Origin of the sequence: Algoriphagus limi (assembly GCF_024919275.1) — a bacterium.
Lineage (GTDB): Bacteria > Bacteroidota > Bacteroidia > Cytophagales > Cyclobacteriaceae > Algoriphagus > Algoriphagus limi.
Window position 1 is genome coordinate 230,687 of record NZ_JANWGH010000002.1, and the last position, 230,686, is coordinate 461,372.

The 230,686-nt window shown below is 41.4% G+C and carries 206 protein-coding genes (2 of these 206 cut by a window edge); 101 read left to right on the forward strand and 105 right to left on the reverse strand.

Going from position 1 to position 230,686, the window contains the following annotated elements; all coding sequences use genetic code 11:
• The 4 genes from NY014_RS09335 to NY014_RS09350 form a co-directional block, all read left to right on the forward strand.
• Positions 1-1,185, forward strand: partial view of an aldehyde dehydrogenase (NADP(+)) gene (locus tag NY014_RS09335; protein ID WP_259414332.1) — the 3' portion only. 261 nt of this gene lie to the left of the window's left edge; only the last 1,185 of its 1,446 coding nucleotides appear in the window; the start codon falls outside the window, past its left edge; its stop codon occupies positions 1,183-1,185.
• A gap of 184 nt (positions 1,186-1,369) precedes the next feature.
• Positions 1,370-2,374, forward strand: coding sequence for a 4-hydroxyproline epimerase (locus NY014_RS09340; RefSeq protein WP_259414333.1), 1,005 nt, complete (start codon positions 1,370-1,372; stop codon positions 2,372-2,374).
• Between the two features lie 85 nt (positions 2,375-2,459).
• The gene (locus NY014_RS09345) at positions 2,460-3,707 is read left to right on the forward strand and encodes an NAD(P)/FAD-dependent oxidoreductase (protein WP_259414334.1); all 1,248 of its coding nucleotides are present in this window, start codon (positions 2,460-2,462) and stop codon (positions 3,705-3,707) included.
• A gap of 201 nt (positions 3,708-3,908) precedes the next feature.
• Complete coding sequence (locus NY014_RS09350; protein WP_259414335.1) at positions 3,909-4,307, forward strand: DoxX family protein; 399 nt, start codon at positions 3,909-3,911, stop codon at positions 4,305-4,307.
• Here the strand turns inward: NY014_RS09350 and NY014_RS09355 are convergent.
• The 9 genes from NY014_RS09355 to NY014_RS09395 form a co-directional block, all read right to left on the reverse strand.
• Positions 4,304-5,161, reverse strand: coding sequence for an HIT family protein (locus NY014_RS09355; RefSeq protein WP_259414336.1), 858 nt, complete (start codon positions 5,159-5,161; stop codon positions 4,304-4,306). The genes NY014_RS09350 and NY014_RS09355 overlap by 4 nt on opposite strands.
• Entirely contained in the window at positions 5,149-6,261 is a 1,113-nt protein-coding gene (locus tag NY014_RS09360) for a DUF8808 domain-containing protein (protein ID WP_259414337.1), read from the reverse strand. The genes NY014_RS09355 and NY014_RS09360 overlap by 13 nt, the downstream gene beginning before the upstream one ends.
• Before the next feature lie 102 nt (positions 6,262-6,363).
• The gene (gene atpG / locus NY014_RS09365; protein WP_259414338.1) at positions 6,364-7,239 is read right to left on the reverse strand and encodes an ATP synthase F1 subunit gamma; all 876 of its coding nucleotides are present in this window, start codon (positions 7,237-7,239) and stop codon (positions 6,364-6,366) included.
• Between the two features lie 65 nt (positions 7,240-7,304).
• Positions 7,305-8,882: a F0F1 ATP synthase subunit alpha gene (gene atpA / locus NY014_RS09370; protein WP_259414339.1), complete on the reverse strand. Its 1,578-nt coding sequence runs from the start codon at positions 8,880-8,882 to the stop codon at positions 7,305-7,307.
• Positions 8,883-8,908: 26 nt separating this feature from the next.
• A complete protein-coding gene (atpH, locus tag NY014_RS09375) occupies positions 8,909-9,469 on the reverse strand; it encodes an ATP synthase F1 subunit delta (RefSeq protein WP_259414340.1) in 561 nt (186 codons plus the stop codon).
• A gap of 10 nt (positions 9,470-9,479) precedes the next feature.
• Positions 9,480-9,974, reverse strand: coding sequence for a F0F1 ATP synthase subunit B (locus tag NY014_RS09380; protein ID WP_259414341.1), 495 nt, complete (start codon positions 9,972-9,974; stop codon positions 9,480-9,482).
• A 78-nt stretch (positions 9,975-10,052) separates the two neighbouring features.
• Entirely contained in the window at positions 10,053-10,310 is a 258-nt protein-coding gene (atpE, locus tag NY014_RS09385) for an ATP synthase F0 subunit C (RefSeq protein ID WP_026947636.1), read from the reverse strand.
• Between the two features lie 38 nt (positions 10,311-10,348).
• Complete coding sequence (gene atpB, locus NY014_RS09390; protein WP_259414342.1) at positions 10,349-11,377, reverse strand: F0F1 ATP synthase subunit A; 1,029 nt, start codon at positions 11,375-11,377, stop codon at positions 10,349-10,351.
• A gap of 443 nt (positions 11,378-11,820) precedes the next feature.
• Positions 11,821-12,066, reverse strand: a complete 246-nt coding sequence (locus NY014_RS09395; protein ID WP_259414343.1) for an AtpZ/AtpI family protein — start codon at positions 12,064-12,066, stop codon at positions 11,821-11,823.
• Between the two features lie 128 nt (positions 12,067-12,194).
• Between NY014_RS09395 and porW the strand changes: the two genes are divergently transcribed.
• From porW to uvrC, 3 genes are all read left to right on the forward strand, one after another.
• Complete coding sequence (porW, locus tag NY014_RS09400) at positions 12,195-14,810, forward strand: type IX secretion system periplasmic lipoprotein PorW/SprE (RefSeq protein ID WP_259414344.1); 2,616 nt, start codon at positions 12,195-12,197, stop codon at positions 14,808-14,810.
• A 4-nt stretch (positions 14,811-14,814) separates the two neighbouring features.
• Positions 14,815-17,118 (forward strand): penicillin-binding protein 1A, encoded by a 2,304-nt coding sequence (locus NY014_RS09405; protein WP_259414345.1) that lies wholly within the window; start codon positions 14,815-14,817, stop codon positions 17,116-17,118.
• A gap of 64 nt (positions 17,119-17,182) precedes the next feature.
• On the forward strand, positions 17,183-18,991 hold the full coding sequence (gene uvrC / locus NY014_RS09410) for an excinuclease ABC subunit UvrC (protein WP_259414346.1): 1,809 nt from the start codon (positions 17,183-17,185) through the stop codon (positions 18,989-18,991).
• Positions 18,992-19,004: 13 nt separating this feature from the next.
• Here the strand turns inward: uvrC and porN are convergent, their stop codons facing one another.
• The 8 genes from porN to NY014_RS09450 form a co-directional block, all read right to left on the reverse strand.
• A complete protein-coding gene (porN, locus tag NY014_RS09415) occupies positions 19,005-19,781 on the reverse strand; it encodes a type IX secretion system ring subunit PorN/GldN (RefSeq protein WP_259414872.1) in 777 nt (258 codons plus the stop codon).
• Between the two features lie 63 nt (positions 19,782-19,844).
• Positions 19,845-21,458 carry a type IX secretion system motor protein PorM/GldM gene (porM, locus tag NY014_RS09420; RefSeq protein ID WP_259414347.1) on the reverse strand — a complete coding sequence of 538 codons (1,614 nt, stop codon included), beginning with the start codon at positions 21,456-21,458 and terminating at the stop codon, positions 19,845-19,847.
• 35 nt (positions 21,459-21,493) lie between these two features.
• On the reverse strand, positions 21,494-22,285 hold the full coding sequence (gene porL / locus NY014_RS09425; RefSeq protein ID WP_259414348.1) for a type IX secretion system motor protein PorL/GldL: 792 nt from the start codon (positions 22,283-22,285) through the stop codon (positions 21,494-21,496).
• Positions 22,286-22,340: 55 nt separating this feature from the next.
• On the reverse strand, positions 22,341-23,435 hold the full coding sequence (gene porK / locus NY014_RS09430; protein ID WP_259414349.1) for a T9SS ring complex lipoprotein PorK/GldK: 1,095 nt from the start codon (positions 23,433-23,435) through the stop codon (positions 22,341-22,343).
• A gap of 154 nt (positions 23,436-23,589) precedes the next feature.
• Complete coding sequence (locus NY014_RS09435; RefSeq protein ID WP_259414350.1) at positions 23,590-24,567, reverse strand: PorP/SprF family type IX secretion system membrane protein; 978 nt, start codon at positions 24,565-24,567, stop codon at positions 23,590-23,592.
• Between the two features lie 77 nt (positions 24,568-24,644).
• Positions 24,645-25,418, reverse strand: a complete 774-nt coding sequence (locus tag NY014_RS09440; RefSeq protein WP_135072726.1) for a uroporphyrinogen-III synthase — start codon at positions 25,416-25,418, stop codon at positions 24,645-24,647.
• 22 nt (positions 25,419-25,440) lie between these two features.
• Positions 25,441-26,514: a DUF4271 domain-containing protein gene (locus NY014_RS09445; RefSeq protein ID WP_259414351.1), complete on the reverse strand. Its 1,074-nt coding sequence runs from the start codon at positions 26,512-26,514 to the stop codon at positions 25,441-25,443.
• A gap of 57 nt (positions 26,515-26,571) precedes the next feature.
• A complete protein-coding gene (locus tag NY014_RS09450; protein ID WP_259414352.1) occupies positions 26,572-28,233 on the reverse strand; it encodes a BamA/TamA family outer membrane protein in 1,662 nt (553 codons plus the stop codon).
• A gap of 86 nt (positions 28,234-28,319) precedes the next feature.
• On the opposite strand from NY014_RS09450, the gene hemW reads away from it, so the two are divergent.
• The 7 genes from hemW (at position 28,320) to NY014_RS09485 (ending at position 36,163) form a co-directional block, all read left to right on the forward strand.
• The gene (hemW, locus tag NY014_RS09455; protein ID WP_259414353.1) at positions 28,320-29,441 is read left to right on the forward strand and encodes a radical SAM family heme chaperone HemW; all 1,122 of its coding nucleotides are present in this window, start codon (positions 28,320-28,322) and stop codon (positions 29,439-29,441) included.
• 3 nt (positions 29,442-29,444) lie between these two features.
• Complete coding sequence (locus NY014_RS09460; RefSeq protein WP_259414354.1) at positions 29,445-29,750, forward strand: DciA family protein; 306 nt, start codon at positions 29,445-29,447, stop codon at positions 29,748-29,750.
• A gap of 105 nt (positions 29,751-29,855) precedes the next feature.
• The gene (locus NY014_RS09465) at positions 29,856-31,919 is read left to right on the forward strand and encodes a SpoIIE family protein phosphatase (protein ID WP_259414355.1); all 2,064 of its coding nucleotides are present in this window, start codon (positions 29,856-29,858) and stop codon (positions 31,917-31,919) included.
• A gap of 9 nt (positions 31,920-31,928) precedes the next feature.
• On the forward strand, positions 31,929-32,261 hold the full coding sequence (locus NY014_RS09470) for an STAS domain-containing protein (RefSeq protein ID WP_259414356.1): 333 nt from the start codon (positions 31,929-31,931) through the stop codon (positions 32,259-32,261).
• A gap of 6 nt (positions 32,262-32,267) precedes the next feature.
• On the forward strand, positions 32,268-32,681 hold the full coding sequence (locus NY014_RS09475) for an ATP-binding protein (protein ID WP_259414357.1): 414 nt from the start codon (positions 32,268-32,270) through the stop codon (positions 32,679-32,681).
• Positions 32,682-32,770: 89 nt separating this feature from the next.
• Entirely contained in the window at positions 32,771-34,765 is a 1,995-nt protein-coding gene (locus NY014_RS09480; RefSeq protein WP_259414358.1) for a peptidylprolyl isomerase, read from the forward strand.
• Positions 34,766-34,795: 30 nt separating this feature from the next.
• Positions 34,796-36,163 (forward strand): peptidylprolyl isomerase, encoded by a 1,368-nt coding sequence (locus NY014_RS09485; RefSeq protein WP_435520618.1) that lies wholly within the window; start codon positions 34,796-34,798, stop codon positions 36,161-36,163.
• A gap of 46 nt (positions 36,164-36,209) precedes the next feature.
• On the opposite strand, the gene NY014_RS09490 is transcribed toward NY014_RS09485, so the two are convergent.
• Together NY014_RS09490 and NY014_RS09495 are read right to left on the reverse strand one after the other, a co-directional pair.
• On the reverse strand, positions 36,210-36,527 hold the full coding sequence (locus NY014_RS09490) for a hypothetical protein (protein WP_259414359.1): 318 nt from the start codon (positions 36,525-36,527) through the stop codon (positions 36,210-36,212).
• A 71-nt stretch (positions 36,528-36,598) separates the two neighbouring features.
• Positions 36,599-38,398, reverse strand: coding sequence for an ABC transporter ATP-binding protein (locus tag NY014_RS09495; protein ID WP_259414874.1), 1,800 nt, complete (start codon positions 38,396-38,398; stop codon positions 36,599-36,601).
• A 152-nt stretch (positions 38,399-38,550) separates the two neighbouring features.
• Between NY014_RS09495 and NY014_RS09500 the strand changes: the two genes are divergently transcribed.
• The 7 genes from NY014_RS09500 to coaE all read left to right on the forward strand — a co-directional run bounded on the left by NY014_RS09500 (position 38,551) and on the right by coaE (position 43,685).
• On the forward strand, positions 38,551-39,651 hold the full coding sequence (locus NY014_RS09500; RefSeq protein WP_290427035.1) for a Glu/Leu/Phe/Val dehydrogenase dimerization domain-containing protein: 1,101 nt from the start codon (positions 38,551-38,553) through the stop codon (positions 39,649-39,651).
• Between the two features lie 117 nt (positions 39,652-39,768).
• Positions 39,769-40,953, forward strand: a complete 1,185-nt coding sequence (nusB, locus tag NY014_RS09505; protein ID WP_259414360.1) for a transcription antitermination factor NusB — start codon at positions 39,769-39,771, stop codon at positions 40,951-40,953.
• Between the two features lie 7 nt (positions 40,954-40,960).
• A complete protein-coding gene (locus NY014_RS09510; RefSeq protein ID WP_135072712.1) occupies positions 40,961-41,260 on the forward strand; it encodes a YtxH domain-containing protein in 300 nt (99 codons plus the stop codon).
• 1 nt (position 41,261) lies between these two features.
• On the forward strand, positions 41,262-41,801 hold the full coding sequence (locus tag NY014_RS09515; protein WP_259414361.1) for a DUF1573 domain-containing protein: 540 nt from the start codon (positions 41,262-41,264) through the stop codon (positions 41,799-41,801).
• Positions 41,802-41,807: 6 nt separating this feature from the next.
• On the forward strand, positions 41,808-42,119 hold the full coding sequence (gene yajC / locus NY014_RS09520) for a preprotein translocase subunit YajC (RefSeq protein ID WP_259414362.1): 312 nt from the start codon (positions 41,808-41,810) through the stop codon (positions 42,117-42,119).
• Positions 42,120-42,187: 68 nt separating this feature from the next.
• Positions 42,188-43,096 (forward strand): YbbR-like domain-containing protein, encoded by a 909-nt coding sequence (locus NY014_RS09525; RefSeq protein ID WP_259414363.1) that lies wholly within the window; start codon positions 42,188-42,190, stop codon positions 43,094-43,096.
• Positions 43,086-43,685 carry a dephospho-CoA kinase gene (gene coaE / locus NY014_RS09530; RefSeq protein ID WP_259414364.1) on the forward strand — a complete coding sequence of 200 codons (600 nt, stop codon included), beginning with the start codon at positions 43,086-43,088 and terminating at the stop codon, positions 43,683-43,685. Before NY014_RS09525 ends, coaE begins: the two co-directional genes overlap by 11 nt.
• Positions 43,686-43,853: 168 nt before the next feature.
• Here coaE and NY014_RS09535 read toward each other — a convergent pair whose 3' ends face one another.
• The 4 genes from NY014_RS09535 to NY014_RS09550 form a co-directional block, all read right to left on the reverse strand.
• Entirely contained in the window at positions 43,854-44,414 is a 561-nt protein-coding gene (locus NY014_RS09535; RefSeq protein ID WP_259414365.1) for a LutC/YkgG family protein, read from the reverse strand.
• The gene (locus NY014_RS09540) at positions 44,411-45,769 is read right to left on the reverse strand and encodes a lactate utilization protein B (RefSeq protein WP_259414366.1); all 1,359 of its coding nucleotides are present in this window, start codon (positions 45,767-45,769) and stop codon (positions 44,411-44,413) included. Before NY014_RS09540 ends, NY014_RS09535 begins: the two co-directional genes overlap by 4 nt.
• A complete protein-coding gene (locus NY014_RS09545) occupies positions 45,766-46,524 on the reverse strand; it encodes a (Fe-S)-binding protein (RefSeq protein ID WP_259414367.1) in 759 nt (252 codons plus the stop codon). Before NY014_RS09545 ends, NY014_RS09540 begins: the two co-directional genes overlap by 4 nt.
• 190 nt (positions 46,525-46,714) lie before the next feature.
• Positions 46,715-47,857 (reverse strand): ATP-binding protein, encoded by a 1,143-nt coding sequence (locus tag NY014_RS09550; protein ID WP_259414368.1) that lies wholly within the window; start codon positions 47,855-47,857, stop codon positions 46,715-46,717.
• A 221-nt stretch (positions 47,858-48,078) separates the two neighbouring features.
• On the opposite strand from NY014_RS09550, the gene NY014_RS09555 reads away from it, so the two are divergent.
• The 5 genes from NY014_RS09555 to NY014_RS09575 all read left to right on the forward strand — a co-directional run bounded on the left by NY014_RS09555 (position 48,079) and on the right by NY014_RS09575 (position 56,521).
• Positions 48,079-50,610: a M14 family metallopeptidase gene (locus NY014_RS09555; protein WP_259414369.1), complete on the forward strand. Its 2,532-nt coding sequence runs from the start codon at positions 48,079-48,081 to the stop codon at positions 50,608-50,610.
• A 176-nt stretch (positions 50,611-50,786) separates the two neighbouring features.
• Positions 50,787-52,442: a carboxylesterase/lipase family protein gene (locus NY014_RS09560; RefSeq protein ID WP_259414370.1), complete on the forward strand. Its 1,656-nt coding sequence runs from the start codon at positions 50,787-50,789 to the stop codon at positions 52,440-52,442.
• A gap of 143 nt (positions 52,443-52,585) precedes the next feature.
• On the forward strand, positions 52,586-54,244 hold the full coding sequence (gene glgP, locus NY014_RS09565) for an alpha-glucan family phosphorylase (RefSeq protein WP_259414371.1): 1,659 nt from the start codon (positions 52,586-52,588) through the stop codon (positions 54,242-54,244).
• Between the two features lie 87 nt (positions 54,245-54,331).
• A complete protein-coding gene (locus tag NY014_RS09570) occupies positions 54,332-56,119 on the forward strand; it encodes a M14 family metallopeptidase (RefSeq protein ID WP_259414372.1) in 1,788 nt (595 codons plus the stop codon).
• A 15-nt stretch (positions 56,120-56,134) separates the two neighbouring features.
• The gene (locus NY014_RS09575) at positions 56,135-56,521 is read left to right on the forward strand and encodes a VOC family protein (protein ID WP_259414373.1); all 387 of its coding nucleotides are present in this window, start codon (positions 56,135-56,137) and stop codon (positions 56,519-56,521) included.
• Here NY014_RS09575 and NY014_RS09580 read toward each other — a convergent pair whose 3' ends face one another.
• From NY014_RS09580 to NY014_RS09605, 6 genes are all read right to left on the reverse strand, one after another.
• Positions 56,522-57,925, reverse strand: a complete 1,404-nt coding sequence (locus NY014_RS09580) for an efflux transporter outer membrane subunit (RefSeq protein ID WP_259414374.1) — start codon at positions 57,923-57,925, stop codon at positions 56,522-56,524.
• Positions 57,922-61,092 carry an efflux RND transporter permease subunit gene (locus NY014_RS09585; protein WP_259414375.1) on the reverse strand — a complete coding sequence of 1,057 codons (3,171 nt, stop codon included), beginning with the start codon at positions 61,090-61,092 and terminating at the stop codon, positions 57,922-57,924. Before NY014_RS09585 ends, NY014_RS09580 begins: the two co-directional genes overlap by 4 nt.
• Positions 61,093-61,096: 4 nt before the next feature.
• Complete coding sequence (locus NY014_RS09590; protein ID WP_259414376.1) at positions 61,097-62,230, reverse strand: efflux RND transporter periplasmic adaptor subunit; 1,134 nt, start codon at positions 62,228-62,230, stop codon at positions 61,097-61,099.
• A 129-nt stretch (positions 62,231-62,359) separates the two neighbouring features.
• Positions 62,360-62,953 (reverse strand): hypothetical protein, encoded by a 594-nt coding sequence (locus NY014_RS09595; RefSeq protein ID WP_259414377.1) that lies wholly within the window; start codon positions 62,951-62,953, stop codon positions 62,360-62,362.
• A 76-nt stretch (positions 62,954-63,029) separates the two neighbouring features.
• Entirely contained in the window at positions 63,030-64,304 is a 1,275-nt protein-coding gene (locus NY014_RS09600; RefSeq protein WP_259414378.1) for a hypothetical protein, read from the reverse strand.
• A 20-nt stretch (positions 64,305-64,324) separates the two neighbouring features.
• Complete coding sequence (locus NY014_RS09605) at positions 64,325-64,903, reverse strand: YceI family protein (RefSeq protein ID WP_259414379.1); 579 nt, start codon at positions 64,901-64,903, stop codon at positions 64,325-64,327.
• Positions 64,904-65,320: 417 nt separating this feature from the next.
• Here NY014_RS09605 and uvrA point away from each other — a divergent pair, with 417 nt between their 5' ends.
• The 5 genes from uvrA to NY014_RS09630 all read left to right on the forward strand — a co-directional run bounded on the left by uvrA (position 65,321) and on the right by NY014_RS09630 (position 71,938).
• On the forward strand, positions 65,321-68,161 hold the full coding sequence (gene uvrA, locus NY014_RS09610; RefSeq protein WP_259414380.1) for an excinuclease ABC subunit UvrA: 2,841 nt from the start codon (positions 65,321-65,323) through the stop codon (positions 68,159-68,161).
• Positions 68,162-68,233: 72 nt separating this feature from the next.
• Positions 68,234-69,292 (forward strand): sensor histidine kinase, encoded by a 1,059-nt coding sequence (locus NY014_RS09615; protein WP_135072692.1) that lies wholly within the window; start codon positions 68,234-68,236, stop codon positions 69,290-69,292.
• Positions 69,293-69,303: 11 nt separating this feature from the next.
• Complete coding sequence (locus tag NY014_RS09620) at positions 69,304-70,038, forward strand: LytR/AlgR family response regulator transcription factor (protein WP_259414381.1); 735 nt, start codon at positions 69,304-69,306, stop codon at positions 70,036-70,038.
• A gap of 122 nt (positions 70,039-70,160) precedes the next feature.
• Complete coding sequence (locus NY014_RS09625) at positions 70,161-70,916, forward strand: LytR/AlgR family response regulator transcription factor (RefSeq protein ID WP_135072690.1); 756 nt, start codon at positions 70,161-70,163, stop codon at positions 70,914-70,916.
• 611 nt (positions 70,917-71,527) lie between these two features.
• Positions 71,528-71,938 carry a hypothetical protein gene (locus NY014_RS09630; RefSeq protein WP_259414382.1) on the forward strand — a complete coding sequence of 137 codons (411 nt, stop codon included), beginning with the start codon at positions 71,528-71,530 and terminating at the stop codon, positions 71,936-71,938.
• Positions 71,939-72,296: 358 nt separating this feature from the next.
• Here the strand turns inward: NY014_RS09630 and NY014_RS09635 are convergent, their stop codons facing one another.
• The 8 genes from NY014_RS09635 to NY014_RS09670 form a co-directional block, all read right to left on the reverse strand.
• A complete protein-coding gene (locus NY014_RS09635; RefSeq protein WP_135072678.1) occupies positions 72,297-72,527 on the reverse strand; it encodes a hypothetical protein in 231 nt (76 codons plus the stop codon).
• A gap of 241 nt (positions 72,528-72,768) precedes the next feature.
• Positions 72,769-74,115, reverse strand: a complete 1,347-nt coding sequence (locus NY014_RS09640) for a PhoH family protein (protein ID WP_135072674.1) — start codon at positions 74,113-74,115, stop codon at positions 72,769-72,771.
• Between the two features lie 215 nt (positions 74,116-74,330).
• The gene (locus NY014_RS09645) at positions 74,331-77,270 is read right to left on the reverse strand and encodes a DEAD/DEAH box helicase (protein WP_259414383.1); all 2,940 of its coding nucleotides are present in this window, start codon (positions 77,268-77,270) and stop codon (positions 74,331-74,333) included.
• Between the two features lie 149 nt (positions 77,271-77,419).
• A complete protein-coding gene (locus NY014_RS09650) occupies positions 77,420-78,043 on the reverse strand; it encodes a lipoprotein signal peptidase (RefSeq protein WP_259414384.1) in 624 nt (207 codons plus the stop codon).
• 4 nt (positions 78,044-78,047) lie between these two features.
• On the reverse strand, positions 78,048-81,431 hold the full coding sequence (gene ileS, locus NY014_RS09655; protein ID WP_259414385.1) for an isoleucine--tRNA ligase: 3,384 nt from the start codon (positions 81,429-81,431) through the stop codon (positions 78,048-78,050).
• 402 nt (positions 81,432-81,833) lie between these two features.
• Positions 81,834-82,874, reverse strand: a complete 1,041-nt coding sequence (locus NY014_RS09660) for a serine hydrolase domain-containing protein (protein WP_259414386.1) — start codon at positions 82,872-82,874, stop codon at positions 81,834-81,836.
• A gap of 62 nt (positions 82,875-82,936) precedes the next feature.
• Positions 82,937-84,040 (reverse strand): acyltransferase family protein, encoded by a 1,104-nt coding sequence (locus tag NY014_RS09665; RefSeq protein WP_259414387.1) that lies wholly within the window; start codon positions 84,038-84,040, stop codon positions 82,937-82,939.
• A 24-nt stretch (positions 84,041-84,064) separates the two neighbouring features.
• A complete protein-coding gene (locus NY014_RS09670; protein WP_259414388.1) occupies positions 84,065-84,637 on the reverse strand; it encodes an ankyrin repeat domain-containing protein in 573 nt (190 codons plus the stop codon).
• A 256-nt stretch (positions 84,638-84,893) separates the two neighbouring features.
• Between NY014_RS09670 and NY014_RS09675 the strand changes: the two genes are divergently transcribed.
• From NY014_RS09675 to NY014_RS09685, 3 genes are all read left to right on the forward strand, one after another.
• On the forward strand, positions 84,894-86,939 hold the full coding sequence (locus NY014_RS09675) for a helix-turn-helix domain-containing protein (protein ID WP_259414389.1): 2,046 nt from the start codon (positions 84,894-84,896) through the stop codon (positions 86,937-86,939).
• Between the two features lie 327 nt (positions 86,940-87,266).
• Positions 87,267-89,111 (forward strand): tetratricopeptide repeat-containing sensor histidine kinase, encoded by a 1,845-nt coding sequence (locus tag NY014_RS09680; RefSeq protein WP_259414390.1) that lies wholly within the window; start codon positions 87,267-87,269, stop codon positions 89,109-89,111.
• A 14-nt stretch (positions 89,112-89,125) separates the two neighbouring features.
• Positions 89,126-89,743, forward strand: a complete 618-nt coding sequence (locus NY014_RS09685) for a response regulator (RefSeq protein WP_259414391.1) — start codon at positions 89,126-89,128, stop codon at positions 89,741-89,743.
• A gap of 15 nt (positions 89,744-89,758) precedes the next feature.
• On the opposite strand, the gene NY014_RS09690 is transcribed toward NY014_RS09685, so the two are convergent.
• Positions 89,759-90,814, reverse strand: coding sequence for a hypothetical protein (locus NY014_RS09690; protein ID WP_259414392.1), 1,056 nt, complete (start codon positions 90,812-90,814; stop codon positions 89,759-89,761).
• Positions 90,815-91,083: 269 nt separating this feature from the next.
• On the opposite strand from NY014_RS09690, the gene NY014_RS09695 reads away from it, so the two are divergent.
• Positions 91,084-91,917 carry a universal stress protein gene (locus tag NY014_RS09695; RefSeq protein WP_259414393.1) on the forward strand — a complete coding sequence of 278 codons (834 nt, stop codon included), beginning with the start codon at positions 91,084-91,086 and terminating at the stop codon, positions 91,915-91,917.
• 4 nt (positions 91,918-91,921) lie between these two features.
• On the opposite strand, the gene NY014_RS09700 is transcribed toward NY014_RS09695, so the two are convergent.
• Positions 91,922-93,109 carry an RsmB/NOP family class I SAM-dependent RNA methyltransferase gene (locus NY014_RS09700; protein WP_259414394.1) on the reverse strand — a complete coding sequence of 396 codons (1,188 nt, stop codon included), beginning with the start codon at positions 93,107-93,109 and terminating at the stop codon, positions 91,922-91,924.
• A 58-nt stretch (positions 93,110-93,167) separates the two neighbouring features.
• Entirely contained in the window at positions 93,168-93,974 is an 807-nt protein-coding gene (locus NY014_RS09705) for a hypothetical protein (protein ID WP_259414395.1), read from the reverse strand.
• A gap of 85 nt (positions 93,975-94,059) precedes the next feature.
• Between NY014_RS09705 and prmC the strand changes: the two genes are divergently transcribed.
• The gene (gene prmC, locus NY014_RS09710) at positions 94,060-94,896 is read left to right on the forward strand and encodes a peptide chain release factor N(5)-glutamine methyltransferase (RefSeq protein ID WP_259414396.1); all 837 of its coding nucleotides are present in this window, start codon (positions 94,060-94,062) and stop codon (positions 94,894-94,896) included.
• A 1-nt stretch (position 94,897) separates the two neighbouring features.
• Here prmC and NY014_RS09715 read toward each other — a convergent pair whose 3' ends face one another.
• The 4 genes from NY014_RS09715 to dxs all read right to left on the reverse strand — a co-directional run bounded on the left by NY014_RS09715 (position 94,898) and on the right by dxs (position 99,120).
• Positions 94,898-96,031: a hypothetical protein gene (locus NY014_RS09715; RefSeq protein WP_259414397.1), complete on the reverse strand. Its 1,134-nt coding sequence runs from the start codon at positions 96,029-96,031 to the stop codon at positions 94,898-94,900.
• A 1-nt stretch (position 96,032) separates the two neighbouring features.
• The gene (locus tag NY014_RS09720) at positions 96,033-96,287 is read right to left on the reverse strand and encodes a hypothetical protein (RefSeq protein ID WP_259414398.1); all 255 of its coding nucleotides are present in this window, start codon (positions 96,285-96,287) and stop codon (positions 96,033-96,035) included.
• A gap of 148 nt (positions 96,288-96,435) precedes the next feature.
• Entirely contained in the window at positions 96,436-97,200 is a 765-nt protein-coding gene (locus tag NY014_RS09725) for an alpha/beta fold hydrolase (RefSeq protein ID WP_259414399.1), read from the reverse strand.
• Between the two features lie 6 nt (positions 97,201-97,206).
• Complete coding sequence (dxs, locus tag NY014_RS09730; protein ID WP_259414400.1) at positions 97,207-99,120, reverse strand: 1-deoxy-D-xylulose-5-phosphate synthase; 1,914 nt, start codon at positions 99,118-99,120, stop codon at positions 97,207-97,209.
• Between the two features lie 174 nt (positions 99,121-99,294).
• Between dxs and NY014_RS09735 the strand changes: the two genes are divergently transcribed.
• The 4 genes from NY014_RS09735 to NY014_RS09750 are packed head-to-tail and all read left to right on the forward strand — an operon-like array spanning position 99,295 to position 104,416.
• Positions 99,295-100,044: a segregation and condensation protein A gene (locus NY014_RS09735; protein WP_259414401.1), complete on the forward strand. Its 750-nt coding sequence runs from the start codon at positions 99,295-99,297 to the stop codon at positions 100,042-100,044.
• 1 nt (position 100,045) lies between these two features.
• Complete coding sequence (locus tag NY014_RS09740) at positions 100,046-101,119, forward strand: lysylphosphatidylglycerol synthase transmembrane domain-containing protein (protein WP_259414402.1); 1,074 nt, start codon at positions 100,046-100,048, stop codon at positions 101,117-101,119.
• Entirely contained in the window at positions 101,112-103,571 is a 2,460-nt protein-coding gene (locus NY014_RS09745) for a bifunctional UDP-N-acetylmuramoyl-tripeptide:D-alanyl-D-alanine ligase/alanine racemase (RefSeq protein ID WP_259414403.1), read from the forward strand. Before NY014_RS09740 ends, NY014_RS09745 begins: the two co-directional genes overlap by 8 nt.
• Before the next feature lie 38 nt (positions 103,572-103,609).
• Positions 103,610-104,416, forward strand: coding sequence for an ion transporter (locus tag NY014_RS09750; protein WP_259414404.1), 807 nt, complete (start codon positions 103,610-103,612; stop codon positions 104,414-104,416).
• A 126-nt stretch (positions 104,417-104,542) separates the two neighbouring features.
• On the opposite strand, the gene NY014_RS09755 is transcribed toward NY014_RS09750, so the two are convergent.
• Positions 104,543-104,965, reverse strand: coding sequence for a nucleoside-diphosphate kinase (locus NY014_RS09755; RefSeq protein ID WP_259414405.1), 423 nt, complete (start codon positions 104,963-104,965; stop codon positions 104,543-104,545).
• Positions 104,966-105,152: 187 nt separating this feature from the next.
• Between NY014_RS09755 and NY014_RS09760 the strand changes: the two genes are divergently transcribed.
• Genes NY014_RS09760 through NY014_RS09775 form a run of 4 tightly spaced genes read left to right on the forward strand, consistent with a single transcriptional unit; the run spans position 105,153 to position 108,268 of the window.
• The gene (locus NY014_RS09760) at positions 105,153-106,187 is read left to right on the forward strand and encodes a DHH family phosphoesterase (protein ID WP_259414406.1); all 1,035 of its coding nucleotides are present in this window, start codon (positions 105,153-105,155) and stop codon (positions 106,185-106,187) included.
• 30 nt (positions 106,188-106,217) lie between these two features.
• A complete protein-coding gene (locus NY014_RS09765; RefSeq protein WP_259414407.1) occupies positions 106,218-107,144 on the forward strand; it encodes an FKBP-type peptidyl-prolyl cis-trans isomerase in 927 nt (308 codons plus the stop codon).
• A gap of 15 nt (positions 107,145-107,159) precedes the next feature.
• Entirely contained in the window at positions 107,160-107,714 is a 555-nt protein-coding gene (locus NY014_RS09770; protein ID WP_259414408.1) for an FKBP-type peptidyl-prolyl cis-trans isomerase, read from the forward strand.
• Positions 107,711-108,268 carry an FKBP-type peptidyl-prolyl cis-trans isomerase gene (locus tag NY014_RS09775; RefSeq protein WP_259414409.1) on the forward strand — a complete coding sequence of 186 codons (558 nt, stop codon included), beginning with the start codon at positions 107,711-107,713 and terminating at the stop codon, positions 108,266-108,268. The genes NY014_RS09770 and NY014_RS09775 overlap by 4 nt, the downstream gene beginning before the upstream one ends.
• A 61-nt stretch (positions 108,269-108,329) precedes the next feature.
• Here NY014_RS09775 and NY014_RS09780 read toward each other — a convergent pair whose 3' ends face one another.
• Entirely contained in the window at positions 108,330-108,914 is a 585-nt protein-coding gene (locus tag NY014_RS09780; protein WP_259414410.1) for a methyltransferase family protein, read from the reverse strand.
• Between the two features lie 33 nt (positions 108,915-108,947).
• Here NY014_RS09780 and NY014_RS09785 point away from each other — a divergent pair, with 33 nt between their 5' ends.
• On the forward strand, positions 108,948-110,156 hold the full coding sequence (locus NY014_RS09785; protein ID WP_259414411.1) for an NAD(P)-dependent oxidoreductase: 1,209 nt from the start codon (positions 108,948-108,950) through the stop codon (positions 110,154-110,156).
• Entirely contained in the window at positions 110,149-110,814 is a 666-nt protein-coding gene (gene deoC, locus NY014_RS09790; RefSeq protein WP_259414412.1) for a deoxyribose-phosphate aldolase, read from the forward strand. The genes NY014_RS09785 and deoC overlap by 8 nt, the downstream gene beginning before the upstream one ends.
• Here deoC and NY014_RS09795 read toward each other — a convergent pair.
• A complete protein-coding gene (locus tag NY014_RS09795) occupies positions 110,811-111,920 on the reverse strand; it encodes a Na/Pi symporter (RefSeq protein WP_259414413.1) in 1,110 nt (369 codons plus the stop codon). The genes deoC and NY014_RS09795 overlap by 4 nt on opposite strands.
• A 240-nt stretch (positions 111,921-112,160) precedes the next feature.
• On the opposite strand from NY014_RS09795, the gene NY014_RS09800 reads away from it, so the two are divergent.
• From NY014_RS09800 to NY014_RS09825, 6 genes are all read left to right on the forward strand, one after another.
• The gene (locus NY014_RS09800; RefSeq protein ID WP_259414414.1) at positions 112,161-113,297 is read left to right on the forward strand and encodes a hypothetical protein; all 1,137 of its coding nucleotides are present in this window, start codon (positions 112,161-112,163) and stop codon (positions 113,295-113,297) included.
• Positions 113,297-113,740, forward strand: a complete 444-nt coding sequence (locus tag NY014_RS09805) for a nucleoside deaminase (protein WP_259414415.1) — start codon at positions 113,297-113,299, stop codon at positions 113,738-113,740. Before NY014_RS09800 ends, NY014_RS09805 begins: the two co-directional genes overlap by 1 nt.
• A gap of 104 nt (positions 113,741-113,844) precedes the next feature.
• Positions 113,845-114,447 (forward strand): superoxide dismutase, encoded by a 603-nt coding sequence (locus NY014_RS09810; protein ID WP_259414416.1) that lies wholly within the window; start codon positions 113,845-113,847, stop codon positions 114,445-114,447.
• Between the two features lie 209 nt (positions 114,448-114,656).
• Positions 114,657-117,089: an outer membrane beta-barrel protein gene (locus NY014_RS09815; RefSeq protein WP_259414417.1), complete on the forward strand. Its 2,433-nt coding sequence runs from the start codon at positions 114,657-114,659 to the stop codon at positions 117,087-117,089.
• Between the two features lie 105 nt (positions 117,090-117,194).
• Positions 117,195-117,911 (forward strand): TatD family hydrolase, encoded by a 717-nt coding sequence (locus NY014_RS09820; protein WP_259414418.1) that lies wholly within the window; start codon positions 117,195-117,197, stop codon positions 117,909-117,911.
• Positions 117,908-118,633 carry a tRNA threonylcarbamoyladenosine dehydratase gene (locus NY014_RS09825; RefSeq protein WP_259414419.1) on the forward strand — a complete coding sequence of 242 codons (726 nt, stop codon included), beginning with the start codon at positions 117,908-117,910 and terminating at the stop codon, positions 118,631-118,633. Before NY014_RS09820 ends, NY014_RS09825 begins: the two co-directional genes overlap by 4 nt.
• Here NY014_RS09825 and NY014_RS09830 read toward each other — a convergent pair.
• A complete protein-coding gene (locus NY014_RS09830) occupies positions 118,630-119,100 on the reverse strand; it encodes a MaoC family dehydratase (protein WP_259414420.1) in 471 nt (156 codons plus the stop codon). The genes NY014_RS09825 and NY014_RS09830 overlap by 4 nt on opposite strands.
• 152 nt (positions 119,101-119,252) lie before the next feature.
• Between NY014_RS09830 and NY014_RS09835 the strand changes: the two genes are divergently transcribed.
• On the forward strand, positions 119,253-120,089 hold the full coding sequence (locus NY014_RS09835; RefSeq protein WP_259414876.1) for a class I SAM-dependent methyltransferase: 837 nt from the start codon (positions 119,253-119,255) through the stop codon (positions 120,087-120,089).
• Positions 120,086-120,784, forward strand: a complete 699-nt coding sequence (mtgA, locus tag NY014_RS09840; RefSeq protein ID WP_259414421.1) for a monofunctional biosynthetic peptidoglycan transglycosylase — start codon at positions 120,086-120,088, stop codon at positions 120,782-120,784. The genes NY014_RS09835 and mtgA overlap by 4 nt, the downstream gene beginning before the upstream one ends.
• Positions 120,785-121,191: 407 nt before the next feature.
• On the opposite strand, the gene NY014_RS09845 is transcribed toward mtgA, so the two are convergent.
• Both NY014_RS09845 and NY014_RS09850 read right to left on the reverse strand, forming a co-directional pair.
• Complete coding sequence (locus NY014_RS09845) at positions 121,192-122,919, reverse strand: chloride channel protein (RefSeq protein ID WP_435520638.1); 1,728 nt, start codon at positions 122,917-122,919, stop codon at positions 121,192-121,194.
• A gap of 114 nt (positions 122,920-123,033) precedes the next feature.
• On the reverse strand, positions 123,034-123,960 hold the full coding sequence (locus NY014_RS09850; RefSeq protein ID WP_259414423.1) for a M28 family peptidase: 927 nt from the start codon (positions 123,958-123,960) through the stop codon (positions 123,034-123,036).
• A 65-nt stretch (positions 123,961-124,025) separates the two neighbouring features.
• On the opposite strand from NY014_RS09850, the gene NY014_RS09855 reads away from it, so the two are divergent.
• A complete protein-coding gene (locus NY014_RS09855; RefSeq protein WP_259414424.1) occupies positions 124,026-125,015 on the forward strand; it encodes an NTPase in 990 nt (329 codons plus the stop codon).
• Between the two features lie 204 nt (positions 125,016-125,219).
• On the opposite strand, the gene yjjX is transcribed toward NY014_RS09855, so the two are convergent.
• Positions 125,220-125,789: an inosine/xanthosine triphosphatase gene (gene yjjX / locus NY014_RS09860; protein ID WP_259414425.1), complete on the reverse strand. Its 570-nt coding sequence runs from the start codon at positions 125,787-125,789 to the stop codon at positions 125,220-125,222.
• A gap of 23 nt (positions 125,790-125,812) precedes the next feature.
• Positions 125,813-126,520 carry a YebC/PmpR family DNA-binding transcriptional regulator gene (locus NY014_RS09865; protein WP_259414426.1) on the reverse strand — a complete coding sequence of 236 codons (708 nt, stop codon included), beginning with the start codon at positions 126,518-126,520 and terminating at the stop codon, positions 125,813-125,815.
• A gap of 196 nt (positions 126,521-126,716) precedes the next feature.
• Here NY014_RS09865 and NY014_RS09870 point away from each other — a divergent pair, with 196 nt between their 5' ends.
• Entirely contained in the window at positions 126,717-127,133 is a 417-nt protein-coding gene (locus NY014_RS09870; protein ID WP_259414427.1) for a DUF4890 domain-containing protein, read from the forward strand.
• A 62-nt stretch (positions 127,134-127,195) separates the two neighbouring features.
• Here NY014_RS09870 and NY014_RS09875 read toward each other — a convergent pair whose 3' ends face one another.
• From NY014_RS09875 to mutY, 5 genes are all read right to left on the reverse strand, one after another.
• On the reverse strand, positions 127,196-128,674 hold the full coding sequence (locus tag NY014_RS09875; protein ID WP_259414428.1) for a glutamate synthase subunit beta: 1,479 nt from the start codon (positions 128,672-128,674) through the stop codon (positions 127,196-127,198).
• A 1-nt stretch (position 128,675) separates the two neighbouring features.
• Positions 128,676-133,166 carry a glutamate synthase large subunit gene (gene gltB, locus NY014_RS09880; protein WP_259414429.1) on the reverse strand — a complete coding sequence of 1,497 codons (4,491 nt, stop codon included), beginning with the start codon at positions 133,164-133,166 and terminating at the stop codon, positions 128,676-128,678.
• A gap of 379 nt (positions 133,167-133,545) precedes the next feature.
• Positions 133,546-134,895, reverse strand: coding sequence for a gliding motility-associated protein GldE (gene gldE, locus NY014_RS09885; RefSeq protein ID WP_259414430.1), 1,350 nt, complete (start codon positions 134,893-134,895; stop codon positions 133,546-133,548).
• Between the two features lie 62 nt (positions 134,896-134,957).
• On the reverse strand, positions 134,958-135,428 hold the full coding sequence (locus NY014_RS09890; RefSeq protein ID WP_259414431.1) for a single-stranded DNA-binding protein: 471 nt from the start codon (positions 135,426-135,428) through the stop codon (positions 134,958-134,960).
• Positions 135,429-135,469: 41 nt separating this feature from the next.
• Positions 135,470-136,540 carry an A/G-specific adenine glycosylase gene (gene mutY, locus NY014_RS09895; RefSeq protein WP_259414432.1) on the reverse strand — a complete coding sequence of 357 codons (1,071 nt, stop codon included), beginning with the start codon at positions 136,538-136,540 and terminating at the stop codon, positions 135,470-135,472.
• 145 nt (positions 136,541-136,685) lie between these two features.
• Between mutY and NY014_RS09900 the strand changes: the two genes are divergently transcribed.
• The 3 genes from NY014_RS09900 (at position 136,686) to NY014_RS09910 (ending at position 139,586) form a co-directional block, all read left to right on the forward strand.
• Positions 136,686-136,994 carry an HU family DNA-binding protein gene (locus NY014_RS09900; protein WP_135072571.1) on the forward strand — a complete coding sequence of 103 codons (309 nt, stop codon included), beginning with the start codon at positions 136,686-136,688 and terminating at the stop codon, positions 136,992-136,994.
• 18 nt (positions 136,995-137,012) lie between these two features.
• On the forward strand, positions 137,013-137,825 hold the full coding sequence (locus NY014_RS09905) for a tetratricopeptide repeat protein (RefSeq protein WP_259414433.1): 813 nt from the start codon (positions 137,013-137,015) through the stop codon (positions 137,823-137,825).
• Between the two features lie 189 nt (positions 137,826-138,014).
• Complete coding sequence (locus tag NY014_RS09910; protein WP_259414434.1) at positions 138,015-139,586, forward strand: Rne/Rng family ribonuclease; 1,572 nt, start codon at positions 138,015-138,017, stop codon at positions 139,584-139,586.
• A 54-nt stretch (positions 139,587-139,640) separates the two neighbouring features.
• Here the strand turns inward: NY014_RS09910 and NY014_RS09915 are convergent, their stop codons facing one another.
• From NY014_RS09915 to NY014_RS09945, 7 genes are all read right to left on the reverse strand, one after another.
• Positions 139,641-140,861: a hypothetical protein gene (locus NY014_RS09915; protein ID WP_259414435.1), complete on the reverse strand. Its 1,221-nt coding sequence runs from the start codon at positions 140,859-140,861 to the stop codon at positions 139,641-139,643.
• Positions 140,862-140,897: 36 nt separating this feature from the next.
• Complete coding sequence (locus NY014_RS09920) at positions 140,898-141,650, reverse strand: LytR/AlgR family response regulator transcription factor (RefSeq protein WP_259414436.1); 753 nt, start codon at positions 141,648-141,650, stop codon at positions 140,898-140,900.
• Positions 141,647-142,717 (reverse strand): sensor histidine kinase, encoded by a 1,071-nt coding sequence (locus NY014_RS09925; protein WP_259414437.1) that lies wholly within the window; start codon positions 142,715-142,717, stop codon positions 141,647-141,649. Before NY014_RS09925 ends, NY014_RS09920 begins: the two co-directional genes overlap by 4 nt.
• Positions 142,718-142,795: 78 nt before the next feature.
• On the reverse strand, positions 142,796-143,440 hold the full coding sequence (locus NY014_RS09930; RefSeq protein WP_259414438.1) for a hypothetical protein: 645 nt from the start codon (positions 143,438-143,440) through the stop codon (positions 142,796-142,798).
• 12 nt (positions 143,441-143,452) lie between these two features.
• Positions 143,453-145,612 (reverse strand): TonB-dependent receptor, encoded by a 2,160-nt coding sequence (locus NY014_RS09935; RefSeq protein WP_259414439.1) that lies wholly within the window; start codon positions 145,610-145,612, stop codon positions 143,453-143,455.
• A 127-nt stretch (positions 145,613-145,739) separates the two neighbouring features.
• A complete protein-coding gene (locus tag NY014_RS09940; RefSeq protein ID WP_435520619.1) occupies positions 145,740-146,861 on the reverse strand; it encodes an amidohydrolase family protein in 1,122 nt (373 codons plus the stop codon).
• Between the two features lie 154 nt (positions 146,862-147,015).
• On the reverse strand, positions 147,016-149,571 hold the full coding sequence (locus tag NY014_RS09945; protein WP_259414440.1) for a M14 family metallopeptidase: 2,556 nt from the start codon (positions 149,569-149,571) through the stop codon (positions 147,016-147,018).
• Between the two features lie 92 nt (positions 149,572-149,663).
• Between NY014_RS09945 and NY014_RS09950 the strand changes: the two genes are divergently transcribed.
• The 3 genes from NY014_RS09950 to NY014_RS09960 are packed head-to-tail and all read left to right on the forward strand — an operon-like array spanning position 149,664 to position 150,331.
• Entirely contained in the window at positions 149,664-149,927 is a 264-nt protein-coding gene (locus NY014_RS09950; protein WP_259414441.1) for a PLD nuclease N-terminal domain-containing protein, read from the forward strand.
• Positions 149,928-149,936: 9 nt separating this feature from the next.
• Positions 149,937-150,158: a PLD nuclease N-terminal domain-containing protein gene (locus NY014_RS09955; protein ID WP_259414442.1), complete on the forward strand. Its 222-nt coding sequence runs from the start codon at positions 149,937-149,939 to the stop codon at positions 150,156-150,158.
• Positions 150,158-150,331: a PLDc N-terminal domain-containing protein gene (locus NY014_RS09960; protein ID WP_259414443.1), complete on the forward strand. Its 174-nt coding sequence runs from the start codon at positions 150,158-150,160 to the stop codon at positions 150,329-150,331. The genes NY014_RS09955 and NY014_RS09960 overlap by 1 nt, the downstream gene beginning before the upstream one ends.
• A 17-nt stretch (positions 150,332-150,348) precedes the next feature.
• On the opposite strand, the gene NY014_RS09965 is transcribed toward NY014_RS09960, so the two are convergent.
• Entirely contained in the window at positions 150,349-151,239 is an 891-nt protein-coding gene (locus NY014_RS09965) for a TIGR01777 family oxidoreductase (RefSeq protein ID WP_259414444.1), read from the reverse strand.
• 116 nt (positions 151,240-151,355) lie between these two features.
• On the opposite strand from NY014_RS09965, the gene NY014_RS09970 reads away from it, so the two are divergent.
• Positions 151,356-152,573, forward strand: a complete 1,218-nt coding sequence (locus tag NY014_RS09970; RefSeq protein ID WP_259414445.1) for a voltage-gated chloride channel family protein — start codon at positions 151,356-151,358, stop codon at positions 152,571-152,573.
• Positions 152,574-152,589: 16 nt separating this feature from the next.
• Here NY014_RS09970 and mazG read toward each other — a convergent pair whose 3' ends face one another.
• Positions 152,590-153,390, reverse strand: a complete 801-nt coding sequence (gene mazG / locus NY014_RS09975; RefSeq protein WP_135072537.1) for a nucleoside triphosphate pyrophosphohydrolase — start codon at positions 153,388-153,390, stop codon at positions 152,590-152,592.
• Positions 153,391-153,462: 72 nt separating this feature from the next.
• On the opposite strand from mazG, the gene NY014_RS09980 reads away from it, so the two are divergent.
• The 3 genes from NY014_RS09980 (at position 153,463) to NY014_RS09990 (ending at position 156,316) form a co-directional block, all read left to right on the forward strand.
• Positions 153,463-153,693: a hypothetical protein gene (locus tag NY014_RS09980; RefSeq protein WP_026956058.1), complete on the forward strand. Its 231-nt coding sequence runs from the start codon at positions 153,463-153,465 to the stop codon at positions 153,691-153,693.
• A gap of 61 nt (positions 153,694-153,754) precedes the next feature.
• Positions 153,755-155,149: a phosphoglucosamine mutase gene (glmM, locus tag NY014_RS09985; RefSeq protein ID WP_259414446.1), complete on the forward strand. Its 1,395-nt coding sequence runs from the start codon at positions 153,755-153,757 to the stop codon at positions 155,147-155,149.
• A gap of 24 nt (positions 155,150-155,173) precedes the next feature.
• On the forward strand, positions 155,174-156,316 hold the full coding sequence (locus NY014_RS09990; RefSeq protein WP_259414447.1) for a cysteine desulfurase family protein: 1,143 nt from the start codon (positions 155,174-155,176) through the stop codon (positions 156,314-156,316).
• 162 nt (positions 156,317-156,478) lie between these two features.
• Here NY014_RS09990 and NY014_RS09995 read toward each other — a convergent pair whose 3' ends face one another.
• Together NY014_RS09995 and NY014_RS10000 are read right to left on the reverse strand one after the other, a co-directional pair.
• Positions 156,479-156,859 carry a GxxExxY protein gene (locus tag NY014_RS09995; RefSeq protein ID WP_259414448.1) on the reverse strand — a complete coding sequence of 127 codons (381 nt, stop codon included), beginning with the start codon at positions 156,857-156,859 and terminating at the stop codon, positions 156,479-156,481.
• Between the two features lie 202 nt (positions 156,860-157,061).
• On the reverse strand, positions 157,062-157,808 hold the full coding sequence (locus tag NY014_RS10000; protein WP_259414449.1) for a hypothetical protein: 747 nt from the start codon (positions 157,806-157,808) through the stop codon (positions 157,062-157,064).
• Between the two features lie 102 nt (positions 157,809-157,910).
• On the opposite strand from NY014_RS10000, the gene NY014_RS10005 reads away from it, so the two are divergent.
• The gene (locus NY014_RS10005) at positions 157,911-158,231 is read left to right on the forward strand and encodes a Rieske (2Fe-2S) protein (protein WP_259414450.1); all 321 of its coding nucleotides are present in this window, start codon (positions 157,911-157,913) and stop codon (positions 158,229-158,231) included.
• Here the strand turns inward: NY014_RS10005 and NY014_RS10010 are convergent.
• Entirely contained in the window at positions 158,228-160,471 is a 2,244-nt protein-coding gene (locus NY014_RS10010) for a TonB-dependent receptor family protein (RefSeq protein WP_259414451.1), read from the reverse strand. The genes NY014_RS10005 and NY014_RS10010 overlap by 4 nt on opposite strands.
• Positions 160,472-160,604: 133 nt before the next feature.
• Here NY014_RS10010 and NY014_RS10015 point away from each other — a divergent pair, with 133 nt between their 5' ends.
• The 4 genes from NY014_RS10015 to NY014_RS10030 all read left to right on the forward strand — a co-directional run bounded on the left by NY014_RS10015 (position 160,605) and on the right by NY014_RS10030 (position 166,604).
• On the forward strand, positions 160,605-162,635 hold the full coding sequence (locus tag NY014_RS10015) for an alpha-L-fucosidase (RefSeq protein ID WP_259414452.1): 2,031 nt from the start codon (positions 160,605-160,607) through the stop codon (positions 162,633-162,635).
• A 90-nt stretch (positions 162,636-162,725) separates the two neighbouring features.
• Entirely contained in the window at positions 162,726-163,298 is a 573-nt protein-coding gene (locus NY014_RS10020; protein ID WP_259414453.1) for a gluconate 2-dehydrogenase subunit 3 family protein, read from the forward strand.
• Entirely contained in the window at positions 163,291-165,000 is a 1,710-nt protein-coding gene (locus tag NY014_RS10025; protein ID WP_259414454.1) for a GMC oxidoreductase, read from the forward strand. Before NY014_RS10020 ends, NY014_RS10025 begins: the two co-directional genes overlap by 8 nt.
• 137 nt (positions 165,001-165,137) lie before the next feature.
• Positions 165,138-166,604 carry a glycine--tRNA ligase gene (locus NY014_RS10030; protein WP_259414878.1) on the forward strand — a complete coding sequence of 489 codons (1,467 nt, stop codon included), beginning with the start codon at positions 165,138-165,140 and terminating at the stop codon, positions 166,602-166,604.
• 82 nt (positions 166,605-166,686) lie between these two features.
• On the opposite strand, the gene NY014_RS10035 is transcribed toward NY014_RS10030, so the two are convergent.
• Entirely contained in the window at positions 166,687-167,664 is a 978-nt protein-coding gene (locus tag NY014_RS10035) for a hypothetical protein (RefSeq protein ID WP_259414455.1), read from the reverse strand.
• Positions 167,665-167,858: 194 nt separating this feature from the next.
• Between NY014_RS10035 and crtD the strand changes: the two genes are divergently transcribed.
• Positions 167,859-169,334 carry a 1-hydroxycarotenoid 3,4-desaturase CrtD gene (gene crtD / locus NY014_RS10040; protein WP_259414456.1) on the forward strand — a complete coding sequence of 492 codons (1,476 nt, stop codon included), beginning with the start codon at positions 167,859-167,861 and terminating at the stop codon, positions 169,332-169,334.
• A gap of 146 nt (positions 169,335-169,480) precedes the next feature.
• On the opposite strand, the gene NY014_RS10045 is transcribed toward crtD, so the two are convergent.
• Positions 169,481-169,981, reverse strand: coding sequence for a regulatory protein RecX (locus NY014_RS10045; RefSeq protein ID WP_259414457.1), 501 nt, complete (start codon positions 169,979-169,981; stop codon positions 169,481-169,483).
• A gap of 66 nt (positions 169,982-170,047) precedes the next feature.
• Between NY014_RS10045 and tpiA the strand changes: the two genes are divergently transcribed.
• The 6 genes from tpiA (at position 170,048) to NY014_RS10075 (ending at position 175,900) form a co-directional block, all read left to right on the forward strand.
• The gene (gene tpiA, locus NY014_RS10050) at positions 170,048-170,809 is read left to right on the forward strand and encodes a triose-phosphate isomerase (protein ID WP_259414458.1); all 762 of its coding nucleotides are present in this window, start codon (positions 170,048-170,050) and stop codon (positions 170,807-170,809) included.
• 5 nt (positions 170,810-170,814) lie between these two features.
• Positions 170,815-171,642 carry a 50S ribosomal protein L11 methyltransferase gene (gene prmA / locus NY014_RS10055; RefSeq protein ID WP_259414459.1) on the forward strand — a complete coding sequence of 276 codons (828 nt, stop codon included), beginning with the start codon at positions 170,815-170,817 and terminating at the stop codon, positions 171,640-171,642.
• Position 171,643: 1 nt separating this feature from the next.
• Positions 171,644-171,841 carry a hypothetical protein gene (locus tag NY014_RS10060; RefSeq protein WP_259414460.1) on the forward strand — a complete coding sequence of 66 codons (198 nt, stop codon included), beginning with the start codon at positions 171,644-171,646 and terminating at the stop codon, positions 171,839-171,841.
• Positions 171,842-171,913: 72 nt separating this feature from the next.
• Entirely contained in the window at positions 171,914-173,638 is a 1,725-nt protein-coding gene (recJ, locus tag NY014_RS10065) for a single-stranded-DNA-specific exonuclease RecJ (RefSeq protein ID WP_259414461.1), read from the forward strand.
• Position 173,639: 1 nt separating this feature from the next.
• Positions 173,640-174,380 carry an LPS export ABC transporter ATP-binding protein gene (gene lptB, locus NY014_RS10070; RefSeq protein WP_259414462.1) on the forward strand — a complete coding sequence of 247 codons (741 nt, stop codon included), beginning with the start codon at positions 173,640-173,642 and terminating at the stop codon, positions 174,378-174,380.
• Positions 174,380-175,900 (forward strand): GH3 auxin-responsive promoter family protein, encoded by a 1,521-nt coding sequence (locus NY014_RS10075; protein WP_259414463.1) that lies wholly within the window; start codon positions 174,380-174,382, stop codon positions 175,898-175,900. Before lptB ends, NY014_RS10075 begins: the two co-directional genes overlap by 1 nt.
• A gap of 1 nt (position 175,901) precedes the next feature.
• On the opposite strand, the gene NY014_RS10080 is transcribed toward NY014_RS10075, so the two are convergent.
• Together NY014_RS10080 and NY014_RS10085 are read right to left on the reverse strand one after the other, a co-directional pair.
• Positions 175,902-177,410 (reverse strand): S10 family peptidase, encoded by a 1,509-nt coding sequence (locus NY014_RS10080; RefSeq protein ID WP_259414464.1) that lies wholly within the window; start codon positions 177,408-177,410, stop codon positions 175,902-175,904.
• A 3-nt stretch (positions 177,411-177,413) separates the two neighbouring features.
• Complete coding sequence (locus tag NY014_RS10085) at positions 177,414-177,752, reverse strand: tRNA-binding protein (RefSeq protein WP_259414465.1); 339 nt, start codon at positions 177,750-177,752, stop codon at positions 177,414-177,416.
• A 160-nt stretch (positions 177,753-177,912) separates the two neighbouring features.
• Between NY014_RS10085 and NY014_RS10090 the strand changes: the two genes are divergently transcribed.
• The gene (locus tag NY014_RS10090) at positions 177,913-178,188 is read left to right on the forward strand and encodes a hypothetical protein (protein ID WP_259414466.1); all 276 of its coding nucleotides are present in this window, start codon (positions 177,913-177,915) and stop codon (positions 178,186-178,188) included.
• Positions 178,189-178,294: 106 nt separating this feature from the next.
• On the opposite strand, the gene NY014_RS10095 is transcribed toward NY014_RS10090, so the two are convergent.
• The 6 genes from NY014_RS10095 to NY014_RS10120 form a co-directional block, all read right to left on the reverse strand.
• Positions 178,295-179,029, reverse strand: coding sequence for a 1-(5-phosphoribosyl)-5-[(5-phosphoribosylamino)methylideneamino]imidazole-4-carboxamide isomerase (locus NY014_RS10095; RefSeq protein WP_259414467.1), 735 nt, complete (start codon positions 179,027-179,029; stop codon positions 178,295-178,297).
• 165 nt (positions 179,030-179,194) lie between these two features.
• The gene (locus NY014_RS10100) at positions 179,195-180,250 is read right to left on the reverse strand and encodes a WD40/YVTN/BNR-like repeat-containing protein (RefSeq protein ID WP_259414468.1); all 1,056 of its coding nucleotides are present in this window, start codon (positions 180,248-180,250) and stop codon (positions 179,195-179,197) included.
• Entirely contained in the window at positions 180,237-181,151 is a 915-nt protein-coding gene (locus NY014_RS10105; RefSeq protein ID WP_259414469.1) for a hydroxypyruvate isomerase family protein, read from the reverse strand. Before NY014_RS10105 ends, NY014_RS10100 begins: the two co-directional genes overlap by 14 nt.
• A 3-nt stretch (positions 181,152-181,154) precedes the next feature.
• Positions 181,155-182,471 carry a Gfo/Idh/MocA family protein gene (locus NY014_RS10110; RefSeq protein WP_435520620.1) on the reverse strand — a complete coding sequence of 439 codons (1,317 nt, stop codon included), beginning with the start codon at positions 182,469-182,471 and terminating at the stop codon, positions 181,155-181,157.
• Positions 182,472-182,483: 12 nt separating this feature from the next.
• Positions 182,484-183,449 carry a formylglycine-generating enzyme family protein gene (locus NY014_RS10115; protein ID WP_259414470.1) on the reverse strand — a complete coding sequence of 322 codons (966 nt, stop codon included), beginning with the start codon at positions 183,447-183,449 and terminating at the stop codon, positions 182,484-182,486.
• Between the two features lie 18 nt (positions 183,450-183,467).
• Positions 183,468-184,121, reverse strand: a complete 654-nt coding sequence (locus tag NY014_RS10120) for a Tll0287-like domain-containing protein (RefSeq protein WP_259414471.1) — start codon at positions 184,119-184,121, stop codon at positions 183,468-183,470.
• A 142-nt stretch (positions 184,122-184,263) separates the two neighbouring features.
• Between NY014_RS10120 and NY014_RS10125 the strand changes: the two genes are divergently transcribed.
• Together NY014_RS10125 and NY014_RS10130 are read left to right on the forward strand one after the other, a co-directional pair.
• Complete coding sequence (locus NY014_RS10125; protein ID WP_259414472.1) at positions 184,264-187,074, forward strand: YCF48-related protein; 2,811 nt, start codon at positions 184,264-184,266, stop codon at positions 187,072-187,074.
• Positions 187,075-187,290: 216 nt separating this feature from the next.
• Positions 187,291-188,523 (forward strand): cystathionine gamma-synthase family protein, encoded by a 1,233-nt coding sequence (locus tag NY014_RS10130; protein ID WP_259414473.1) that lies wholly within the window; start codon positions 187,291-187,293, stop codon positions 188,521-188,523.
• Positions 188,524-188,542: 19 nt separating this feature from the next.
• Here the strand turns inward: NY014_RS10130 and NY014_RS10135 are convergent, their stop codons facing one another.
• Positions 188,543-189,067 carry a GNAT family N-acetyltransferase gene (locus NY014_RS10135; protein ID WP_259414474.1) on the reverse strand — a complete coding sequence of 175 codons (525 nt, stop codon included), beginning with the start codon at positions 189,065-189,067 and terminating at the stop codon, positions 188,543-188,545.
• A gap of 84 nt (positions 189,068-189,151) precedes the next feature.
• Positions 189,152-190,228, reverse strand: a complete 1,077-nt coding sequence (gene prfA, locus NY014_RS10140; protein WP_259414475.1) for a peptide chain release factor 1 — start codon at positions 190,226-190,228, stop codon at positions 189,152-189,154.
• 116 nt (positions 190,229-190,344) lie between these two features.
• Between prfA and NY014_RS10145 the strand changes: the two genes are divergently transcribed.
• On the forward strand, positions 190,345-190,581 hold the full coding sequence (locus tag NY014_RS10145; RefSeq protein ID WP_259414476.1) for a Kazal-type serine protease inhibitor family protein: 237 nt from the start codon (positions 190,345-190,347) through the stop codon (positions 190,579-190,581).
• 24 nt (positions 190,582-190,605) lie between these two features.
• Here NY014_RS10145 and glmS read toward each other — a convergent pair whose 3' ends face one another.
• The 3 genes from glmS to NY014_RS10160 all read right to left on the reverse strand — a co-directional run bounded on the left by glmS (position 190,606) and on the right by NY014_RS10160 (position 194,699).
• Positions 190,606-192,447 carry a glutamine--fructose-6-phosphate transaminase (isomerizing) gene (gene glmS, locus NY014_RS10150; protein WP_259414477.1) on the reverse strand — a complete coding sequence of 614 codons (1,842 nt, stop codon included), beginning with the start codon at positions 192,445-192,447 and terminating at the stop codon, positions 190,606-190,608.
• Positions 192,448-192,568: 121 nt separating this feature from the next.
• The gene (locus NY014_RS10155) at positions 192,569-193,960 is read right to left on the reverse strand and encodes a DUF4270 family protein (RefSeq protein WP_259414478.1); all 1,392 of its coding nucleotides are present in this window, start codon (positions 193,958-193,960) and stop codon (positions 192,569-192,571) included.
• The gene (locus tag NY014_RS10160) at positions 193,887-194,699 is read right to left on the reverse strand and encodes a glycogen/starch synthase (protein WP_259414479.1); all 813 of its coding nucleotides are present in this window, start codon (positions 194,697-194,699) and stop codon (positions 193,887-193,889) included. The genes NY014_RS10155 and NY014_RS10160 overlap by 74 nt, the downstream gene beginning before the upstream one ends.
• Before the next feature lie 125 nt (positions 194,700-194,824).
• On the opposite strand from NY014_RS10160, the gene panC reads away from it, so the two are divergent.
• The 6 genes from panC (at position 194,825) to NY014_RS10190 (ending at position 200,072) form a co-directional block, all read left to right on the forward strand.
• Positions 194,825-195,673: a pantoate--beta-alanine ligase gene (gene panC, locus NY014_RS10165; RefSeq protein ID WP_259414480.1), complete on the forward strand. Its 849-nt coding sequence runs from the start codon at positions 194,825-194,827 to the stop codon at positions 195,671-195,673.
• Positions 195,674-195,698: 25 nt separating this feature from the next.
• The gene (gene panD, locus NY014_RS10170; protein WP_259414481.1) at positions 195,699-196,046 is read left to right on the forward strand and encodes an aspartate 1-decarboxylase; all 348 of its coding nucleotides are present in this window, start codon (positions 195,699-195,701) and stop codon (positions 196,044-196,046) included.
• Positions 196,046-197,050: a lysylphosphatidylglycerol synthase transmembrane domain-containing protein gene (locus NY014_RS10175; protein ID WP_259414482.1), complete on the forward strand. Its 1,005-nt coding sequence runs from the start codon at positions 196,046-196,048 to the stop codon at positions 197,048-197,050. Before panD ends, NY014_RS10175 begins: the two co-directional genes overlap by 1 nt.
• 32 nt (positions 197,051-197,082) lie before the next feature.
• Positions 197,083-197,769, forward strand: a complete 687-nt coding sequence (locus NY014_RS10180) for a zinc metallopeptidase (protein ID WP_259414483.1) — start codon at positions 197,083-197,085, stop codon at positions 197,767-197,769.
• 96 nt (positions 197,770-197,865) lie between these two features.
• Positions 197,866-199,005: an acyl-CoA dehydrogenase gene (locus NY014_RS10185; protein ID WP_259414484.1), complete on the forward strand. Its 1,140-nt coding sequence runs from the start codon at positions 197,866-197,868 to the stop codon at positions 199,003-199,005.
• 140 nt (positions 199,006-199,145) lie between these two features.
• Positions 199,146-200,072, forward strand: coding sequence for an AraC family transcriptional regulator (locus NY014_RS10190; RefSeq protein WP_259414485.1), 927 nt, complete (start codon positions 199,146-199,148; stop codon positions 200,070-200,072).
• On the opposite strand, the gene NY014_RS10195 is transcribed toward NY014_RS10190, so the two are convergent.
• From NY014_RS10195 to NY014_RS10210, 4 genes are all read right to left on the reverse strand, one after another.
• Complete coding sequence (locus NY014_RS10195; protein WP_259414486.1) at positions 200,058-200,837, reverse strand: geranylgeranylglyceryl/heptaprenylglyceryl phosphate synthase; 780 nt, start codon at positions 200,835-200,837, stop codon at positions 200,058-200,060. The genes NY014_RS10190 and NY014_RS10195 overlap by 15 nt on opposite strands.
• Entirely contained in the window at positions 200,809-201,189 is a 381-nt protein-coding gene (locus NY014_RS10200) for a hypothetical protein (protein WP_135072436.1), read from the reverse strand. The genes NY014_RS10195 and NY014_RS10200 overlap by 29 nt, the downstream gene beginning before the upstream one ends.
• Positions 201,170-201,538 carry a phage holin family protein gene (locus NY014_RS10205; RefSeq protein ID WP_135072434.1) on the reverse strand — a complete coding sequence of 123 codons (369 nt, stop codon included), beginning with the start codon at positions 201,536-201,538 and terminating at the stop codon, positions 201,170-201,172. Before NY014_RS10205 ends, NY014_RS10200 begins: the two co-directional genes overlap by 20 nt.
• A 62-nt stretch (positions 201,539-201,600) precedes the next feature.
• On the reverse strand, positions 201,601-202,200 hold the full coding sequence (locus NY014_RS10210; RefSeq protein WP_259414487.1) for a YkgJ family cysteine cluster protein: 600 nt from the start codon (positions 202,198-202,200) through the stop codon (positions 201,601-201,603).
• 173 nt (positions 202,201-202,373) lie between these two features.
• On the opposite strand from NY014_RS10210, the gene NY014_RS10215 reads away from it, so the two are divergent.
• From NY014_RS10215 to guaB, 3 genes are all read left to right on the forward strand, one after another.
• On the forward strand, positions 202,374-203,096 hold the full coding sequence (locus NY014_RS10215) for an LOG family protein (RefSeq protein ID WP_135072430.1): 723 nt from the start codon (positions 202,374-202,376) through the stop codon (positions 203,094-203,096).
• Positions 203,096-204,034, forward strand: coding sequence for a lytic transglycosylase domain-containing protein (locus tag NY014_RS10220; RefSeq protein WP_259414488.1), 939 nt, complete (start codon positions 203,096-203,098; stop codon positions 204,032-204,034). The genes NY014_RS10215 and NY014_RS10220 overlap by 1 nt, the downstream gene beginning before the upstream one ends.
• 170 nt (positions 204,035-204,204) lie before the next feature.
• Positions 204,205-205,683, forward strand: coding sequence for an IMP dehydrogenase (gene guaB / locus NY014_RS10225; protein ID WP_259414489.1), 1,479 nt, complete (start codon positions 204,205-204,207; stop codon positions 205,681-205,683).
• Positions 205,684-205,726: 43 nt separating this feature from the next.
• Here guaB and NY014_RS10230 read toward each other — a convergent pair whose 3' ends face one another.
• On the reverse strand, positions 205,727-206,203 hold the full coding sequence (locus NY014_RS10230) for a GNAT family N-acetyltransferase (RefSeq protein WP_259414490.1): 477 nt from the start codon (positions 206,201-206,203) through the stop codon (positions 205,727-205,729).
• A gap of 62 nt (positions 206,204-206,265) precedes the next feature.
• On the opposite strand from NY014_RS10230, the gene NY014_RS10235 reads away from it, so the two are divergent.
• Complete coding sequence (locus tag NY014_RS10235) at positions 206,266-207,039, forward strand: type III pantothenate kinase (RefSeq protein WP_259414491.1); 774 nt, start codon at positions 206,266-206,268, stop codon at positions 207,037-207,039.
• A gap of 2 nt (positions 207,040-207,041) precedes the next feature.
• Here the strand turns inward: NY014_RS10235 and NY014_RS10240 are convergent, their stop codons facing one another.
• Positions 207,042-207,707, reverse strand: coding sequence for a peptidoglycan DD-metalloendopeptidase family protein (locus NY014_RS10240; RefSeq protein WP_259414492.1), 666 nt, complete (start codon positions 207,705-207,707; stop codon positions 207,042-207,044).
• Between the two features lie 97 nt (positions 207,708-207,804).
• Here NY014_RS10240 and NY014_RS10245 point away from each other — a divergent pair, with 97 nt between their 5' ends.
• The gene (locus NY014_RS10245; RefSeq protein ID WP_259414493.1) at positions 207,805-208,758 is read left to right on the forward strand and encodes a pyridoxal-phosphate dependent enzyme; all 954 of its coding nucleotides are present in this window, start codon (positions 207,805-207,807) and stop codon (positions 208,756-208,758) included.
• A gap of 5 nt (positions 208,759-208,763) precedes the next feature.
• Here NY014_RS10245 and NY014_RS10250 read toward each other — a convergent pair whose 3' ends face one another.
• The 14 genes from NY014_RS10250 to NY014_RS10320 form a co-directional block, all read right to left on the reverse strand.
• Positions 208,764-209,819, reverse strand: coding sequence for an oxidoreductase (locus NY014_RS10250; RefSeq protein WP_259414494.1), 1,056 nt, complete (start codon positions 209,817-209,819; stop codon positions 208,764-208,766).
• Positions 209,816-210,442 (reverse strand): response regulator, encoded by a 627-nt coding sequence (locus NY014_RS10255; protein ID WP_259414495.1) that lies wholly within the window; start codon positions 210,440-210,442, stop codon positions 209,816-209,818. Before NY014_RS10255 ends, NY014_RS10250 begins: the two co-directional genes overlap by 4 nt.
• A 36-nt stretch (positions 210,443-210,478) precedes the next feature.
• A complete protein-coding gene (locus NY014_RS10260; RefSeq protein ID WP_354003174.1) occupies positions 210,479-211,237 on the reverse strand; it encodes a sensor histidine kinase in 759 nt (252 codons plus the stop codon).
• Positions 211,234-211,986 carry a hypothetical protein gene (locus tag NY014_RS10265; protein WP_259414496.1) on the reverse strand — a complete coding sequence of 251 codons (753 nt, stop codon included), beginning with the start codon at positions 211,984-211,986 and terminating at the stop codon, positions 211,234-211,236. The genes NY014_RS10260 and NY014_RS10265 overlap by 4 nt, the downstream gene beginning before the upstream one ends.
• A 12-nt stretch (positions 211,987-211,998) precedes the next feature.
• A complete protein-coding gene (locus tag NY014_RS10270; RefSeq protein ID WP_259414497.1) occupies positions 211,999-212,367 on the reverse strand; it encodes a molecular chaperone DnaK in 369 nt (122 codons plus the stop codon).
• A 120-nt stretch (positions 212,368-212,487) separates the two neighbouring features.
• Positions 212,488-215,007, reverse strand: a complete 2,520-nt coding sequence (gene ccsA / locus NY014_RS10275; RefSeq protein ID WP_259414498.1) for a cytochrome c biogenesis protein CcsA — start codon at positions 215,005-215,007, stop codon at positions 212,488-212,490.
• 24 nt (positions 215,008-215,031) lie between these two features.
• Positions 215,032-215,448 (reverse strand): cytochrome c maturation protein CcmE domain-containing protein, encoded by a 417-nt coding sequence (locus NY014_RS10280; RefSeq protein ID WP_259414499.1) that lies wholly within the window; start codon positions 215,446-215,448, stop codon positions 215,032-215,034.
• Position 215,449: 1 nt separating this feature from the next.
• The gene (locus NY014_RS10285; protein ID WP_259414500.1) at positions 215,450-215,698 is read right to left on the reverse strand and encodes a CcmD family protein; all 249 of its coding nucleotides are present in this window, start codon (positions 215,696-215,698) and stop codon (positions 215,450-215,452) included.
• A 2-nt stretch (positions 215,699-215,700) separates the two neighbouring features.
• A complete protein-coding gene (gene ccsA / locus NY014_RS10290) occupies positions 215,701-216,402 on the reverse strand; it encodes a cytochrome c biogenesis protein CcsA (protein WP_494337113.1) in 702 nt (233 codons plus the stop codon).
• Positions 216,403-216,498: 96 nt separating this feature from the next.
• Complete coding sequence (locus NY014_RS10295) at positions 216,499-217,827, reverse strand: dicarboxylate/amino acid:cation symporter (RefSeq protein WP_259414502.1); 1,329 nt, start codon at positions 217,825-217,827, stop codon at positions 216,499-216,501.
• A gap of 9 nt (positions 217,828-217,836) precedes the next feature.
• On the reverse strand, positions 217,837-218,922 hold the full coding sequence (gene aroC, locus NY014_RS10300) for a chorismate synthase (RefSeq protein ID WP_259414503.1): 1,086 nt from the start codon (positions 218,920-218,922) through the stop codon (positions 217,837-217,839).
• Positions 218,922-220,370 carry a BatD family protein gene (locus tag NY014_RS10305; protein ID WP_259414504.1) on the reverse strand — a complete coding sequence of 483 codons (1,449 nt, stop codon included), beginning with the start codon at positions 220,368-220,370 and terminating at the stop codon, positions 218,922-218,924. The genes aroC and NY014_RS10305 overlap by 1 nt, the downstream gene beginning before the upstream one ends.
• Positions 220,371-220,775: 405 nt before the next feature.
• Positions 220,776-222,005, reverse strand: coding sequence for an ammonium transporter (locus tag NY014_RS10315; protein WP_259414506.1), 1,230 nt, complete (start codon positions 222,003-222,005; stop codon positions 220,776-220,778).
• A 31-nt stretch (positions 222,006-222,036) separates the two neighbouring features.
• Positions 222,037-222,375, reverse strand: coding sequence for a P-II family nitrogen regulator (locus NY014_RS10320; protein ID WP_259414507.1), 339 nt, complete (start codon positions 222,373-222,375; stop codon positions 222,037-222,039).
• A 283-nt stretch (positions 222,376-222,658) separates the two neighbouring features.
• On the opposite strand from NY014_RS10320, the gene NY014_RS10325 reads away from it, so the two are divergent.
• Both NY014_RS10325 and NY014_RS10330 read left to right on the forward strand, forming a co-directional pair.
• Positions 222,659-223,561 (forward strand): nucleotidyltransferase family protein, encoded by a 903-nt coding sequence (locus tag NY014_RS10325; RefSeq protein WP_259414508.1) that lies wholly within the window; start codon positions 222,659-222,661, stop codon positions 223,559-223,561.
• A 365-nt stretch (positions 223,562-223,926) separates the two neighbouring features.
• The gene (locus tag NY014_RS10330; protein ID WP_259414509.1) at positions 223,927-224,637 is read left to right on the forward strand and encodes a hypothetical protein; all 711 of its coding nucleotides are present in this window, start codon (positions 223,927-223,929) and stop codon (positions 224,635-224,637) included.
• Between the two features lie 250 nt (positions 224,638-224,887).
• Here the strand turns inward: NY014_RS10330 and recF are convergent, their stop codons facing one another.
• Positions 224,888-225,994, reverse strand: a complete 1,107-nt coding sequence (gene recF / locus NY014_RS10335; RefSeq protein ID WP_259414510.1) for a DNA replication/repair protein RecF — start codon at positions 225,992-225,994, stop codon at positions 224,888-224,890.
• A 90-nt stretch (positions 225,995-226,084) separates the two neighbouring features.
• Here recF and pdhA point away from each other — a divergent pair, with 90 nt between their 5' ends.
• From pdhA to NY014_RS10365, 6 genes are all read left to right on the forward strand, one after another.
• Positions 226,085-227,104 (forward strand): pyruvate dehydrogenase (acetyl-transferring) E1 component subunit alpha, encoded by a 1,020-nt coding sequence (pdhA, locus tag NY014_RS10340; RefSeq protein WP_135072382.1) that lies wholly within the window; start codon positions 226,085-226,087, stop codon positions 227,102-227,104.
• 112 nt (positions 227,105-227,216) lie between these two features.
• Entirely contained in the window at positions 227,217-227,930 is a 714-nt protein-coding gene (locus NY014_RS10345; RefSeq protein ID WP_259414511.1) for a tetratricopeptide repeat protein, read from the forward strand.
• Between the two features lie 83 nt (positions 227,931-228,013).
• Positions 228,014-228,490: a 6,7-dimethyl-8-ribityllumazine synthase gene (gene ribH / locus NY014_RS10350; protein ID WP_259414512.1), complete on the forward strand. Its 477-nt coding sequence runs from the start codon at positions 228,014-228,016 to the stop codon at positions 228,488-228,490.
• Positions 228,491-228,519: 29 nt separating this feature from the next.
• Positions 228,520-229,842 (forward strand): aspartate kinase, encoded by a 1,323-nt coding sequence (locus tag NY014_RS10355; protein ID WP_259414513.1) that lies wholly within the window; start codon positions 228,520-228,522, stop codon positions 229,840-229,842.
• 69 nt (positions 229,843-229,911) lie between these two features.
• Complete coding sequence (locus tag NY014_RS10360; RefSeq protein ID WP_259414514.1) at positions 229,912-230,247, forward strand: DUF6787 family protein; 336 nt, start codon at positions 229,912-229,914, stop codon at positions 230,245-230,247.
• A gap of 64 nt (positions 230,248-230,311) precedes the next feature.
• Positions 230,312-230,686, forward strand: partial view of an OsmC family protein gene (locus tag NY014_RS10365; RefSeq protein WP_259414515.1) — the 5' portion only. Its footprint extends 36 nt past the window's final position; the window shows 375 of its 411 coding nt (coding positions 1-375); its start codon is at positions 230,312-230,314; the stop codon falls past the right edge of the window.

Consider the following 230,686-nt stretch of genomic DNA (forward strand, 5'->3'; position numbering starts at 1 on the left):
CCTGCTATTCCGGATAGAACTCCTCTGCCGCGGGCCGATATCCGACGAATGCTTACTCCGCTTGGGCCCGTAGTTGTTTTTGGTGCGAGTAATTTCCCTTTGGCATTTTCCACTGCTGGCGGGGATACCATTTCGGCTTTAGCCGCAGGTTGTCCGGTCATTTACAAGGCTCACCCTGCTCACCCCAAGACCTCTCAAAAAGTTGCCGAGTGCATCCATGAAGCGATTTTGAAAACCAATATGCCTTCAGCCCTTTTCACCCATGTGGAAGGAGGAATACCCGAAGGTCAAGCCTTGGTGAAGCATCCTTTGGCAAAAGCAGTAGCCTTCACCGGTTCCCATGCAGGCGGAAAGGCATTGTTTGACCTAGCCAATCAGCGGGAAGAGCCTATTCCAGTCTATGCAGAGATGGGTTCTGTTAATCCGATATTCTGCTTTTCTAAAAAGCTTCAAAAAGAAAACGATGCTCTTGCAAAAGCTTTCGTGGCTTCCCTGACTTTAGGAGTGGGACAGTTTTGTACCAATCCGGGATTAATCTTTGTGCCCAAATCTCAGGCTAAGGACTTTGAAAAAGCAATTTCCGACGAATTGAATGATATTGCTTCGGCTCCCATGCTGCATCCTGGAATCGCAGAAGCCTATTACAATTCCATTCAATATCTCCAATCTCGCGAGGAATTACGATGGTTAAAAGTTGCGGATGCCCAGCATCTCATCAACGGAAGTACCGCTTTGGCGGAGATTAAAGCAAGCGATTGGTTGCAGGATACGGTGTTCCAAAAAGAAGTTTTCGGAGCCTTTGCTATGATGGTCGTGTATGAAAATGGGGATGAATTGATCGAAATTGCCAAGCATCTTCATGGACAGCTGACAGTGACGATTTGGGCTGAACAGGAGGAACTTCAAGATCAATTATTCCTTTTGAATCTCCTCGAAGAGAAATGCGGGAGACTTCTATTCAAGGGAGTTCCTACCGGAGTGGAAGTGGGTTATGCCATGCAGCACGGAGGTCCTTATCCATCTACCACTAACGCTAGAAGTACTTCTGTGGGAGTATATGCCATCAAGCGCTTTGCCCGCCCGATCGCTTTCCAAGACATGCCACAAGAATTACTTCCTGATGCCTTGAAAGACGGAAATCCTTTGGGGATTTGGAGAATGGTGGATGGGGAATTTAAAAAGTAAGATATTCATAAAGATATGCTTCGCAAGATATGGCTGAAAAACTCGGCCTAGATAGCATCCAATCTCAATGCTATCTTGTCTGCTTCAGCAGACATATCTTACATATCTGCGTAGCTATCTTCTTGATTAAAAAACTTGATCTCAACTTTATTTTATCAAACATAAAATCCCCAAACCTTCCATAATGCCATCACGTCACACCTTCTCTTGCATCGATGCACATACCTGTGGTAATCCTGTCCGGGTGGTTTCCGGAGGAGTCCCCTTTCTGAAGGGGAAAAATATGCTCGAAAAACGACAGTATTTTCTGGAGCATTATGACTGGATTCGTACCGGGCTGATGTTCGAACCTCGAGGTCATGATATGATGTCGGGTTCCATGCTTTTCCCTCCACACGATCCGGAAAATGATTTCGCCATTCTATTTATTGAGACTTCAGGCTGCCTTCCAATGTGTGGACATGGCACGATCGGTACAATCACGATTGCCATTGAGGAAGGTTTGATCTACGCAAAAACACCGGGATTCCTGCGAATGGAAGCTCCTGCAGGATTGGTATTGGTGGAATATAAACAGGAAGGAAAAAAGGTCAAATCTGTCAAACTGACCAATGTCAAAAGTTATTTGGCAGCTGAAAATCTGGAAATCGAGATCGAGGAACTTGGAAAACTCACCGTAGATGTCGCTTATGGCGGTAACTTCTATTGCATAGTGGATCCACAGGAAAACTTCCCGGGATTAGAGCATTTTAAAGCTGAGCAATTGATCAGCATGGCTAGAAACCTTCGGAGCAAAATGAATGAAATCTACGATTTTGTTCATCCAGAATATGAAAAAATCCGAGGTCTCTCCCATGTGATGTGGACTGGAAAACCCTTGGATGAAAACAGCACAGCCAGGAATGCAGTATTCTACGGAGACAAGGCTATTGATAGATCACCCTGTGGCACCGGAACATCGGCCCGCATGGCGCAGTGGTATGCCAAAGGCTGGCTGAAGCCCGGAGATGAATTTATCCATGAAAGCTTTATAGGTTCAAAATTTATCGGAAGAATTGAAGAAGTCACGGAAATTGCAGGAAAGCCAGCTATCATTCCAAGTATTGAAGGCTGGGCAAAAATCTATGGCTACAACACCATCATCTTGGACGATGATGACCCATATGTACACGGATTTCAAGTTATTTAATTGTACAAAGTAAAAAGTACCAAGTACAAAGACCTTTAAGGTTTAGCTTCTTGGTACTTTGTACCTAGTACTTAGTACAAATTATATGAAACCAACCATCATCATCGGCGGAGGCATCGTCGGATTGTTTTCTGCCTATTTCCTTCTAAAAGAAGGAATCGAAGTTGTTGTTGTAGATCGGACAGATTTAAAAGACAATTGCTCCACAGGCAATGCGGGTATGATTGTCCCATCACATATCATTCCACTTGCCGCTCCGGGAATGGTTGCCAAAGGGATTTCTTGGATGTTTTCTTCTAAAAGCCCCTTTTACATTCATCCTCGATTTGACTATAAATTATTGCAATGGAGTCTGCTTTTTTTCAAATCTGCCAATCAGAAGCAGGTAGAAAAAGCCATCCCTTATCTCAAAACCATCAGTCTGCTTTCCAAATCCCTTTACCTACAATTTCGCGATGAACATACAGAAGCAAGGCTAGCCTTTCAGGAAAAAGGGCTCATGATGCTGTATCAAACGGAAGCGGTGGAAAAGGAGGAAGTGGAATTTGCGCATTTGGCGAGAAAGTATGGTTTGGAGGCAGAAATCCTAAGCCCTACCGATATCCAAAAAGTGGAACCCAACTTAGAGGTTAAGGCAAGAGGAGCAGTACTTTTTCCGGGTGATGCCCATTTGGATCCAGGTGCGCTTTATAGCTTTTTGAAAAGTTATTTGGAAGAAAAAGGCGTTCAATTCCTTACTGAAACACAGGTTTTGGGTTTTGAGAAAAAGAACGAGAAAATAGAGGTCGTACTGACTGACAAAGGAAAGTTGGAGGCAGAAAAGGTCCTACTATGCGGAGGTTCTTGGTCGGGAGAATTGGCAAAAATGCTCGGATTCTCTCTACCCATGATGGGTGGAAAAGGCTACTCTTTTTTACAGGAAAATAGGCCCGAAATCAAACAAGCTACCATTTTGACGGAGCGAAAAGTCGCCGTCAGTCCCTATGGAAATCAGATTCGATTTGGAGGTACCCTGGAAATTGCAGGCACCAACCAAAAAATCGATATGAAGCGTGTGCAGGGGATTTTTGAATCCATCAATCGCTACTACCCTACTTTCCAAGCCAAATTCCCCAAGCAGGAAGACATTTGGAAAGGATTGCGTCCCTGCTCGCCTGATGGACTTCCCTACATCGGCTACGCTCCCGGCTATTCCAATGTCTTAGTGGGAAGCGGCCATTCCATGATGGGAATTTCAATGGCCCCTGCCACAGGTAAACTTTTATCAGAACTTCATCAGCAAAAAGAAACAGCGATGGAATTGGCTGGATTTGAAGTAGGAAGGTTTAATTGATAAAGTCCTTATTTTTCATGAACAGAAACAGATATGAGTTTATTTGTGACTTTTTATGAGTATATCTGTGTGAAAACAAGTCAAAACAAAAAAGGCTTAAACCAATCATCCTAAGTAATTTCAAGCCAATAAAATTTAACTTCTGTCTTTGGACACTCGTTCTATTTTTGAATTACTCAACCAACTAACCCTTTTAATCTTATGCGTGAAACCATTGAAAAAAGCCTCGTCTTATTAATTATTCGCCTAGGTGCAGGAGCTATGATAATGACTCACGGCATCCCAAAAATTGGTCGCCTAATGGCGGATGAAGTGAAATTTGCTGATCCCTTTGGTCTAGGCCCTACCGTTTCCTTGGCTTTAGCCACCTTTGCCGAAGTAGTTTGTGCGGTGTTGGTCATCATTGGATTTAAGGTGCGCTTAGCTACTATCCCCTTGATGATTACCATGCTGACTGCTGCTTTCTATGCGCATTGGGATGACCCTTTTTCAAGAAAAGAACTTCCCCTCATGTTTTTCCTCACCTTCTTAGGCTTGGCAGTATTTGGAGGCGGAAAGTTTTCGATTGATGGGGCGATTTCCTCAAGAAGAACGATTTAATAATCCTTTTTATCTGGGATTACGCCTCTAATCCCACCTCTAGGATTTTCTACATCTCCAGAATATCGGGGAATTAGATGGATATGCACGTGAGGAACTGTTTGTCCAGCTTTTTCCCCAATATTGATCCCTACATTATATCCATCAGGTTTAAAGCGTTTTTGAAGGTTCTTTTTCACCTCATTGAGCATAAAGATGCAAGAAGATTGCTCTTTAAAACTCAAGTCAAAATAATTGGAAACGTGTCTTTTGGGAATAATCAAAACATGCCCTGGGCTGACTGGGTACTTATCAAAAATTGAAAAGGCTTGTGCAGATTCAAGGATTAATTCCAACTCTGAACTTGGATTACAAAAAGGACAATCGGAATCTTTGTTTTTTACTTGATTGAAATGCTGGTATTCGTAAATCTCACAATTATCATTTTTGAAGATTGATTTGAAAGGAAGAATAACCTTTGTTTGGTAAGTAGGCTTTTGGTGGATTTTGTGGGTTCGAAATCCCTCATAAACCAAATCTCGACGAACTGCAAAGTATGCTTTTCCAGAAGGCTTAAGTAATGCCGAAATCTCCATTAAAACCAAGGATTGTTCTTCAGGCATCAAGACATTCAACACATAAAAGCAGATAATTGTATCAAATCGCTTTTCAGGATAGTTAGGTTGATAATGTTTATCATATCCTTCAATTAAATAGCCTTGGTTTGAAAGAATTTCAACGTCTTTCCCAAAACCGCATCCAAAATCCAAAATTTCACCCTTTAGTAAACCTCTTTCCTTTACTATTCTGGCTGGAAATGACAGCGATGTCCGTTCTTTCGCTGTGAGGTGAGAAAAACTATTTAAGGCTCCCATGGATCAAACCCTCTTTGTTCAATTAAAAATCGGCAAGACTCCTTCATTTGATTGATTGCCAATTTTCTCCACATGGTACTTTGTTCATTTCCAAGGAGACTTATTTTCAATTCCTTTTGAAACCTCAAATGATGTTTTTCATCCAAAATATCCCAATAATGAAGAATTAAATCTTTTTGATTTTCAATTAATCTAGGAGTTGGAATTTTATCTCTCTTAGAATTATTAACACTTGGAACTGCAGGAAGTAAATTCCAAAGATCATTATTCTTCCAAATAGCAAAGGGAATTATGTGGTCAACTTCAATTCTATTTGTCATCCTTCCAGTCCAAACACAAGCTGTTTCCCCATGCTCTTTTAATAAAGTTTGAAAAAGAGTCTTTGAATTATTCACGTCTCTTTCAGATACAGGTGACTCCATCAGATTCCCAAGAACTCTTTCAATCGGCAGTTCATTTCCAGATGCACTGACAGAAAATTCAGCCCATTTTATCAAAATTGAATCTTGCCCCCCAATAAAACTTCCCAAGATTTGAAAAGCATCATAATATTCCTTAGGAATGGAAAATGTACCATAATTAGACACCAAAAATTCACTGTCTATTCTTTCTCCTCTAGATACATTTTTAGGTTTTTCTGGCCTGTAAATAGAATGATAATCGGAAGAAATAGATCTACCGATATAGTGCATAGGCATTCTAATCAAAGTAGAGTGCAGTTTATTTGCAAGACTTTTTATCGTTGGAGCCAACTCCTGAGGGATCCCATTTCTTTTCAAGTCATTGTAAAACCCAGATAACCTATTTTTCTTTTTATAGTAGTTGACTACTTTGATTAGTAAAGTTTCAAAAGCAAGGTTAGCGACTCCGTTTATTTGGGGAATTCGGTGAAGGGAATCAAAAATAGGAAAATAATAAACCATCCATTTCTCGATCAATAGTCCAGTTGGAAAGTGTACTCGACCATCCTTAAATTCTAAAAAAGGGCTATTCTCCTGAATCAAGTCTATTGTACCTCTCAAGAGCGCGAACTTATAGGTAGTACTTTTACTATCCCGTTCAATGATCTTACTGATATTTGAAAAAATCTCTTTATTCATAAAAAGAATATAATTGAACTAAAATAACTCAAGATTTCAAAAAGGCAAAACAAAAAACCACAGCCTTTAGAGCTGTGGTTTTGAATATGGGTTGATTGATAATTAACTTCCTTCGAGAGCGTTTGCACCAGCAACAATCTCCAAGATTTCGTTGGTGATCGCCGCCTGACGTGTACGGTTGTACATCAAACGCAATTCTTTCAACAATTCTCCCGCGTTTTCAGTCGCCTTATCCATCGCTGTCATACGAGCACCATGCTCAGAAGCATTGCTTTCCAAGACTGCCTTGTAGAACTGAATCTTCAAGGAAGTAGGCACCAATTCTTCGATGATGTAGCTACGGGATGGTTCTAGGATATAATCAGTTTCAGTAGCTTTTTCCTCCTGCGCATTTTCCTCTTTTGCCATCGGCAAAAACTGCTCAGTTCGGATAATTTGGGTAGCTACGTTTTTGAATTCGTTGTACACCAACACTACCTGATCATACTCTCCTGCAGCAAATCCATTCATGGCAAATTCAGCAGCTTCTCGAACGGTATCAAAAGAAAGATCAGAGAATACTCCGAAAAACTGATCTATAATTGGGAATTCCCGCTTTTTGAAGGTTTCAAAAGCTTTCTTTCCCAATGGAAGAATGGTGATTTCTTTCCCGGCAAATTGCTCACGGATGGCCGCATTCGTAGCCTTTACAATGTTGGAGTTGAATGCGCCACAAAGCCCCTTATCAGAAGTCACAGGTACAATCAAGACCTTGTTTACTTCTCGCTTTTGGGCATAAATGATATCCGCAGCTCCGTCAGAAGCGGCAGATACATTGGTTAGGATATTGGTCAGCTTTTGGGAATATGGACGCATTTGCACAATGCGGTCCTGTGCTCTACGCAGTTTCGCAGCGGACACCATTTTCATCGCTTTGGTGATCTGCTGGGTAGAAACTACCGAGTTGATTCGCTGCTTTACTTCCTTCAGGTTAGCCATCCTTGCGTTTTTCTACTACGTGGTATAATCTCCGGAGGCTTTCACCTCCGGAATAGATTCAAATATTACTTTGCAAATTTAGGAGCCAATTCAGCGGCTGCTTTTTTCAACACTTCACCTGCACCGTCGATGTCTCCTTTCAAGATGAATTCCAAAGCCTCAGGATAAGAAGTATCCAACAAGGTGTAGAATTCCTTCTCGAATGCACGAGCTTTCTCTACAGGAACAGAATCCATCAAACCTCTAGTAGAAGCGTAGATGATGGCAACCTGATGCGCCACAGAAACAGGAGCGTATTGAGGCTGCTTAAGGATTTCCTGGTTACGACGACCTCTTTCGATAGTACGCTTGGTAGTAGCATCCAAGTCAGATCCGAATTTTGCGAAAGCTTCCAATTCGCGGAACTGCGCTTGATCCAATTTCAAAGTACCAGCTACTTTCTTCATGGATTTGATCTGTGCGTTACCACCTACTCGGGATACGGAGATACCTACGTTGATCGCAGGACGGATACCGGAGTTGAATAGGTTGGTCTCCAAGAAGATCTGACCATCAGTAATGGAAATTACGTTAGTCGGGATATAGGCAGAAACGTCACCTGCCTGAGTTTCGATGATTGGAAGAGCGGTCAAAGATCCTCCACCTTTCACCAAAGGCTTGATAGACTCAGGAAGATCGTTCATTTGCTGTGCGATCTCATCAGACTTGTTGATTTTTGCAGCTCTTTCCAGCAATCTTGAGTGTAGGTAGAATACGTCACCAGGATATGCTTCACGTCCCGGAGGTCTTCTCAACAATAGAGAAACTTCACGGTAAGCGACGGCTTGCTTAGACAAGTCATCATAAACCACCAAAGCAGGACGTCCTGTGTCACGGAAGAATTCTCCGATCGCCGCACCGGTAAACGGAGCAAAGAACTGCATTGGAGCAGGGTCAGAAGCAGCTGCAGAAACAACTACTGTATATGGAAGAGCGCCACCTTTTTCCAAAGCTGCTACCACACCGGCAACAGTGGATGCTTTCTGACCTACTGCCACGTAGATACAGAATACAGGCTCGCCTCTGTCATAAAATTCTTTTTGATTTAGGATGGTATCGATTACTACCGCAGTCTTACCAGTCTGACGGTCACCGATTACCAATTCCCGCTGTCCTCTACCGATTGGAATCATGGCATCGATAGACTTGATACCAGTTTGAAGAGGCTCAGTTACAGGCTGACGATAGATTACCCCAGGTGCTTTACGCTCCAAAGGCATTTCGTACAAATCACCTGTGATAGGACCTTTACCGTCGATAGGGTTACCCAAAGTATCTACTACACGTCCCAACATACCTTCACCTACTTGGATGGAGGCAATCTTCTTGGTACGCTTTACAGTATCACCTTCTTTGATTGCTTTGGAGTCACCAAACAATACCGCACCGACATTGTCCTCTTCAAGGTTCAGCACCATTGCTTTCAGACCATTGTCGAATTCCAGCAATTCACCGGCCTGAGCCTTAGAAAGTCCATAGATACGGGCTACACCGTCCCCTACTTGAAGGACTGTACCCACTTCTTCGAGTTCGGCCTCTGTTCTGGCACCTGCGAGTTGCTCTCTTAGGATTGCCGAAACTTCATCTGGTCTTACTTCTGCCATGATATCGATTGATTAATGCTTTTTGATTAGATTTTACTTTCGTAATGGTTTTGCAAGAATTCTGACTTTAGAATTCTCAATTTGCTGCTCAATGATTCATCAAGCTGCCGGTCATTGACCTTCAATATAAATCCGCCGATAAGGTTCGGATTAACTTTCTCTTCAAGAATTACAGTCTTCAAACCGGAAATCTCCTTGACGATTTTCACAAATTCCTCACGAAGTTTTGCATCGATCGGGAAAGTGGTCGTCAACTGAGCGACTTGAATAGACTTATGCTTGTTGTACTGATTTTCAAACTCCCGGGCTACATCAAGCAAAATTTCCTCCCTATTTTTTCGGGAAATAATCTCAAAAAAGCTCATCGTCATTTTTTGAGCACTATCAGCAAACAAAGCCTTCAAGACTTTCAACTTTTTGTCAGAAGTCACCACAGGATTCTTCAACAAAAAGCCCAATTCTTTATTAGCCTTCTCGATAGCTGAAAGCTTCTGAAAATCTGCATGTACTTCCTCCAGATTACCCTTTTCAAGGGCCAGTTCCAAAATGGACTTGGCATAGCGGGAGGCTACTCGATGGTTTGACATGGAGGTCGGGTTAGTTAAGCTTCAAATCTTTTACAAACTCATCCACCAATGCTTTCTGAGAAGCATCATCAGACAAGTTTTTCTTCAATAATTTCTCTGTTACTTCAAGGGTCAAAGCAGCCACTTGGTTCTTGACATCAGCAAGAGCAGCTTTTTTCTCAGTTTCAATTACCGCTTTCGCATTTTCGATCAACTGAGCTCCTTGTTTCTGAGCTTCGGTTTTAGCTTCTTCAATCATCTTGTTAGAAGCTTCCTGAGCTTTCTTCAGGATGGTATCTCTTTCCAAACGAGCTTCAGCTAAAAGCTTTTCGTTCTCAGCCTTTAGGTTAGCCATTTCGTTTCGAGCGATTTCAGCTGACTTCAATGCATTTTCAATGCTGCTTTCACGCTCTTCCAAGGCTGCCAACATAGGCTTCCAAGCAAATTTGATCAGAATGAAAAGCAATCCCAGGAAGCCAAAAAGCTGCCAGAAAATAAGACCGGAACCAGGGGTTATCAAATCCATGATGTATGATTTAATTCAGTTTGTTCAATAGAGAGAAAGAAAGGGGAAAGGCCTAACGCCATTCCCCAATCAGATTTTTTAGCTGATGCCTGCGATATTCAAAGCAATCAACAAACAGATTACCGCTGCGAACAGGGAAACCACCTCGATCAAGGCTGCGATGATCAACATAGCACCTTGGATCTTACCAGCAGCTTCAGGCTGACGAGCAATAGATTCCATTGCCTGACCACCGATACGACCGATACCAAGTCCTGCGCCAATCGCAACAATACCCGCACCGATACCAGCTCCCATAAGAGCGTAACCAGCAGTCAACAAGATAGACATTAACATAGTAGTTGTATTTATAAATTGAACAAAGAAATTCCTAATTAATGATGATCATCATGTGCATGTTCAGCAACTGCACTTCCGATGTACATCGCTGTAAACAGCGTAAATACATAGGCTTGAATAGTCGCAACAAGCAATTCGATGATATTGATAAAGGTCACCATCAAGGTACTTACTACCCCGATCGTGTATGATTCAAAGATGAATGCCAAGGCAATGAAACCAAGGATTACAATGTGACCTGCCGTGATCGCCACAAACAATCGGACCATCAAGGCAAAAGGCTTCGTAAACAAACCAATGATTTCAACCGGAACGATGATCAGCAACATTGGAATCGGAACTCCAGGCGTTGCAAACACGTGCTTCCAGTAATCCTTATTTCCATTTACATTGGTAATGATGAATGTCAACACCGCCAACGTCATGGTAACAGCTATGTTACCAGTCATGTTAGCTGCACCTGGAAGTAGACCTAGCAGGTTACCAAACCAGATGAACAAGAATAAAGTCAGGAGATAAGGAACGAATTTTTTGTATTTCGGACCGATGGATTTTTGAGCGATCTCGTCGCGAACGAAAATCACAATTGGCTCGATGATCGCCGCGGCACCCTTTGGAGCAACAGCACCGTTCTTTTTGTAATGATTAGCAGCAGACAAAGCCACCCAAGCCAAAAGAATCATCACGATAAACATCATGACCACGTTTTTGGTGATGGAAAGCTCGATAAAGCTTGCACCATCCACTCTTCCCAAATGATCATGCTCATCAATGTAATAGCCTTCGTGCGCATACTCTTTTCCAAAAGCATGAGTCTCGTGATTTTGGAAATCAGTTGAACTGAAAAATTCCAATCCACGGTCTGAAGAATAGACAATTACAGGAAGTGGAAGGGTTACGTGAGTATGTCCAAAAGTCGCAATATGCCACTCATGCGAATCCTTCACGTGATGCATGATGAAGCTTGTTTTATCTTCCTCAGAACCTGCTGCGAAGGACTGAGGGGCATTGAACAGCAAAAAAGCTGAAAATAAAAGACTTAGGACCAGAAATTTGCGCGTCATCAACTCTTCTTTTTGAGGGCTACTTCGAAATCGGGCGCAAGTTAGATAGAAAGGCGTATATATCAAATATTAAGTAGAACAAAAAAATCACAAAGAAATCCGCGATAAACAAAATAATATTTTCCATTCCGGGCCAAACTTCCACTCCAATGAAAACCAAAGAGGCAATCAACCTTAGTATCATAGCCAAAACTGAAATTTGAAAGAAATTTTCAGAAAGTGCTTTAAGTAGTGCTCCATGGAGTAATCCTATTAAAAATGAGAGAATTAAGAGGAAAAAATAGATATCCCAGATGCGTTCATGAATGATTGCGGGGAAGATTACTTGGAGCCCCAAAATCAAAAGTGCAAGAACTGCTGATAACAAAAAGAATTTGAACTGTAAATTGTTGAGAATCTTCATGAAGGTGAATTTTGGGCAAAGGTAGCCCATTTCTCTCAAACTATCGGTCCTGCTTCATAGATAGCCAAAGTTGATAAAAGGCTACAAAAACCGATAAAAAGCTAAACAGAAGCAGCCAAACAGGGAACTTCATGTCTGATTTCTGCTGAACCCACCAACCAAACCAAGTGCCTGCCCCGATGATGGCAAAAAGTTGAAAAGAGAGTCCGATGTACTTCACGAAAGTCGGAGGATTTGGAACAGGCTTCTTTTCTTTTGTATCCGAAGACTTTTGGGAGGGATTCATTCTCTTAAATTAGGTAAAAAATTTTCCCATCAGAAAGGTGTGGCCTTTGTTTTGAAATAAATAGAAATCCCGAATCGTTCCTCTTTTGTCCAAAAAGACTATTTTGCTAATCAATTCTGAAAGTCTGCATGCGTTTTTTAAATAGAGTTCTTTTCCTTTTCCTCCTACTCTTGGCGGCTTGCTCATCCGAGCGGGACACCTTCACCAATCGGGCTTTCCACAATCTCACTTCTCACTATAATGCTTATTACTTGGCAGATGTGAAAATTGAGGAGGTTTTGGACGAAAACAGGTCAGATTACAAAGAAGACTACACGCAGATACTACCGGTTTTTATTCCAATTGATTCCGGCGTCATTCAGGCAAATCAGGAGAAGTTGGAATCAGCCCGTGAACTAGCATCCAAAGCCATCGAATGGCATCGCATCTCCAAATGGGTAGACGACAGCTATTTTCTTTTGGGAAAAATAGATTATCTGCAAGCTGACTTTGATGACGCTAAAAACACGCTGAAGTATGTCAATGTAGAAAGTAAGGATCGGGACCTTCGCCATCAGGCTCTCATTGGGCTGCTTCGCATTTATGTGGATTTGGGAGAAATCGAAAACGCCAATTTCACCATTGACTACCTTTCCAAGGAGCAAAAGATCTCGGAAGACAATCGCTTCGAGCTATACAAAACCTTAGCCTATTATTACGAAAAGCGAAATGATCAAAATGGGGTCATCGGTGCTTTGGACCGGGCTGTAGAATATTCCAAAAACAAAAAAGAAGCGTCCCGCATTTACTTCATCTTAGCACAACGCTATCAGCGTGAAGGCTTGGATAATTTGGCTTATGATTTTTACAAAAAGACATTGGAAGGGAATCCACCTTACGAGCGGGCATTTTTCGCACAGCTTTTTGCGCAGCAAGTAGCTGAACTCAATGCCACGAAGGACTTGCGAAAAGTTCGCAACTATTATGAAGCTCTCTACAAAGACCCTAAAAACAAGGATCTAAAGGATGTGGTGGTATATGAAAGAGCACTGTTCGAAGAGAAGCAAGGAGACCTTCCTTTAACAGTGGACTTACTGCATCAGGCGGCGAAAGAGCCGGGAAGCAATCCCAGATTGAAAGGCTACATCTATCAAAAGTTGGCTGATATTTATCTTGAAGAATACAGCGACTACCGAGCAACCAAATACTATTTGGACTCAGCGCTCACATTTATTAGAGAAACAGACCCCGTAGCTGCTCAGATTGCTGACCAAAAGGAAGTTTTGGATCAATATGTATTTCATGTAGAGCGAATTCAAAGCAATGACAGCTTGGTACGATTGAGCGGACTCAGTGAAGAAGAGCAGCGGTTAATTGCAGAACAATTCATCAAAAAGGAAGAAGAGCGGCTATTGGCAGAGGCAAGGGAGAAAGAGCAACCTAAGAATACCAGCATTTTTGATAACCTACTTGCCTTTTCAGATCGCGGTACCGGCTCAACTTTCTACTTCGACAATGCTGTAGCTATGCAGCAGGGAGCGATTGATTTCCGACGAGTTTGGGGAAATCGTCCACTTCAAGACAATTGGCGGAGAAGCGCAGCAATCTTTCAAAGCAATACAACTACCGCTCCAGAATCCGAGCAAGATTCCTTGAGTAACAGTGAAGAGAACCCACTCAGCCAATTACCCGATATCGAAAGCCTTTTGGCTCAAATCCCACAAAGCGAAGAAGAGATCGCAACCTTGAATGATGAATTAGAGGAATCTTATTTTGAATTGGGTAAACTCCTCTATTTTGATTTGGAAGAGGATGAGGCAAGTATCGACAATTTGGAGATTTTGGTTCGAGAATATCCAAGTAGCAGCCGAAAACCCGAAGCTTATTACTTGCTTTACCTAGCACAAAAAGATCGAGGGGGGAATTTTCAACAATATGTCAGTCGCCTTAATCGGGAATTCCCGGAATCTCAATACACTTTCTCAGTAAATAATCCGGATGCTGCTTCGGGCAATCTTGCCTACATGGCTTCCTCCAAAAATTACGAGCAAGCTTATGATATGTATTACGCTGGACAATACAGACAGGCTAGACAATTGATTCAGCGGACATTAGAAGAATATCCACTTACCCGAAATACCGAACGCCTTTTGTTACTTGACATTATGGTGACGGGAAAAATTGAGAGTAAGGCAAGGTTTAGGGAACGATTGGAAGCCTACATCGAAAATTCCCAAGATGAACAATTGGTGGAATTGGCAAGGAATATGCTAAAACCCTTGCTGTCGGCAGAAGAATTGGCTGCATTGAATCCAGTTGATTCCACAGCCTTGGATTCAACCAATCAAGTGCTTGCAGAAGCAGATTCTACAACCACGAAACCAAATCTGATTGATTCGCCTTTTAAACTCAATGAAAGTCAGACTCATATCATGGTTTTGGTGATGAATCCGGAAGAAGCTGAGCAATTCCAGGGAGTCATCGGAGACTTGGAAAATTTCCATGCTAAAAACTTCTCCAATGCGAGACTACGGACTGGAAACATGAACATGAATAGGGAAAATGCCATTTTCATCATTAGCCCATTCAACAATGCAGAAAAAGCAAAAGAGTATTACCAGAAATTCATGGAAGATTTCGAGTCGCCAAATATTACTGACAAGATCAAGGAAAATGCCTTCTTCATTTCTATTGAAAACTTCCAGACATTAAACCGAACAAAAAATATCGAAGAGTATCGAACCTTCTTTAAGGTCGCCTATTAATCATATGAGTAAGTCTAAAAAACCAACTACCCCAACTTGGGTCAATAAAACCATCAAATTTCTATGGATTGCCTTCGCCGCCGGCGTTTTGGGATTCATCGTTTTTGTGTGGATGGTCAGTGTGAATTTCTTGGGGCTGTTTGGTCCCCTACCCGATTTCAAAGCCCTCGAAAATCCTGATACTGAAGTAGCTTCTGAGCTGTACTCAGCTGATGGGGTATTGCTAGGGACCTACTATCGGGAAAACCGAAGTCCGGTTACCTTTAATGAACTCTCTCCCAATCTAGTGAATGCCTTGATTGCTACAGAGGACGTTCGATTTGAAGACCATTCCGGGATAGACCTGAAAGCAATGATTCGTGTATTTGTCAAATCCATCTTATTGGGACAAGATGCTGGTGGTGGTTCTACCTTGAGTCAGCAGACAGCTAAAAACCTATTTAAAACTCGAACGGATGCCAATCAGGGACTTTTGAGTTCGGTGCCTGGGCTGAGAATGCTCATCATCAAAACCAAAGAATGGATTGTAGCCACTCAACTGGAAAAGGCATATACCAAAAAGGAAATCCTAACATTATACTTAAACACTTCCGAATTCGGATCAAATGCCTATGGTATTAAAACTGCGGCTGAGACTTTTTTCAACAAAGAACCTTCCGAGCTAAATGTTCAGGAAGCTGCAGTTTTGGTGGGCTTGTTCAAAGCGCCAACTTATTACTCCCCGGTTTATAATCCGGATAATTCTTTGCGCAGAAGGAATACCGTTTTGAGCCAAATGGTGAAAAATGACGTATTGACTGAGGCTGAATATGATTCTCTAGCGCAATTACCCATTGATTTGGATTACAATGTCGCCAACCATAACAAAGGTTTAGCTACCTATTTCCGGGAAATCCTAAAAGCTGATTTATTGAAATGGAGTAAAGAAAACCTGAAGCCTGACGGAAGCTCTTATGACTTGTTTGGAGATGGGTTAAAGATCTATACCACTATTGATAGTCGCATGCAACGCTACGCAGAGGAAGCGGTAGCTGAGCATATGAAGGAACTTCAAAAAGCATTTTATAAGGAAATGAACGGGAGAGATCCTTGGGTGGATAGTGAAAACCGGGTGATCCCAAATTTCATAGAAAATGCCGTCAAGCGGACGGAAGCTTATCGATTGCTAAAGCTTCGCTACAAAAGCGATGAGGACTCCATCAATATTAAGCTCAATGAGAAAAAGCCGATGAAGGTCTTTTCTTGGGAAGGAGAAATCGACACGCTGATGAGCACGATGGATTCTCTGCGCTATTACAAGAAGTTTCTTCAAGCAGGCTTTATGAGTATGGATCCACACACCGGCCATATCAAAGCTTGGGTTGGTGGAATCGATCATAAGTACTTCAAATTTGATCATGTGAAGCAGGGTAAACGTCAGCCGGGTTCTACCTTCAAGCCTTTTGTTTATGCTGCAGCTATCGAGAATGGATACAGCCCATGCTATTCTGTGATCGATCAGCCTGTAGAAGTTTTCATTCCTGGCCAACCTGCATGGAGTCCTTCCAATGCGAATGGGGAGTTTACCTACGAAAAAATGACCATCCGAAAGGCTATGGCTCAATCAGTCAATTCGGTAACTGCTTATATGATGAAAAAGCTTAGCCCAAAAGTGGTGGTGGAAACTGCCAGGAGAATTGGGGTTACCAGTGATTTGGAAGAAGTTCCTGCCTTGGCTTTGGGTGTGAATGATGTTTCCATTTTCGAAATGGTAGGAGCTTTTGGCACCTTTGTGAACAAAGGAGAATACACTACACCATTTTATATTGATCGGATCGAGGACAAAAACGGAAATGTAATTCAGCAGTTCACACCCAAGAAACGACCTGCCATGAGTGAAGAGCATGCCTATCTCATGACTTACATGCTTCGAGGAGGATTTGAAGAGGAATCGGGAACTAGTCAAGGTGTACCATGGAGTCTTCGCGAAGGCAATGAGCTTGGTGGAAAAACCGGTACTACTCAAAATGCATCCGATGGATGGTATATGGGAATCAGCAAGGATTTGGTTTCTGGGGTTTGGGTAGGAGGAGATGACCGAGCTATTCACTTCAGAAGTTGGATAGCAGGTCAAGGTAGCAGAACAGCGAGACCTGTTTGGGTAAAATACATGGAGAAAGTTTATGCAGATAAAGACCTTGGCTACACCAAAGGACCTTTCCCTAGACCTGAACGGCCATTGAGTATTGAAATTGACTGTGACGTTTATGAGCAAGAAAGTCAGCGATTCGTAGATTTTGATTACGATGCCAAAAAGAATGACTTTTAAATCAATATAACCACTCACTCCTAAAAACAGCTTTCCATCAAAGCTGTTTTTTTAATTTAGCCCTATGGAATCCTCTTCATATAGCCCCAACGAGTACAACTTACTACCAGACCATCCTGGCGTGTATAAGTATTTCAATGCTACTGGGGAATTAATTTATGTAGGAAAAGCCAAAAGCCTGAAAAAGCGTGTCAGTAGTTATTTCAACAAAAACACAGGGGTAAATCTCAAAACCCGACGCATGGTTCGGGAAATTGAACGGATTGAAATCACCCTAGTCAATTCGGAGTTTGACGCTCTGCTCCTCGAAAACAACCTGATCAAAAAATCTCAACCGAAGTACAATATTCTTCTTCGGGATGATAAGACCTATCCTTATTTATTGGTAACTCAGGAACCCTTTCCCCGCATTTTTCAAACACGAAAAATGATCCCGGGAAGAGGCACCTATTATGGTCCTTTTGCAAGTGTGAAGGCCATGAATAACGTATTGGATTTGATTCGTTCGCTATTTACCATCCGAACCTGTAAGCTGGATCTTTCACCCTATAAAATCCAAGAAGGAAAATATAAGGTTTGTCTTGAATACCATATTGGCAATTGTCAAGGGCCTTGCGTCGGTCTGCAAAAAGAATCCGACTATCTCAAAGACTTGGATCAGGCGAAGCATATTCTAAAAGGAAATCTGGGTTTACCCAAATCCTATTTCAAGCAGGAGATGCAGAAATTTGCAGAAAACCTGGAATTTGAAAAAGCCCAGCGAGCAAAGGAAAAACTTGACTTACTAGAGAAATATCAAGCCAAATCCTTGGTCGCAAACCCTACTATTCACAATCATGACATCTGTACTTTGGTTGCTGATGAAAAGTATGCTTATGTCAATTACATGCGAGTTAAAAATGGAGCTCTGATTGTCTCGAAAAACGTAGAACTGAAAAAGAAACTCGACGAAACGGATGAAGAGCTTCTTTTGACGGCTTTAATTCGCCTACAGGACCAATTCCAAAGTGATGCTGAAGAAGTATTGGTTCCCTTTGAAATCGAAAATCCAATCGAAGGTTTGAATCTTGTAAATCCAAAAATCGGGGATAAAAAGAAACTGATTGAGCTATCCTTGAAAAATGCACGATTCTACAAACAAGAGAAAGCATTGCTTCAGGGATTAAATAAGGATAAAAAAGATCGGGTTATCCGACAATTACAGGAGGACTTGAGTTTGCCCGAAATTCCAGACCATATCGAATGCTTTGATAACTCAAATATTCAAGGCACAAGTCCAGTAGCCAGTATGGTTTGCTTTCTGAATGGGAAGCCGGCCGTAAAGGAATATCGACACTTTCATATCAAAACCGTCAAAGGGGCTAACGATTTCGCAAGTATGAAGGAGATCGTAGGAAGGCGCTACAAGCGCTTATTGGAAGAAGGAAAAAGCCTGCCAAAACTCATTGTGATCGATGGAGGAAAAGGTCAGCTTTCGGCTGCTGTAGAAGCTTTACAAGAATTAGGTATCTATGGCAAAATGCCCATTATAGGTATTGCGAAACGTCTAGAGGAAATTTATTTCCCCGGTGACATGTACCCTATTCATATCGATAAAAAATCGGAAAGTCTCAGACTTTTACAAAGGATTCGGGATGAAGCTCACCGCTTTGCCATTACTTTTCACCGAAAAGTTAGAAGTAAAAATGCTTTCGGAACCCAGCTGACAGCTATTCCCGGAATTGGAGAATCCACGGCTAATAAGTTATTAAAGCATTTCAAATCTGTGAAAAAAATCAAAGAAGCTTCAGAACAGGAGATTGAGGAAGTAATTGGAAAAAGCCGAGCGAAGGATTTATTAGAATGGATGGAAAAAAATAAAGGGAGCAATTAAGCTCCCTTTTTTATTACCATTCCCAGAGGGAATTTTCAAATTCTAGTAGTTTGTACTCAAAGGCCAAAGCATCTAAGTATGCCTGCATTTCTGGATTCGGATGTTCTGGATTGACCATATCAGCAATCAAAGCTTCATCAGGGTTGGTAAATTCACGAACCACAGATCTAAATAGACGGGTATCGAAAGCCTGATCATAAGTTAAGCTTTTAGATAGATTTTGGAAGTTAATCCAACGTGCTTCAGGATGGTCCTTGAAGTAATTGTAGAAATCCTTGTATCGGATGTAACCAATGGTCTTTTCACCCGCATTGGAATTCGTTTGAGAAGGCATTACCAAGTGCAAGAACTTCACGTCGAAGACCATATCAGAGTGATGTTTGTCAAACACAAAATCCTCTTTGAAATCCAAGTAATACAATTGCTTCACGAAAATGCTATCTCCCAAGGCATTCAACCAGAAATTTTCCTGGAATTCAGCTATTGAAAGTGGCTGCGTGAAATCTTCATCACCAAAAACCTCCAAAGCATTTTCTTCAACTACGGCCTTGTAAATCTGATTGATGATTCCATTTGATTTGGTATCACCAGAACCATAGAGTGAAAGATTATACTTCTCACGAAGATCAATTCTCCTCCAAACACCGATTTGATACATTTTATCGTCTTCGCGGATTCGCTTGGACGAAAAAATAGTGTCCATCTTGAATTGACGGTCTCCAAATCCAGAAGGATTGACACTCGTAGCTACCTGTGCTTGGGCTTCAAATGTCCAAGACACTGCTGCCATCAAGATGATAACGAAGGAATATTGAAGGATCTTTTTCATAATCTTTAAACTTTTCGACGCTAATTATTTGATCGCGATACGAATAATCTGTCTCAACTCAGACGGGATTTTATTCCCTCTAAAGTTGGTCCGTGTTACTTGGTTTACTTCGATCACGATATCGTCCCCAGGTCGGGCACTTTCAAGCAATTGACGCATAGCAAGGTTGTTTCCAGAAGTAATTCGTACAGTCTGTCTAGGAACCTCATTTCGAAGCAATCGAAGTTCACCTCCAGTTACTTCAAAGTTTGCGTCTTTAGCCATTGTTCTACCGAATGTTGGTTCTGGAACTGCTTGCAATTGCAAACCAGTCAATGAACCGATAGCCTGAGCTTGTGCGATATCAACTGGAGTTCCATTAGACATGGTAGGAACAAGTGATGGAGCTGGAACAGGCTTAATATCAAACGTTACGTCATCAATTTTATTTCCACCTGAACTTACACCGATTGTAACTTTACCGGTTGCGCCTGGAATAATAGTCACTTGACCAGGAGAGTTTCCTTTGATAGCCTGACCATTACTTACATTGAATTCAGGAGCATAGGTATTACCAAGTGCTGGAACTTCAATTAGGAGTTCGTTGGCACAATCTGCATACAACTGCTGAACCACTTCTGAAGAAACCTTCACAACTGGCTGGGCAACAAAATATTCGTATTCAACTGGTAGAACTTGATCTTCACCACCAATATTGGTAATGATTTCACCTTGAAGTACTCTTCTTGCCAATCCTCTATCATCATATTCAGAAGCAGGAGTAGCGGTAAATTCAATTCTACCGAATCCTTTTTCGTCAACTTCGATTTGGCGACCGTCTAAAGACATAGAAGGACGAGAAGAGGAAGAAGAAGAAGCAATAAACATGGTTGCTTCAAACTTAGTACCTGCCGCTACGATATTGGAAACAGCAGAAATCTGAGCTTCAGTAATATCAGCTTTGAAATAGAAAGAACCGATAGTATTTGCAATGTTTGTAAGAGCTTCACTTTCAATATTTAACACTTCATTTTGATACTGAGACAGCAAAGCTATTACAGCACCAACTGGAGACTTTACAAAATTCAGAGCAACAAAGCTTTTTCCATTTACCTCATTGTTATTTGCAAAAAGTGGAATTTCAGAAGCATCTAAGGCAATTCGCTCAAATTTCAAATCTGTAATTCCTACACTTGAAAGAATCTCTTCAACTTTTGTTGGATAAGCATTCAAAGTTTCTTTCAATTCTTCGCCTTTACCGGAGTTTACAAACATGTTACCGGCAACTTCTGTATTTTTCAATGCGGCATTGACGAAGTTTCCTTCTTCATTTTTCGCATTGGATTGCTCTATCAAGTCTCTTTTAAGAACTTCCAAATAATCATAAATCTCTTTGGAAGCTGCACGAATTTGCTGAGCCGCAGCAACTTTAGGAACGTCTCGTTCATTATTCCCCTGCTGCTCTACAGTATATTCGATCGAACTAACCGCATTTTGATTGTCTAAAATGTAATTGCGGGAGGTTCGCTCCATCCCATCATTGATGAGGATAAATTTCTGGAGGATCTGATTACTTACCTGGAGGGCCAACAAGGCCGTCAATACCAGGTACATCATCCCGATCATCCGCTGTCTAGGTGTCTCTTTTACTCCTGCCATTGGTTTGGTTTGTCAGTTTGGATGAATGGAATTGATTACCCTTTCATAGCTGAAAGCATACCACCATAGATTTTATTTAGGGAGCTTACGTTAGCATTCAATTTCGCTAGTTCATTTTTGAATGCTTCGGTTTCCTTACCTGCTGCAGTAATGCCCTCCATAGCAGTAGTCATATTGGAGTAGAACTTGTTCAAAGCCTTCACATGACTATTAGCATCTTGCAATTCCAATTCATAGACTGCATTAAGAGCAGAAAGATTTTGAGTTACCGCCTTTACTTGGTTGTGATATTCTTTAGCATCTTGAGAAGCTGCGGACATTTCAGTAAGAGCTGCTGCAGTCTTTCCATAGGAAGCATTCATATCAACCAATGTCTTGGCTGCGGATTTTACGTTTGTAGCATATTCATTAGTAGCAACAGCAGCATCTGCTAGGTTGCCCATTTTTTCAGCAGAGGAAGCTAGGTTTTGCATTCCCTTGCCCAAACTTTCAATTAGTTCTGGACCAACTTTCGCTTTAGAAAGCATATCGTCCAATTTTTGAGTTACACCATCAGAAGCAGCTGCTTTGGTTCTTGCTGCTCTACCTGCTCCCTCACCTCCGGCTAGCTCAGGATATACTTTCGTCCAATCTACTTCTTGAGGTCTAGGCTCAAAAGCTGATAGGAAGAAGATTACGGCCTCAGTACTCAAACCGATACCGATCATCCAGTTAGCACCTTGCCAGTCCAAAATTTTGAACATCGCACCGAGAATTACGACAGCCGCGCCGATACCATAGATCTTCGGCATGACGTTGGAATAAAAGAAGTTGCTGTTGCTAGCCATTTTTGTTGTTAGAATTAAGGTGTTTGGTTTTTTATTAAAAAGGATTGAGTTTTTCTTATCGTCTTCTACGCTTATTTGATTTTACGTCCATGGAACCAGATCTTCCGATAAAGGTCATCACGGTACGGAATCCAATGTGCGCTTGAGCTACATCTTGGTATTCATAAGTTCTAGTAGAAGTTTCTAGATAGTGTGCAATATCTTTCCAGCTACCTCCACGGATTACTTTGCGTGGCTCAGTTTCCACATCATATACTGGATCCAAGTCCCAAGTTAGAGTTCTTGAAGTAGGAGAATAAGCATCCATTACCCACTCAGCGACATTTCCAGACATATTATGCAGACCAAAGCCATTTGGAGCGAATACGTCTACAGGAGCTGTATAGGCAAATCCATCATCAATGTAATTACCTCTACCAGGTTTAAAATTTGCCATCAAGCAACCTCTCTTGTTCTTCAAATAAGGACCACCCCAAGGATATTTAGCGACATCTTTTCCTCCTTTTGCTGCGTATTCCCATTCTGCTTCAGTTGGTAGTCGGAAACTTGGAAGGTCAAATTCGAATTCATCGTTGGCATTCATATAATATGTTCTCCATTCGCAGTACTGCTTGGCTTGATCCCAAGTAATACCCACAACCGGATAATCATCAAATGCCGGATGATCAAAATAGAATTCCATTAATGGATCACCATAATGGAAAGTAAAGCTCGTTGACCACACTGTGGTATCCGGCTTCAACTCTTCTAAATTAAATTGAGGTTCTTCTTTTAAGGTGGTTGGAGTACCATAAGTGAGTTCTCCATTTTTTACCGACTCCAAAAACTGTCGATACTTATTATTAGAGACCTCATATTTATCCATAAAAAATTCAGATACAGTAATCTGTTTGTTCATGGATGATTGAGAAAAAGCGATGTCCTCATCAGACTGTCCCATCCAAAAAGTACCGGCCTTCACAGGCACCATATCGTAAGGGAGATTTTGCTGCCACTGAGCCCGCTTAGGAACACCAGTCACTTCGCCTCTTCTGTTCAACTTTTCACTGGCTGAACCTTTCTTACTAAAAAGTCCACAACCCGGAAGAATTGTAGCGATCGCAAGACCTAAAGTTATGCTCGCTAAGCGTAGGTTAATTTTATTATACATAAATGACATTTTTTATATCATCAAATGATTTTCCAGTTTAAAATCTTCTCATTCAGCGAAATTTAGCGGAATTTTTGACATTTATGCAAATAACCTGCCAACTTTAAAATCAATAAATTATTATTCTTTTGCGCTGAAATTTTAAAACTAAAGTCTAAAACCTAAACCTCGGGGTCCGCTGAATCACCCGCTGTACCTCCCGAGTTACTCCTGATAGATTATATCGTAAGAGGAGCTCATGACTGGTCGGAGACTTTGCTTCAAGACCGCTGATGACCAAGTCAAATGCATAACCTAAGGTCAAGGAATTGTCTGGCAAAAGCGAATATCCGAAAATGACTGAAAGAGATTCCTCTCCCCGAAAAGCCAATCCACCAGTAATCCGGTTTTGGTAGGTACCAATAACGCTGAGATCAAAGGAAAAATTATTAAAGGAGACAGATTTTAAGAGAAAACTTGGCTCCACTCGAAATTGCCCCACTGGTCTGAACCTATATCCAAACAAAAGATAGGAATGATTTTCTAAAGGATTCGAGATTCCTCCATCTCCAAAATCAAAACTTGGTCTATTAATATGTCTGCTACTTAAGCCTACATAATAATTACCCCTATCAACCAAAAGACCTGCCCCAAAGTTGATATTCATAGAATTCTCCTTCCCTGAGGTCGGCAGATTGGGTTCGGGGTTGACCACAATTAATTCGCCGTAATCTAAAGAACTGGAAAACATCCCCACATAAGCCCCAAAGCTAAGTGTGGTTCGGTTAATTTGCTTATGATAGGCACCCTGAAGATTAATCTCCAAATTGCCTGTTGCACCAATCTGATCATTGACTAGGGTAAGTCCATAGCCAATATTTTTACCTTCTAATCTGCCTTGTGCAGTCAATAGCTGCGTTACTGGTGCTCCACCTCCACCTGTAGAGGTCGCATAATTAAACCACTGGGAACGATGCAAAGCAGAAAAGCGATATCCACCTTCTTTTCCAGCAAACGCAGGATTATAATACATGCCATTAAACATGTATTGAGTAAACTGCGCATCCTGCTGGGAAAAGACCTCGCCGATAAACAGCAAATTGATCGAAATCGCAAAAGCAAAAATATATTTCCAGCGTAAGCTCAAAATCATAACCAAAGTGGCTTTTACAGATTAAAGGACTATTGTAAGGATTTTAACTGAAAAACCACTGATTTTGATTTCTATTCTTACAAATTATTGGCCTTTTTTATATAAAGCTCCAAAGCACCCGTCATACTTGGGGCGTTTGGCAGAGGTGCTTCGATATCCAAAATCAAGCCTTGTTCACGTACAGCCTCTGCTGTTGTAGGACCAAAAGCAGCGATTCTTGTGGGCCCCTGCACAAAATCCGGGAAATTAACTTTCAAGGATTTGATACCTGAAGGACTGAAAAAAGCCAAAATATCATATTTAACGTCTGCCAAATCAGAGAGATCAGCAGCAACAGTATGATAAATAATTGCTTCAGTAAAATCTATATTGTTCTTTTCTAAATATTCTGGAATATCATCCTTTCGAATATCAGAGCATGGGAACAAATACTTTTCATTCTTATGCTTTTTGAAATAGTCAAAAAGATCCTGAGCAGTCTTTGTACCCACAAAAAGCTTTCTTTTTCGGATTACAATGTACTTCTGAAGATAATGAGCAGTCTGATCAGAAATACAGAAGTATTTCATGTCAGGAGGCATCTCGATCTTGAACTCCTTGCAAATATTAAAAAAGTGATCGATCGCATTTCTACTGGTGAAAATCACAGCAGTATGCTTTAGGATATCGATCTTTTGCTTTCGAAAATCCTTGGGAGAAACTGGCTGAACTTCGATAAACTGTCTGAAGTCCACTTTCAGGTTATATTTCTCCGCTAATTGAAAGTAAGGGGAATTTTCGTTAGCTGGTTTTGGCTGGGAGACAAGAATACTTTTAACGGGTCTGAGCCTGTCCTTTGTCGATGCAGTCATGCTTGAATAATGCGTTTTACTTTTAGTATTGTCCGAAAACCATGATACCCTTAACCAAGATGAGAAAAGGCACCAATTCTGCGATGCAAAGGTAAGTAAATAAATGATATTTCTTAAAAGACAGGCGATTCATCATTGTCAAGAACAAAAATCCTATCCCTAGCAAATACATCCAAAAAAACACCTCATAGGATAGTGAAAGGAATATTTCAAGCTCGTAATAAGCATTCATCAAATAGACGAATCCGACCAGTATGAATAATAAATTAGACCAGACAATTAACCTTAAGAGATAGAAAAAATGAGGGAACTCTAATCTCGTCAAATCAAACAGGGTGGCAGTAATTCGAATCCCTATAAATTTTAGAATGGTAAGCAGCAATAAAGCAACGGCGCCAACGATCCAAAATCCCAATAGGCGATCTGAAGAATTTATCCCCCATTCCAAAAGAAAGTCCTGTTGGAAGAAAATCAGGCCCATAACTGCACCTAGAGAAGTTAAAATATTCACCAAAAAGACGAAGAGTAAAATATCCAGAGAGAAAAACTTTTGAAGGCTTCCGCTTTCTGAGAAATCCTCATCCGTGACCAATCCTCTAGGACTCAAAATCGAAAAGAAAATATAAGGATAGACTTGCCTATACCCAGCCATTAGAAATAAGGCAATCAAAAAAGCGATCAAGAAGAAATCTCGAACCTCTTGTCGGGAAAAAACCTGACTTGAACTCGACTCATTTTGTGCTTCTCCCTCGCTAGATAATTCTAGATTTTGAGCTTTCACGGTCTTTTGAAGCATAGGACGGACACTTCCCAATCGCTTCTTGAAATAAGTCAACTGAATGGAATCCTTTCCAAATTCCTGCCTTAAATCCTTGACTTGACGAACCAAAAAAGTGTCGCTTTTTGAAAAAAACCAAAGTCTTTCCCCTTCAAAAACCAAGGTTTGTTGAGGCACTTCCATCACCAAATAAGCCTCGGGAAACTGCTCCAAATCCACCCATTGATCGAGACGATTGGATGAAGAAAACCAGTTTTTGACCTCCTCTCGCTTCCATGCATCGGTCATATCCTCTAGGACTTGGGCTCGAAGAAGCATCAATCCCGAACTGAAAAAAAGAAGAAGAAGTAAAACTGAAAACCTAAACTTCATAAATCAAAACCGAACTAAATATCCAAAATGGATTTTCGAAAATTGTAGTGAAAGTGGCTGTTCCTTGGTTTTTCCAACAGCATACACAAATCGAAAAACACCAGAATCCGTCTCAAAACTAATCCCGGAACCAAAAGAGAAAGCCTGCTCAATCGAGTCCGCAAAATACGGGTTTTCCAATAAGCCTAGGTCAGAAAAAAGAAAGAGAAAGGAATTTTCTCCAAAAAATAGCCTTGGTTCCAAGTTCATGTAAAAATAGTCCCTTGCAAAGAAGAAATTTTCATTAAACCCACGGATGCTCTGTAAGCCTCCGAGCCGGTACAAATCATTTTGAAGCAAATTTTCATTTCGAATCAGCCCTGCAGCTGCACCCCAATAGATTCCCCAATTCCTTTTGAGATAGAAATGCTTTTCAACCTTGCCGGCAATGGAATATTGAGGTGTTCGAAGATCCAAACCTTGATAAGCCTCTTCGGGAATTCCTGTGTTTTGTAAAATTTCCTTATTCCCTGCTGATAGACCCAATTCTATTTTTGCTCCTTTCCTTGGCGCAATCACATCATCCAAAAGATCTAAAGTTACATGTAACCCATATTCAGACCATCGAAAATCTGCTGTTTCCGGAAGTTCTGTTACCTCAGAGTATGCTGTAGTTGAAATTAAGTCACCTGCCTGCCTTCTCAGGAAAAAATCAAAATAAAGGGGACCTTTCGATTGATAGCCAAAATGGACTCCTATCCTTCGATTGATAAAACTCGTATCCTGCTTAAGCAAGCTGAATTCACCAGACACATCCAATCCCGAACCGAAAACAAACGACTCTTTTACTTCCAATTCCAACCGCTGTGTCAATTCATTAAATCGCTGCCAATGAACAGACACATCCCTACCCTTGCCGCCTAAGTGATATAATTCCAAATCCAATTGACCAGTAATCAGGACTTTACCGGGCTGATTTTCATTGGGCAAAACCCCTAAAATCCCATCCAGCACATTCGAGTTTCGGTCGCTTAATTGAAAAACCGGACTTGCTTTTTGTAAGCGAAAATTAATTTGAGGAGGACTCGCTAATCGGAAATAAGGACTTCTTCCTATTCGTTTTGTGGCTTGCTCGAGCTCCTTTTGAGAAAAAGGAGTCCCAATTTCCAATCTTGATAATCGTTGAAGATAATTTCCCTTGGTCACTGAGTTGCCTTCAATTTGAAGCGTATCCCAGCTAATTTGTGGGCCTAGATTGAGCTTTAAATTTGCTCTTAATCCTTCTTCTACTCGTTCTAAACTATCCAAACGGACATAAGCAAAAGGAAAACCTGTATTCTCAGCTTTTTCCAGGACATCGATAAAGATTTGGTTAACTTCCGTGAAACTCAGGGGATCAGAAGGAATCATTACCAAATCTTCCGACAGATTCCCCTGTTTTAGGTGGATTTGTTCAATCTTCGGGCCTTGATAGAATTTTACCAAGAGGGAATCTCCTTGCTCTTCCAAACGGTCAACTGCGGCGCCTAAATATCCTTCCTCCCAAGCTTTTTGCACCAAAGAATCGAGATAGAAATTCCGCTGTAACGAATCTTCAAAAACCTTCCATTTACCTGAAGTATCCCGATCTATGCTGTCTCTCCAACCTAGCCAATAGCTATGCTGTGAGAAGGCAGAATTGCTCAAAATAAAAAACAGAAAAAAGACCGAAAGGAACTTTTGGAACACGGACGAAAGGCTAATACTTATATTTGCAAATTAAAGAATTCAAATTGGCTGGAATTTATATTCATATCCCTTTTTGCAAGCAGGCTTGTCATTATTGCGATTTTCATTTCAGCACGAATACCAGCCAATTTCAAAACATGACTTCCCTAATCGCTCGGGAAGCAGTCTTGCGCAAGGACTTTTTGAGGGGAGAAACTATATCTACCATATATTTTGGGGGAGGGACTCCATCTCTTGCAAATCCTGAATGGTTAGAAGAAATTTTATCGGTCATACACGCGAACTACAAATTGGACCTTCAGGAAGTCACCCTAGAAGCAAACCCTGATGACCTCAGTCCAAAAAAATTAGCTGAATGGAAAAAACTAGGGATTGACCGGCTCAGTTTGGGAATTCAAAGTTTCCAAGATGAAATTCTTCAATTCTACAATCGGGCCCATAATTCAAATGAATCTCTAAAAGCCATTGAAATAGCCAGGGCTGAAGGCTTCAAAAAATTCTCCATGGATTTAATTTACGGGTTTCCTCATCAAGACCATTCGCTTTGGATTCAAGACTTGAAAACCGCCCTATCACAAAATCCAGGACACCTTTCCTGCTATGCTTTGACCGTTGAAGAAGGGACTGCATTAGGCAATTGGACCCAAAAAGGGAAATTCAATCCTGCAGATGAAGATTTTGTTGCAGAACAATTTGAAATCCTTCAGGAGCTTTCAGAGAAAGCCGGATATATTCAATATGAAATTTCCAATTTTGCTCAGCCCGGACAGGAATCTCTACACAATTCATTATACTGGAAAGGGCATTCGTATTTGGGCTTGGGGCCAGGAGCACACTCTTTTGATGGGGAGCAACGCTATCTAAATCCTAGCCATAACCCCAAGTATATCAAAGCCTTATTACAGGATTCCCTTCCCTTGATATCTGACCCCTTGGAGGAAGTTGATCGCTTAAATGAGTATTTGCTTACAGCTCTTCGAACCAAATGGGGAATAGACTTGGAGCTCCTTCAGAAAAATTTCGAAAAGAATCTTTTGGAAGAAAAATCCTCCAAGATCCAGGAATTTGAACAAGCAGGATGGATACAAAGGGAAAAGAAAAACCTATCTTTGACTAAATCAGGAATGCTACTAGCGGATAGCATTGCCCAAGCTTTATTTTACTAACCTATGGCCTCATTTTCTGAACGTAAAAAAGAAGCAGCTCCATTAGAGGAAGCTTTTCAGGAATTACTGAAGGCTTATCGCCTGGAAGGAAAGTTCCGTGAAAAATCGCTCATCCATGAATGGGGAGATTTGGTTGGAAAAACCATTGCAGATCGGACGCAATCGGTGTTTATTAAGGACAAAAAACTATTTGTCAAGCTTACCTCGGGCCCTATCAAACGGGAAATTCAGATGAACAAAAGCAAAATCCTCCAACTTATCGAAGATCGGTTTGGTAAGGATGTGGTGACAGATTTGGTTTGCCTGTAAATAAAATCCTTTCGGATTAAAATTTTTTAACATTCAAAAAGTTAGCAAAATGGGTCAGCTCCCGATTTTTCCAATCCCTTTGAGTAATATTGGGATATATAATCCATGATCAAACTTCCCACCATACATATCGGAAGACTGAGTCTATTGCTGTCCATTTTGGTATGGCTGGCCCTACTATTTGTGGATTTGGTCCGACTTTTTGGGGTGATCAACAACCTGAATTCTGGAATCGTACCTGAATTCACTTGGGTTTTAGAGATTCTATTCTTCTTAACTGTCTACTCCTTTTATAATTACAATCTTCAAAAAAATGCCCAAAACGAATTTCTCAACCTTTTATGGAGAGCCGCATCTACAGGTATTTTTGCATCGGCGGCATTCTTGGTTATTCAGATTTTCTATGAATTTCTTGGAGACAGCAAACTGGGACAGGAACCGTTTCTTCGAAACTTTTTCTACCATGTGCATTTTGCTTTGATTTCGATTTTCTTGGTGTCTACCACCTTACTTTGGAAAAAACTTATCCTCTATCAAAAAACCAAGCAAGTTGTACAGCAATGGAAAACCTACGAAATCGGGCTGCTGATTGCGATGTTTTTTGTCTTTTTCAGCCAAGACACCTTCGGCTATAGCTTCATTTTTGGTTTTGTTATTTTGACCGTATTGGGAGGTTTTCTTTCAGTAAATCTGAAATGGATTCCTTACCTGACATTCAAAGAAAAGTGGAAATCTCTTCTCTTTTTGGCCATCATCATTGTTTGTTCGGTATACCTATTCCTTCAGACAAATGCCTATTCCAGTGCACAACAGACCTATCCTATCAACTTACTGGATAATCTGTTTCTGATTTCCTTATATGTCTTCATCTTGATCTATGCGCTGTTTAGTTTTTTGGTGACCCTTTTCAATTTGCCAACATCTTCAGTTTTTGAGCAAAAACTTACCGAAGCCATCAACTTTCAGCGTCTGAGTCAATCCATTCAGCCGGATGAGGATGAAGAAAAAGTTCTGGACATCCTGATGGACTCTTGTATGAGCGCCTCCTTTGCGGACGGGGCATGGCTGGAAATGTACCAAACCGACCGAAATCAAACCATTATTCAGACCAGATGGATTGAAGAAAAAGAGAAAGAGGAACTTTCGCAATTGATCGAATCCAATTCGGTAGCACAAAATTGGGCTAAGGAATCCAAAGCGGATTTATTGAATCCACTTGCTTTAAAAATTTCCCATCCCAAATTCGGCTCCCTACTTCTAGTACCATTGGTTATCAATAAATCTGTCATCGGACGAATGGTACTTTGCAAGGAACTCAAAGATGGCTTTAATAAAGAAATGGTTTCCATCATTGAGACATTTGCCCGGCAAGCAAGCATTTCTGTTGAAAATCATCGACTCTTGAATCAAGCCATTCAAAACGAGCGCTATCAAGAGGAATTGAAAATTGCACAACGGGTTCAAAAAGCCCTATTACCTAATAATCTGGAGCACAATCAGAGCTTTGAAATTTGCGCTTACTCCAATGCAGCCGATGAGGTAGGAGGTGATTATTATGATACATTTCAATTGGATCAGCATCGCTATGCATTAATTATCGGAGATGTATCTGGAAAAGGAACCTCTGCTGCTTTTCACATGGCTCAAATGAAAGGAGTCTTCCAGAGTTTGATTCAACTTAACCTTAGTCCCAAAGAATTTTTGATTCGCTCAAATGCAGCTCTAAGTCGCTGTCTTGAACGAAATCACTTTATAACTGCATCTATTTTTATCATTGACACGCTCAACCATCAGGTGTGTCATGCCCGGGCGGGGCATGTTCCTACGCTTTTTTACCGATCCGGAAACCAAAATGCCGAATACCTCGGAATCGGTGGTTTGGGATTGGGAATTTTAAGAAACATGCAGTACGAAAAACACGTTGAGGAAAAAGAGTTTACATACCATTCAGGGGATATTCTGGTTCTTTTCACTGATGGAATTGTTGAGGCTAAAAATCAAAAATCCCAACAATTTGGATTTGAAAGAATCCGAGCCCTAGTAGAAATCAATCATCATCTTTCACCCAAAGAGATTCAAACCAAACTGATCGACACACTCCATGATTTCGTGGGGGGAGACGGATTGATCGATGATGATTATTCACTTTTGGTAGTCAAATTCAATTAATTAAAAATTATGCTTTCCATAGAAACCCAACAGGAAAACCAACATTACATTTTACAGCCGAAAGGTGAAATAGACGCTAGTAACTCGGTGCAATTGGATGAATCGATTCGAAGCTTAGCAGAAAAAGGAGCAAAATCCATACTCGTGGACGGTTCTGCAATTGATTACATTTCCTCTGCCGGATTGGGTGTATTTATGTCCTATTTGGAGGATTTTCAGGAGCAAGGAATCACCCTGAAAATCTTTTCTCTGAGTCCCCGCGTTTTGGAAGTATTTCAAATTCTAGGACTGGATCAATTGATTCCTATTTTCCCTGAAAAAGAAGCTGCCTTGAACGCCTAATAAATCATGGAGCATACAATACAGCTAATCTGCCAAACTACTGCCCTGTCGGAGCTGAGGAAGTTTCTAGACAAGAATCTTTCTCAGATTATGCTTTCTGAAAAAGATAAGCATCAGGTCACCTTGGCTGTTGAGGAAGTATGTGCCAATCTGATTATCCATTCTCATCACTGTAATGGAAGCGATCATATTTTGTTGAACCTGAGACAGGAAGATGGCCGTCTGATTTTTGAAATAAAGGATAAAGGAAAGGCGTTTAATCTGTTGGACTATAAAGCTCCGGACCTCAAAACAGTGATTTCAGAAAAGAGAAAGGGTGGTTTAGGGCTGATTTTGGTGAAAAAAATTATGGATGAAATTGAATTTGAATCTCAAGGTGGGACCAATACCTGCCGGCTGATTAAATTTTTTGGCTCCTAATTCTTGTTAAATACCTGGAAGCTCGGGCATTTCACCCAAAATCCTCATATTTTTGTAACATTGCAGTGAAATAGAAAGCACAACAATTCATGATCTACCGATCTTTTTCGGCCCTTACCTTTAACCTATTGGTTGCTTTTACTCTGATCGGGGCTGCTATTCAGCCCGTTATGGGTCAGAAAAAGCCTTTATTGACGGTAGGAAACCAGGAAGTTACACTAAACGAATTCATCTATTTAGTTGGAAAAGGTATGAATTCGGAAGGTACTTCAGCTGCACTTTCCAGAGAGGAATTCGAAGACAATTTGGAGCTTTTCATCAATTACAAATTGAAAGTAGCGGAAGCTGAAGCTCAAGGACTTCATCAAACCACTGAATTCCAGCGAGAATTTGATTCATTCAAGGATCAACTAAAGGCTCCCTATTTGATTAAAAATTCTCTGGAAGAAGGAGAATTGCGAAAAGCCTACTCCAGAATGCAAGAAATCATTCGAGCCAGTCATATTTTGCTTCGGTTTCCACCCAATGCAAGTTCAGATGATTCCATCGCCGTTTTGAAAATGGCGCTGAAGCTTAAAGAGGATATACAAAATGGAGCTTCGATCAATGATTTGGCAGTGGAATACTCCGAAGATCCCTCAGCACAAACCAACCGTGGTGATTTAGGATATTTTTCTGCACTTCAGATGGTTCAGCCTTTTGAGGATGCCGCTTACATGTTGCAAACAGGTCAAGTATCAGATCCGGTGTTAACAAGCTTTGGCTACCATATTATTCAGGTACAGGATCGTCGACCTAATCCCGGCCAAGTACAGGTTTCTCACATTTTGGTAAGAGTAGATGAGTCCGACACCTTATCCGAGGACCGTGCAAGAAGAAAAATCTCGGATATCTACACTGAAATTCAAAAACCCACAACCTTGTGGGAAGATATCGTAAAGAACTATTCTGAGGATCCTGGCACCAGTCAAAAAGGCGGTCTACTACCTTGGTTTTCTGTGGGTAATATGATTCCGGAATTTGAAATGGCGGCTTTTTCTCTTTCTGAGGAAGGTGAGGTTTCTCCTCCGGTCAAAACCCGCTATGGTTATCATATCCTTCGATTGGAAGGCAAAAAGCCTTTGGATTCCTTTGAGGAACTTGAGCCTATGATTCGCTCCAGAATTCTTCGAGACTCTCGCTCTTCTATGATTCATTCTCAGGAATTGGCCATCCAAAAATCCCGCTATGGATTTAAGGAAAATGAAGAGTTGGTGGGAAGATTAGAACAAGCGCTCAATCCAATTTCCGCCCCCAATTTCAAAGGTGTAATCGAGACTAATGATTGGGGATCAGAATTTCTATTTGAAGCAGGATCAAACAGCTATCAAGTAGATGATTTCTTGAAATTTATCGAGGATCAAGAACAGAGATTGAGCTCAAATGGGCAAAATTTTGACCTTTGGTATGACCGCTTCGCTTCTTTCGTCCTAGCAGATCTGGAAGAGAAAGATTTGGCATCCAATAACCTCGAGTATCAAATGCTCCTCAAAGAATATCGTGACGGAATCTTATTATTTTCTTTGATGAACCAAGAGGTTTGGCAAAAAGGTATTCAGGATTCATTGGGTCAAATTGAATATTTTAAAAATAACTTGAATCAATATCAATGGAAAAATCGAACTGAGGCACTTATCGTCAAGGTATTGGATATGAACCAACTTAACGAAGCACGCAATCTCCTCAGAGATCAAAGCTATTCCAATGAATTGGCCAATGAATTCAAGAGTAAGTTTGAGGAAAATGCTCCACTTGCCTTTCAAGTCCAATCAGGAACATTGGAGATTCCTAGTAATCCTGTTCTTTCCCAAGTGGATATGAATCAGAAATATCAGGAAGTGGAAATTGATGGACATCTGCATTTAGTTCTCTTAGGCGATTCCTATCCAGCAGGTCCTAAAAAGTTTGAAGAAACTCGAGGCCTCGTTATTCGAGACTATCAGGAATATTTGGACGAAAAATTAATCCAAACACTACGGGAAAAATATCCTGTAGAAATCAACGAAGAAGTCAAAGAAGAAGCATTTATCGCTTTGAATCAATAATCACCCTGGCTTAGCCTTTTCATACCTACAATGAGTAAACTAAACCAAATTCTAGTAGCAATCAGTTTTGTCTTTATTTTCCAATCAGCCATGGCCCAAGAAGAGACCGTGACTACCGGCCAGGTATTGGACAAAATTGTAGCAAAAGTCGACAACAACATCATTTTGGAATCTGATGTTCAGCGCACCTTTATTGAAGCCATTGCCCAATCCCAACAGGGGATAACTCCACCAACACGATGCGAGGTGTTTGAGTCTTTGGTAATCAATAAGCTAATGCTTGCAAAAGCAGAAATCGACTCCGTGGTAGTAACCGATGCGGAAGTGGAATTGCAAACAGAAAACCGCTTCCAAATGGTACTCCAACAAATCGGTGGCGACGAAAACCTGATTTTGCAGATGTACGGTAAGACGGCGGATCAGTTGAAATCCGAAATGTACGACGCTATACAGGAGCAATTGATCGTTCAGCGAATGCGGGATAAAATCACCGAGGGAGTAACCGTTTCTCCGGCTGAGGTAAAAGCCTTTTTCGAGAGTATTCCTACCGATTCCTTACCCTTCTTTTCGGCAGAAGTGACAGTAGGTCAAATTGTAAGAAAGCCAGAAGTCAACGAAAGGACTAAACAGGAAATCTACGATCAGCTATTAAAGTTTAAAGAGGATATTTTGGCTGGAAAAGCTGATTTTGCCTCTCTCGCAAGACAATATTCTGAGGACCCTGGCTCTGCTGCTCAAGGCGGTGATTTAGGCTTTTTTGGTAGAGGGCAATTAGCACCAGAATACGAGGCTACGGCCTTGGGGCTTCGTCAAGGTGAAATCAGTGACCCGGTAGAAACTCAATTTGGGTTCCACATGATTCAGCTTCTCGAAATTCGTGGAAACACTTACAATACCCGTCACATTCTTCGCATCCCTCAAGCAAGCGAGGAAGATATCCAACGAACAGAACGATATTTGGACAGCTTGCGAACAGAAATCTTGGAGGGGAACATTGAATTTGCCAAAGCAGCAAAAGATTATTCAGAAGATCGAGCCACTTCCGATAATGGCGGTTTCTTTACTGACCCAGGAACTAGCTCCAATCGCTTAACCCTGCGGACTTTAGAAGACCCGGTACTTTATTTTACCATTGATAGTATGGAAGTCGGGTCTATCACCAAACCTATCCGATTTGAAGATCCACGTGAAGGAACCAAGCTGCGAATATTATACTATCAGGCAAGGTATCCTGCTCACCGGGCAAATCTGAACGATGACTATGAGAAAATGAAGGCTGCAGCCTTACGAAAGAAAGAAGATGAGCTGCTTGGCGTGTGGTTTGTCACAGCCAAAGAAGATGTGTTTATAGACATCGATCCATCCTATGATCGATGTAATGCACTCAGCGAACGATAAAAAAATGGCCGGTCTTTCAACCGGCCATTTTCATTTGAAAAAGAACTCATTTTCCAGAGAAGAGCGTTTTAAATGCCATTCCAAATTGCTTCAAGCCTTCTTTGAGAAATCCCTTAGACTCTTGAATTCGGGGCTCATATTCCTCCCTTTTTTCTTTGAATTCCTTCTCCAGTAAGGCTTTTCCCTTTCGCAGCTCTTCTTCCAAGGTGGTTTTATTTTCCTTTAAAGCTGCGATCTTCTTTTCGATTTCCTCTTTCACATCGGCGCTGGCATCGGCACCTTTTTGAATCAGTTCTTCGATTTTATGACCGATTTCCTGAAGGGTTTTCTCGATTTCCTGTATACCTTTTTTTTCCTTTTCCATAGCTAAAAATATTCGTTGGTTGAGAACAATAAGTTAGAAAAAATTATCCTTAAATACAGGAAATCAATCGCTTATTCCAGTTCTGTCTCTACAGATTCTCCTGCCTGAGTTTGTTTTTCATACAGCTCTGCATAGGTTCCTTTTTGGTCCATCAGGGTTTGATGGTTTCCATGCTCGATCACCTTTCCATCATCCAATACAATGATATGATCGGCTAGCTTGGCTGAAGAGACCCGGTGGGAAATAATTACTGAAGTCCGATCTTTCATGATCTTTTTAAGCGCATTGAGAATGGAATTTTCGGTCTTGGTATCTACTGCTGAAAGACAGTCATCCAAAATCAGGATTTGCGGTTCTTTGGCTATGGCTCTTGCAATAGAAACACGCTGTTTTTGACCTCCGGAAAGTGTAATGCCGCGTTCTCCCAACATGGTGTCAAAGCCTTTCGGAAAGTCCACAATATTCTGGTAAACATCCGCATCCCGAGCCGCTTGCTGAATCAGCTCATCATTAGGCTGATCCACTCCAAAGGAGATATTATTCGCAATGGTGTCCGAAAATAGGAAGACATCCTGAGGAACATATCCTATGTTTTTTCGGAGGAATGAAATATTAAAATCCTGAATCGGTTTATCGTCTATCAAAATTTCTCCTGAAGTCGGGTCATACATACGCATAAGAAGATTGGCAATAGTGGATTTTCCGGAGCCAGTTGTTCCGATAATACCAAGCGTCTGCCCTGCTTGAATTTCAAAGCTTACATGATCCAAGGCTTTTACTCCGGAATCAGGATAAATAAAGGTAACCTCGCGGACAGTGATTTTTCCATGAATAGGCACCTCTAAATCCTTGGCACTTTGGATATCATTTTTCTCATCCAAAAACTCATTGATTCGAGTCTGAGAAGCCGCAGCGCGCTGTACAATACTAGTAACCCAACCTAAAGAAGTAACCGGCCAGGTAAGCATGTTGACATAGAGAATAAATTCTGCAATGACTCCATAGCCAATTTCACCATTGATCACCTGAAGACCACCAATATAAACCGTCAGAATGGTAGAAATCCCGACTAATGCCATGATCAATGGAAAAAATAAGGCATTGACCTTGGTCAGCCGAATGGATTTATCCTTGTAATCCTCACTCGCTGTGGCAAAGTCCCGGACACTATCCTTTTCTCTCACAAAAGCCTTCAACACCCGGATTCCAGAGAAAGCTTCTTGAACAAAGGTGCTCAAGCCTGAGAGGCTTCGCTGAATTTTTTCGGAGCGTTCATTGATAAGGTTATTGACGAAATAAATACTGATCGAAAGTACCGGCAGCGGAAGTAGGGAATAGAGCGTCAATTGAGGATTCACCATGACCATATAGCTGATCACCAAGGGGAACAAAATCAACAAATTAAGCCCATACATGATAGCCGGTCCCAAATACATTCGCACCCGACTGACATCCTCTGTAATCCGAGCCATCAAATCACCGGTACTATTTTTCCGATAGAAACTCAGCGGTAAATTCTGATACTTTTCGAAAATCTCATTTTTCAAATCATATTCAACCCGACGGGACATGATGATGATAGTCTGCCGGATTAGGAAGAGAAAAAAGCCACGTAAAAGGGCCATTATCAGGATTAAAACACCGAAGACTAAGACGAATTTTAAAAAAACTTCTTGGGCCAAATCCCCCATTCCACCTACCTGAATTGGCTTAAAAATGGAAAAACTTTCAACCACATAATCTATGGCTAATCGCACCAATTGGGCAGGAATAATTACGAATATGTTCGAAATGACGGTAAAAAAGATACCCAAAAGCAATAAGCCCTTGTATTTGTATAAATATTTATTGAGTCTCCAGAGCGGCTTCACCAAATAAAAACTTTTGAAATTAGAAATTGATTAAGGAAACTTGGGTAAATTATTCCTTTGCTGGCCGATAAAAGTATTTAATTTTGTATCGGCCTATCTCTCGTGGGAAAGGAACAACCCAAATATAACACAATCTAAACTGCGAAGTTCACATGTTAGAAACGAAAGCTTCCGAAACCTTGCAAGAAGGGTCCATCTTTGGACAAATTACCACCATGGATCACGAGCAGCTCGTGATTTGCCATGACCAAGCTACCGGTCTAAAAGCCTTGATCGGAATTCACAACACTACCCTTGGTCCTGCCTTGGGAGGTACCCGCATGTGGCCTTACGCCACGGAAGCCGAAGCAATTACGGATGTGCTTAGACTTTCGAGAGGTATGACTTTCAAAAACGCCCTTGCCGGATTGAATCTAGGAGGGGGAAAGGCGGTCATTATTGGAGATCCAAAATTGAAAAGTGAAGCCTTCCTAAGAAGATTTGGTCGCTTTGTAGAAAGCCTTGGCGGTCGCTATGTCACTGCTGAAGATGTCAACATGAGTACGGCCGATATGGAGTACATCGCCATGGAGACCACACATGTGACCGGACTCCCTCAGATCAAAGGGGGAGCAGGTGACCCATCTCCTGTTACTGCCTATGGTGTGTATGTAGGGATGAAAGCCGCTGCGCAAAAAGCTTTTGGTTCGGATGATCTTTCTGGAAAAAGAATCGTCGTTCAGGGCGTTGGTCAGGTCGGAAAATATCTCATCCAGCACTTGGTAAAAGAAAATGCTGAAGTATTGATCACAGATATTTTCGAGGATAAGCTGAAGAAAGTAGCCTTAGAAACCGGTGCAGTAGCCGTTGACCCAAATAGCATTTACGATTTGGATATGGATATTTATGCCCCTTGTGCTTTGGGCGCAACTATCAATGATGATACCATTGATCGATTAAAGTGTGCTGTAATCGCAGGAGGAGCCAACAACCAGTTGAAAGACGAAGCTAAGCATGGTAAAATCTTGTTGGAAAAAGGAATTATCTATGCTCCTGACTTCCTAATCAATGCTGGTGGTGTTATTAATGTAGGCGCTGAATATTATGGTGACTACCAAGAAGAGACTGTTTATAAGCAAACAGAAAAGATTTACGATACCTGTCTTCATATCTTGGAAAAATCCGAAAAAGAAGAGATTCCAGCACAAGAAGCAGCAATCAGAGCTGCCAAAGAGCGGATTGAAGCAATCGGAAGAGTTAAACTTCCTTTTTAAGGAATCACATCCATAAATTTGGAACCACCGGAACAGGCATCCGGTGGTTTTTTTATGAAAAATCTGCTGGGGGAAGCCCGCCTAAAATCCCTATATTTACGGCTTGTTTGAACAATTATGTTAAATCGAAGAATCCTCAGGGTCAAAGCTTTTCAAAACCTTTACGCCTTTGAGCAGTGTAAAGCTTCCAACTATAATCTTTCCCGAGATTTTATCAAAGAATCCTTTCAACCGGACCTCAATAGTATGGAGGTTCAGGATAAGGCCGCTCTGAATAGGGAAGCCGAATTGGCGCTGTCGATTTTTGAAAAAAATCTGGACAATACGAAAGCAATCGATGCTGCGGATGCAAGTCCAAAAGTCAAGCAGGTAGTAAAGGAAGCGATCGTTCAATACCGAAACGCCAATAAAAAAGATCAGGAGTTTCTTTTGAAAAATATGGTCACTTCTGCGGAACGTATTCCGCAACTTTATTTATTGGCTATCGAGCTGCTTCAGGCTTTTGCGGCCCATGTGGGTCGAGAGCATGAGAAAAAGCGGAAATTAGCAGGTGAAAGCTCCGTAGAATTCGCAGGTGAACTGAATTTATATAACAACCAAGTTCTCAAAAAGCTTCGGAATTCACCTTCCTATCAAGCAGCCTTGGCAAAGAATAATGTCAATTTGGATGATGTAGAACTTGAAATCAAGGAATGGTTCCGAGATTATATCAAACCTTCCGAAGAATATCAGGCATATTTGAAGATCTCGAATCCAAGTTTGGAGCAAGACTTGGAAGCTGCGGAAGACCTTCTGAAAAAGATTTTGTTCAAAAACGAGGTGATTTTGAACTACTTCTCTGAAAAAGACCTTAATTGGACAGAGAACAAGTCCGTCGTGAGAAGTCTGGCTGCCAAGGTTTTGAAAAATGCCGTACAGGCAGAAGAATCTGGAGAAGGAGGGCTTCCGGAAATTGCCATGAACTGGGAAGAGGATAAGGAGTTTTTTCAAAATATCTTTAACTTCACCATTGAAAAAGATCAGGAAAACCGGGAATTAATCGCCCAAAAAACGAAAAATTGGGATATTGATAGATTGGCATTTACGGATAAGGTAATCATCTCCATGGCGATTACCGAGATGCAGCTTTTCCCAAGTATTCCTGTGAAGGTAAGTATCAACGAGTACATTGATATTTCGAAGACCTACAGCACGCCAAAGAGCAAGCAGTTTGTAAATGGTCTTTTGGATGTGATGTCTCGTGAATTAACGGAACAGGGAAAAATCCGTAAGAGTGGTAGAGGGCTTTTAGACAATAAATAAAAACAGTATGAGCAAGAACAGTAATTCACTTTTAGCATTCATTGTAGGCGCAGGCATTGGTACCGCATTGGGGGTTCTTTTTGCCCCGGACAGCGGCAGCAATACAAGAGACAAGCTTTCTTACAGACTTTCCAAATACAAAAAGGAATTGGAAGACCTTATTGAAGAATTGGTAGAAGGAAAAGAACTTCACCTGAATGAGGCCAAGAGCGAAGGAAAGCGAGTAATCAACGAAGCAAAAAGCAAGGCTGAAAACCTTCTTCAAGACGTAAATAAACTAATCGATCAAATAAATAAAGACAACTAATATGAAAGCAAGAACCCTAGGTTTAGTGGGAGTGTTTGCAGCGCTCTCATTTACTACAGCTTGTAATCAAAGCTCTGAGCAAGAGCAAAAAATCCAAGCATTGGAGGAAAAAATCGCACAGTTGGAGGCAAAAGGTTCTTCCATCACTCCAGTTAATGCACAAACTACTCAAGCAGCAGATCCTTCTACTTTGGGTGCCTTCCAATTTGAAGAAATGGAATACAACTTCGGCACCATCAATGAAGGTGAGGTAGTGGAAAGAGTATTCAACTTCACCAATAATGGCGAAGCTCCTTTGGTAATCTCTAACATTACTGCTTCTTGTGGATGTACTAGCCCTGACTGGACCAAAACTCCTGTTAATCCAGGTGAGACTGGTTTTGTGAAGGTAGTATTCAACTCAACTGCTAAGTCTGGAGCGCAGGCACCTACTGTTACTATTCAGGCTAACACCAATCCTACTGTGACCAGATTAAGATTGCGTGGAAATGTAACTCCTAAAACAGGAGGACCAGCACCTGTAGGACCTGTTAAGCGATAATTTCGAATGATAACAAGCATTTTGGCACAAGCTCCAGCAGGTGGAGCGGGTATCATGGGTCAGGTTTTTCTGTTTGGATCCATCATTTTGATCATGTATTTCTTCATGATCAGGCCCCAGCAGAAAAAGCAAAAAGAAACCAAGAAATTTATCGAAGAAATTAAAAAAGGAGATCCCGTAGTCACCATAGGTGGCCTCCATGGAAAAGTATTCTCTGTAGAAGGAGATACGGTTGTTTTGGAGCTTGACCGAGGCTTTAAAGTCACGGTCGAAAAGTCGGCCATCTCTTTAGATTTCTCCAAAAAGACTTCTAAATAAGTTGAATTTTGCCGGACACTAAAAAGTCCCCTAGGGGGATTTCTCCAAAAAAACTCTCTAACCTAAAAGTGGTAGTCCTCTGCGTAGCAGCGGCTACCACTTTTTGGATTTTAAACGCCCTGAACAAGGACGACTATACGACTATTGTCGATTATCCAATTGAATTTCAATTTGACCAGGAGCGGTATATCCCTGTCGAACCGCTACCTCCTACCCTTGAGATCGAAATTAATGGGAATGGATGGGATCTTTTGAGAAAGTATTTCAACTTCAATACCCAACCATTTATTGTAAATCTAGATCAACCTTCTTCCAGAGATTATTTGATTCCTTCAGAATTGAGAAGGGAGCTTTCAGAATTTCTCAGCCCAACGCAAATCCTCTCGCTCTCCAATGATACCTTGAAAATCGAAATTGATAGAATTCGATCTGTAAAAATGAGACCTGTCTTGGACTCAATGAGCTATAGTTTGGGAAAAAACATCCGAATGTTGACAGAACCAGAATTTGACCCAAAGGAAATAACAGTGACGGGTGCTGAATCGATTTTGGAAATTTATGATGGGAAATTTCCTGTGAATCTGGATGAAAGGCGCCTAGACCGAGATCTGACCAAAAATGTGAAAATTGAAATTTCGAAAGAACTTTCAGAATTCATTTCCATCGAAGAAAGTAGCATTTCTGTCCATATCGATGTAGTTGCTTTCTTGGAAGGGAACAAGCGCATGAAGCTTAAGAAAGTCAATTTTCCAAGAACCGTCCATCTAGTCGAGGAAGACCCTTCTATCATGATGTATTATTTGGTGGATGAGCGCTATACAGATGAATTGAAAGATCTGGAATTTGAAGCGGTATTGAACTACTCGCAGCGAAACAGGCAAGACTCAACCATTGCTGTTCAGGTTAATCCTATGCCTCCATTTTTAGATCAAGTTCGCGTAGAACCCGCTACTCTTAAGTTGAGCTATGGCAACTAATCCCAAACTGATTGGTCTTACAGGAGGCATAGGTTCTGGCAAATCCACTGTAGCCCAGCTTTTCGAAATTTTAGGCATCCCAGTTTACTATGCGGATGACCGAGCCAAAAGCCTCATGCTTCAAAATCCATTAAAGCAGGAAATAATCAATGCATTTGGAGAAAGCAGTTATCTGGAAGATGGATCACTCAATCGGGAATTTTTGGCCAAAACCGTCTTTGCTGACCCGGAAAAGGTTAAAAAAATCAATAGTTTGGTTCATCCGGCAGTAGCCGAGGATTTCAAAAATTGGGCTGCTAAACAAAAAAGCCCTTATGTATTGAAGGAGGCAGCCTTGATTTTTGAGACAGAGGGGGAGAAAAAACTGGATGCTGTAATTAATGTCAGTTCTCCACTACGTGTTCGAATGGCCCGGGTTTTAATGCGTGATCCTCACCGAACGGAAGATCAAGTAAACCACATCATCAATCAGCAGTTACCAGACGAAATTAAAAATGAGAAAGCCGATTTCGTCATCAAAAACAAGGACAATATGCTCTTGATCCCTCAGGTTTTGGCTATTCACAAGAAATTGCTGGAAGGAGAATAAAACCATCAAAAATCAGAGCCTCTAAAAAGTATTGAAATCTTAGCTCAACTGGTTTTGAGCGCCCTCTTGACAGGGCGGAGTTCTTGCCTGACCGCCGTTACACAGGGGCTTGAATCACATAGATTTCACAATAACTAGCCTATTGGGCAGGTTTTTTGATTTCAAAAATCACATAAGTACAACTCTCAAACTTTTCGCACCATGTGCACCTACCACCAGGGATTGCTCTATATCTGCGGTTTTGGAAGGTCCGGCTACAAATAATCCAAAGCCCGAGTGTTCTTCCCCAATTCGTTCATAGGCTTGATGTAAGGTATCCACCAAGTTTTCTTTTGACAGCACAATCACCAAATGCTCGGTGATAAACGGAAGTACCCGATGCGGCAGCTGGGAATCATCCAACCAAATAGCGCCATTTTCTGCAACTCCAAATTGCCCTTGAATGATAGCCAGTTGCAAATGATTCAGGTTATGCGGGTCTTCGGAAAGTTCGAAGGTTGACAAAGATTGGAAGGGCTCAGACAAAGAAATAATCGAATGAAAGTCGCATGAGGAAACCCAATTATTGAATTCTTCCTCGCCCATCACCTCTCCTTTATTGGCTTGGATGGCTCGGATAAATAAATCCACCAAATCACCTTCCAATTTGAAATCAGGAAGAGTTGGTAATTCTTTCCTTTCCCGTTGAATACCACGGATTGCTTTCAATATATTTTCCCTACTGCTCATCCTCTATTTTTCTTATACCATTCCTGAAAAGATTCCTTTGGAGCTTCGGGTAGATCCCTGTTTTTACCCCATACATTCAGAGGATTATAAATCAATCCTTTCGGAAGAAGCTTGATCGCTTTTCTCATAGTAGACCCTGAAATCTTATAAGCCAAAGGGCTTTTGAAAATTCCACTGGCCAATTTCATTGAAAGTCCCTTGCCAAATTCCCCGTGATGCTTGGTGATTTCCTGTCTCCACTCATAGAGCTGTTCGTGGATATTGATCTTGACAGGACAGACATCCGAACAACTTCCGCAAAGAGTAGAAGCAAATGGAAGCGTACTGTATTTTTTCATATCCAAGCCAGGAGAAAGGATGGATCCAATCGGCCCCGGAACAGTGCTTCCATAGCTGTAGCCTCCACTTCTTCGATAGATAGGGCAGGTATTCATACAGGCTCCGCAGCGTATACACTTCAGCGAATTCCTGAATTTCTCACGGGCTAATTGAAGACTTCTTCCATTATCGACAAGCACCAAATGGATTTCTTTTCCTTTGGCAGGGCTTCTAAAATGCGAATTGTAGTTGGTAATGGGTTGTCCAGTTGCTGACCGAGCTAATAAGCGTAGGAAAACTCCCAAATCCTTTCTTCTCGGAATGATCTTCTCGATTCCCATACAAGCGATGTGTACATCTGCCAGATGCACTCCCATATCAGCATTCCCCTCGTTGGTGCATACTACAAATTCACCCGTCTCTGCAACGCCGAAATTCACCCCAGTAATGGCGACTTTGGAACCCAAAAACTTTTCTCTCAAATGAAGCCTAGCAGCATTGGTTAGGTAAGAAGGATCTTCATTTCCTTTTTCGGTTTGCAATTTCTCATGAAAAAGTGCTGAAATATCCCGCTTTTTCAAGTGAATTGCCGGCATGACGATATGACTCGGGGGTTGCTGAAGAAATTGGACTATTCGCTCTCCCAAATCCGTATCTACTACCTCCACCCCATTCTTTTCCAAATAAGGATTCAAGTGACATTCCTCGGTAAGAATGGATTTACTCTTGACGATAGCCTGGCAATTCTTTTCCTGAAGAATTCCTAAGACAATTTGATTATGTTCCTCAGCGTCCTTGGCCCAATGGACCTTAATACCATTTTTTTGAGCATTTGCCTCAAAATTCTCTAAATAGACATCGAGATTGGAAAGGACCTTATCCTTGATTTGGGAGGCAAGGTTTCGTAATTCTTCCCATTCTGGGATAGTCTTACTGATGGCATCCCGCTTTTCACGAACCATCCAAAGCGTCTCATCATGCCAAAGGGAATTAGCTTGATCCTTCAGAAACTGGCTTGCGGCTTTAGGATGACTCATGAGATGGCTTGGTTTAGAATTTCTGCCACATGCATAAATTTCAGGCTGCTCCCTTCTCTATCTGCAATTCCTTGGAGATGCATCAGACAGGACATATCCCCTCCAGTCACTATTTCCACTTGATGAGATTGATGATCTTGTAAGCGATCCCTTCCCATTTGCACGGAAAGTGCTTCCTCTGTCACGGAAAAAGTACCTCCGAAACCGCAGCACTCATCAACTCGGCTTAGTTCAACCCACTCCAGTCCTTCTAGGTTTTGTAGAAGTTGTTTGGCCTTATTGAAAGGAGTAACGTTCATCTCAGAACTGGAAGCCAAGCGAAGTCCCCGCAATCCATGGCAAGAAGAATGAAATCCAACTTTCTTTGGAAAAGATCCTTTCAAGGAATCTACTTTTAGAACATCCGTCAAGAATTCTGTCAATTCATAGATTCGATCATTTACTCGACTTTGCTCGTGCTCCATGTCGGAAAGCTTTGGGAAATGCTCTTTTACATGCAAAACGCAACTTCCGGAAGGAGCGACGATGTAGTCAAACTGTTTGAATAATTCCAAGAAATGACGGCTAGATCCTTCTGTATCCCGCTCATATCCAGAGTTGGCCAATGGCTGCCCACAGCAGGTTTGACCCAAGGGATAGCTCACCTTGCAGCCCAATTTTTCCAATAATTCCAAGGTAGCGATCGCCACTTGGGGAAAAAATTGATCCACATAGCAGGGGATAAAAAGGCCGATTTCGGGTTGACTTTTTTTCATTTTATTTTTTAAGACTCAATCCCTATCGCTATATGGTGGGGGCTCAAGTCAAGAAAAACTAAGAAAGCGAATTTTAATTAAAAACCCAGATAAATTAACCTCCTTCCCTAACCTGCTTGGATGAATAAATGGGATATTGGTGGATATCAGTTTTTCAAAAGGAGATTAGGGGTTAACCTAATATTTTAAATTACTCTGAAAGAAACTCCTTCAGTCCAATTGCCAAAACATTCTCAGAAATCGGAAATTCTCCTTCAATTCGACAAATAACAAAGCCTTCCCGAGCCCCAGTATCCTCCATAGATATTCTTAAGCCTTTGGTCAATTTCGGAGAAAGTGTGTTTTTGATTTCAATTGCGCGTTGTACTTCCCCATTTTTAACAAGTAAGAGATCACATTCTGCACCTTGATGAGTACGATAAAAAAAATACTCGTACTCCTCTCCTTTTGATGCAATAATTTGCTCAATTACAAATCCTTCCCAAGAAGATCCAATTTCAATTCGATTTTGCAATTGAACCATGGAATCAATACCGATTAGGGAATGAAGTAGCCCGGTATCTCGAATATAAACCTTGGGTGATTTAACTAACCTTTTTTTAATATTTTGGTGAAATGGGCGAAGAACTCGAATCATAAACGAACCCTCCAAATATTCTAAATAACGATTGACAGTTGGACGAGTAACTCCTAAAGCCCTTGCAAAACTTTCCCCATTCCAAATTCCTCCTTGTGCATGAGCCAACATTCTCCAAAAACGCTCTACCAGTCTCGGATCAGTACTCAATCCAATCTGAGCCAAGTCTCGCTCCAGATAAGTCTTGATGTAATTTTGCCTCCAGAGCTGAGACTCCCTTTCGCTCTTTGCTAAAAATGAAAGCGGAAAGCCACCCCGTATCCAGAGCTTCTCATCCTCATCTTGTTCTACTTCATCAAGAAAAAAGGGCGTTAGTTCCAAATAACCAATTCTCCCTGCTAAAGAATCAGCACTCTTTCGAATTAAATCAGGAGATGCCGAACCCAGGATAATAAATCGACCCGGAACACGTCGCTCATCAATTAAGCTTCGCAACTCTGAAAAAAGCTCAGGCATAAGTTGGATCTCATCCAAAATGACTGTTTTTTCTGCATGTGTTTTTAAAAATAGTTCAGGGTCCATCAATTTAGCACGATCAGAAGCTTTTTCAAGATCGAGATATAGGCTTTCCTTTTCAAAATCCAGGGGTTTGACTAAGGTAGTCTTCCCCACCTGCCGAGGCCCCAAAAGCCCTACAGCGGGGAAAATCGAAAGATACTCCTGTAAAAGCGAAACAATTTTTCGGTTCTTCACCATGAAAATCGAATACTTGACTTACATTTTTCATGGTAAAAGTAAATATATAAATCTAGAATTCAAATATTTTTACCATGAAATTCGAAAGTATAATTTACGTTTTTCATGGTAAATTGAATTGAGACGGTGGATTTTTATTGGTGCACCAGAGCCTTTTACACAGTTGATTTCCACAGCTAGGGTTTTAACACTAAATTCGGCATTCAATGAAATAAATTCTTATGCAAAAAAGATTACTCTTCACGCTACTCAGCTTGGTAAGCTGGACTTTTGTCCAAGCCCAAATCCAGACTCCCGAGCAGTTTCTTGGCTACAAACCCGGCGATCGCTTCACCCCTCATCACCGCATGGTGGATTATTTCGAGCATATCGCAGCCAATAATCCTAATGTAAAATTGGTGCAGTACGGCGAAACCAATGAAAAAAGACCGCTTTTCGTGGCAATTCTTTCCAGCCCTGAAAACATGGCAAAGTTGGAAGAAATCCGCGAGGACAATCTGAAAAGAGCCGGAATCATGGATGGCACCCCAAGCACTTCAATACCTATCAATTGGATGTCCTTCAACGTGCACGGAAATGAATCCGTGGGAATGGAAGCTGCCATTTCAACCATCTATACCCTAGCTAATCCAACTAATAGTAAGTCACAAGAATGGTTGAAAAACCAAGTGGTGATCATTGATCCTTGTATCAATCCAGATGGTCGGGATCGCTACGCCATGTGGTACAATCAAAAAATGAACACTATTCTTCAGCCTGATCTTCAGTCAGTGGAGCACAACGAGCCTTGGCCAGGTGGTCGTGCAAACCACTACCTTTTCGATCTAAACCGTGACTGGGCCTGGCAGGTACAAGTGGAATCTCAGCAACGCTTAAAAATCTATCAGCAATGGATGCCTCAGTTGCATTTGGATTTCCATGAGCAGGGAATCAATAATCCTTTCTATATGGCTCCAGCTGCCGAACCTTTGCATGAGCAATTGACGGAATGGCAGCATGAGTTTCAGGATATTTTCGGAAAGAATACCGCGAAATATTTTGATGAAATGGGGCGATTCTATTTCACGAAGGAGCGTTTTGACTTGCTCTATCCATCTTATGGCGACACTTATCCTATGTATAACGGCGCCATCGGTATGACCATCGAGCAGGGAGGCGGTGGCCGAGCAGGACGCGGAGGCTTCAATGCGATTGGAGATACGGTTACCCTCAGCTATCGAATCGAAGGTCACTACACCGCAGCCATGTCTGCAGTGGAAGTTACCAGCTCGCATGCAGATCGGCTTTTGGAGGAGTATAGTCAGTATTTTCAGGAAAATTCAAGCAATCCAAAAGGCAAATACAAAAGCTTTGTGATTAAGGGTGACAGCAACCCAGCGCAAGTTTCTAAGTTGCTCGAATTACTGGATAAAAATGGAATCCACTATGGACAAGCAGGAAGCAGATCAGGTCTTCGTGGCTATGAATACCAAAGCGGAAAAAACACCACTTTCTCCACCAGCGAGGAAGATATTGTCGTGTCTGCTTATCAGCCAAAAGCCGTTTTGACGCAGGTGTTCTTCGAGCCTAACCCTCAGTTGAATGACAGTATTACCTACGATATCACCAGTTGGGCGCTGCCTTATGCCTACAATGTAAAAGCCTATGCTTTGGAAACTCGCTTGGATCCGTCGAAGGAATTTGAAGCAGCAGCATTTTCACCAAATACCGCTGGAAAAACTCCGGTAGCCTACATTGCATCATGGGAAGGAACACGAGATGCGGCATTTTTGGCGGCCTTGTTGAAGGAAGGAATCCGAGTAAAATACCCTGAATTTCCATTTAAAACCGAAGGAAAAAGCTTTCCAGCTGGAACCCTTTTAATTACCAAAGGTGGAAATGAATATATCGCTGATTTTGATAAAAAAGTGACCGAAACAGCCAACAAATTTGGTATCAAGCTGGGAACTACTATGACCGGCTATATGGAAGAAGGAAAAGATTTCGGTTCTCCAAATATCCGAGTAATCCAAGCACCGAAAGTGGCTTTGGCTGGAGGTGAAGGAACTTCTTCCTTGAACTACGGGGAAATCTGGCACTTTTTCGAAAAGGAGTTGGATTATCCTTTGGTCAATTTGGAAATGCAAAATCTGGGTCGTTATGATCTCAGCAAGTATGATGTGTTGATTCTACCTTCTACTTGGGGTGGCGGTCTCAGCAAAGCTGCAGAAGAAAGAGTCCTTGATTGGGTACGTGCCGGAGGAAAGCTAATCGCTATCGATGGAGCCTTGAATCTTTTCGCGAACAAAGAAGGATTTGATCTGAAAACCTTCGATTCTGAAGAGGAAGAAAAAGAAGCCAAAAAAGCGGCTGAAAACCTCGCCAAAGAAGAACGACTTGCTCCTTACTTACAGGAAGAACGCTTGGCAATTGCAGGAGGAACAGCTGGAGCCATTTATCAAGTAGATATGGATGAAACCCATCCATTAGGATATGGCACGCTTGGGAAATACTATACCCTGAAAAACAATTCCAATAAATATGCATACCTGACAGATGGGGTTAATGCCGGTAAAATCAGCTCTAACGATTCCTATCGAACAGGTTATATAGGCTACAAAATCAAATCTCAAATGGGTGAATCCATGGCTATTGGTGTGGAACCCAAAGGAAGAGGAGAGCTCATTTACTTTGTAGATAATCCGATTTTCCGAGGATTCTGGGAATCAGGAAAATTAGTCCTTAGCAATGCCATCTTTATGGTAGGACAATAGGTTTTAGTAGCAAGTATCTGGTATCTAGTATCAAGAAGCCGGCTCCGATTTATCAGGGTCGGCTTTTTTATTTTTTGTTAGAAAAGGATTTCGGCCAAATTTCACTCCTACCTATTGATTTTCAAGATTTTTCCCTATTTTTTCAAAATGATACAATAAACCTAACCCTTGACCATATGAATACCAATCGTAGAGAATTTTTCAAAAAAGTAGGCGTAGGCACTTTAGCTGCTTCGGTGCCTTTTGTCCATTCCGCTCAGGCTCGTTCCGCACAGTCCCAATCATCTGATGATCAGTTTCTTCAAATAGGAGACAATATTGCCATCACGGACACCGACTTTGGAAAAGTTAGAGGCTTTATTCTTAATGGGGTTTATACCTTTTTGGGTATCCCCTATGGAGCAGATACCTCTGGCGCAAACCGATTCATGGCCCCTAAAAAGCCAGAGCCTTGGACAGAAATAAGACCCACTCTATGGTGGGGAAATACAGCTCCTCAGATCATGGATAACCGCTATGCCAATGTCCACTATTCATTTGCCGACCATTGGAATTATGATGATGTAAGCGAGGATTGTCTTCGATTAAATGTTTGGACCAATGGCTTGGCAGGAGGCAAAAAGCGCCCGGTTATGGTTTGGCTTCATGGAGGAGGATTCACTAACGGAAACGGAATTGAGCAAGATGGCTACCATGGAGAAAACATTGCTAAAAACGGAGATATCGTATTCGTTTCTATCAATCACCGATTAGGACCAATTGGGTTTACGGACCTTTCTGGTGTAGGAGGTGATAAGTATAAAGACTCCGGAAATGTAGGGATGCTCGACATCATTTTTGCCTTGGAATGGGTTCGGGACAATATTGCAAACTTTGGCGGTGATCCTGAGAATGTAACTATCATGGGACAATCAGGTGGAGGTGCTAAAGTAACCTGTATCATGGCCATGCCTGCTTCCCAAGGAATCGTTCACAAGGGAGTAGCGCTAAGTGGAAGTATGCTTTCTGCAAATGATAAAGAATACGCACAAACACTTGGAAAATATGTGATGGAAGCGGCAGGCTTAACACCTGCAACACTCGACAAACTTCATGATTTAAGCTGGAGGGAATATCTAGATGTGGCCTACGTTGCATTGGAGCGGATGCGGAAAGAATTCCCTCAACCGGGATTCCGGGGAGGATTTGGCCCAGTGGCTGATGGGCTGCACATTCCAAAGGGTGAGTTTTTCAGTGAAACTTCCGCTCATGCATCCAATATGCCTTTGATGATTTGTACGACTTTCCATGAGTGGAATCCAACCCGAACCAATGCAGAACTTGAAAAAATCGATTGGGCTGGGGTAGTTGAACAACTAAAAGGCAGATTTGGGGATAAATCCGAAGAAATCCTAACAGCCTATAGGAAAGATTTCCCAGAAGCTTCACCTGCTGATCTTTGGGCGATGATTTTATCGAATCGCCAAGGAGCCATCAATACTGCCAATGCCAAGTCCAAACAAAACGCTCCGGTTTACCTGGCTTGGTTTGGATGGGAACCTAATTTGTACGATGGTAGAATGAAGGCATTCCACTGTATTGATATTTGTTTCTGGTACCAAAACACAGACCGCATGTACACGCATACAGGTGGTGGAGCAAGACCGCGAAATCTATCTGATAAGATGTCTGCTTCACTCCTAGCCTTTATGCGAACAGGCAATCCGAATGCAGGAGCTCTTCCGGAATGGCCAAGCTATTCAGCATCAAATGGGGAGACTATGATCCTGAATGATACCTGTCAGGTCAAAAACAAACCTGACGGAAATGGGCTTGCCGCTTTGAACGCTTAAAATATTAAAAAGCTGTTCCTGAGAGGGAGCAGCTTTTTTCTTTATTTCAAACGGTTTCCAAGATTTTTCCTTGATTTTTTATCCAAGAGGGCACCATTTCCCATTCCTTTTCCCATAAATTAGGCGCTCTCAAATCAAAGACTATGACCGACTTTAAAAATTTCAGCGTTCCTTATGAGATCGCTCCTGAATATTCTAAAAAAGTGGCTTACTTCTCAATGGAGTTTGCTATTCACCAACCCCTAAAAATCTATTCAGGAGGCTTGGGATTCCTTTCCGGTTCCCACCTTCGAAGTGCTTATGAATTAGGACAAAATCTGATCGGAATAGGGATTTTATGGAAATATGGTTACTACGATCAGTCCCGAAATCAGGATCAAACTTTGAAGCCTGAGTGGTACGAAAAGACCTATAGTTTCTTAGTAGACACGGGAATCAAATTTCGGGTAACTGTCCATGATGTGCCCGTTTGGGTAAAGGCTTGGTATCTGCCACCTGACACCTTCAAATCCGCTCCTCTTTTTTTGTTGAGTACCGATTTGCCTGAAAATGACTACCTCAGTCAAACTATCACTCACAAACTATATGACTCCGACACCGCAGCCAAAGTTGCTCAATGTCTACTTTTGGGAATCGGTGGAGCAAAATTACTGGATGAGTTGAACTTCAACCCGGATGTATATCATTTGAATGAGGCTCATGGAGTTAGCGCGGTTTTCCACCTGATGCGAAAATTTAGCAAAAAGGAAGAGGTCAAAAAGCGTTTGGTATTCACTACCCACACTCCGGAAGAAGCTGGAAATGAAAAACATGATATCCATTTGCTAAACAAAATGAGCTTCTTCAATGGCTATTCCATTGATGAAGTAAAGGAAATGGTTGGCTTTACTGGGGATATTTTCAATCATAGCTTGGCAGCACTTCGATTTGCCAGAAAAGCAAATGGAGTCTCCAAACTGCATGGAGAAGTCAGCCGTGAGATGTGGAAATTCTATCCAAATATTCCCGAAATCACTCACATCACCAATTCCCAAAACTTCAAATACTGGTCTGACAAGCAGTTGTACAGATTTATGGATGAAGAAGATGAGGCAGGCTTTGATGACCGCAAATGGTATTTGAAAAAACGGGCCTTTGAAATCGTAGCCGATCAGACCGGAAAATTATTCAACCCAAATGTATTGACCATCGTGTGGGCTCGTCGATTTGCAAGCTATAAGCGAGCGGAATTAATCACTAGAGATGTCCGCCGATTCGATGCTTTGATGCGAAACACCAAATTCCCTGTTCAGATCATTTGGGCTGGTAAGCCTTACCCATTGGATTACAATGCCATTTCAGTTTTCAATCAGCTAGTCCATTTAAGCAAAAACTATCCAAATATGGCTGTTTGCACAGGATACGAACTTACCCTGAGCAAGCGCTTGAAGCAGGCTTCCGACATTTGGTTGAATAATCCACGTGTACCGAGAGAGGCTTCAGGTACTTCCGGTATGACGGCTTCCATGAATGGAGGAGTGAATTTCTCTACCTATGATGGCTGGATCTGCGAATTTGCCGAGCATGGAAAGAATAGCTTCATCGTTCCTCCTGCTGATTATTCCAATATGCATGTGGAAGATCAGGATGATTACGATTTGGAGAAGTTGTATGAGGTGTTGGAAAATGAAATCCTTCCACTCTACTACGATGACCGGGAAGCTTGGAGAAAGCTAGTTCAAAGAGGAATGAAAGACGTGATAGACTTCTTCGAAAGCAACCGAATGGCCAAGGAATACTACGAAATCATGTATAATGCATAATTCCTGAATTTAAATTTGACCATACACAAAGCTCAGCGAGGATTTTCCAAGCTGAGCTTTTATTTTTCTGATCTAATCCCAATCAAAATGAAACGACTCCTAAGCTTAATCCTCCTATTTTCTTCCTTTCCTCTTCTAGCACAAGAACTTATGCCGCCTCTTTTACCTTGGTCAGGAAAGTCTGAATCATTGATCGTTGAAGATTCAAATCCATGGGTCACTCCAGGGGAATTGACGGATTTAACCGAGTCTCCTACCTATACGGAAACTATGGATTGGCTACGAAAACTTGCCAACTCATCGCCTTATTTAGAGATGAAATCCTTGGGGAAAAGTGAACAGGGACGCGATATCTATCTTTTAGTTGCCTCTAAGAGCCAAAAATTTTCGCCCGAAGATCTAGCGCAGGAAAATAAGGCCACTCTCTTTTTCCATGGAGGAATTCATGCAGGGGAAATCGATGGGAAAGATGTAGGCATGATGCTTCTCAGAGATATTCTGCATGGAGAAAAAATGCAGCTTTTGGATGAGGCTAATATTCTATTTATCCCCATTCTCAATGTAGATGGGCACGAAAGAAGGAGTGAATTTGGTCGGGTGAATCAACGAGGGCCCAAAGAAATGGGTTGGCGAACTAATGCTAGAAATCTGAATCTAAACCGTGATTTTACCAAGATCGAAACTGCGGGAGTAAAAGCTGTTATCGATGTGTTGAACTCGTATCAGCCGGATCTGTATGTAGATGTCCATGTGACTGATGGAGCCGATTATCAATATGATGTCACTTATGGCTATGTAAAAACAGGTGGCTACTCTCCGGCTATCAGCCAATTTCTTTCTGAAACTTTCCAACCTGAAGTTGATCAAGCGCTGAAAGATTGGGGACATATTCCGGGACCTTTGCTTTTTGCTGCCAATGGGGATGATTTTTCTGAAGGGAATATCGCTTTTTCATTCAGTCCGAGATTTTCCCATACCTATGGAGATGCCAGGCATATCCCATCCATTTTGATAGAAAATCACTCACTCAAGCCATTTCGGCAGCGGGTTCTAGGCACTTATGCGTTTTTGGAGCAAGCTATTCGGACAATAGCAAAGCATTATCCGGCTGTCCAGAACGCGATCATTTCTGATCAAAACCAAGAAAAAGAGTCCATTGCAGTGAAGTTCAAATTCCGGGAAGCTCCTGCAGATACCATGGATTTTCTTGGAATAGCTTCCAAAAAAGTGAGGTCTGAAATTACCGGGGCTGAGTATGTGGTCTGGGAAGGAAAAGCAATTAATCAGCAGGTACCTTCGCTTCTCATGGATGTACCTGTTCAGACGGTACCCATTCCAAAAGCCTATTGGATATCTTCTGAATGGGGAGAAGTAATTGAAAAACTGCAAAACCATGGGGTTGAAATGGAAATCTTAGATCAGCCCCGGGAGGTCAAATTAGAGTATTCAAAGGTGACGGATTTCAAAATGGGCAGTCAACCCTATGAAGGATTGATGCGTGTCCAGGAGTTTGCCTCAGAAAAAATATATCGGTCGCAGACCTTTCTTCCCGGTTCTGTTCGAATCAAAACGGATCAAGATTTGGGTGAATTGATAGTAATCCTTTTAGAGCCCGAATCGGTTGATAGCTTTTTCCAGTGGGGCTTTTTCAACACTATTTTTGCTCAGACAGAGTATATGGAAACCTATATCATGGAGCCCATGATTGCACAAATGCTGGAAAAGGATGCCAATTTAAAAGCAGCCTTTGAGGAGAAAATGAGCTCAGACCCTGAGTTTGCCAAAAACCCAAGGCGAATCTATCGCTGGTTTTATGAAAAGACTCCCTATTTCGACCAAAACTGGAAAGTGATTCCAGTCGGCCGAGAATGGTGATAAATACAAGGAAATATGAAAATTGAACACTTGGCTATTTGGGCATCAGATCTGGAAACCATGAGGGAGTTTTATTGTAATCAGCTGGGATTCCAGTCAAATGAGCTTTATCATAACCCTAAGCGGGGGTTTTATTCATATTTCTTATCAGGATCGGAGGGAGCAAGGCTAGAACTCATGAGTCAAGCTGATATTATGGATCATGGCACGATCCGGGGAAAGCGAATCGGCTTGGCTCATTTCGCAATATCACTTGGCTCAGAAGAAAGAGTTGATCAGCTCACAGAGGTGCTCCGATCTGCAGGGACTCCAATCATCGGTGAGCCTCGGAGGACTGGAGATGGATACTATGAAAGTATTATAGCAGATCCTGAAGGAAACTGGATTGAACTAACTGTCTGACTACCAGCCTCCACCCAAAGCAGCATAAAGATTGGAATAAGCACTCAACAATTCTTGCTTGGTTCCAGCCAAATTAAGCTGTGCATCAAAGGCTTGTCTCTGTGATTCCAAATATTCCAAATAAGAAGTAACCCCTTGGTTGTATCGCTCTTGAGAAAGGAATTGTGCTTTTACCGCCGCCTCCACATGGGCTTTTCTGGCGATAAGTTCTTTTTTCAGAGACTCGATGGAATACAAGAGGTTTTCAACTTCCTCATAGGCACTCAACACGGTCCGTTCATAGTTCAAAACCGCTTGTCTTGTTCGGCTTTCTTCGATGTCTACTTGCCTTTGGAGTGCGCCCCAATTGAACAAAGGCCCTAAAATACTCGCCCCTATATTCCAAGAAGCCCCATCACTTCCCAAAGAAGAAAATTGGCTTCCTGTTACTCCCAACAAACCTGAAAGCGAAATATTGGGCAAACGACTGGCTTTTGCTGAGCCAAGAAGTGCATTGGCAGCAATTAAATCCTGCTCAGCAATCAAAATATCCGGACGGCGTACCAGTAATTCACCCGGTAAAATTTCTGGAAATACAATATCCTCAGGTTGCTCAAGAAGAGAAATTCCAGTTTCCTTTTGATCAGGCAATTGACCAATCAAGCGACTGAGAAGATTCTCGGAGGAGACAATCAATCGCTCCCAAATCGGAATGCTTCCAGCAGCAATGGCCGCTTGGATTTGGGCTTGATTTAGATCGATCTCTGCAATAATCCCCTTATCAAATCGCTGCTCGATGATGGAGAGCATACTATCTCGAAGCGATAGCGTTTGTTCGGAAATCTCAAGTCGCATTTTATATTCCAAGAGTCGGAAATAGGTCGTAGCGACAGTATTGACAAGACTTAATTTGACTGCCCGATGACCTTCCTCTGAGGCAAGAATTGCCGCTTGAGCGGCTTCATTTAAGCGACGGTATTTTCCCCAGAAATCAATTTCCCAGCTAACAGAGCCAAAACCCGTGAAAATATTCTGGGTTGAACCAAGATTTAACCCTGCAAAATTCCCCCTTTGAGCCCCGGCAGAATAACCAATGCTAGGCAGCATTTGGGAGCGTTGAATAACCAAGGCCGCTTGAGCTTGCTGAATGGATTCTGCAGCGATTTGAAGATCCTGATTATTCTCTAAGGCCTCCTGAATCAAGTCTTGTAAAACCTCATCGGGGAAAAGAGAATACCAATTGATATTAACCGCTGAATCAATAAAAAGCGTGTCCACATTTACCGGAAAAGAATCCAAAGTTCTAGTCAAATCATCAGTTCGATAGGTCTCATAAGTCAAGACTTCTGCCCCTTGGTAATTTTGCCCCGATTTACAGGACCAAAGCCCAAAAACAATAAGTGCTATTCCCAGTAATCTTCTCATTTCGTATCTGATTTTAGGGTCAATTCACGTTTTTGCTCATAGCGAGCAAGTTTTCCTACCAACACAAACAGCATGGGATATAAAAACAAACCAAGGAGCGTAGCTATGCCAATTCCTCCCAAGAGGGCCATTCCCATGACTTTACGAGCAATAGCTCCTGAACCACTTGCCAAAATCAAAGGCAAAACCCCTAGAATAAATGAAAATACCGTCATCAAAATCGGTCGGAACCGAAGCTTTGCCGATTCTACAGCAGCATCAAACAAACTCAATCCTTCATCGAATTTGATTTTGGCAAACTCCACAATCAAAATGGCATTTTTGGCAGCCATAGCAATGAGCATCACCAAGGAAATCTGAGCGAAAATATTATTCAGGTAAAGCTCATCGAATAGTCTGGCGACATAGAGAAACAAGAAGGCTCCAAAAAGTGCAAATGGTGTTCCCAGCAAAATCGCAAAAGGCATGGACCAGGATTCATATTGTGCCGCCAAAATCAAGAAAACAAAGAAGAGTGAGAAGGCAAAAACAACTCCAGCCTGCCCGGAAGCGGCCCGCTCTTGATAGCTCATTGCATTCCAGCTAAAAGTCATATCATCCGGTAAGACTTCAGAAGCTACCTCTTCCAAAGCATCCAACGCTTGTGTGGAAGAATAGCCCGGAGCTGGAGCCCCTGTAACTTCAGCAGAACGGAACAGGTTAAATCTATTGGTGTAATCAGGTCCGACAATGGGTTTAACCGTGACAAAACTCGAAATAGGAACAGATTTCCCTTCTCTGTTTTTAATGTAAAAGAGCTCCAATCCTTCTTCTCCTTGCCGATATTCAGGTTCAGCTTGAATATAGGCTTTGTACAGCCTGCCAAAACGATTGAAGTCATTGACATAAGCACCTCCTAAATAGGCTGCGAAGGTGTTATACACATCCGAGAGTTGCAGTCCTGCTTTCAGCACTTTTTCCTCATCAATTTCGATAAAACGCTGGGGTACAGTCGCCTGATATGTCGTAAAAGCTGAAGCAATTTCGGGACGGCTTTTTGCTGCTTCAATAAACGCGTATGTGTGTTGAGCTAAATAAGCTGGATCCTTGCCTTCCTTATCCTGAATCATGATGCTGAATCCTGACCCATTTCCTAGTCCAGGAATTGCCGGTGGACCAAAGGACACGACTTGACCTCCCTTTATTTGAGTAGCAAAAATCCTGTTCAGACGACTCATCATTTCAGCTGCGGTAGCTTCCCGGTCATCCCAGTCTTTCAAGGTGACAAACATAAATCCAGTATTGGGAATAAAAGACCCTGCCAGCAAACTGAATCCAGAGATAGCAGTAGCAAATTCGGTTTCTTCCTGGGCCATCACGATCTCTTCTACTTGGCGCATGACCTCGTCTGTACGCTGCATGGAGGCGGCATTTGGGAGTTGAATATTGACATATAAGTATCCCTGATCTTCTTCTGGAAGGAATCCGCCTGGAACCATCCTGCCAAAAATACCTGCTGCTACCAAAGTGATTATCACATACACGGCCCCACGCTTTAATTTTCCTGCAAAAAGCTTTGCTACTCCTGTATATCGATCCGTATTGGTATCAAACCAACGATTGAAGCCTCCAAAAAACTTCCCCAAAGGACCTTTTTGCGGACCGGTGGAATCTTTGAGCAATAGAGAACAAAGTGCCGGGCTGAGACTCAAGGCGTTGATGGATGAAAAAATCACAGAAATCGCAATAGTAATCGCAAATTGCTGGTAGAGCTTGCCCGTAATCCCTACCATCGCAGCAACCGGAACAAAAACCGCAACCATTACCAATGTAGTCGCAATTACTGGTGCACTAACCTCCTTCATTGCAGCTGTAGTAGCATCCTTGGGACTCATCCCTTTTTGCATATTCACCTGAACTGCCTCTACCACCACAATAGCATCATCCACCACAATACCAATTGCCAAAACGAGGCCCAAAAGAGAAAGTGTGTTAATTGAAAAACCCAAGAGCGGGAAAACCATAAAGGCAGCAACCAGAGAGACCGGGATGGCAAGAGTAGGAATAAGGGTTGCTCGCCAGTCTTGGATAAAGAGAAAAACCACCAAAATAACCAAGACAAGCGCTATGACTAGTGTTTCGATAATTTCAGCTATACCAGCAGTGATTGGTTTGGTAGAATCTAAAGAAACTTCATAATCTATCCCATCTGGAAAGTTTTGCTTCAACTCATCCATCGTTGAGATAATTTGTTGGGAAAGTTCTACCGCATTAGATCCGGGAGATTGATAGATAGCAATGATGGCACTCTCACTTCCATTTAATCTGGAAAAGGAATTATAGGATTCAACGCCCAATTCCACCCGGGCAATATCTTTGATTTTTACTTGGCTTCCATCAGCCTCTGATCGGATGACCACGTTACCAAACTGCTCTTCCGTAACAAGACGATCGGGGAGCCTTACAGTGTAGGTGAATTCTGTGCCTGGAGGAGCTGGCTCGGCTCCAAATTTTCCACCTGGAGCGACGACGCTTTGCTGCCGAATCGCGTTCATGATCTCCGGTACAGTAATTCCCAATCGAGCTAAGCGGTCAGGTTTCACCCAAATCCGCATGGAATAATCACTGGAGCCCATTACCTGCACACGACCCACTCCACGAATTCGAGCCAATTTGTCCTGTACATTGATTAATCCATAATTTCCCAAAAATGACTGATCATAGGTACCATCCGGAGAAGTCAATGCGATAAGCATCAAAATATTCGGCATGGATTTTTGTGTCTTGACACCAAGCCTTTTTACTTCTTCTGGCAGTTTTGGAGTGGCAGCAGCAGCCCTAGTTTGGGTAAATACCGTATTCATATCCGGATCCGTCCCCAAATCAAAAGTGATATCCAGTGCCAAGGTTCCATCATTGGCATTGGTGGATTTCATGTAAAGCATGTTTTCTACTCCATTGATCTCCTGCTCGAGCGGAGAAGCTACGGATTGCTCTACACTGATTGCGTTAGCCCCTGTAAAAGCGGTACTAACTCGAACCACTGGAGGAGTAATTGCTGGATATTGCTCAATGGCCAATCCTAGAATAGAAACCCCACCAATAATGACCATGAATAGAGCAATTACTATTGCCACAATGGGTCTTCTGACGAAAAAGATATGCTTTTGGTCTTCGATCTGACTCATGGAATTACTGGTTGAATTGAGATTGGAACTCCACTTCCTCAGGTTCTATAGTCATTCCATTTCGGACCATTTGTAAACCTTCTAAGACTACACGATCTCCATCTGAAACCCCTGATTTTATCAAAAAATAGTCTTTGTATTTCCCTAAAATCTCAACCTCATAACGGGATATCACATTATTGGAATCTACCTTGAACACAAAAAATCGACCTTGAAATTCACTAACTGTTCGCTGAGGCACAATCAATCCATTTTCAACTTCCTGTATGATAGCTCTGACTCGGGCAAACTGTCCTGGTCGGATTAGGCGATCAGGATTGGGAAAAGTAGCCTGAATCAAAATGGTACCCGTTGATGCATCAATCTGCCGATCGATAAAATCCACATAGCCAACCTGGTCAAAAATACTTCCATCGGATAGCACCAACTGCAAGGGTAATTGAGCTTTTGCTTGCTCTGGATGTTCTTGGTATTCTCTGAAAAGACTGAGATAATCATTCTCCGATAAGAAAAATTCTACTCTCACTGAATCAATCAAAGAAACCGTATTCAAAATGACCGGATTTGGATTCCTTCCCACAAATTCACCCACTTTAGCATTGGTCTTGCCTATCAGTCCATCTATTGGAGATTTGATTTGGGTATAACCCAATTGGATTTGCTGAAAATTCAAGCTAGCCTGTGCTGCATTTACTGCGGCCTCTGCAGCATCTTTTTTTGCAATTGCTGCATCCAGATCTTTCTGGGAAACCGCATTGATTTCTGCAAGCGGTTGATATCGAGCGAGGTCATTTTCCGCTTGAGTAAGCGCAACTTTTGCCTCTGCCAACTGACTTGTTGCAGCGTTGACAGCTTCTCTAAAAGGATCCTGATCTACTGTGTAAAGTAATTCGCCTTTTTTAACCAATTTCCCCTCTTGGAAATGAACTCCCTCCAAATACCCCTCTGTCCTAGCACGAATAGGAATATCCACTTTCCCGTAAACCTGAGCTACAAAGTCTTTTTCAAGTTGGACATTTTGGGCTTTAACCTTTACAACCTTGATTTTTGGAGCTGGTAATGCTGTCTGTGACTCGGATTTTTCACCACATGAAAAAATCAGAAAAACTCCGACGAAAAGCCATAAAACTCTTTTCATACATCAAATATTTATTAAACAATCAAATTAAAATTTTTTGATTGTACTCGCTAAAAAATTGAAATTTTTGATGCCTTTTTTGACTTTTTCCGAAAGTTCCCTCCATAAAGGAAAATAACTCTAAAAAAATTAGATCTTTTCTAATACTAACCCAAAATTGACGCTGATCGAGTTTTGTACCTTCACAGCTCCCAAAAATTTAACAGGAGGATCGATTTGAAAATCTTTAAACGTAACCTCTTGGGATCCCTTTAGTAGCGTTTTGCCGTCTTCTTCTTTGAATAATTTGCAGGAAATAGGGAATCTTCTGCACACTCCGGCAAGGGTGATTTCCACATTACCAGTTAAGCTTTCCTGTGGAGTTCCGAGATTCTTTCGGACTAAATCTAAAAATCGAACGCGGATTTCCGGATGCTCTTCGGCTCGAACAGTCTCGTGAAAATCCTTGGTCATGATGCGGTTGAAACAATCGAAGCTATCAGAGGATAACACAACCTCCCCGGACCATACCGCATATTTCTGTTCAGGGAAGAGAATCTCAGTCAACACATCTTTTCCTGAATATTTAAATGACTGACATTCGAAGGTATTAATATTGGTTTTCCCAACTATGACAACTTCACTTTCTGACGCAACCTTCCACTGATTTTCTTCCATAGTTTCCTTGGGCATACTTCCCAAGTAAACTACCAATCCGAGAAAAATATATAGTAAGGTTTTCATATCAAAAGCAAGTTGAAAAGCTGGCACCTTTCATCAGTGCCAGCCTTAAATATACCTAATTTTGACTTTCTATCAATTAGAAGCTAATAGCCGCTTCAAGGTTAACTCCCTTAAACTGACCACCATTGTACTTGTCATCAGTTGCAAATCCAGACTTATATTGCTGATTCACATATTCCAATTTGATAAGGACATTGTTGGTCATAAACCAGCCTCCACCGATATTAGTACGGGTAATTTTCAAGTCGGCAGCATCCTCTGTTGCATTTCCTGTTACAGAATTGTATCGAGCACCTAGGTAGAACTGTTCCATAGCTCCGAATCGATACAAGGCTTCCCCTGCTACTTGGGTAAATTGACCATTTCCTTGGTCTTCAGAGTTATTAGCGATTTCATAGATACCAAAGAACTCAAACCCGGAAACTTTCAAGAATGGGTTGAACTGAATCGCAGACACTTGCTTGAATCGTGGGTTGAACCGACCTTCGAAGTCACTTACTCTACTTGCATCCACTTCTTCCATGATTTTGTAGTAGCGAGATCCAGCCCGGTCACCACCGAAGAGATAAGTACCGGTAGTTGTACCATTATTTATATACCAAGAACCTGTCAAACGGAAGCGTACATCATCATTAAACTGCTTGTCGAAACCTAACTTTCCGTAGAATGATGCCTTATTGTCAGAATTGTTGTTAACGACTACACTTTGATTCAATTTACCGTTAGTAAGACCGATCACACCAATGAACCCGTTTTTTTGGATAGTCAATTCTCCAAAGGCTTCAGTTGAAAACGCATCCATGATATAGTTACCAATGAAAGGGTTGAAAATCACGCGTGCGTTATCGGATCTCCGGAAGTGTGCGTCACCATAGTTGAACTCATCCAAACCTACCGTAATTGTGGCTACGCTCATGAATCCTTCCAAGAATCCAGGGCTGATGAAGTCCAATTTGTCAATCTGCATGTGACCACCTTTTACCCAAGCTTCATTGTGGTGCTTGGAGGAAAGGTATGTTCTCAAGTGCAAGCGAAGACCATCCGCCAATTGAGTGTTGATGTTCAAGTTGGCAGTAGGTAAGTTGACATTAGATCCAAGATCAACCAAATTATTCAAGGAATTAGACTGATTCAATGACTGGAATTGAAGAGCGAAGTCTCCACCAACAAACACCTTCACTTTTTCGAATGTGCTAGTAGTTTCCTTTGGCGTTTCAAAGACATTCAGTCCTCTCTTGTCATTTGCTCTGAAATACTGAAGCTTATCAGATTCACTTTCTTGAGCAAGAGTTGTTGATACGGCTGCGAGAGCAAAGATGCCCACATGCAACCAAGTAAGTAGCTTTTTCATAGTAAAAAGGATTAAAAGGGTTAATTTTTCAATGAGTAAGTGGTATTAAAGCTCAAGGTGAGCTCGTTACCAGTTTTGATGGTTCCAAACACTGCTGTGGGTGGTTCCAAGGAAAATTGTTCAAATGTGATATCTTGTTTTCCTAGGAAAATGACATTATCTCCTTTAACTGTATAGGACACATCAAGAGTGATTTCCCGAACATTTCCAGCAAGATTTAATTTACCTCTCGCCTTGATTCCTGTAGGAGTCAATTGCTCTACTTTTGTGAGTTGGAAAGTGATTTTTGGAAAATCATCTGCCTTGATCGCTTCATAGGCATTCTTGTCCATGGAAGACTTGCCACTTTTAAGGGCTTTTGTTTCCAGAATTAAATTAAGTGACTGGATTTCTGCGATTTTTCCATTTTCCACTTTCAAGATTGCCTGTCCTGCAACTCCATTTTCCGCAACCATATCCCAGTCATGTAAGGTGGATGTCCCTGAAACTTTCAATTCGGCTACATCACTAACTTTGAAAGTTTGCTGAGCCATCGATTGGCTCAAATTAAATCCTAGTAGGAAGGCTAGAATTACTGATAATGTGCTTAGTTTTTTCATAAGATTAAAAGGTTTTATCCGCTTTGGATGATTCAAAAGTAGAGGACAAAAGCTTAGCGAGTCGTGACAAGAGTTAACCCAAAAAGTGACTTTTATCACATATGAAACTGGTGTTCTGTCATTTTGCGATTCGTAATTATATTTTGAACAAAAACTAATTCAGAATCCTTTTCAGAATATTATTAATATTTTTTAAAGAATTTCAATCTTATATTTTTTTAATTTGATAGTTTATAAAAATTACTATTGAATTTTCCGGCAATTCCTCCTCCCGGTTTTGATTCGCTAGGAACTGATCAACATCATCAAAAAATTCTGAACCAATCCTTCCTTGGCTTGTTGTTCCTATTGGCACTTCAATCCCTTTTGGTTGAATAATTTCTTACCTTCGCCATTTAAAATTGCCAAGTCTAGTTTATGAGCCAAGTCACTGCCTCGCAGGAAGAATTCATTGAAATTTTTGGAGCACGGGAGCACAACCTAAAGAATTTGGATGTGAGGATCCCACGCAATCAATTGGTGGTTGTCACAGGATTAAGTGGAAGCGGAAAAAGCTCCTTGGCTTTTGACACCATCTATGCAGAAGGTCAGCGACGCTACCTGGAGAGCTTCTCTGCTTACGCCCGGTCATTTTTGGGCGGAATGGAGCGTCCTGATGTAGATAAAATCAATGGACTTTCTCCTGTTATTGCCATTGAGCAAAAGACTACCTCTAAAAACCCGCGGTCTACCGTGGGTACGGTTACGGAGATTTATGACTTTATGCGCTTGCTCTATGCTCGAGCAGGGGAAGCTTTTTCCTATCTGACAGGGAATAAAATGATCCGTCAGACGGAAGATCAGATTATCGAGCAGCTTTTTTCAAAATTCTCCGGTAAGAAACTTTACCTTCTCGCTCCAGTCGTAAAAGGTAGAAAAGGGCATTATCGTGAACTTTTTGAGCAAATCCGAAAGATGGGATTTTCGAAAGTTCGGATAGATGGTGTGGTAATGGAGATGGTCCCCAAAATGCAAGTGGACCGATATAAAATCCACGACATTGAAATCGTCATTGACCGAATTGTGGCTGATGAAGCAGACCGTTATAGGATTACCCAATCCATCAAATCTGCTTTGCAGCACGGAAAAGGCGTTATGATGGTCCGCGATGAGGAAGGCCAGATTCATCATTTTTCCAAATACCTGATGGATCCGGAGACAGGGCTTTCCTATGATGAGCCAGCTCCCAATCTTTTTTCTTTCAATAGTCCCTATGGAGCCTGCCCAACTTGTAATGGCTTAGGTATCACCGAGGAGATCACCAAAGAAAGCATCATTCCTGATCCTAGTTTAAGCATTACCCGTGGGGGGATCGCTCCACTTGGGGAGTACCGTGATATTTGGATCTTCAAAAAAATCGATGCGATTCTCAAGCACTATAAGTGCAGCATGAGTACCCCTATCGGAAAACTTCCCGAAAAGGTTGTCGATGTGCTTCTGTACGGTTCGCAGGTGGAAGTGGCAGTAGATTCTGTCAAATATCCGGGAACTAAGTGGCATACTACTTTTGAAGGAATCATCAATTTCCTGCAAAAACATCAAGAAGGAAGCTCTGAAAAAGTTCAGGAATGGGTTTCTGAATTTACTGTTACCAAAACCTGTCCAGATTGTGAAGGATATCGCCTAAAAAAGGAGGCTCTGCACTTCAAGATTGACGATACTCACATCGGGGAATTGGCCATGACGAATATCCGGGACTTGGGTAGATGGTTTGAAGGACTCGAGGAAAGGCTAAATGAAAAACAGCAGGTTATCGCTGCCGAGGTTTTGAAGGAAATCCGTAAGCGAATCGGTTTCTTGCTCGATATAGGGTTGGATTATTTGACACTAAATCGTCCTTTGAGGACTCTTTCCGGAGGAGAAGCACAACGAATTCGTTTGGCTACGCAGATCGGAACGCAACTAGTCGGAGTTCTTTACATATTGGATGAGCCTAGCATCGGGTTACATCAGCGAGATAATGTCAAATTGATCAAGGCCCTCCAAAGCTTGCGTGACTTGGGAAATTCTGTCCTCGTAGTGGAGCATGACAAGGACATGATGCTGGAATCAGATTTCGTCTTGGATATGGGGCCAGGCGCTGGCCGACACGGCGGACATGTAGTGGCTCAAGGCCATCCAAAAGATATCTTGAAACAGGGTGGCGTCACAGCCGATTACCTCAAAGGTAAACTAGGCTTACCTATTCCGGAGGAACGAAGAAAAGGAAAGGGTCTTTCCTTAGAATTGGAAGGGGCAACTGGAAACAATCTTAAAAATGTCAATTTAAGCATCCCGCTTGGGACCTTGACCTTGATTACAGGTGTTTCTGGAAGTGGAAAAAGTACCCTGATCCATGAAACCTTATATCCGATCCTAAGGCAACATTTTTACAGTTCCAAAAAAGAACCTATGCCATACTCCAAGATTTCTGGCTTGGAACATTTGGATAAAGTGATCGAAGTAGATCAATCTCCGATTGGACGAACTCCACGATCCAATCCAGCTACCTATACAGGCGTTTTCTCAGATATTCGGGCACTCTTTACAGAATTGCCGGAAGCAAAAATTAGGGGATACAAACCGGGTCGCTTTTCCTTCAATGTGAAAGGAGGACGCTGTGAGGACTGTGAAGGAGCCGGCATGAAACTCATCGAAATGGATTTCCTTCCGGATGTGCATATTCCCTGCGAAACCTGTAAGGGCAAACGCTACAATCGGGAAACCTTGGAAGTTCGATTTAAAGGAAAGTCTATTTCTGATGTCTTGGAAATGACCGTGGAACAGGCAGTGGAATTCTTCGAAAACCAACCTAAAATCCTTCGGAAAATCAAAACCCTGAACGATGTGGGCCTGGGGTACATCACCTTAGGTCAGCATGCGACCACCCTTTCCGGAGGAGAGGCTCAGCGGGTGAAATTAGCTACCGAATTGTCCAAAAAGGATACCGGGAAAACCTTCTATATTTTGGATGAGCCGACCACTGGACTTCACTTCCAAGATATCGAGCTCCTGATGAATGTCTTGCAAAAGCTAGTGGACAAGGGAAATACTGTCCTAATTATCGAGCACAATCTAGACGTGATCAAAGTGGCTGACTATATCGTGGATTTGGGGCCGGAAGGCGGAGATCAAGGCGGACAAATTATAATAGAAGGAACTCCAGAAAAAGTCGCCGCTAATTCCAAAAGTCACACTGGAAAATTCCTGAAGATGGAATTAAATCCGCGAAAGGGGTGACAATCAGTAGAAATGTCCTTTTATCAAAATCTAAAAAGTAGCTTCAGCCTCTTCCTTTATATTTAAGGTTCGATGAACCGCAATCAATTATACTGGCTCTTACAAATTCTCGGATGGGGAAGTATTGCTTTGGTGCAGATCGCACTGGCTTCGCTTTCTCCTACGGGCATTGCCCCTGTCCAAATTTGGGCCCTGATTGTTTTGGCCCAGTTCAATTTAGGGGCCACTCATTTCCTTCGCTTTATCGTCAAGCGCTACAATTGGTTTAAGCTGAAGATTCCCCAGTTACTATTCCAATCCATTTTGGCCATGTTGGCTCTGAGCTTTGTGAATATCGGCGCTCAGATTCTAATCAACTTGGCTTTTGGCACCCTAAACCCTGAAGAGGACTTTCAAATACTTGTAATTCTGGCAAACCTATTCATCGCATTCCTTTTCTATGTGATGTGGTTTTTGCTCTATTTCCTTTTCCACTTTTTGGACAATTACAACACCTCTTTAAAGTATGAGGCCAAAATCAACCAAATCCGACTCAATCATTTAAAAAGTCAACTGAATCCCCACTTTATCTTTAATGCCCTTAACTCCGTAAGAGCATTGGTAGATGAGGATCCAACTAAGGCAAAAAACGCCATCACCCGTATATCCAACATTCTCCGCTTTTCCTTGATGATGGATAAAAAACAAACCATTGATTTTGAGGACGAGCTTAATACGGTAAAGGATTACCTCATGCTGGAATCCATCCGCTTTGAGGAGCGCCTAAAAGTCATTTATAGGATAGAGGATGAGGCTTTTTCCTATAAAATCCCTCCCATGATGCTTCAAACTATTGTGGAAAATGCGATCAAGCACGGCATCTCCAATCTGGTTAAAGGCGGCATCATTGAAATCAAATGCCGGGAAGGACTGGAAGATGATTTGTATATTCAGGTGAAAAACAGCGGACACTTGGCTGTACCACCTAGCTTGAAGCCTACTGCCGATGGAGGCCACGGACTGAGCAATACAGTACAACGCCTCAAGCTGATCTATGGAGATCGGGCCAGTTTTCGGATATTTAACTCCGAAAACGAATTTGTAATCACAGAAATCAAAATACCCAAACAAAGGGTTACCTTAGAACAATAAAAAAACAAACTATGCGAGCCATTGTAATCGATGATGAAAGATTGGCGAGAAAAGAGCTGATCAACCTTCTCAACCAACTGGAAACAGTGGAAGTAGTAGGGGAAGCAGTAAACGTAGAGGATGCCAAAGAAAAGATTGAACAACTCCAGCCGGATGTGATTTTCCTGGACATCCAAATGCCGGAAAAAACAGGTTTTGATCTCTTAGAAGAATTGGATGCTGTTCCTTACGTGATTTTCACGACGGCCTATGATGAATATGCCCTGAAGGCTTTTCAAGTCAATGCCCTGGATTACCTTTTGAAACCGATCGAGCCGAAGCGCTTGGAAGAAGCGATCGCCAAGCTTACCGGGAAAATCGAAAAACAGCAAAAAGCTGAAGCAGAGGCTCAAAGCACCAACTCCAAGAAACTAACTTTGGACGATCAGGTATTTGTGAAGGATGGTGACCGATGCTGGTTTGTTCGCCTTGCTAATGTCAGACTCTTTGAATCTGACGGAAACTACATCAAGGTTTATTTCGACAATTTCAAACCGATGATTCACAAATCCCTGAATGCTTTGGATGAGCGCTTGGATGAAAAGTCATTTTTTAGAGCGAGCCGAAAGCATATCATCAATTTAGGTTGGGTCGAAGGAATCGAACCTTGGTTTAACGGAGGATTGGTCGTAACTCTCAGAGGAGGAGACAGAATCGAAGTCAGCCGACGCCAAGCAGCCCGATTTAAGGAAATGATGAGCCTCTAAAAATATTTCATAGACAAAAAAAAGCATTTGATTTCCGAATTTTATTACTGAACTTAGGAACATCAAGGTTTTGATGTGATAGAAACCTTCTATTTTGTTCACTAAAGTTTGCTAATCAAGCTATGAAAGAAGAGCGGATTCTCATCGTCGAAGACGATCCCAGTATCGCAGAGAATATCCAGGAAATACTTGAGCTCCTTGGATATGTCAACATAGATATCGCCAACTCGGCCAATCAGTGTATCAAGGTCATCAAGAAATACCGCCCCGACCTGATATTCATGGATATCAAGTTAAAGGGCGACAAAGATGGTATTGAATTGGGCGAAATCGTCAAACAAATGGTAGATGCACCATTGGTTTTTGTGACCTCCTACAGTGACCCCACTATCATCGAGCGAGCCAAGCGAATCGCCCCTGCCGGCTTTATCGTAAAGCCTTTCAATACGAATGATATTCATGCCATTGTAGAAATCGTCCTCTACAATAAGCGGACGAAACCTGCTGTGGAGGCGGCAGTGGTCAAAAACGGAAATGAAAGTCCATTCTTGGTAACTGATGCAGTCTTTATCAAAGCCGATAATGCTTTCGAGCGGGTGCCTTATGATGAAATTTATTATGTAGAGGCTAATGGAAATATGGTCACTATTTATACCAAAAATCGGGATTACAGTATCCGGAAATCCATGAAAGAAATCGAGGAGATCTTACCTTCCCATTTGTTTTTGCGAGTTCAAAAATCCTTTATCGTTCACTTAGGACAGATCGAAAGCTTCAATACCAAAGACATCAATCTCAAGTCAGGAGCCGTGGTTCAGGTCGGAAGACAATACTACAACAGTTTCTTGGCGAAATTGAATACCATTACGGAAAGTTAATTAATCACCCAATTAACGAATAAAGAATCCTGCCTCGAGAGAAGCAGGATTTTTTTGCAGTATTATGGTTTAACTCACGCTATAGGAGGGTTAAATCAACAAAAGGAAATCACCGTCCAAGACTTTTTAAAAAGAAGAACAAAACCGAACCCGCTCTGGATTAAACTCCCTTTACTCGGAAAATAGATCAATTTTAATGAAAATACCCTAAGCAAGGCATTTGACATCTCCCAAGAATATCTTTTATTGTAAAAATAAAATTTAGTGGGACTTTTGGGTAAAAAGCGTATCAATTGGTTATACAAATTTAAAGTAGGGAAGGCTATTTAGGTGAATTGCAACTGTAATACAAACCATGATCTTATTGGATCAAGATTAGCCTAGAAGTAAAACCACCGCAAGCAGCCTGTCGAAAACTAATTGATCCCTAAGGGCGTACACCTTTCCCGTAGGTCAAATCTTCATTTGACAAATTATGGAAAAATAAACGCCACAATTCTTAGGGCTTTATGGCGCTTAGCCACCCAAAACAGAACGCTATCCGCCATTTTATGGCGTAAATAAATAAGTTATGTGCAATAAAGCAAAGAACCAATAAATAGAAAATAGAGATGTTCGAAAACTTTTACAATCATGATATTGCCATTCTATTCATAGGAGGAGTATGCGCTTGGTTTCTAGCTGCAACTATTGATACTATAAAGAATGTTCAAGGACGTAATGAAGATGGACGAAATCCTGGTGATAAAAAAACGGACAGAATTTCTGTCGTGCTTCCGAACATTAGAAAGGCGCTGGTAGATTCGGGGATACAACCCCTATTGATTGTAACTTTTGTCAATTTGTTGGATGACCCAAATGAATTAAACGTTATTGGAGTTTTTAGCTTAGTGATCTTTATCATGTTTCATGCATTTTACCTGTCTGACAAGTATTCAGGAAAGCTGTTTTATCAACTTATCATCTTATCTACTTGGGGGATCTATTTTTTCTTCATTAGTTATTCGGCTAACCTATTATAAAATAACCCACACATAACAGCACCTATACTCCACCGCGTTAACTATTTCCAGAATTCGTTTACCTTTAAGGATGCGGCGTTAGTATAGCTGCAAACCGTTATGTGGTAACATTCGCATTTGTTACTTTCCGAATATTAAGTGACTCCCCTATAATTGAATCTTTTTGTGTTAGCATATCGGGAGCTTCTTACTTATGGATTTCATGGTCCATACCCTTATTGATTTCCGAGATATTTATTAATTGAAATAAAAAGTAAATAGCTAAATAAAGTCGGTTTTAAACAAAAAAAAGGTGAGCAAAGCTCACCTCTTTCTAGTAACCAAACAATCAACCAAATTAACCCTTACGAGTTTGTCTTTAAGAAGCCTCAGTTAACTGGGGCTTTTCTGTTTTGTAAATAGTTACCTGAAGGACTTCAGGACCTTTGGCACTTTCAATTCCGACTTGTGGTGTTGGTTTAGTAGTTTCAAATCGGGCAGTATGTTGCAGCTGATCGGCTTCCACTTTTGCTTTGATAACAATCGTCAAAGCCATGGCAAATCCCAGTGCAGCACAGATATTTTTTTGGGTAAAGAATGTAGTATTCATGGCTTTTAATAATTGGTTTGTTTTCGTGACTACCCTATATGCCAAAAGACTACCAAAGTCAAAAAAGGCTTAAAATGAGCTAAAATCAAGGTTTTAAAGGAAAAGCTTGTACGATTTCGGACAGTGTTCTACCACGGACGGACAGAAACTGTACAAATTTCAGCTTTCACTTTTTAGGAGATTTAAGGAAATAAAAAAGCCCATCGACTTCTCGATGGGCTTTATCTTTTTTCCGGTTTTTCTACAATAACTCATTCGCTAGGTTGGCCAACTCGGATCTCTCACCTTTTTCCAGCTTGATATGGGCATAGAGTGGATGATCTTTCACCCGATCAATCAAGTAAGAAAGGCCATTGGATTGAGAATCCAAATAAGGCGTATCAATTTGATGTACATCACCGGTAAAGACAATCTTGGTGTTTTCACCTGCTCGGGAAATGATTGTCTTAATCTCATGTGGAGTTAAGTTTTGAGCTTCATCTACGATAAAGAAAATATTGGAAAGCGATCGACCTCGAATATAAGCCAAAGGCTGAATCACCAATTTTTCCTGATTGACGAGTTCGGTAATTTTCTGGTATTCCTTATCAGTCTCCTTGTATTGATTTTGGATAAACTTTAAGTTATCCCAAAGTGGCTCCATATAAGGGTTCAACTTAGACTTAATGTCTCCAGGTAGATATCCGATGTCTTTGTTGGATAACGGAACAATAGGTCTTGCCAGAAATATCTGCTTATAAAAGCGTCTTTGCTCGAGAGCACCTGCCAAAGCCAATAAGGTTTTACCTGTACCAGCCACTCCTTGAATGGAAACCAACTTGATATTGGGGTTCATGATGGCATGCAGGGCAAAGGTCTGCTCAGCATTTTTTGGCTTGATATTATAGGCCAACTTCTTATCTACCCTCTCTAGAATATTTTCTTCTGGATTGTAATAGGTAAGGACGGAATTCTTATTGTTTCGAAGAATGTAATAGGCATTGGCCTTTCGCTTTCTGGTACCCAAAACTGATTTTGCCTCCACAAAACCTACCTCATAAAGGGTATTGATCGCGTCAACATTTACATCTTCGAGAATGTACTTTCCGGTATTTTCCAGTTCATCAATATTCTTGATTTTACCGGTTTCGTAGTCTTCCGCATGGATTTCCAGGGATTTCGCCTTAAGTCGAAGGTTAATATCCTTGGAAACAAGAATCACCCGTCGATTTTTCTCATGCTCCTTGAGGTATAAAGCTGCGTTGAGAATTTTGTGATCATTCTTTTCTTCCCCGAAAATCACATTGGCATTCAACTTATTGTCGGGATTCATCAGAACCTTGAAGTTCCCCTTGGTCTTTCCATTAAGCGGAGTCCATTCGTGGATCATGTGATCCTGTGAAAGCTTATCCAGCAATCGAATAAATTCCCGGGCTTCAAAGTTTTTGGTGTCATTGCCTTTTTTGAACTGATCAAGTTCCTCCAGCACCGTGATTGGAATCACCACGTCGTGCTCGGCAAAATTCATGATGGAGTTGTGTGCGTAAAGAATCACAGAAGTGTCTAGCACAAAGATTTTCCGATCTTTATCGGATTTGGCTCTAGGCATGTGCAGGAAAATGTTAGTGGTAATCGTTGTAATAATTTAGAAAAATATCAGAACCCTTGTACATGATTTAACAATAAATTATGGTTAAACCTTGAACTTAAAAGTCATCTTACTGAGAATCAAAATGATAAAAATGAGTTCCAAGCTTGTAAAGTTGCAAAGTGAAAAGGCTGAGCACTCACTTAGCAACATTATCACTTTACAACATTTCAACTTTAATCCAATAAAGCCCTAATATCCTCATTGTCGAGGCTTTTCATAAAGCTTTCTTCGCTTCCAATCAATTCACCCGCCAAGGCCAATTTTCTATCCTGGAGAGCCATGATTTTTTCTTCGACAGATCCTCTACTGATGAATTTGTAAATAATGACCTTGTTTTCCTGACCAATCCGATGTGCCCGGTCGATCGCCTGTGACTCTACGGCTGGATTCCACCAAGGATCCAAAAGGAACACATATTCCGCTTTGGTCAAGTTCAAACCAACCCCACCCGCCTTCAGGGAAATTAAAAATACTTTCACTTTGTCATCTTGCTGGAACCGTTCCACCTGCGCTTGTCTGTCTTTAGTCGAACCATCCAAATAGCAGTAATCGATGTTTTCTGAATCTAAATATTCCCGAACAATGGACAAATGCCTTACAAATTGGCTAAACACCAAGACCTTGTGATCTTCCGAAATGGTCGATTGCAGCATGTAGGTCACATCCTCCAATTTCCCTGAATTCCCCTCATAGTCATCTCGAACTAACTTGGGGTGATTGGCAATTTGGCGGAGTTGAGTTAGACCTCGAAGTAAGGTGAATTGCTGTCTTCCCAAGTTGGCAATTGGATTTTCGCCGATGATTTTCTCTCGATAATAGGTCTTTACCTCCTCGTAGACTTTCTCCTGCTCAGCAGTCATCGCAGAGAACTTCACATTGGTAATCTTCTCTGGCAGGTCAGTCGCAACTTGGGATTTCAGTCTTCGAAGAATAAAAGGCTTAATCAGCGCATGAAGCTTAGCTGATTTGTCCTTGTCATTTTGCTTTTCAATGGGCTGCAAAAACTGTTTCTTGAAACTATTCTGAGAGCCCAAAAGTCCTGGGTTCACAAAATTCATCTGAGACCACAAATCCATGGTTCCATTTTCTACCGGAGTACCCGTCAAGATAAGCTTCTGCTTACTTTTCAGCTTATTGACCGCATTGGCGATGTTACTGCTTGGATTTTTGATTGCTTGGGACTCATCCAAAATCACATAATTGAAATAAAAATCCTTCAATATATGAATGTCCAAACGGGTAATCCCATAGGACGTCAACACCAAATCATACTCACGGAATTTCCAGGGGTCTTTGATACGTTGAGTTCCGGAGTAAACCAAAATCTTCAGATCCGGACAAAACTTTCTAGCTTCTAATTCCCAGTTGTATATCAGGGAAGTAGGCATCACCAACAAAGAACAGAACCCTGGATTTTCTTCCTTTTCATAAGCCAAAAGAGCCAGGGTTTGAACGGTTTTTCCCAAACCCATATCATCGGCTAAGCAGCCTCCGAATCGAAACTCATTTAAAAAACGCAACCAATTATATCCTGCTTTTTGATAAGGACGCAGCGTGCCTTCAAAGCCTCTCGGCATCTCATAATCATCGATACTATCAAAATCCCGAAGTTTTTCAAGTTTTCGACTCAAGCTTAGCTGCACCAAATTCCCTTCCTCCAACTGCTTCGCCAAGGCTAGGTGATGCTTTCGCATGATGACTTGGCCATCGACGGTACCTTCTTCCATGAAGGAGAAAAGCTCGGAATAATTCACAAACCAAGAAGCTGGGATTACAGCCATTTCACCATTTGGCAACTCAAATTCGGTCTGCCCTTTCATCACCATCTTTCGGATTTTAGCAAAAGGAACCAAGTATACACCGAATTTGATCATGGCTTTCACGTCAAACCAATCAATGCCCTCATTGACCTCAATGCTGATCTGAGCTTTTCCGATGTGGTAGATTTTTCCATCGGGATTGGATCGCTGTTGGATTTTAATATTCTTCTCAGACAACAATTCCTCATTTTCCCCTATCCATTCAAAAGCCTGTGTTTTCGGAAGCTCAACCTTTCCATGGCTCAAATTCAGACCTAATTTCTTGATATAGGAGACGATGGATTTTTCCTTTTGAACAGCCCGAATGGTCTGCTTAAACATGAATTCTCCATCCTTTTCAATCAGAGTAACCGGCTGACTGGAAGCGGCATCATCCGCCTTCCCCAAAGGATAGTTTTCGTCTCCGTATTGGAAACGCATCTCAAAGACGATTTTAGCCTCTTCTCCGTTTTCTGCAGCACCTTCAAAAAGACCCTGATCTGTTCCGGCTAAAGTATGAATTCGGATAATCGGTTCGGGTTTTCCATGCTCCCTTGAAACTTCAAAACCCCTGGCATCGACCTCATATTGAGTCATCATAGGGGCCATGAATTTCCGGAAATACACAGGCTCCATTTTCTTCTCAATCAGAATAAATTTCTTCTTCAAAAAAGGAAGAAGCTTCATTCCATCCACATGCTTGTGAAAATGATATAGCTTTTGTTCCACCGTAAACCAAGCGGGATCTTTCGCCAATAAATAACCTCCTCTGCCATGAATCAGGACCGACTCGCCCTTGTATTTGATTGTGGGATAGTAGTGAGTATTATCCGGGTTTTTATGAAAATGAAAAATGATGGAAGCAGGCTCTGGCATGACCTCAATTTCCTTCCAAGTAGGGCTTCCATCCGAACCCATTTCAAACAATCTTCTTCCGATTAATTTGGGCAGAATGGCAGAACGTTGACGTTCTAAGCGAATTTCTACAAGTTCTTGAACCTGTTTGTTTTCTGTTTTTGGGTCATAAATCTGCTGCAGGTAATCCTTGGGCCGGACTTTTTTCTTCTGCGGCAAATAAACTTTGATTACCTCCTCAGGTTGCATGGCATCCATGAGTTTAATCAACTCATAGTCGCGCTCATCTAGTCCTGCATCAAATTCCTGAGCATTAGCCGAACTGATATTTTGATATGCCAGCGAAAGCCTGCCTTGCTCATCCAACTGGACTACAAAAGATTCAAACAATAATCCTAAATACTCATGACTGAAAATAGAATATACTATTTGAAATGGCTTGCTGGGATCTACAATCATCTAAATATTATTTTATCAAAAGAACCAAGGCTTTAAAGAGTGCAAGCTTCGGCTAATTTAGAAAGGGTAATAGCTCGAAAAATAATAAAAAAACCCTTTTGCATCGCTGTCAAAAGGGTTTTTATTGATCATTTCTTGTAGAAATAGTTCTATTGTTCTAAAGGAGCGCTTTCCTGATGGTGATTTTCCTTCGGTTTCTCCGGGAAAAATTTTCCCTGAAAAATCAAAATAATAGCCACTCCAATAAATATGGCCGCATCGGCAACATTAAAAATTGGCCAAAGGGCAGTATAGGAACCACCCCAAATAGGCACCCATTCAGGTATATATCCTTCCCAAATATCAAAATAAAACATATCCACTACTTGCCCATGTAGCCAAGGTGTCGGTGCATCATATGGAGCATTTCTTAACCAAACTCCATAAAATATAGAGTCTACCAAATTGCCTATAGCACCTCCCAATATCATAGCAATACATATGATATATACCGGATGTTGTTTCTTTTTTATGATATAGTATAGATAATATCCTATACCAAACATGGCGAATAATCGGAAAGAAGTAAGGATCAATTTCCCGTATTCTGTCCCAAGCTCCATCCCAAAAGCCATTCCTGGATTCGTGGTGTAATGCAGCTTAAACCAGTCTCCGAAAATTATGATCTGACCTGGGGTACCAAAATCCATTTGGAAGTGAACCAGCATTTTGACCGCCTGATCAATGGCGATTACCAAAAGCGTGATTCCAAAATATTTAAGGTATTTATTCATCTTATTAGTTGCCTTCCGCCTTTTGGACTATAACAGCGATTTCGAAATCATCCATGTCCAAAAGAGTTCCTCCTTTAGCTTCTTCTGTCACACGCAAACTCAGCGCTTGGGTTTCAGATTGAATGTAAGAACCGAAATTTTCTACGGAAGCATCCACCAATGTATTACCATCAGCGATTTGAATGTGAATTTTATCCTGTACTTCCAGCCCCATCTCCTTTCGAAGATTTTGGATTCGATTGACTAGATCACGGGCGACTCCCTCCTGCTTCAATTCCTCAGTCACTGTCACATCTAGAGCTACCGTTACGCCTCCATCAGAAGCTACCGACCAGCCAGGAATGTCTTGTGAAGAAATCAAGACTTCTTCCAAAAGTAAATCCACTGCTTCCCCATCTACATCGATGGATAATTTACCTTCTCGTTCTATCTGATTGATCTCATCCTGACCCCAAGATTTGATAGCAGCAACCACAAAGCGCATCTTTGGACCATACTTTTTACCCAAAACAGGCAAGTTCGGCTTCACTTCTTTCACCAAAATACCGGAAGCATCATCCAAGAATTCAATTTGCTTGATGTTTACTTCTGTTTTGATCAATTCGGCTACGTGTTCGATTTGCTCCTGCGTCTTTTTGCTGAGCACAGGAATCAAAATACGCTGCAAAGGCTGTCTCACTTTTAGCTTTTCCTTCTTTCGAAGTGAATGCACCAAGGAAGAAATAGTTTGAGCCAATTCCATGCTTCTCTCCAAGTCTTCATCGATCAAGGATTGATTTGCCGAAACCCAATCGGTCAAATGCACGGATTCTTTACCACCTTCTCCTGCTTCAGTCAAGTTTTTGTATAACCAATCTGAATAAAAAGGCGCAAAAGAAGACATCAACTGAGTCAAGGAAAGCAAGCACTCGTATAAGGTTTCGTAAGCTGCCTGCTTATCCGCATTCATCTCTCCTCTCCAGAATCGCTTTCGAGCCAGACGAACGTACCAGTTGGACAGTTGGTCCACAGTAAAATTCATGATCGCTCGGGTAGCTCGGGTAGCATCGTATTGATCCATTGCTTCCTCCACTTCCGCGATCAAAGACTGCAATTTGGAGATAATCCACTGATCGAGTTCAGCACGATCTTTCACTGCAATAGCCTTGGATGGATCATAGATAAATGCATCCAAATTGGCATAAAGCGCGAAGAAATTATAGGTATTTTGAAGGGTTCCAAAGAAGCGACGCTGCACTTCAGTCACACCATCCAAATTGAATTTCAAATTGTCCCAAGGATTAGCATTGCTAAGCATGTACCAGCGAAGTGCATCTGGACCGTATTCTTTTAGGGTCTTGAATGGGTCAACGGCATTGCCTAATCGCTTGGACATTTTGTTTCCGTTTTTATCCAAAACCAGACCATTAGCGATTACATTTTTGAATGCTACGGAATCAAACAGCATCACCGCGATTGCATGCAAGGTGAAGAACCAACCTCGCGTTTGATCCACCCCTTCAGCGATGTAATCGGCAGGAAAATTATGCTTGAAAATGGATTGATTTTCAAAAGGAAAATGCCATTGCGCATACGGCATGGCTCCGGAATCAAACCAAACGTCAATCAAATCAGGCTCACGGAACATCTTTTCTCCCTTGGAAGAAACCAAGATCACATCGTCCACATAAGGTCGGTGTAAGTCGAGTTCTTTTCCTTCATAAGGAGATTTTTCCATGAAACCGGCCGCGATGGATTTTTCGATTTCAGTGTTGAGTTCAGAGATCGAACCGATGCATTTTTCTTCCGAACCGTCACTTGTTCTCCAGATCGGAAGTGGAGTCCCCCAGAAACGGGAGCGGCTCAGGTTCCAATCCACCAGATTTTCCAACCAGTTACCAAAACGACCAGTTCCAGTCGCCTCAGGCTTCCAGTTGATAGTTTTATTAAGTGCTACCAGTTGATCTTTGTAAGCGGTTGTTTTGATAAACCAGCTTTCTAATGGATAGTAAAGCACCGGTTTATCTGTACGCCAGCAGTGTGGATAGCTGTGTTCGTATTTCTCAACCTTAAAGGCTTTATTTTCATTTTTCAGAATGATGGAGATAATAATATCGGTGTTTTTATAATCCGAAGCACCTTCATCATCTTCCGTGTAATTCTTCACAAAGAAATCATCTGGGCCAAATTCTTTATGAGCCGTGATTCCATGTTCCTTCATTTTAGCAGCCAGATATTCACCTACTACAGGAAGGAATTTCCCTTGCTTATCCACCACCGGGATGTCATTGCCCAATTCGTCCTTTACAAATACTCCGGGAACATTATTCTGAACCAAAGTTCGGAAGTCATCCGCACCAAAGGCTTTAGCCAAGTGCACGATACCAGTACCATCTTCAGTAGTGACATAATCTCCAGCAACAACGGTAAAGGCAGGATACGGTAGCGCCAACCCTTCGATCGGGAAAAGTTGCTCATATTCCCAGCCGAGCATATCTTTCCCTTTGAACTCTTCTATGATTTCAAAAGGGATCAACTTGTCGCCCGGCTTATAATCCTCCAATTTCAGATCAGCAGCCTTTGGGTTGAGATATGCTCCCATTCGAGCCTTCGCCAAAATCACGTTGACAGGCTCAAAAGTGTAAGGATTAAAAGTCTTAACCTTTACATAATCAAGCTTTTCCCCAATCGCCAAAGCCGAGTTGGATGGCAAAGTCCAAGGCGTAGTAGTCCAAGCCAGGATGTAAGTATTATCCTGATTTTTGAGCTTAAACTGAGCCGTAATGGAAGTATCCTTAACGTCTTTGTAAGTTCCCGGCTGATTCAGTTCGTGAGAAGAAAGACCCGTTCCCGCTGCCGGAGAATACGGCTGAATCGTGTAGCCTTTGTATAAAAGGCCTTTTTCATAAAGCCGCTTCAAGAGATACCAAAGGGTCTCGATGTACTTGCTGTCAAAAGTAATGTAAGGATCATCCAGGTCTACCCAATAGCCGATTTTCTCGGTCAGGTCATCCCATTCATTTTTATAGCGCATGACCGTTTCCCGACATCGCTTATTGTATTCCTCCACGGAGATTTTCTTACCGATATCTTCCTTGGTGATACCAAGCTCCTTTTCAACTTGCAATTCTACAGGAAGGCCATGCGTATCCCATCCGCCTTTACGCTTCACTTGAAAGCCGCGAAGGGTTTTGTATCGACAAAAAATATCCTTGAGCGTCCGGGCCATGACATGGTGAATTCCGGGAGTTCCATTAGCCGAAGGCGGTCCCTCATAAAAGGTAAAGGTCTGAGCCCCTTCCCGGTTGGCGATGGACTTTTCGAAGATCTGATTCTCTTTCCAATAGGCCAGTACAGACTCTCCGATATGCGGATAATCTACCTGCTTAAATTCCTGATACGTTTTCACTGCTTCCTGCTTATCGAATTCCTTTTTGAATGGATTTTTGGCGTGACCCCAGCTTGCTGGGGTCGGGCTATCCGCTCTTATCCACCTGCTATGCAGGATGGATACCGCTTCTATCCCTCACGCGGGCCTATGCCGCTCAAAACAAGGCACAAAGATAGCAGAATTGGGCTTTTTGGGGAAAGAAAATGCGAATACCTTTTGGAATTCGCTGGAAGTCAAATGGATGATGCCGAATTAAGAAAAATCAGGATCTAAGAAGACAATAACCTATTGAGCCTTCTTTTCCCCTCTTCTCTGAAAATCAATCGCCTTAATACGTGAGGTAATAAACGGAAAGTGCCTATTTAATATCCGGTCAGTGAAGACACTCACTGGGGCAGAAGAAAAGTAAACCTCCCTTTTTTACTCTGATTGTTCCTTCAAAATCTTAACTACCCGATTGTAAACAATCTCGTGAATGTTCCAAGCATATCCCCCATTGGTATTGACAAACTGCACCACAACTGCATCGATATCCGGATGGTATTTCGCAATGCTTTGGTAGCCGGGCACCAGGCCTGTATGTTCATACACATAAATGGAGGAATAAATCTCCTGCTCTTCTTCGGTCAACAAACTCCCATCATTTAAGGCTCGGAGGAAAATTCCGACTTCCTCTGCAGTTGAAATCATCGATCCTCCGGGATGGATAAAATCATTTCCTTTGATGTCCAAAGGATATCCGATAAAGTACCCACTCATCAGTTCCTCGGGATTAATTTCCGATAGGAGACTATAGGTTCGCTTTAGACCCAATGGCTCCAAAATCTCTGTTCGGATAAAGTCATGATGGGAATAACCCAAAGTCTTGTCCAAAATCTCCCCAATCAGGACATAATTGGTATTACAATAGGCATAGTCAGCTCCCGGCTCGAAATCAGCAGGCAAACCATAAATCAGCTCTAAAGCCTGACTGTTTTCGGTAAAAGGATCGCCCCAGGGATAGTCAGGTTGATCAGAAAAATTTGGAATCCCAGAGCGATGCTGAACGAGCATGCGAAGCGTGATTCGATCTGAATTCTTAATATGTTTAGATATTTCAGGAAGCAAATCAGCCAAGGTATCATCCAAAGAAAGCTTTCCACTAGCAACCATTTTGCTTACTGCTGCGGCGATATAGAGCTTACTGATACTGGCAATCTTGAAGAGCGAATTTGGGTCAGCTGGGATTTTCTGATCCCGATCTTTCCAGCCTGCGGAATAGAATTGAGGCTCTTTTCCCCCTTGGTCTACATAAACAATGATTCCATCCAATTTATAATCTATCGCCTTATCCACCTGCTCTTGTACCGTATCGGGAAGTGGAGCCAACCAGGCCCGAAGAATAAGCCAAGGCGTAAAGTAAATAGTACTAGCAATAGCAATCAGAGGCATGAGTATTCGGAAAATCGTTTTGGTTTTCATTTGCGTTTTGGATTCATTTGAAAGCCTTGACAAATCTTTAGCAAGAATGAGTTTAGCCTCTTTTAAATCTTTTGAGTTGAAGCACTAACAGAAATACTTTTTGTTGCTGCTTTTTTAAAATCCCAAGAAAGCCCAAATAAAGGCCTGAGGAAAGGAATTCTTCTGATTAAGAATTCAAAAACGACAAAACAGAATCCTGCGGTAAATCCGACGATGCCAATGAATTTAAGCAAAACTGGTAAGTTAAATGGCAAAATCACCCAGGCTGCTGCATGAAGGGCCACCATATGGATGATATAAACTGGATAAGCTGCCTGACTCAAATAGCTAAGCAAAGCGCTGGGCTTATTCAAATATTTATATCCAAATCCGAAAATTGCAAATATCCAAGTATTGGACTCGATGGCCAGCAGATAGCCCGGAGCAGCTAAATCAAATACCAGCAAACGAGTTAGATAAAACCCTAATGCCAAAGCTAGATAAGCCCAGCGCCATTTTAGGATTGTTTCCCAAAAGGCCTTTCCACTGTAGACGAGTAGAAACCCACAAAAGAAGGCCAATAGACCAAGAAAAAAGCCGTGCCATGTCAAGGCATACATTTCAAAGACTTGAGGCTTGACCAACAACACTTCCAGTACAAACAACAAAGAAAGCGAAAGCGGACCAAAGGGATTCCCCATAAAGGCTTCCAATTTGCGCTTAAACCGTCCACTTTCGTTTTTTTTAAGGAAAAAGAAAAGAGGTGTCAATAGCAGAACATAAGCGAAAATATTTCCTAAAAACCATAAATGTGCTGGATGCGGCACATATCCTAAGGGCAAATGGTAGTAGGCCTGGAAAATCAGGAAATGCAGGGGTACAATCGCAACCATCCCAAAAAGGAAAGGAAGCAGGATTCGTTTGCTGCGCTCCATTAGTAGTTGCTTCCAATTTCTCTTTCGGATAGCAAAGTAAACGCCCATTCCAGAAACATAAAATAGAAATGGAATTCGCCAAACATTGAGCAAGGACATAGGTTTCCAAAGTCCTTCCATGAGCTCATTGCTTTTTATAAAGCCCAAAAACATGGCCCATGGCTGAAACACAATCGCAATGTGGTAGATCAGCAGCAGGGCGATTGCAATCACCCGCAGCCAATCAATATCGTATCTTCTTTGAGTAGTCATGATCGTAAATCAAGAAATGATAAACTATTGAAGCATCATCGCGATGACTGGACGGGTCTTTTCCAGTTGTTCCATATCCAATTCCAATCCCAATGGACCTAATTGCTGCTTCATCATCTCATAGATTGGCTTGACTTCTTCAAAGGAACCCATCACTGTTTCCCGAGGAGTAAATCCGAAATTATTCTTTAGGGTCTTATCCGCATCGGCATCGAGAAGCATTTGGACGATTTCTACTCTGCCGAAGAATGCAGCGACGTGAAGTGGCGTAGCTCCATCATTATTGACGAGCGAAAGGTCTGCTCCTGCTTCGATGAGGGATTTAGCGATTTCAGTTTTTCCAAACGTTATGGCAGAAACCAAAGGAGTGGATCCACTAAATGGCTCCTTTTCATTGATATCCGAGCCTGCGGCAATATGCTGCTTGACTACCTCTAAATTATTGGTCATGACGGCAGTATGAATATCAAGTTGTGGCTTCTCGACTTGTTGGCTTTGCACGGTTTTTTCTTGGGCTTTGGTACAGGCGGGGAATAAGGCTGCCACCAATAAAAGGCCAAGGATGACTTTGAGCGAGTTGAATTTTAACGTTTTCATGATCTTGTTTTTTGTGTGAGAACTTTTTGATTTTTGTTTGAGACAAAGTTCGCACAGACCTAAGGGGCGGATGTAATAGGCAGGATGCCAAAAGCATAAAGTATTGAGCAGCCATAAAAATTATGACGCATCCTTATAAACTATGGCGCATCCTTGATAGGAAAGCAGGAGAATCTTCGGAAAAACAGGCTTTGGCTTTCAGTAAATTTCCCTACCTTGAATTCTTATTTTTAGCATGGCGGAGCCCCAAAAACATATGGAAGACTTTCTCACGCAGGCCACTGCGATCGTGGTTGAGCGAGCTTCAGACGAGCAATTTGGAGTGTCCGAGCTGGCCGAAGCGATGAATATGAGTCGCTCCAACCTGCTTCGAAAAGTGAAATCGGCAACCAATCTCTCTGCCAGCCTATTTATCCGTCAGGTACGATTGGAAATTGCCATGGAATTGTTGAAGGAAGGAAATCTGAGCGTTTCTGAAGTTTCCTACCGAGTCGGTTTTGGAAGCCCTTCTTATTTCATCAAATGCTTTCGGGAGCACTATGGATTTTCCCCCGGTGAAGTAGGAAATAAAAAGGTGGAAGAACTCCAAAAAGCTGAAAATCCAATTTCAAAATATACAGCAAGAAATCGACATCAATATTGGGTTTTCACAGGTTTAGCAGTGATCCTGTTAATAGCTTTGGCCTACTTCTTTTGGCCCAAAAACAACGAAGAACCATCTCAGGAAGAAAAATCCATAGCAGTCCTCCCCTTCAAAAATGAAAGTGCTGATTCGACCAATCTGTACTTCGTGAACGGACTGATGGAGTCCACCCTCAATAATCTTCAGAAAATCAAAAATCTCAGGGTTATCAGCCGCTCATCGGTAGAGAAATACCGAAATACCAACAAAAGCATCCCTGAAATGGCTGAGGAACTGGGCGTGAGCTACTTTGTCACGGGCAGTGGGCAGAAAGTCGGTGAGCAGGTTTTGCTAAGTATTCAGCTCATCGATGCCACAAATGAGCGCCAAATCTGGGCTGAACAATACAACCGTAGGCTGGCTGATATCTTTTCTCTTCAAAATGAAATCGCCACCCAAATCACCGATGCGATCAAGGTAATCGTGACGCCGACCGAACTCCAACAAATTGAAAAGCGGCCAACGGAAAATCTTCTAGCCTATGACTATTACTTGCAGGCATTAGAGCCCTATCACTCTAGGACCGATGAGGGGCTTCAAAGAGGAATCGAACTCTTCGAAAAGGCGATTGAGCAAGACCCTGAATTTTCCCTGGCTTATGCCCACGTGGCTATTAGTTACTATTTACTGGAGATGTTTCGGTCGGAAAAGCTTTACACCGAAAAAATCAATTTCAATGCCGACAAAGCTTTGCTTTACGACTCAAAATCTGCTGAAAGCCTGACTGCAAAGGCTTTTTATTATATCCAAAGTGAGGATTTTTCTTTAGCTCTTCCTTATCTACAGAAGGCCCTGGAGTACAATCCTAATTCTTCCTTGGCAATTCAAATGCTAGCAGATTTCTATTTTCGCTTGGCCCCCGATACGGAAAAGTACTTGGAATATGCCCTGAAAGCAGTCCAGCTCCAAGTCGCAAGCGGTGACTCCACTACCCAAAGCTACAGCTTTCTACAGCTCGCCAATGCCCTGATGACAGCTGGATTTGTGGAGCAGGCTAGGGAGTTTATCGATCGTTCACTCGTTTATGATTCCACTAATTACTATGCCCCGCACCTGAGAGCTTACATCCTTTTTGCCGAAGAGAAGGACAACTCCAAAATGCGTCGGCGCCTGATTCAGGCATGGGAAAATGATAAAAGTCGATTGGATATTTTACAGGACATTGGCAAATTCTACTATTTGGATGAGATGTATGACAGTGCTTTTTTCTATTATCTACAATTTGTAGAAGCACGAAAAGCCAATGGGTTGCGGATTTACGAGTTGGAAAATGCCAAAATCTCCTTGGTTTATGAGAAAATGGGAAGAGATGAAGAGGCAAAAAGTCTATTCCAAGAATTTTCTGACTTTGCTGAGTCTGATGAATCCATCTATCGAAATATTGCCTTAGCAAACAAATATGCGATCCTAAAAGACTGGGAAAAGGTCATGAATCATCTAAAAGCCTTTGCAGACGAAGAAAATAATCAATTTTGGTTTTTATACCTGAAGGATGAACCGGTTTTTGCACCTTTAAAATCCCGCTCCGATTTCCAATCAACCATGCAGAAAATTGAGGACAAATTCTGGGAGCAACATGATCGAATTAAAAAGATTTTGGAGAAAAAAAAGTTGATTTAGAAATACAGAATATAAAAATCGGAGACAGATTCCTTTTTTCTTTGCTTAAAAATCCCCTTTCGAAACTCTACTTAGAATGCATAAATATTAGTTGCGAGCACCCAATTAAACAGAAATAACCAACGAAAAAATTGTGATTAAAAAAGTAGAATGAATTTACCTTGAATAGCTAACCACTTAACTTTGAGACGATCTTACTTCCTCCTTTTTTTCCTCCTTTTTTCTTTTTTAGAGGCAAAAACATTCGCTTTTGATGATTCGAAAACAGACAGTTTAGAGCTAATCTTTCAAAACAAAAACTTATCTGATTCAATCCGCTACCGTGCGATGCAACAGCTTACCTTTTCGATGATTTTCAGGGAAGGTGAACTAGCTAAAATAAAAATTAAAGAAGTCCTCAAAACTGCCGAAAAGGAAGTCGGCAAAACCAAGATTTACTTTAACATGTTGCAAAACCTCGGAATCTATTATGATGTGAATCAACAAACCGACAGTTCCTTACTTATTTTTTCGGAGATATTGGAAGAGAGCCAAAAACAAGGATGGAAAGCTTTGGAACAGCGGTCATTCAATAATTTAGGGATGAATCGGCTCAACTCTTCGGACTACAAATCAGCCATTGATTATTTCTCCAAGTCTCTGGAGATCAGCCGAAATGATCCCAATGCCCTCGAAGCTAATTTTGTGAGCAGTATTTCGAATCTTGGGCTTGCCAATCAGGAACTCGAACTTTACGACCAAGCTATCAAGTATCATCTGGAAGCTTTGGAAATCCGGGAGCGATTAAAGGATCCAAACGGAATTGCAATTTCATCTGCAAATCTGGGTATTTGCTACAGGCTTATGGGAGAAGAGGAGCGGGCTGAAAAATACTATCGACAAGCCATTGAAAATGCCAAAACTGCTGAAAATAAGGTCCTTTTTCACCGAGTGCATGACAACCTCGGAGCTCTTTATATAGGACAAAAAAACTATGAAAAGGGACTACTGATGCTAACTATCGCCTTGGATGACTCGGACGGCTTTACTCCTGACCCCAAAATGGAACTCAGCATCGTAAGTAATGCGGCCTCAGGGCACATTGATTTGGGGCAAACAGATAAGGCACTGGAATTTGCCAACCGAGGGCTTCAGGTATTGGATGAAAACCCGGAGCTAGTTAATTACTCCTTAACCCTGAAAAATGCCTTAGCAAAAATCTATTTCAGAAAAGGAGACTTTGAGAAAGGAAATGCCTACTTGGAGGAATATGTAGAATTGAACAAGAAAGTTTTCAATGAGGAAAACGCCAAACTTCTGACAGATTTGCAAGTACGATATGATCTAGAAAAAAAGGAAAATCAAATTGCTTTGCAACAATCTGAAATCTTAGAGCAAAGTGCTATCCTTCAAAGAAATTATTTTGGCTTTGCCGCCTTGGGCTTACTCTTGCTTATGTTGGGTGGTACTTTTGTTTTCTATCAAAAACAAAACAAACGAAAGCAAGATCTCCTTTTAAAAGACCGGAAGCTGAAAGTCAAGGAAGCCTATATCCAAGCCTCAATCGAATCTCAGGAACAGGAACGCCGGCGAATGGCTCAAGACCTTCATGATGGATTTGGACAATATATTTCAGCCCTTCGGATGTATGTCTCCCAACTCAAAAGCAATCAGGCTCAGGAAGAATTAAAAACTGAACTCGTCAGCCGAACGGATTTAGTTTTGGATGAAATGTCCAAGGAAATCAGCAATGTGGTCTATGACCTCATGCCGGCTACATTAATCCGCTTTGGGTTGATCCCGGCTTTGGAGGATTTAGCTCATCGCATCAATGCAGGTCAAAAAGTCCACCTCGATATTTTGACAGAAAACCTTCCCAATCGAATGGATGAATTGGTCGAAATCAATCTTTTCAGAATTTGTCAAGAATGGATCAATAATGTGCTCAAGTACGCCCAAGCCCATCAAATCTCTCTCAGAATCTCTCAAAATCATGGAACTGCCCAACTTCAAATCTTGGATGATGGGAATGGTTTTGATGCAGGTATTTTCAAACAAAGCAAGCGAAACGGCTGGAGAAATATCACCACGCGCACAGAGCTGCTTAATGGAAAACTGGAACTATTTACCCAGCCGGGACAGCAGGGGACAGAACTTTTAGTTACTTTTCCGTATGTTCAACACCCAAATTAATTTGATTTTTTTCTATGAAAATTCTACTTGTTGACGACCATCAAATTCTATTGGACGGCCTGAAGTTCTTGCTTCAAAACCAATCCTTCGTTAAGCAGGTACATGTCGCTTCCACCGTGGAGCATGCGCTAATTCAGATCCAATCAGAGGTACCGGACTTGATCGTCTCGGATATTTCTATTCCAGAAATTGGGGGGATTGTTTTTGCGCAAAAAGTCAAGGCTCTCTTTCCTCAAACTAAATTGATTTTTCTGAGCATGCACGAAGAACCTTATCGGGTAAAAGAAGCCCTTTCCACAAATGCAGAAGGGTATGTTTTGAAAAAAGCTGCTCACGAGGAATTGCTTAAAGCCGTGAGGGAAGTAGCAGAGGGAGGTTTGTATTTCAGTACAGAAATCCAGAAAATCCTGATTCAGCGAATGCGCTTTCCAGAAGATGAGCGAATCTTGACTGATCGCGAAAAAGAAGTACTCAGATTGATTTTTGAGGAGTATTCGAATAAAGAAATCGGTGAAAAACTCCATATCTCTGAGCGTACAGTAGAGACCCACAGAAAAAACATCTACCAAAAAACAAAGACCAACACCTTGGTTGGTCTTTTGAAATTTGCCCTGGAAAATAACCTCGTGTGAGGCATGGTCTAGTGCCTATTCCTGAGTCAACTCGAAGAAATTAGCAATACCTGTATCAATCATGTCCTTCATAGCTCCCGAGGCAAACTGAACATAAGCATCTCGGTCACAATCGGCAAAATGGGAAGCAACAGTAGCCTGATCTCCGGAAGTCATAACGAGTTGCGTATAGCTTGTTTTGGAAAACATATCTGTTTGTGCTTGGGTGACTTCCTTTATTTTTTTGTCTTTAAATACCCCTTCTGCAAACACTGCTTTTTTAGGTTCGACTTTAGCGTTGAACAGTGGATTACTTCCTATATCCAAGCCGGAAACGAATCGAACTTGAGTAGGAATCACAGAGGATCCAAAGTTGGAGATCGACCTGTTATTTTCACTTGGGTCTAGAAATGGATCTATTCGATACCCGATTGTTGCTTTTACTGATGAAGAATTGGTCCATACAGAAGCATCTGCATCAAGATTTACAAAAGGAAAGGCAAAAGTGACATCTGCGATAAAAGCATTTTCCAATTCCTTGGAAATTTTTGGAGTAGGATCCACAAGCCCTCCACCTTTTTTCTCTTTTCCTCCTTTGGTTACTGATTTCACCAAATATTCATATCCAGTCGGAGTCACCATGATATAACCTTCAACTTGGGAATCTGAAGAAGCGCCACCTTTCACCTTAGTCCATCCTTGATAGTATTCAAATTGGCTTACTTCATCTGCTGTCATAATCTCAAAACCCTCACTTTTCAATTGACTGACAAAAGATTCATAGGCTTCATCAATCATTTGTTGAAAATCTGGCACATCAACTCCCTGTATCTGAACTCCCATTCTGGTAGAAGTTCCAGAGGTGAATGTGGTACGATTTGCTCGCTCTTTCTTAGATCCGGAGGTTTTGGCTGAAGCCTCTTCAAATACTTCAAAATATGCGTTAAAGGATCGGATAAAAACTTTTTTAGGAGCTTTGCTCCCTTGTTTTTTCTTATTGTAACTGGTGATTTTAAGGTCCTTGTCACTAAAAACAGACCCAGGCATAAATTCTACAAATAGAAGCAGGAAAATTAGTAATAGACTTTTCATAAGATTATAAAGAAATACAGCTTGCAAGTTGACCTACTTTTTATTCGAAGGAAATACCAAAAAATGCGGGTTTTTTATCCGTACCAGCACGGATACTTAGGAACAATTCAAGGAATGAAATCGGCTATACTTTTTGGATTTAGCTCAAGAATGAAATCTCTTGATAAACGGGGTTTTAGCTGATAAAAATCAACTTTTCAACTCACTTTCCTCACGCCCAAACCTGATGTAGTTTTGTAATTTAGGGCATTACCAAACATCCCTATGAGATGAAGACTGGAGCCAAAATTCTTCTAATGACCGATTTTTCGGAGGTAGCTGGTTATGCCACTTTCTTCGCAAAAGAAATCGCCAAAAAAGTCCAAGGAACAGTAGAAGTAATGCATATCCTGACCACTCCGGTGGACTGGGTTAATTTAGAAAAGGAAAAGGAACAGTTTTACCCTGAAACTTTACAGGAAATTGCTACTGCTAATGCCAAATTATTTGCCTTGGTAGGTGAGTTCGAGCATTTGGGAATTTTGGCTACTTCATCTCTGGTTTACAGTTACGGCTCCGAAACTGTATTTGAACATGTGATTAACTCCAAGCCTGACATGGTTATAATGGGTTCTGAAGGTCGGGGATCAAGGAAACCTTTCTACATGGGGTCCTATGCTCAAAAAATGCTCCGGAATATCAAAATCCCATTGCTTATCGTAAAGGATGCCCCTATAAGACCGGAGATCAAAAAGATTGCTTTTCTGACTACCCTAGAGGAAAATCAAAAACCAGTTCTCAAAAAATTACAGATCCTTTCGAGCTTACTTGGAGCTCAGATCGATCTGATTTTTGTCAATACACCTTATAATTTTTATGAGGATCAAGAATCTGACGAACGATTTGAGGATATGAAAGACGGGGATTCCTCCATTCAGCAATTCCTAACCAATGCTGAAAATCCGGAGAACGGAGTAATGTATTACGCGGAGCGAAATCATCCGGATATATTGGTATTAGCAAAATCCGAGAAGTCAGGAATCACCAAATTCTTCACGCCAAGCTTGACAGAAAACTTGGTTCGAGCTCACAACTTCCCGATTTTATCAATCTGCTTGGAATAGAGAATTATTTCTTTTGTAATCGGGCTATATAAAATCCATCAAAGCCACTTTGATGTGCAAATACTTTTTTCTCTTCTATCAATTCAAAATCTTTCCCAGCTTCAGAGGCCAAAAACTTCTGAACCTGCTTTTCATTTTCTGAAGGAAGAATACTACAAGTTGCATAAACCATTTGCCCTCCCTTTTTTACCATGGAAGGGTATGTTTGGAGAATTTCTGCTTGGGTTTCCTCCACTTTCTGGATGGACCCGGGGCTCAGTTTCCATTTGGTATCTGGATTTCTTCGCAAAACACCCAAACCGGAACAAGGCACATCAAGCAATAATCGATCTGCAGATTCTTTTAATCGCTTGATAGTTTTGGAACCTTCAATCACCTTTCTTTCGATGATGTCAATCCCATTTCTTCGAGCCCTCAATTTGGTTTGCTGAAGCTTCCATTCTTCCAAATCCATGGATAGGATTTTGCCCTTATTTTCCATCAAAGCAGCTAAGTGAAGCGTTTTCCCTCCTGCACCTGCGCAGGCATCGATCACCCGCATTCCAGGTTCCACTCCCAAGGCTGCCGCAACTAATTGGGAAGATGCATCCTGGACTTCAAAAAGTCCTGCTTTAAATGCAGCCGTACGGAAGACGTTTTGTCTTTCTTCCAAAATCAAAGCATCTGGATATCCTTTGATCTGATACGTTCGGATTCCTTCTTCCATCAACTGAGCCTTCAATCGCTCTCGGGTAGTTTTAAGCGTATTTACACGCAAAACGACTTCCGCTTCCTCATTGAGACTATGCAGCTCAGTTTCCCATTCTTCCCCCAACTCTTTTTTCCCTAGCTGGTACAACCAATCCGGAACAGATTCCAAAATGGCCGGATTTTCCAGCTTCTCGTATTTCTCCTTGATTTTTTCAGGATTGATCTTCGAAAACTCTTCCCAGTTAGGAAGCTCATTTCCCTGCATCAACCAATAAGTTCCAAAAAGATCCCAATAATCGTTGGAAGGACTGAGATAGTTGATCAGTCTCCACCAGCGGACCATCTCATAGGTAGTTTCGGCAATAAAAGAACGATCCCGGGCTCCCCATTTTGGATTGGACTTGAGGGTACGCTCTATTACTTTATCGGCATATTGTCCTTGTTCGAAAATAGCATCAAGCGCCGAATGCACTCCGCGAATGGTATTATTATGTAGCTTCATTAGTGAGAAATTCTACACAAAGGTAGCCTTTCTTTCCTTGTCTTCTTAATCCCCAATATCAAAAGAGCCGGAAGGTCAATGAAAGCCTTATTCCTTCCCGGGATACAGCTGAACCAAAATCATATCGGTCTCCCGTATATCCATCAGCCAAAGCCCAAAGCGGGTCATAAACAAGTGTGTTGATAATATCCGAATTGTTAGAAAGCGTCCGCTTGCGGAATTCTAGAAAATTGGCGCGGATTCCTAAATCCATCCAATCATTGAGTGACCAAGCAAATGAGACATCAATTCCAGCTTTCCAATTTTTCTCCTCCATTTCCCGGATAATGGGCCCCGGAGCAATAGATAGGCAATTGGGACAAGGCCAATAAGGAAAATATAAGTAGGAGTAATCCGGAAAAATCTCTAATTGTCCTTTTCCTGATTCCCGAATTCCATAGAGATTAAAGGCAAGTGCTGTCCTTTTTCCGAGAGAAACTTTGCGCTGAAGAAAAAGACCAAAACCAAACAAATCATTTTGAAGGCCTACAGGCATTTCTACACGGGTCGTACCGATAATGATTGGATTTCCATTTTCGTCAGGTTCTGGTCCATATACTTCCCGATTGTAAGAACCATTTTCCTGTGCTTCGTAATATGCTTGATAACTACCCATCAAACCAATGGACCATTTTTCTCCCATGGGTAAACCAAAAAATAATCGGGTACTCCCGAACCTTTCCTTTTCTGGGGCAAAAACTTGCGGGTAACTCTGGGATTTTTCCCAATAATTCCCATCCATTTCGAAGAAAATAGCCTGCTTCTCCTGAGAATAAACCAAAAGAGGAAGAAGGGCAAAAAAGAGCAGTAGGATAGTTTTTTTCATACGCATAAATTGATAATGCTAACCTTTTCCCTAGGTAGCGTCATTAGTGCTTACCTTTACGCACGCAAAATCCAAATCGCTACTCATGATTAATTACAATAGCTTGGTAAAAAAATGGGCCGATGAACTTGATCTATATGAAATCCAAGAAGCTCAAAATTTAGTAGAATGGCTATTGGAGCATCATTTAGGTCTTCGAAGAGTGGATATGATGCATTTTTTGGATGAAAAAGACTTGCCGAAGGCACTAATAGATGATTTTTCCCGATTGAAAACTGGTGAGCCTATTCAGCAAATTATTGGAAAGGCACCTTTTTATGGACGAGAATTTTTTGTTAGTAAAGATACTTTGATACCCCGAAATGAAACCGAAGAATTGGTTCATTTAATCATAAAGGAAAACCCACAAATCGGTTTGAAGATTTTGGATATTGGTACGGGGACAGGTTGTATTCCAATCACTTTGTCTTTGGAGATGAAAAATGCAGAAGTCTTTGCTACGGATATTTCCGAGGCGGCATTGGAAATAGCACGTAAAAACGCACAAGAACTTCACACATCCGTCCAGTTCGTCAAATCTGATATATTGAATGAGGAAATTCCAATAGAGGGTTTGGATATTTTGGTATCTAATCCTCCCTATATTCCCATACATGAAAAATCCAGTATGCACACCAACGTAGTGGATTTTGAGCCTGGGTTGGCACTTTTTGTACCCAATGAAGACCCGCTTTTATTCTATCGGAAAATTGCCGAAGCTGGAAAAAAAGCAATAAAACACGGGGGAAGACTGTATTTCGAAATCCATGAAAACTTCGGAAAAGCAGTCAAAGACTTGCTTTTGGAAATGAATTATTCAAAAGCCGAAATAATTCAGGATTTAAATGGGAAGGATAGAATTGTGAGGGCCTGCATGAATTAGGCTAAAAAGTATACCTATAAAACTTCCTGTAAATATCACCGTTTTCTTCCCTTGAAGAGACACCACCTGCTATTAAGTATTTACCATCAAAGACGAAGTATTTAGCTATTGGCAGGTCAAAAAAGCGCTGTTCTTTTGTTTCAATATCCAATTCAATTAGAGTTACTCCCCTAAGGTTTTTTTCTAAAATTTCAAAACCTGTGTAGTCTCGAAATTTTTCCTCTTTCAAATGTGAAACAATTCTATATACCTTATCATTTCTAAAAAATACACTTTCAAAATCAGGCTCCTTTATTTTATATTCCAATTCTTGTGTTCTACTAGGATATCGAGATAGAAGTGGCGCGGAATCCCTGCCTATTAAACCACAATAAATCGATTGAATTGTTTTATCTGAAAAATTAAATATATAAAGTGAATCAGAAAACCTGTAATTAACTATCATTCTATCTTTTCCCATTTTTTCTAAAATGGGACCAGTCAATTCACTTGGTAAGAAACTTTCTTTTATAAAATCCGGAAACTCAAACGTACTATTAAATTCTTCCTTTTTTAAATCATATACTCGAAAGGGAATTTCTTTTTCGAAATAATCTTTATCATCATAACGAATATCACTCACAGTTGGGATCCCTAAAATCTGATCAAAAAATACAGCATTAGAATAAAAGCCACTGCGGTAATAGTTTACAAAATCGCTTCCATTATAATCGAATTCATCGACTTTCTTAGCTTTAGAATTAAAAAGAAAAAATGACTCTTGACTTGCAGGAAAGACAAAAATTGAATCAAAAGAATGAAAGTAAACTGATGCATCAGTGGAATTAAATCCCATTGGCCCTTCTCGAGGGATTAAAATAGGTTCTAAATAACTTCCTTTCCAAAAATTAACCCTGTGAATCATTAAATCCCCATTGGAATTTAATCCATACTCAATAAGGTAAGATTGATCCCCTTTTGAATAGGTTGTCCAATAAGTATGAGAAATATAATTAAGTGGTAACAATACCTCTAAACTATCTACACTCTTGAATTCGGAGTAAAAAAATTCTTTCTTTTTTTCTGAACAAGAAATGAAATAAAGAATCAGAGATGTCAATAGACATCCCTGATATAAACTAAGCTTCAAATCCATTTTAAAGCTTTCGAATTAACCCATAACCTTCTAACAACTCCACTACAGGAGTTATATCCATACGAGTAGCACTACCTGGGGTAGTACAGTCATCACCTATCTTATTTTCACAATGTGTGACTATATAAGTCCTACCATCCATCCTATCAATGCTTTCCACTGATTTAAACTCCCAACCTGCAAATGATTGAAGTGGCAGGGATAACAAAATTGAAGCAAAAAGCCCTGAAAAAGCTGTTTTCAATAAATTTTTCATGATTTTAAAATTTAAAAGTTTAAGAATAATTAAAAAGCTTTGGCCAAAAACTTATCCAAAATATAAATTAATTTTAATTAAAAAGAAAATATTACCTAATATATTTTTATAAACCCATTTCTTAGGTATCAATGCCTAAAAATGATATCTAAAATCTCATACAAAAACCCCGAACGATCTCGAAAGTCTTTTCCTTATCTTCGATCATCCCCATATGACCAGTTCCCGACAATTCAAAATAGTCTGTGAAGGCTTCTTTTTGTTGACGGCTTGCTTCGATTTTTACCGCTCCATCTTCGGTACCAGCGATCATCAGCTTCGGACCGTGAAAATTCTTCAAAACCTCAAACCGGTCTTTTCTGTCTCGCATGGCTTCGGTAAAGGCAATCAATCCTTCCAAGCTAGACTGCCCAGCCTGTTCAGTAGCCTTTTCGATTTCGGAGGCAAATTCAATACGGTGTTTCTCCGAAAAAAGTGGCGGAACAAAAGAGTTGACAAATTTTTCTGCTCCAAATTTCTTCAAAAACTGAATCGTGCGATTCCGCATGGCCTTTTTCTCCGAATCATCCGCAAAAGCCGTCGAATGAAATAAACCGATTCCTTTGACACGGTTTCCCATTAACTCCAGCATAGCCAAAGACACATAGCCTCCCAAAGAATGCCCGATTAGGACGGGACTTTCTACAGAATTCTCCTCCAGCCACTCCTCCAAAAAGACAGCAACCTCTTCTAAGGTGATATGATCTTTTTGAAGTGGAGTTTTCCCAAATCCGGGTAAATCGGGACAAAGAACCCGAAACTCCTTAGATAACTCCTGAGCAAAATCTTCCCACATAGCTCCGATTTCACAAAATCCATGGATTAGAACCACGGGTTGACCGAAGCCTTTTTCAAAAAAATGAATAGAAGACATGAAATTTTAGCTGACTTTTTCGACTTCTGCGAGAGAGCGGACTGCATCTGCAATTCCTGCTGGATCAAAGCCACAAAGCCTATGCAATTGTAACTGGTCTCCATGCTCGATGATTTCATCTGGAATTCCCAAACGTTTCACCTGAGCTGAATAGCCATGATCAATCATCCACTCGACCACTGCAGATCCAAAACCTCCCATGAGGCAGCCATCCTCTACGGTGACAACCTTCTTAAACTTGCCAAAAATCTCATGCAACAAGTCCTCATCCAAAGGCTTCACAAATCGCATATCATAATGCGCAGGATTGAGACCCTCTTCAGCTAACTCTTGACTGGCTTGAACTGCATAGTTTCCAATATGTCCGATGGTCAAAATAGCAACATCATCACCTTCCTTGACGATTCGGCCTTGTCCCAATGGAATTTGCTGGAATGGCTTTCTCCAATCAGGCATCACACCATTACCTCTTGGGTAACGGATGGAATAAGGACCTTCATGACTTAGAGAGGAATACATCATATTTCGGAGTTCTTCCTCATTCATTGGCGCTGCCACCACAAGATTAGGGATACAACGAAAATAAGCAATATCATAAGCTCCATGGTGCGTAGGACCATCCGCTCCTGCAAAACCAGCTCGGTCTAAACAGAAGACTACAGGTAAATTTTGAAGACAAACATCATGGATTACCTGATCGTATGCCCGCTGCATAAAGGTGGAATAAATATTACAGAAAGGCTTCAAACCTTGGGTTGCCATACCGGCGGATAAAGTCACCGCATGCTGTTCAGCAATTCCCACATCGAATGCTCGATCAGGCATTTCCTTCATCATAATATTGAGAGAAGAACCGGAAGGCATGGCGGGTGTAACCCCCATGATTCGTTCATCTTGCTCAGCCAATTCTACAATAGTATGACCGAAGACATCTTGATATTTTGGAGGTTGTGGTGTGGCTGGAGACTTTTTGAAAATTTCTCCAGTTACCTTATCAAAGGTACCGGGTGCATGCCAAGTAGTATGATTTCCTTTTTCAGCAGGTTCATAACCTTTTCCTTTCACCGTTACACAGTGAAGAATTTTTGGACCTGGGATATCCCGTAGGTCACGAAGGATTTCTACCAAATGATTAACATCATGCCCATCAACCGGACCGAAATAGCGAAGGTTTAAAGATTCAAATAGGTTGCTTTGCTGAAGCACAGCTGATTTGATAGCACCCTCCACTTTTGAAATGACTTCCTGCGCCGATGTTCCAAACTTGCTCAGTTTGCCCAATATTTTCCATACTTCATCCTTTACCTTATTGTAGGTATGAGAAGTAGTGATATCTGTCAAATAATCCTTTAATGCACCGACATTGGGGTCAATGGCCATGCAATTGTCATTCAGGATAATCAAGATATTGCTATCGCTAACTCCTGCATGATTCATAGCTTCAAAAGCCATTCCTCCTGTCAAGGCACCGTCTCCGATAACTGCAATATGTTGTTTGTTGACTCCCTTATATTTGGAAGCCATTGCCATACCTAAAGCCGCCGAAATGGAAGTACTGGAGTGACCTACACCGAAGGAATCATATTCGCTTTCTTTACGCTTTGGAAAACCTGAGATTCCTCCAAAAATTCGATTTGTGTGGAATTGGTCTCTACGACCAGTTAAAATTTTATGACCATAAGCTTGATGACCTACGTCCCAAACCAACTCGTCCTCAGGCGTATTTAATACATAATGTAAGGCAACGGTCAATTCTACTACACCCAAACTCGCACCGAAATGCCCTCCGTAAACGGATACATTATCAACAATGAAATGACGTAACTCATCGCAGATTTGGACAAGCTTGTCTTTCGGGAATTTTTTAAGGTCAGCCGGGCTGTTTATTTGAGCGAGCAATTCTCCTGGTTGAATCAACATGAAGCTTTACATTAGGTGGTCAAGATTGATAAACAAGGGAAGATTTCGATTGTTTTTTAGTTAGCATAGCAACTAAAATCAACCCATCCCTTTCTCAACCAAATCAATTAATTTACTTTAATTGAATATCTTTGACTATAAGTTCGCAAAATTAACCAATAATCTAAATATCCCTTGAGTTTCGAAATCAAATTACCGCTTTTCGAAGGACCATTCGATTTGATGCTGTTCTTCATTGAACGGGACGAACTGGATATTTATGACATTCCGATCTCCAAAATCACCAATGATTTTCTGGATTACATTCATCACCTCGAGCAAATGGAAATTGAGGTGGCGAGCGAATTTATCCTTTTTGCGGCCACGCTGATGAAAATCAAGTCCCGGATGCTTTTACCTCGCCCGGAACTTAATGAACATGGAGAGGAAATAGATCCTCGGGAAGAGCTAATTCGGAATCTTCTCGAATACAAAAAATACAAATCCGTTATTCAGGATTTGGCCACGCTTGAGTCTGATCGCCTTTCCAAAGAAAAAAGAGGTAATATTGCAGCGGAAATAAAAAGCCTAAGCAAGATCGACGACGTAGACGCGGAGCTTCAGAATGTCGATCTCTATAAACTCCTCAAGGTATTTCAAAAGTGCATGGCCAAAATGGCTGCACGCGGTGACGAAACAAAACACACCGTTATCCAGTATCCCTATACCATTGAGCAACAAAAAGATTTTGTTTTGGAAAAAATTAGCTTCAAAAAGCAGGTTCCCTTCTCAGAATTCATCGAATACAAACCCGACAAGATTTTTGTGATCTACACCTTCTTGGCAATTTTGGAGCTGCTGCAACTTTCACAGGTTACAATTGTCATTGGGGAAGGCTATAATAATTTTTGGGTAGAAAAGACTGAGCCTATCGCTGCAGCCTAATATGAAGCTCGACAATAAGAAGATTTTCAAAACACTGAATCCCAATAAGGTTTGGGTTCCGATTTTGATCGGTCTGGGGATTGTCTTCGCCATGTTTTATCTGGATCCCAATGTCAATGCACAGACTTTAAAAGGCGTTTTTGATGCTTCCCTCCCTTATATATTTCTGGCTATTTTGGTTATTATTTTTCGAGATGCCGGCTATGTCTATCGGATTCGAGAAATCACCCAACAAGAACTTAGCTGGACTCGAGCTATCTATGTGATTATCCTCTGGGAATTTGCATCCGCCGTGACTCCTTCGGTCGTGGGAGGAACAGCCGTCGCCATCTTCATTTTAAACAAGGAAGGAATCAAATTAGGCCGAGCGATTTCCTTTGTCATGGTCACAGCCATCCTGGACAATTTATTCTTTGTAATTGGTGCTCCTATAATTCTATTTTTTGCGAAGGGAAATATTTTCCCTGAAAGCCAAGTACTGGAAAGCCAACTCGAAAATAGCCTGCAAGCAATTTTCTGGATCAGCTATGGCCTTTACGCTATTTATAGCTTGATTATGGCGGCAGCATTATTCTACAGACCTCGGGTTTTTAAATGGGTTCTGATCAAAATATTTTCTCTGAAATGGCTCCGAAAGTGGAAACACGATGCACAGGAGTATGGCAATCAAATCATTGAAGCCTCTAAAGAGCTCAGCGGAAAAAACTGGAGGTACTGGATTCCGATCATCCTGGCTACCATTTTTATTTGGAGCTCTCGCTACTTAATGCTTAATGCCTTGATTTCGGCTTTTGTCCCATTAAGTATAGAAAATCACGTCATCGTTTTTGCACGACAAGTCATCATGTGGATTGTCATGATGATTTCTCCAACTCCTGGAAGTTCGGGAACTGCCGAATTCTTTTTTGGACAGTTTTTTGCTCAATTTTTAGATGGATACACCTTTGTAACCAGCATTCTATGGCGTCTTCTCTCCTATTATCCTTACTTGATTTTAGGGGCGATTTTTCTGCCGAGATGGATCAAACAGGTGTTTTTCAAAAAGAAAAAGACAGGCGAAATAAGCCATGATTAATTCATTTACCAACCAAGAGATTGCTAAAATCTGTAAAGGAAAGCTAATAGCCGATTCCCCTGAGTCGGTAGTCGATCATGTCGCTATTGATTCCCGCCAAACTCTTTCTCCAAGCAGCTGTCTTTTTGTAGCCATGAAGGGCGCTAAAGCAAATGGGGTGGATTTTATCCCGGAGCTGATTCAAAAAGGGGTAAGGAATTTCATCATACCCACGACCTACTCTCCTACTTTTGAGCGAGGAAACTTTATCCAAGTGGATAACCCTCGGGCTGCCCTTCAAGATTTGGCAGCAGCTCTTCGCAGTCGCTTTGATGGTCCAGTTATAGGAATCACTGGCTCCAATGGAAAAACCATCGTCAAAGAATGGCTGGGTCAATTACTCGGTCAGGAATTTTCTGTAGCAAAAAGTCCAAAAAGTTATAATTCCCAAGTTGGGGTTCCACTTTCAGTTTTCGAAATCAAGCCATTTCATCAAGTTGCCATTTTAGAAGCAGGAATTTCCAAAGCCGGTGAAATGGCAAGTTTGGAACGAATTATTCGGCCTGATTTAGGGATTTTGACGAATATAGGGTCCGCTCATGATGCGGGATTTTCGGATCGCTTGAGCAAACTCCGGGAAAAACTCAGCTTATTTCAGGACTCTAAATTCTTAATTTATTGCAAGGATCAGGGGATTGTCTCGGAGGAAATTGAATATCTTTTTCCGACCGAAAAACTCATCTCATGGTCAGATCAACCGGGTGCAGATTACACTCGAGCAGTTAAACCCAAAGAGGATGAAAACCGGATTCTTCTGATCAAAAAGGATTTGAGCACCTTGACTTTTCGCACTCAACTACGGGATGCAGCATCACTCGAAAATATTACCCATGCTATCGTAGCTGCTTTGACTTTAGGTCTTTCAGCTCAAAAAATCCAACAAGGTTTGGATCAACTTCGCCCTGTGGATATGCGATTAACTTTGAAAGCCGGGTTGAAGGATTGTCTGTTGATCGATGATACCTACAATCATGACTTGGCAGGTTTGCGAGTGGCTTTGGATTTCATGAAGCAGCAGCGACCTAAAAGACGAAAAATTCTGATTTTATCCGATTTTCTCCAACAAGGAAAACCCGAGTGGATCTACCCTGAAGCCGCTCAACTTATACAAAATCATCAATTAGATCTGATTTTGGGTGTTGGGAGAGAACTCAGTCAACTAGCAGAATCAGGAGTTCAGAACCTTTACACTTGGGAAAAAACCGAAGATCTTTTAGCTCACTTGAAAGATTTTCAATTGCAGGATGATTTGATTCTGGTTACTGGTGCTCGGCCTTTTGAACTTGAAAAAGTCGTCCAACAACTTCAGCAGCGAGTCCACGGAACCACCTTGGAAATAAACCTCAATGCACTGACCCATAATTTCAATTTTTACAAAAGACTTCTAAAAGCAGAAACCAAAGTGATGGTGATGGTGAAGGCATTTGCCTACGGAGGAGGAGCTCCTGAGATCGCCAATCACATTCAAACTATGGGAGCAGACTACCTAGCTGTTGCCTTCACGGATGAAGGTGTTGCGCTCCGTCAGCAAGGAATTCATCTTCCGATCATGGTTTTGAATCCGTCGGAGGAATCCTTTGCCAGTTGTTTGGAATATAAGCTGGAACCTGTAGTCTTTAGTCCCGAGTTTTTTGAAAATCTAGCCGGCTGGACAAAAACTCATTCCGAAACGATGAAGATTCATCTCGATCTTGATACCGGGATGCATCGATTGGGTTTTGAAAGTCAGCATTTGGAAGAGTTGAAAAGGCTTATTCAAGAAAATCCGCAGCTCAAAATAACCTCCATTTTCACCCATCTTGCGGCTGCTGATGAATCAGAGGAGAACAACTATACTATTCAACAGCTTGAAGACTTTAAACAGATGACAGAAGAATTTCTGCCACTACTTCCTTACAAGCCAATATTACATGCATTGAATTCAGCAGGGATTGTAGCATTCCCAGAATTTCAATTTGACATGGTTCGATTAGGTATCGGCTTGTATGGTGTTGAGGTCACTGGAAATTATGCCTCTGATTTATTGCCTGTCAGCCAACTTAAGACAACGGTATCTCAGGTTAAAACCTTGCCTGCCGGGGCAACGATCGGGTATTCCAGAAGGGGTAAACTACCAGAGGGCGGAAAAATTGCCACCCTTCCTATTGGCTATGCAGATGGGTATGACCGACGCTTCAGCAACGGAAAAGGCTTTGTACTCATCCATGGAAAAAAAGCGCCTGTGATTGGAAATGTTTGCATGGATATGGTCATGGTAAATGTCAGCGAAATGGAGGTTGAAGCAGGGGATGAAGCTATTATTTATGGAGAAGAAATCCCTTTGGCTCCATTAGCAAAAGAAATCGGAACAATACCCTACGAATTACTGACTCATATCAGTAGCCGGGTCAAGCGAATCTATTTTCTAGATTAAAAACGCTTGTTGATGGGTGCTTTTTTATATCTTCCATCATGAAACTTACCAAAAAGAGAATTGCTGAAATTGTCTTTGACCACAACGATTGGGCATCCCGCACCTTCGATGTGGTCCTATTGGTCTTGATTTTTGGTTCGGTCATCGTGGCTACTTTGGATTCTGTTGCCGAATTGAGAAGTAGATTTGGTACCACATTTTACATTCTTGAGGTAGTTTTCACGGTTTTATTTACCATCGAATATATTCTCCGAGTTTGGTTGACCGGGAAAACTTTACGATATGTGACGAGCTTTTACGGCATAGTCGATTTACTAGCCATTTTACCTTTTTATTTGAGCTTTTTCGTGGCGGATGTGCAGCTATTGACCGTAGTCCGAGCCCTTCGCTTGCTACGGGTTGTCAGAATCTTGAAGTTGGGCCGATATTTATCCGAAGCTGACTTTATTAGTCAGTCTTTGAAGGCCAGCATGGCCAAGATTCAAATATTCCTTTTCACGGTTTTGACCGTGGTGCTTATCATGGGCACACTCATGTATTTGGTAGAGGGGCCATCTTCAGGTTTTACTTCAATACCACGCGGAATGTACTGGGCTATCGTGACCCTTACCACAGTTGGATTTGGAGATATTACGCCTTCCACCCCTCTAGGACAGTTTATTGCTTCTTTGATTATGCTTTTGGGTTATGCGATCATTGCTGTACCCACTGGAATCGTAAGTTCGGAAATGGCCAAGCGCCGAAATCCCCACGATCTTATTCACAGCAAAACCTGTCATTCCTGCGGAGCAGAAGGGCTGGGAATTGACGATAAGTTTTGTAAAAAATGTGGAGGGGAATTGTAAGAAACAAGTCGATTGAGGCTTTCCCTTGTTGAATTTTCATTTGAATCTTATTTGACCTATTTGAAATAAAAAAGCCCAAGGAAATTTTCCCTTAGGCCTTCTATTAATGTTGAGATTTAGGAGGAATTAACCTACTCTTTCGATTTGAGAGAAGTAGAAGTTTCCTTCAATCATTGCATTTTCGTCGGAGTCAGAACCGTGAACAGCATTGGCTTCGATTGATTTAGCAAAAATCTTTCGGATTGTACCTTCAGCAGCTTGCTCTGGATTGGTAGCACCGATCAATTTTCTAAAGTCTTCAACTGCATTATCTTTTTCCAAGATCGCTGCGATGATTGGTCCGGAAGACATGTACGCGCAAAGATCCTTGTAAAAAGGTCTTTCCTTATGTACTTCATAAAATTTGCCAGCCATTTCTGGAGTCAAACGGGTAGCTTTCATTGCCACGATTTTGAAGCCTGCCTCTTCGATCATTTTCAAGATTGCTCCTGAATTGCCTGCTCCAAAAGCATCAGGCTTGATCATGGTGAATGTTCTGTTTCCTGCCATGTTTATTTGAGTTTACATTGGTTTAATTCGGGCGCAAAAATAGTAGAAAAGGGTAGAGAATCCGAACTCCCCAAGATATTTATCCTTTATTGTTCTCATCTTCAACAGACTGAGCGCTTTGGCATTTGCGAAAAAAATCCTGACCTTTGCGCACTACTAGTGCCTTTGTGCCGTAGAGAATTAGATAATGGAAGCATTAGCCTCGTTTAAAAAAGAAATCTCCTCCCCCAAAAATATATTTATCACTACCCATGTTAAGCCTGATGCTGATGCATTGGGATCTTCCTTGGGTATGGCAAATTACCTGAAGAAAAAAGGTCATCAGGTGACCGTAGTGACTCCAACTGACTATCCTTCCTTTCTACATTGGATGGAAGGAAATGACTTGGTGCTAGACTTCAGCAAAGAAGAGGATCAGAAATTAGCCAAGGAAGCACTCAAAAAAGCTGACATGGTGATTTGCCTGGACTTTTCAGTATTGAATCGGGTAAATGAATTGGGAGAGCTCATCCGTAATTCGGATGCTTATATTGTAAATATTGACCATCATCAAGATCCAGAAGATTTTGCAGATTTCCGTTATTGGAGTACTGAAGCTGCAGCCACTTGTGAATTGGTCTATGAACTCATCGTCAAGTTGGGTGATCGAGATTTGATCGACAAAGATATTGCAGAATGCCTTTATGCCGGAATCTTGACCGACACGGGAGGCTTCAGGCATCCCAACACCACTAAAAACGTCCACCTAGTCGTAGCCGAGTTGATCGATTTGGGAGCAAACGTTTCGCAGATTTCCAATTGGATTTATGATTCAAATTCAGTCAATCGACTCAAATTTATTGGCTTCGCAATCACTCGACGTTTGATTATACGGGAAGACCTACACACCGCCTACTTTGTCATCAGCAAAAAAGATCTTAAAAAATATCAAAGCCGCACAGGAGATACAGAAGGCTTGGTGAATTATGCACTATCTTTGGACGGAATTAAATTGGCGGCATTGTTTTCAGAGCGAGAAGATGGAATCAAGATATCCTTCCGTTCTTCTGTAGACGTAGCTGTTAATAAATTTGCAGCGGACTATTTCAATGGAGGAGGGCATAAAAATGCAGCTGGTGGAAAATCAGATCAAAGCCTCAAAGACACCATCGAACGGTTTGAGAAGCTTGTGGAAGAGCATCAAGAAGAACTTTTCCATGAGAATGCTGTATCTGCCAATTGATCCCAAAAAATTAGAAACCTTACAACACTTATGAAAAACACCCTTAGCCTAAAAGCAATTATTGCTTTGTTTCTTATTGCAGGCACCATTACTTCCTGTCAAAAAACCAAAGTCACCCAGAAAGACGGGATCGAATACACCTATATCGAAGAAGGATCAGAGAAAGCTGATAACGGAGACATTTACTTATATCACCTTCAGATCAAAAATGCTGACGATTCTGTAATCTATTCTACCTTAGATCAGCCAGTACCAGGTTATCTAATGGCCAATGATACTATTCCTGTAAACAACGGAATGGACGAAATCTTCATGGCTTTGCGCAAAGGTGATAGCATTACCTTCAAATCAAGCGTGCAAACAATTTTTGGCCCTAACTTCCCTCCATTTCTAAATGCCGAAGATCAGCTAGAATGTAATTTGGGAGTGTTTGACATCATCTCTCAAGATTCTTTGAGCCAGTTTTTCATGGAAGCATCAAGAATCGAAAATGAAAAACGCGCTGAAAGAGCTAAAGTCCTGATGGTTGAGGACGGACAAAAAATTGAGGAATATGCTCAAGCTAATGGCTTGGACGTTCAAAAGACAGAAAATGGCTTGTACTATGTGATCGAGCAAGAAGGTACAGGACCAGAAACTACACCTGGGACTACCATGTATGTAGATTACGCTGGTTATTTGCTAGATGGAACCATATTCGATACTTCCATTGAGTCTCTTGCTCAAGAAAAAGGAATTTATAATGCTTCAAGACCTTATGAGCCACTTCCTGTAAACGTAGGAATGGGACAGGTAATTCCAGGTTGGGATGAAGGTTTGATGCTTTTGAAAAACGGCTCTAAGGCAAAATTCCTTATTCCTTCTCCACTAGCCTATGGCGAGAATGGAGCTGGAAGCTTGATCGGACCTAACTCTATTTTGATCTTTGACGTTGAAGTGAAAGACGTTCAAAAATAAATCAACTAGAACCCCATGAGATTACAACCTTTTGTATCCTTTCTTGCACTTATTCTAATTGGAATTTCGTTTTCTGCCTGTGTAGATCCTGAGTCTACAGTAGAAACCATCCTGGAAAGAGATAAAAAAGCCATTGAAGAATATTTGGCTGCCAATCCAATTACCGGTCCAAAGGATTTCGTAGATGAAATTACTGGCTTCCGGGTGATCTGGCAAGAAATGTCAAACAGTGGCCAATTGCCAGTCCCTGGGGATACCGTTCGGGTAAATTACACTGGAAAATTACTGACCAATCGAGTATTCGATACTTCCATCGAATCTGTGGCTCGGGAAAACAACATTTACTCAGAAAATAGAAATTACATTCCCATCAAATTTGTATTGGGAAGAGGCCAACTAATCGAAGGATTTGAAGCAGCTATCGCTGTTATGGAAGCAGGAGACAAAGCCACAGTGCTGATGCCTTCGCTCTATGGTTACGGAAATGCTTCTCAAGGAAATATTCCACCAAACTCTCCTTTGATATTTGAGCTTCATTTGATTGAAATCAAAAAAGGACCTCAACAATGATCAAATTTTTAAAGATTCCGGTCTTTGCTATCGTAGGTATCTTTCTGATGATGGCCTGTGAACCTAACAATCCATTTGTGGTAGGCCCTTCCTACGACGTGGAAGGAAATCTGGCTATTGATCGGGAAAAAATCGATGCCTACTTGGACACTGCCCGAATTGACAGTTTGTACAGAATTCATGATCCATCAGGAGTGGTAGTTATTGTCCAAGAAGAAGGTCAAGGTTCACGCCCAAGCAGTGGCAATGTAGTCTATTCAGACTATGTTGGATCCTTGATTACAGACGGATCTGTTTTCGATACTACCATCGAACAAGTGGCAATTGATAATGATATTTGGGTTGAGAACCGGGTCTATACCATTTTCAACTTTGTCGTGGGTTCTGGAGCTGTAATTACAGGTTGGGATATCGGGTTTAGAAGATTGAGACCAGGTTCGAAGGCAATATTCATCATTCCTTCACCTTATGCTTACCGGGATCAAACCAGCAATGCACGAATCCCACCCAACTCGGTCCTTCGATTTGACATTGATTTCTACGGACTCGATTAAAATCAAAAACACTATCAAGAAGCCACTTCAATACCATTTGAAGTGGCTTTTTCTATTTTTACTATCGCCTAAACTTCGGGATTATAGCAGGAACTTCCTTTCGATAATTCAGGTAATCTTGACCGAATTGCGCGATCAAGTTTTTCTCTTCAAAATATATCCCGATGGGAAGATAAATGATCAGACACCCCAAATGTACCAATGAGGTGTAAGTACCGGATACCAAAAAGTATCCAATAAAAATTAAAACCAAACCAGCATATAGCGGATGCCGAATGCGTTTATACCAACCCGATACAATAAGGTGCTCCGACTTCGAATCATCCTGAGGCTTTAGCCCAATAAACTTACTAAGCGACCAAGCCTTAGAACTCTGCACCATAATGATAGTCCCAAAAGCAGCCAACATATACCCAAAATATTCTGCTAAGCCTTCCGGATAAAAAACCGGCTGAGGAGGGATTTTTAGCGTAAACAAAACCAACAGAATAAATAAAAAGAGGGAAAAAAGAGAATAAAACAGCCTGTACCATTTATAGGCTTGTCCTAATTTTTCCTTCAAAATTCTTTTTAACTTGCCTGCCGCGAGAATACTATGCAAGGCATAGAACAAAGCCCATAAAAGGATCAAATAGAGGTAATTCATTTCTTAAATTTATCCAGTAAAGATTTACGCTGTATGAAAATCGGAATTATCCGTGAGGGAAAAAATCCCCCAGACAAAAGAGCTCCTTTTTCACCTGAGCAACTCAAAAGCTTGAGTGAGAAATATGCTGGAGAACTTCAGTTTTATGTAGAATCAAGTCCTATCCGGGGTTTTTCGGATGAAGAGTATCAAGAGGCTGGAATTGAGGTTCTGGAAGATATATCGGGATGCGATGTGTTATTTGGAGTAAAGGAAGTTCCGATAGACAATCTGATACCGAACAAGACCTATTTCTTTTTTTCTCATACCATCAAAAAACAGCCCTACAATAGAAAGCTGCTTCAAGCCATTTTGGAAAAAAACATCCGCTTGATCGATTATGAAGTGCTAACGGATGAGACCGGGAATCGGGTTGTTGCCTTTGGTAGATGGGCTGGCGTCGTAGGGGCGTATAATGCCTTTTGGACTTATGGACAAAAAACTGACCTATTCCATATCAAACGGGCTCATGAGTGTTTTGACCTCAAAGAATTAAAAGCAGAACTCCAGAAAATTCAACTCCCTCCTGTTCGAATTATTTTGACAGGCACAGGTAGAGTGGGAAAAGGAGCCAAAGAAATTCTGGACAGCATGAAAATCCGTCAAGTCAGTCCTGAGGAATTTTTGAACCAGTATTTCGAGGAACCTGTCTACGTTCAATTGGATGTAGGAGACTACAATCGCCGAAAAACAGACGGAGGATTCGATAAGCAGGAGTTTTATGATAATCCATCTCTTTATGAGAGTCATTTTTCCAAATATGCCGAACAGGGCGAAATCCTTATTGGGGCAGTTTTTTGGGATCCAAAAGCGCCGCAGCTTTTCCAAATCAATGAGATTTCCTCGCCGGATTTCTCAATTTCGGTGATTGCAGATATCACTTGCGATATCAATGGATACATCCCTACTACACTACGACCTTCAACCATTGCTTCTCCCGTATTTGATGTAGATCGAGAAAGTGGTCAAGAGCTCCCTGCCTTTGGAAAGCAAAACAGTATTTCCATGATGGCTATTGACAATTTGCCTTGTGAGCTACCGCGTGAAGCGACTCAGGACTTTGGTAGTCAATTGTCAGAATGGATAATCCCTGCCTTATTGGAAGAAAATTCCCCGATTCTAGAGAGAGCGACGATTGCTCGTGATGGGGATTTGACTTTGGAATATATGTATCTAACTGACTACGTAAAAGGGAATGAATAACTTCAACCGGTTTTTAGAATCCACACTACTAAAGCCAACAATGAAGTTGGAAGAGGTGGATGTTTTAATTCGAGAAGCTATCGAATCACAATTTATAGGAGTTTGCGTCCCTCCATTTTGGGTGAAGAAAGTAAGCAGGGAATTAGAAAAAGAGGATATCCAAACCGTGACCGTGATAGGCTTCCCATTTGGCTTTGAGGATACAGCCAGCAAAGTTGCTCAAACGCAGGAAGCAATTATGAATGGGGCTGATGAACTAGATTTGGTTTGGTCCCAGACAGCTTACCATTCCGGCATGAACTGGCCAAAAATTGAAATCGCCCAAATCGCGAAACTATGTCATGAGGAGGGCAAAATTCTAAAAGTAATCATTGAAACAGCTTATTTGGATAAAGCCCAAATCAAGGAAGCCTGTTTGATTTGTCAGGATGCCGGCGCTGATTTTGTCAAAACCTCCACAGGATATGCTCCCTCTGGAGCTAAGGTAGAGGATATTCAATTAATGCGGGAAACCCTTTCCTCCAATACCGGAATCAAAGCAAGTGGCGGAATCAAAACCTTGGATTTTGCTCTGGAATTAATTCAGGCAGGTGCAGACCGAATCGGTGCAAGCAGCGCGAAGGCACTTTTTCAAGCTTGGAAAGAAACCCAAGCTTAATCTGAGCTTAGGTAAATCAATAAAAAGGGGATAATAAAGAAAGTCAGCAAGAGGTAAGCAAATCCCCAAACCCGCGATTTAACGGATTTCTTTCCCATGTAATTGGCGAGATTCAATGGAATTTCGCGCAACCTTGGAATACCCAGGATGATTAAAGCCCCGAAAGTATTGAATAAAAAGTGGACAATGGCCAATGCAATAGCAGCTTCACTTTTATAGAATGCTGCAATTCCTGCCGTAATGGTCGTACCAATATTCGCACCTACAATAAATGGAAAAACCTTTCTCAAGGTTACTTTTTTGGTAGCAACCAAGGGTACAATCAAGGAAGTGGTCACCGTACTGGACTGAACTGCGGCTGTAAAAAAGGTCCCATAAAGGAAAGCCAAATTTGGATTTTTAAAGATCACATTATTGATCTCTTGGAAACTATCCTTGACAAAGGTACGGTAAACAGAGGTCGCCAATAATTTGATAGCAGCAAACACCAAAAAGACAGCAAGAATGGTGGTCAAAAAAGGAATGTCAATAATATCGACTAGCCATTGGGTGACGGGTCGAGTAAATAGTGTATGGTAAATCATTGGCCCTGTGAACTCTTCGGAAGGTGCGAACCAATGAGCAAAATAGATAGCCAGTTTGGTTAAAGGCTTAAAATATAATTCTAGCGGAAGCAGAATAATAACCGTGATGATATTGAATATATCATGAATTATACCGGCCGATAGCGCTCTTTTAAATTGTTTCTTTTTCATGATATAGGAGAAAGAAACCAAGGTACTTGTCAGAGTCGTACCAATATTTGCCCCCATCACCAAAGGAACCGCTTGATCCAAAGTCATTGTGCCTGCGGCTACTACAGCCACTACGCTTGAAGTTACCGTAGAACTGCTTTGTAGAAGCGCAGTCATTAACAATCCGATGAACAAGCTGATAAATGGGTTTTGGGTAGCAGAAAACAGGTCTTTTGCTACTCCACTATTTAAATCCCCCATGGATAACGTGAGTAAATCGATAGCAAAAATGAATAAGAGCAGGGCAATCAGACCGATTACATAGCTCTTCCATTTTTTATTTCTTTTTGGCTCAATTTCCCAGTTTTCCATGTATCTCGATCGGGGACGTCTTGTATTAAATTAGACTTTTTGAATTGGAAAAGTACGCGAAGATTAATCAGGTAGTATCCAAAATTTCATTTGATTACAGGGCAAAATTTGAAATTTTTTTAGGATTAACAATATCAAAAAAGCTAATATTCGAGGTAATATTTTGGACTTAACAATTTCTTAACACTATGAGCTAAAATAACTTACTTAATTTTGCTCAATCTCCTACCAAAAGAAACCATGGCCAAGAAAAAAGTCATTGACCAAAACATCAATCAGGAAAACCTTTCCAAAACAGCATATTCATTATTTGACTTTACCAAAAAAGAAAAAACTTTTTTGATAGTCATCTGTATTTTGATTTCGATTGCGGCAATCATTGCACCCTATACCTATCCTGCCATGTGGTTTGGATTTTTCCTGGCAGCCTATTCTGCGATCGCCAATGACAGTATTCAGACCATCGGAACATTCATCGCTTCTAACCAACATCGAAAATGGTATTGGCTTTGGATTTTCATGGGGATGATTTTTGTGGCTACAGTCACTTACAGTTGGGTAGTCTATGATGGAGATGTGAGTCATCAGCGTCTATCTGTTCCAGGATTGGAAAAGGCACCTGAGAATTTCGTCTTTTTGCAATTAGCCGCCCCTATTGTCTTGCTGGTAATGACTCGATTGAGAATGCCAGTTTCAACCACCTTCTTACTTCTCAATGTTTTCACCTACAAAGCAGGAACCATTGCAAGCGTAATGGTAAAGAGTTTCTTTGGATATATCCTGGCATTTGTGGTAGCCATTATTGTTTGGTTTTTACTAGAACGATTTGTTAAAAATTATCTCAAGGGAAAACCTAAGCCTTACTGGACTGTATTGCAATGGATAACATCCGGAACACTTTGGTCAGTTTGGATTATGCAAGATGCGGCCAACATTGCGGTTTTTCTACCACGTCAATTGGGAACCTTTGAGTTTATAGCATACGCAGGATTTGTATTTATTGGACTTGGATTTCTTTTCTACATGAAAGGAGATAAAATCCAAGGCATCGTAAACGAAAAAACCAATGTAACAGACGTAAGGGCAGCAACTATTGTAGACTTCGTCTATGCAATTATACTTTTCTACTTCAAGCTGTACAACAATGTACCGATGAGTACCACCTGGGTCTTCATTGGACTATTGGGAGGTAGAGAACTTGCCATTGCAATAGGAAAACATGGTAAAGCTAAAAACAAACAAGCTTGGAGATTTAAAGCCTTGAAACTTGCAAGTAGCGATCTTTCTAAAGCCACAATCGGATTAGTTGTATCACTGATTTTGGCCATCGTAATCAATGAAGGTATTCGAAATGAAATATTGGATTTCTTCAGATAATGGAGCTCTATTCTGATGAATATTTCATGAATGAGGCGCTCAAGCAGGCACAAATTGCCTTCGAAGAAGGTGAAATTCCTGTAGGGGCTGTCATCGTTTCGAAAAACCGAATTATCGCCAAAGCATACAATCAAACTGAAAAACTGCAGGACGTGACCGCTCATGCGGAAATGATTGCTATTACTGCTGCAGCCAATACCCTCGGTGCCAAATATCTTACAGACTGTCGACTTTATGTGACCTTGGAACCTTGCACTATGTGCGGAGGTGCGTTGTTTTGGTCCCAAATCTCTCAGGTCTTTTATGGAGCTTCTGATCCGAAAAGAGGGTTTAGACAAACAAATCCGAAAATTCTTCATCCCAAGACAAAGATTATCGGAGGCCTTTTAGAGCAAGAATGCGGTGATTTGATACTTAGATTTTTCGAAAAACTCCGGAAATAGGATGTTTTTTGACAGAAAAGAACCTTTTATCTACGATAAGAGTTTACCAAGCAGATTCTGTAGAAAATTTTATTAGATGTTTAACCATAAATTTTAGAGAAAAAATGGCTTTTGAACTACCATCTTTACCTTATGCATTTGATGCCCTTGAACCGCATATCGATGCAAGAACTATGGAAATCCACTATGGTAAGCACCACAATGGATACGTAACTAATTTGAACAATGCTGTAGCAGGTACTGACTTGGAAGGCAAATCCCTTGAGGAATTGATGCAAGTAGCAGGTGCTCACACTGCAGTTCGTAACAACGGTGGCGGTCACTTCAACCACTCTTTGTTTTGGACAGTCCTAAGCCCTAATGGTGGTGGCGAACCAAGTGGTGCATTAGCTGAAGCAATCAACACCAAGTTTGGAACTTTTGCTGAGTTCAAAGATACTTTCAACAAAGCTGCCGCTACTCGATTCGGTTCAGGCTGGGCTTGGTTGGTTGTGACAGAAAATGGACTTGCTGTCGCTTCTACTCCAAACCAAGACAATCCTTTGATGGACATTGCTGAAATCAAAGGAACTCCAATCCTTGGGCTAGACGTATGGGAGCATGCCTATTACTTGAATTATCAAAACAGAAGACCTGATTACATCTCTGCTTTCTGGAATGTAGTTAACTGGGCAGAAGTAGAAAAGCGCTATCAAGCAGCTCTTTAATTCAAAGAAAATATTTAGAATTTCAAAATCCCCGGGTGTCCGATCCGGGGATTTTTTTGTTCGGCCTGATACTAAAAACTGTTCGTTTTCGTACAACGTCAATTTTTAACAGATTTTAAAAATGGCCCATACAGTCTTTTCTTAGGCTTTTTGATCAAATGGCATTTGTTTTTCATAGTGTGGTATGAAAACAATTCAAACCAACCAAAATGAAAACTGCCAACTTGATTTTTCTTTCTTTCTTACTGTATCTCATGGGGCTAAGCTCCCTAGCAGCGAAAGACATCAGCAAATTATCGGGCAAAGTGATAGACCAAACAGGAAGCCCTGTTCCCTTTGCCAATGTAGCCCTTGTGAATAGTGAAGGAGGCGGACTGGTAGATGGAGCGGTATCGGATGAAGAAGGAATATTCTTCATCGAATCTGTAAAATCCGCAAAAGTCCAATTAGTCATTTCCTCCATTGGCTATGCAACTTATACTTCTGAAAAGTTCGATTTAGTTCCTGGAATGACTCGGGATTTCGGAACCATCACCATCAATGATGAAATGACCGGATTGGATGAAGTGACGGTTAAGTCTTCAAGACCTGAGATCATCATCGAACCGGATAAAACCATCGTCAATGTGGAAGGAACGGTCATGGCTGAGGGATCAAATACCTTGGATGTAATCGGAAGATCTCCAGGCGTCTATGTAGATCAGGATGGAAATATCATCCTGAATGGACGTGGTGGTGTGACCGTCATGATCAATGATCGCCCAACTTACATGAGCGCAACGGATCTTGCCAACTACTTACGATCCATGCCCGCCGAAAATATCAAAAGCATTGAAGTGATCAACAATCCATCTGCACGATTTGATGCCGAAGGTGCAGCTGGTGTGATCAATATTGTATTGAAGAAAAATACCGTAGACGGAGTATTCGGAAATATCCAAGTCGGTGCCCAATACAATGGCTTGACTGCTCCAATTGGAGGTGCTACCATCAACGTGAAAAAAGGAAAATGGTCCACCAATGCGAATTTGAATTACAATGAATATGCTATTTACAATGACCTAGATATCATTCGAAACTTCGAACTAGAGGAAGGAACTTCCAGATTTACTCAGGATTCTAGAATTAAGACACGATTCCGTACTCCTAACTTTACTGGATCCGCTAACTATGAAATCAACCCAAATCATAATTTGGGCATAAATCTTCAAGCTTCTCAATCCAATGGTGGTTCAAATACAAATTCATTTACAGAAATCAGCATCCCCGGTTCATCAGAATTTAATTTTCTAAACTCCAATAATGAAGAGGACGGATCCAGAACCCGGATATTCGGTAACCTTCACTATGATGGGAAATTGGATACGCTAGGAACCAAAATTTCTTCCGATATAGATTACACCATTATGGACGCCAATTCTACCTCCATACTTTCCAATGAATATTGGACAGGAGAGCAGCAGTCCAACTTTTACACGGACCGAATTCAGACATTAAATGATATGTACTACACCATTTTCACAGCCAAGGTGGACTTCACTAAACCGCTTAAAAATGGAAAAGTATTAGAAACCGGTGTGAAGGGTAGCTGGGTACAATCTGACAATGATTTGGACTTAAGTCGATCTATTGATGAAGGACCATTTGAGCCAGATCCGAATTCCAACCGATTCATTTACAATGAAAATGTATTGGCAGCTTATGCATCTCTGAAAGGCTCTTTCAGTCCAAAGGTTAATTACCAATTTGGCTTGAGAGGGGAATACTCAGACATTTTGGGTAATTCTGTGACCTTGGATCAGCAGAACAAGCAAGAGTATTTCAACTTGTTCCCAAGCTTCTTTGTACAGCATCAAGTGAGCGAAAAATACCAGGTGATCTACAATGTCAATAGACGAATCACCCGTCCGAATTACCGATTATTGAATCCATTTGTCTATTACATCGATCCATTGACTTCGGAAAGAGGAAATCCAAATCTCCGCCCTCAATACTCCAACAATATTGAGATGAATCACGTGATCAACGGTGCTTATCAATTCACGCTTGGATATTCGGAGACTGAAGATGCCTTTATGCAAGTATTCATTCAGGATCAGGAAGAAAGAACAACGACCACTTTCACCGATAATTTCGACAAGACCCGAAACTTGAATTTCAGAGGGATTGTGCCGGTAGAAATCACCAAATGGTGGAATACTTCGAATATGGTTCAGGTGAATTACAACCAATTTAAATCTCAAATCGGACAGGACTTCCTAGACGTCGATCAAGTATCCTTTATGGCTAGAACCCAGCACAACCTTCAATTGCCAAAAGGATTTAAACTCGAATTAGTCGGTATGTACGTTGGCCCTCAAATTTGGGGTCAGGGAACAATTGAAGGGTTTGCCTGGATGGATGCCGGTATTACCAAAAGCTTAATGAAAGATAAAGTAACATTAGCTGTCAATGGTACGGACCTTTTCCGAAGCCAAGTGATCAGAGCTAATGTTGATTTTGCAGATATCAACACAGGATTCAGACAGTACCGAAGCAACCAAGGGGTACGATTTACCCTTCGATGGAGATTTGCACAGGGTGAAAGCTTCCGTGTAAGATCCAGCACAGGTAGCTCTGAAGAAAGAAACCGATTAGATTAAAACTTAACACCTTGAAAATCAGCTCCCAGCAAAGATATTTGTTGGGAGCTTTTTATTTAAAATTCTTACTCAAGCGAAACTTAGTCTTCCTTTGATTTTTCCTTTTTGAAAAAACTATTACTCCAAAAAGCCATAAAGAAGAAGCCGGATTTTCCGGCTTTTTTTGATCTTTGGGATATGCAGTCTTTTGACTTTCATACTCACAATCCTGATTCTCCAGGAGTTTGGAATCTTCCTCTCGATGATACCCCAAAATCAAGCGGATATTTTTCAGCAGGTATTCATCCTTGGTTTTTAGAAGACGATTGGAAATATCAATTTCAAAAAGTCAAAACCCATGCGGACCAAGAAAATTGCTTGGCAATTGGAGAATGCGGGTTTGATAGACTAAAAGGTCCAGAACTTTCTATTCAGCAGCAGGCATTCGAAAGGCAGTGTTTGTTGGCAATGGAAAAAAATATCCCACTCATCCTACACTGTGTCAAAGCCCATGACCTTTTGATGGCTTATTTGAAAAACAACACACAAATCCCTTCCATTATCTGGCATGGTTGGAATTTGAAGCCCCATTTAGCAAGTCAGTTACTGGATTTCCAAGTATATTTTTCCTTTGGAAGAGCTTTGCTTCAACCAGATTCAAATGCCATGCATTGGCTAAAAGCCTGTCCTTCAGATCGGATTTTTTTTGAAACTGATGATTCAGCCATGAGAATTGATTCCATATATGAAGCTGCTTCCGTAATTTTGGCCCGGCCTGTGGAAGATCTTAGAAAGCAGGTCTTAGAAAACTGGAATCAAATCTCAAGTAGAAAAATCAAATGAGTGACTTTGCCTGGCTGAGCCGGACTGAGCTAATTACTGGAAGAGAAGGATTAGAAAAACTTTCCAAAAAACATGTTTTGGTGGTAGGTTTGGGAGGTGTTGGATCCTTTGCAGCGGAATTCATCGCCAGATCCGGAGTTGGCGAAATGACCATCATCGATGGCGATACAGTGGATATCAGCAATGTCAATCGGCAACTACCAGCCACGCAGAAAAATGTAGGCCAGTCGAAAGCCGAGTGGATGGAAGAGCGGCTTCTTGCGATCAATCCAAAGATGAAGGTCCATGCCATTCGGGAATTTCTACGACCTGATGCCATGACCCAATTATTGGAAGAAAATGAGTTTGATTACGTGGTTGATTGCATCGATAGCTTCACTCCAAAATTGCACCTCATCGAAGGAGCTTTTCGAAGAAAATTCCCACTTGTAAGTTCCATGGGAGCCGGTGGAAAGGTAGACCCCACCAAAATCCGCGTAGTCGATATTTCTGAAACTTACGAATGTAAATTGGCAAGATTGGTTCGAAAGCGACTAAGAAACCGAAAAATCTACTCTGGCTTCAAAGCGGTTTTTTCCACAGAACGAGTAATTCGGGAAAGCCTCATGATGACCGATGGAACCAACTTCAAAAAGTCGGCTTATGGCACCATGTCCTTCCTACCTGCGGCTTTTGGATGCTCCTGCGCAGCTACAGTCATCAATGATTTATTGAAATCTTAATTTTGGAAGTGATATAAGAAAATCAAAACACCGGTGAAAGCCGGTTTTTTCTGATCCTTTATTTCCAGCTTTACCTCTACTTCAGCTTTTACTGTTCCCCGAAGATTTGCCACATTCCGAAGCTTCGCGACTAGCCTTACTTCACTTTCTACCGTGACAGCTTGTGCAAATCGCAGATTTTCAATCCCGTAGTTAATCATCATTTTCAGGTTTTCTACCTGAACAATCTGCTCCCACAAATAAGGCACAATGCTTAAAGTCAGGTAACCATGCGCAATGGTATTTCCAAAAGCTCCTTCCACTTTTGCTCGCTCAGGATCAGTGTGAATCCATTGATGATCATGGGTCGCATCCGCAAATAGATTAATCTGGTCTTGGGTGATTTTGAAAAAATCAGAACTTCCGAGTTCTTTTCCATTGTAAACTTCAAAGTCTTCGAAACTGCCGATGCGAATAGGATTTGTCATAATTGAAAGGATAATTATTGCCTTGAGCTAATTAGCAATGTTTATTTTTTATATGCAAAATAAAGGTACGAATCCAGGTAATTAGATTATCTGAAAAGTCTAAAATCTGAATACGCTAAAAAAATTATTTAACCTTTAACCGTTTCAAAAAAATTGCACCTAATTTTTGGGAAATTTTATCCTCAACCATGACCAAATACCTCCACGGCTACCAGGAAGAAGAACAACGCCGCCTTTATGAGCAGGCAGGTTTTTTGGAGGGATTGATCTATCCTTGGATTGATCTTAACCGAAATAAAAATTTACTGGAACTTGGCTCTGGTGTAGGCGGTCAAACAGAAATTCTTCTAAAGCTCTATCCCAACCTTTCCATCACCTGTGTTGAAATAGAAGCTAGCCAATTAGCACAAGCAAAAAAAAACTTACAGGCTTTTCAAAACAGAAATATTGAATTTATCCATCAGGATGCTACTAAGCTTCAACTGGAACAGAAATTTGACTCAGCCTTCATTTGTTGGGTTTTAGAGCATACTTCAGATCCTCAAAAAGTCTTGGAGGGAGTTTCCGCTCACCTGGAATCGAACGGGATCATTTATATAACAGAGGTATTTAATTCCAGTTTTCATTTCTTTCCCAAATTACCCGGGCTCAGAGACTATTATCAAGCTTACAATGCCTATCAAGTCAAAAATGGAGGAAATCCGGACATTGGTCTTCAACTTGGAAATTTATTGCATCAGGCAGGCTTTGAAAATATTCAAGTCAAACCGGGCGGATTCCTTCTTGACCAATCCCAACCTGAGAGATTTAAATTGATGACAGAATATTGGAAAAAACTAATGTTGAGTTCTGCATCTGAAATGGTAGCTTCAGGCTTGATAGAAAATCATTTGGTTAAAGAGATGGAGTCAGATTTGGATAAGATTTCAAACGATCCAAATGGCGTTTTTTTCTACCAGTTTATACAGGCAAAAGCCATTAAGCCATGAAAAAGTTACTAAAGTGGATAGGAAGATTTTTGATTAAGCTATTCCTAGGATTTCTGATTCTCTCTTTGACTTCAGTTATTTTTTATAAGTACGTTCCTGTGCCTCTTACTCCTTTGATGGTTATCCGTTGGGTAGAAAACCTTCAGGACGAAGAATCGAATCCTTCTTTTGAGAAGGATTGGGTGCCGGAGGAAGAAATCGCTCAGGAAGCATTTCAGGCAGTCTATGCCTCGGAAGACCAAAATTTCCTGAATCATTCAGGTTTTGATTGGGAGGCCATGAAAACTGCTTGGGAAGAAAACCAAAAAGGAAGAAGAGTCCGGGGTGCCAGCACAATCACCCAACAAACAGCCAAAAATGTCTTCCTTTGGCCAGGAAGAAATTATGTTCGCAAAGGTCTCGAAGCCTATTTTACTTTGCTTATTGAATTCATTTGGGGGAAGGAGCGAATCATGGAGGTTTACCTAAATGTGATCGAAATGGGGCCTGGTATTTATGGAATCGAGGCTGCTTCGCAGAAATATTTTGGAAAACCCGCCGCCCGACTTACCAAAAGTGAAGCTGCTTTGATCGCCGCATGTCTTCCAAACCCGCGTCGCTGGTCCCCAAAGAATCCAACCAATTATATCCGACAAAGACAAAGCTGGATAATGAGACAGATGGGAAATCTAGAGGCACTTCCATACGGAAAGTAAATAGAATTATTCCACTTCAATTTTGACTTATTTCAATAAGCTGAATTTTGAGCTATTTAAATGATCAACCCAATTGAATCCTTGGCAAACGATTCAGAATAAAATTTGTTTGAAATTATTTTTCTTTAGGATAGGTAGATATTATGTCTAGGTTAACCGAAGGTTAAAAATCGCCCTATACGCCACGTATTTGAGGATTAAAAAAGTCAAGAATTTTTTATCCACATTTTCAATAATTTATCCACAGTTCTCCACATTAATCATACATATTGCTGATTTTCAATCAATTAAGTTGATTTCAAAAAGCCCGAATTTGTGGATAATTGTAGCTAACTTAAAATTGATGAATCAAAATTTTCGGAAAATCGTGGATAATTCCAAAATCCAAATTTTATTCTAAAAAGAAATTATTCGTGCTTTTTCCGGATCAATCTTTTACGGTAAGAATTAAAGATTCTTGACTTAGAAACAAAGCCTATATAGCGTCCATCCTCCACTACAGGTAAATTCCAGGCCCCGGATTTCTCAAATTTCTCCATTGCCTTTTGCATATTTTCATCAGCGGATAGGATTTCTGGAGGACTATGCATGAGGGACTGAATCTGAACCGTTTCCTGCTTCTCTGCATCGAACATAATATCCCGAATATCATCGAGCGTGATGATTCCCCTCAGGTGTCTCTTTTCGTCCACCACCGGGAAAATATTTCGCTTGGAAATTTTCACCAAATCAATCAAGTCTTTCAATCGGGCATTCGGATGGATAGGCAACAGATCCCGTTCGATCACTTGATGGATCGAGATCATATCCAGCAATTCCTGATCTGGTGTCTCTGGAAGATAGCGTCCTTTCTCCTTCAATTGCAGGGTATAAAGGCTATCCTTTTGGTAATAAGTCTTGGTGACAAATGAAATAGCCGAAACAAACATAAGTGGAACAAAGAGTTCGTATCCTCCCGTAATCTCAGCAATCAAGAATATTGCAGAAAGCGGCGCATGTTGAACCCCAGCCATCACCCCACACATGGCTACCAACGTAAAATGGGCCAATGGAAGGGGGATATGGAAATCAATCATATTTTTCCCAAAAGCAAAAAGAAATCCCAAAATACCTCCTACATAAAGAGAAGGTGCAAAAATACCCCCAGCGCCTCCAGCACTAAGTGTCAATGCGGATGCGACAGGTTTAATTAGTATGACGAAAGCCAAGAAGAACAAAATCATGTAGGGATTCTCAATCGCTGAGAAGAAAGGAGATTTATCCAATAATTGACTGGATTCTCCTCGAATCAACATATTCAGTGTATCATATCCCTCCCCATAAATGGGTGGGAAAAAGAACAGGACAAAACCTAACAAAGCACCACCATACAAAATCCGAAGTAGCTGACTTTCGAACCCTTCCATGATCTTTTCCGTTTGCATCACAGCCTTGCTGAAATACAAGGAAGTTATCCCGCAAAGTATCCCAAGCACCAAATAATAAGGCATGTGAGAAGCTTCAAAGGAATCTTGAAGATCGAAGTAAAAGACACGATCTCTTCCTATGAGAATCATGGAAGTCAAAGAACCAGTAACTGAAGCAATTAGCAGGGGAATGAAACTAGCGGTGCTGATCTCCATCAAAATTACCTCAATGGCAAAAATCACCGCACCAATAGGAGCTCCAAAGATGGCAGAGATAGCACCTGCTGCGCCACACCCGATCAATAAGGCCCGCTTTTTTGAATTGAGATGCACCAAGACACCAATATTGGATCCAATCGCGGACCCCGTTACCAGCATTGGAGCTTCTAATCCTACCGACCCACCAAAACCTACGGTTAAAGCAGAAGTAATTACTCGGCTATAGGTTTTAACCCTAGGGATTAGGCTTTGCTTTTTGGAAATGGTAAACAATACATCCGGAATGCCATGCCCCCCAAAGTCTTTAAATAGATATTTACTCAGTATGAAAGCCGCTGAAATACCAATGATGGGATAAATGATATAAAGAAAATTAGCATACTGCACATAAAAATCTTCAGTCAAAAAGTTCTGAATGAAGTGTACCCCTTCTTTCAAAATCACTGCAGCAAGCCCAGAAAGTATCCCGATTATCCCACTGAGGATCAGGATAAAATTCTGATTGCTCATATGACGAAGTCTCCAAATGAGCAGACGTGCAATGAAATCATTCTTTGCCAAAACAGAGGAGCTTTGTTCCAGAAAGCAAAGTAACTAAGCTCCCCATCAAAGGAAAAGAAAGCTTCAAGGAATTATGGGTTCCTCATCGATTTTTTTGATACAAGCCAATATTAGATTGCAAGAATCAACAAAAAACTGAGGATCAACATTTCGGTATTCATCACTTGGCTGATGATAATCCTCATGATCCTCCACTCCAAAATAGAGGTGAGGGATCTTTTTTGCGAAAAAAGCGCCATGATCAGAAGAGCGCGTCCAGTCATCCTTACCAGTTCCGGGAACATCATGACCAAATTTCAACAAAGGTCTTCCTTCGGAAGCTGCTTCCTCCAATAAATCCTTGAATTCAGGATAATAATGGGTACCCGAAACATAAAGCTCGCCGGACTCATTCCTGGATATCATATCCATATTGACATTGAGCAGGATTTGATCCAATTCAAAAGGAAAATCCTCAACCAGAGCCTTAGCTCCCTGCAAGCCTTTTTCCTCTGCATCCAAAGCAGCAAAAATCATGGAGAGCTGAGGTGGATTTTGAGAAAAGTATCTGGCCAACTCAATCAAAGCGGCTGTTCCTGAAGCATTATCATCCGCGCCATTATAGATTGAATCTTCCGATGCCGAAGCCCTACCAATTCCCACATGGTCAAAATGTGCAGTGACTACAATGATTTTTTTGCTTTCTGTCCCGGGCACAAAGCCAACCACATTATATCCAGTGATGGTCTTATTTTCTCTTCTACTTGTAAATCGGAATTCCTGTAAAAAATCCGGGTATTGAGAGTCGAGTCCCATTTCCACAAATTCTTTTTGGATATAATCCCGAGCTTCACGGTTTTCAGCAGTCCCCGATTCTCTTCCTTTCAGCTCATCTGAGGACAAATAAACCAAATGCTTGATCAGGTTTTTTTCTTGAAGTTTCTGTGAAAAAGAAAAATGGATGGTAAAAAACAATAGAATTGTAGCGAATACTTGAAGATTCCATCTCATGAGCTGGTAATTTTTTCGTTATTTAAAGTCGAAATTTAAAAGGAAGCAGTCAGAAACCTTCATTCATGAAATATTTCTTTTTCGTTTTACTTCTCGGTTTCATTTCCTTGAAGGCATTTCCGCAGAATGGATTGCCTCAAAGTTTTTATGAGGGCAAGTCTGTCGTCTTGGTTTCCGTAGATCCTGGTGCCAGGCCTGTAATGGATTGGAAAACTGCAGCGGACACAGTGCATCACTATTTGGTTGAGGCTGGGGGTGACCCGGTAGCCTATTATGAATTGGAGCAATTGGTGCTTTCTGAAGAAGTACAGGCTGCTTATGCAAAAGCCTTTGAGCAGAGATTGGTCAAGAATATCATTCTGATTACTAGACAAAAAAATCAATCCAGCATTCATATCGGGGAATTCAGCGGAGATGGAAAAGTAATCTCAAGTACGGCGTTGTACGGCTCATCTGCCTCAGATCTCTCTGAAGCTGGACAGCAGCTTGCTAATGCTGCAAAAACCACCCCTAGCAAAAATTTATTGGTTATCGATGTTCCTGAATTCCCAAGCTTGACAGGAATAGAAAGTAATACCAGCCTAGCAGCTTCCAAATTTTTACCAAGAAATCCACTCAACTTGGAAGTTTTTAAGCTAGGGATTCCTTTGGAGGGAAGTAGCGCTGCGACAGGATTTTTGAGTTTCTTCCGCTATGACCTATATGGAAAATCCCAAGAGACAATCCTAGCTGAACAGGCTACTCAAAAAAACCAACTCGAATCAATCTTAACATCGGAATATCCCTATGAATTCGTTTGGCTTACAGAGCCCCAAACCAACGAGGAATTGATTCGGGATCGAGTTCAATTTTTATTGATTCGCGTAGAGGGACGCGAGGCTGATTTGAAGAAAAGTATGGGCTTAGCTGCTGACCCACAAACCGAAACAGAAACGGTGGTTAAATACTATATCAAGCTGATTGTTCGGGATGAACTTTACATTGGACCGGAATGGGATGCAGACCCAGATTGGAGAGTAGCACTTCGAAATTTCCTCAGGAACCTAAAAAAGTAAACCTCCCCGAAGGGAGGTCTTGTTGCTTGACTGAATTAGGGGTGATTAAAGCAACTTCTACTTGTAATTCCTGTGATGAAAAGTTCTTTTATGTATATGAACGATTCTTTTCCCTAAAGAAATAAAAAAAGTTATAACATCCTAAATTTTAAAAAAAGTTTTTCGATTAAAATTGGCTTTTTTAAAATTTTTATGGGTTCTATCCTATTTATACAAATCTTTTTGAAGGAATGGGATTAAAGCCAACAAAACCGCTTGTGAATAATAGTTCTTACGATCCAGTTTTCCTTTCGTCAAAATCCCTACAGAACCTCCTTGTTGCTTGGAATTTTCCTGAGAAAAAAACTGATCATCAGCCTTCCCCAATTCCACACCTTGCTTCACCAAGTTTGCAATAGGCTCTGGAAGGTAAAAAGTCCCGGTTTGAGCTTGTCCGCTTTTTCCCTTTTTATCCTCAATATATATCCAGGCAAAAGCAAATAATCCATGTTCATCTTCATCTACTCCGCCTTCTATTCCAACCCAAAAGTCGGCCTCAGGAAATGCTTTTTTGGCATTTCTAGCTCTATTTCGCGCACCCTCCCATGTTTCCTCAGCATTCATGGGTTGGTCAGAAACTCCAGAAGGGACATTGATACCACTAACACGAAATGGCTGATCGAAAGCAAGATTAAATGCTTCTTCGGCACTCTTTATTTTAACAGGATTGGTGCTACCCACCACGATCAACTCGTTGGAGTAGCCGGTCAGGTTTTCTCTTTTTGGAAAGTTCATAGAAAAAAGCCTAAGCTGAGAGCTTAGGCCATGTTGGTATATACGTTATTGACGTCGTCGTCCTCTTCAAGTTTATCGATTAGCTTGTTGATGATTTCTTCCTGCTCTTCGGTAAGCTCCACCAAAGTAGTTGGGAAACGCTGGAAGTCTGCAGAAATGATGTCGATGCCCTTCTCTTCAAGAGCTTTTTGCATGGCACCGAAATCTCCAAATTCGGTGTAAACGAAAATTTCACCTTCGTTTTCATCGATATCTGTCAATCCATAATCGATGAGTTCGAGCTCCAACTCCTCCATGTCCCAATCGTCTTTGGCAAATCGAAATACTGCCTTGTGATCAAACATAAAGCTCACAGAGCCTGTAGTACCCAATGAACCGCCATATTTGGTGAAATAGGAACGGACATTAGCTACAGTTCGATTGGTATTATCGGTGGAAGTTTCTACGATGACTGCTATACCATGCGGTCCATAGCCTTCGTATACTACTTCTTCGTAGTCCTTTTCGTCCTTATTAGTAGCCCGCTTGATCGCTGCTTCAATTCGATCTTTTGGCATTTGGGCTCCCTTAGCATTTTGGATGATAGTCCGAAGTTTGGCATTGCTGTCGGGATCAGGACCTCCTGCTTTTACTGCCATGACGATTTCTTTACCTAGTTTGGTAAAGACCTTGGACATCTTTGCCCATCTTTTAAATTTTCGCTCTTTTCTAAATTCAAATGCTCTTCCCATGGATTTGCTCGATTTGCTGCCAAAATTAGCAAATCTTTTGGTTTTGAGGAGAACTCCTTGACTCTGAATCCAAAAGTGGTTTCAAGCTTTTCCTTTCTTAAGAAAAAATGAAAAGTAAATAAATGTTAATTCCATTTTAATGAATAAACCTTCTTCATTTACTCAAGTCAAAGGAGCAAACAAAACCACAAAGACAATGAAAAAGATCTTATTTAGCGCCGGACTAGTTTTTCTACTTTCCCTTGGTGCATTCGCCCAAAGAGGCCCTCAAAGAGAAATGCCAGATCCCGAAACCAGAGCCAAAATGATGACTGATCGAATGGCAGAACAACTGGGACTTTCAGAAGAACAGAAAGCAAAAATTCTTGCCATCAATTTAGAGAATGCTAAAAAACGACAAGCAGAGGCAGAAGCGAGAAAAGCCGAAGCAGAAGCGAGAAGAGCAGAAGCCAAAGCTCAGGAAGAAGAAATAAAGTCAGTTCTTACTGAAGAGCAAAGACAAAAATGGGAAGAGCTCAAAGAAGCCAGAAGAGAGCGTGGACCGAGAGGACCACGGGGAGGCGAAATCCGCGATCGTGAAGAGTTTAGAAAAAGACGAGGAGGAGGCCAATAAGGACTCAACAAAAAATGCCACCGAATTCGGTGGCATTTTTTATTTCTAGAAGAAGATTTCTCCTAATCCATCCCATGAATTTCATCTTCCACCTGAAAATAGGATTCATCCTTCTGAGGCAGATTGGAATCACCCATTAAGAATTCATCCACCTGAACGGCCGCCTCTCTTCCCTCCGAAATCGCCCATACAACCAATGATTGGCCACGGCGCATATCTCCAGCAAGGAAAACTTTAGAATTGGTGCTTTGGTATTTCTTTGATTTTGGAAGGGTATTTTCCATTACTTCTACTCCAAAGGCTTCCAAAAGGCCATTTTGAGCAGGCCCCATGTATCCAATTGCAATAAATGCCAGATCACATGGGATGGTCCGATCGGTTCCTTCCACTTCTTCAAAGGTCATTCGCCCATCTTTTTCCAGCCACTCAATATCTACAAGCTTTAGCCCAGTTACTTCACCCTCTTCGTTTCCAATAAACTCCTTGGTTAAGATGGAGAAAATACGCTCGGCTCCTTCCTCATGGGAACTGGAAGTCTTTAAAGTCATCGGCCATTCTGGCCAAGGATTCAAAACTGTACGCTGCTTTGGTGGCTTTGGAAGCAATTCCAACTGAGTAATGGAAGCTGCCCCATGACGATTGGAAGTTCCGATACAGTCACTCCCTGTATCTCCCCCACCAATTACGATGACATTTTTTCCCTTGGCAGAAATTGGATTTTCTTCAATCTCTCCTCCAACCACTTGATTTTGCTTTCCAAGGAATTCCATGGCAAAATGGACACCTTTTAGATCAGACCCTTTGATTTTTAATGCTCTCGGCTGTTGGGCTCCTGTTGCCAGAACAACCGCATCAAAATTACGGAGGATATTCTCGGCCTTGATATTGAAGCCTACGTCAGAATTGCAGATGAAAATCACTCCCTCCTGCTTCATGAATTCGATTCGCCGGTCAATTACCCATTTTTCCAATTTGAAATCAGGAATTCCATATCGCAGCAAACCTCCTGGCTTAGCATCCTTTTCAAAAACGGTTACTTCATGTCCAGCCTGATTTAACTGATCAGCAACTGCAAGTCCTGCAGGCCCTGAACCAATAACCGCCACATGCTTCCCAGTTCGAGTTTGAGGTGGATTCGGCTGAATCAATCCCAACTCATAAGCCTTCTCGGCAATGTTTTTCTCAATTAACTCAATGGTAACAGGGTCTTTATTAATGCCCAAAACACAACTTGCCTCGCAAGGTGCAGGGCAAATTCTACCCGTAAACTCAGGAAAATTATTTGTGCTTCTCAGAATCTGAATTGCCTCCTGCCAATTTTCCTGATAAACAGCATCATTGAATTCAGGAATCACATTACCCAATGGACAACCCTGATGACAAAAGGGAACCCCACAATCCATACATCGTGCTGCCTGATGATTCAGCTTTTCGGCTGAAAAAGGCTCATATATTTCCCGGTAATCGCCAATCCTTTCCTTTGGATCGCGACTTACCGGAGTTTCTCTTTTAAACTGTAAAAATCCTTCTTTCGCTCCCATCTTAAGCCAATGTTTTTGATTGTTCTTTTGCTCTCTTTTCCAAAACTGCTTTGTAGTCTCTCGGAATCACCTTTATGAATTTCTGACTGTTTTTCTCCCAATCATCCAAAAACGATTGTGCAAGACTACTCCCCGTCAATTTGACGTGCCTTCTTAAATAGGACTGAATCGTGCTGAGATCTTCTTTGGTCAATGGATCCACATCCACTAATTCAGGATTGATCTCGGTGATGTAATCCTGAAGAATATAAGCGATACCGCCACTCATTCCCGCAGCAAAATTTCGCCCGACCTCGCCCAAATTGATCATCAATCCACCGGTCATGTATTCACATCCGTGATCTCCAATGCCTTCCACGACGGTTTTTACTCCCGAATTACGCACGCAGAATCGCTCCCCTCCTTTTCCATTGATAAATGCCTCTCCTGAAGTCGCTCCATAGAAGGCCACGTTTCCGATGATGATATTTTCCTCAGGCTTGAACCGAGCATTTCGGCTTGGATATACGGTTAACCTTCCTCCGGAAAGTCCCTTTCCAAAATAATCATTGGCTTCTCCTTCCAACTCGAAGCTTACTCCTTTAGTCAGGAATCCTCCGAATGTTTGGCCTGCCGAACCGGTAAACTTGATTTGAATGGTATCTTCCTGTAGGCCTTTGCTTCCATAAATCTTGGAAATCTCATTGGAAAGCATAGCCCCAACTGCCCGATCTGTATTCTTAATCTGGAAAGAGCCAGTAACAGGGATTTCCTGTTCCAAGGCAGGTTTTGCCGCTTCGATCAATTTGGTATCCAATACCTCAGACAAATCCCACTCTTGGTCGATTTGCTTATGAATTCCAACATGGTCCGGAACTTCAACTTTGTGGAAAATTGGAGATAAATCCACTTTATCCCATTTCCAGTGATTTAAATGACCGGTTGATTGTAGAACATGGCTTTGTCCCACCATTTCATCCACCGTACTGAAACCAAGAGAAGCCATGATTTCCCGCAAGTCCTGAACGAGGAAATTGAAATAATTCACCACATGATCAGGGTCACCGGTGAAGAGCTTTCGAAGCTCAGGATTTTGAGTAGCAATACCCACAGGACAGGTGTTCAAATGACACTTTCGCATCATAATACATCCTTCCACAACTAGAGCTGCGGTTGAAATACCCCATTCTTCTGCACCCAAAAGAGTGGCAATGGCAATATCTCTTCCTGTTCGCAATTGTCCGTCTGTCTGAAGAACTACACGACTTCGCAGATTATTTTTCACTAAAGTCTGATGTGCTTCCGACAAACCCAATTCCCATGGCAAACCTGCATGACGAATAGATGAAAGCGGAGATGCTCCTGTTCCTCCGTCGGCACCTGAAATCAAAATCACATCAGCCATGGCCTTTGCTACACCAGCAGCAACGGTACCAACCCCCGCTTGAGAAACCAACTTTACATTGATTCGAGCTTTGCGATTGGCATTTTTCAAATCAAAAATCAACTGAGCCAAATCCTCGATTGAATAAATATCATGGTGAGGAGGTGGAGAAATCAATCCTACCCCCGGCGTGGAATGTCTTACTCGACCAATCCAATCATCCACTTTATGACCAGGCAACTGACCGCCTTCACCCGGCTTTGCACCTTGAGCCATTTTAATCTGCAATTCCTCTGCATTACTGAGGTAATTACTAGTCACCCCAAAACGACCGGAAGCAACCTGCTTGATCGCGGAGCGTTCCCAATCTCCATTTTCTTTTCTTTCAAATCGGATTTCATCCTCTCCACCCTCTCCGGAGTTACTTTTTGCACCAATACGGTTCATAGCAATCGCCAAAGTAGTGTGGGCTTCATGGGAAATAGACCCAAAGGACATGGCTCCTGTAGCAAATCGCTTTAAAATGGATTTGGCAGGCTCAACTTCTTCGATTGGAATAGAAATCCGCTTTTTGAATTCAAACAAACCGCGCAGAGTCAAAGCATCTCGGCTTTGCTCATTAATTTTTGAAGCAAATTTTTTATAAAGCTCAAAATCATTAAGGCGGGTTGATTTCTGAAGCAAATGAATTGTTTCAGGATTGAAAAGGTGCTTTTCTCCTCTTCTCTTCCACTGATAAACGCCCCCCGTTTCTAAAGTTGGGCTATGCGTATGGTATGCAGCACGGTGACGAATCAGCACCTCTTCTGCCAACTCATCAAATGAGATTCCCGAAATTCGGGAAACAGTCCCCTTGAAGCATCGATCGATTACTTCAGGTCCCAATCCGATTGCTTCGAAAATCTGCGCCCCTTGGTAAGATTGAAGGGTAGAAATACCCATTTTGGAAAGTACTTTCAACAATCCTTTTCCAATCGCTTTTTGGTAATTGGAGAAAAGCGTTTTGCGATCCTTAATCGCAGGGAACATCCCTCTTTCATATTGATCCAAAAGGGATTCCAATGCCAAATATGGGTTAATCGCCGAAGCACCATAGCCAATCGCTGTTGCGAAATGATGAGTTTCTCGAATGTCTCCAGACTCCAAAACCAAGCCCGCTTTGGTTCGCATATTTTTCTTCACCAAGTGGTGATGAACTGCGCCAATAGCCAACAATGAAGGAATCGGAGCCCATTCTTCATTACTATTTCGATCGGAAATGATCAGAATATTTTTCCGTGCATTCACAGCCTCTTCTGCCTCTTTACACAAGGTATCCAAGGCTTCCAACAATCGACCTGGCTGATGATCTGCCTTAAAATGAGAAGTTAATTTCACAGCACGGTATCCCTGAGATTCCATGTTTTGGATCTTTTCCAAGGATTCATTCAAAAGCACCGGTTGTGAAATATGAATTTGACGGGTATGCTGAGGGCTTTCTTCCAAGATATTATGTCCTTCACCAATTCTGGTAAAAAGGGACATCACCAACCGCTCCCGAATAGGATCGATAGGCGGATTACTTACCTGAGCAAAAAGCTGCTTGAAATAATTTGAAATATGCTGACTCTGCTTTGAAAGAACTGCCAACGGCGTATCCGCCCCCATAGAACCGATCGCCTCTTGACCATTGGCTCCAATTGGTGCCAAAACCACTTTCAACTCTTCCGACGTATATCCAAAAATCGTTTGGGATTTATGGATATTTTCGGTGGTATACGGGTGAGTCAAAACCTCCGGATCGGGCTCCAAACGCAATTTAATTCGCTGCTCATTTACCCATTTCTCATAAGGCTGACTTCTGCAGATTTCTGACTTGATTTCCTCATCAAAAAGAACCTTCCCTTTACCCAAATCAGCCAAAATCATCTTTCCTGGACTGATTCGGCCTTTTTGAACGATAGTAGCTTCTCGAATCGGCAAAGCACCAGCCTCTGAAGACAATACCAAACGTTCATCTTTGGTGATAAAATATCTCAAAGGTCGAAGGCCATTTCGGTCCAAAGTTGCACCCACATTTTCTCCATCAGTAAATAAAAGGGCAGCAGGTCCATCCCAAGGTTCAACCAAGGAAGCGTGGAATTTATAGAAAGCTTTTCTGTCTCTATCCATCACCTCATTATCCTGCCAAGCTTCCGGCACCAACATCATCATTGCATGAGAAATAGATCGACCTGAAAGTGACAGCAATTCCACCATCGCATCCAAATTTGCGGAATCGGAATTCAATTTATTGGTGATTGGCATCAGCATCTGAAGTTCCTCATCGGAGAAGTACTTGGATTGCATCAGTGTCTCCTTAGACTTCATTTTGTTGAGGTTACCCCGGATAGTATTAATCTCTCCATTGTGGGAAAGACAACGGAAAGGCTGAGCTAATCTCCAATTTGGAAAGGTATTGGTAGAAAATCGGGAATGCACGATGGCAAAAGCTGACTCGATCTTGCTGTTTTGAAGGTCCTTATAGAAAGGAAGAACCTGATCGGTTCGAAGCTGTCCTTTATATATAAGTGTACGACTGCTTAGAGAAGCAAAATAAAAGGACTGATTGACCCCAGGAATCTGATTGTTGATCTGAGTCGATGCATGATTTCGAAGCACATATAATTTGCGCTCCAATTCAATCCCAGTCAATCCCTTCTTATGTCGAACAAACAATTGTTCAATATTGGGCATTACTTCCAAAGCCCCGGAGCCTGGAACAGTTTCATCCACCGGCACAGGCCTATAGCCAATCAACTCAAAGTCTAGTTCCTCTATAATTTGATTCAGAAGAGCTTTTGACTTTTGAAATAACTGTTTGTTTTTGGGAAAAAAGGTCATTCCAACCCCATAGGAACCCTTTTCTGGAAGTTCGATTTCGGTTCGGGCTGTAATATCTTTTAAAAACTCATGGGGAATCTGGATCAAAATTCCCGCACCATCTCCTGTTTTGGGGTCAGCTCCTCTTCCTCCACGATGCTCCATATTACTTAGCATGAAGAGGGCGTCGCTGATCGTCTCGTGAGAGGCTTCTGCAGTCAAATCCACCACTGCTCCAATCCCGCAGGAATCATGCTCCAGCTCGGGACGGTATAATCCATGATGCATATAATTAAGATTTAATAGGTTCAAAATTTCCAAAAATTACCAAAAAAATTACTTCTATTAAAATTAATACAATAAATAGCCTTTTCTAATAACAGATTTTACAGAAAAATGCAGATTTTTTATTTTTTTATAATTTGATTTTTTGAGAAAAAAATACCCTAAATCGAGATTAATCTCATCACTTTTTGAAAAGCTGACTTCAAAACGAGGGCCTTTTGAAAAAAAAGATGTGAATTTCCTGAAAATTGGTTTTCAGAAAATTCTTTTAAAGAAATGCTAATTTTTTTTAATCGAGTTTTTAAAAATAGCAGAATAGAAACTATCTCAAAAAATACAACTCAATGGAAAATTTGGGTTTTACACAAAAAGACAGAATCCATTAATCAGTAAATACACGGCCAGCCTCTTCATCAGGCGACTTGATATGGACTTTTACCTTTTTAATCTTTCTTAGATCGACAGCTAGGATGGTAAATTCAAAGCTTTGGAAGGTAATTCTTGTGCCATTCTTAGGCAGTTTACTGTTCAGCTCTAACAATAGACCTCCCAAGGATTCATTTTCACCTTTTACCTCATCGAAAATCTGGGCATCGAGTTCCAATTTTTTACAGAAATCATTGAGTGAAATTTTCCCCTCAAAAATAAAAGTCTGACTATCCAACTCCTTGAAATAGAAGCCATCAGCATCATCAAATTCGTCGTTGATTTCTCCGATAATTTCCTCAATCAAATCTTCCAAAGTCACCAAACCTGAGGTACCGCCATATTCATCCACCACAATAGCCATGTGGACTCTTTTCTGCTGAAAGTCTTTTAAAAGTGTATCTACCTTTTTGTTTTCAGGTACATAAAAGCTCTTGCGAATCAACTCCTGCCAAGCAAAGTTTTCATCCCGTTCGATGTACGGCAAAAGGTCTTTTATGTAGAGAATTCCTTGAATATTATCGATAGTTTCCTCAAAGACAGGAATTCGGGAATAGCCACTTTTATTGATTTTATCCATCAGTTCATGGAAATCCATCTCCGTATCTACGGCGGTAATTTCCATTCGACTTCGCATCACCTGCCGTACGGTCAGGGTCCCAAAATTCACGATCCCTTTTAGAATTTCCCGTTCTTCATCAGGAGTATCCTCCGTTGTCAATTCAAGCGCTTGGTTGAGCTCTTCCACCGAAAGCGAATAGCCTCTTTTCTCAATTCTCCTCTCAATTAAGTTGCTGATAGACATTAAAAGAAAAGAAAATGGCCGCAAAATGGAAGCGAAAAACTTCATGGTAGGAGCCATCGCCTGACTAAATTCCATCTTGGCCTTATTTGCGTACACCTTTGGAACAATCTCTCCGAAGAATACAATTGCGAAAGTTATTCCAACAGTTTGAATCAGGATGACCATGATTCCTGTAGCATTCATCCCAAAAATACTCCATGCCACAAAGGTCGTCAATGTGACGATGGCGATGTTGATTAGATTATTAAGGATAAGAATGGTACTGAGCAACTCTTTGGGACGCTGCAATAATTCTACTACAGCTTTGCTTTTGGAAGTATCCTTTTCGTAGAGCTGATCCAACTCATCATTGCTCAGAGAAAAAAATGCAACCTCTGATCCGGAAACCAAGGCGGAACCGATCAAAAGCAGAATAAAAAGTACTGAATTGAGCAATAAATAAGCTGCTCCAGGTTCAGCTATTTGAGCGAGTAATTCGGTACTCGGGTATGGGTCGTCCATTGACTAAACACGATGGTTGCTACAAAATTACAAAATCCCCTGAAAAATTCAGGGGACTTGATTTAAAACGGAAGATCATCATCCTCATCAGTTGATGGAGCCAAGTCCATCGAATTGGATGCAGGTTGAGAAGTTGCACTCCCAGGAGCCGAGGCAGGCCGCTGATAATTCCCTTCACTCGGCCCTCCACCAGGATTTTCTGAACGAGAACCCAGCATGGTAAAACTTAACACACGGATTTTAGTGCGCTTTCTATTATTTCCCTCTTGATCCTGCCAAGTATCGGATTTGATTTTCCCTTCAACATAAATCTGCATTCCTTTTTTAAGGTACTGTTCGGCAATTTTTGCCTGACCTCCCCAAAGCTCCAGATCATGCCACTCGGTTTGCTCAACCCGATTTCCATTGCGATCCTTATATGCCTCTGTGGTTGCAAGACGTAGGTTGGCCACCACATTATCACCTTCTAAATATTTTACTTCGGGATCTGCTCCCAGATTCCCAACTAGGATCACTTTATTAACTCCAGCCATTTTTTAAGAATTCATTAATTAAAACAGAAGATTGAAGGTAATCAAAAGCCCTGATCGTTCAAAAAATTTACAATCAACTTTGGTTTGGCTAGCTCTTCGATTCGTTCCTCTTCCACCATCATAAAACCTTCCTCATATGCCCATTTCTCAAGTTTTTCCTGATATCTGACATCAATCTCTATTTCGGAAAATTCTGCATGGAGCCGCTGATGTGACAAAATGTGTCGGTACTTTTTGGGGAATTTTCGGACTTCCTGAGATTCCACCGGAATATTCAACTGATGTTCTTCCTCCTGATTTGCTTTTTCGGCTAATGGAAAATCAAATAAACCTTCCCAAATATCTCCGGAATTTCTCCTTTTCCACACCCAAGAGCCTCCACACCGGATTACAAAATAATGAAGGTGGCGATCCTTAACCTTGGTCTTGTTGATTTTGACTGGTAAGGAATCAACTAGATTGTGGGTATAAGCAAAACAGCTACCATTAAATGGGCAGGATTCACAATCAGGTTTTGCAGGAACACAAAGCCGGGCTCCAAAATCCATGATCGCTTGATTGTACTCCCCCGGCTCATCTTTGGAGATAAGTTGATCTGCCAATTCCTGGAATTGGCGCTTACCTTTTCCACTAGCAATATCCGTCTCAATCCCAAAAACCCTTGCCAATACCCGAAAAACATTTCCATCAACCACCGCCTTACACTCACCAAAAGCAAAACTTGCAATCGCCGCAGCGGTATAACTACCCACACCTTTTAACTTTATCAATTCCTCATAAGAATTTGGAAATTCGCCAGCCCGGTCAAACCAGATTTGTTTGGCACAGAAATGAAGATTTCTGGCTCGACTGTAATAGCCCAACCCTTGCCACAAGCGTAGCACCTCCTCTTCAGGGGCCTCTGCCAAATCCTTGACGGTGGGATATTGGGTGACGAACTTATAATAATAAGGTAATCCCTGAGCGACCCGAGTCTGCTGTAAGATAATTTCAGAGAGCCAAATTTTGTAAGGATTCTGCGTTCCTCTCCAGGGTAATTCGCGAGGATTGGAGCGATACCAACTTAAGATTGAATTAGAAAATGCTTGATTATCAATGGATTTATGATTCATGGGATTGAAAATTCTCCAATACAAAACTGGTTAATTTTTATGGATTTGTTTTTTAATTGAGTTGGTTCTCGTACATTTGCAGTCCCAAAAACACTTGGTTAATAGGTTGTTAAGCTTATTTAATAATTTCTAAATTTAAATCACCGTGACAAAAGCAGAAGTAATCACCAAAATCTCGGATATGACCGGGATCCAAAAGGATGATGTTACCCAAACAGTAGAAGCTTTCTTCAGCGTGGTCAAAGAGTCCATGTCAGAAGGCGAAAACATTTATGTAAGAGGGTTTGGTAGCTTTATCAACAAGAAAAGAGCAAAGAAAATCGCTCGAAACATTTCCAAAAATACTGCCATTGTCATCGACGAGCACTATATCCCGGCTTTCAAGCCATCCAAAGTGTTTATCGAAAAGATCAAAAACAGTAACAAGATCAAAGAACTAGCTCCACAAGAATAAGTCTTAGGGAGAATTAACATGAAAAAAACTCAGCTAATCCTCATTATCGTCGGCGTATTGGCTATTGTGGGATTATACTCCTTACCCAAGATCGTCGTGGATAATGAGGCTCAAGCTGGGGCATCTGTGGGTCAGGAAACAGAAGCTTCTTCTCAAAATGCAGTGGAAATGCACGCTGCCGAATTGAGTGAAGAGCAGGAAAACCTTCTTTCACAGTTGCGAAACAAAGCCGCTGAATCAAGCATTTCTCTAGAAGAATTAGAAAATTTGGCGAATTTGTATCAGGAAAAGGCTGTTTACGACAGTGCGGCCTATTTTCTATCAGTAGCTGCGGAACAATCTGAGGATTTGATCTGGGATGAAAAAACAGGAAATGCCTACTTTGAGGCTTTCACTTTTGCTCTCGATCCTCAGAAAGTTGAAGCAACTGCTGAAAAAACCCGGGAATATCTCGGAAAGGTGTTGGAAAACGATCCAAGCCGCTCTGACTTGAAATCAAAAATTGCGATGACCTATGTGTCCTCAGCCAACCCTATGCAGGGCATCATGATGCTCCGCGAAATTTTGGAAGAGGATCCTCAAAATGAAGATGCCCTTTTCAATATGGGCATTTTGTCCATGCAGTCCGGACAGTATAAGCGGGCGGTGGAGCGCTTTGAAGAATTGGTCAGCTATCATCCTGATAATCTGCAAGGTCAGTTTTATCTGGGAGTTAGCTATTTTGAGTCAGACCAAAAGAATAAAGCGAAAGCCCAATTTGAGGCAGTGAAAGAAATGACCCAAGATCCTATGATCCTGGAAAGTATCCAAAGCTACCTTGATAGGCTCTAAATAAAATTGTATCACATCTAAACAAACAAGACTATGCCTTGCGGAAAGAAAAGAAAGAGACATAAGATCGCTACGCACAAGCGTAAAAAGAGACTAAGAAAGAACAGACATAAGAAGAAGTAATACACTTCTTCTTTTCCTGTTTTTAAGAAAACCACACGTTCATTTACATATTTATTAGACTAGGTTTTGAGTACGGAATTGTTAATTGATTCTGCTCAGGACGGAAGTCGGATTGCCCTCCTTCAGGACAAAAGCCTCGTAGAATTGCATTCTGAGGGTTTGGAAAACCAGTTTAAGGTTGGGGACATCTATCTAGGTACAGTCAGAAAAATCGTCAACGGCCTCAATGCTGCATTTATTGACGTAGGCTACGAAAAAGACGCCTTTTTGCACTACCAAGATTTGGGTCCCAATATCCAAAGCCTACAGAAGTTCACCAAAATGGTGCGCAACAACAACTACAGTAATTACAACCTGAAGGGCTTTGAAAACGAACCTGAGATTGACAAAATCGGGAAGATTTCTTCCATTTTGTCAAAAAATAATCAGGTGCTGGTTCAGGTAGTGAAAGAACCTATCTCAACCAAAGGCCCCCGACTATCCTGTGAGCTCTCTCTTCCAGGTCGCTACCTCGTTTTGGTGCCTTTTTCGGACAGTGTCAACGTTTCGAAAAAAATCCGTAGCAATGACGAGCGTAAAAGGCTTCTTAGACTCATCACTTCCATCAAGCCTGCCAATTTCGGAGTAATCATCCGAACTGTGGCCGAAGGTCAGTCAGTGACTGAACTTGACAAAGACCTTCGTAATCTTCTCTTCAAGTGGGAAGAAGGAATGAAAAAGTTGATGAAGGCAAAAAGCCGCGACAAAATTATTGGAGAGATGAGTATGGCCTCCTCCTTAGTGAGAGACCTACTCAATGAATCTTTCGATGCAATCACCGTAGAAGAAGAATCTACTTACGATCAGATTAAATCCTACATCAGGTCTATTGCACCTGAAAAGGAAAAAATTGTAAAACTTTACAACGGTAAAGTTAAATTATTTGAAAGTTTTGGGATTGAAAAACAGATCAAAAGTCTGTTTGGACAAACGGTTAGTTTACCACAAGGTGGCTATTTGATAATTGAGCATACAGAAGCGCTCCACGTCATCGACGTCAATAGTGGCAATAAATCCAATCAGGAAAGCGATCAAGAATCTACGGCTTTGAAGACCAATTTGGTCGCAGCCAAAGAGGTCGCTCGCCAGCTCCGCCTCCGGGATATGGGAGGTATCATCGTAGTCGATTTTATCGATATGAAAAGAGCCGAAAACAAAAAGGCTATTTACGATGCGGTGAAAAATGAGCTAAAGGCTGACCGATCAAAACACACCGTATTACCGCTGAGCAAGTTTGGATTGATGCAAATCACCCGGCAGCGAGTACGGCCAGAAGTCAACATTGTAACCAAAGAAGTTTGTCCAGCTTGTAACGGAACCGGGAAAATCCAGGCCTCCATTTTGATAGCAGACAAACTTGAAAAAGATCTGGAGCATCTGTTGACCATGCAAAACATTGCCAAAGTCCAAATCGGACTGCATCCCTACTTGCATGCCTACTTTACTGTCGGTTTGATTAGCCGTCAGGTGAAGTGGTTTTTCAAATATTTCAAATGGATTAAACTGATCAAAGACTCTTCCCTACCGGTGACGGAATACAGATTCGAAGATGAATCTGGTGAGGAAATAGAGCTAAAAGTAAAAAGCGAGACTGAGTAAGTCTCGCTTTTTTTATACCGTCATTTTTCCTGTAATGGGACCAAAGAATCAAACTCACTCCTTTATAAAATCAATTTCATCCCATTGTTTTCGAAGCCGAATTTCCTCAGGTTTATTCGAGAATAAATTATAGCGCACCAAAAGCTTTTCAATTTTTAGGGTATAAATCCCAGGGGCTAAATCTCCAATGGGCAACATCGTTTCATATACTTTTTGATTTGTCACGTGAAGTCGATTTCTTTTCCAGGAACCAGCTCTAATAACCTTATCCCCTATCGTAAATCGATACAAATCCGGAGTATCCTCCATCTCATGCCAGCCCAAAGAATCCAATTCCTTTTTGAAATTTTCCCTCAGGTCAATTAAATATTTATCGTCTCCAGCATAGCGAGCGATTCCTAGTTTAAGGTAATCTCCACTCACCGTCTCAGTAGACAAAAATGCTCTCGGATATCGCTTGCCCTCTTGATGAAATTCCGCATAAGAAAGTTCTTTTGTTGGCCATCTTAATTCATTCTCCAATAGATCCGCCTCATTAAAAAACATTGAAAAATCCCGAACATCATTGTAAATCAGAGGCATGGCAAGGAGAAATATTCCCATCCCATAAAATACACTAAACCACTTCCCCAAATTACTTTGGTAGATTGCCCCTACTGAAGCCATCATGGTTTTAGCAAGTTTTGCCCTCCATTTTGCATTTTTATTGATCAACATAAAGAGGGCAAAAACAAGAAGACTCACAAGGAAGATCAGATAAATTATGAAAAAGCTGATATTGAGCCAATAATAAAGAAACAGAAGAAGTACCAAATAAACGGTAGAAACTAAAATGGTAAATACCAAGGAAATAGGATAACCGAAAGTCATGCTACAGATTCGCTCCATCGCTAGCACCATATCACCTGGCTTTTGGTATTCGTAATGCTGAGACATTTTAAAAAGCTTTTCCTTAATAACCCCATCAGGAAAAGCATAACTTAATCCTAAAAACCCAGCCCATATAAACCGCAGTGTTAAGTGTACCACAAAGAAGATTTTAAATACACTGATTACTGCCGCCAGATAAAAAAGCACCAGCATCGCGCCAGCATAATGGAGCCCAAGTTCCTGAACAAGCATGGCAGAAAAAGTATAAATCTTCGAAGGGAAGGCAAATAAAAAGGCCAGGATAATACCCGAAATAATTACCTCCGGTTCCCAACTGTTTCTCTGAAGATTCTCAAGCCAACTTAGCTCATCGCTTTTTCTAGAACTGTCTGGTTTTAAATTCATTCTGAAAAAATAGAAGAAAGAATGCTGAATTCCGAATCATTGATCCAACCAAGACTTGAAATCCGATACCTTTTCACGGCTTATCAGGATATCTGAGTCTGTACAATTTACCAATTTGACTTTCAGCCGACTGTTGGAATAAGTAAGGACTTCCTCAATAGATGGATGGGAAACCAAATACTTTCGATTGATTCGAAAAAAATTCAGCGGGTCCACTTGAGATTCTGTTTGCTCCAAAGTTTGGTCCAACACGTACTTTTTCCCTGCTTGAGTTTGTAAAAATGTGACACGCTCTTCGCTGAAGAAAAAGGCGACTTCTTCTACCGGAATGCTCTGGATTTTCTCCCCAAATCGCACCAAAAATCGAGACTTGTAAGTTTTTGTTTGTGGCTTGAGTAATTGTTCCAACAAGTGAATATCCAATTCCTTCCGAAGCTGATTTTTCTTGAACTTATCTACAGCTCTTTCCAATTCTTCGGGATCAATGGGCTTCAGCAAATAATCCACAGCATTAACTTGAAAGGCCTTGATGGCATATTGATCAAAGGCTGTCGTGAAAATGACAGGTGCTTGAATCGGGCGTTTTTGAAAGATCTCGAAACTCAACCCATCTGCTAATTGGATATCACAGAAGATCAAATCCGGCTCTGGGTTTGTCTCCAGCCAATGAATTGCTGACTTAACCGAGTCCAAATTTCCAAAAAACTCGGCTTCCGAAAAATGAGGTTTCAAAAGTGTCAATAATCTTTTTGCTGCCGGATTTTCATCCTCAATCAGTAAAATTCTCATGACTCAATTTGGATTAGAGGCAAAATAACCAAAAACTCATCCACTCCCTGCTTTGCCGTAGGAGTGGGAGCTTTTAACAATTGATACCTTTTTGAAATATTTTTCAACCCAACGCCCGTGGAATAGGTCTCGGATTGATTTTTCAACTGAAGCGTATTGGTTACCCAAAGCTCTCCGTTTTTCTGTTGAATATGGATAAAAAGAGGATTGTCTTTGGAAGCCACATTATGTTTGATGGCATTTTCCAAAAGCAATTGAAGGGATAGCGGAGGAAGAAAATATTCTTTCTTATCCTCAACTTGAACCCGGAATTCCAGCTTGTCTTCGAAGCGGATTTTCTGCAATTCCAGAAAGTTCTTAGCAAAATCAAGCTCCTTCTCCAGCGATACTAATTCCTCCTGCTGTACTTCCAATACATAGCGATAAATCCGTGAGAGCTTCTGAATAAATGCCGCCGATCGATCCGCATCCTCATATACCAAATTGGTCAAGACATTGAGGGAATTGAAGAGAAAATGCGGATTGAGCTGATCTTTTAAGCTTTGATATTGACTGGCAAATTGCTCGGTTTTTAGCCGCTCAGCCTCCACAGCCGATTTTCGCCACTCACCCAGCCAAGACCAAGTAGTAAAGATGGCCATCACCACCACAGCAACTTGCATTGGCATAATGGTGTATTTGGTGATTTCAAGCCACGGGATATTATCCAATGAAAACTGTCCCAAAAACCAGGCATGAAAAAACACCAATATGTAGGACACTAAGAAGGAATAGCCTAGATAAATTCCAATTGTGGCAAAAAGTCGAGGGATGGGTTTGTCAATCCAAGAAATTCGGCGATCAAGCCAATCGGTAATTACACTTCCTCCAAAACTCAAAGAACAGGAGACCAGAAATGAAAAAATAAAATCGGGAATTAGTTTGATGAAACCATCGAAAGACAAAAAACAACTTGGACAAATGCTAAATGAAATAATCAAGGCAATCCCCAAGTTCAACAGAATGAAGGGCCCAATCTTTTTGAATAGGACTTCGTAGGTAGGGGTTTTGTCTATTTCAGATTGCATCGATGGAAATTAAGAATAAAAGCCAAACCAATGAACCTTAAAATCAGATTCATTGGCCTTTGGCTTTTTAAAGATTAATTATAGACATCTTTTTGACAACTCTTCGGCTGTCTCTACGCCCCAAGTAGGGTGAATATAGTTTTCATCAATTTTAGCACTTTCACTCTTGTACAAATCCAAAGCAATTCGTGCCATGCCGCAAGCTTTTTGAGGGCCAGAACCGAAAAACTCCGCCATTCCTAATTCCATCTGCGCCATGAGAGTCACTGCACGGGGATTTTCGCGATCCTGATTGATAGCAAGACCGAATAACTGCATTACCTGAGGACTCATGCTCTGTCCTCTAGAAACCGGATCCAAAGATAATTTCCCCATCAAAGCATAACCATGCAAGGCAGTAAGCTCTGAGTTGTTTGGTGAAATTTCAGATGCTTGTTGGATCAACTCAATAGCGGAGTCAAATTCCAGATCCTTGTTGACATCGAAGCGGAAAGCACCTTCGATTTTAGTCAAAGCGGCATAGTAAAGTGGAAGCCATTCATCAGAATTTGCTTCAGCTATGCGCAAGAAAGCATTGGCAACTTCCGCACTTGCTTGGGTGTCGGAAATTTGATTCATAGCTTGAATCTGAGACTTCATTGCGGATTGAAAAGCTGGATTAGCTTGTGCTACAAGTGATACATTCACTGCAAGAAATACGATGATAAAGAGATACTTTTTCATGATTTATTGATTTTAGAGGTTATTTAATTGATTTGCGTTTTTGTCTTTGGAAAGGGTCAAGAAGATCCCGAGGAAAAGAAACCTAGGAGCCGGCTGCCCAATGGCTCTTGATTCGTAGACACCCTGGGAATTTGGCTCGGTCGTAAAGTCATAACCGAATACATTTTCTCTTCCCAGTACATTGGTCACACCAGCATGGATGATCAAATTTGGTTTGGGTAGGTAACTCCAGCTTAGACTTAGATTTTGAAAGCCTGAAGTCTTGCGATTCATTTCTCCCGGAAAGTTGGGGTCCGTGTAGGCATAGCCATCATTTAGTGAAAAACTCGCTCCCAGTTGAGACTTTAGCGGAACTATAAAATGCTTGACAACCACTGAGAAATTATGTCGAGGGGCGAATCCTGGCTGAACCTGAGAAGAATACTGCTCAAAGCTTCGCTTACTGTCCACAAAGCTGTAGGTAATCCAGTAGTCCGTGTTTTTGATGGATTTTTGATTCCGAAAGAAGAAATCCAAACCTCGAGCAAAGCCTTGCCCTTCATTTCGGAGGTTTTCAGGGTTTTGTACAGTCCCATCAAATCGTATCAAGCCTTGATAGCTTTTATAAAAAGCTTCTGCCCGAAAAGTAATCCCTTCACCCTGCCAGAGGTAGTTTAAAATCAAATGGTTGGATTCTGTATTGTCTAGGTTTTGGGCCTGTACTCGATACCTTTCAATAGGTAATTGAGAAAATTTTCCAGCAGCGAGACTTAACTGACCTTTTGGTGAAAGTTTATAAGCCAGAGAAAAACGCGGATCTAACCAATCCTCAGAACTCAAGCTGCTTTTCCCTGCTCGAAGCCCCCCTCTTAGCACTAATTTTCGGCTGAGATACCAATCCCATTCAGTATAGAAAAAACTTTGATTATCAAGAAAATCCCGCTCCTGATTGATCTGAGGTAATCCTTCCGCATAGCGATGAATAAAATGCTCCACTCCGACTTTCATGGAAATACGGTCTGAAAAATCCTTTATAGCTGATGCTTTCAGATGCGCCAATTTGTTCTCCCGCTCTGTTTGCAAAGTATCAAAATCCACTTCATCCAAATTGGAGGAAATAGCTGCACCAGCAAACCAAGTCCAGCCCTTCTTTCCAGCTTTACTCCAATTAGTTTGGGCGTAGCTATAGTAGTTCTTCAAGTCAATTAATGCTCCCCTGTTTTCAGAGCCAGGCTGAACATCCCAGAGTTTCATTCCTCCGGATTCGGTTCTGGCAAGTACTTTCCAAAGGCCTCCATTTTTGAGCTTTTTTTGAGCAGCTAATTCCAAATCCCATCCAAATGGAGCCCGTTCAAAATCAAAATCCTGTGGGATGATTTGCTGGTAGGGACTCAGATCAAAATAATTACCTGTCAAAGTCAGACTTTGCTTTTCTGATGCCCATGTTTGAGAATAGCCACCACCCACTGACATCAGGCTTAAATCACCTTGTTTTCTAACTGAAAGATCCTTGGTATTTAAAGCGAGCGCAGAAGAAAGTGCCTGTCCATATTCGGCAGAATAGCCCCCGGTTGAAAAGAAGGTGCCCTTAAAAAGATTGGGGTTAAATCTGGTGCGGGTGGGAACATTTCCAGCGGTAGTTCCATAAGCATTGCCTACACGCATTCCATCAATGTATATCCCAACTTCACTCGCATCTCCTCCGCGAACAAAAAGTCTTCCGTCATTTCCAACCGTGCTGGTTCCAGGAAGTGTCTGCAAAGCCCCTACAATATCACCCATGGCACTTGGAGTGGTTACGATATCCAAAGGCCGAAGAATGACTGATTTTTTCTCATCAGATGCTTCCATAGCACCTGCTGAAATCGTCACTCCATTCATCTCCGTAATTAGCTCCACCAATTCAAAATCCTCAAGCTTGATTTCTCCTCCATTACAGGTAATACTTTGCTCTTGGCTTTTAAACCCCATCATTCGGAAAACCAAAATTTGAGTTCCCTCCTGGGTGGTTTGAAATGAAAAGTCACCTTCTGTTCCAGAAGTGGTGCCATCATAAGAGCCTTTGATATAAACATTGACCCCAGGAAGTCCTTTTCCTTGCTCATCCAAAACTCGCCCCGTTAGTAGGGTCTGGCCAAAAGCCATGAATTGGCTGAGGAAAAAGTAGAAGAATAAGAGAACTCGGGTTTTCATTTCGATTCGTATTTGAATCAAAATTGAAGAGCCTTAGCCTTTTAAAAAATTGAACCTGACTGAAGTGTAGAAATCAGCGACTGAACTGTCAAAATTGGAAACTCAAAAAAAAGAGTAGGCTGCTGGCCTACTCTGGAAAAAGGGTTTTGTCCATGCCTGGAACGATTCGGAGGGCATTTTTATAGTAAACTTTCTTCAACACCTCATCAGGCAAATCCAGCCCGTACATTCGCCAAAAGGCATGGTATTTTTTGTAATAAGGAAAATATTCATCGGCTGTCTCCAAAACTCGGAAGTAGGTATGAAACTCCTCAGGATTGTAGGCATCCTTCCCGAAAAGCAGACGGTCTTGATATTTAATGAAAAATTCGCGAGCTCTTCGAGGCTGTCTTCCAAACTCTGCAATCACGGCTCCAATCCCAAAATTCACATTCGGATAGCGCTCCAAATGCGCTTCGGCCTTATCCAAATCATTGGCCATCCAACCCATGTGTGCATTGATAAAGGTTGTATTTGGGTGCTTTTCAAACACATGATGCTGCTCGGCAATGATTTGCTCAAAAGGAGCAGGATCCGTTTCGGAACGTTGTCTATTTGGGTGAGTTTTCAGTTCCAGCCAGCGCTCGTTGTTGGCATCCATAGGTTGCCAAAATTGTGCAGGATCCGCCGAATGGATAATGACAGGGATCCCCAATTCACCGGCCTTTGCCCAGACAGGATCCAAATCAGGATGATCAACAGGAACACGGTTCCCATTTATATCTTTTACAGAAAGACCTAAGCTCTTGTAAATTTTAAGTCCTACAGCTCCAGCTTGCACGTCTTCCTCTAATTCCTTCACCGCAATTCTACTCCAATTTTCATCCCCGAAACCCGCAAAATTCAAATTGGTAAACACCATAAACCTTCCCGGAGCATGTGCCTCAAATTCTTTGAGCATACCTCGGATATATTCTTGCTGACTATTAGAATCTCCTCTACCGAAACCTCTCCCACTGAGATTGACCAAGACCCCCATATTCAACTCCTCCATTTCAGAGAGAAGCTTTTCAATTTTCTCCTGATTGATTCCTCCCTGATGGCTATGTATATCCACAAAAGGATATTTAGCTCGGGTAACTGGGTTTTCTGGGACTTTAAGAGTCGAAGGAGGATTGTATTCCTCGAAGCTCATTTCCTGCGCAACAGCCGACAATTGATATCCGAAGAATATGCAGGCAGCAGAAGCAATAGTTAGAAGGTTTTTCATGAATTTGGAAAAAGGGTTGAAACAAAACAGGCTGTCTATGAAATATTAGTTATCACATTGAGCGAAGTCGAAATGTTATCAAAATGCCATTGAATGGCCTTCGACTCCGCTCAGGCTGACAGAAATATTGAAATTGAGACAGCCTCTTGAACTATTATCGGCTTGTTCCGCCGTTAATTACTTGTCCAAAGAAAATCGCATTCAAGAACAACTTATTCGTACCAAACCAGAAAGCTCGGAAGTTCATGTTGTCAGCGAAAGCCACTACTCGGCCTCGCCCAACACCACGAACCTGAATCACAGATCCATTTTGAATACCCGGCAAATTGCTTGGATGCAGGTATCCAGAAGCGAGTGGATTATCAGTATATACCAATGGGTTGGCATAAGGATTTTCAGCTGGCTCTAAGAATAAATTATCATTTCGGAAGGTGTGGATATCCGCTCCGGTATAACCATAACCGATCGGATGAGTCAAATCCAATTTTGCATTGAAGATAGCTCCACCAGTAACCTTAGCTCCGGTTGCATTCTGGTAATCTCCATATGGTAGCTGCAGTCCTTTGTCTGATGTATCAAGATTTCTGAATTTAACATCGGTCACTTCATTTTGTGCCAACCAACGTAGCGCTCTACCTTTTGCAAGTAGAGTATTGCCTCGAGAAACCCAACCTCGCAAGGCATTCGCACCGGAAGACCCTAAACTACCATAGGAACCATCAGGCATGATAATCACATTGTATCGCTCAATCACAGAGCTGCTTACCCGATCTACTGGCAATAAGGTAATTGGCATTTCTATTCGCTGATCCATTAAATGCCATATTTCACCGGCCTCATAGCTGTCCACTCCTCCATCAACTAAAAGGGCAACTTTTGGAATTTCCAATGGAGTGATAAAAGTAGACCCCATATTGATTCCTGAAGTGTAACCTGTACTGATCGCATGAATATCTACTGTGGATGCAGCGGCGATCTCCTGAAGTTTTTGGAAGAACTGCTGATCTGACTGACCTGATTCTCCTTTATCCACTAGGATAGTTCCTCGACCAAAACTCTTTCCTTCTGGCGTGCTAAATTCCGCATTGGCTACTCGTACTCGATAACCTTCTTTCATCAGCTTATAAGCCGCTTTTGGCGCATAGTAATCCGTCCATTCCAAAGCATATTGATAGGCACCAGCTCCACCAACTACTTGTCCTTGCTTTAAGCTGAAGTCATTCTTATTGATTTCTTTCACATTGGCCAAGTTGAGGATACGGCTATTCAAAGCCATGTAATCCAAGCCGAAAGCCATAGGATAAGTCCAAGCAGAAATGTCATAAAATAAGGAATCCTGAAAAGTAGTCCTCGTCTCAAACATTGCCTTTATTAATCGGTACTGCGGTTGATCTGCAGGTACGATGTAGGAATTTTCACTTTTAAATTCCTTGCCATTCACTGTGATGTCTTCCTGAAGGCTGAAGACTTTGATATCATGCTGCAAAATCAGATCCGCCAAATGATAGCTTCTCGCATCATCCTCTGCACTTCCGAAAATATAGGCCTTGTTTACATCAGCAGCTGTTTCTTCAGCAATTCCTTGATAGAAATCGCGCATCCACTGATTTAACTCTACCCGCATTTCCTTTGCCGCTTGGAAAGAAGAAAGGTTTGCAGTGAATTGATTTCGAATAGTAAAAGGAAAACTCAACATACCATTCGCCGACTCCTGAAGGTGTCCTCGAGAACTTGCCTGCTCGAAAAGAATTCCTATCGATCCCTGTACGTCCGGATAGGTTGACCCTTTTCCATAGTAAAAGTCATCGTAGTTTTCTTGATTATAGTACAAGGACCCAATTTTATCCAAAGCTTTGGCATGATAGGTTCCGATCTTCTCGGTCAATTCAAAATTCTTTGTTGGAGTAAGTGGATGGGTTCGGGAAGGAACACCTGGCTGGAAGAAGAAGGTGCTATTAGTTCCCATTTCATGGAAATCCAGATGAATATTCGGTAACCAACTTTGGAAAACTCGAACGCGATTTCTTGATTCAGGATGCTGAACAGGCAACCAATCCCGATTCAAGTCAAACCAATAATGATTAGTACGACCTCTTGGCCAAGCCTCATTATATTCTCGACCATTTGGATCACCATTTAAGTTGTAAGCCTTATGTGAGTTTACCCAAGAAGCAAATCGATTGAGTCCATCAGGATTGATAGCTGGATCCAAAAGGAGAACAATATTTTCAAGATCCGCTTCGATTTCATTGGCAGCAACAAAATGATAGGCCGCCAAAAGGGATGCATTGGCGCCACTTGGTTCGTTTCCATGAACAGAATAGCCCATGAACATTACCACAGGCATGGACTCAATGGAAACGCTAGCATTGGGATCTCTTAATTTTTTTCGGTCGGATTTGATTTGATCCAATCTTGCCAAATTGGCTGGCGAACTAATGGTCAATAAAGTCTGAGGGCGTTTTTCATAACTACGACCGGTCTCTTCAAAAATAACACGATCAGATGCAGCAGCTACAGCTTTCATATACATGACCAACTGATCATGAGTCACGTGCCATTCACCTACTTCATATCCCAAAACCTCCTTTGGAGTCGGAATATCAGGATTATAGGTATATCCTTCAGGCAAATAATAAGACAAATCTACTTGAGCACTTACCCAAGTACTCAGAAAGCAAAGAGAAAGAAGAAATACAATTCTTTTCATGGGATGACGATTAAACTTCCGACTAAATTCTTACTTATTTTTCGCAAAAAAAGCTATTTTGGAACAGTGGTAAAAATAACTGAAGAAACGTAATGGATTTAGTCACACCTGGAAATGGACTTCTGATTTGGCAGGTATCGGGCTTTATAATCGCATTTGGATACCTCGCTTTCTGGTTTTATGGCTTGATTGATTTGGTAAAAAGTGATTTCAGAAGCCCACATGACAAGTTAATCTGGTTACTCATCATCCTATTCGCACAACCTTTTGGTGTCTTCATCTATCTCTCTATGGCAAGAGGTACTAAAGAGAAGCGAAAGTTTCAACCTAATTTTTCAAATCGAACCTTAAACTAAAATTCTAACATGGCTTTTGTTCAAAATATGGGAGGTGGATTTTTAATCCTATTTCTTATCAGCATTTTCTACTTCATTTTCTGGGTGTATTGCCTGGTAGATGTCCTACGCTCAGAATTCAAAGATCCAAATATGAAATTGATTTGGGTATTGATCTTAATTTTTGCGCAAGGATTAGGGCCCATCATCTACATCTTGATAGGAAACAATGGTAAAAAATATTCCTTCTGATGTTTGGACTGGGATTTATAGGGCTAATCATCTACGCTTACACCATATATGACGTGGTTGTGAGCAAATTCGCCAATGAAACAGATAAGCTGATTTGGCTTTTGATCGTAGTGCTCGTCCCATTTTTGGGAACGGTGCTTTGGTTTGTTATTGGAAGGGAAAAACGGCTTTAATCTCGCCCCCTTCAAATTCATCGACTAAACAAATCCTTCAAGGCATCTTGTAATTGGTCAAACTCAAACTCAAATCCAGCTTTTTGGATCTTTTGGCAAGAAACTCGGTTTCCCCCCAAAACCATGGCGGCCATTTCTCCTGATACCAGCCTGAGTAAAAATCCCGGAACTCCGATTCCCAAATAAGGTTTTCCTTTTGCTCGAGCGGCTTCTTGGGTTAATAATTGGTTAGTTGCCGGCTGAGGTCCTACCGCATTATAAACTCCTTGCAGGGTGGTCTTGTCCAAAGCAAAAACAAACATCCGAGCCAAATCTTCGATATGAATCCAACTCATCCACTGATCGCCATTTCCCAAAGGCGCGGCAACGGGCGGCTTAAGCATTTCACCCAAGGCTCCTCCTTCTGCATCCAGGACGATACCGATTCGAAGTAAAACCGTACGAAGATTTAGATTTTCGATTTTTTTCACCTCCTGCTCCCAAGCCACTACTACTTCGGCCAAAAAATCATGGCCAGCAGGAGAATTTTCATCTACCAAAGCAGCTCCAGTATTGAAACCATAATACCCTACCGCAGAGGCAGAAATAAAGGTAGTTGGTTTATTTTCAGCCTTCTCGATTGCACTATATAGCAATTGGGTGCTTTTCACTCGGGAGTCCAAAATCTCCTTTTTTCGCTCAGGTGTCCATCGCTTATCGGCTACTCCTGCCCCTGCTAAATGAATGACTGCATCAGCCCATTCCATCGCCTCAGGATCGAGCTTTTGTTTAGAAATATCCCACTGGAACGATTTCCGAACTTGAGATGAACGGCTAAGCCAAGCCACTTCCAACCCTTTTTTTTCAAGCAATTGGGTGATTCTACGACCAATCAGCCCTGAGCCTCCGGTGATGAGAATATTTTTCATTTTGATGATTTGTGTTGATAACCAATTTGGTCAAGCTTTGGTTGAAACCGACCATTTGATTTCTAAAAATTCAATTTCTATTCCTAATTTGTCTGCTGCAAGAAAGAAAACCTGCTTTGGCTAACAAATCATTTGCTCTTTACTTTTTTCAATGGCTCATAGGAGGGCTGGTAATTGGGCTTCTGGCTGGCAGTGCATCAGCCTTTTTTCTTATCGCTTTGGACTGGGCAACCAATTTCCGCGAAAGCCATATCTGGATAATTGCCTTGTTACCGATTGCTGGATTTTTGATTGGTTGGTCTTACTATAAAATCGGCCAAAATTCTGTCAAAGGAAATAACCTACTACTCGACGAACTTTATGAGCATAAAAGCCCAATTCCGCTTCGAATGACCCCATTAGTGCTTCTTGGGACGATTTTGACACATTTATTTGGTGGTTCGGCCGGAAGAGAAGGTACTGCCGTCCAAATGGGTGGTTCTCTAGCTGATCAACTTACACGAATCATTGGATTTGAACCAGAAAATCGTCGTCTAATTCTCATAGGAGGCGTTGCAGGGGGATTTGCTTCTGTATTTGGAACACCCCTAGCTGGGGCAATTTTCGCTTTGGAATGGATGCATTCAAGACAGCTTCGCTGGAAGTCCATTTATCCCGCATTTTGGGCAGGCTGGGTGGCCCATTGGGTCTGCGAATCGATGTGGGGAGTTGGTCATACGGCTTATCATATTTCAGAAGTTCCGAGTCACACCCTTACCAACTTATTTTGGATAATTCCCGCAGGTATTGCTTTTGGTTTGTCCGGCAGACTCTTTGGAGAGACCAGTCATTTTTTTTCAAAAATTTTTTCAAACACCATTTCATACCCTCCACTTCGTCCGGTCGTAGGCGGACTGATGATCGCTTTGTTTGTATGGATTTCGGACAGTACGACTTACTTAGGATTGGGTGTGCCGAGGATAGTAGAGGCCTTCGAAAACCCACTTCCTTGGTATGATTGGTTGGCAAAAACAGGTTTGACAGGATTTACCCTTGGAGCGGGCTTCAAGGGAGGAGAAGTCACTCCCTTATTCTTTACGGGGGCCACCTTAGGCAATGCCTTACATGGATTGATTCCTCTCCCCTTAGCATTATTAGCTGGATGTGGATTTGTGGGAGTTTTTTCTGGAGCCACCAACACACCAATGGCTTGCACCGTAATGGGGATGGAATTATTTGGGGTAGAGGCTGGTGTATTTTTAGCCTTATCCTGTGGGATTGCCTATGTTTTCAGTGGAAAAGGAAGCATTTATTCTTCCCAGGATTTAGGCTGGAAAAAGAGCTGGTTTTATTAAAAAATTCAGTTTCTATTTAGAGTTTCTTCGCTTCATTCCAAAACACATCCATTTCAGCCAAAGTCATATCACTGAGATTTTTCCCGGCATCCTTAGCAGCTTTTTCCAAATACTGGAATCGCTTGATGAATTTCAAATTCGTTCGCTCTAGAGCCTCCTCGGGATTGATATCAATGAAGCGCGCGTAATTAATTAGAGAAAAAAGCAAGTCTCCAAATTCGGCTGTGGCTTTCTCTTTGTCAATTTCTTCATTGGAAGCTGCATTGAATTCATTTTTGAATTCTTGCATTTCCTCCTCGACTTTTTCCCAAACTTGATGTTTTTCTTCCCAATCAAATCCAACACCTCTAGCCTTCTCCTGAATTCGCATCGCTTTGATCAATGCAGGCAGAGATTTGGGCACTCCTCCCAAGACAGACTGATTTCCCTTTTCTTTAAGTTTGATTTTCTCCCAATTCTGACTGACTGTATCTGCGTCATTGGCTTGAGTATCTCCATAAATATGTGGATGCCGGCGAATCAGTTTTTCACAAAGAGAATGGGTCAGGGATGCAATGTCAAAATTACCTTCCTCCGAACCGATCTTCGCATAAAAAACTATGTGCAAGAGCAAATCTCCCAGTTCCTTTTTGATTTCCTCTGGATTTCCCTCCAAAATCGCATCCGACAACTCGAATGTTTCCTCAATGGTAAGATGGCGAAGGCTTTCCGTAGTCTGCTTTCTATCCCAAGGGCATTGGGCTCGAAGCTCATCCATGATGGTCAATAGTCGGTCAAATGCAGCCAATTGCTCGGCCCGGTTACTGAAATTTGACATGATTTGGGAAACTAAGATGATTTGGTAGTCGTTTTCGAAGTAAAGCTTTAAATTTGTGCAAATTTATCGGTTATGACAACTGTATTAATCACGCTGGGCTTTGTGGCATTGTTCTTTGTATTGATGTCTGTAAGGCTCCTATTCTTGAAAAACGGAGAATTTAAAGGCACTTGTGCCTCTCAAAACCCTTACCTCAATAAAGATGGAGGAACTTGTAGCTACTGCGGAAAAACCGTGGATGCAAATAGCTCCTGCGGTAATCCCGACAATGAAGTGGATAAAGTTCTAGCCAAATTCAAATAAAAACACACTCCTGCCTCTGGCAGGATTTTTTACGATTTTTCACTAAAAACATTTACTGTACGTGTCACTGATCAAATCAATTTCCGGAATCCGGGGGACAATAGGAGGGAAAGCCGGAGAAGGTCTGACTCCTATTGATGTCGTGAAATTTACAGCGGCTTATGGCGCTTGGGTATTGGAAAAAACAGGAAACCCGAAGGTCGTCATCGGAAGAGATGCACGAATCTCCGGTGATATGGTTTCCCGATTAGTTTCGGCTACTCTACAAGGCTTAGGAATCCATGTGATCGACTTGGGGCTAAGCACTACGCCTACTGTCGAATTGGCTGTCCCTATGGAAAAGGCAGGCGGAGGAATCATCCTTACAGCTAGCCACAATCCTATTCAATGGAATGCCTTGAAGCTTTTGAATGCAAAGGGTGAATTCATTTCTGATGCAGAAGGAAAAGATGTCTTGGAAAAAGCCGAGAATGAGGATTTTTCCTTTGCTGAGGTGAAAAAACTGGGAGACTACACGGCTATTGACGATTACTTGGATCGCCATATTCAGCATGTTTTGGACTTGGAATTGGTGGATGTGGAAGCAATCCGAGCCAGAGGTTTCAAAATCGTGGTGGACGCGGTGAATTCAACGGGTGGTATTGTGGTACCCAAACTTTTGAAAGCACTAGGAGTGGAAGTAGTAGAAGAAATGTATTGCACTCCAGATGGACATTTCCCTCATAATCCTGAGCCTCTTCCCGAAAACCTACGGGACATTTCCCAAAAACTTGAAAAGGGAAATTTCGACTTGGGAATCGTTGTTGATCCGGATGTAGACCGCTTGGCCTTGATCAATGAAGATGGTTCTCCTTTTGGGGAGGAATATACCTTAGTAGCTGTGGCGGATTATGTGCTTTCCAAAACTCCCGGAAATACCGTTTCCAACCTTTCTTCCACTCGAGCACTTCGAGATGTGACTGAAAAACGAGGAGGAAATTACACCGCTGCTGCTGTGGGAGAAGTGAATGTAGTCAATCAAATGAAAGCTGTTGATGCTGTAATTGGTGGTGAAGGAAATGGTGGAATCATCTATCCTGCCTCCCACTATGGTCGGGATGCTTTGGTTGGTATCGGCTTGTTTTTAACACATTTAGCAAAATTCGGAAAATCCATTTCCCGTCTTCGGGCGACCTATCCGAACTACTACATTTCGAAAAATAAAATTGAACTGACTCCTGAAATCAATGTGGATAAAATCCTCGATGAAATCAGAGAGAAGTATAAAAAACAGCCTATCAACGATATTGATGGGGTAAAAATCGAATTTGACAAAGAGTGGGTTCACCTTCGGAAATCCAATACGGAACCGATCATTCGGATCTATGCCGAATCCGATTCTGAAGCCAAAGCCGAGCACTTAGCCAAAAAAATCATATTAGATATCAAAGAGGTAATCAGCGCCTCCCTGATTTAATTAAACCCAATTAACGAAGAAAAGATGAAGGTCTATTTTGACAATGCCGCCACTACGGCCATGGATGATCGAGTAATCGAAGCCATGCTGCCTTTTATGAAAAATCATTACGGAAATCCATCTTCAGTTCACAGTCATGGCCGAGAAGTGCGTACTGCAATTGAAAGAGCTCGTAAAAAAGTGGCAGAATTACTCAATGCAACACCTTCTGAAATCTTCTTTACCTCAGGGGGAACAGAAGCTGATAATACAGCTTTGGTTTGTGGGATTGAAACACATGGCATAAAGCATGCGATCACTTCGCCTCTTGAACACCATGCAGTATTACATACTTTGGAAGTATGTGAGCAAAAAGGAAACATCCAACTTCACACTTTGGATGTCAATGCAAAAGGTGAAATTGATCTGAACCAATTAGAGGAGCTTTTGAAAAAGTATCCGAATGCTTTGGTTTCTTTAATGCATGCAAACAATGAGATCGGCAACCTCAATGATTTGCAGAAAATCGGATCTTTGGCTCAGGAATATGGAGCATTTTTCCATTCGGATACGGTGCAGACCATGGGACATTATACACATGATCTAAAAAATCTTCCTGTGGATGCGATTGTAGCAGGAGGACATAAATTCCATGGCCCGAAAGGTTCAGGCTTTTTATATGTACGCAAGGACAAAAAAATCCATCCATTTATTCATGGGGGTGCTCAGGAACGAAACATGCGGGGTGGAACTGAAAATGTGATTGGAATTATCGGAATCGCAAAGGCTTTGGAACTTGCCTATGAGGACATGGCAGGTCATGAAGCCCATATCAAAGCACTTAAGAAGCACTTTATCGAAAAGTTGAAAGCTGAAATCCCTGGAGTAGAATTCAATGGGCTTTCCGGGCAAACTGATAAATCACTTTATACCGTATTGAATGTCAGCATGCCTCCGTCGGAAGCAAATTCCGGAATGCTGCTATTCAACTTGGACTTGGCGGGAATCTCTGCCTCTGGAGGATCTGCATGCAGTTCTGGTGCTACTGTGGGATCTCATGTTTTGCGGGCTTTAAACCACAATCCTGAAAGAGACTCTGTTCGTTTCTCTTTCAGCCGATTCAATACAATTGAAGAGGTTGACTACACCATAGAGAAACTAAAAGAACTCTACGCAGTAGAAGCATAAAAAAAAGAGCCTTCGAGGCTCTTTTTTATTTTCATATTCTCCCACAGATATCCACGGAAAAAATCACAGATTAACACGGATATATGATGAGAATGCTTAATCTTTTTTGCTCATAAAATCTGTGCTCAAAATCTGTGAAAATCTGTGGGAAATTAAATAAGACTAAAGGTAACCATTAATCTTTCGATGGATCTCCTTATCAATTTTTGTAGTGTTAAAATTGACGAGCAACCCAACTTTTAACCCTGAAAGTCTCAAATAGGTTAGTAATTGCTTGTGATGAACTTCATGGAGATTTTCAAGAGATTTGATCTCCACAATTACTTTTTTCTCTACTAATAAATCAATACGATACCCCACATTCAGTTTTAACTCTTCATAAATCAAAGGAAGACCAACTTGATGCTCCACCAATAGCCCCTCTTGGACCAATTCATATCCTAAAGCCGCCTCATAACTTGATTCCAAAAGTCCCGGTCCCAATGAATTATAAACTTTAAAAATCGCTCCCCTGATCAAAAATGTTAATTCATTTTCATGCATGAATAAATTTAAAAAATAGTTGGATTGAGTTTAGTTCTTAACCCAATTTTTACACTAAATATTTTCTCCCACAGATATCCACTGAAAAGGTCACAGATTAGAACAGAAATTTGATCAGGATTTATAAACCTTTGAGTTCAAAAATCTGGAAATATCTTTGTAACAAATCCGTGAAAACCTGTGGGAGAAAACTCGAGATTTTTTACTTTTTCGCTCCTGGATATCCGATTGCATACGGAGTCCAAATCTCATAGATCGGATTTCCGGTTGAGCTTAATCCGCTATGATGCCACTCTCCATCGATCACCTCATAATTGAAGCTCAAACTAGCTCCTACTCGGGAATCATCTCGGGAGAAGAAAGTAATATTCTCTGTGTACTTTCCATCAACAGCTGTGTAGGTTCCTCCACCCGAGCCACTAAACTCTTTGGTTTCGGAATTAAAAGCCACCCACTGAAATCTTCCTCCTGATAGGATTTTGATCGTTCTTCTAGCGCCAGGAGTTGATCGACGGATTTCATCATCCCGCTTTCTTCCTGTGATCACCCAGTTTCCGGTCAAATCATCCTTCTCATCAGAAACCCTTTCCCAGATTTCAACCAGCATTTTACCATTGATCTCGCTGGATATTACCATCTTTCCATCTACCCAATCCAAGGTATATTTATTGACAGTCCCTACTTGAAATGGATCCAAGGTGAAAAAATCCAAGGTTTCAGTGTAATCATTTCCATTCAATTCAAAAGGCCCTCCTCCGGCACCTACGAAATGATTGTCTGCCACCTGCTTAGCTCCAAAAGCGAAATAACCGTCTTGATAAATTTTGATGTATTCCACATCTTCCACAGGCTGACCATCTTGATGGGTCATTTTCCAAGATCCCTCTATGGACTGAGCTTTTACCCAGCCAAAGAGCATTGTCAAAGCGATTAAAAGGTATTTTCTCATGATTTTTATCTCTGTTTGTAGAAAATTACCAAAACAAACACTGGAATTCCAACCTTTTCTTTTCAGCGGTTGGAATTCTTTCAATTTTGTATAGACTCAAGTATGAAAAACTATCAACTCGGTTCTTCTCGTGATTCAGCTCTTTCACTCTTCCCAAATCGGACTATCAAACGCGTTCGCTTAGGGGAAAAGGAAATAGGAGTAATCCGAATTGAGGAGGAATTTTTTGCTTTTGATCCTTCATGTCCCCATCGAGGTGCTTCCCTCCTACAAGGTCGAATCAATGGAAGCGGAGAAATAATCTGTCCTTTACATGAATATCGCTTTGAGCTGAAGACAGGACAGGTGAAAGCAGGGCTTTGCCCAGATTTACCCATCTACCCTGCTCAATTAACAGAAGAAGGATTATTGATCTCTATTTAATATCGGAAGTTGACTTTGGCGCCAAAGTAAAAATTCCGCTCTGGAGCAGGCTGATAGTAACGCCCTCCAAATGGATTCAGGTCATTTCCCAAGGAGTAAAGTTCATCCAACAAATTCTCCACCCCGAAATAGATTTCTACATCAATCTTTTTGGAAATCGGCTCGATGAATCCCGTGCGCAAATTCATCAGATGAAATGCATCCTGATAAACCGTGTTTGCATCATTCAGAGGAATCTCATCGGTAAACTGATGGGTCAAATTCAGATAAACGTTTCCAGAAAAGCGAAAATCCAAAGTACTGACCAAGGTATTCGGAGCGACGCCAGTCAATTGGTTACCAGAGTAATCAGTTTCCCTTTTTTGATAATCCTTGAATTTGAAATAATGTCCTGTAAAAGCTGATCCCCATTTGATTCCCCGGACGAAGCCAGCATTTCTTTGCTGAAAAATTTGATAATCTATAGCGGCCTCGATTCCTTTTTGGTCAGTGGATCCAGCATTTCGGAAAAGCACCACTCCTTGTTCATTCGTATAGGTGGTGATAGTTTCATTTAACCTAAAATAGAAAGCCGTCAAGTCCAGATTTAAGCGATCTTTCCCCAATCGATATCCGACTTCGAAATTGGTTCCTTTTTCTGCTTCCAAATCTAGATTCAAACTTCCCTCATTGGTTCGAACTTCATCAATTGTAGGCGGAGAGAAGCCGCTACTGATGGAAGCTCTCAGGGCGGAAAACTCATTCAAACTGTAGCTCATCGCCAATCGGGGAACCAAAATAGGATCAAAAGTCCGCTTCTGTAATCCAGTAGCTCCTCCACTGGCATCAATCTGCCTGTCAATTTCAAAGGAAGAGAAGTTTTGACTGAGTCCTAGTGTCAACAGGAATTTTTCAGTCAATTCCCATTCAGCTTGCTGAAATAAAAATCCCTGCGTTGCTTTCAACTTATCAGCAAATCGGATGGTATCCGCCACTCCATCCCGATTGCCAAAATTCTGCGCATCAGTCAAGCTTTGCTGATACTCAGCTCCCGCAATTAGCCGAAAAGGCTTCCCTGCCAAATCCCAATCAAAGGTAAAACGAGTTCTTCCGCCATAGCCAAAACCCAATTCCTTTTTGTAATCCAAAATGAAAGGATTCTCAAAATCATTGGTGTTCAAATAGAGGGTGGTGTTGTTTTCGGCCTTTTCTGAGAAATGGTATTTATGACCAAAAGTGGCTAATACGGACTGTTGAGAAATGGAGCTGTTTTGGGCTACCGAACCGGGACGGGCTTGCTTTGGATTTTCTGCCAGTTGATCGGCATTGAGGGCACCTGGAATCTGGTAATCCAAATCCGAAATCAACAACTGGGTTCGGATCTCTTGTTTTTCATTGATTGGAAATAATCCCCCTGCTTGAAAGACTGTACGATCCACTGCCGAATGCTCCCGATAACCTTCGCTTTCCTGATTAACAATTGAAACCTCCAAGCCACCTTTGCCGATCGGTTGGGCTATAGCAAATCGGCCCTTATTCAGTCCAAAAGACCCGGAAAGCCATTCTGAAGTGAGTAATCCTGTTTGAGGATTTGCTGGACTTTGCAAATTGATTACCCCGCCATTTCCAGCTCCATAGATGCTACCCGAAGGACCTTTAATCACTTCGGCTGTGCGAATATTACTCAAGTCGAACAGATTCAAAGCTGTAGTCCCATCGGGGGCAGTGATCGGCACTTCATTCCAATAGACTTTCACATTCCGAACCCCAAAAGGTGCCCGAAGCGAACTTCCCCGGATAGAAACCCGATAACTGGCCGGTGCTCTTTCTTCTATCCGCACGCCCGGCTTGGTATTGAAGGCGTTGACGATTGAGGTTTCATTGAATCGAAAGAAATCTGATTCCCCGATTAGGCTGATCGAAGCGGATTGCTCCAAAAGCGGCCGTTCCGTTTCGAAAGCATTTACAGTGACCCCTGAAAGTGAAATACTGAGAGGGAAAAGGAAAATGCTCTTCTCATTTTCGGTGATATTTACTGATAATGATTCATAGCCTTCCTTAAAAAGTGTAACCTCTAGTGGAGTCGATTGATCCAAAGTAACCTGTCCCAGTCGATCCGTTCGAAATTCATCTCCAGACTTCAAACGAACCAAAACTTCTGGAATTGGACTAAATGTCAAACCATCCCGAACTGTAAGAGAAACTTGAGCCCAGGCTGACCATGAAACAAAAACCAACAGAAGAGGTAGCAACTTTTTCATACCCTGAAAATACAAGGAATGGATAGCATAAGTTTCATAGAATTTGCCAAATGGCAGAAAAGGCCGTTTGAATCAATGCTTTTCCTTTCCAAATCCTTCGAAATTTCTTAGAATGCTTCCTTAAATCCAGACCATGAAAAAACAACTGCTTCCTCTTGTCCTTCTACTATTTACTTTTTGCCAAGAAAAAGCTGCACCACCAAACCCTATCTCTCCAATCCCGGATGAGCGACAAATCGCCTGGCAGAAATTGGAATATTATGGATTCATCCATTTCAATATGAATACCTTTTCAGATCGGGAATGGGGATTCGGAGATGAAAAACCGGAGCAATTTAATCCCACTGCTCTTGATGCAAGACAGTGGGCTAGAATCGCCTCCGAAGCCGGAATGAAAGGGCTGATCATTACCGCCAAGCATCACGACGGGTTTTGCCTATGGCCATCGGCCTACACCGAGCACTCCGTGAAAAATAGTCCTTGGAGAGATGGAAAAGGAGATTTGATCCGGGAGTTTGCGGATGCCTGTCGAGAATACGGATTAAAAGTTGGCATCTATTATTCTCCTTGGGATCGAAATCACCCCGATTACGGCAAGCCCGAATACATTACCTACATGCGGAATCAGCTGACCGAATTACTGACGAATTACGGGGATATTTTCGAGGTCTGGTTTGATGGAGCTAATGGGGGTACAGGCTGGTACGGCGGCGCAAATGAGGAGCGTAAAGTTGATAAACTCACCTACTATGACTGGCCTACTACCCATCAATTGGTTCGCGACCTGCAGCCTGGAGCCATGCTCTTCAGTGATGCCGGACCGGATGTGCGTTGGGTGGGTAATGAACATGGATTCGCTTACGAAAGCACCTGGTCCAACCTGATGCGAGACTCCGTCTATGCCGGTATGCCCGAGTATTCGGATAAATGGGCCTCGGGTCAGGAAAATGGCACACATTGGGTTCCTGCCGAGTCCGATGTCAGTATTCGGCCGGGTTGGTATTATCATGCCTATGAAGATCATAAAGTAAAAACTCTACCCCAATTGATGGAGATTTTCTACAAAAGCATAGGCAGAAACTCTTCACTTTTGATCAACTTTCCTGTAGATACCCGAGGGCTGATTCATGAAAATGATGAAAAAGCCATCCTTCAATTCGCTGCTAAAGTCCGGGAAGATTTTGAAACGAATCTTGCTCAAGATGCTGAGATTTCGGCAAGCTTGGAACTTGGAAAAGGCTATGAGGCAGAATTAACCATCGATGGGGATTACAATACTTATTGGACTGTCCCAGGTGGACAAATTGAATCACAGCTGGAATTAGACTTTGGTAATGAAATCAACTTTAATCGACTGCTCTTGCAGGAATTTACTCCGCTAGGTCAGCGAGTAAAAAGCTTCTCTTTGGAAGTTGAAAAAGATGGAGCCTGGGTAAAAATCGCCTCGGGAACCACCATCGGTTACAAGCGGATTTTGCGGTTTCCCGATGTAAACGCTCAAAAAATCCGAATCCGTTTCGAGGATGGGAAAGACATTCCAGTCATCTCTGAATTGGGTGTCTATTCTGCTCCCAAATTACTTTTGGCTCCAGAAATCAAGCGGGAAAAATCCGGATTGGTTACTTTGGTATCACCAGACGAAGGCTTGGAAATTCGGTATTCATTGGATGGTTCTGAACCTAGCCAAACCTATCAGGAGCCCTTCCTCGTGGAAAAGGCCACTACCCTTCAAGTCCTTTCTGCCGATCCTAATTCAGGACAAAAAAGTGAGATATCACGAAAAGACATGGAAGTACCCAAAGCCAAATGGGAAAGTTCCGGAGAGCGAGCCATTGATGAAAACCCAGCCACTTATTTTACAAGTTCTGACAATGAGCTAATCGTCGATTTGGGGGAAAAATTAACGATTGAAGGTTTCACTTACCTACCCATGCAAGCCCGCTACCCAAGTGGTCATATTACTGAATATACCTTTTGGGTAAGTTTGGATGGAAAAAATTGGCAGAAAATCAGCAGCGGTGAATTTTCAAATGTAGTCAATAGCCCTATCGAACAGTTTATCCGATTTGATCCAACAGAAGCCAAGTTTATCAAACTCCAGGCTTTGAAGACAGCCGATGGCAACTCAGCTACGGTTGGGGAGTTAGGTGTTTTAACCCGATAAAAAATGAATTCTGCCAGTAATGGTGATGATCTGGGATTTTGCTTGAAAAATCCCTACTTTTTAAAACGATTGCTTTAAACCCAATACCTAATGAACAGAAGACATGCTTTGCGGCATATTGCTTTGATTTCCGGAGGACTTGCCCTGATTCCTTCCTGTGATTTCAGCCAAGAAGATATTCTAGCCGCATACGACAATTTAAAAATCACCCCTTCCCAAAAAGCACTTTTGGGAGCTATTTCAGACACTATAATTCCTGCCGGAGAAATTAAAGGAGCCTTAGACCTAGAGGTTCATGATTTCATCTTGGTGATGGTGAATGACTGCTTTACCTCCGAAAATCAGGAAAAATTCTCCGCCGGGCTAAATGCTTTCCCGGATTTTGTACAGGAGCAAAGCGGTAAAAAATTCGATGCCCTAAGCACAAAAGAGCGGGAACAACTTATTTTGGATAGTGCCAAATTGGAAGGAGATGAAACAGAAGCTGGCAAAAGAAATAGCAACATTTCCTATTTTGTGAATTCAGCCAAGCGCTTCACCATACAAGGCTACATGGCCTCCGAGTATATCCAAACTGAAGTGGTGCCTTATTCCCTTATCCCAGGAGAATACAATGGCGCTGTATTGATTTCTGACCTTCAAAAACCTCGTGTCAATGGCTAATCTCAATATTCGAAGCAAACAAGAGCGAACTTATCAGGCCATCGTGATCGGTTCGGGAATCAGCGGTGGCTGGGCTGCCAAAGAACTATGTGACTTGGGTGTCAAAACCCTCATGCTCGAGCGTGGCCGCAATGTGGAGCATATCAAAGATTACCCTACGACGAACATGCTTCCTTATGAATTTCCACATCGGGGGCAGATTCCGGAGAAGATCAAACAGGAAAATCCGGTGGTGAGCCGTTGCTATGCCTTTCGGGAAGATGCCATGCATTTTTTCGTAAAAGACACGGAGCATCCCTATGTGCAGGAAAAGCCTTTTGACTGGATTCGGGGCTATCAGGTCGGGGGAAAATCCCTTCTTTGGGCAAGACAGGTACAGCGCTGGTCTGATTTTGACTTCGAGGGTCCTGCTAGAGATGGCTTCGCTGTGGACTGGCCAATTCGCTACAAGGATATTGCACCTTGGTATAGTCATGTGGAAAAATTCGCTGGGGTATCCGGAAATAAGGATGGAATACCACACCTGCCAGATGGGGAGTTTTTACCGGGCTATGAGCTGAATGTCGTGGAAAAGTACTTCGCAGAGCAGTTGAAAAAGCATTATGGCAATGATAGACATATGATTTCTGCCCGATGTGCACATATTCATGGCAATGCGGAATTCTATGCTCAGCAAGGAAGAGCGCTTTGTCAAAACCGAAATCTATGTCAGCGTGGATGTCCATTTGGTGGATATTTCAGTTCCAATTCCTCCACCATTCCATGGGCACTTAAAACTGGCAACTTGACACTTCGGCCGGATTCCATCGTTCATTCGATTATTTATGATGAAGAAAAAGGAAAAGCCACCGGCGTTCGAATCATTGACCGCCTAACCAAAGAAATGGAAGAGTTCTATGCTGATGTAATTTTCCTCAATGCTGCGGCCTTAAACTCCAACCTAATCTTATTGAATTCTACCTCAAGCCGATTCCCGAATGGTCTCGGCAATGACAATGGTTTGCTTGGAAAATATGTGGCTTTCCACAACTACAGAGCCCGAGTTTCAGCAGAATACGAAGGTCATTCAGAATATACTACTTCAGGAGGAAGACCAACGAGCGGCTATTTCCCTAGATTCCGAAATGTGTACAAACAGGAGACCGATTTTCTCCGAGGATATGCAGCTGGATTCTCTGCTAGTCGATGGACAGGTACGGATACAAGCGGAATCGGTATGGATTTGAAAAATAGCATTCTCAATCCAGATCAATATGGCCCTTGGCGGGTAGGTTCGCATATGATGGGCGAAACCATCCCGAAGGAAAGCAACTATGTAGCGCTCGATCCGAACTTGAAAGATGAGTGGGGTATGCCTCAACTTAAAATCAATGTGGATTACGATGATAATGATGAAAAAATGGTCAAGGACTACATTGAGCAGATGACGGAGATGTTTACCAAAGCAGGCTTCACCAATATCCGGTCAAATGACAGTAAGCAGGCTCCTGGTTTGGATATCCACGAAATGGGTGGCGTTCGAATGGGTAAGGATCCAAAGACTTCCCTTCTCAATGCAAATCATCAGCTGCATGCCGTGCCGAATGTCTATGTGACGGATGGAGCTTCTATGACATCTACGTCTACACAGAATCCATCTCTAACCTACATGGCCTTTGCTGCGAGAGCAGCACACCATGCTGTAGCAGAAAGTCAGAAATGATAAATTAAAAATGTAGAACTAAGAATGGCCCAAGTCGAGAGATTTGGGCTTTTTTATTTTTTACCAAATAAAACATGAATTATCAATTTCATTCCCTTCATCCTCCAAATCAATTTGTTTCCTTAATTTTGCGCCCTATGGCAAAGACAGCGAATTCGGCGGAAAACGCCCAATTGAAAGATATAATTGCCCATGCCAAGGAGTATGGGTTTGTGTACCCAAGTTCGGAAATCTACGATGGCCTTCAAGCGGTCTATGACTATGGGGCTTATGGGGTTGAGTTGAAAAACAACTTGAAGCGTCTCTGGTGGGAAACCATGACCCGTGTCCACGAAAATATCGTGGGGATTGATGCGGCTATTTTTATGCATCCTACGACTTGGAAGGCTTCCGGTCACGTGGATTCCTTCAATGATCCTATGATCGACAACAAGGACAGCAAAAAGCGCTACCGTGCCGATGTCTTGGTGGAGGAGCATGCTGCCAAATTGGAAAATGATGGGAAAGTAGAAGAAGCCAAGCAGCTCACTGCTGCTTTAGCCCGCTTACTGGAAGCGGAAGACTTGGCAGGTGTCCGTGATTTGATCATCAATGAAGGCATTACCTGTCCTATCAGTGGCACCTCCAACTGGACCGATGTACGCCAGTTTAACCTGATGTTTTCTACTCAGGTAGGTTCAGTAGCTGACGATGCTTCGACCATTTACCTGCGTCCTGAGACTGCACAGGGGATTTTTGTCAACTTCCTAAATGTGCAGAAAACAGCCCGGATGAAAGTTCCTTTCGGGATTGCCCAAATCGGGAAAGCCTTCCGAAATGAGATCGTCGCCCGTCAGTTTATCTTCCGTATGCGGGAATTTGAGCAGATGGAGATGCAGTTCTTCGTTCGCCCTGGCACCGAGCTAGACTGGTATCAGAAATGGGCAGATGTTCGGATGAGATGGCACTTGGCCTTGGGTACCCCAGCCGAAAAGCTTAGAAAGCATGACCATGAAAAATTGGCCCACTATGCCAATGCTGCCATGGATATCGAATACGAGTTCCCTTTTGGTTTCAAAGAAGTGGAAGGGATTCACTCCCGAACTGATTTCGACTTGAAATCCCATCAAGAATACTCCAAGAAAAAGCAGCAATACTTCGATCCGGAGGTCAATCAGAACTATATTCCGTATGTGATTGAGACTTCAATCGGAGCAGATCGCTTGTTCTTGCTTACCCTTTGCAATGCCTATACAGAGGAAAAAACCGAGGACAAGACTCGCGTATACTTGAAGTTCCACCCAGCAGTTGCTCCGGTAAAAGCAGCTATTCTTCCTTTGACCAAAAAGGATGGCTTGCCGGAAAAAGCTCAGGAAATCGTAGAACTTTTGAAGTATGATTTCAATATCATTTACGAAGAGGCAGCATCCATCGGTAAACGATATACCCGTCAGGATCTAATCGGAACGCCATTCTGTATCGCAGTGGATCATCAGACCTTGGAAGACAATACCGTCACCATCCGTCATCGGGACACCACCGAACAGGAGCGAGTGCCTATCTCTGAACTCCATGCTAGAATTGCTGAGGCGACGAGTTTTAGAAGAGTTTTTGAGAGGATTTAAATCTAAACACAAACAAAAAAGGGACGATTGATCGTCCCTTTTTTCTATTTAGAAAGTACTTTCAAACTGAGGAATTAAACCATTAATCTTCCTCCTCTTCGGATACACATGTTTGTACATCCAGATGTATAACATAATATCGATCACCATTGGTATCTATCACTAGACTTGTTCCCTTATTTGGTGCTTGACCAGGAGTTGGTCTACCAGCAGTAGGTAATTGACCATCAGCGTAACTGTACCATTTAACCGATTCATCTTCTCCCTCTTCAAGGGAATAATCAGAATTTAATGAAATGGTAATGGTTCCTTCTACTTCATCATAGGTCGCAGAGCCTATTACATTTTCATTCTCATATACATTTTGAATTTCATCTCCTTCGGTATCAAAAGCATACCACCAAGCATTATTGAATCCATTTCCAGGAGTGCCACTATTTTCGCCTTTTGTATTTCCTACATATCCAGTTTCTTCAACAATCAAGCACTCCACAGAACATACCTCAAAAAGTGAATATGTCTCATTCCATTCAATAGGGTTCCCAAGTGCTTCTTGCAATACAGAAAATTCAATTAAATCACAGGCCTCCCAACCCTCAGGAAGGGGAATGCTATGAGAAACAGTACTTCCAAAAGGAACATCTTCAATTAGCAATTCATCACCTTCAATTGTTATTGAAATGTCCGCCTCAGCATTAGAGTTACCACTCAATTTGTTATAGTCAACTTCAACCACAAAATCTGTTTCTGTGTTATAGGCTCTATAGGTTACTTCTTTGGTATTTGGTCCTGCTGATCCAGTCTCAGAGGCCGACTTAATAAAATATTCCCCTGATCCAGGCTCGATACAGTCTACGGAACAATCTGCAACTTCATATTCCCTTGCATTCTCATTTCCATATGTATTACCATAAGGACTCAATTTGAATCCCTCCTTGTCTGCCTTGGCTTGCTCCAAAGTCAAATCTTCGCTTTCATAAGTAGCCACCTGGCTACAAGCACTGAGTAAAAGGCCTGAGATCACCAACCCCAAAAAGCCTGATGTAAAAGTTTTCTTCATAGTGAACATAAGTTATTCTAATGTAATATTAAGTGTTTTTTAAATACAAAAAAATGCTTTTGAAAAAATTTTTTCATAAAAATTAAAATTGTTCTTTAGAATAATAAAATTCCATCTTCAGATATTCTACACTATCTTCAATTACTTAAAAAGCTTCTAAACAAGGGGCTTGCTTCCTTGTTTTTATTGTCATTATGAAGAAAACTGCCATCATAATCGGTTCCGGTATCGCCGGTATTGCTTCATCCATCCGCTTAGCTATCAAAGGCTATCAAGTTGAAGTCTTCGAAGCCAATGCCTACCCCGGAGGAAAGCTTTCTGAAATTCAATTAGGGGGTTATCGATTTGATGCGGGCCCTTCGCTTTTTACGCTACCTGAGCAAGTTGAGGAACTTTTTAAACTGGCAGGCAAAGACCCACAGGAACATTTCGATTATGAGAAACTGGATGTGGCCTGTCATTATTTCTGGGAAGACGGAAAAAAAATCAAGGCTTGGGCTGATATTAATCGATTTGCTGAGGAGGTGGAGACTAAGTTGGGAGAACCTGCCCAGCATATTCGACAAGCACTGAAAAACTCCGCCTATATCTATGAGCATTTGGCACCGCTTTTTATGCATAGATCCTTGCATCAGCTTAGCACATGGACGAATGCACAAGCCATCAAATCCTATTTGAAAATGGGGAAGTTGGGGATTTTTTCCACCATGAACCAAGCAAATGAGAATCAATTCCAAAATCCGAAGCTAGTTCAGCTATTCAATCGCTACGCCACCTACAACGGTTCGGACCCTTATCAGACTCCCGCCACTTTGAATATCATTCCGCACTTGGAGTTTAATATCGGAGCCTACTTTCCCAAAAAAGGCATGCATGATATCACGTTTAGCCTTTATCAACTTGCCTTGGATTTGGGAGTAAAATTTCACTTCAATTCCAAAGTGGAAGAAATTCTGGTGGAAAAAGGAAAAGCAGTCGGTATTCAGGTCAATGGCAAAACTCATCCTGCGGATGTGGTAGTCAACAACATGGATATGGTGAATGCTTACAAAACCATTTTGCGAAAGCAAAAACAGCCTGAAAAATTGCTCAGCCAGCCTAAATCCAGTTCAGCCTTGATTTTCTATTGGGGGATCAAAAAGAATTTTCCAGAATTGGGTCTGCACAACATCCTCTTTTCGGATCATTACCAAACCGAATTCGAACATATATTCAAAAAGGGTTCGATTTACCATGACCCAACGGTTTACATCAATATCACTTCTGTTTGCAAACCTGATGATGCTCCAGATGGCTGCATGAACTGGTTTACCATGATCAATGTACCAAACAACCAAGGGCAGGATTGGGATAGCTTGATAGCGGAAGCCCGAAAAAATATGATCGCTAAGATTAACCGAATTCTAAAAACCGATTTGGAATCGTTAATCGAAGTAGAGGATGTCCTTGAGCCTAGAAGTATAGAGTTCAAAACCTCAAGTGCCAATGGTGCTTTGTATGGCAACAGCTCCAATAACCGCTTTGCTGCCTTCCTTCGTCACGCCAATTATTCCTCTGACATCAAGAATCTCTATTTCTGCGGGGGCTCAGTCCATCCTGGTGGCGGAATCCCGCTGAGTCTGCTCTCGGCCAAGATTATGAGCGAGATGATTTCAAAATTGAAAAATTAGAAAATTGGAAATTTGTCGTCATGAGCAGGAGCAGTTCTTTAGCCATAGGTTGGAAAGTGGAAATGTGGAAAAGTTCGGGCAAAGACTCTAAGCTTCACTTCCAACCCTACTCTGCCCATCGTAAGTCCTACTTCGTCAATCGTAAATCACAAAAGTGATTCTATCGCTTCCTGAATCAGGTCTTGCTCGAATCCCCTTTGCATCAAATATCCCACGACTTTGAAGCGCTTCTTGTAAGGGTCAGGTTCCTTGGTTTTTTCCCACTTCTTCTCCGCCTCACCCAATAAGGTATCGTAGTATTCCACCGGATCAATTTCGGCCAAACCTTTTCGAATTAAAGTCTCTGGGATTTGGCGCATTTTCATTTCCATTCGGATTCGGTTTCTCCCCCACTTCTTCAGCCGAAATTTCCCTCGAGCAAATGCTCTTGCAAAGCGCTCCTCATCCAAAAATTTTTCCTTCAGCAAAAAATTGATCAACTCTTCCTCCTTTTCACCAGAAATGCCTTTTTCAAACAGCTTTCTGCGAACATCCCAAATGCATCGCTCCTGATAAGCACAAAAGGCAGCGATTTTTTCCTTGGCCTCTTCAGCGGTCCATGTGGTTTTTCGCGTATGCTGCGGGTTATTCCTTCCCCAACCGGACATTTTGATTAATTTTAGAGAAAATTTCTACTCAAGTTTCTCTCAAACCTAACAAAATTTTAACTGACGATGCGAAAGAAAATCATAGCCGGGAACTGGAAAATGAACATGACCTATGAAGAAGGTCAAAAACTCACCTCCGAAATTGTACAAATGGCCAAGGACGAAAATTTGGAGGGAGTGACACTGGTTCTTAATCCTCCTTTTCCTCACCTCTATGTGGTAAAAAAATTGATCGGAGGAACTTCAAATATCTTCGTGGGCGCACAAAACTGTTCGGATAAAGAATCCGGTGCCTATACCGGTGAGGTTTCAGCCCCAATCTTGGCTTCTTTTGGCGTTGACTATGTGATCATCGGGCACTCTGAGCGAAGAGAATATTTCAAGGAAAGCAATGAACTGCTCGCTACTAAGGTGAAGCAAGCGTTAGCCGCTGGTTTGACTCCAATTTTTTGCTGTGGGGAGTCATTGGATATTCGGGAAGCAGGCACGCATGAGCCTAATGTCAAATACCAATTAACTGACAGCCTTTTTGATCTTTCGGCTGAAGAGATTTCAAAAGTTGTGATTGCCTATGAACCTATTTGGGCTATCGGAACGGGTAAAACTGCAACTGCCGAGCAAGCTCAGGAAATGCACTATGCATTGAGAAAACATCTTGCTTCCAAGTACGGAAAAGAAGTGGCAAACTCTATTTCCATCCTTTATGGCGGAAGTATGAAGCCTTCCAATGCAGCTGAGTTACTTTCCAAGCCAGATGTGGATGGCGGACTCATCGGAGGAGCTTCCTTGAAATCACGGGACTTTATTGACATTGCCAAATCCTACTAATTAGGATGGACTATCGGGAATTTAAGTTCACCTGCTCGGAGGACTTCCGCGAAATTCTGATCGCAGAATTATCTGAAATAGGCTTTGATGCTTTCTTGGAAACAGAAGAAGGCTTTGATTGCTATTCTCCTTTGGAAGGATTTGATGAAGCAACTTTCGGAGAAATTATTGATCGCTATCAGGAGCCTGCACAAATTCAAGTCAAAGAAAGCATTACCCAAAAAGTCAACTGGAATGAGGAATGGGAAAAAAACTACGATCCCATTGCAGTTGACAATTTGGTCTATGTCCGGGCATCTTTTCATCCCCCAAAAGAGGGCTTCCGATATGAAATCGTGATCAATCCCAAAATGTCCTTTGGGACTGGACACCATGCTACCACATTTCAAATGCTCCAACTTCAGGGGCAAATCGATCATCAAGGAAAAAGAGTATTGGATGTAGGTTCAGGAACAGGAATTTTGGCAATCATGGCTCATCTTCTGGGGGCTGAATCCGTAGAAGCATTTGATATTGATGATTGGTGTGTGGATAATGGAAATGAAAATTTCCAACTCAATCAGGTACCTGCTCAGATGGGATTGGGAACTATCCGCGATGTCAATCCAAAAGGGCCTTATGACATTATCCTAGCCAATATCAATAAGAATGTTTTGCTGGACGAATTGGAAATTTATGCCCAACTGATGAAGCCAGATGCATTTCTTTTACTAAGCGGGTTTTATTCAGAGGATATTCCGGATTTGGTTAATCATTGCAAGGCTTTAGACCTGGAATTGATCAAACAATCGACACGGGATAATTGGGCTGCATTGGTCTTCACTAAACAATAATATGGAGGAACTGATTCTATATGCTGTCCTTTTTTTGCTTTTGATTGGACACACACTTTTAGCTGGGAAAATGTACCGGAAGGTTCATGAAAATCCCAAATTGACTATTCAGGAAAAGAATGATTGGAAGCTAAAAGCTTTGATTTTCCCCGGATATTTTTGGTTTCAATACCAAAAAAGTCAACACAAAGCTTCCTAAAATCCGTTAATTCAAATTCCTAATCAAAAAATCAGTTCGATCGAAACTGAAGAACTTTCGTAATTTACACCCATGGAGTACGTCTGGAAAACGAAGCCTAAAGCCTCTCAGGCTGCACTGGAAAAGCTGAGTAAGGAAATCAATGTGAATCCTACCCTGGCGAATGTGCTTATCAATCGAGGAGTTGAAAGCTTTGATCAGGCCAAGGATTTTTTCCGCCCAAGCTTGAGCCAATTGCATAATCCCTTTCTAATGAAGGGAATGAGCAATGCCGTAGAGCGCATAGAACAAGCTATTAGCTCTGGGGAAAAAATCCTTGTTTATGGAGATTACGATGTGGATGGCACCACAGCTGTAGCACTGGTTTTTAGTTTTTTGAAAGGATTTTATCCCCAAGTGGATTTTTACATCCCTGATCGCTACAAAGAAGGATATGGTATTTCTGAACGAGGAGTTCGATATGCTGCTGAGGAGAATTTCTCCTTGGTAATCGCCCTAGACTGTGGTATCAAAGCCATTGATAAAGTTGCACTCGCCAAAGAGCTAGGAGTGGATTTTATTATTTGCGACCATCATACCCCTGGCGAAACCCTTCCTGAAGCGGTGGCTGTTTTGGATGCCAAGCAAGAAGATTGCCCTTACCCTTACAAAGAGTTGAGTGGATGTGGAGTTGGCTTTAAATTGATTCAGGCATTTGCGAAAAAGCGGGGAATGGATGAATCAAGCCTCTACTCCTACCTGGATCTTTTGGTAGTTAGCATTGCTGCTGATATTGTCCCCATTTCTGGTGAAAATCGAATTTTGGCCTATTACGGATTGGACCGAATCAACAATACCCCAAGACCTGGTCTTAAGGCTTTGATATTGCGATCCAAAATCGAAAAGGAAATAGGGATTTCAGATATCGTCTTCAAAATTGGACCGCGGATCAATGCCTCCGGTCGCTTGGAGCATGCCAAAGCTTCAGTGGAATTGTTGATTTCTACCGATTTGGATGAAGCATTGGAGCGGGCAAAAGTGGTAGATGAAGTCAATGCGACTCGGCGGAATTTTGACGAAAACATCACCAAAGAGGCCTTTGAGATGATCGCCGCTCGCGAACAGGAACAAGTCTGGAATACAACGGTCCTGTTCAAGGAAGATTGGCATAAGGGAGTGATTGGGATTGTAGCCAGCCGATGTATAGAAAAGTATTACCGACCTACGATTATTCTAACTGAATCGAATTCTAAAGCCACGGGAAGCGCACGATCAGTTGTGGATTTTGACATTTATGAAGCAATATCCCAGTGTAGTGATTTGTTGGATCAATTCGGAGGACATAAATATGCGGCAGGATTGACTTTGTCTGTGGATAAGGTTCCGGCTTTCCAAGCAAAATTCGAAGAAGTCGTCAAAAGCAGAATTGAGGAAGTTCATCGCAAACCAGTCATTGAAATTGACGATGAATTGCTCTTGGATCAAATCAACTACCGCTTTTATAATATTCTTAAGCAGATGGCGCCTTTTGGCCCGGGAAATCCAGAACCAATTTTCCGAATTTCAAATGTCTATGCTGAGGATGTGGTGGTTTTGAAAGAAAAGCACCTCCGCTTCAAAATAAAGCAGGATGGTCAGGAAACTACACCTGTTTGTCTAGGTTTTGGCATGGCTGACCGAGCCAAAGATCCAGATTTGACGACGGTGAATTTTCTTCGTTCCAAAATGCGCTTTGATTTGGTAGCGGAAATGCGTGAAAATTTCTTCCGGGATAAAAGTAGCTTGCAACTCTACGTGAAAGATATCAAATTCGACTAAGATGATACTGAAAGCCGAACATTTGGTCAAAATATACAAAGGACGAAGAGTCGTCAATGATATATCTGTGGAAGTGAGTCAGGGAGAAATCGTTGGACTTTTAGGTCCAAATGGAGCCGGAAAAACCACTTCCTTTTACATGATTGTAGGTTTGATTCAACCGAATGAAGGAAAGATTTTTTTGGAACAAGAAGACATTACCGGGCTTCCCATGTATAAGCGGGCACAACAAGGAATCGGCTATTTGGCTCAGGAAGCTTCTGTTTTTCGAAAACTTTCCGTCGAAGAAAATATCATGGCGGTTTTGGAAATGACGGACCTTCCCAAGCAGGCTCAAAAAGAAAAAATGGAGAGTCTGCTGGAGGAATTCAGCCTTACCCATGTTCGGAAAAACCTAGGGATGGTACTTTCCGGGGGTGAGCGTAGGCGAACTGAGATTGCAAGGGCATTGGCTGTAGATCCGAAATTCGTATTGCTTGATGAGCCTTTTGCAGGTGTGGATCCTATTGCAGTGGAGGAAATTCAAACAATAGTAGCCAAACTCAAGACCAAGAATATCGGAATTCTGATCACTGACCACAATGTGAATGAAACCCTTTCCATTACCGATCGTGCCTATTTGATGTTCGAAGGAAGACTTCTCAAGGCCGGTACGGCAGAAGAACTAGCAGCTGATGAGCAAGTCCGAAAGGTCTATCTAGGAAGCCAATTCGAGTTGAAACGCAAAATTTTTAAGAATTAATGGAGGTCATTAACAGTTTCATGACCTGGATCTTCAGGAGCCGATTGGGTCAAATCGAAAGCTTTAAACAGGATCCGGATTCTATCCAAGGGGAAGTTTTTAGAGAATTAATTGAAGCTGGCAAGCAAACTAAATTTGGTAGAGAATTCGGGTTCTCTTCCATCCGAACCTACACTGATTTTTCAAAGCAAGTCCCTCTTTTTGACTATGAAGGCCTAAAACCCTACATAGACCGGGTAATGAAAGGAGAGCAAGAGGTACTTTGGAATACGGAAGTAGAATGGTTTTCCAAATCCTCCGGTACCACTTCCAGCAGAAGTAAATACATCCCAGTCACCGAAGAAAGCCTGGAAGACTGTCATTTCAAAGGCGGAAAAGACATGGTGACCCTCTATGTGAATAACTATCCTGACTCGAAGCTTTTCTCGGGAAAAAGTCTTTCTATAGGAGGTTCGCTAGAGAAAAATCCCTTAAATCCTTATGGCAGCACCAAGGCTGGAGACATCTCAGCCGTCATCATGAAGAATCTACCCATCTGGGCTCAATTTGCCCGGACTCCCTCTTTAGAGGTTGCACTTATGGGTGAATGGGAAGCCAAGATTGAAAAAATGGCCCGGGAGACCATGCATGAAAACGTGGTCAGTATTGCTGGAGTTCCAACTTGGACAATTGTCCTCCTTCGAAAGATTTTGGAAATCAAAAAAGCCAAACACATTCTAGAAGTATGGCCGAATTTGGAAGTATTTTTTCATGGAGCAGTTGCATTTGGCCCTTACAAAGGTCTTTTCGAGGAATTAATTCCTTCCGAGAAAATGCGATACATGGAGACCTATAATGCTTCTGAGGGATTTTTTGGGCTTCAGGATCAGCCTCATTCCGATGAGCTTTTGCTTTTGTTGGATTATGGGATTTTTTATGAGTTTATCCCTATGGACCATTGGGATGATGAAAATCCTGAGGCTATTCCATTGGAAGATGTTGAAGTTGGTAAAAATTATGCAGTGGTCATTTCAACCAATGGAGGACTATGGCGATACAAAATCGGGGACACCATCCGCTTTACCTCTATCAAACCTTATCGCTTTAAAATCTCAGGCCGAACCAAGCATTTTATCAATGCATTCGGAGAAGAAGTGATTGTGGAAAATGCCGAAAAGGCAATTGCTTATGCAGCAGAGCATACCACTGCTAGCATTGAAAACTTTACTGCGGCACCCGCCTATTTTGGAAATTCAGGCGAAAAAGGAGCCCACGAATGGATCATTGAATTCGCCAAACAACCATCAGATATTGATCGCTTTACTGAGCTGTTAGATCAGCACCTGCGAGAAATCAATTCAGATTATGATGCCAAGCGGCACAAAGACCTAGCTTTAGTCAAACCCATTATTCATGTTGCAGAAGAAGGACTTTTCCAAAATTGGCTAAGCCAAAAAGGAAAATTGGGAGGACAGAATAAGGTGCCTAGACTTTCGAATAACCGGGAGTATCTGGATGAGCTTTTGAAGTTGATGAAATAAATTATTGGCTGGATAATATATCCTCCACAAAAGATCGAATATCCTTTGCCAAGGCCTCAAAATCTTCTCTTCGGTTATACATCATGTGTCCCGCCTCGTAATATTTCATTTCGATTCTTTCCTGTGGAAAATCATGCCTTGCAAATGTAAATTCCGCATCGAAAAAAGGAGTAATTAGATCATAATAGCCATTGGCAACCATGACTCTCATTTTGGTGTTTCGATGCATCACTTCACTCAATCCTCTTGCAGTACTCACAAAGCTCGGTTCCCAATAACTTCCATCAGGAACAGGCCTCCAACGCCATTTCCCACCGATTTCTCCATTAGATGACAAATAGGGAGTTTCCATATCCACCCCTAAATCATTGAGCAAATAAGCATTGAATGCGGCAGTATAGGCTCCCTCAGTCATGTAATCGCTTGGATCACCTAATACAGGACCTTCTGCAACTTGGTCAGTCTCCTCTGCAGCAAAGCGACCATCCAAGGTTCCAATAGCCATCCCCTCCTCTCGGAGAAGTTCTTTTTTGAAGCGATGCATCAAAACTTGGTTATCTGATCGAAGAATGTATTCTTTATCCAATCCGGTAAAATAAGCTAGCTTCTCAGCAATTTGCTCCTGTTTATCTTTCGGTAGATTTTGACCTTCAAAAAGAGCAGGCAGGTATTCCCGATAAGCAAAATCCCGCGCTTCCTGAGCAAATTCCTCCAGACTTTTCCCTTCCCCAGCTTTTCCATGATATTTGGCTGTCACGGCCATGGAAGGCAAATAGGTGAAGAAAGAGGTCAAATTATCCTGCCATGAGGAAGATCCTCCGTAATCCAAAGCTTGGGAAATTAGGATTAATCCATTTAGAGCCACATGCTGTCCATCCCCTTCCAAAACTTCGGCAACCTTGGCAGCTCGAGTCGTTCCAAAACTTTCTCCTGCCAAAAACTTAGGCGCCTGCCAGCGATTATTTTCACGAATCCAAATCCGAATAAAATCAGCAACAGATTGAGCATCCTCCACCAATCCCCAATAATCTTCAACTTTCCCTTTTTCAGTAACTCGGCTAAAGCCCGTACCAATCGGATCTAAAAAAACCAAATCAGCCAAATCCAATAAGGCCATCGAGTTTGACTCCGTAGTGTAAGGAGCCGCTCCATCATCTTCTTTGGCATCCGAGTCAACACGGACCACCTTCGGCCCAAAAAATCCCATATGCAACCAAATGGAAGCGGAGCCCGGTCCACCATTAAAGATAAAAATCACAGGCCGAGATTGATCGGCTCCCTCTTTGATATAACTCGTACTCCAAAAAGAAGCAGTGACTTCATCTTTGGAATTTTTGAGGAAAGTTTCTTTAACCACGGATTTATAATTAATTCGCTCTCCATTGAAAACACCCGTATGGTTTCGCTCAAAAAACCGAGGACTTCGCTGAATAGTAGCTGAATCTTGAGCGAAGCTGAGTTCTGCAAAAGACAAAAACAGAAGTAGGAAAATCGGTAAAATTTTTCTCATGACTTAAAATAATTTGGCCCCATTTGGGATTTTTCGTTCAACAGTAATAAGGACTACCCGACCTTGTTCATCAGGAAATCCAGTAATCAAAACTTCAGACATAAAGTCTGCAATTTGTCGAGGTTTAAAATTTACTACACAAACCACTTGGCGCCCTATTAATTCTTCAGGGGAATAAAGGTCTGTGATCTGAGCAGAGGATTTTTTAATCTCTAGTTCGGCACCCAAATCAACCCAAATTTTATACGCCGGTTTTCTGGCTTTTTCAAAATTTTCAACTCGAATTATGGTACCCGCGCGAAACTCTAATTTGGCGAAATCTTCGTAGTCAATCGTTTGCATAGACAATTTTTTTATTAATTTTAGAAACCTTTTACAAAACTCTCAGTTTAAAACAGGTAAGCTCTACTTAAAGATGTCAAGAAAATCAATATTTTCTTTTTCCAAAGTTGGATTCTTCCTCTGTTCCCTTTTGGGTTTCTGTCTTTTGTCAGAAAAATCTATGGCTCAGACGGAACAAGATAAGCCAATTATGGAAAATAGTCGTCCCCAAGACAAGGTAATTCTCGAAGAGGATTTGGGACTGCATCACGAGCCTTTAATCACTCCAAATGCAGCCAAGCCTAATCAGGAGTCAAAAAACATCTCACCTCTTATCCCTTCTACGCCTATCCGAAGGGAAGTCGTGATCGGACCAGAAGGAAAGAAAACAGAAACTCCTTCTACCTTGTCATTTAATATTTTCCTATACGTATTGGAAAAATTCAAAGCGAATTAATTTGTGTTTTCTTAATAAATAAAAAGGGACCTTCTTATACGGTCCCTTTTTTATGCAATTTGGTTAGATATTTCGGCTAATGCTTTGCCTCTCTAATGAATAAAAATCATCCTTCTTGTAGGAACTTTTCTAAATCATTTAGAGAGATTTTCCCTTCGAAATAGGCTCTTCCAAATACAGCCGAATGAACTCCCATATCCCGAAGTGCTCTAAAATCATCGATTCCTCGAACTCCCCCACTTGCTGCTAACTGAATAGAGGAGAATTTCTCCAGAATACTTTTATACAAATCAAAATTAGGCCCTTCCATTACGCCATCCCGTGTCACATCTGATACTTTGAGGTACTTCAATCCACGATCATAGAAGAATTGAATATGATCGTAAAGGTCAATACTGGTTTTCTTCAGCCAACCTCTGATTTTGATTTTATGGTCTGTAGGATTGGTATCTGCCGCCAGGTTTATTTTTTCCCGTCCATAAGAAAGGATGAATTGAGCAAATCGCTCTGGATAATTGGCTGCAGCTGAAGAGATGGTTACTGTTTTAGCTCCAAACTCAAAGCATTTGATTACATCTCCATCGGTGGAAACCCCTCCAGTGAAATCAACTTTGAGATTGGTATATCCTGCTATCGCTTCCAGTATGTGGTAATTCTTGGGTTCTCCTCGTCTCGCTCCATCCAAGTCAACAAGGTGAAGCCTTTTAATTCCAATGGATTCAAATTCTTGGGCAATTCCCAAAGGATTGGATGATACCACCTCCTCGGTAGCAAAATCCCCGCGCTCTAGGCGCACACATTTGCCATTGATCAACCAAATAGATGGTATTATTTCAAACATAATTAGTTGTTATTGAGGTGATTTATAATTTAAGCATTAAAAATTTGAATCCTAAAGATAATACACAAGTAGGCTACCCTTCCAAAATCTTCCTCAAAACTTTACATTTTTTTAAACAAAAAGCCCCGAATTATAGGATTTCCTTACCTAGTCATCTATTATTTTTCAAAATATCAATTTTGCCACTTTCCCTTTAGCTCCGGAAGCCCAGACACTTTCTCCATTCCTACTTTTGAAAACTGCGTGAAAACCTTCCGATGAAAACTTTTGCCAGAAACCTCCTCCATTTTCAGAATAATCCGATCCAGATGGTCCAACTGCAATCAACCAAGAGTTTTTCGAGAAGTAGGTTATTCCAGATCTATATCCTCTTGGTGAAGTATCCTTTTTCTCCTTCCAAGCCTTTGTATTTTTATCAAAAACTCCCCAATTCTTATCAGTATCCTCAGGCTTCAAATAATCCCCACCAACAACCACTATTTCCTCATTATCAACCTCTACAAGCGAAAATATTCCTTGTGATGATTCACCCTGAATAATTGGTGTGGAATACCGAAACCAAGTTTTACCACGGTCTGGAGAATGATGTAGAAAGGAATAACTTCCACCAGTCCCCAACCAAATATCATCCCCCCTTGCAGAAAGTGAGCTAGCCGAAGCTGCAAAACCAGCCTCTCCCTCTTCTGCTTTCGGCAAGGAATCTAATAATGTCCAAGTATTTCCTTGATCCAAAGTTTCATAGATCATCCATAACCCGTCTACTGGATCGCCAAAAACATAGCCTCGGTTTTCATCTGCAAAACTGATCCCATCAAAAAATGCCTGTTCAGATTCTGCAAGTTTCAATTCCCAGTTCTTACCTCCATCTGAAGTTTTATAGATTTGGGCAGGCTGCCCAGCTGTAACGGCGATTGCATTTTCAGCATCGAAGGCATGAATAGAACGGAAATCAACCGTATCCATTCCTCCGATTACTCCGGTTTCCCAAGTCTCTCCTCCGTCTACAGTCCTTAACCAAGTTCCTCCAGAACCGCTAGCCCAAGCAACTTCATCCGAGACAGGGCTAAGCCCTCTGAGCGATGCTTCAGTGGGGGTATTAAAAATCTTCCAATCTGTTGGCTTGGAAGTAACTTCGGCTTCTTTTTGACTTTGGCAAGAAAAGGCCCCAACCAGAAATCCAATTTCCAGTAAGATGATTAAGGCTTTTTTAACTTTTAACATCTACTTTTCGATAGGCATCAATCAATGCTAATTCGCCCTCTTTACCCGCTTGAGCATTCCCATGCTCCATACCCAAAATCCCCTTGAATCCTTTTTTATGGATATATTCAAATACATTTTGGTAGTTTATCTCACCAGTCCCCGGTTCTTTTCTACCTGGATTATCTCCGATTTGAATGTAAGCGATTTCATCCCAAGTTTTTTCCATGGTAGCGATGAGATTCCCCTCGTTTCTTTGCATGTGATAGATATCGTAAAGGATTTTGCAGGAAGGACTCCCTACAGCCTGGCAAATCATAAATGTCTGATCAGCATGTCGCAAAAAGAGATCAGGATTGTCACTCAAAGGCTCCATCACCATGGTCAGTCCATGAGGTTCGAATATCTCAGCTCCCCGCTTCATAGCCTCAATAACATTCGCTGTTTGAATTCCAAGAGGTAAATTCCGCTCAAAATATCCAGGAACAACCGTCATCCATTTAGCATTTACTCGCTTGGCGGTATCCACAGCGGCACGACAAGTCTTGAGAAAATTATCCATAAACTCCTGCTTGCCTGTAGCCAAGGAAACCTTCCAATTATCTCCTCCATCAATCACAAAGACACCCATTCGCATGCCCAATTCATCCAAGGTCTTTCCTATTTGCTCCTGAACTTCCACGGGTCGCTGAAGCATTCCATTGTCTTCAAAAGATCGAAAACCCTGATCTGCCATGAATTTAAGTTCGTCAATTATTCCTCCAGGAGCATGATTTTTAAACATGCCAAAATGTGGAGCAAAATCCAGGGTAAAAGCATCAGCCTTCTTTTTATCAAGGGAACTTGGGAAGGCCAAGCCCCCGGAAACACCCATCAAAGCACCGCTTAATCCTACTTTTTTTATAAATCCTCTTCTTTTCATGGCTTAAATCACTTTAGTTTTTCCTGGAATGGCATGCGGATAATATCCATCCTCATTTGGAAGGATTTTAGGAAGAGCATCCCAAGCAAGTTCATCTGGGAATAGATCTACTGTACCATTCAGAGCTTCATCCCAAGTAATGACTTTTCCGGAATAGGTTGCATAGCGCCCCATAATGGATGTCATGGTGCTTTTTGCGGCATTTTCGGCATCCGCAAATTTGTACTCTCCATTGACCAGAGCAGCCCAAAGCTCATCATGCTCTTGTTGATAAGGATTTGGATTATTTTCTCGGTCATGCGTATAAAGGGCATTTCCCTTCCAATCTGTCAAGTTTCCATGATTTCCAGCACTGAGATAGGCCGTACCTTTTGTTCCTTGAAAAGTTTCATCCACTCGATTGGCTGCTCCTGGAAAATGTCGGCATTCACTATGGATAACTGAGCCATCTTCGTAGGTAAAGGTCAATACATGATGATCAAAGATCTCACCATGATCTTTTCCAGTACGGACTAATCTTCCCCCGGTACCTTCTGCTTTTACAGGATATCCCTGCTTTACCCAGTTGGCCACATCAATGTTATGCACATGTTGTTCAGTAATGTGATCCCCACAAAGCCAATTGAAATAATACCAATTTCGCATTTGGTACTCCATCTCAGTTTGGCCTGGCTGACGTTCTCGTACCCATACACCCCCATCATTCCAATACACCTGACCTCCAATAATGTCTCCGATTTCTCCATCATGAATTCTTCGAATCGTTTCCCGGTAATTGTTTTGGTAATGCCGCTGTAAACCAACCACCACATTCAATTTCTTAGCCTTGGCTTCTTCAGCTGCTGCCAAAACACGACGAATCCCAGGAGCATCAGTTGCCACAGGCTTTTCCATAAAAATCTGTTTGCCTTGACGAACTGCCTCCTCAAAGTGACTTGGCCTAAATCCTGGAGGTGTTGCCAAAATCACCACATCCGCCTCTGCAATAGCATGCTTGTAGGCATCGAATCCTACAAATTGTTTTTCTTGGGGAACCTGAACTTTTTCAGGACCATATTTCGCCAAAATAGGCTTTAGGCTATTTTCCAATCGGTCCTGAAAGGCATCCGCCATGGCTACGAGTTTTATTGGATGCCCTGTTTCAAACGCTTGAAAAACTGCTCCAGTACCTCTACCCCCACATCCAATCAAAGCTAGTTTCAGGTGATTATCAGGAGCAGCATAAGCTCCTGGTGTTGTAAATGGAGAAGTCATCAGTCCTCCTGCTACTAGGGCAGAACTTTTGATAAAGGTGCGTCGGGATGAGTCTGTTTTCATCATGTTATTTTAGGTTTAATAGTCATCGATTGGTGCTTGCCCATAATAGGCCTTGATTTCTTCCTCACTGGGTGGATTTAATGGGCGAACAAGTCTGATTCCCAGAAATGGAGCCTCTGGAAACCACCATTGGCTCTTTGGAATCTGAGGGTCAATCTGTTTCCATTTAGGATCACTGACAAATCTTCGGGTAGAACTGATTTCATTAGCTGAATGCTTAAAACTTCCTCCACGGACAACCCGAGGATATAGATTCAAAGAGGGATTAATCGGGTTTTCTTTGGGAGAGCTTTTATAATATTCCGGATCATATTGATCGGAAGTCCATTCCAAGACATTCCCATATATGTCATACAAACCCCAAGGATTCGGTTTTTTCTGGCCTACTTGCTGAGTGGTTTCATTTGAATTCTCTTTTGTCCAAGCATAATCAGACAAAAGATTAGAATCTTCTCCAAAAAAATATGGGGTATTTGATCCGGCTTTAGCGGCATATTCCCACTCCGCTTCAGTAGGTAATCGGTAAAAAAATCCAGTCTTAAGATATAACCAATGACAGAATTGAATGGCCCCATACTGAGTCATTCCAACGGCAGGCTTTCCTTCCTTTCCCATCCCAAAAGTCATATCCAAATAAGGTAAAGAGGGACGGGAAAGCCCATCTACACGATCCCCGATTGGCTCCTCAGAAATAGCTAATTCATAATTTTTGTCTACAAAAAGCTCAAAAATATCCCATGTTACCTCATGAGTCCCCATCCAAAAAGCATCCAATTCAACCAAATGAGCTGGTTTTTCATCCTCTCTGATGCTTTCATCAGCCCCCATCTCAAAAGACCCTTTAGGAATCGGAGTCATGGAAAAACTCAGGCTTGTACCTGGAATTTTTTGATCATAAGCTTCGAAAGCTTGATTCTTGGAATTCACACTCTCACCTTGGAGAAAAAGGACTAAAGAAAACCAGAAAATAAATTGAATCATGAGCTGGGTAATCAGGGCTTACATTCTTTTTACAACCTCTTTTTTAGGGATTCTTATGGACCACATTCCCCGCAGATCACCAATTTTATGTCCTTTTGCTTTATCCTCAGGATAGAGTTCCTCTAAAACCTTGAGCGTTTCATCATTGATTTCTTTCCCAGGTTCACCATGACAGCTTAGGCAAAGTCCACCCGGTATCACAATCGCTTTTGTGTAAAGGAATTCTTCTCCCTCATTGATTTTCTGAATATTGGGAGAAAGCGGATTCCCATTTTCCACATCGTATTCATAAGTTTCTAGATATCGCTGCTCCATATCAGAAGGTTGATCAGCTGGATTTCGGTAGCGATTAGAAGCTCTCCTGATTTCTACTCCATAAGGCTTTCCTACTTTCTCAAAGATCGGTAAGGCTTGAACATTGCAAAATTCAATAGCTCCTGGAATTCCTTTTTCGGAAATAGCTTGCTGTAATTGGCTGACTAATTGTTGCTGTGCCTCCATACTGATAGAATCTCCCCAAACCATTGCTTCATCAATGATTTCCGCTTCGCTGAGTTTTTTGATTTCCATCGCCTCATTCACCTCCTCAAAAACTTCTTTGGAGACTCGTTCGCCTCCTCCACAGGAACTTAAAAACACCGATATTCCAACAATTGAAAATATTTTTCTCATTATGAATTACATTTTGAATAAGCTAAATCTACTAATCAATCGGCATAAATGGTAGCAATGAAGCGAATTGGTTTACTCATCTCAAAGCAAACTTTGACAAGTGAGGAAATCACTTAATTTTGTTTATATAGAATTCATTACAATGAAAAGATTTGGCCTAGCCCTATTTTTTATTTTTTTATCTGCAAGTCTAACAGCACAAACTTGGACCCGAATGCAAGGCTGGGGTTTGGACCTTTCAGCAATTTTTTGGACCGATAATCTACACGGGGTAGCAGGTGGTGAAAATTTACTTATTGAAAGTAAGGATGGAGGACAAACTTGGAGTGAAATACCCATTCAGTTTGAAGGGAATATCCTAGCTATTCACATCAATTCCGAATTAGAAGGATTTGCTGTTGGGGAAGGAGGACTGATTTTTAGAACTACTGATGGAGGAGAAAACTGGGAGTCTCAAAAAATCACTTTTTCAGATGATTGGAAGGAAGTGCTATTTAATGGCGATGATACCTGGATTTTAATTGGAAATAGCGGATTGATCATTCGGAGCAGGGATTTTGGAGAGAATTGGGAGGATATTTCTCCATCGCCAAAGAATGAAATCTATGGAGGGAATTTTGCGAATTCTGACTCTCTTTTCTTAGTTGGCAGCCAAGGCCTAATTCTCCGAAGCTGGGATCAAGGGGATCTTTTTGAAATTCAATCTAGTGGTACAAGCTCTAATTTATTTGGGATTGCATTTTCATCTAGACAGGTGGGCTATGCCGTAGGTGAAAATGGGGCAATCTTAAAAACGCTGGATTTTGGAAATACTTGGACTCCCTTAAATTCAGGTATGACAAAAACCCTCAAAAAGATCGCAATTTCACCGCTTGATTCCAGGATTTTTACCGCAGTTGGAGATGAAGCTGGCGCCATACGATCAACAAATGAGGGGGCTACTTTTTCCATAGCCAATCTGGGAAGTGGAAATAATCGAAACCTTTCAGATTTAGCTTATATACCCAACTCAAATATAGTTTGGGCTGTTGGGGAAACCGGATATGTCATTTCCTCGACAAATGCAGGAGCCTCATACACACAGCGCCAAGCTGGTCAGGCTATCGATTTTTTAGAAGTTGATTTTAAATCCGACCGGTATGGGCTAATTGGAGGAGAGGAAGGAAAAGTATTTGTTACATCCAATTTTGCCCAGAGCTTAGTTGAAAGACCAATTCCAGAATCCTCCACGATCAAAGGTTTGAGTTTTTGGAATGGCTCTTTTGGGTATGTTTCTACCGAGAGCTCAAAAATCTATCGGACCACAAATGCTGGAAGTACTTGGCTTGATGTAACTCCTCCACAAAGAAATGTGATAAATGGATTCTATCTTTTCGCTCCATCTGTTTTTTATGTAGCAGGAAATGATGGTTTTGTTGCTAGTTCCTTCAATTCTGGAGACAGTTGGAATGACCTCCCAACGACAGATACAGACAAAGCCTTTAAGGCGGTAATGTTTTTTGATTTTGTCTTTGGGATTGCAATTGGGGATGATGGAGAAATTTCTTTTTCGGCTGGGGGAATTCAATGGGCCAGTATGGATTCGCCCACCACAGAAGATTTAAATGGACTTGCCAAACTGGATGAATTCACCGCCATTGTAGTGGGAAATAAAGGAACCATTCTAAAAACAGAAGATAAGGCTACTTCATGGCGGGTTATCGAGACAGATATTTCTGAGGACTTACTTTCAGTCGATTTTTTTGATAATCAATATGGATTCATCTCGGGCAAAAACGGATTAACACTAGCAACCAAAGATGGAGGTGAAACCTGGCAAAAAATTGAAACTGGTACATCAAGAGACCTTCATGGCGTCAGCGCAGGAACTCCACTGATTGCCTATGCGGTCGGGGATGACGGTACCATCTTAAGATATAATTGTACACCGCCAGAAGGTACACTTAGCGAGATTCAAGGGCCTAATGAAACCTGCCTCCAAGCTCAAACCTACCGAATCGAAGATAGTCCTATTCCTGGCTCCTCCATTGTATGGAGAGTAGATGGTGGAGAAATCATTTCAGGTCAAGGAACCTCAGAAATAGAAGTTCAATGGATTGATCCGGGTAGAAAAGGGGTCTTTGTAAGTCGTCAAAATTTCTGCGGAACAGGCGAAACATCTTATATCGAAGTCCTAGTATCTGACCTTCCTCCTCAAAATCTACAAATCGAAGGACAAGGTGCTACCTGTGTTAATCAAACAGAAACTTATTCCCTTCCAAACCTAGAAGGTATAAACTATAACTGGAGTGCTGAAGGAGGAGAAATCATCTCAGGGCAGGGAACTTCAACTGTTGAAATCCTCTGGAATTCTCCAGGATTCACTGAAGTAATTGCAGTTTCCCAAAATACCTGTGGGACGAATCCAGCAATCAAACTTCCTGTACAAATTTCATCCACTCCAGAGCAACCCTCCGAAATTATTGGAGAAACCATCGTTCCACCGGGAGAATTTACTTATCAAATTGAGAATGAGCCTGATCTTAATTATCAATGGTCTATTGATGGAGGCGGACGAATTCTTGGAGGTCAAGGAACAGCTGAAATCCAGGTTCTTTGGGAGGAGGAAGGAGAGTTTATATTATCTGTTTCTGCTCAAAATTCTTGTGATTTCGGGCCAGCTAGAATTTTACCAATTCAGGTAAGTCTGATTACTGCACTTGAACCTTCACCTAATCTAAAAGGGCTGAAAATTTACCCTAATCCAAGTTCGGGGCACCTATATATAGAAGCAGAATTCTTGGATCGTTGGTACCAAGCAGAATTAATTTCAAGTCAAGGGCAAGCCTTAATAAACCAAGAAATTTCCCCTGGTTTGAGAAGGATAGAATTTACTGACTTAAAGCCCGGGATGTATTTTATCCGGTTGCTGGGATCTCAAGATACTTTTGTGAGAAAAATTGTGGTTCATTAGAAAATTTCTTCCTCCGTATAGGATTTTTTTAAAGGTTTGAGAATCGAATCTCTACCAAATTTTATTTGGCAATTAAAAAAGGATATACTTTTTGTTGGGAATATTTAGAATATGTTCCTGAAAATGTAATTTAGACAAAATATTATTAGGATTTAAAATTTGAAAATTCGAAAAAAAATATCCTGATTTGGGTAAAATTTAAACCCAAATATAACCATGAGATCCCTAGCACCTGAAAGCCTCATGATGTCTTATGGCTACCATCCCGAGTGGTCAGAAGGCGCCGTCAAATGTCCCATCTTTCAAACTTCTACTTTCGTCTTCAAAAGTGCCCATGAAGGGAAGGAGTTTTTTGAAATTGCCTACGGTAAACGAGAAAAGTCACCGGGTGAACAGCCGGGATTAATTTATTCCAGATTAAACAATCCTGACCTCCAAATCTTGGAAGAGCGATTGACCCTATGGGATGGAGCGGATGAATGTGCGGTATTTGAAAGCGGCATGTCCGCAATTTCTACCGTATTGCTTGAGTTTTTAAGACCGGGAGATGCTCTATTATATAGCAAGCCAGTCTATGGAGGTACGGATCATTTTATCAACAAAGTACTTCCTCAATACCAAATTCAGGGAGTGGGTTTTACCAATCACATGGATGAAGAAGCATTGGTCTCTTTGGCTGATGGCAAGAATATCCGACTTATATATGTTGAAACCCCTGCAAACCCAACCAATGCACTTTTTGACCTACAGCTTTGTAGAAAAGTAGCAGATCGGCTTAGCACTCCTGAAAAGCCCGTTTATGTAGTAGTTGATAACACCTATATGGGACCACTTTGGCAGCATCCTTTAAAATTGGGAGCTGATTTGGTGGTTTATTCAGCTACCAAATACATTGGAGGGCATTCTGATTTGATTGCGGGAGCTGTACTAGGACGTTCCGAATTAATGGTTCGTGTTAGAACACTACGAACTTTTTTGGGGAATATGGCAGGACCTTGGACAGGTTGGTTGCTGATGCGAAGCTTGGAAACTTTGAAAGTCAGAATGACCCAGCAGGCTCAAAATGCTGAAAAAGTAGCTGACTTCTTGAGAAATCATCCAAAAGTGAGCAAGGTCTATTACCTAGGACATTTAGAAGAGAATGATCCTCAACATGAAATTTTCAAGTATCAATTAAGTTGTGCTGGCGCCATGGTTTCTTTCGATGTAATTGGTGGAGAAGAAGCAGCATTTCGGTTTTTGGATGGATTGAAATTATTCAAACTTGCCGTTTCACTTGGAAGCACAGAATCACTTGCAGAGCATCCGGCGACTATGACTCATAGCGATGTAGATGAAAAAGACCGAGCTGAAATAGGAATTTCCGAAAACCTTGTTCGCTTATCAATCGGAGTAGAATACTATGAAGATCTTATTTGGGATATTTCCAATGCCTTAGATAAGGCCTAAAATTAAAAAGGCGGGGATTTTATTCCTCGCCTCTTACTTTTACATATTGGAAAATATCCCCAATGCTTCCTCGTTTGATATAAGCTTTTTTAAGAATGGCTTCAGGCACATACCCTGCTTTTTCCAACACATGCATGGATTCCCCATTGTAATCATATACTTGAGCAAAAATTCGCTGCACATCAAAACGCTCGAATAGGTAATTGGTATATAGCTTGATTGCTTCTGTCGCAATTCCTTTGCCCCAGAAAGGTTCACCAATCCAAAAGCCCAATTCTACGTTGGTGCTGAGTTCATCCTTCCCACGTTCTGAGCCTATAGCTCCAGCAAGTTTGCCTTCAAACTCAATCGCAAAATTTTGAGGAGGATTAAATTTTTGGTTATGCTCAATCCAATGGCGCGCATCATGAATCGTATAAGGTTGCGGGAAGCTATCCCGGAGATTCATAGCTATTTTGGGATTATTGGCCAAAGGGTAAAGCTGATGAAAATGAGTTTCATTCCAATTGACCAAATTAATTTCTCTTTCTCCTGCTAATATCATAAAAACAAATCCTATCAATAAGTAAGATAAGTAGCTATCTCACCAATCTACAAAAATACCTACACATTTATGCAAATGGTCGATTTATTCTTCTAAGCCAGAATTTTGCATCTTTTCCAGATTCTCAGCTAATCGAAGAGCTGAAATAAATTCCTCGATATGACCATCCATTACTTCGGGAAGATTATAAACGGTTTTATTAATCCTGTGGTCTGTAACCCTAGATTGAGGGTAATTATAGGTTCGGATTTTATCGGATCTATCTCCACTTCCTACCATGGATTTTCGCTGAGCTCCAACTGACTCATTATGCTTAGCTAATTCTATCTCATACAAACGTGAACGGAGTACTTTCAGCGCCTTTTCAAAGTTTTTGATCTGAGATTTTTCATCCTGGCAAGTAACGACCAGACCCGTCGGATTATGGGTCAACCGTACCGCTGAATAAGTAGTATTGACCGATTGTCCACCCGGACCTGATGAACAATAGGTGTCCTTCCGAATATCATTCATGTCCAAATGAACTTCGACCTCATCCATTTCCGGCAAAACTGCAACTGATGCTGCTGAGGTATGAACCCTTCCTTGGGATTCGGTAGCCGGTACTCGCTGAACTCTATGAACGCCTGATTCATATTTTAGCATCCCATAGACATCTTCACCAGAGACTGTAGCAATGATTTCTTTATAGCCTCCTGCCGAACCGAAGGTCAAATCCAAAACCGTCAATTTCCAGCCCTGCATTTCGCAGAATCGCTGATACATCCTGAATAAATCACCGGCAAAAATCGCCGCCTCATCTCCACCAGTTCCTCCACGGATTTCCAAAATACAATCCTTGGAATCATTCGGATCTTTGGGAATAAGCAATTGCTTCAAATGTTCCTCTAATTCAACTTTCCTTTCCTTGAGCTCCTCCAATTCGGCCTTTGCCATCTCTCGAAAATCAGGTTCTTTTTCCTTCTCAAGGATTTCCTTGGAACTATCAATATTTTCTAATACCAGCTTGTATTCATCATAAGCTTTGACAACCTTTTCCAAGTCCTTGTATTCCTTGGTAAGCTTTGTGTACTTACTCATATCGGACATGGTGTCCGGTTGGATCAAAAGTTGTCCTACTTCTTCAAATCGATCCTTAAGTGCTTGTAATTTATCCAGCATATTTCTTTGTTCGCTTCGCAAAAGTAAGGATTAATTCTCTCTTCAGTTGATAAGGCGGCATCCCTGCTGTATCATTTCTGGCGAATCTTTCGTTTACGGTTTGTAAATTTATCAACATGAAAGCTTTCCGCATTTCAGTATTTCTTTTTCTAGCTGTTGGCTTTTCCCAATGTTCGGAAGACACACAACTTCATGATTGCATCGACGAGTCAAAAATCAACTTAGATGCAGCTTGTATCACACTGTATGCACCTGTTTGTGGATGTGATGGCAAAATATACAGTAATGAATGCGTAGCAATCAATTCAGGTGTGACCTCCTTTACCCAAGGAGCATGTGATGAAAAAAATTAAGGCCCTGTTTCCAGGGCCTTTCTATTATTCTACTGTTACAGATTTTGCCAAGTTCCTCGGCTGATCCACATTACATCCTCGCATTACTGCGATATGATAAGAAAGCAATTGCAATGGCACCACCGCAACTAATGGAGCAAAGGCTTCATGAGTTTCTGGGATTTCAATAACGTGGTCTGCCATATTTTTTACCTGGGTATCTCCTTCAGTCACTACAGCAATCACTTTACCTTTTCTTGCTTTAACTTCCTGAATATTACTGATCACCTTTTCATAGGAGCTATCCTGTGTAGCAATGAAAATCACAGGCATTTCCTCATCAATCAAAGCGATCGGGCCGTGCTTCATTTCTGCGGCAGGATATCCTTCTGCATGGATATAGGAAATTTCCTTCAACTTCAAGGCTCCTTCCAAAGCAACTGGGAAGTTATATCCGCGTCCTAGGTATAGCGCATTTCGAACATCCTTGTATTCACCAGCGATATACTTGATAACCTCATTGGTTTCCAAGGCCTTTTCAACTTTGCCAGGTATCGCCTCCAATTCATGCAATAATTGGATGTATTTCCCTTCTGGTAAAGTTCCACGATGATAGCCTAACTTCAGTGCCATCATAGCCAATACAGAGATTTGCGCAGTGAAAGCCTTGGTAGAGGCAACACCAATCTCTGGACCGGCATGCGTGTAAGAACCTGCATGAGTAGCTCTCGGAATAGATGAACCCACGACATTACATACCCCAAAGATGGTAGCGCCTTTTGATTTGGCTAATTCAATCGCAGCAAGCGTATCAGCAGTTTCTCCGGATTGAGAAATGGCAATCACAAAATCGCGATCATTGATCACTGGATTTCTGTATCGGAATTCAGAAGCGTATTCCACTTCAACAGGTACGCGAGCAAATTCCTCAAATAGATATTCCGCTACCAATCCAGCATGCCAGGATGTACCACAAGCTGTAATGATAATTCGCTCTGCATTTTGGAACTTATTCATGTAATCCCTCAAGCCTCCCAATACCAATCTTCCTGACTTGGCATCCAATCGGCCACGAAGACAATCTGCAATGGATTTAGGCTGCTCGTAGATTTCTTTTAGCATAAAGTGGTCATAGCCACCTTTTTCGATTGCTTCAAGCTCCAACTCCAATTGATTGATATATGGGTTGGTTTCTACATTTTCGATGGTTTTTACCTGAAGTCGATTATTTCGAATAACTGCAATTTCGTAATCATCCAAATACACCACCTTATTGGTATACTCGATAATGGGAGTAGCATCAGAAGCTAAAAAGTACTCATCTTCTCCAACACCGATTACCAAAGGAGAGCCTTTTCTCGCTGCAATTAGAGTATCCGGTTCTTCCAAATTGATAAGCACAATCGCATAAGCTCCTACTACTTTATGAAGGGCAAGGCGAAGCGCCTCTTCCAAAGAGCAGTTATTGTGCAACTGAATATCTTCAATGAATTTGATAAAGACCTCAGTATCTGTCTCTGATTGGAAAGTATAACCTTTCTGAAGCAGGTCTTTTTTCAACACCTCATAATTCTCAATAATCCCATTGTGGATCATCGCAAGTTTTTCAGAAGAAGAATAATGAGGGTGGGCATTTACATCGTTTGGCTCACCGTGAGTAGCCCAGCGAGTATGGCCAATTCCAATTTTCGAATGGATTTCACCATTGGATTCAAGGTGCTTTTCAAGTTCGGAAACCTTGCCTTTCTTTTTGTAAATGCTAAGCCCATTTTGGTCTAGCAAGGCAACCCCAGCACTGTCATACCCCCGATACTCTAGTCTTTTTAGTCCTTTGATAATGATGGGCAAAGCTTCTTGCTGCCCCACATATGCAACAATTCCACACATATTGAAAAATTCTTTTAGTTTTCTAGAACTTGCACAAAGAAACAGCTTTCATGCCAAAAAAAAGAATCCACTTCAGTAAAATTTAGAAGTGGATTCAGAATACTTTTTCGAAATCGATTGTTTAGCGGATTTTCGAGTAGATCACCTTGACTTTTAATCGGTTATTCTGAACCTTAAACTGCCTCAAAGAACGCTTAAAATCATCTCCTGTAGTCTCAGAGGAATTTCCATACAGTAACCAATCTTTTCTGGTAACATCTCCTCTAAAGATTCCATTCAAATACGAAGTAATTCCCACTACATAAGTTCCTTGACCAGAATTATATGTACCAATAGCAGGAGCAATCACGGCAGGAATGGTTTGTTCATTTTCATCGATGGTATTTTGAGGCTGACCATCACGCTGAATAGTCAATGGCTGACCATCTGCACGGGTCAAAATCTCATTACTGTCATCCGTAAAATAGGACACGAAGAAAGCGGGAGGATTTTGACCTTCGGGTACAGTTTCTATTTCGCCAATTTCCAATTGGACCTGCTTGAAAATCACTCCAGATAAGGTATCTAAAAACTCATCAATTGGAGAACTATCAATCTTAATAGTCATTCCAAGATTAGCTTTCATTCCAACCAAATTTCCTGTTTGATAAGCCTTTTGTTTTTCTACCACAACCTCAGTTGGCGTCCCAGTTCGATCACTTTTGACCCCATTGAAGCTTCGGGAAGAAGCTGTATTGATTTCAAATGATGAAGCTACTGTATCTCCTGGATAATGGAAATAGGTTAAAATAGATGTTTGAGAACCCAAATTCACACCAATAGTGGTGTTATCACCCTCTCTTGCCTTAATAGCAACACCTGGGAGATATTCTCTAAAAGTGAAAATATTATTGAATTCCGTACCTCGCTTTAACTTTCCAAAAAGCTCCTCGGAAAACTCAGGAATCACCGGCATCAAAACCGTGGTATCCTTGGTTTCTCCAAATTCTATTTCTGAACTGGCGATTGGATTTTCCTCATACGCAAGTTCATTGAAATTATAATAAAGCGTATCAAGGATGCTCTCAGTCAGACGATGGACACTATAAACCTTTGGTTCATCCAAATCTTGCCCATTCACAGAGACGATATCCACAGAGAAAAACATGGAGTCCAGAATAGCCTCTGCCTTAGGACGCTCATCTGTCACTTCAAAAAACATTCGAGTGTAGCCCGTACTGGAAGTTTTTCCGAAATACGGGTCTTCCTCATTCCCTACTACCAACAAGCTTTGGTTGGTGGTATTGAATGAGTCCAACAATACGACTTCCGCAGGAAGTTCGAATTCGGTGAAGAAAACTCCCACTTGGTTGTTTCCTGGAGCCAATTCGATCCCTACGGAAGACGGGTCAGAACAAGAATTAAAGAAAATGGTGAATACAATGGCAAGAGCTGTCCACTTAGCCTGCCAAATTGGTGTAGATATCGTAGAGCTCTTCGTGAGCTTGTTCCTCTTCTTCAATGCTGATTTCAAACTTCTTGTCTTTAGAGAAATCCTCAATTAGTTGGTTTAATTCATCGGAGACTTCGCCGCCTTTCACTACTAAATCGGCATATTCCATACCCATACGGATAAAGCCTTCGAAGTCTTTGCTTTCCAAAGGTGCTAAAATCGTGTCATCAATGTCCACCATCTTAACCTTGTTTAACAAATCATCGCCAAAGGTATGAGAAAATCCATTGTTGTAGATAGCAAAAACGGATTTTGTGTTCTTGAAGAGAGGTTCGTTCTTATAGGTGGTCTTCAAATACATCGGGATCAATGAAGTCATCCAGTCATTGCAGTGTACAATGTCCGGAGCCCATCCCAATTTTTTGACTGTTTCGATCACTCCCTTACAGAAGAATATGGCCCGCTCGTCATTATCCTCGTAGAATTTCTCCTGCTTGTCGTGGAATACACTCTTACGCTGGAAGTAATCCTCATTGTCGATGAAATAAACCTGCAATTTTGCCTGCGGGATAGATGCTACTTTAATGACTAGGGGTTTTTCTTCCTCACCCACGGCAATATTAATCCCTGAAAGTCTCACAACTTCATGAAGGCGATTCTTGCGCTCATTGATGAGGCCAAACCGTGGCACCAAAATACGGATCTCCATACCACGCTCTTGCATGGCTTGAGGGAGTGTTCGTAAGAATTGGGCTACTTCTGAAGTTTGGAGGAAGGGGTTGATTTCACTGGCAACGTAGAGGATACGTAATTTGGACATATTAATTGTTTTTTAAGTAAAGTGATAAACAACGGCACAAAGATAATAAAAAAAGCCCAAAAAGCCTTGTTTTTCTGAATATTAATCTAGTTTTGCGGCAATTTCCCCAAACTATTTCCCGACCTGTGCAGGTATTTAATACTCCAGCCGAATGGGCAGCCATCAGGCTCCAATTTCAATCCAAGAATCCTTCAATTGGTCTTGTCCCAACTATGGGAGCACTCCATGAAGGCCACCTTGGTTTAGTTACTCAATGTATCAAGAAATCAGGCGTTTCCGTCGTTTCTATTTTCGTAAACCCTACTCAATTCAATAATCCAGAAGACTTCGAAAAGTATCCAAATAGTCTTCAGGAAGACTTAGATTTATTGGAAAAAGCAGGAGTTGATTATGTCTTTGTTCCAGAGGTGAAAACCATGTATCCTCAGGAAACAAATTTGAAGATTGACTTTGGATCGCTAGAACGGGTTTTGGAAGGGGCATTCCGACCTGGTCACTTCAATGGAGTTGGAATTATTGTTTCCAAACTTTTCCACATGATCCAACCTGACTTGGCATTTTTTGGACAAAAGGACCTTCAGCAAGTTGCCATTATAAAAAGAATGGTAAACGATCTATCTTTTCCTATCCAACTAGAGATTGTCTCCACTCGAAGAGAGACGGACGGCTTGGCGCTATCCTCACGAAATAGAAGATTGAGTCCAAGCGAGAGAGAAAAAGCCCTAATCCTTTACCAATCCATGGTTTTGGCAAAGAAGGAACTATTGGAAGGAAAAAGCTGGTTTGAGGTACAACAAACCATCCAGCGAGAATTTGAGAAAACCGAAGGAGTAGATTTAGAGTATTTTGAATTAGTCGAAACAGACCAATTCGAACTATTCACCGACTTCGATCCCCAAAAAAAGAACTCCATCTGTGTGGCCGCCTATGTGGGAGAAGTCAGATTAATCGACAACCTTCCCGTAATTTCTTAAGTTTGCGGGCTGAATTACTAAACCAATGCATATTCAAGTCATGAAGTCCAAAATCCACCGGGTGAAAGTCACTCAGGCGGAACTTCATTATGTGGGATCCATTACCGTTGATGAAGATTTGATGGACGCAGCCAATATTATTGAAAACGAAAAGGTCCAAATCGTGAACATTAATAATGGAGAGCGATTGGAAACTTATGTCATTAAAGGAGAACGTGGAAGCGGGCAAATATGTCTCAATGGCCCAGCGGCCAGAAAAGTAGCAGTTGGCGATATTGTTATTATCATTTCCTATGCAGGAATGGATTTTGAAGAGGCGAAGAAACACAAACCCGTGGTGATTTTTCCAGACGACCATAACCGGCTTATCTAATGCTCCATCCCCGAATCAAACAGACTATTCAGGTATTGCTGTCCTTAGGGTTGGCTATCTGGATATTTTGGTTTCTTTATCGGGATATAGAAATCGATACGCTCTGGAGTCAGGTTCGAAGCAGTAATTGGCTCTGGATTGGATTTTCCTTGGCAATCTCCCTTTTTGGTTTTTGGTTGAGGGGCTGGCGCTGGACCCTTTTGATGGATTCAAAAGAAGGAAAACCCGTAAGCAACGGAGACGCATATCACGCCGTGATGGTAGGCTACTTAGCAAATCTATTGGTTCCGCGAGCGGGAGAAGTGGCGCGCTGTGGTATTCTAAGCCGAACAAACGGAATTTCTATCGGACATTTATTAGGAACAGTAATTCTTGAACGATCCATTGACTTGGTTTTTCTTGTAGGCACGATAGTATTGGCTTTTCTGGTAGAAAGTCAACTCTTCATTAGCCTAGCTAATCAATTGGTCAATTTGGACCTGCTTCTCCAAAAAGCCACCCAAAACCTTCCCATTATTCTAGGTGGACTGGGAGTCTTGGTACTATTCCTATACATTCTATTAAGAAAATTCAGACAACACAGCCTGATTTTAAAAGCACAGCATTTTCTCAGGGAAATTTATTCAGGAATAAAAGGAATAGCACGGCTTGGAAATCCTTGGGGCTTTTGGATCAGTTCTGTGGTGATTTGGGTGATTTACTTTTTAACCATGTTTGCTGTATCCAAAGGGATTGCAAGTACTGCCAATTTGTCCAGTGGTGAAGTGCTCCTAGTCATGGTAATGGGCAGTATTGGCATGGTTGCCCCGGTCCAAGGGGGTATTGGCACCTTCCATGCTTTGGTGGCCTTTATTTTGATACAATTAGGAATAGCTGAGCAGGATGGAAAAATCTTTGCAGCCATTATCCATGGAACCCAGCTGGTGTTGATATTAATAGCCGGACTGGTTTCTTGGATCTATATGATGCAAAAACCTGCTTGGAATAAACCCGTAAGGGAGTAAATTCGTAACCAATCCAGAAATTTAAAACGACTATGATAATACTGATTGTTGTTGTATTTGCGATCCTCGGATTCGTGGTGAGCACCAGATTAAAAAGCAAATTCAAGCGCTATTCTCAGACTGCCTTGCAGGCAAATCTCTCTGGTGCTGAAATAGCCAAATTGATGTTGGCGGATCATAATATTCATGATGTACAAGTAGTATCTGTAGAAGGCCAGTTGACAGACCACTACAATCCCATGAATAAGACGGTCAACTTAAGTCCAGATGTATATTATGGAAGAAATGCTGCTGCTGCTGCCGTAGCAGCTCACGAATGTGGCCATGCCGTACAGCATGCCACTAGCTATGCTTGGCTCAATTTCCGATCAGCAATGGTCCCTATTCAAAATATCTCCGGAAAAATTTTGAATGTAGTATTAATCGCTTCGCTTTTCGGTGGCTATGCATTAGGACTTCCTTATCAGTGGATAGGCTTTATTATAGTGGGCTCATATGGGGTAATGACCTTATTTACTCTGGTTACCCTGCCTGTAGAATTCGACGCATCTAACCGCGCTTTGGCCTGGGTCAAAAATCGAAACATCGTGACCGCTCAGGAATATGACATGTCTAAAGATGCGCTGAAATGGGCTGCCATGACTTATGTAGTAGCGGCACTAGCTTCCTTGGCGACTTTGGCTTACTATATTTTTATTTTCTTTGGCAACCGAGATTGATTCAAATCAAAATTATATTCGGAAAGGGGCAACATTTTGCCCCTTTTCTTTTTTTAATATAAATTCCAATCCAAAATAAACCCGAATAAAACACAGATGAATTTTCAACTTACTGAAGAGCATTTGGCTGTACGAGATGCAGCCCGTGAGTTTACTCAAAGTGAACTTCTTCCCGGTGTCATAGAACGAGATTCAGAAGCCCGATTCCCAAAGGAACAAATCCAAAAGATGGGAGAATTAGGGTTCATGGGAATGATGGTTGACCCAAAATATAATGGAGGAGGAATGGATACCATCTCCTATGTTTTGGCAATGGAAGAAATTTCAAAAATCGATGCCTCCGCTTCAGTTTCCATGTCAGTCAATAATTCATTGGTTTGCTGGGGACTCGAAAAATACGGAACAGAGGAGCAAAAAGAGAAATACCTTAAAAAACTAGCAACAGGAGAAATTCTGGGAGCCTTTTGCTTATCCGAACCAGAAGCAGGATCTGATGCTACCTCTCAGCGAACTGAAGCAAAATTAGAAGGGGATCATTATGTATTGAATGGTACCAAAAACTGGATTACTAACGGTTCTTCTGCCAGTGTCTATTTGGTAATTGCCCAGACAGATGCTAGTAAAGGTCATAAAGGAATCTCTGTTTTTATAGTTGAAAAGGGCTGGGATGGATTCATTATTGGAAAGAAGGAAGACAAACTTGGAATCCGAGGAAGTGATACCCACTCTTTGATGTTCAACGACGTCAAAGTTCCAGTAGAAAACAGAATCGGGGCCGAAGGGTTTGGATTCACTTTCGCAATGGAAACTCTTAATGGAGGAAGAATAGGGATTGCTGCCCAAGCTTTAGGAATTGCTGCTGGAGCATATGAGCTTGCACTTGCATATTCTAAAGAAAGAAAAGCTTTTGGTAAGCCAATCAGTCAGCATCAAGCTATTCAGTTTAAGTTGGCAGATATGGCTACTCAAATCGAAGCGGCTCGACTCCTAGTCTATAAAGCTGCTTGGTTAAAAGATCAAGGAGAAGACTATGCCCACGCTTCAGCTATGGCAAAATTGTATGCTTCTGAGGTAGCAATGAATGTAACCGTAGAAGCTGTCCAAGTGCATGGAGGATACGGATACGTGAAAGAATATCATGTGGAGCGACTGATGCGAGATGCTAAAATCACTCAGATTTACGAAGGAACATCGGAAATTCAAAAAATAGTTATATCCAGAGGCATTCTCCGATAAACCGATTATCACCTAAATCAGAGGCGCAATTCAAAAAATTGCGCCTTTTTTAATTTATTTTCACTTTTAACATGGATTTTTATAAAATCTTAGTTAGAAAAATGCTATTTTTGTGACTCAGAATATATTGAAAAAAAATAATGGAATATTACAATAAGGTTATTGAATCAGTAAATATTCGCTTTTTAAGAGGTTTCAATTATAAGGTTGAAAAACCCGTATTCATTCCTGATCACAAGGAATTTGATAATATGCTGATTTTGCTCCATCATGGTACTCTAAAATTTGGAGACGAACAAGAACTAGTCAATGAAGGGGAAGTTCTCTTTTTGCCCGGTGAAAAGAAGACACCTTTGACCATTGGTGGCGGGAACAAGAGAGCTGAAGTTCCCATGGAGCACTTTATTGAAAACAAGCGGAAATACCTTCAAAGCATTAGCTTTAAGGACATCCGAAATTCCGAAGAAGACTGCATTTCAGTCGTAAGCTTTGAATCCAAGGTCTTCGATGTAGTCAATTTCTTCAACAGTCTTGATATCCCGGCCTTCATCATTCGATTCAATGATCGAATTGCTATTCTGATAGAGGACATCATGAAGGAAATGGAACAGAGTAGTGTCGGAAAAGAGCGAATTCTTCGAGCTCTAACCGAGGCCTTGGTGATCGAAGTTTTAAGACATATTCTGAAAAACCGTCTCTTTGTAGAAGAACTTTCTACTAACGTAACTTACTTCAAAGATCCACGTCTTATCGAATTGTTCAAGTACATCAAGACTAATTTGGGAGGGGATTTATCCAATAAAGTCCTTGCCAAAGTAGCCAATGTATCTGAAGACTATGTGGGTCAATACTTCAAAATGTTGACAGGAATTAATCCTCAAGATTATATCGAATATCAGCGAATGGAAGCAGCGGTAGATTTACTACGAACTACCAAAAAATCCATCCGGGATATTGGAAAAGAGGTTGGCTACAAGGATACTGCTTATTTCTGCCGCCGATTCAAAATGATGTATGGGGTACCGGCAGGGAAAATGCGAAGAAGAGAATCACTAATTAACGTGTAATTCTTCGTTATAAAATTTCTTAAAGTTCAGGACCTCGGTTAAAAAACCGGGGTCTTTTTCTATCTGATTACCGATGACAACCACATCGGCTCCTGCTTCAAAGCATTGATGGATTTTTTGAAGTTTATTGAGACCCCCACCGACGATCAAGGGGAGTTGAAGTTCGGAAGAAACAGCCCGAATAACTGCTGGAGCAACCGTGGATGATGAACCACTTCCCGCATCCAAATAGCAATAGTTCATTCCTAGAAACTTACCAGCTAATGCCGTATCCAGAATCAAGTCTAATTCTTCATTTGATATTGGTAGTGTTTCTGATTTACGATGCACGCTACAAATTTCTCCATCATTGACTAAAAGGTAGGCAGTAGGTAAAACTTCTAACCCCGAGTTTTGGGTAGCTCGGGATGCACGGACTTGTTGGGAAATCAAATACTCGGGGTTTCTTCCTGAAATTAAACTCATAAAAAGAATCGCATCAGCCTCAGGACAAACTTGCTGATAAGAACCTGGAAATAGTACTACGGGGATTGAGCTTGTTCTTTCTTTAATAAATTGGATCAATTCTCCCAAATCAGATGATTCATCTTGACTCCCTCCTACCAAAATCAGGTCTAATTCCAGCCCATGAAGGTTTGCCCAGAAAACATCAGAAATGGAATTAGGATTAAATTTCCCCGGATCAATCAGCCAAGCAACACCTTTTTTTTTATTTTCAAAAAGCTGTTGAATAGCATTACTCACCTTTCTCTGCTGCTTCGGCATCTTCAGGTGCTATCAATTTTTTTAATAATTTTTCTTGAGCCAATGCAAAACCTACCAACAACAATCGCTGTCCTAGACTAGGCCAAAAAGTAGACTTCTGTGGTTTGCTGAGTTTTTCTTTTATTTCTTCATCCAGCAATCCTTCCCTTTCTAAAACCTCCAAAGCTTTAGCTGTTTTTCGGTTTTTTTTTCGTTTGGTCATTTTGACGATGGAATATGCCAATAAGCCTCCTGCAAGCACAGCACCTCCGACTTTGAGCCAGTCCTCGGAATCCTTCTTTAGCAAATCCAATTGTTTTTGAAGGGTTTGCTCCAATTCCTCTGCCTGATTTTCAAGCTCCTTCTTCGCCATCTTCTTCTTTTTTGCTATTGTCAAAAATAAAATTGCTCATTCCACCCTGAATTTCCTTTCGAATAGAAGGTGAATACCGAAGCCAATAAAGGCCAACTACCAGTAATAGATAGAACAATCCTACCAAAAGGAAGCCTGAATAGGTCGACTCAAATACACTACTCAAGAAAAAGGCCAATGCAAGGCTAAAAAATAACAGGACCAGCAACATCAATCCACCGATAATTACTAAGAGAAGCACCCGTGTGACCACACCCATTACTTGATCTTGGATTTCTTCCTTGATCAAATTTATTCGTGTCTCAACGAGTTTGCGGATTGTTTGGCTGATTTCAGAAATATTCACCATATGAAAAGCGAAAAAGATGATTTCAATGCTCTAATATACTCCAATTGCAAAGAGCAAAAAAATCAGAGTTCCTCTGCCGATTCAGATTCTTCATAGAATTTATACTGCAGGACCATTTCAATGGCAATTCTTATCGCTTGATTGATCGGGTAAGTTTGGCTCAAATGATTATCTATATCATGAAGCCGGCCGTAAAATGAAGCTGCCAAGGGAATTTCCAAATCCTCCTGAATTGCCTGCGTAGCTCGATGGTATTGATCCGCTTTATTTTCCTTCAAGACTTTACAGATAATTAACTCTTTGAGACCATGTTTATTTCGGCGGGCAGCACTGGCAAAAAGTCTACAAATCAATCCCCGTGAGGAATGATTTCCACAGAATCCCTTAGACCCATCTTCATTTGTAGGTCTATAGAGCAAGCAAAATCCATTTTCTCCCAATGAATCCAAAAGCCGGATGCTGGCTTCAACGGCTCCATTTTCATAAAGCTCAAAAGCCAAAGGGAGAAATTCCAAAGGACTCGCCGGAATGGAAGGATTGGCGCAGCATTTCCCACAACCAACCACACAACCCAAATCAGCCCTCTCGGCAAAAGCCCTACTCTCAATTTCAAGGTCCTGGAATAATTCCAAAACAGCTTGAGACTTTTCGCTCAGTTTCAAGATTTCAATAATTAGCCTTCAAAATTACCACCAAAACAAGCTTGTTGATACCAGCTCCTGCAAAAATTTTCTACCTTCACAGTACATTCCATGATCGTTTTTAGAAAAATTTAATTCGAGTTTCATCGACATTTTGTCACTCGATTCGTTTTGAATGAAAATACTATTAGAATATGACCAATCAAGAGATTAAGAAACAGGAAGAAAAAATCAGAAGAGCATTTAAAGAAAGAGATTGGAGTGAGATAAAAAGTGCAGACTCATGGGCAATTTTTAAAGTGATGTCTGAGTTTGTGGAAGGCTTTGAAAAGCTTGCAAAAATCGGCCCCTGCGTCTCAATTTTTGGTTCGGCCCGAACCCCTAGAAATCACAAACATTACCAAATGGCGGAAGAAATTGCCGCTAAACTTGTCCGCCATGGCTACGGGGTTATTACTGGTGGTGGCCCAGGTATAATGGAGGCGGGTAATAAAGGAGCCCATTCCGAAGGAGGAAAATCAGTGGGTTTGAATATTGTGCTTCCATTTGAGCAATTCAATAACATCTACATCGATCGTGATAAACTTTTGACTTTCGATTACTTCTTTGTCCGAAAGGTCATGTTTGTGAAATACTCCCAAGGTTTTGTGGTTTTGCCGGGAGGTTTTGGAACGATGGACGAATTCTTCGAAGCATTAACTCTCATCCAAACCAATAAAATTGGTCGGTTCCCAATCGTATTAGTTGGAAAAGATTATTGGGAAGGATTGGTCGATTGGATCAAAGAAACCCTTCTGGCCAACAAATATGTCAGCCCTGAGGATATGGATTTGTTTTGTGTCGTAGAAAATGCAACTGAAGCAGTTCAAGTCATCGATGACTTTTACAGTAAATATCTTCTCAGTCCAAACTTCTAATGAATCGCTTTCACCTCAATGCGCTCTATGGATTGATTGCTATTTGTATGGCAATGCTTGGTTATTTGCTTTGGAAGCAATCTTTTCCATCGACTCCAACTGACTCAGGTTTTCCAATTTCCTCGCAGGGTTTTTCTCCAATTCCTTTGGACTCAGTGAGGATTTTTCCAATTCCCGAAAGTCTGACTTTCGCAGGAGAACCTGTACCTCTTGATCATCAGGATATCCTGGAGCGATTGGAGCGGGAAATCTATGTGAATGCGTATTGGCAATCCAATATGATTCTTTTAATGAAGCGATCAGGAAAATATTTGGATGAAATCACAAGGATTCTGAAAGAGGAAGGAATTCCTGAAGATTTTAAATACTTGGCAATTGCAGAATCCGGCTTGATGAATGTCACTTCTCCTGCCGGTGCCAAGGGCTTTTGGCAATTTATGCAAGGCACAGCCAAAGATTATGGACTGGAAGTCAATCGGAATATCGATGAGCGCTATGACTGGAAAAAATCCACCCTTGCAGCTACTAAGTATTTGAAAGAAGCTCACGATAAATTTGGTAACTGGACTTCTGTTGCCGCTAGTTATAATATGGGGCAAACAGGTTTTTCGAAACGACAAAAGGAACAACTCGAAGAGGATTATTATCACTTACTCCTTAATGATGAGACTAGTCGTTACATGTTCCGAATATTAGCTTTTAAAGTCATTTTTGAAAACCCAAAAACCTTCGGCTTTAATCTCCGGGAGAAAGATTATTACCAAGATCCTCCACTTCAGGCGATTGAGGTTAATGAAGACATTTCCAATCTAGCGGAATGGGCAAAATCTAAAGGTTACACTTACAAGGAATTAAAAATCTACAACCCTTGGCTTCGGGAAAGAAACTTGAATGTCAGAAGAGGGAAAACCTACCAAATTCTTTTGCCTGAGAGATAGATTGAATACACCAATTAAAAAGACAAATCTTCCTCTCCGGCGAATATTATTCTATTATTCAGGGAGTTTTTGGTCAAATTCCAATTATTTTTCTTGATGGCTTGCTTTAGCCTGAGAAATTGTTTGTACATTTGGCGGGCAAATAGGGTTACCTCAAACCGATATTTGCTATGAATCTAAATTCTGATAAGTTCCTCTTCGAAGCACTCACCTACGACGACGTGCTTCTTGTTCCGGGTTACTCCGAAGTACTGCCCCGCGAAACCAACACCTCCACCCAGCTTACCAAAAAAATTCGCTTAAACATCCCTCTTGTATCCGCTGCTATGGATACCGTCACAGAGGCTGAACTTGCGATTGCTATTGCTTTGGAAGGTGGTCTTGGTTTTATCCACAAAAACATGTCCATTGAGAAGCAAGCTGCCCAAGTTAGAAAGGTGAAGCGTTCTCAGGCGGGGATGATTTTGGATCCAATCACGCTACATATCGATGCCAAAGTCAAGGATGCTGAGGCAATTATGCGTGAATATCACATTGGTGGAATTCCAGTAGTGGATGAAAACAGAGTCCTAAAAGGAATTATCACTAACCGAGATCTTCGATTTATCAAGGATCATAACCTTCCAATTAAGTCAATCATGACGAAAGAAAACCTCATTACTGCAAAGTCAGGGGTTTCTTTGGAACAGGCAGAGGAAATTCTTCAGGAATATAAAATCGAAAAACTTCCTATTGTAGACGAAGATGACAAGCTCACGGGCTTGATCACCTACAAGGATATTCTGAAAAGAAAGGATAAGCCAAACGCTTGTAAAGATGAATACGGGCGTCTACGAGTAGGAGCTGCAGTTGGGGTAACTGCTGATATTGTTGATCGGGTTGAGGCTTTGGTACAAGCCGGGGTAGATGTCGTTTCAATTGATACAGCGCACGGTCATTCCCGAGGAGTAATCGATACTTGTAAAAAAATTAAGGGAGCCTTCCCGGATTTGGAAGTCATTGTAGGAAATATTGCTACTCCAGAAGCTGCGATTGCACTTGCTGAAGCAGGTGCTGATGCGGTGAAAGTGGGTGTCGGTCCTGGCTCTATCTGTACTACTCGGGTAATTGCCGGAGTAGGCGTTCCTCAGCTTTCTGCAGTTTTTGAATGCGCAGAAGCCCTAAAGACTAGAAATGTACCGGTAATTGCAGACGGTGGTATCCGATATTCTGGTGATTTGGTTAAAGCCATCGCCGCTGGCGCAAGTTCCATTATGATCGGTTCTCTCCTTGCAGGTACAGAAGAAGCTCCTGGAGAAATGATCATTTTCGAAGGAAGAAAATTCAAAACTTACCGTGGTATGGGTTCTCTTGAAGCCATGGAATCAGGCTCCAAAGACCGATACTTCCAAGATGCTGAAGACAATATCAAAAAGCTTGTTCCAGAAGGCATTGTGGGAAGAGTGCCTTATAAAGGCCTCGTAGCTGAGGTCCTCTATCAATTAGTTGGTGGTCTTCAGGCAGGTATGGGCTATTGCGGTACCAAAACAGTGGAAGATCTCCAAAGGAATGGTCGGTTTGTAAAAATAACCGCAGCCGGTGTGAAAGAATCTCACCCACATGATGTTAGTGTAACTCGAGAAGCTCCTAACTATAGTTTGAAAGGATAAGAATCATAAAAAAACCCAACGGAAATCGTTGGGTTTTTTATTTTCATTTCAGCAAAGCTTTTATTTCATAATCCTGCAAATGGGCATTCAACCATCCTGCTTCTAAGTCTGCCCCATATTTTTTATAAAAGTTAATTGCTGGCTCATTCCAGTCCAGGACTTGCCACATCATACCAGTACAGCCCTCTTCTAGAGACTTCGCCATCACTCGTTCAAACAATAATTTTCCAGCTCCATTTCCGCGCTCGGATTCTGTTACCACAATATCTTCCAGATACATTCGCTTTCCCTTCCAAGTGCTATATCGGTAATAGTAGATAGCAATTCCGATAATTTCTCCCGTCTCATCTTTCTCACAAACATAAAGTCCGTAAACCGGATTGGGACCGAACCCATCCTTTTCCATTAATTCCAAGGTATTGGTCACTTGCTCAGGTGCCTTTTCATAAAGAGCCAACTCCTTGATCAACTCAAGGACTCGGGGTAAATCTTCAATTTTTCCTTCTCGGACAGTGTACATATTCGTTGAGGATTTAAATTTTCATTAAGGAAAGCCTAAATTAGACAAAACCTCCAAATAGCATGTTTCTAGCCATCGATGCAGGCAATTCTAATGTAGTTTTTGCACTTTTTGACGAAAAAACTCAAAAATGGACTAACCAATTCCGATTGGAAACCAAGACTGAGCGCCTAATTTCACAATTGAGTAAAAAGGTTCCTTTATATTTTTTGGAGCATGATATCCATCCAAAGGATATCGAACTAATTGGATTTAGTTCTGTGGTTCCGGAAATCCAAGACACCATTCAGCAGTTTTGTGAAAATTTCTTCGGAAAAAAGGCCTATGTGATTTCTGCAAAAAGCTACAAGAAGCTTCCAGTTGTAGCTCGTCGTCCCAATGAAATCGGAACAGACCTGATGTGCAATGTCATGGCTGCATGGGAAAAATTCCATCAGCCTTTCATCGTGGTTGATTTTGGGACTGCACTTACCTTCACGGTGGTTGATGAAAAAGGGCAGGTATTGGGAGTGAACATTGTTCCTGGCCTTCAAACGGCTATCAAAGCCTTGTTTATGAATACTTCTAAGTTACCGGAAGTTTCGCTTGAATTTCCAAAATCAGCCATAGGCCAAGATACCATTCATGCAATTCAGGCAGGTATCCTACATGGATATACAGGTTTAGTGAAAGGCATGCTTCAAACCATCCGTGATGAAAAACCACTTCCTTTTAAAATTATTGCCACAGGAGGTCTTTCTGCAATTTTGACCACACTTAGGGATGAATTCGAAGAAATAGACCGCTATCTGACTTTAGATGGAATCCGATTGATCACTCAAATCAATCAGGCTTAGTTCTATGAAGGAAACCTTAAAATCAAATTAGGGTCGGGACAATTAGCCGCATAATGCTCTTTTTCTCGTTGAGAACAAACGCCTGGGTAATCTCCCCAATTTCCTTCCATATCCCACATTAATTGAAAATGCAAGTGAGGAGGCCAATCTCCATTCTCTGGGAAAGGACCGACATGTGCTATTGGATCCCCCTTTTTTACTTCCTTTCCAACTGAATATTCCTTCAAATCTTCTTGGGCTAAGTGACCATAGAGGCTATATAGCTTTTTCTCCCCGAGATCATGCTCCAAAATCAACGTAGCTCCATAATTTCCAAAGCCAGCATTATCCTGAAAGCTATGGATTTTCCCAACCAAAGGAGCATATACAGGAGTCCAAGCCTTACACCAAATATCAATTCCTAAATGGATATTTCGGAAATCTGATTGTTCCGTAGCAAAAACTTCAGAACGCTGATAAATGGCTCTGTTTTCCAAATATCCTCCGATCCCAAAAACCTTTTCTTCCTGCTCCAACTGGGAAAAAACAAAACGATCAAATACCTCAGTATTAGCCAAATCAACATTTTGTAATGCCTGATTTTGAGCGCTAAAGTCCATGGGCAGCGTGTTTTCAGTGGTTAAAGCCTGTCCCATCACAGGAAATATCGCTAGTGAATTCCAATCCATACCCGAAGAAAACTATTTGATTGAATCCAAAAAAAGAGATTGGGAAAATTCTTGGGGAAAGAATCGATTTTGATCCATGATTTTTTAATTTTCGTTTATGAAAGACATGACACTTCCTACCCTAAACGATATCAAATTCGCGCTCATCCGGATCAAATCTTTTATCCACCGAACGCCAATTTTAACCTCTTCCGCAATTAATGAAATTGCCGGTTGTGAGATCTATTTCAAATGCGAGAATTTTCAAAAGGTAGGAGCCTTCAAAGCCCGAGGAGCAGCCAATGCCGTCATGAAACTTTCCGATGAGGAACGGGCCAAGGGAGTGGCCACTCACAGTAGTGGAAACCATGCTGCAGCTTTAGCCCGAGCGGCACAGGTTGTCGGTATCCCTGCCTATATCGTCATGCCTTCCAATGCTCCCGAAATCAAGAAAAAGGCGGTTCGAGGATATGGCGGAGAAATCATCGAGTGCGAACCCAATTTGATGGCGAGGGAAACGACCTTGGAAAAAGTAGTGAAAGAAACCGGTGCTACCTTTATCCCACCCTATGACTACATGGACGTCGTAGAAGGACAGGCCACCTGCGCTTTGGAATTTTTGGATGATCAGCCTGACCTAGAATGTCTAATTGCTCCTGTTGGTGGTGGTGGTCTATTGGGGGGAACAGCACTTTTGGCACATTACTGGGATCCGGAAGTAAAAGTTTATGGAGCTGAACCCAAAGGTGCAGATGATGCCTATCGTTCTTTGAAAGCCGGAAGGATTATCCCCCAAACAAATCCTCAGACAATCGCGGATGGTTTATTGACCTCATTGGGTGAGATAAATTTTGAAATCATCAACCGCTATGTGAAAGATATTTTGCTAGCAACTGATCCCCAAATTATTGAGGCCATGCGGCTCATTTATGAGCGAATGAAAATCGTCATCGAACCTTCCTGTGCTGTTCCATTAGCAGGCTTATTAGCAAATAAAGAGCAATTCAAAGGGAAAAAAGTAGGAATTATTCTTTCTGGAGGAAATGTAGATTTGGGTAAATTGCCTTTTTAGGAAAATTACCAGCCCCCTTCTGCACGAAGAACCTTCTTTCCTTCTTTGGAACTTTTAAAAGCCGCTTCGATAAGTTTGAGAACCCCAATTGTTTGCGAAAGAGTAACACTGAGCGCTTTACCTTGGAGAATTGCATCAGCTACATTTTGATAAAATATCCGATAGTCTCCCGGCAAAGTTGGGAAAGACTTAGTCTCATTTTCTAAATAAAGCTTTCCCCAACTTTCCTTGGGCTCAACTCCCCAATCCGCGCCTTCAGGTCTGATGCCTGCTTTAAACGCTGCCTCCTGAACATCCAAACCATATTTCTGGTAAGATCCTTTTTCACCTAAAAGCAAAAACTTCGGCGTAGGAGCATTGACCAAAACTCCAGCTGTTACTCTGGATTTTTTGTGCCCGTAATACAAAACGATGTCAAAATGATCGTCGGCTACAGCTCCATCCCTTTGCCTCTGAATATCGGCCTGTATAGCAAAAGGAAGCCCAAAAAGCAACACCACCTGATCGATCAAGTGAGATCCTAAATCATAGGTAATTCCATTTCCAGGAACATCTTTTTCTCTCCAATTCTCCGAAACATTGGGTCGAAATCGATCAAAATGGGATTCTAAATAGACTATTCTACCCAAGATATCTTCAGAAATCAATTGCTGAACAGTCTTGAAATCCCCATCAAATCGGCGGTTATGAAATACCGTACAAACCAGGCCTTTTTGGTCAGCTAATTTTTCTAACTCCTCTGCTTGCCAAGAATAAATAGTGACAGGCTTATCAACAACCACATGTTTTCCTGCCTCTAAAGCCCGCTTGGCCATGGGAAAATGAAATTCATTGGGAGTAGTAATGACCACAAGGTCAACATCCCCTTGCTCCAACAAGGAATCGAAACTTCGAAAAGTCTGAACTTGTGGATATTTTTCTTCACATCGGTTAGAATGACGCTCAACTACAGCCACCAAATCCAAATCTGGACAAACATCAATCAATGGAGCATGCATTTTTTCAGCAACAGAGCCATAACCAACTAGAGCTACCCGAAGTGGTGAAGAAAGGTTTTTCATAGGTTCATTTCGTAGGCCTTATTGACCAATTCTACCCGGGATTTGATTCCCAGTTTAGTAAAAATATTCTTCCGATGGCTTTCGATAGTACCAATACTAAGAACTAGCTCTTCTGCAATTTCTCTGGATGTTTTTCCCTCTTTGATCAATTTGATAATCTGAACTTCCCTACGGGAAAGCTTAAATTTCTCTCGAAAAGAATCAAAAAATGCATTGGGCCTAGCCTGCTCAATAATTCGGTCGAAATTAATCAAATGCCTTCCTTCGTGTACCTCATGAATGGTAAAAACCAATTCATCCGGATCAGCATCTTTGAGAATAAAGCCATCTGCACCTCTATCCACGCATTCTTTAAATATTTTCTCCTCATCGTACATGGAAAGGACAATCACTTTTGCGGGAATGCCTGATTCTTTGATTTTTTCCAGGACACCAAAACCATCCATTTCAGGCATATTCAAGTCTGTCAATACCACATCAACGGAATTTTCTTGAAGGAAATCCATTAATTCGAGACCGTTCTTAAAAAGCCCAAGGATTTCGAAGTCTTCTTCCTCTTCTAATAATCCCTCTATGCCTTTGGCGAATAAAGTATGGTCATCTGCGATAGCAATCCGAATCATAGTAAAAACGGGTGAAATCTAAATTAGTAGGAAAACTTAGATTGGCAAAGAAAGAATTATGTCAGTGCCCTGTCCCGGGGATGAAGTGATTTGGAAATTTCCACCAATGGTTTCCATACGCTTTCTGAGATTCGTCATTCCACTTCCTTGTGATGATAGAGATGTATCGAAGCCTATTCCATCATCGCTGATCCGTATAGCTCTTTCCCCTTCCTGCTTTTCCATTAGGATTTTAATCAAATTAGGTGAAGCGTGTTTAATGGCATTATTGAGACATTCTTGAATTACACGAATTAACACCAGTTTCTGATCCTTATCCAATTCCCAATTTTCATCTTCCCTATTAAATACCACTTCACAAAACCCCGTCGACTTGATTTTATCAAGTTGCTGTGATATAAACTCTTCAAGTGAAATAGACTCGACCCAATCCAGGTTTAATGTTTTAGAAAGTCCTCGTACCTCCGTAATTATCTGATTGATTAATTGCCTACCTTCTGCCTGTTTTTCAGGTTTGGAAGAGGCCAAATAGAGCTTTGAAAGCGAGAGCAATTGCCCAATATTATCATGCAATTCCCTACCTATATGCTTTAGCGTATCCTGCTGGATTTCATTCTCAATATTCAAAATCGTCTTCTCATATTCAGCTTTGATCTGATCCATTTTCTGTTTGTTATGAACCTGTCGCTGTCTATGTAGGATAACCATAGACACCACAAAAGTTGCCATGAGAGCAGCCAAAAAAGCCCCCGAAAAAAGAATAAAAATGATTTGATTACCTTCTTCCTCCATCATGTATGTACTGTTCGAGAAATGAAATTTTTACCGGTAAATATCAAAAAAGTGAAGACACTCAATAATATCACATAGAGCACCCTTGAAACCAAATTGAACATGTAGTAAACCCGGGTATTTTCAAATGTTAGATATTCAATTGCCACATCTGCCATAAAAACAATCACAGAATGAAACATGATGATGGTGATATACCAAAAAGGCAAATAAGCCAGTGGATTAATTTCTATAAAATATTCTTCAGTAATCAAATCCATAAAAAACAATCCACTTGCTATAATCAATATGGTATTACCTAGAAAATAAAGAATGGGCTGCTGAATACCATGTATGGGATAAGTTTTGGAGAAATAAGGGTAAATACAATAGAGCAAAAATACGATTCCTAAAATCAATACTATTTTTTTGCTCAGTGCCTTTTTTAGATTAATCCCAATCAACAAAAGCAATCCCAATTTAGAAACCTGATAGTAGAAAATATTATAGACCCAAGCATTCCATCCCAAAAAAGGTTCATCAGTAAGCAGTCGATGAAATATCTCATTTATGGGTTTATTAACTACCATGAAGGTGGCCATAACCTCATAGAAGTTCACCAACATTACCAGTAAAAAAGGTACTAGAATATAATGATCTCTTCTTTTTTTCTTATCCAATAAGAGGAAAAATAAAAGAGATAAAAAGCCACATATTGCCACCATGTGGAAATAATAGTTATCCTCAATTCTGGCTAGGAATTTTTCAATCACAAGATGCTTGATTTATTCACACTTGGGAGGACAGAAATCTCCTCGATTGTAATATTCTTCTTCCTCATCATCCACTTTCTCATTAGCTGAATTGCATGGAGACATCACGATACCAAGCCTCCCAATATAATCCTCTGGGTTTTCTGGGTATAATTTTCGAGCTACTTCTTCTGTGTATTCGGTAAAGTAAAATTTTATTCCACCTTTTTTTGGATCCTGATCTGCTTTACTCAAAACTTCCTCAATTGTCTCCCTATCAAAAAATATCCAATTGGTCTGGTTATCCACATCCCGCTGTGGACCACGAGCAGGCTTCCCTTTTCGGATTTCCTGATCGTATTTCTTTTGCATTTGCTCAAAATCTTTCTTGGTGATTTTCATGGTAAAAAGGTTTAAACGTTGTTAGTGAAAAGATTAACAAAGTCCTGAAGATAGGCTTTTTCAGGACTTCAAAAAATAAAAAAGGGGCCTAAGCCCCCTTAAATTCATTTATGAAAATCGTTATTCCATTCCTTTGTCTCGCATTTTTTTGAATTCATCAAATCGTCGATAAATCGCTACTGTGAATCCTATCAAGGTAATTATCGAACCCAACCACAAAACATTGATATATGGCTTGACAATCGCCTTCATAACCACGTAATCTTTTTGATAGCGATTGACTTTAAACACGAACTTATTTTGCTCAGGAAGGATATTGTCAAGAGTCACCCGGATTCCCAATTCATTATCTACCACAGGAATCTTCCCAACTTGATTATTTCGAATAATAAAAGTCGGTTGCAGGGTCTTTTCTACATCGTAATCCAAAATCCGCAAATTGGCTCTGACTGCCACATCCCCTTCTTGAAGCACATAATCTTCAACCTGATTCAAAACCTCAGCTCCATCAAAATAGGTCACGAAATCTGCGATATGAAACTGCTCTCCAGGAGTAACCTCATAGAACTCATCCTCTTTCCACTCAGGATCTGAGTAATCATTCATCGCTGCCACATAGGTGTAGAGATCCTTGTCGAGATAAATTTTAGAATCCGGTGATGAGATCAGTCCTCCCATTCCTTCATTAAACTGAGACATTGGAGCCAAAGAGAATTTCAACGTCTCATTTTGGAAGTAATCGATTTTGAAATAATCATTCTCCTCCAAAACCAATTCGACGACTTCCCCTTTTTTGAAATAATCTTTGAAGCCTTCTAAGGCGATTGCTTCATTGACATTCCCTGTAGACTCAAGAATTTTTGCGGGAACATACTCGGGAACGCCTACCACTTTCTTTTGTCTTCCACGATAGATGACCGTGTAATCCTTCATTTGGGTTGGCTTATTGATCCAAAGAAGCACATGCTCCTTATTCAATTCATCTTCCCAAGAATTGCTATAGGTCAAGCCTGACATATTGATAGAAATGGTCTCAGAATAGCCAGAGCTAAACATGATACCAATCAATATCATCCCCAATCCAATATGAGCTAATGATCCTCCTGCAAGTTTAAAGGTAGATCTTTTCAAAAGTCGAGAAAGGATAACTGAGTTGGCGACAATAGTAAAGGTTCCTGCAATTACAATGATCATGTATCGCCAGTCATATACCTTAGCCATCACAATAATCAAAGCAGCAATTACCACCGAAATGATATATGGAGTCAAAAGGGCATCTTTCAATGCTTTTTTATCCATCTTTTGCCACCAGAAAAATTGACCTACAGCAGTCAATAATGCCAAAGCAATACCGAACCAAAGTTGAAACTTGGTGTAAAATTCCATTTGGTCAGCAGGAGGTGCAAGATTGCTGATTCCGCCAAAGCTTTCCACCAAGGAATTCCATGCAGGAATTGAGGTTGGAAGGATCACTTGGAATCCCATTAGTCCCAAGGTTGTAGCTCCAATGAAAATCCAAAATTCGCGGGAATAAACAGAAGCTTCTCGTTCGGATGTAGGAATATGCTTCCAAGATCGAATGGTAAAAAACAAAGCCACTGCCATGAAAAACAGCATGTAAATCAATAGCTGTCCGGAAAGCCCCAAATCTGTAAAGGAGTGAACAGATGCGTCTCCTAACACTCCAGACCTTACCAAGAAAGTGGCATAGAGCACCAAAATAAATGACAGAATAACCAAGACCATGGAAGTCTTCAGTGCTGTACTACTTTTCTTAAAGGTGATCATGGTATGCACTGCAGCCACCAAAATTAGCCAAGGCACATAAACGGCATTTTCCACCGGATCCCAGTTCCAATACCCTCCAAAATTCAAGGTCACATAAGCCCAGTAAGCTCCCATCAAAATCCCCATTCCCAATACCATAGCTGAGAAAATTGCCCAAGGCAAAGAAGGACGAATCCATTCGGAATAGCGCTTCATAGCCAAGCCTCCAATTAAAAACGCAAAAGGAACCAAAGTGGAAGCATATCCCAAGAACAATGTAGGAGGGTGGATTACCATCCAAATATTCTGCAATAGCGGATTCAGTCCTGTGCCATCCTCTGGCACAAAGTCAGGGTTGATTTGAAAAACAGGGGCTTGGGTAGCATCACGCAAGAGAATGAATGGAGAACTTCCAATTTTCAAATCTCCAACCACAACCCCAAGAATCATGGAAACCAAAAATGCCTGCACTAGGGCAAACACAATCATTACTGGTGCTTCCCAAAGTTTATTAGTATGGATTAAAATCAAGCCCAGTACCACATTCCAAAAAATCCAAAGTATAAACGCTCCTTCCTGCCCTTCCCAGAAACTGGAAATCATGTAATGAACGGGAAGCGCCTGACTAGAATGTGAATAGGCGTAGAAATATTCGAATCGATGATTGTAAATAATCTCAAAGAGCGAAAAAGCAATCAAGGTACTGGAGAGAGCATGAATGTAGAAGGAGATTCTACTGAATCGCTGCCAACTTTTCTTTTCCAGCTCATTTGCCTTAAAATACTGATAATAGGCAAAGGCCGTCACCAATGCACTCACAAAGGCCACTATCGTCATCAAATGGCCAAAATTCCCGATAAAGGTATTGATCATGGATTATTGTCTATTGCTTCTGCCTCACATTCCTGCCGCCTGCACCTCTGTCTCCTGATATTTGGAAGGACACTTCATCAGGATTTTATCTGCGATAAATATTTCTTCGTTTTTATAGGAACCAATCACCACAACGGATTCTGAACGGGTAAAATCAGCTGGAACAGGTTCGTTGTAGAATACTTCCTGCTCTGTTCCGTCATTATCCACTAAGATAAATGTGAAAGAAGTTTTATCCTCTCGCACATTCAAACCGACTACCTCACCAGAATCACTTTTTTTCAATTGACCAACCACGTGAATGGCTTTGTCGTCTCCAGACTGTTTCATTTCCAAAGCAGTCTCAAAAGTTTCATAACTCGAGGCATCACCGATTGAAGTCATAATTATGATGATAGCAATGGCGATTATTCCGATTCCGACTAGATGTCCTTTTTTCATGTTACTTCTGAGTAGTAATTGATTTTTCGATTTTGGTGATCTTTCGCTCAGTACTTACGAGGTAAACCGTAATTCCGGTGAATATAATTCCAATTATTCCAACCAAAACGTAGATTTTGCCATCAGCACGCATCCGATCAGCCATTTCTACGGTATTATTTCCATAATCAGCTTCAGTTACAGGAATTTTTTCCTGAGCCAAAACGGTCAAGCTGACCAAAAGCAATACAAGGGTGATTAGTTTTTTCATTGTTAGGAATTGATCAGTTGATCTTCAAGTACCCGTTGAACCCTACGCATTCTGACACGAACAGTTGCTATCCAAGCCCCAAAAAGTGTCCATCCGATTATGGCCGGATAAAACACCATCCGAAGCTTTGAGTCCAAATCATAAGCATTAAAACCTGGATTGCCTCCATTTCCTGGATGCAAACTGTCTGTCAAACGAGGTAATACAAAGATCAATGGGATAAAGGCAGCAAAAGCAAATATGTTATAAATCGCTCCGATGCGGGCTCGTTGCTGTACATCAGTAAGAGAATTTCGTAAGATCAAATAGGCAAAATACATCAGCAAACCTATCGCAGAAGCATTCTGCTTTGGATCTCCGCTCCAATAATCTCCCCAGGTAAATTTTGCCCAAAGCATACCAGTAGAAATCCCCAATACACCAAACAAAATTGCTGCATTGGTAAATTCAATTGCCATATCATCGTGCTGCAAGTCATTGCTCCGCAAGTATCGGAAACTGTAATACACCGACACCATCAACATCAGAATCATTCCAAACCACATTGTCACGTGGAAATGCAATGCACGAATGGTTTCATTGAGAATTGGAAGTCGGGGAACATCCATCAGTAGCCCCGCCACGATTGTGTAGAGCAAAAGGACTACAGCCAGTATTTTCCACCAGGATTGGCGCATAGGGTCATTTGGCTTTTTCGATTGCAAAAATAAGTCATAAGTTTCTTAAAACTTCGGATTTTATAAGAAAAGACAAAAGGCCAGACTGTTAACAGACTGGCCTTTCTGTATGATTTTCAATTATTAGAGATCAGGAGTAAGCGGATTGCTTTTTCGGATCAAACCTTCTGGCAATTCTCCTTCGGTACTGGCAACTGCAGTTGTCACCACCACATCACCTGTTACATTTACTACTGTTCGGAACATATCCAAAATCCTATCAGGCGCCATAATCAAGGCAATTCCTGCTGCCGGCACTCCGATTGATTCCAACACTACAATCAACATAATCAAACCTGCTCCTGGCACACCGGCAGATCCAATCGCTGCCAAAGTAGAGGTTAATACGATCATTAATTGCTGAGAAAAGCTCAATTCCATCCCCAAAGCCTGGGCAATAAATACCGCCGCCACACTTTGATACAGGCTCGTACCATTCATATTTATAGTGGCACCTAAAGGCAAGACGAAGCTGGAAATATTCTCAGACACGCCGATTTCTTCTTCGGCAATTTTCATCGTCACGGGAAGGGTAGCCGAACTACTTGAGGTAGAGAATGCTAATAATTGGGCAGGTCGAATGGCTCGGAAGAATTCGAAATAGGGAACTTTGGTAAAGGTCTTCAGCAATAGCGGATATACCACCAACATCATAAAGAACAAACCTCCCAATACAATCACACTATATTTCAACAATGCCATCAGCAAATCAATGGCAGAATCCGGATTGTCTCCTGCGATTTCCACAATCAAAGATGCCATCAAAGCAAACACCCCATAAGGTGCGATCAACATGATGTAATTCACGATCTGAATAATCAGGTCGTTGAAACCATCAAAGAAAGCGATAACCGGTTCAGCTTTCCTCTTAGGAATCTGAAGCAATGCAATCCCAGAAATGATAGCGAAGAACACGACCTGTAGCATAGCTGCATTGTCCGTAGTCGCTAAAAAGAAGTTTTGAGGAACCATGTCCACCAATGGCTGAAGCGGACTTTGCTCTTGAAACTTGGCAGCTGCATCTGCTCGCGTACTAACATCACCCTCATACAAGTTCATCAAGTTTTCCCGAGTCTCTACAGGAAGGCTTGTTCCAGGCTTGAAAAGATTTACCAAGGTCAAGCCAACAGAAATGGCGATAATGGTTGTAATTACGAAAGTGACAATGGTCTTTCCACCGATTCGGCTCAGTTTGGAAATGTCTCCCAAATTGGAAACCCCGATAATCAAGGACGCCAATACCAAAGGCATGGCAATCATTTTAAGGCCATTAATAAAGATGGTACCGACCGGTTTGATATAATCGATCGTGAATGAGCTTGGGATTGCAGTTTGAATGGAAACAAGACCAAAAATCAGGCCTAATACCAAGCCAATGATGATTTGCGTATGTAAAGGGATTTTCTTTAGCATGATGCGTTTTTAAATTTCAGCAAGTTTATTGCTTTTTGACAATAATAGGTAATCGGCTATGACTAAAGCCGCCATCGCTTCCACAATCGGTACAGCCCTAGGAACGACGCAAGGATCATGACGGCCCTTCCCTGAAACGGTCACTGCCTCCCCTGCCTCATTTACAGAATCTTGATCCTGCATGATGGTAGCTACAGGTTTAAATGCGACACGAAAATAAATATCTTCTCCATTTGAGATTCCTCCTTGGATTCCACCTGAATGATTGGTGGAGGTTCTGATTTGATCCCCTTCTTTTACAAATGCATCATTGTGCTGACTTCCTCGCATATTCACCCCTTCGAAGCCCGAGCCGTATTCAAAACCCTTAACGGCATTGATACTCAACATGGCCTTACCCAATTCGGCATGCAAGCGATCGAAAACAGGTTCTCCCAATCCAGGAGGGGTGTTTTTGATGACACAGGTAATGATGCCGCCGATCGTATCCCGTTCTTTTCGTACAGAGTCAATCAATTCGATCATTCGCTCTGCAGTCTCAGAATCAGGACATCGGACGATATTGTCTTCGGCTTTATTCAGATCTAATTCTTGGTATGGCCTCTCCAGTTTCAAGCTCCCTACTTGTGAAACAAATGCTTGAACTGATATTCCTTTTTCTTGAAGCAACAGCTTTGCAATCGCACCTGCTGCCACTCGGGCTGCAGTTTCCCGTGCTGAACTTCTACCTCCACCTCGATAATCCCGAATTCCATATTTTTCGAAATAGGTAAAATCTGCATGTGAAGGGCGGAACTTATCGGCGATGTGAGAATAGTCTTTACTTTTTTGATCCGCATTTCGAATCACGATCCCAATAGGTGTTCCAGTACTTTTTCCTTCGAAAACCCCAGAAAGAATTTCTATTTCATCCTCCTCTTTTCGCTGAGTAGTAATCTTTGATTGGCCGGGTTTACGGCGTTGCATTTCTGACTGAATGAAGGATTCGTCTATCGTAAGGCCTGCAGGACAGCCCTCTAGAATCACCCCCAAAGCGGGACCATGTGACTCACCAAAAGTGGTGATTTTGAAAAGTTTACCGAATGAATTTCCCATTATTTGTTTCGGATGATAAGCACTGACAAGAGGATTACTGTCAACAGTAAAAGGATGTTTATAGCCGTGCCAAAATAGTATTTATATCGCTCGTTTGAAAACTTATTATCCTCAGCTCCGATCCGATCATAGATTCCTCCCAAGCGCTGATTAGAAATCGCTTGATTCGTTTTGCTTTCTCCCACCACCTGAATTTTCGCCGATGGCCGCAAGGTATCATAGACGGCCTGAACAGGATCAAAATAAATCCATTCGAAATGATTGCCAAGGTCGACCTCACCCGGTTCGTTTAACGTGATGTAGTAAGAATATTCCTTGATACCGGAAACCCGACCATAGCCACGGTTAATCTGTTGCCGCACATTTGGGTCGTAAGTATTCAAACTTCCCCCGCTAATCAGTCTAGGTTGGGAAATGGAATTGATATTACCTACTCCGCTTATTCCGAAATTATAATTGAAGCCCTGCCCTGTTTCTACCTCAAGATTGGAGATATTTTCCCGCAACTGGAACTGACCGACAGCTACTTCATTTCGCAAGGGATGAGGAGGAAGTGGCTTCACCTTAATAGTTTTCGGTGATGAATAAAAAGTCTTAAAATCTTCTTGTCTATTGGAACCAAAGAAACTCGGGTTTCTAGCTACGCGATATTTGATCATCTCCCAAGGAATGCTCGGAATCTCGATCGTCCCTTCCGAGAAAGGGAAAAATGTCGCCTCATATACTTTATAACGAACCCAACGCTTTCCATTGATGGTGACTTGCTCTGGTTCGATATTGGTAATATTGTAATTTTCCTCCCATGCCTGGGTAGGTTTGATTTTTTTCAATACATCATCCAACTGCTCTCCCGGCTTATAGAAATTGAAAGGAGCCTGATTATTTTCAGACATGTAGAAAGCTAAGGCAACCGTAAATCCTTCCCGGGCATAAATTTCCTCCTTATCAACAGTCACCGAGAAAAATGCCTCATCATCCAATTCAATGTATTCTGGCTCTTCCTGCGTCCTTCCAAAAAAGTCTGAGAACGGATCAAAAAACCCTCCTCCTGAACTCTGTTGGTTGCTTACAGCATCTCCTACAGTGATTTCTTTCCCCTGAAAATCGAATTGATTTCCATTAATTGTAATAGAGAAAGCAGGAAGCGTAAAGGTACCTTTACGGGTCGGCTTATAGTATTGAATGATACTATTTGAGCTGGTCACCTGTCCATTGATCACGTTCATTGAAGAGGATTGAGAGATACCCTGTTTCTGAAAACTAGGGATATCCGGGAATTGATCGTAGGACTTGATTTTTTCGTTGGCCACACTTATTTTGATGGTGAAAGTTTCGTTGAGCCCGATTTGGTCAGGTCCCAATTCCACCTCCACTTGCTGGGCCAACACATTCCCTGCAAAAATGGAAAACCAGCATACCAAAATAGAAGTGATCAGCGTTTTAGACATGGTTGCGAAATTAAGGATATTTCAATTTCTCGAACGTCAATTTTACGTAACTATGAGGATATTGTCTCCGTATGGTTACTTAAAATCAGTTAAAATAAACCCTAAACTCTAGATCTTATGATAGAATACGTGAAGACCATTTTGCAAAAGGTGAGCTTCTCAAAGTATCTTTTTGAGAAGGAGCTGCGAAAGGGCCTGAGACTTATTTTACCAAATGAGTTGAAGGAATTTAGAGACTGGTGCTATAAAATGTTCAAAAAGGTTCATTTAGCCATACTGGATCGGTACTTTCAACCGGCCCTCTAAAATTCAATCCCGCCTCACCCGGCGGGATTTTTTTTGATATAAAAAAAGCGAAGGGCTATCACCCTCCGCTTATTGTGGTTGATTGGTGGTTATATTTATTTAATCTTTACTAGCAAAATCCGGGTAGGCTCTCATACCATGTTCATTGATATCCAAACCTTCCACTTCCTCCCGCTCATCCACTCGAATACCAACCGTTTTCTTCAAGGTATAGAAAATCAACCCTGAAAACAGCACACAGAAGAATCCTACAGCCGCTACTCCGAGCAACTGTGAGTAAAACTGACCCCAGCCTGCCAAGTCTCCGAATATTCCTACAGCCAATGTCCCCCAAACTCCACCTACAAGGTGAACAGAAATGGCACCTACAGGATCATCAATTTTGACTTTATCAAAGAAGACTACTGCAAAAACGATCAAACCGCCAGCGATAAAACCAATGATGGCAGATTCTCCTACTCCCATTTGATCAGCACCTGCTGTGATTCCTACCAAGCCTGCCAAAATACCATTGAGAACCATGGTAATATCATAGGACTTGAATTTCAGATAAGAAAAAATCAATGCACCAAAAGCTCCCGCTGAAGCAGCGATAGAAGTGGTTACAAATACTTTGGATACAGCTCCAGGGCTCGCACTGAGTACTGAGCCTCCGTTAAACCCAAACCAACCGAACCAAAGGAGAAATACCCCAAAAGTCGCTAATGGAAGATTATGGCCAGGAATAGCGCTCATTCCACGTTCGGTATATTTCCCAATTCTAGGTCCAAGCAAGAATGCTCCTACCAATGCTCCCCAACCACCCACAGAGTGGACAATCGTAGAACCTGCAAAATCATAAAATGGAGTGTCCAGGGTATTCAAAAATCCTCCACCCCATTTCCACATCCCTACAATAGGATAACAAATAGCTACATAAAGCACTGAAAAGAAAATGAATGGTCCCAATTTGATTCGTTCAGCTACAGCTCCGGAAACAATCGTAGCAGCGGTAGCCGCAAACATGGCCTGAAAGATGAAATCCGTGAAATAGGTATAGCCTTCATTGTAATTGGAGCTATCCCAACCTTCCGGTAAGCTCAATCCAAATCCGGCAAAGCCGAAAACGGAACCTTCAAATCCAGCTCCCGGATACATTAAATTAAATCCTACCAGTGCATAGGTCAAAAGACCAATGGCCGGGATAATGGTATTTTTAAAGAGAATGTTGACTGTATTTTTTGCTCGCGTCAGTCCGGCTTCCAGACTGGCAAAGCCCAAGTGCATAATGAAGACCAGAATCGTGGCCACCATCATCCACAGGTTATTGATGGTAAATAAATCTTGCATAGGTTTGAGAGGTTCTTTTAAAATGAATAAATCAAAGCGCGCTTTCTCCAGTATCGTTGTTTCGGATTCGATAAGCCTCCAAGACGTCGAAGACAAAGATTTTCCCGTCTCCTATTTCACCGGTTTTTCCTTCAGAAAGAATGCATTGGATCACTGAATCCTTCAATTCATCAGGAACCACAATTTCCAATTTGGTGCGTGGGATGTATGCTGGTTCATAAGCAACTCCACGGTACATTTCCTGACGCGCATGTTCAAAACCCATCCCTTTGATCTCATAAAATGAGAGGAATTTGACTCCCAATCCAGAGAGGCAAGTATGGATTTGTTCGAAGCGGGAGGTTCGAATAATCGCTTCAATTTTTTTCATTTTTACAATAGGTTTTAGGAATCGTTGAGAATTTGGCATGAAAGTAATTCAAAAATTGAACAAAAATCAAAACCTAGTCTAAAAAATATCCTATATGGGAATTTTTTTTGCAAATTTTCCAGATTTAAGGGTTTCAAACGACCCTAAATTCAATTTCAAGACAAGTTTTTTTAAGATTTAGGATAAAAATCACTCCGCATGCTGAAAATTAGATTTGAAACCATCCTTGTGCCTGCCGGCATTTCGATTAATTTTGCAGCGTTTTTATAAGAAATACAGGAACATGACTCAAAAACCAACTTTATTAGTTTTAGCTGCCGGAATGGGAAGTCGCTATGGTGGAAACAAACAAATTGATGGCTTTGGCCCAAATGGGGAGACCATCCTCGAATACTCGATTTTTGATGCCATCCGTGCCGGATTCGGGAAAGTTGTTTTTATCGTTCGTGAAGAAATTTTAGATGTAGCCAAAGAAAAATTCCTTCCAAAGCTGGAGGGAAAAATTGAAGTAGATTGGGTTATTCAGTCTTTGGAAAGCTTTGTTCCTGAAGAATACAAACAAGCTGATCGTAAAAAGCCTTTTGGAACTGCTCATGCGGTGCTTTGTGCAAAGGATGTTATCAAAGAGCCTTTTGCAGTAATTAATGCTGATGATTTTTATGGCAAGGAAGCATTTCAAGTTTTAGGAAAATTCCTTTCAGCAGAAGTCAAACCAGACCTACATGCCATGGTGGGTTATGCAATTCAAAATGTGCTTTCTGAAAACGGAACAGTAAGCCGTGGGGTGTGCAAAACCAATGAAAAAGGTCAATTGATTGGAATGACTGAACGTACCTCTATCGCTCGCGAAGGAGACAAAATTGTCAGCCGTGGGGAAGGAGAAATTATTGAGATTCCGGAAGACACACCTGTGTCCATGAATTTTTGGGGCTTCCATCCAGCAGTTTTTTCAGATATTGAACAGATGTGGATGGAATTTCTTCCAGCCAACCTAGAAAACCTTAAATCAGAGTTTTATATCCCAACTGTCGCAAATAATTTAATTCAATCTGGAAAAGCCGCCTTTGAAATTCTTCCAGGTGGCAAAACTTGGTTTGGAGTGACCTACACTGAAGACAAACCAGTGGTGATTGAAGCTTTGAAAAAATTACATGAAAGCGGAGAATACCCGGAAAATTTGTGGTAATCATTTAAAGAGGCTTCGGCCTCTTTTTTATTGCTCCGGATTTACTTTTCCATTTTCCACTCCAAAGAAATAAACCTCCGAGTCCAGTTGACTCAAGATACCCCGGGATCGCTCCTATAGGACATTGGTGAGAAAGATCTACCTGAAGGTGTGTCGAGGGTAATTTTTTAGACTTGAACGAAAAAATATTTTATATTTTATTCCATTGATTTTCAATGTTTTAAAAAAATTTTTTCGTGAAACTTAAAATTTATTTTTGTTTTTATTTATATTTTTAGTAGGTTAATACCTAAATACTACATCAAACCTATTTTTTTCACTGTTTTTTGTTGTCTTAGTTTGTTTAATATAAAATTTTCAAAATCATGAAAACGTTTAATTCTTTGATTTTTTTGCTTCTAACGGGACTTCTAGGTTGTTCCATACATGAAGATAATCATATTGAACTTTCAAATAAAGTCAAATTACTCTCTGAGAGATATGGTTTTAGAGCAGAAAGTGTCAATGATTTTAAAAACCCAGAAAACGAAACAATTCAGTTAACAATAAAAGAATTTGAGTATTTCTTAAAATATCGAAAGCAGACTCACTCTAATATTGAAAAATCTAAAATAGATTTTTCGGAGATAATGAAAATTCTTGAAAGAAATAATATCTCTATTCCCCAACAAACACTTGAGTCTTTTCGGAAAAATTCTAGTACAACTCCAAATAATAAAATTTTATGCCTTCATAATGCCCATACCGTATCTGCTCGTGTACCTGCTATGGTGCTTCCTGGTCAAGATTTAAATGGAGTTAAAATAACTTTAGCTGTTGGAAACGGCAATTTGAATAGTCATTCATTCTCAATGTACGGTATTTATCCTTTCATGGGTGTAAGAGGAACCACTGTTAATCCAGTAAATCCTGATTCTTGGCCCTTAACGAATACCTATGTTTTTCAAGTTGAATATACGGTGACATTTAACCTTTGGATTGATGGTGCACCTTTTACAAATTATGAAACTTACTATATTCGAATGAGGATTGATGGATGTACAGGTTCCGTATCTTGGTTCTATGCCCAACCCTAAAAGGAAATCATTATGGAAAACTATATCGATAGCTACATTTATCTATTCGTTGTATCAATATTTTTTTTGGTACTACTAGCGCTTATTTTGATAATCTTATACAAGGGCTGGAAAATTTTAAAAAAACTGTTTTCTAGTTCATCCAACACTAGCAGAACTAAAGAAAATTCTCATTTCGGTTAAATAAGGCAAGGTATTCGAAAGTTGAAATAATTTGTGGTAATCATTTAAAGAGGCTTCGGCCTCTTTTTTATTGCTCCGGATTTACTTTTCCATTTTCCACTCCAAAGAAATAAACCTCCGAGTCCAACTGGGTTAAAATGGAATGAGAGCGCTCCGGCCGAGCATCCGTCAAAAAAATCTGTCCAAAAGTATGCTTGGAAATTAATTGCATCATCTGAGCGATTCGTGAATCATCCAATTTGTCGAAAATATCATCTAATAAGAGCAAGGGCTTCTCTCCTTTCACCTGCTCGAAGATTTGAAACTGAGCCAGTTTCAGAGCGATGATAAAAGACTTTTGTTGACCCTGGCTTCCGATTTTTCGGATAGGATGTTTACCAATTAGAAAATTGTAATCGTCTTTATGAATACCAGCATTGGAATTCTTAGTGATAAAATCCTTTTTCCGAAGATCCAGAAAGTAGTCTGCAAAATCCTCCCTTAAGGCCTCGGTATCATATTGTACACTTACTTTTTCCTGTCCTTGGGAAATCTCCTTATAATGCTCCTGAAGCATAGGAGCTAATTCTGACATCAACTCACTTCGCCTTTTGGCTAACACCTGACTCAGCCGAATCATTTCCTGATCATAGCTTCCCAATAGCGTTAAATCCCTTCTACCCGTCTCAGCAAACTGCTTTAAAAGCGCATTCCGCTGCTTCAAGAAATGATGGTATCGAATAAGATCAGATAAGTAACTTTTATCCATTTGGGACAACAGCCCATCGAAGAATTTTCGGCGGCCTTCACTTCCACCTTTTATTAATTCCGTATCATCCGGAGCAATTAAAACCAGGGGGATCAGCCCCACATGTTCAGAAGTCTTGTCCAAAACCTTTCCATTTTGCCAGATTTGCTTCTTTTTTCCTAACTCAAAGGTGCAGCGAACTTCCAGTGGTTTTTGGTTAATCTCAAAAAGCCCTTTAATCGCGAAAAAATCATGTTCGTGCTGTACATTAAGGGAATCACTGGACTGAACCGCACTTTTTGTAAGAGATAGATAATGGATTCCATCAAGGATATTGGTTTTTCCACTTCCATTTAATCCTGTGAAGGAATTGATTTGAGGGGAAAAGTCCAGCCGGTTTTTCTCATGGTTTTTAAATTGTAAGAGTTCCAGGGACTTTAGATACATGCGGTTCAGGAATAATTTTGGTGGCAGCCTGATTTTTAGGAGAGGTTGGTTATATTTGGGGCCTAAATTAGCATATTTTGAATTTACGATATGGCAAAGAGAACCACAGCAAATAAGTCCAAAGTAAAGTATTCCAAGGAAACTTACGCCTACTGGTACGAAAGCATGCTTTTGATGAGGAGGTTTGAGGAAAAAGCAGGCCAGCTTTATGGCCAGCAGAAAATCCGTGGCTTTTGCCACCTCTATATCGGACAAGAAGCTTGCGCTGCAGGTGCAATTACTGCCTTGGATAAGGACGACAAGTGGATCACTGCATACCGGGATCACGGTCATCCGCTAGGCTTGGGAACAGACCCGGGAGCCATCATGGCTGAATTGTATGGCAAAGCCACTGGTACTACTAAAGGTAAGGGTGGTTCCATGCACATTTTTGATAAAGAGAGAAACTTCATGGGCGGTCACGGCATCGTAGGTGCTCAGGTTCCTATGGGCTTGGGAATTGGCTTTGCTGAAAAATATAAGGGAACCAAAAACCTTTGTATCTGTCACATGGGTGATGGTGCCGTTCGTCAAGGTGCAGTTCACGAAGCTTTCAACTTGGCTATGTTGTACAAGACTCCAGTTATTTTCGTGATCGAAAATAATGGCTATGCAATGGGTACTTCTGTAGCGCGTACTTCAAATGTGACAGAGCTTTACAAAATTGGAGATGCATACGACATGCCTTCCTTCCCTGTAGATGGAATGAATGTAGAAGCTGTTCACGAGGCCGTAGCTGAAGCTGCAGAAAGAGCAAGAAGAGGAGATGGTCCGACCCTATTGGAATTCCGAACTTATCGATACAAAGGACACTCAATGTCTGACCCTCAAAAATACCGAACTAAGGAAGAAGTAGAGGAATACAAGAAGAAAGACCCTATCGAGCAAGTCCTTAAAACTATTCAGGATAATAAAATATTGACTGAAGAAGAAATCGAGGCAATCAATGCAAAGGTGAAAAAACAAGTAGCTGATGCCGTTAAATTTGCTGAGGAATCTCCTTGGCCTGATGGAATGGATGCCTTCAAGGATGTATATGTCCAAGAAGACTATCCTTTCGTCATGGAATAAGCACAAAATATTGAAGACCCAAAGCCATGATTTCATGTGACTTCATGGCTTTTTTATTGGGCTTTGTGTAAATCATAAAAACTGTATATTTGCGACTCGAAAATTGAGTAACATGGCAACGAAACATTCCAAAAAAGCAGCGCACGATCCTTCAAATGAATTGCTAGAGAACCCTGAGGTTTTAGCAGAGAGACTTGGAAGAGGTGAAGCTTTTTTGAAGAAAAATAGCAAAGTATTAGGCGGAGTTTTGATTGCTGCGATCATTTTGATCGGAGGCATCCTTTTCTTCCAAATCAACAATCAAAACCAAAACGACAAGGCACAATCTGAAATGTTCCAAGCCGTTTATTTCTACGAGCAGGACAGCATTGACTTTGCCTTGAATGGTGACGGAATCAATCCTGGATTCTTACAAATCGTAGAGGAATATCCAAATACGGATGCGGCTAACCTAGCCAACTTCTACTTGGGATCCATTTACCTTTCTGAGCAAAACTACGCGGAAGCTATCAACTACTTAGAAAAGTTTTCTTCTGACGATTACTTGGTTCAAGGCAAAGCTTACGCTCTATTGGGCGATGCTTACCTAGAAAGCGGTGACTTGGATAAAGCTATTTCTAACTATGAGAAAGCGGCCAACTATAACGAAAACAAGTATTTCACTCCTAAGTATTTGTACAAACTAGCCATTGCTTTCGAAGAAGCAGGCCGTATCCAAGACGCAATTGAAGCGTATGGTGAAATCGAGGACAATTACTATGAGTCTTACGAGTATTCTTTCGCACGAAAACATAAAGCACGCTTAGAAGGCCTTGCCGCTAAGTAAATGCTTGACTATAAGCAATTATTAGAAGAGTAAGGCCCCTCAGGTCTTACTCTTTTTTGTTTAAACCCAAACGAAATCAAACTATGGCTACCTCTAACAAAAGCCTGAGCGAATACAGCTCCAAAAACATCTCCGATATAAGCACCAAAAAATTTGCGATCGTAGTTTCCGAGTGGAATGAGGATGTAACCGAAGCTCTTTATTCCGGAGCCTATCAGACCTTACTTCAGCTTGGTGCAAAAAAGGAAAACATCATCCGAAAAAATGTCCCCGGTTCTTTCGAGCTTTCACTTGGGGCACAGTGGTGTGCTCAGGACGAAAGCATCGATGCGGTTATTTGCTTGGGCTGTGTGATTCAAGGCGAAACCCGTCACTTCGACTTCATCTGTGACGCTGTTGCTAATGGAATCACCAATGTGGGTTTGAAGTATAACAAACCAGTCATTTTTGGGGTTTTAACACCCAATAATCAGCAACAAGCCATGGACCGAGCTGGAGGAAAATATGGAAACAAAGGTGACGAAGCTGCTATCACAGCCGTCAAAATGCTCGGATTCTAAGCACTCAAACCAAAACCTATAGATCATTTATGAAAGTCATGAAATTCGGGGGAACCTCTGTAGGTAAGCCCGAGCGAATGCATCAGGTCAAAGACCTAGTCACTGCTTCAGACGAACCAACTATCGTGGTGCTTTCTGCGCTTTCTGGCACGACCAATGCGCTTGTAAGTATTGGAGAAGCCCTTGCTGCAGCTGATCGTATCTTGGCAAAAGAGCGAATAGACGCCCTACATGCACATTATTTGGATTTTTATCCACAGCTACTTGAAACTGAAAAAGCTAGAAAGAAAGCAGAAGCTATCATTAAAGAGCATTTTGAGTTTTTGAATATCATCCTCAAGATTTCTTTCAATGAGGCGATCAATCGGGATATTTTGGCTCAGGGAGAATTACTCTCTACCAAATTATTCTACACGCTTTTAGAAGAATTGGAAATTCCTGCAGTATTCTTAGTGGCCCTGGACTTCATGAGTATTGATGAAAACTCAGAGCCTGAGCTCGGAAAAATTTCTGAAAAACTCAAAGCCATTTTGGCGCAGCACCCGGGAGAAAAACTTTTCATCACTCAGGGTTATATCTGCAAAAATCACCGAAATGAAGTGGATAACCTCAAGCGAGGGGGTTCTGATTATACTGCTTCTCTTATAGCAGCAGCCATCAATGCTTCAGTCTGTGAAATCTGGACAGATATCGATGGTATGCATAACAATGACCCGCGAATCGTAGATAAAACTCGTCCAATTGCGGAACTATCTTTCGATGAAGCAGCCGAGTTAGCTTACTTCGGTGCTAAAATCCTCCACCCTGCTTCAATTTGGCCTGCTCAACAATACAACGTCCCCGTGCGTCTTCTAAATACCATGGATCCACAAGCTCATGGAACATTGATCAAAGCCGATGTAGAGACAAAGGGAGTGAAGGCGATTGCTGCAAAAGATGGAATTACCGCCATTAAAATCAAATCAAGCCGAATGCTTTTGGCTTATGGTTTCTTGAGAAGGGTTTTTGAGATTTTTGAAAAATACAAAACCCCAATCGACATGATCACCACCTCTGAGGTCGCGGTATCTGTGACAATCGATGACACCAGTCATTTGAAAGCAATCATTCAAGAGCTGGAAACCTTAGGTTCGGTCGAAGTAGATCAAAACCAAACCATTATTTGTATTGTCGGAAATATGGTTTCAGAAACCCGGGGAGCAATAAAATCTGTCATGGATAGTTTGGTTGATTTCCCTATTCGAATGGTTTCTTATGGTGGAAGTAGACATAATGTTTCACTTCTATTGGATACAAAGTACAAAAAAGAAGCCCTACAAAGTTTGAATGAAGGGGTATTTCAGTGGGATTAAATTTAAACTGAGGGCCGAGTAAACAAACTCGGCTCTTTTTATTAGACTCTTTCCTGTTATTTTTGCCGCATGTCCAATCACCCTGATAAACCTGGCTTTTTAAAGCGACTCCAAGCCAAATGGAAATTGGACAGCTTGTTTCAGGTAGTCATGGTATTGATTGTATTTGCCTGCACAGGTTTTACCATCCTCTTTATCAAAAATCCCATCTTGGATTTTTTTGGAGTGGAAAAAGGAGGATTCATTAATACAGTCGTTTATTTACTCCTTGTTCTTCCTCTCTATCAGATTTTTCTGCTGATCTATGGCTTTTTGTTTGGTCAGTTTAGATTTTTCTGGGAAAAGGAAAAGCAGATTATTCGTAGAATAGTCAAGCCATTCAAAGGAAAAAAATCGAAATCATAGAACTAAAGCATCTACAATTTCATTTCTTAAATAAATTAATTTTTAACCCTAAATCCATAAAACCATGATCAGAAAAGCAACTGCCGTATGGAATGGTAGCGGAAAAGATGGCAAAGGCCATTTGACTACCGCAAGTACAGTCCTCAATCAAACACAATACTCCTTTTCATCTCGATTTGAAGATGGAATCGGAACTAATCCTGAAGAATTAATCGCTGCAGCTCATGCCGGCTGCTTTGCCATGAAATTAAGCTTCAACTTGAGTGGCGAAAATTTCCCTCCACAAGAGCTCGATGTGACTAGCCACATCACATTTGAAGATGGGACTTTGAAAAAATCCCACTTGGTATTAAAAGCTAAAGTAGACGGAATCAGCGAGAAAAAATTTGCAGAGCTTGTCAAAGATGCTGAGAAAAACTGCCCGATTTCCAAGGCTTTA

Bases quoted from the DNA above. Each gene is read 5' to 3' on its own strand.
- NY014_RS09340 (WP_259414333.1), top strand. From the start codon at position 1,370: ATGCCATCACGTCACACCTTCTCTTGCATCGATGCACATACCTGTGGT.
- NY014_RS09345 (WP_259414334.1), top strand. From the start codon at position 2,460: ATGAAACCAACCATCATCATCGGCGGAGGCATCGTCGGATTGTTTTCT.
- NY014_RS09350 (WP_259414335.1), top strand. From the start codon at position 3,909: ATGCGTGAAACCATTGAAAAAAGCCTCGTCTTATTAATTATTCGCCTA.
- NY014_RS09355 (WP_259414336.1), bottom strand. From the start codon at position 5,161: ATGGGAGCCTTAAATAGTTTTTCTCACCTCACAGCGAAAGAACGGACA.
- NY014_RS09360 (WP_259414337.1), bottom strand. From the start codon at position 6,261: ATGAATAAAGAGATTTTTTCAAATATCAGTAAGATCATTGAACGGGAT.
- atpG (WP_259414338.1), bottom strand. From the start codon at position 7,239: ATGGCTAACCTGAAGGAAGTAAAGCAGCGAATCAACTCGGTAGTTTCT.
- atpA (WP_259414339.1), bottom strand. From the start codon at position 8,882: ATGGCAGAAGTAAGACCAGATGAAGTTTCGGCAATCCTAAGAGAGCAA.
- atpH (WP_259414340.1), bottom strand. From the start codon at position 9,469: ATGTCAAACCATCGAGTAGCCTCCCGCTATGCCAAGTCCATTTTGGAA.
- NY014_RS09380 (WP_259414341.1), bottom strand. From the start codon at position 9,974: ATGGATTTGATAACCCCTGGTTCCGGTCTTATTTTCTGGCAGCTTTTT.
- atpE (WP_026947636.1), bottom strand. From the start codon at position 10,310: ATGTTAATGTCTATCTTGTTGACTGCTGGTTACGCTCTTATGGGAGCT.
- atpB (WP_259414342.1), bottom strand. From the start codon at position 11,377: ATGACGCGCAAATTTCTGGTCCTAAGTCTTTTATTTTCAGCTTTTTTG.
- NY014_RS09395 (WP_259414343.1), bottom strand. From the start codon at position 12,066: ATGAATCCCTCCCAAAAGTCTTCGGATACAAAAGAAAAGAAGCCTGTT.
- porW (WP_259414344.1), top strand. From the start codon at position 12,195: ATGCGTTTTTTAAATAGAGTTCTTTTCCTTTTCCTCCTACTCTTGGCG.
- NY014_RS09405 (WP_259414345.1), top strand. From the start codon at position 14,815: ATGAGTAAGTCTAAAAAACCAACTACCCCAACTTGGGTCAATAAAACC.
- uvrC (WP_259414346.1), top strand. From the start codon at position 17,183: ATGGAATCCTCTTCATATAGCCCCAACGAGTACAACTTACTACCAGAC.
- porN (WP_259414872.1), bottom strand. From the start codon at position 19,781: ATGGCAGCAGTGTCTTGGACATTTGAAGCCCAAGCACAGGTAGCTACG.
- porM (WP_259414347.1), bottom strand. From the start codon at position 21,458: ATGGCAGGAGTAAAAGAGACACCTAGACAGCGGATGATCGGGATGATG.
- porL (WP_259414348.1), bottom strand. From the start codon at position 22,285: ATGGCTAGCAACAGCAACTTCTTTTATTCCAACGTCATGCCGAAGATC.
- porK (WP_259414349.1), bottom strand. From the start codon at position 23,435: ATGTATAATAAAATTAACCTACGCTTAGCGAGCATAACTTTAGGTCTT.
- NY014_RS09435 (WP_259414350.1), bottom strand. From the start codon at position 24,567: ATGATTTTGAGCTTACGCTGGAAATATATTTTTGCTTTTGCGATTTCG.
- NY014_RS09440 (WP_135072726.1), bottom strand. From the start codon at position 25,418: ATGACTGCATCGACAAAGGACAGGCTCAGACCCGTTAAAAGTATTCTT.
- NY014_RS09445 (WP_259414351.1), bottom strand. From the start codon at position 26,514: ATGCTTCTTCGAGCCCAAGTCCTAGAGGATATGACCGATGCATGGAAG.
- NY014_RS09460 (WP_259414354.1), top strand. From the start codon at position 29,445: ATGGCCTCATTTTCTGAACGTAAAAAAGAAGCAGCTCCATTAGAGGAA.
- NY014_RS09465 (WP_259414355.1), top strand. From the start codon at position 29,856: ATGATCAAACTTCCCACCATACATATCGGAAGACTGAGTCTATTGCTG.
- NY014_RS09470 (WP_259414356.1), top strand. From the start codon at position 31,929: ATGCTTTCCATAGAAACCCAACAGGAAAACCAACATTACATTTTACAG.
- NY014_RS09475 (WP_259414357.1), top strand. From the start codon at position 32,268: ATGGAGCATACAATACAGCTAATCTGCCAAACTACTGCCCTGTCGGAG.
- NY014_RS09480 (WP_259414358.1), top strand. From the start codon at position 32,771: ATGATCTACCGATCTTTTTCGGCCCTTACCTTTAACCTATTGGTTGCT.
- NY014_RS09485 (WP_435520618.1), top strand. From the start codon at position 34,796: ATGAGTAAACTAAACCAAATTCTAGTAGCAATCAGTTTTGTCTTTATT.
- NY014_RS09490 (WP_259414359.1), bottom strand. From the start codon at position 36,527: ATGGAAAAGGAAAAAAAAGGTATACAGGAAATCGAGAAAACCCTTCAG.
- NY014_RS09500 (WP_290427035.1), top strand. From the start codon at position 38,551: ATGTTAGAAACGAAAGCTTCCGAAACCTTGCAAGAAGGGTCCATCTTT.
- nusB (WP_259414360.1), top strand. From the start codon at position 39,769: ATGTTAAATCGAAGAATCCTCAGGGTCAAAGCTTTTCAAAACCTTTAC.
- NY014_RS09510 (WP_135072712.1), top strand. From the start codon at position 40,961: ATGAGCAAGAACAGTAATTCACTTTTAGCATTCATTGTAGGCGCAGGC.
- NY014_RS09515 (WP_259414361.1), top strand. From the start codon at position 41,262: ATGAAAGCAAGAACCCTAGGTTTAGTGGGAGTGTTTGCAGCGCTCTCA.
- yajC (WP_259414362.1), top strand. From the start codon at position 41,808: ATGATAACAAGCATTTTGGCACAAGCTCCAGCAGGTGGAGCGGGTATC.
- coaE (WP_259414364.1), top strand. From the start codon at position 43,086: ATGGCAACTAATCCCAAACTGATTGGTCTTACAGGAGGCATAGGTTCT.
- NY014_RS09535 (WP_259414365.1), bottom strand. From the start codon at position 44,414: ATGAGCAGTAGGGAAAATATATTGAAAGCAATCCGTGGTATTCAACGG.
- NY014_RS09540 (WP_259414366.1), bottom strand. From the start codon at position 45,769: ATGAGTCATCCTAAAGCCGCAAGCCAGTTTCTGAAGGATCAAGCTAAT.
- NY014_RS09545 (WP_259414367.1), bottom strand. From the start codon at position 46,524: ATGAAAAAAAGTCAACCCGAAATCGGCCTTTTTATCCCCTGCTATGTG.
- NY014_RS09550 (WP_259414368.1), bottom strand. From the start codon at position 47,857: ATGGTGAAGAACCGAAAAATTGTTTCGCTTTTACAGGAGTATCTTTCG.
- NY014_RS09555 (WP_259414369.1), top strand. From the start codon at position 48,079: ATGCAAAAAAGATTACTCTTCACGCTACTCAGCTTGGTAAGCTGGACT.
- NY014_RS09560 (WP_259414370.1), top strand. From the start codon at position 50,787: ATGAATACCAATCGTAGAGAATTTTTCAAAAAAGTAGGCGTAGGCACT.
- glgP (WP_259414371.1), top strand. From the start codon at position 52,586: ATGACCGACTTTAAAAATTTCAGCGTTCCTTATGAGATCGCTCCTGAA.
- NY014_RS09570 (WP_259414372.1), top strand. From the start codon at position 54,332: ATGAAACGACTCCTAAGCTTAATCCTCCTATTTTCTTCCTTTCCTCTT.
- NY014_RS09575 (WP_259414373.1), top strand. From the start codon at position 56,135: ATGAAAATTGAACACTTGGCTATTTGGGCATCAGATCTGGAAACCATG.
- NY014_RS09580 (WP_259414374.1), bottom strand. From the start codon at position 57,925: ATGAGAAGATTACTGGGAATAGCACTTATTGTTTTTGGGCTTTGGTCC.
- NY014_RS09585 (WP_259414375.1), bottom strand. From the start codon at position 61,092: ATGAGTCAGATCGAAGACCAAAAGCATATCTTTTTCGTCAGAAGACCC.
- NY014_RS09590 (WP_259414376.1), bottom strand. From the start codon at position 62,230: ATGAAAAGAGTTTTATGGCTTTTCGTCGGAGTTTTTCTGATTTTTTCA.
- NY014_RS09595 (WP_259414377.1), bottom strand. From the start codon at position 62,953: ATGAAAACCTTACTATATATTTTTCTCGGATTGGTAGTTTACTTGGGA.
- NY014_RS09600 (WP_259414378.1), bottom strand. From the start codon at position 64,304: ATGAAAAAGCTACTTACTTGGTTGCATGTGGGCATCTTTGCTCTCGCA.
- NY014_RS09605 (WP_259414379.1), bottom strand. From the start codon at position 64,903: ATGAAAAAACTAAGCACATTATCAGTAATTCTAGCCTTCCTACTAGGA.
- uvrA (WP_259414380.1), top strand. From the start codon at position 65,321: ATGAGCCAAGTCACTGCCTCGCAGGAAGAATTCATTGAAATTTTTGGA.
- NY014_RS09615 (WP_135072692.1), top strand. From the start codon at position 68,234: ATGAACCGCAATCAATTATACTGGCTCTTACAAATTCTCGGATGGGGA.
- NY014_RS09620 (WP_259414381.1), top strand. From the start codon at position 69,304: ATGCGAGCCATTGTAATCGATGATGAAAGATTGGCGAGAAAAGAGCTG.
- NY014_RS09625 (WP_135072690.1), top strand. From the start codon at position 70,161: ATGAAAGAAGAGCGGATTCTCATCGTCGAAGACGATCCCAGTATCGCA.
- NY014_RS09630 (WP_259414382.1), top strand. From the start codon at position 71,528: ATGTTCGAAAACTTTTACAATCATGATATTGCCATTCTATTCATAGGA.
- NY014_RS09635 (WP_135072678.1), bottom strand. From the start codon at position 72,527: ATGAATACTACATTCTTTACCCAAAAAAATATCTGTGCTGCACTGGGA.
- NY014_RS09640 (WP_135072674.1), bottom strand. From the start codon at position 74,115: ATGCCTAGAGCCAAATCCGATAAAGATCGGAAAATCTTTGTGCTAGAC.
- NY014_RS09645 (WP_259414383.1), bottom strand. From the start codon at position 77,270: ATGATTGTAGATCCCAGCAAGCCATTTCAAATAGTATATTCTATTTTC.
- NY014_RS09650 (WP_259414384.1), bottom strand. From the start codon at position 78,043: ATGAATAAATACCTTAAATATTTTGGAATCACGCTTTTGGTAATCGCC.
- NY014_RS09660 (WP_259414386.1), bottom strand. From the start codon at position 82,874: ATGAAAACCAAAACGATTTTCCGAATACTCATGCCTCTGATTGCTATT.
- NY014_RS09665 (WP_259414387.1), bottom strand. From the start codon at position 84,040: ATGACTACTCAAAGAAGATACGATATTGATTGGCTGCGGGTGATTGCA.
- NY014_RS09670 (WP_259414388.1), bottom strand. From the start codon at position 84,637: ATGAAAACGTTAAAATTCAACTCGCTCAAAGTCATCCTTGGCCTTTTA.
- NY014_RS09675 (WP_259414389.1), top strand. From the start codon at position 84,894: ATGGAAGACTTTCTCACGCAGGCCACTGCGATCGTGGTTGAGCGAGCT.
- NY014_RS09680 (WP_259414390.1), top strand. From the start codon at position 87,267: ATGCAACAGCTTACCTTTTCGATGATTTTCAGGGAAGGTGAACTAGCT.
- NY014_RS09685 (WP_259414391.1), top strand. From the start codon at position 89,126: ATGAAAATTCTACTTGTTGACGACCATCAAATTCTATTGGACGGCCTG.
- NY014_RS09690 (WP_259414392.1), bottom strand. From the start codon at position 90,814: ATGAAAAGTCTATTACTAATTTTCCTGCTTCTATTTGTAGAATTTATG.
- NY014_RS09695 (WP_259414393.1), top strand. From the start codon at position 91,084: ATGAAGACTGGAGCCAAAATTCTTCTAATGACCGATTTTTCGGAGGTA.
- NY014_RS09700 (WP_259414394.1), bottom strand. From the start codon at position 93,109: ATGAAGCTACATAATAATACCATTCGCGGAGTGCATTCGGCGCTTGAT.
- NY014_RS09705 (WP_259414395.1), bottom strand. From the start codon at position 93,974: ATGAAAAAAACTATCCTACTGCTCTTTTTTGCCCTTCTTCCTCTTTTG.
- prmC (WP_259414396.1), top strand. From the start codon at position 94,060: ATGATTAATTACAATAGCTTGGTAAAAAAATGGGCCGATGAACTTGAT.
- NY014_RS09715 (WP_259414397.1), bottom strand. From the start codon at position 96,031: ATGGATTTGAAGCTTAGTTTATATCAGGGATGTCTATTGACATCTCTG.
- NY014_RS09720 (WP_259414398.1), bottom strand. From the start codon at position 96,287: ATGAAAAATTTATTGAAAACAGCTTTTTCAGGGCTTTTTGCTTCAATT.
- NY014_RS09725 (WP_259414399.1), bottom strand. From the start codon at position 97,200: ATGTCTTCTATTCATTTTTTTGAAAAAGGCTTCGGTCAACCCGTGGTT.
- dxs (WP_259414400.1), bottom strand. From the start codon at position 99,120: ATGTTGATTCAACCAGGAGAATTGCTCGCTCAAATAAACAGCCCGGCT.
- NY014_RS09740 (WP_259414402.1), top strand. From the start codon at position 100,046: ATGAAGCTCGACAATAAGAAGATTTTCAAAACACTGAATCCCAATAAG.
- NY014_RS09745 (WP_259414403.1), top strand. From the start codon at position 101,112: ATGATTAATTCATTTACCAACCAAGAGATTGCTAAAATCTGTAAAGGA.
- NY014_RS09750 (WP_259414404.1), top strand. From the start codon at position 103,610: ATGAAACTTACCAAAAAGAGAATTGCTGAAATTGTCTTTGACCACAAC.
- NY014_RS09755 (WP_259414405.1), bottom strand. From the start codon at position 104,965: ATGGCAGGAAACAGAACATTCACCATGATCAAGCCTGATGCTTTTGGA.
- NY014_RS09760 (WP_259414406.1), top strand. From the start codon at position 105,153: ATGGAAGCATTAGCCTCGTTTAAAAAAGAAATCTCCTCCCCCAAAAAT.
- NY014_RS09765 (WP_259414407.1), top strand. From the start codon at position 106,218: ATGAAAAACACCCTTAGCCTAAAAGCAATTATTGCTTTGTTTCTTATT.
- NY014_RS09770 (WP_259414408.1), top strand. From the start codon at position 107,160: ATGAGATTACAACCTTTTGTATCCTTTCTTGCACTTATTCTAATTGGA.
- NY014_RS09775 (WP_259414409.1), top strand. From the start codon at position 107,711: ATGATCAAATTTTTAAAGATTCCGGTCTTTGCTATCGTAGGTATCTTT.
- NY014_RS09780 (WP_259414410.1), bottom strand. From the start codon at position 108,914: ATGAATTACCTCTATTTGATCCTTTTATGGGCTTTGTTCTATGCCTTG.
- NY014_RS09785 (WP_259414411.1), top strand. From the start codon at position 108,948: ATGAAAATCGGAATTATCCGTGAGGGAAAAAATCCCCCAGACAAAAGA.
- deoC (WP_259414412.1), top strand. From the start codon at position 110,149: ATGAATAACTTCAACCGGTTTTTAGAATCCACACTACTAAAGCCAACA.
- NY014_RS09795 (WP_259414413.1), bottom strand. From the start codon at position 111,920: ATGGAAAACTGGGAAATTGAGCCAAAAAGAAATAAAAAATGGAAGAGC.
- NY014_RS09800 (WP_259414414.1), top strand. From the start codon at position 112,161: ATGGCCAAGAAAAAAGTCATTGACCAAAACATCAATCAGGAAAACCTT.
- NY014_RS09805 (WP_259414415.1), top strand. From the start codon at position 113,297: ATGGAGCTCTATTCTGATGAATATTTCATGAATGAGGCGCTCAAGCAG.
- NY014_RS09810 (WP_259414416.1), top strand. From the start codon at position 113,845: ATGGCTTTTGAACTACCATCTTTACCTTATGCATTTGATGCCCTTGAA.
- NY014_RS09815 (WP_259414417.1), top strand. From the start codon at position 114,657: ATGAAAACTGCCAACTTGATTTTTCTTTCTTTCTTACTGTATCTCATG.
- NY014_RS09825 (WP_259414419.1), top strand. From the start codon at position 117,908: ATGAGTGACTTTGCCTGGCTGAGCCGGACTGAGCTAATTACTGGAAGA.
- NY014_RS09830 (WP_259414420.1), bottom strand. From the start codon at position 119,100: ATGACAAATCCTATTCGCATCGGCAGTTTCGAAGACTTTGAAGTTTAC.
- mtgA (WP_259414421.1), top strand. From the start codon at position 120,086: ATGAAAAAGTTACTAAAGTGGATAGGAAGATTTTTGATTAAGCTATTC.
- NY014_RS09845 (WP_435520638.1), bottom strand. From the start codon at position 122,919: ATGAGCAATCAGAATTTTATCCTGATCCTCAGTGGGATAATCGGGATA.
- NY014_RS09850 (WP_259414423.1), bottom strand. From the start codon at position 123,960: ATGAGATGGAATCTTCAAGTATTCGCTACAATTCTATTGTTTTTTACC.
- NY014_RS09855 (WP_259414424.1), top strand. From the start codon at position 124,026: ATGAAATATTTCTTTTTCGTTTTACTTCTCGGTTTCATTTCCTTGAAG.
- yjjX (WP_259414425.1), bottom strand. From the start codon at position 125,789: ATGAACTTTCCAAAAAGAGAAAACCTGACCGGCTACTCCAACGAGTTG.
- NY014_RS09865 (WP_259414426.1), bottom strand. From the start codon at position 126,520: ATGGGAAGAGCATTTGAATTTAGAAAAGAGCGAAAATTTAAAAGATGG.
- NY014_RS09870 (WP_259414427.1), top strand. From the start codon at position 126,717: ATGAAAAAGATCTTATTTAGCGCCGGACTAGTTTTTCTACTTTCCCTT.
- NY014_RS09875 (WP_259414428.1), bottom strand. From the start codon at position 128,674: ATGGGAGCGAAAGAAGGATTTTTACAGTTTAAAAGAGAAACTCCGGTA.
- gltB (WP_259414429.1), bottom strand. From the start codon at position 133,166: ATGCATCATGGATTATACCGTCCCGAGCTGGAGCATGATTCCTGCGGG.
- gldE (WP_259414430.1), bottom strand. From the start codon at position 134,895: ATGGACGACCCATACCCGAGTACCGAATTACTCGCTCAAATAGCTGAA.
- NY014_RS09890 (WP_259414431.1), bottom strand. From the start codon at position 135,428: ATGGCTGGAGTTAATAAAGTGATCCTAGTTGGGAATCTGGGAGCAGAT.
- mutY (WP_259414432.1), bottom strand. From the start codon at position 136,540: ATGAATCATAAATCCATTGATAATCAAGCATTTTCTAATTCAATCTTA.
- NY014_RS09905 (WP_259414433.1), top strand. From the start codon at position 137,013: ATGAAAAAAACTCAGCTAATCCTCATTATCGTCGGCGTATTGGCTATT.
- NY014_RS09915 (WP_259414435.1), bottom strand. From the start codon at position 140,861: ATGAATTTAAAACCAGACAGTTCTAGAAAAAGCGATGAGCTAAGTTGG.
- NY014_RS09920 (WP_259414436.1), bottom strand. From the start codon at position 141,650: ATGAGAATTTTACTGATTGAGGATGAAAATCCGGCAGCAAAAAGATTA.
- NY014_RS09925 (WP_259414437.1), bottom strand. From the start codon at position 142,717: ATGCAATCTGAAATAGACAAAACCCCTACCTACGAAGTCCTATTCAAA.
- NY014_RS09930 (WP_259414438.1), bottom strand. From the start codon at position 143,440: ATGAAAAAGTATCTCTTTATCATCGTATTTCTTGCAGTGAATGTATCA.
- NY014_RS09935 (WP_259414439.1), bottom strand. From the start codon at position 145,612: ATGAAAACCCGAGTTCTCTTATTCTTCTACTTTTTCCTCAGCCAATTC.
- NY014_RS09940 (WP_435520619.1), bottom strand. From the start codon at position 146,861: ATGAAAAACCTTCTAACTATTGCTTCTGCTGCCTGCATATTCTTCGGA.
- NY014_RS09945 (WP_259414440.1), bottom strand. From the start codon at position 149,571: ATGAAAAGAATTGTATTTCTTCTTTCTCTTTGCTTTCTGAGTACTTGG.
- NY014_RS09950 (WP_259414441.1), top strand. From the start codon at position 149,664: ATGGATTTAGTCACACCTGGAAATGGACTTCTGATTTGGCAGGTATCG.
- NY014_RS09955 (WP_259414442.1), top strand. From the start codon at position 149,937: ATGGCTTTTGTTCAAAATATGGGAGGTGGATTTTTAATCCTATTTCTT.
- NY014_RS09960 (WP_259414443.1), top strand. From the start codon at position 150,158: ATGTTTGGACTGGGATTTATAGGGCTAATCATCTACGCTTACACCATA.
- NY014_RS09965 (WP_259414444.1), bottom strand. From the start codon at position 151,239: ATGAAAAATATTCTCATCACCGGAGGCTCAGGGCTGATTGGTCGTAGA.
- mazG (WP_135072537.1), bottom strand. From the start codon at position 153,390: ATGTCAAATTTCAGTAACCGGGCCGAGCAATTGGCTGCATTTGACCGA.
- NY014_RS09980 (WP_026956058.1), top strand. From the start codon at position 153,463: ATGACAACTGTATTAATCACGCTGGGCTTTGTGGCATTGTTCTTTGTA.
- NY014_RS09990 (WP_259414447.1), top strand. From the start codon at position 155,174: ATGAAGGTCTATTTTGACAATGCCGCCACTACGGCCATGGATGATCGA.
- NY014_RS09995 (WP_259414448.1), bottom strand. From the start codon at position 156,859: ATGCATGAAAATGAATTAACATTTTTGATCAGGGGAGCGATTTTTAAA.
- NY014_RS10000 (WP_259414449.1), bottom strand. From the start codon at position 157,808: ATGAGAAAATACCTTTTAATCGCTTTGACAATGCTCTTTGGCTGGGTA.
- NY014_RS10005 (WP_259414450.1), top strand. From the start codon at position 157,911: ATGAAAAACTATCAACTCGGTTCTTCTCGTGATTCAGCTCTTTCACTC.
- NY014_RS10010 (WP_259414451.1), bottom strand. From the start codon at position 160,471: ATGAAAAAGTTGCTACCTCTTCTGTTGGTTTTTGTTTCATGGTCAGCC.
- NY014_RS10015 (WP_259414452.1), top strand. From the start codon at position 160,605: ATGAAAAAACAACTGCTTCCTCTTGTCCTTCTACTATTTACTTTTTGC.
- NY014_RS10020 (WP_259414453.1), top strand. From the start codon at position 162,726: ATGAACAGAAGACATGCTTTGCGGCATATTGCTTTGATTTCCGGAGGA.
- NY014_RS10025 (WP_259414454.1), top strand. From the start codon at position 163,291: ATGGCTAATCTCAATATTCGAAGCAAACAAGAGCGAACTTATCAGGCC.
- NY014_RS10030 (WP_259414878.1), top strand. From the start codon at position 165,138: ATGGCAAAGACAGCGAATTCGGCGGAAAACGCCCAATTGAAAGATATA.
- NY014_RS10035 (WP_259414455.1), bottom strand. From the start codon at position 167,664: ATGAAGAAAACTTTTACATCAGGCTTTTTGGGGTTGGTGATCTCAGGC.
- crtD (WP_259414456.1), top strand. From the start codon at position 167,859: ATGAAGAAAACTGCCATCATAATCGGTTCCGGTATCGCCGGTATTGCT.
- NY014_RS10045 (WP_259414457.1), bottom strand. From the start codon at position 169,981: ATGTCCGGTTGGGGAAGGAATAACCCGCAGCATACGCGAAAAACCACA.
- tpiA (WP_259414458.1), top strand. From the start codon at position 170,048: ATGCGAAAGAAAATCATAGCCGGGAACTGGAAAATGAACATGACCTAT.
- prmA (WP_259414459.1), top strand. From the start codon at position 170,815: ATGGACTATCGGGAATTTAAGTTCACCTGCTCGGAGGACTTCCGCGAA.
- NY014_RS10060 (WP_259414460.1), top strand. From the start codon at position 171,644: ATGGAGGAACTGATTCTATATGCTGTCCTTTTTTTGCTTTTGATTGGA.
- recJ (WP_259414461.1), top strand. From the start codon at position 171,914: ATGGAGTACGTCTGGAAAACGAAGCCTAAAGCCTCTCAGGCTGCACTG.
- lptB (WP_259414462.1), top strand. From the start codon at position 173,640: ATGATACTGAAAGCCGAACATTTGGTCAAAATATACAAAGGACGAAGA.
- NY014_RS10075 (WP_259414463.1), top strand. From the start codon at position 174,380: ATGGAGGTCATTAACAGTTTCATGACCTGGATCTTCAGGAGCCGATTG.
- NY014_RS10080 (WP_259414464.1), bottom strand. From the start codon at position 177,410: ATGAGAAAAATTTTACCGATTTTCCTACTTCTGTTTTTGTCTTTTGCA.
- NY014_RS10085 (WP_259414465.1), bottom strand. From the start codon at position 177,752: ATGCAAACGATTGACTACGAAGATTTCGCCAAATTAGAGTTTCGCGCG.
- NY014_RS10090 (WP_259414466.1), top strand. From the start codon at position 177,913: ATGGCTCAGACGGAACAAGATAAGCCAATTATGGAAAATAGTCGTCCC.
- NY014_RS10095 (WP_259414467.1), bottom strand. From the start codon at position 179,029: ATGTTTGAAATAATACCATCTATTTGGTTGATCAATGGCAAATGTGTG.
- NY014_RS10100 (WP_259414468.1), bottom strand. From the start codon at position 180,250: ATGTTAAAAGTTAAAAAAGCCTTAATCATCTTACTGGAAATTGGATTT.
- NY014_RS10105 (WP_259414469.1), bottom strand. From the start codon at position 181,151: ATGAAAAGAAGAGGATTTATAAAAAAAGTAGGATTAAGCGGTGCTTTG.
- NY014_RS10110 (WP_435520620.1), bottom strand. From the start codon at position 182,471: ATGATGAAAACAGACTCATCCCGACGCACCTTTATCAAAAGTTCTGCC.
- NY014_RS10115 (WP_259414470.1), bottom strand. From the start codon at position 183,449: ATGATTCAATTTATTTTCTGGTTTTCTTTAGTCCTTTTTCTCCAAGGT.
- NY014_RS10120 (WP_259414471.1), bottom strand. From the start codon at position 184,121: ATGAGAAAAATATTTTCAATTGTTGGAATATCGGTGTTTTTAAGTTCC.
- NY014_RS10125 (WP_259414472.1), top strand. From the start codon at position 184,264: ATGAAAAGATTTGGCCTAGCCCTATTTTTTATTTTTTTATCTGCAAGT.
- NY014_RS10130 (WP_259414473.1), top strand. From the start codon at position 187,291: ATGAGATCCCTAGCACCTGAAAGCCTCATGATGTCTTATGGCTACCAT.
- NY014_RS10135 (WP_259414474.1), bottom strand. From the start codon at position 189,067: ATGATATTAGCAGGAGAAAGAGAAATTAATTTGGTCAATTGGAATGAA.
- prfA (WP_259414475.1), bottom strand. From the start codon at position 190,228: ATGCTGGATAAATTACAAGCACTTAAGGATCGATTTGAAGAAGTAGGA.
- NY014_RS10145 (WP_259414476.1), top strand. From the start codon at position 190,345: ATGAAAGCTTTCCGCATTTCAGTATTTCTTTTTCTAGCTGTTGGCTTT.
- glmS (WP_259414477.1), bottom strand. From the start codon at position 192,447: ATGTGTGGAATTGTTGCATATGTGGGGCAGCAAGAAGCTTTGCCCATC.
- NY014_RS10160 (WP_259414479.1), bottom strand. From the start codon at position 194,699: ATGTCCAAATTACGTATCCTCTACGTTGCCAGTGAAATCAACCCCTTC.
- panD (WP_259414481.1), top strand. From the start codon at position 195,699: ATGCATATTCAAGTCATGAAGTCCAAAATCCACCGGGTGAAAGTCACT.
- NY014_RS10175 (WP_259414482.1), top strand. From the start codon at position 196,046: ATGCTCCATCCCCGAATCAAACAGACTATTCAGGTATTGCTGTCCTTA.
- NY014_RS10180 (WP_259414483.1), top strand. From the start codon at position 197,083: ATGATAATACTGATTGTTGTTGTATTTGCGATCCTCGGATTCGTGGTG.
- NY014_RS10185 (WP_259414484.1), top strand. From the start codon at position 197,866: ATGAATTTTCAACTTACTGAAGAGCATTTGGCTGTACGAGATGCAGCC.
- NY014_RS10190 (WP_259414485.1), top strand. From the start codon at position 199,146: ATGGAATATTACAATAAGGTTATTGAATCAGTAAATATTCGCTTTTTA.
- NY014_RS10195 (WP_259414486.1), bottom strand. From the start codon at position 200,837: ATGCCGAAGCAGCAGAGAAAGGTGAGTAATGCTATTCAACAGCTTTTT.
- NY014_RS10200 (WP_135072436.1), bottom strand. From the start codon at position 201,189: ATGGCGAAGAAGGAGCTTGAAAATCAGGCAGAGGAATTGGAGCAAACC.
- NY014_RS10205 (WP_135072434.1), bottom strand. From the start codon at position 201,538: ATGGTGAATATTTCTGAAATCAGCCAAACAATCCGCAAACTCGTTGAG.
- NY014_RS10215 (WP_135072430.1), top strand. From the start codon at position 202,374: ATGACCAATCAAGAGATTAAGAAACAGGAAGAAAAAATCAGAAGAGCA.
- NY014_RS10220 (WP_259414488.1), top strand. From the start codon at position 203,096: ATGAATCGCTTTCACCTCAATGCGCTCTATGGATTGATTGCTATTTGT.
- guaB (WP_259414489.1), top strand. From the start codon at position 204,205: ATGAATCTAAATTCTGATAAGTTCCTCTTCGAAGCACTCACCTACGAC.
- NY014_RS10230 (WP_259414490.1), bottom strand. From the start codon at position 206,203: ATGTACACTGTCCGAGAAGGAAAAATTGAAGATTTACCCCGAGTCCTT.
- NY014_RS10235 (WP_259414491.1), top strand. From the start codon at position 206,266: ATGTTTCTAGCCATCGATGCAGGCAATTCTAATGTAGTTTTTGCACTT.
- NY014_RS10240 (WP_259414492.1), bottom strand. From the start codon at position 207,707: ATGGATTGGAATTCACTAGCGATATTTCCTGTGATGGGACAGGCTTTA.
- NY014_RS10245 (WP_259414493.1), top strand. From the start codon at position 207,805: ATGAAAGACATGACACTTCCTACCCTAAACGATATCAAATTCGCGCTC.
- NY014_RS10250 (WP_259414494.1), bottom strand. From the start codon at position 209,819: ATGAAAAACCTTTCTTCACCACTTCGGGTAGCTCTAGTTGGTTATGGC.
- NY014_RS10255 (WP_259414495.1), bottom strand. From the start codon at position 210,442: ATGATTCGGATTGCTATCGCAGATGACCATACTTTATTCGCCAAAGGC.
- NY014_RS10260 (WP_354003174.1), bottom strand. From the start codon at position 211,237: ATGATGGAGGAAGAAGGTAATCAAATCATTTTTATTCTTTTTTCGGGG.
- NY014_RS10270 (WP_259414497.1), bottom strand. From the start codon at position 212,367: ATGAAAATCACCAAGAAAGATTTTGAGCAAATGCAAAAGAAATACGAT.
- ccsA (WP_259414498.1), bottom strand. From the start codon at position 215,007: ATGATCAATACCTTTATCGGGAATTTTGGCCATTTGATGACGATAGTG.
- NY014_RS10280 (WP_259414499.1), bottom strand. From the start codon at position 215,448: ATGAAAAAAGGACATCTAGTCGGAATCGGAATAATCGCCATTGCTATC.
- NY014_RS10285 (WP_259414500.1), bottom strand. From the start codon at position 215,698: ATGAAAAAACTAATCACCCTTGTATTGCTTTTGGTCAGCTTGACCGTT.
- NY014_RS10295 (WP_259414502.1), bottom strand. From the start codon at position 217,827: ATGCTAAAGAAAATCCCTTTACATACGCAAATCATCATTGGCTTGGTA.
- aroC (WP_259414503.1), bottom strand. From the start codon at position 218,922: ATGGGAAATTCATTCGGTAAACTTTTCAAAATCACCACTTTTGGTGAG.
- NY014_RS10305 (WP_259414504.1), bottom strand. From the start codon at position 220,370: ATGTCTAAAACGCTGATCACTTCTATTTTGGTATGCTGGTTTTCCATT.
- NY014_RS10315 (WP_259414506.1), bottom strand. From the start codon at position 222,005: ATGCAAGATTTATTTACCATCAATAACCTGTGGATGATGGTGGCCACG.
- NY014_RS10320 (WP_259414507.1), bottom strand. From the start codon at position 222,375: ATGAAAAAAATTGAAGCGATTATTCGAACCTCCCGCTTCGAACAAATC.
- NY014_RS10325 (WP_259414508.1), top strand. From the start codon at position 222,659: ATGACTCAAAAACCAACTTTATTAGTTTTAGCTGCCGGAATGGGAAGT.
- NY014_RS10330 (WP_259414509.1), top strand. From the start codon at position 223,927: ATGAAAACGTTTAATTCTTTGATTTTTTTGCTTCTAACGGGACTTCTA.
- recF (WP_259414510.1), bottom strand. From the start codon at position 225,994: ATGTATCTAAAGTCCCTGGAACTCTTACAATTTAAAAACCATGAGAAA.
- pdhA (WP_135072382.1), top strand. From the start codon at position 226,085: ATGGCAAAGAGAACCACAGCAAATAAGTCCAAAGTAAAGTATTCCAAG.
- NY014_RS10345 (WP_259414511.1), top strand. From the start codon at position 227,217: ATGGCAACGAAACATTCCAAAAAAGCAGCGCACGATCCTTCAAATGAA.
- ribH (WP_259414512.1), top strand. From the start codon at position 228,014: ATGGCTACCTCTAACAAAAGCCTGAGCGAATACAGCTCCAAAAACATC.
- NY014_RS10355 (WP_259414513.1), top strand. From the start codon at position 228,520: ATGAAAGTCATGAAATTCGGGGGAACCTCTGTAGGTAAGCCCGAGCGA.
- NY014_RS10360 (WP_259414514.1), top strand. From the start codon at position 229,912: ATGTCCAATCACCCTGATAAACCTGGCTTTTTAAAGCGACTCCAAGCC.